The following is a 179,856-nucleotide window of genomic DNA, read 5'->3' on the forward strand; positions in this document are numbered from 1 at the left end:
GACGGCGGCGAGTACCGCGAGGGTCGCCGAGCTCGGCCCGCTCGGCTTGCTGCGCGCGCACGACGAAGCCCACGAGAGCGGCTACGTCGACACGCTCTATCAATGGTTGCGGCATCCCGGAGACCCGCGCGCGGCCGCGAAGGAACTCCGGATCCATCCCAACACCCTGCGGTACCGGATGCGGCGGCTGCTCGACCTCGTCCCGCTGGACCTCGACGATCCCGATGTCCGGCTGGCACTGATCACGCAACTCGTTTCCCTGCGATGGAGCTGATTCCACTACAAAATGCTCGATAACGAACAGTTTGTAGTTCGACAAAACCGTGTCCAGACGTCAGGAAAGGGTCTTTCAGGACGAAAAACGTCTTGAAAGACCCTTTCCTGACATCCGACGGTTCAGTGCGCGCTGGCGCGATAACCGTCCTCAATGGTCTGCCGCACCGCGGCGAGCAGATCGGCGCCGGGGTAAAGCGGCAAAAGAACACCGGGGCCGCCGTCGACCCGCAGCGCGGCTTCGTAGCCGTTTCCCGGGGTTTCGACCAGGCCCACGATGACATCTGCCGGATTGCCTTCGGTGTCGACGGTGCGGACGCGCCGCTCCCGTCGCCAGTCCTGATTTGTCATGCGGAACAGAATGGCAGCTTACCGGCCAGTAAGATCAACATCTTGACTCGATCGTGCTGCATTTACCGTTTCGCAGGTTGCAGGGCCGTTCGTCATACCCGATAGCCGAGGTCTTCGGCGACGAATCTCTTCGGCACCATCCGGACCCAGACGGTCCCTTTCACCTCGGGATCATCGTGCAGGTAAGAACGAAAACGCGCATCCCATTCGCGTTCGTCCCGACCGAGGTACCGGCTCAGCAGCCGGCGTCCACGAGGGACGTCGAAGGGCAGCACCTCCGCTTCACCGCGCGCGAGCACTTGCCGCACCAGGCCGGTTCCGACGTCGCATACGTCGACCGTCACCGCGATCGACGGCGACTCGCGGACGAGGCCGGCCAGCCGCGCCCACGGTCCGGTGAGGATCCAGAAGGCCCGCTTCTCCCAGAGGTACCAGGCCGGGCGCACGGTCGGGCCCGCGGTGGCGACCCTGGCCGTGAGCGGACCGGCGAGGAATTCGTCGACGTCGAACATCAGACCTCGAGCAACGTCTTGCCGATCGCGCCACGCGTCTGCATGACCGCGTGCGCGTCGGCCGCCCGTTCGAGCGGGAATCGTTGACCGATCACGGGTTCCAGCCGTCCGGCGGCGGCTTCGGCGAGTGCCGACTCGGTGAACGCCCGCATCTCGGCCGGTCCGCCGAGGCCGCGGATAACCGTGACCCCGCGCGCGGCGGCGTCTTCTTCGGACACCTCCGTCCACGAACCACTCGACAGTCCGTAGATCAGCATCCGGCCGCCGGGCCTGAGCAACCCGAACGACTTCTGCCCGATCTCGCCGCCGACCCCGTCGAACACGACGTCGACCTCGCCGGCCTTCGCCGCCCAGTCCGGCTCGCGGTAGTCGACCGCCACGTCCGCGCCGTGCTCCCGGACGTGCCCGGTCTTCGCCGCGCCGCCCGCCGCGCCGACGACCTCGGCACCGGCCGCCTTGGCGAGCTGGACGACCAGCCCGCCGACACCGCCCGCCGCTGCTTCCACCAGCACGCGCTCGCCGGGCCGGATACGCGCGGCGGTCACGAGCGCGGTCGCCGTGCGGCCGTCGGCGAGGATCGCCACCGCGGCGTCGAGGGCCAAGCCGTCCGGCACCTCGAAGACACCGTCGGCGGCGACCGCGACCCGTTCCGCGTACGCCCCGGAACCGCCTGTCGAGGTCACGACGCGTTTGCCGACCAGGCCGAGGTCGACCCCTTCCCCGACCGCGCTGATCACGCCGCCGACGCCGTTGCCGGGGATCATCGGCGGTTCGGCGCGGAACGGCCCGCCTCCGCCGGCGCGGAACTGCGTCTCGACGAACGTGATGTTGGCGAACGCCACCTCGATCAGGACCTGCCCCGCGGCGGGGACCGGATCCGGGGCATCGCCCGCGACGAGCACTTCGGGCCCGCCGAACTCTTTCAACCACACGGCTCTCATGTGACCCAAGGTGCAAGCTCCAGCTGACTGGAGGTCAAGCGATTGTGCTCGCGAAACCATGATCGGTTCTCAACACTGTCGCGGGCGAACGATGACACCGCCGTCCGGGTGGCTCACCGTGAGTGGCAGCACCTTTGTTCGCAGACCCGCCGCCAGGAGGCATTCCGTGCGTATCGCCGTCCCCCGTGAGATCAAGAAGCATGAATACCGGGTGGCGCTCACCCCGGCGGGCGTGCACGAACTGACCGGGCGCGGCCACGACGTCTTCGTCGAGACCGGCGCCGGCCTCGGCTCGTCCATCACCGACGAGGAGTACCTCGCCGCGGGTGCGAAGATCCTCGCGACCGCGGAGGAGACCTGGTCCGAGGGCGAGCTCGTGCTCAAGGTCAAGGAGCCGATCGCCGAGGAGTATCCGCGGCTGCGCGCCGGCCAGGTGCTCTTCACCTATCTGCACATCGCCGCGGACCGCCCGCTGACCGACGCGCTGCTGGCCGCGGGCACCACCGCGATCGCCTACGAGACGGTGCAGACCCCGAACCGCGCGCTGCCGCTGCTCGCGCCGATGTCCGAGGTGGCCGGACGGCTGGCCCCGCAGGTGGGCGCGTTCTCGCTGATGAAGCCGAGCGGTGGCCGCGGCGTGCTGCCCGGCGGCATCCCCGGCGTGCACCCGGCGCGCGTGGTCGTCATCGGCGGCGGTGTCGCGGGCCTCAACGCGGCGCGGGTCGCGCTCGGCCTCGGCTCGGACGTCGAGATCCTCGACACCAACGTCGACCGGCTCCGTCAGATCGACAACGACTTCGGCGGCCGCATCCGCACGGTGACCTCGAACGCGCTGTCGGTGGAGCAGTCCGTGCTGGAGGCCGACATGGTCATCGGCGCGGTACTCGTGCCCGGCGCGAAGGCGCCGAAGCTGGTCTCGAACGAACTCGTTTCGCAGATGCGCCCGGGCAGCGTGCTGGTCGACATCGCGATCGACCAGGGCGGTTGCTTCGCCGACTCGCGGCCGACCACGCACGACGAGCCGACCTACAAGGTCCACGAGTCGGTGTTCTACTGCGTCGCGAACATGCCGGGCGCGGTGCCCCGGACGTCGACCTACGGCCTGACCAACGTGACGCTGCCGTACGCCGTGCAGCTGGCGGAGCACGGCTGGCAGAAGGCGCTGCAGGCCGACGCTTCGCTGGCGAAGGGCCTCAACACGCACGCGGGCGCCCTGACCAACGCCCCCGTCGCCGCCGCGCACGGCCTGGCCGCCACCGACCTGGCCGACGTCCTGGCCTGACCCCCCACGCCACACTCCCACGCGAGGGATCTTTGCCACCCCGGTGCGCAAAGGTCCCTCGCTCCTTTCCGCGCGACGACAGCTCGTGGGCAGGGACGGTTACTCAAGGGACAAGGCAACGTGGCGTTCCGGGCGTCGGTGGCTTCGAGGCCGAACGAGGAAGTCCCCAATGCGACATTGGAGACACTGAGCGTCTCCGATGTGGCATTGGGGACACCGAACGAGCCACCGGCACACCCGTAGCTCTCTCACCTGGCCAGGGCGCCCCGCGCCCTAGGCCGACCCACCCGCCAACCGCCGCCGACCGCACCGCGGGGGTCCGGGGGGGGCTCGGCCCCCCGGGTGATACGACAAAGCCCCACCTTCGGGAAGACGCGCCAACGTCGACCGAAGTGGGGCAAAGGGGCTGAGGGCGGCCCGCTCGACCAGCCTGGGGGTCACTGGGAGCGGGCCGCCTCCTCCATCGTAGGCAATAAGTCGCCGTCGCGCTGCATGGGGTTGCCATGTCTTCCGAATTATTTGTTCACCGCCCCTCTTCATGGTCGGTGATTTTCCATGCTTGGCGGCGCATAACCGGTAGTCAGCGGCCATTCGGCGCAGCGACGGGTGCGCCGGAGGACCGAGTCGTCACCGTGCCGAACGTGACGAAGGTCGCTTTCGGCGGATTGACCCCTTCCTCGGGTGCGAACTCACCCCGTGAGGCAGGATGTCGCGTGATCGGCCTTCGTCAACAAAAGGGGACGGTATGCACGACGGCAGTGGCCGCATCGCGGTGCAGAACCTGAGCAAGCAGTTCGGTGCGGTCAACGCGGTCCAGAATCTGAGCTTCACGGTGGAGCCGGGTTCGGTGACCGGCTTCCTGGGGCCCAACGGGGCCGGGAAGACCACGACGCTGAGGATGCTGCTCGGGCTGGTGACGCCCACGAACGGCACGGCGACCATCAACGGGCGCCCGCACGACCAGCTGGGGAATCCGGCGCGGGTCGTCGGTTCGGTGCTGGAGAACGAGGGTTTCCACCCGGGACGCACGGCGCGGAATCACCTGCGCGTGTACTCGGCGGCGATCGGGATGCCGGATCAGCGGGTGGACGAGGTCCTGGGGCTGGTGGGTCTTTCGTCGGCGGCGGACCGCAAGGCGGGCGGGTTCTCGCTCGGTATGCGGCAGCGGCTGGCGCTGGCGACGGCGTTGCTGGGGAATCCGCAGGTGCTGGTGCTGGACGAGCCGACGAACGGGCTCGATCCCGAAGGCATCCTGTGGCTTCGGAACTTCCTGCGCGCGTACGCGCGTGAGGGGCGCACGGTGCTGGTCTCGAGCCACCTTCTGAACGAGGTGGAGCAGACGATCGACCAGGTCGTGATCATCAGCCAGGGCATGACGCGCTACAACGGCTCGCTGGACCAGTTGCGCAAGAGCAACCAGTCCCGGGTGCTGGTGCAGTCCGCCGACGCGAACGGCCTCGTCGCCGCGTTGCAGGAGGCGGGGATCACGCAGGTCTCGCCGATGCCGGACGGCCGGGTCGCGGTGTCCGGCGCGACGGTGCAGCAGATCGGTGACATCTCGGCCAAGGCGAGCATCGCGGTCTACGGCATGCAGGAGGAGACGGCGGATCTGGAGCGGATGTTCTTCCAGCTGACGCAGGGTCAGTACGCCGCGCCGCCGCCCGGTTTCCAGCAGGGCCCGCCGCCGGGCTACCAGGGTCCGCCTCCGGGATATCAGGGCCCGCCGCCCGGTTATCAGGGGCCGCCTCCCGGCTACGCGCCGCAGAACACGCCGCCGCCCGGTTTCGCGCCTCCGCAGCAGTTCCAGCAGCAGGGCCAGCCGCCGCAGCAACCGCAGTACCAGCAGGCGCCGCCTCAGCAGCAGGCGCAGCAGCAGGGCCAGAACGAGGGCTGGGGAGGCCAGGGCTGATGGGCAACCTGATCAAGGCGGAGTTCCGCAAGACGCTCACGCTCAAGGCGTGGTGGGCGCTGATGATCCCCGCGGTGGTCTTCGCTTTCGCGTTCGCCCTGTTCTGGGGCATGGTCACCAACGACTTCAGCGACTTCCTCGGCCGCTCCGACACCCGTGAGCTGACCGAGGCGCTCGGCATCTCGACCGGCGAACTGCCCGTCGGCCTGCTCGCCCTCGGGCACGGCATCAACATCGGCACGATGATCCCGATCATCTTCGGTGTCTTCGCCCTCGCCGGCGAGTACACGAAGAAGACGATCACCACGACGTTCCTCACCGCCCCGAACCGGGTTTCGGCGTTGAGCGCGAAGATGATCACCTACATCGCCTGGGGTGCGATCTACGGTGTGATCATCGTGGGCGCGGCGAGCCTCGGCACCGTGATCACGGTCGACAGCGCGCGCCTGCCGACGGCGGGCCAGTGGCTGGGCGTGCTCGGCGCGGGTGTCCTCGCGACGATCCTGGCGACCTTGTTCGGCATCGGGGTCGGCGCGGTCTGGCGCAGCGTGGTCGGCAGCATCATCACGCTGACCATCTGGATGCTGGTGGTCGAGAACGTCCTGGTGTTCGTCATGTTCGGCGCCGCCGACATCACGTGGCTGGGCGGGGTCCTGCCGAACGGCACGGTCAACGGCATCGTGGGCGCCATCGGCGCCGAGGCGTTCGGCGCCGCCGGCGTGAAGGTGCCCGGCCTGCAGGACGAGACCGCGTGGGCGCTGCAGTACGCGGCCGGTGCGCCCGGCGCGTTCTCGTGGTGGGCCTCGGCGCTGATCTTCTTCGGCTGGACGATGATCTTCTTCCTGGCCGGCTGGGCCGTGAACCAGAAGAAGGACATCACGTAGGTCACAGCTGCCTCACCCAACCGCTATGAAAGGTCCTTTCCTTGCAAATTTCGCAAGGAAAGGACCTTTCATGGCGTTCGGCCCTGCGCGAACCGGCCGGTCCTGTCGGTGCGGACGCATAGGCTTGCGGGGTGACCACTGCTCCACCTCGTCCGCGTCAAGCCAGTCCGGCTCGTGAGACCGCCCCCGCGCCCACCGGAGGCTGGATCCGCCGCCTGGCCGCTTCGTGCTGGAAACATCCTTGGCTCGTCGTGCTCTCGCTGGGCGCGGCGATCATCGGCGTCGGGCTGCAGGCCGCCGGTCCGCTGCTGATCCGCGAGGCGCTGGACGACGCCGTCGCGGGCGACACCTCCCGGCTCGGCCTGCTCGCCGCGGTGATGGCGGTGCTGCAGGTGCTGACCTTCGGCAACGCCTTCGCCCGCCGGTACGTCGGCGGGCGGCTGGCCCTCGATGTCCAGCATGATCTGCGCCGCCAGGTGTTCAACGCGGTCTCCCGGCTCGACGGCGGCAAACAGGACGCGCTGCGCACCGGCCAGGTCGCCTCCCGCGCGATCTCGGATCTGCAGCTGGTCACGTCGGTCCTGATGCAGGTGCCGCTTTCGGCGGGTTCGGTGATCTTCGCGCTGCTGTCGCTCGGCGCGATGCTGTGGATGTCGCCGACGCTGACCCTGATCGCGATGGTGGTCGCCCCCGCGATCGCGATCATCATGGCGGTGAGCCGGAAGCGGCTCTTCCCGGCGACGTGGGCGGCCCAGCAGCGCGCGGCCGACGTCGCGCAGCAGGTCGAGGAGACCGTCACCGGCGTACGCGTCGTGAAGGGCTTCGGCCAGGAGGCGCGCGAAGTCGCGAAGCTGGAGAAGACGGCGAAGAAGCTCTTCGCGGAACGCATGCGCGCGGCCCGGCTCTCGTCGTTGCCGACGGCCACGACGGCCGCGCTCCCCGCGGCGGGTCAGGTCGCGGTACTGGCGGTCGGCGGCATCCTCGCGTTGAAGGGTGAAGTCAGCCTCGGCACCTTCCTGGCGTTCGCGACCTATCTGTCCATCCTGATCGGCCCGGCACGGATGATCTCGAGCCTCGTCGTGCAGGCCCAGCTGACCAGGGCGGGCGCGGAACGGGTCAACGAACTGATCGACGCGCAGCCGGACGTAGTCGACAGCCCGGACGCGCGGCCGCTGCCCGAAGGACCGCTCGGCGTCCGGCTGGAGGACGTCTCCTTCGGCTACACGCGGTCGGATCCCGTCCTCGACGGTCTCACCCTGGAGGCCCGGCCGGGCGAGACGCTCGCGCTGGTCGGCACGGCCGGTTCCGGCAAGTCGACGATCTCCTTGCTGCTCCCCCGGTTCTACGACGTGCACAGCGGCTCGGTCCAGGTCGGCGACCTCGACGTCCGCGAGGTCCGGCAGCGAGAACTGCGCAGCGTCATCGGCGTGGTCTTCGAGGAGGCGTTCCTCTTCTCCTCGTCGGTACGAGACAACATCGCCTACGGCAGGCCGGACGCGAGCGACGAGGAGATCCGCGCGGCCGCGCGGGCGGCGGAGGCGGACGAGTTCATCCAGCGCCTCCCCGACGGCTACGACACCCTCGTCGGCGAGCGCGGCCTCACGCTTTCGGGCGGCCAGCGACAGCGGCTCGGCCTCGCCAGGGCGCTGATGACCGATCCGCGCGTGCTGGTCCTCGACGACGCGACCTCCGCCATCGACACGGTCACCGAGGCCGCGATCCACGACACGCTGCGGTCGGTCACCGCGAGCCGGACGACACTGCTGATCGCGCACCGCCGCTCCACCCTCGCCCTCGCCGACCGGATCGCCGTGCTCGACAAGGGCCGCGTCGTCGACGTCGGCACCGAGGAGGAGCTGCTCGCGCGCTGTCCGCTGTTCCGCGAACTCGTCGCGGGCCCGGGTGACGACGTCGAGGAGCCACATCGCTGCGAAGGCCTGGACTGCGGCCCCTCGGGAATCACCCCGGCGCTGTGGCCGGAGCAGGACAAGGCCGACGAGCTGCCGGGTGAGCGAAAGGGCACCGGCGGCGAATGGGACGTCGACCTGCCGCCCAGCCCCGAACTCGTCGAAGGCGTCCGGAAACTGCCGCCCGCCACCGACGTCCCGCGCCTGCCGGGCACCGATGTCACCACGCCCGAACCGAAGTTCCGCCTCGGCCGGCTGCTGAAACCGGTACGCGGCCCGCTGGCCGTGGTGATCGGACTGGTCGCGGCGGACGCGCTGGCCACCATCGCGATGCCCGCGCTCTACCAGCACGGCATCGACAACGGGGTGCGCGCCGGGGCGGAGGCGGTGATCTGGCTGGCCGCCGTCATCGGCGCGCTGGTGATCCTCACGGACTGGCTGGTGGTCTACCTCCAGACCAGGATGACCGCGCGGGTCGGCGAGACGGTGCTGTATTCGCTGCGCGTCCGCAGTTACGCCCATCTGCAACGGCTCGGGCTCGACTTCTACGAACGCGAACTGTCCGGGAAGATCATGACCCGGATGACGACCGACGTCGACGCGCTCTCGACGTTCCTGCAGACCGGCGTCGCGCAGGCCGTGGTGAGCGCGCTGACACTGGTCGGGATCGCGGCGGCGCTGATGATCACCGACATCGGGCTGGCGACGTACGCGCTCGCGGTGCTGCCGATCCTCATCGTGGCGACGGTGATCTTCCGCCGGGCGTCGTCCAAGGCGTATACCGAAGCCCGGGAACGGGTCAGTGTCGTCAACGCGGACATGCAGGAGAACGTGAACGGGCTGCGGGTCGCGCAGGCGTACACCCGCGAGGAGCGGACGGCGGAGAAGTTCGCTTCACGCAGCGACGAGTACCGGCGTTCACGGCTGCGGGCCCAGCGCTATGTCGCGACGTACTTTCCTTTCGCTGCAATGCTTTCCGGACTGGCCGAGGTGGTCGTGCTGATCGTCGGCGCGAACCGGGTGGCGGCGGGCACGCTGTCGGCCGGTGTGCTGGTGGCGTTCCTGTTGTACCTGGGTCAGTTCTTCTCGCCGATCCAGCAGCTGTCCTCGGTGTTCGACGGCTACCAGCAGGCGCGGGTCGGCCTGACGCGCATCGGCGATCTGCTGCGCACGCCGACCTCCGTTCCGGCGGCGGAAAACCCGGTCCCGGTCCCGGAGCGGCTGCGTGGTGAAGTCTCCTTCAAGGACGTCGATTTCGCTTACACCGCAACGGATGAGCCCGCGCTGAAGGAACTGACGCTGGAGGTCGCACCCGGGGAGACAGTCGCCCTGGTCGGTGCGACTGGCGCCGGGAAGTCGACGGCGGTGAAGCTCGTCGCGCGCTTCTACGACGCGACAGGCGGCGTGGTCCGGATCGACGGCACGGACATCCGCGAGTACGACCTGGCCGCACTGCGCACGAGGATGGGCGTGGTACCGCAGGAAGCGCATCTGTTCTCGGGAACTGTGGCGGACAATGTCCGCTACGGCAGGCCTTCCGCGACGGACGCGGAGGTCGAGGAAGCGGTACGGTCGGTCGGCGCGCTCGACGGCGTCGCCGCGCTCCCTGCCGGTTTCCATCAGCCCGTCGGCGAACGCGGACGGTCTCTTTCGGCGGGACAACGGCAACTCGTCGCCCTCGCCCGCGCCGAACTCGTGGATCCGGACGTCCTCCTGCTCGACGAGGCGACCGCGGCCCTCGACCCGTCCACCGAAGCCGCCGTCCTGCGCGCGACGGAGCAGCTCGCGCGCCGCCGCACGACCTTCGTGGTCGCGCACCGCCTCGCCACCGCCGCCAAGGCGGACCGGATCGTGGTGCTGGACCACGGCCGGATCATCGAACAGGGCACGCACGCGGAACTGCTCGCGGCGGACGGTCACTACGCGCGCCTTTGGTCCTTGGGCTGACCAGCTTTCGTGAGTGGTGGCGGTTTCGCGTGACTGGATGGACGACACACGTGATCGGGCGGACGACTCGTGGCGGAACCCCGGCCGCGATCGTGTCGTCCGTCCAGTCACGCGTGTCGTCCACCGGATCACGTGTGTCGTCCGGTCAGTCACGTGACATCGCCGGTTCTGGGCCTCGTGAGTGGTAAGGACGGTTAGAGCCAACGGTGTCTTGCGTACCTACCGGAGGTGGCTGCCGGTCGGTCGCGGGTCCGTGAAGGCCTCCTTCCCTACGCTCAAGGTAGGGAAGGAGGCCTTCACGGACACCAGAACGCCGGCAACGGCACGTTCAGGCTGGCCCAGGTCCCCTCGTGAGTGGTAAGGACGGCTAGTACTCCAGCTGTAGATCGTGATCTTGGTGTCGTCGCTGGTAGTGGCTTGTTTTGGCTCGGTGCTGGTGTCGGCGTCGCCATTGCGACCAGCCCAGGGTGTCGATGGTGGTGTAGGCCGGTTCGATGACGAGTTTGCTGTAGAGGTGCCTGATCTCGTTGCGTGTCAACGAGATCAGGCCCGGGGTGGTGTCGGCGCGGGCGTGAGCGCTGACGATGGCGAGGAAGGCGTGCGCGAGCATGACCAGGGTGGTCCAGCGATACCAGGAGGTCCAGGTCCTCACCTGGTGCTGGTCGAGGCCGGTGAGTTCTTTGCCGGTCTGGAAGGTTTCCTCGATGGTCCAGCGGCGCCCCGCGATCCGGGCGAGCTCGGGCAGCGACGCCGGATGCGGGCTGTAGCAGCGGTAGAACGCGGTCTCGCCGGTCCGCCGGTTCCGGCGCATCAAGACCCAGTGATGCCCGGATTTCCCGGCCGGGTTCAGTCGGATCCGTGTCCAGAGGTAGTAGCGATGTCCTTTCGCGCCGGGCCCGGCGGAGAGTTTCTGCCACGCTCGTTTCGGGAGCCGGCCGGCCAGCTCGTCGACGCGGACGTTGCCGTCCGGGCCGGGAACACGGTGGTCGCAGGCCACGGCCAGCACATAGGCCTGTTCCCGGGTCTCGAGCGGATCCCGCAGCCCAGCGCCGTCTTTGCCGTAGGCCTCATCCCCGGTCACCCATTTCGCGGGCGTGCCCGCGTCCAACGCACGGATGATCATCGACAAGGCCAGCGCCGACTTCGTGGCGAACCCGGTTCCGGCCGGGACACCCGCGCGTTCCCGCCGCCCCGGGTCCCGCGACCAGCTCGCCGGGAGGTAGAGCTCCCGATCGATCAGCGTGTGCCCACGCCGCGCCGAATAGGTGAGAAACACCGACATCTGCGAATTCTCGATCCGCCCCGCCGTGCCGGTGTACTGCCGCTGCACCCCGACCGTCTCGGTGCCTTTCTTCAGATCCCCGGTCTCGTCGATGACCAGCACCGCATCCGAATCGGCGAGGTGCTCCAGCACCCAGCCACGCAGGTCATCACGGACGCCGTCGGCATCCCAGCTCGCCCGCGACAGCAGATGCTGCATCCCGTCCGGGGTCCGTTCCCCGACCCGCTCGGCGATCGTCCAGCAATTCACCCGCGACAACCCCGACAACAGGCCCGCCACGAACCGGCCCGCCCGCCGACGCGGCTCCACCCGCGCGAACCGGCCCGCAACACGACCTAAACCCTCACCCAGCAACGCCTGCCACCGCACAACGTCTACGCTGATAGCCGCGGCCACCACACGATCTTGAGTTGTCCTCACAAACACCCATGATCACTACGGTGGCCGCACCCATCTCAGCGGGTCAACCAGCACCATCACGATCTACAGCTGGAGTACTAGAACCGTCCTTACCACTCACGACATCCGCCCCCGCTCACCAGGAACGCGGCTCCGGCGGAGGGTGTCGCGAGCGGCAATTCGGGTTCCAGCCCGAAACGCCGTTCACGCGGCGGAGAGATCCAGCTGGAATTGCGCCCCCGGAGCCGACGGCTCCCACCCTCGCGCCAGCGCCAGCCGGATCGCCCGTTCGACATCCGAAGGCAGCACGGCCTTCGACGGCACCCCCATGTAGTTCACCGGATGCGCGTGATCCGTCCGGACCACCAGAACGGCACCCCGCGCGTCCTCCAATTCCACCCCGTACGAAAGGAAATATCCGCCGTCCTGTGCGTAGGTGGGCTTCCGCCGGACGATCCACCGATAAGCGGTCTCGTCGACCACGATCCGTCGCGAACCCTTGCGCAGCAATGCCATGCGTTCAGCATGACCCGACGGGCAAGGGAATTTCGGTCGCGCGCCGACACCGGCGTCTGCCACGCTGCACGGGAAATGAACGAAGAGATCCCGGCGCGGCAGATCCGCGCCGTGCACACCGAGACCACCATCCGCGTCTATCAGGCGTACTCGCCGGCCATCGCCGACGCCGCACTGGAGGCGGGCACTTTCGTGCCGCCGTTCAAACGCGAACGCATGACCTGGATCAAGCCGTCCTTCCTCTGGATGGCGTACCGCTGCGGCTGGGCCGCGAAGCCCGGCCAAGAGCGCGTACTCGCCCTCGACATCACCCGCGAGGGTTTCGCGTGGGCGCTCGAACACGCGGCGCTCAGCCACTTCGACCCCGACGTCCACCCCGACCTGAAGACGTGGCAGGACGAGGTCAGGGCCAGCCCGGTCCGTATCCAGTGGGATCCGGAACGCAGCATCCGGCTCGGTACCCTGAAGCACCGTTCGCTCCAGATGGGCCTGAGCGGCGAAGCCGTCGATCGCTATGTCGACAAATGGATCACGGTGGTCACCGACGTCACCCCGGTCATGCGCGAGGTCGGCGCCCTGGTCGCGACGAACCGCATCGAAGACGCCGAAGCGCTGCTACCCGCGGAGCGTCCGTACCCCGGCTAAGGCCGCCACTCGAGGCCGCTCATCCCGGCGACCTCGAGGTCCTGAGCCGAAGCCCAGCGGACGGTCCCCGGCCGGACATGCACCCCGGCCGTCACCGTCCAGTCCGGCTCGTCGGGCTCGACGTGCTCCATCTCCTTGAAGTCGGCGAGCGTCGGCCAGACCGCCGAGCACGAGTCGCACATCAGCACGACCTTGCCGGACTCGGTGACCAGCGGGCGCACACGCCCCTCGTCCCAGAACGACGGGCACTCGTCCAGCCACATCGGCTGCCACCACCTCGCGGACGATCGGCGGCCGGCACGACACCGGCCGCATCCTCCACCCAGGGAAACCCCCTGACGTGAACTCCAGGCTGTCCGGGCACGACGTCCCAGCCAACCTTTGCCGACGGGACAGTGACCTGACCAGCACGGACGGTGAAAACGAGAGCAAAGGTCCCTTGCTCCCCAGCAGGACGCGGACGGGGCCGATTTTCGGTCTCTTGATCGAGACAGTGACCCATCACCTAGTGCGCCACGCCTCACACAGGCCAGTTCCATCACACGGCCGCGACCGAGGGGGTTAGCCTGGTAGGCGCATCAGCGGTGTTCAAGATCTCGAGACGGATAGAGGCGAGTCCAAGCCGTGTCCAGCAGCAGCCCTGCGTCACAATTCGGCCCCAACGAGTGGGTCGTCGAGGAAATGTACGACCAGTTCCTTGCCGACCCCAGCTCAGTCGATGCCGCCTGGCACGACTTCTTCGCGGACTTCAAGCCAACGCAGGACGCGCAGGCGAAGGCTGACGACGCACGTCAGACCTCTGCGGAGACCGCGAAGGGGAGCCCGGACACCAACGGCCAGGCCGCCAAGCCGACGCCGCAAACGGTCCGCAACGCCGAGTCCACCGCGAAGCAGACCGCCCCGGCGAAGGCTGCGCCGAAGACGGCCCCGAAGACCGAGGCGAAGGCGGCGGCACCCAAGGCCGCGCCCAAGGCGGCTGAGAAGGCCCCCGCCGAGAAGGACGCCGAGCCGGAGTCGAAGCAGCTCCGCGGCGCCGCGGCGGCGATCGCGAAGAACATGGACGCCTCGCTGTCCGTGCCGACGGCCACGAGTGTGCGCGCGGTCCCGGCGAAGCTGATGGCCGACAACCGCATCGTCATCAACAACCACCTCAAGCGCACGCGCGGCGGCAAGATCTCCTTCACGCACCTCATCGGGTACGCGATGGTCCGCGCGCTGAAGAACTTCCCGAACATGAACCGGCACTACCAGCTGATCGACGGGAAGCCGTTCGCGGTCACGCCGGAGCACGTGAACTTCGGTCTCGCGATCGACATGAAGGGCAAGGAAGGCGCCCGCACGCTCGTCGTGGCCTCCATCAAGGCCACCGAGAACATGACCTTCATGCAGTTCTGGCAGGCCTACGAGGAGATCGTCAAGAAGGCCCGCAACGGCAAGCTGACCGCCGACGACTTCGCCGGCACCACGATCTCGCTGACCAACCCCGGCGGCATCGGCACCAACCACTCGGTGCCGCGCCTGCAGGCGGGCCAGGGCGCGATCATCGGCGTCGGCGCCATGCAGTACCCGGCGCACTTCGAGGGCACCAGCGAGAAGGCCCTGGTCGACCTCGGCGTCTCCAAGATCATGACGCTGACCTCGACCTACGACCACCGCATCATCCAGGGCGCGGAGTCGGGCGAGTTCCTCAAGCGCATCCACGAGCTGCTGCTCGGCGAAGACGGCTTCTACGACGACGTCTTCACCAGCCTGCGCCTGCCCTACGAGCCGATCCGCTGGGTCGCCGACATCCCGGACGGCCCGGTCGACAAGACCGCGCGCGTGATCGAGCTGATCGACGCCTTCCGCATGCGCGGTCACCTGATGGCCGACACCGACCCGCTGAACTACCGGCAGCGCAGCCACGCCGACCTCGACGTCCTCTCCCATGGCCTGACCCTGTGGGACCTGGACCGCGAGTTCCCGGTCGGCGGCTTCGCCGGCCAGGAGCGGATGAAGCTGCGCGACATCCTCGGCGTGCTGCGCAACTCGTACTGCCGCACCGTCGGCATCGAGTACACGCACATCCTCGACCCCGAGGAGCGCCGCTGGATCCAGGACCGCGTCGAGATCCCGCACGAGAAGCCGGACCCCGCAGTCCAGAAGTACGTGCTCTCGAAGCTCAACGCCGCCGAGGCGTTCGAGACCTTCCTGCAGACCAAGTACGTCGGCCAGAAGCGGTTCTCCCTCGAAGGCGGCGAGACGGCGATCCCGCTGCTCGACACGCTGCTGGACAAGGCCGCCGAGCACGAACTCGACGAGGTCGTCATCGGCATGCCGCACCGCGGCCGCCTGAACGTGCTCGCGAACATCGTCGGCAAGCCGATCGCGCAGATCTTCCAGGAGTTCGAGGGCAACCTCGACCCGGGCCAGGCGCACGGTTCCGGTGACGTGAAGTACCACCTCGGCGCCGAGGGCAAGTACTTCCGCATGTTCGGCGACGGCGAGACCAAGGTGTCGCTGACCGCGAACCCGTCGCACCTGGAGACCGTCGACCCGGTCCTCGAGGGCATCGTCCGCGCGAAGCAGGACATCCTCGACAAGGGTGACAGTGACACAGGGGGCTTCACTGTGTTGCCTGTCCTGATGCACGGCGACGCGGCCTTCGCGGGCCAGGGTGTCGTGGCCGAGACGCTGAACCTCGCGCTGCTGCGCGGGTACCGCACCGGCGGCACCGTGCACGTCATCGTCAACAACCAGGTCGGCTTCACCACCGCGCCCGAGCACTCTCGTTCGAGCCAGTACGCCACCGACGTCGCCAAGATGATCGGCTCGCCGATCTTCCACGTGAACGGCGACGACCCCGAGGCCGCGCACTGGGTGGCCAAGCTGGCCGTCGACTACCGCCAGGCGTTCCACAAGGACGTCGTGATCGACCTGATCTGCTACCGCCGCCGCGGCCACAACGAGGGCGACGACCCCTCGATGACGCAGCCGGCGATGTACGACATCATCGACACGAAGCGTTCGGTCCGGAAGACCTACACCGAATCGCTGATCGGCCGCGGCGACATCTCCGTCGACGAGGCCGAAGCCGCGTTGCGCGACTTCTCCAGCCAGCTGGAGCACGTGTTCAACGAGGTCCGCGAGCTGGAGAAGCACCCGGCGAAGGCCAGCCCCTCGGTCGAGGAGGAGCAGCAGGTCCCGGCGAAGGTGCCCACGGCGACCACCACCGAGGTCATCGAGCACATCGGCGACGCGTTCCTCAACGTGCCCGAGGGCTTCACCCCGCACCCGCGGGTCAAGCCGGTCATGGAACGCCGCCACAAGATGTCCCGTGAGGGCGGCATCGACTGGGCGTTCGGTGAGCTGCTCGCCTTCGGTTCGCTGGCCATGGAAGGCCGCCTGGTGCGGCTGTCCGGCCAGGACTCCCGCCGCGGCACCTTCACCCAGCGCCACTCGGTGCTGATCGACCGCAAGACCGGCCAGGAGTACTCGCCGCTGCAGAACCTGGCCGACGGCCAGGGCCGCGTGATGATCTACGACTCGGCGCTGTCCGAGTACGCGGCGGTCGGCTTCGAATACGGCTACTCCGTGGCCAACTCCGAAGCGCTGGTCATGTGGGAAGCGCAGTTCGGTGACTTCGTCAACGGGGCGCAGACCGTCATCGACGAGTACATCTCCTCCGGCGAGGCCAAGTGGGGCCAGCTCTCCGACGTCGTGCTGCTGCTGCCGCACGGCCACGAAGGCCAGGGCCCGGACCACACCTCCGGCCGTATCGAGCGCTTCCTCTCGCTGTGCGCCGAAGGCTCGATGACCGTCTCGGTGCCGTCCACGCCGGCGAACTACTTCCACCTGCTCCGCCGTCACGCCCTCGACGGGGTCAACCGGCCGCTGGTGGTCTTCACCCCCAAGTCGATGCTGCGCAACAAGGCGGCGACCTCGGCGGTCGAGGACTTCACCGGCCAGTCGAAGTTCATGTCGGTCATCGACGACGCCGACGTCGACCCGTCGAAGGTGCGCAAGGTCCTGCTGACCTCCGGCAAGCTGTACTGGGAGCTGGTGGCCGAGCGCGCCAAGCGCGAGGCGAACGACATCGCGATCGTGCGGGTCGAGCAGTACTACCCGTTACCGAAGAAGAAGCTGCTGGCGGCGCTCGAGCGCTACAACGGCGCTCCCGCGGTCTGGGTCCAGGAGGAGCCGGAGAACCAGGGTGCGTGGCCGTTCTTCGGCCTGAACCTGCCGCGGAAACTCCCGGAGGTGTTCTCCAGCCTGGACGTCGTGTCGCGTCGTCCGATGGCGGCGCCGTCGGCCGGTTCGTCCAAGGTGCACGAGGTCGAGCAGAAGGCGCTGATCGCGCGGGCCTTCGACTGATCGCCTAGAAGTCCGTGAAGGCCTCCTTCCCTACTCTCAAGGTAGGGAAGGAGGCCTTCACGGCGTTGGGGTGTCGAAAACGGTGAGGCCCGTTCGTGTAGTGGGCAAACGACCGAAGGAGACACCATGAAGACCCTGCTCGACGGCCTCAAGCTCCCCGAATCCGCCCGCTGGCACGACGGCCGCCTCTGGCTGGCGAACTGGGGCGGCGGTCAGATCCTCGCGGTCACGCCCGGCGGTGAGAGCGAACTGATCGCGAACGTGCCGACCGCGATGCCGATCACCTTCGACTGGCTCCCCGACGGCCGCCTTCTCATCGTCGACGGCCCGAACGCTCGCCTGCTCAACGCGGACCTGAGCACCTACGCGGATCTGAGCCCGGTCGCCTCCCTCTGGAACGAGGTCGTGGTCGACGGCCGCGGCAACGCCTTCGTCAACGGGATGAACGACTTCCAGGCGCCGGGCGCCATCGCCGTCGTCACCCCCGACGGCGAGATGCGCCAGGTCGCCGACGGCATCCTGTTCGGCAACGGCATGGCCGTCACGCCCGACGACGCGACGCTGATCGTCGCCGAGTCGTACGGCAGCAGGCTCACCGCGTTCGACATCGCCGAGGACGGCTCGCTGTCCGGCAGGCGGGTATGGGCCGAGCTCGGCGGCGACCACCCGGACGGCATCTGCCTCGATGCCGACGGCGCCGTCTGGTACGCGGACGTGGCGGGCAAGCACTGCGTCCGCGTCCGCGAAGGAGGCGAAGTGCTTCAGAAGGTCGAAGCCGACCGAGGCTGTTTCTCCTGCACGCTCGGCGGCGAGGACGGGCGTTCGCTCTACGTCCTCGCCGCGGAGTGGCACGGCTGGGAGAACCCGTTCGGCGACGGGCCGACCGGGCAGGTCCAGGTCACCGAAATCGGCTAACCGATCGCCTCGGAGGTCGCCTTCGCGACCTTCAAGGCGTTCTCCTTGCACAGCGTCTGGTCGAGCGGTTTGGACGGGTCGGCGCCGCTCACGATGATCTGCGCTTCGACGTTGCCTTGGTAGAGCTTGATCGAGCACTGCCCATCGGACCGGATGTCGTTATAGCCGGCCTTCGTCGCCTTGGCGAGGGTGGGGATCACTTCGCCGCCGTCCCGCATGGCATTGTCGTAGCCCGCTTTGGCCCAGTCCTCGCCGGCACCCGTGCCCGATTCCTTCGACTTCGCCAGGTACATGGTCACCGAAGCCGACGGAGCCCCGTATTCGCGCCAGGAACACGACGACGCGGTGTAGATGATGTCGTTGTTCGAGGTGCTCGCCGGCTCCTCGCCCTTCGGGGTTTCGAGCGGCGGCAGGTTCCTCACCCCGGTCCCGATCTTCTGGCAGGTGGGCAGCTTGGAGTACTTGTCCGGCGGACCGGTCTTCTTGGACGACGTCGGCGCCGCGGTCGACGACGAACCGGAGTCGGACAGCAGCAGGAAGGCCGCGACCCCGCCACCGCCGAGCAGCACGACCGCGCCGATGACGAGGCCGACGATGAGCCCGGTGTTCGACTTCTTGGGCGGCGGGCCGTATCCGGGCGGCGGATACCCCGGATATCCCTGCGGCGGATACGGCTGCTGAGGTCCCTGCTGATAGGGCGGTCCGGGCTGCATGCGGAGAGGTTAAAGCCTCGCGAAGGTCCTTAGTGGACGAACGCCGCAACTGGGCGCCGAATCACTCTCCGGAGACGGGAAGGCCCCCTTCCCAGCAGGAGGAAGGGGGCCTTCACGTACTCCAGGGGTGGATCAGACGGTCAGCGACCAGCTGTTGAGCGTGCCGGTGTCGATCCGGTAGACGTCCTGGACCTTCAGCTTCCAGGCACCGTTCGCGGCCTCGCTCGAGACGTTGGCGGTGTAGGTGGTGTTGATGTTGTCGGACGAGTCGTTGCTCGAACCCTTCAGGCGGTAGGAGCTGCCGTCCGGCGCGACCAGGTCGATGACGAGGTCACCGACGTAGGTGTGCGTGATGTTCACCGCGACCTTGGTGGTGGCCGAGGCGTTGCGGGCGCAGTTCGCGACGGTGATCGTGCTGGTCACCGCGGCACCGGCGTCGGGGATGGCGACGACGCCGCTGTTGGTCTGCGTGCCACAGGGGGTCGGCTCGGGGTCGGGGCCACCGCCGGCGCCGGTGTAGAGCAGCACGTTCGGCGACCCGGTGCCCGGGTTGGTCACCTTGTCCTTGGTGCCGTTGGCGACCAGCGCGTCACGGACCTGCTTCGGCGTGGCCGTCGGGTTGGCGGAGGCGTACAGGGCCGCCGCGCCCACGACGTGCGGGGTCGCCATCGAGGTACCGCTGATGGTGTTGGTGCCGTTGTTCAGCCACGTCGACGTGATGCCGCTGCCCGGCGCGAAGATGTCGAGGCAGGTGCCGATGTTGGAGAAGCTCGACCGCGCGTCCGTGTTCGTCGTCGAGCCGACGGTGATCGCTTCCGGCGTGCGGGCGGGCGAGGTGTTGCAGGCGTTGGCACCGGTGTCGTTACCGGCCGCGAGACCGTAGGTGATGCCTGCCGCGATCGACCGCTGGACGGCCTGGTCGAGGGTCGTCGAAGCGCCACCACCGAGGCTCATGTTCGCGACGGCGGGCTTGACGGCGTTCGCGGTCACCCAGTCGACACCGGCGATGACGCCGGCGGTCGTCCCGGAACCGGAGCAGTTCAGCACGCGGACGGCGACGAGCTTGACCCCCTTGGCCAGACCGTGCGCGGTACCGCCGATGGTGCCGGCGACGTGGGTGCCGTGGCCCTGGCAGTCCGTGGCGTTGTTGTCGTTGTCGACCGTGTCACGGCCATGGGTCGCGCGCCCGCCGAAGTCCGGGTGCGTGGTGAGGATGCCGGTGTCGATGACGTACGCGGTGACGTTCGACGCCGTGGTGCTGTAGCTGTACTTCTGGTTGAGCGGAAGGCTCTGCTGATCGACCCGGTCCAGGCCCCACGACGGCGGGTTCAGCTGGTCCGCCGAGATCGAGACGGTCTGGTTCTGCTCCACGTACGCGACGGCGGGGTCGGCGGCGACGCGCTTCGCCTGCTTTTCGGTCAGCGCACCGGAGAAACCACGGACCGAAGACGCGAAGGTCTTCTCGACCGTGCCGCCGTGGCGCTGGGTCACGCTCTTCGCGGTGGCTTCGACCGACGAGCCGTCCTTCAGCACGACGATGTAGCTGTCCTTGATCGCCTTGTCGCTACCCGCGTTGACGATCGAACCCTCGGCCGCCGACGCGACGGTGGTGCCGCCCAGCGCCGTCAGCACGGCGACGGCCGCGGCCACACCGAAGGCGGGCAGTCGTCTCTTCAAGGTTCCCAGGGAATTGTTCAAGATATTCCTCCCAGGCAGGGTCGACCCACGGGCATGACGAAGCCCGCCGGATCGTTGGGGTGACTCAGAGGTGAAGCGCGTTCCACTTAGGAGCGCAGGCTGAGACTAAGTCGCGGTTTCACCCCAAGGAAGACCTTGCATTACGGACATCCCGGTAGTAATGGACGTCGCGTCGACGCAGCTCGGGCACCGTTCAGCCCCCGCCTTTAGTCGCGTTTTACCGCCGTACGGCCCACGAAGAATTGGGGATCCGCACATCTGGTGGTCGTTTTCCGTCCCCTCGGCCGTTTCAACGCCGTGGAAGTACACACGGATGGCCGCCTACTAAAGTCGCGACCTCGCGGCGCGGAAATCGATTTCCATCCTACCTTCGGATGGAGCACACTCGGGCGCATGCTGCTCCGACAGGAAACCCCGGCCGACCGCGAGGCGATCCACGCCGTCCATCTGGCCGCGTTCGAGAAACTCAGTGTCCCGGTGGTCGAGGCGAAACTCGTCGACGAACTGCGGGAGGACGGTGACCTGATCGGCGCACTGTCCATCGTGGCCGAACGCGACAGGGAGGTCGTCGGGCACGTCTGCTGCAGCCCGGCCAAACTCGGCTCCGACGAGAAGTCCACGGTCGGTCTCGGCCCGCTCGGAGTCCTGCCCCGGCATCACGCTTCCGGCGTCGGCTCCGCGCTCGTGCACGCCGTGCTCGGCGCGGCGGACGCGCTCGGTTACGGCGCCGTGGTCCTGCTGGGCGACCCGAACTACTACTCCCGCTTCGGCTTCGTGCTCGCCTCGCGGCACGGGATCACGCCGCCGGTCGCGGAATGGGCGCCGCACTTCCAGGTCCGCACCCTGCGCGCGTACACGCCCGGTCTCCAGGGCGAGTTCCGCTACTCACCCGCCTTCGACCGCCTCTAGCCCTCCTCCCGCGTTTAGTCCTCTGAATGCGGTAGTTGCACACGCAAGGACCGCGTTCAGAGGACGAAATGCATGGGGTCAGGCGGGCGCGAGGAGGTTGTTCCGGCGCAGGAACTCCTCGGCGACGTCGAGCGGGTTGCGCTTCTCCTCGCTGAACTGGACGTTCAACTCGGTCAGCTCGTCGGTCGTGAGCACCGCCGAAACCCGGTTCAACGCGTCGACCTCCTTCGGCGACAACGTCCCCTTCGCGACAAGCGGCACGATGTTCTGCGCGGGGAACATGTTCTTGTCGTCCACCAGCGGGACGAACCCGTTCGCGGCGATCGACGACGACGTGCTGAACAGATCCGCGACCTGGATGTCACCCGACTTCAGCGCGGCGACCGTGACCGGGCCGCCGGTGTCGGTCGTGCGGATCTCGGCGAACTCGCAGCCGTAGAGCGCCTTGATCTTGTCCTTCCAGCGGCTGCTCCACTGGCCGGGACCGCCGAACACGAATTCCCCGCACCGCTTGCCCAGATCGGAGAACGTCCGGATCCCGGAATCGGCGAGTTCCTTGCGCACCACCAGCAGATCCTTGTCCTCCGCGGGCGCTTGTTCGAGGACCTCGAACCCGGAAGGCAGCTTCTGTTTCAGCTGCGCGTAGACGTCCCGCGGTGTGGTCGCCTGCGTGTCCTTGTCGAAGTAGCGCAACAGGTTGCCGCTGTAGTCCGGCACCACCGAAAGCGATTTGTCCTGCAGGGCCTTGACGACGACCTCGCGGCTGCCGACGGGCGGGCGCACGGTCACGTTCTCGGCGCCCGCGTTGCGCAGCGCGCCCGCGTAGATCTGGGCCAGCAGAAGGCTTTCCCCGACGTCGGACGCGCCGATGATGATGTCGCCGGTCGCCCCGCCCTCGGCGCCTCCGGCGAGCGGGTTGCCACAGCCCGCAGCGAGCAAAGCGATACCGGCGAACAGAGCCGCCACCCTCCGCCTCATGCCTTCGCCTTCTTCCCGCTCGCGGCCTGCGCCAGCCGAACTCCCTTGGGCACCAGCACTCGCTGGACACCCGCCAGCGCGAGGTCGAGCACGACCGCGAGCAACGTCGTCAACACCGCGCCCGCGACCACCTGCGGATAGTCCAAAATGGCCAGTCCGTCGAGCAGGAACCGGCCGAGCCCGCCGAGCCCGACGTAGGCGGCCACGGCGGCCGTCGCCACCAGTTGCAGCACCGAGTTCCGCACCCCGCCGAGCACCAGCGGCAGCGAGATGGGCACCTCGACCTTCCACAACCGTTGCCAGCCGGTCATTCCGATGCCCTGCGCCGCGTCGACCACGCCGTGGTCGGTCGCCTGGAGACCCGCGTACGTCCCGGCGAGGATCGGCGGGATGGCGAGTACCACGAGCCCGATGATCGTCGAGAGCTCGCTTTCGGTGAAGAGCAGGAACAGGAAGGTCACCAGCCCCAGCGTCGGCAACGCGCGGATCGCGTTGCCGCCACTCACCAGCAGCACCGCGCCGCGGCCCGTGTGCCCCACGTAGAGCCCGAGCGGGATCGCGATGAACAGGGCGAAGACCAGTGCCAGCGCCGTGAAGCCGAGATGCTGCAACAGCCGGGCCGGGACGCCGTCCGCGCCCTGCCAGTGGGCCGGGTCGCCGAACCAGTTCAGGACGTCGCCGATCATTTCGCCCCCGCCTTGGTCGCCACCCGGTCCCAGGGTGTGAGGAGATTGCGGAGCTGGACCAGCACCAGGTCCACGATCAGCGCGAGCAGCAGGGTCGCGACGATCCCGACGACGATCGGCGAGAAGTACTCGCGCTGGAAACCGTCGGTGAACAACACGCCGAGCCCGCCTGTGCCGATCAGCGCGCCGACACTGACCAGGCTGATGTTGCTGACCGAAGCCACCCGGACGCCCGCCGCGAGCACCGGCACCGAAAGCGGCAGCTCGACGGCGAGGAAGCGGCGCGCGGGTTTGTAGCCGATCGCCGTGGCCGCGGCGACGACGTGCGGCGGGACGGCGTCGAGCGCGTCCAGCACCGGGCGCACGAGCAGGGCGGCGGTGTAGACGGTGAGCGCGACGATGACGTTGACGCTGTCGAGGATCTTCGAACCGATGATGCCCGGGATCACCACGAACAGGGCGAGTGACGGGATCGTGTACAGCAGGTTCGACACCACGAGCAGTACGTTGCACACGGCCCGGTAGCGATGGCCGAGCCAACCCGCCAGCACCGCGATCACCAGGCCCAGCGCCAGCGGGACCAGCGAAAGGTAGATGTGGTCGAGCAGGTCGCCGAAGAACTGCGACCGGTTGTTGGCGCTGCCCAGGTAGCGGCCGAGCTCCGCGAAGAAGTCCCCCATCAGGAACTCAGCGACGGCGCTTCGATCACCTCGAGGACTTGCCGGGCTCTGACCACGCCGAGGACCTTCTGGTCGGCGTCGACCACGACACCGAGGCTCGCGGGCGACGAAAGCGCGGCGTCGAGCGCGCCCCGGATCGGCGCACCCTGGACGTACAGGGATCCGCCCGCGACGAGATCGGTCTCCGCGAGTTCACCGTCCACAGTGGACCCAGGACGCAGCCAGCCGCGAGGCTGGCCCTCGGCGTTGACCGCGACCTGCCAGTCGTCGGACGGCTCGGGGGCGGGCTTGCCGACCTCGACCCGCTTGACCTCTTCGACGACGATCCCGTCCGCCGACAGGAAGGACAGCCCGCGGTAGCCGCGATCCTTGCCCACGAAGGACGCGACGAAGTCGTCGACGGGATGACGCAACACGTCCGAAGGCGTGCCGTACTGCGCGAGCACCCCGCCGACGCGGAGCACCGCGATCTTGTCGCCCAGCCGCACGGCCTCGTCGATGTCGTGGGTGACGAAGACGATCGTCTTCCCCAGCTGCGATTGAAGACGCAACAACTCGTCCTGCAGTTCCTCGCGGACGATCGGGTCGACGGCGGAGAACGGCTCGTCCATCAGCAGCACCGGCGAATCCGCCGCGAGCGCCCTGGCGACGCCGACGCGCTGCTGCTGGCCACCGGAAAGCTGTGCGGGGTACCGCTTCCCGAGCTCCGCGGGCAGGCCGACGGTTTCGAGCAGCTCGGCCGCGCGCTTGCGTGCCTTGCCCTTGTCCCAGCCGGACAGCAGCGGCACGGTGGCGACGTTGTCCAGCACCGTCCTGTGTGGAAAGAGGCCGGCGTGCTGGATGACGTAGCCGATGCCGCGGCGCAGCAACGCCGGGTCGCCGTCGCTGACGTCCTTGCCGTCGAGCAGCACCGTGCCCGAAGTCGGCTCCACCATCCGGTTGATCATCCGCAGCGACGTGGTCTTGCCGCAGCCGGACGGCCCGACGAAGACGGTGATGGTGCCGTCCTCCACGGTGAGGTTCAGGTCGTCGACCGCGACCGTCCCGTCCGGATACCGCTTGGTCACGCCACGGAACTCGATAGTCACGTGTCTCTCCCCATGTCTGGTCGAAAAACCGTAGCCCAGATCGGCCCTGTTGGCACGGTGTCCCAGGGGGCGGGTCACCGGCCGTGTCCTGTGCGGCACGCTCGATGGGCTCCGTGATCCAGGGCAGCCTGGGCGTGGAGACCGCGAGCGTGCCGCACAGGACACGGCCTAGGCTGCGTGGCGTGAGTTCCTCCGTCGATGACGTCCTCGCGGCGCACGGTGTCCACGTGCGACCGCTCCATCAGGTGATTTCCCTGCTCCGGACGGATTGGCGTGACCTCGGCGAACTGGTCCGGATCAGCACCGCGCCACGCCGGAGTGTCGAAGACGTCCTGAACGCGCTCGGCGACGACCTCGAGCGGAACGAGGCCCGCTTCCGGCTGACCCCCGCCGCGCGCGAGAAGTACGCGCGCTTCGAGGCACGGGACCGGAAATCCGACCCCGACCTGCTGAAGATCATCACCAGCTACGTCGAGAACGTGCCCGCGCCGCTGGCCGCGCTGGACCACGTGCAGGCGACGCCGGAAACGGTGCTGAACCGGGCGTTGTGGCTGGACGAGCGGTACGACCTCGGCACGGCGAAGCTGCTGTTCCTCGGCGACCACGACCTCACGTCACTGGCCGTGCGCGCGTTGCGGCCCGACGCGGACCTCACCGTCGTCGACCTCGACGATCGTGTTCTCGCCTACATCGACGAACTCGGCGAGCGGTCCATCCGCACCCTGCACACGGATCTGCGCGTCGGCCTCCCACCCTCGGTGACCGGGCGGATGGATCTCGTGTTCAGTGATCCGCCTTACACGCCCGAAGGAATGGGGTTGTTCGCGGCACGCGGGGTGCAGGCGCTCACCGAACCCTCGGACGGACGACTGCTGCTCGCCTACGGTTACAGCCCGCGCCATCCCGCGCTGGGCGCGCAGGTGCAGCGGGCGCTCGCGACGCTCGGGCTGACCTTCGAGGCGATCCTGCCGGACTTCAACCGGTACTTCGGCGCGCAGGCGATCGGGAGCGCGGCGGACCTCTACGTCTGCCAGCCGACCGCGAAGTCGAAGAAGAACCGCGGCGGCAAGGGGAAGGCGGCGATCTACACGCACGGCCCGCAGTCGGTGGAATCCGCCGGTGCGGCCAAGCCGTCACTGCTGGACAAGCTGCACGAGATCGCCACCGAAGGCGGGCTGGCGCTCGAGTCGCGTCCGGTCGACTGGTCCGGCTCCGGCCCGGAGGGCGACGCGGTCGCGATGGACCTTTCGGCCGACCCCGGCCCGTGGCTGCTACGGACCCTGCTGGGCACCAACGCGCGAAGGCTGGCGCTGCTGGTCCCGAACTCGCATCCCGACCTGACGAACGCCGAGGCGCAGGCCGCGCTGAACCGGCTGATCGGCGCGAAGTACAAGCTGCGGCTGTTGCGGAGCACCCCGGACAACCGGCACGCCATCGTCGTCGCGGACGCCGTCGACCACCAGGAAGAACTGCTGACCCGGGCGCACGCACGGCTCGCGAACGTCTCGCTCGACGTGCCGCCGGACCTGACGGACGCGCGGCTGATCGACCTGCCGCGGCACCGGCTGGCCGAGCTGCTCGGCTGAGCCGCGCTTCCGGCCGTTGTGTCATCGGAACTTCATGCGGTCTTTCCAGGTTCGGTCCCATGCACGGACCTCAAGGCCACGGAACGCCGATAGCACAGCCGTACAGGTTCGACCAGCGGCGTGGCGATCGCCACGCTCGTACTGGGCCTGGCCGGCTGCCTGCCGCTGCTCCCCGCGATCATCCTGGGCATCATCGCCCTCACCCAGACCGGCCCGGGAAACAGCAGGGCCGGGGGCCTGGCGATCGGCGGCCTCGCGGCCGCCGCGTTCTGGGCCATCGGCTGGGTCGCGCTGCTCGGGAACACCATGGGGGACCCGGACCGCTACACCGCGAGCCCGCCGAGCGCGAGTTGCGCGACCCCGCCGGCAGGACGCGCCGACGCACGCACCTGAAGTCGGGCGATGCTTCGATCAACCCGCGGTCAAAGGCACTTTCGCCGCCGTCGAACTCACTTCGTGCGGGAGCGCGCACGCCGCCGAAGCGATCGGGGCCTTCACTCCGGCGGACACCTCCTGGCCCGGTGCCGAAAAGCTGCGAGCGGAGGCCGTGGTTCAGTGCCAGCGGATCATGGCCAAGAACGTGGACCGTCCGCGACTCGAGGCGTCAGGTGTCCACGCCGAGCTGAGCTACCTGGGGCCCGGACGCGAGAGCTGGGAAAACGGCGTGCGCACCGTCTTCTGCACGATCTACTCGCCCGACTCACAGCTGTCCGGTTCCGTCCTCGTCCCCGGCGCCGATCTGTCCATCCCTACCGGCTGACGTGCGCAACCCCCACACGCCATGAAAGGCCCCTTCATTGCGAATTTTGCAATGAAGGGGCCTTTCATGGCGCTTGAGCGAGTGTGAAAGGGACCGTCACACCACGCCGTCGGCCTCGGCGGCCTTCGCGACCGCGGCGGCCACCTCGGGCGCGACACGCGGGTCCAGCGGGCTCGGGACGATCCGGTCCGGGCCGAGGTCGTCCTGCGCCACGGCGAAGATCGCTTCGGCCGCGGCCAGCTTCATGTTCTCCGTGATCGCCCGCGCGCCGGAGTCCAGCGCGCCGCGGAAGACGCCGGGGAACGCCAGCACGTTGTTGATCTGGTTCGGGAAGTCGCTGCGCCCGGTCGCCACGATCTTGGCGTACCGCGACGCCACGACCGGGTGGACCTCCGGGTCGGGATTGGACAGCGCGAACACGATCGCGTCGTCGGCCATCCCGGCCAGCAGGGTCTCGTCGATGGTCGCCCCGGACAGGCCGAGGAAGACGTCGGCGCCCTTCAGCGCCTCGCCGAGGCCGCCGCGCAGACCGGCCGTGTTCGTGGTCTCGGCGAGCTTCTGCTTGATCGGGTTCAGGCCTTCGCGACCCTCGTGGATGATGCCGCGCGAGTCGAGCACGGTGACGTCCGCGACGCCGGCGTTCTGCAGGATCCTGGCGCAGGCCACACCCGCCGCGCCCGCTCCCGAGACGACCACGCGCTGGCCGGAGATGTCCTTGCCGAGGACCTGGTTCGCCCCGCGCAGCGCGGCCAGCGTGACGATCGCCGTGCCGTGCTGGTCGTCGTGCATGACCGGGCAGTCGAGGGCCTCCTTGAGCCGGTCCTCCAGCTCGAAGCAGCGCGGCGCCGAGATGTCCTCCAGGTTCACCGCGCCGAACGACGGGCGCAGCCGGACCAGGGTCTCGATGATCTCGTCGACGTCGGTGGTGTCGAGCACCAGCGGGATCGAGTCGAGCCCGCCGAAGGTCTTGAACAGGACCGACTTGCCCTCCATGACCGGCAGCGAGGCGCTCGCGCCGATGTCACCGAGGCCGAGCACCGCCGTACCGTCACTGACCACCACGACCAGCCTGTCCGCCCACGTGTACCGCTTCGCCTTGGCCGCGTCCTCGGCGATCGCGCGGCTCACCTTCGCCACGCCAGGCGTGTACGCGACCGAAAGGTCACGGGGCGAGGAGATCGGGCGCGTCGCGGCCACGGAGAGCTTGCCGCCCTCGTGACCCTCGAAGATCTCGGTGTCCGTCACTGGCGTGGTCATCGTGGTTCCCGTCATTGCTTCCGCCGTGTCTAAGGACGGCGAAGTCTCGATTCGAGCGAAGGTCATGGGATTCTCCTGGGACTGCGAGCGGGGGAACTGGCCGGTGAGCAGGCCAAACTGGGCATGGCCCGGCCACCTGGGGTAACTCGTCCTCCGACACGGCAGCCCAGCGCGGTAGCGCCGGCCTGTCGGCGAAGCGTCCAATCGGCCATCGGTGCCGTGGGTGTGGCGACGGCCGCGGACGCAGCGGTCAGATCATTGTGACAGGCGTGCGGACCAGTGTGCCCCTCTGGTGCGGTTGATGTCACAAACCGGCCCGGCTTTCCGCAGCTCAAGAGATGTTTCGCAAGACGTCCATCCGGTTTGGGAAGGCGGCCTCAGCCCTGGTTAGCATTGGGGTCATGCAAGCCAGGCGCCTCAGCATCCCCGACTGTTTCGAGTTCACCCCGCGGGTTTTCCCCGATCACCGCGGTCTGTTCGTGGCGCCGTACCAGGAACAGGCGTTCGCCGACGCGGTCGGGCACCGCTTTCGCCTTGGCCAGGCCAACACCAGCGTCTCCCGGCGCGGCACGATCCGCGGCGTGCACTTCGCGGACACCCCGCCAGGACAGGCGAAATACGTGTACTGCCCGCGAGGTGCGCTGCTCGACATCATCGTGGACCTCCGGGTCGGCTCGCCCACCTTCGGCGAATCGGCCTCCGTGCTGCTCGACAGCACCGAGTACAAAGCGGTCTACATCCCCGAAGGCCTCGGCCATGCCTTCATGGCACTCGAAGAAGACACGGTCATGACGTACGTCTGCTCCGAGCCGTACAACCCGGTGGGCGAGCACGGCGTCAACCCGATGGACGCGGATCTCGCGCTCCTCTGGCCCCAGGAGATCGAACCCGTGGTGTCCGAAAAGGACACCACGGCGCCCTATCTGAAGGAGGCCTTGGAGCAGGGAGTGCTTCCTCGATACGAAGATTGCGTGGCCTACTACGAAAAGTTGCGAGCCGAGAACTGAGCTAGCGCGCCACGTCCTCGCCCAGCACCCGTTCGACGTTCCGTTCCGCCAGCGCGGTGATCGTCACGAAGGGGTTCACGCCGGTACTGCCCGGGATCAGCGACCCGTCGGTGACGTAGAGATTCCGATAGCCCTTCACCCGGCCGTACAGGTCGGTGGCCTCACCCAGCACCAATCCGCCCAGCGGGTGATAGGTGAACCGGTTCTCGAACGACCGCGTATCCCCGAACAGGTCACTGCGGTAGATCGTGCGATTCGCCCGGTTGACCTTGTCGAACAACGACTTCGCCGCGTCGATCGACGGCTTCCCCTGCGCGGCGTTCCAGCGCAGCCGCACGGAGTCGGTGGCGGCGTCGTAGGTGAAGTGGCCGCGTTCGGGGTTCTTCGTGATCGCCAGGTAGAGGCTCAGCCAGGTCTCGACCCCGGCAGGCACCGGCGCGACCTCGGCGAAGACCGGGTTCACCGGGTCGTCCCACGCGTCGATGCCGAGCGCGGGCATCCCCGACTGCAGCGATCCGCCGAGATCCCACGCGTGGTTGGCGCGGCCCAGCATCACGTTGCCGTTGGTACCCCAGCCGCGGCCGACCTCGTCGTTCAGTCCGGGCAGCGTGCCGGTTTCCCGTGCCCGCACGAGCAGTTCCGTCGAACCGAGGCTGCCGGCGCCGAGGAACAGGTACTTCGCGCCGAGTTGTTTCCTCGCGACGACCGCGCCGTCCTCGGCGGTTTCGTGCACGGTGAGGACGTACGTGCCGTCGCTCTGCCGGGTGATCCCCCGGACCTGGTGCAGTGTCTTGATGGTCACGTTCCCGGTGCCCAGCGCGGCCGCGAGATAGGTCTTGTCGAGGGAACGTTTGCCGTGGTTGTTGCCGTAGATGACCTCGGACGCGAGGGCCGACCTCGGCACCGTGCCCGCTTCTTCCCGCTTCATGTACTCGAAGTCGTAGACACTGGGCACGAACACCGTCTTGAGGCCTGCCCGCGTCGCGGCCTTCCGGGAAACCCTCGCGTAGCGGTAGGAACGGCAGGTTTCGAACCAGTGCGGGTCGATATGGTTCACGCCGAGGGCCCGGTTGGCCAGGGGAAAGTACTTCCCGTACATCTCGTCCGCGTCGACGCCGGGCAGGATCTCCTCGAAGTACGACCGCTTCGGCGTCACGGCCATCGCGCCGTTGACCAGCGAACCGCCGCCGACGCCACGTCCGACGTAGACGGACATGTCGCCGTGGTCCACCCTGTCGAGCACACCGGGGTACCGCTTGATGTCCCGGTTCGCCAGGTCCATCCAGAGAAATGACGCGAGCGGGGCCTGCGTGCGGTTCTTGAACCACGCGGCCCGCCGGTCCGGCCGGAGCATGTCGCAGAAGACCTTGCCGTCGGGACCGGGGTCGGCCCACAGTTTGCCCATTTCGAGCATGACCGTGGGAATCCCGGCTTCGCCGAGCCGGAGCGCGGTCACCGCGGCGCCGTACCCGGTGCCGACGACCACGGCCGTCGAGAAGCCCGGCGACGATTCTCCGGCCTGTGCGGTGGAAATCGTGGTGAGCCCGAGAGCGGCGGCGGAGTTGAGCGCGGTGAACCCGAGGAACCCGCGGCGCGACAGTGGGGACATGGGCCGATGATCGCCCGCTGTTCGAGCCGTCTTCAAGGGCGAATCCGAAGCGGATTCGCGTCAGCTGGGTAAACACCGTTTATTTTCACCCGAACGTGGCGATTCCAGGGGTCCCTTGGGTGGCTTCCCCGATGTGATTCAAACTCGCGCAGACCACGCTTTCGGGTCATGAGACGTCTTCTCGCCGCGACCGCGGCCGCACTGTCCGCAGCCGCCCTCATCGCCTTCCCCGGCCACGCCTCGGCGGCACCGTCGCCGCTGCCCGACTTCGACTTCTCCGCCTGCCCCGCCCCGCCCGCCAACGCCGACCCGGGCACTTGGCGCTGCGAAGCGTTTGTCTCCCAAGGAGTCCTCACCATCGGCGACCGGGAGATCCCGCTCGGGGAGATGCGACTGACGTTCTCCGAAGGCAAAGTGGCCGGGAAGTACGCGCAGGTGTTCGGCGAACTACGGCACGCTCCCGCCCGGATCCGCGGCGCTTTCGGCACGAGCCTGCAGCTGAAGTACGGCGGCTACTCGGACTTCCAGTCGAACGACGAGCGCCGCGGCGAATTGGATCTCTACGCGGCCCTGCGGCATCCCTTACTGCCCAAGGAATGCGCGGTCGGCACCCTCGCCGAGCCGCTGCACTCGGTCGTCAAGGACGATCCCGCGGTCCCCTTCGAGGTGATCTCGCAGAACCCCACGACGGTGAAGTTCGGCGTCGTCGACTCGCAGCTCGCCCTGCCGCGCACGACCGGTTGCGGCCCGCTGACGCAAGTAGCCGACGAATTGCTCGGCCTGCCGTCCGCGAGCGGGCGGAACACCTTCAAGCTGGCGACCTACGTGCAGTTCAAACCCCTCTGACGACCCGCATTTCGTCCTCTGAATGCGGTAGTTGCACGCGCAACGACCGCATCCAGAGGACTAATTGCGGAGGCGCTCACTTCTTCTTGGTCACCCAGATGGTGATGGTCGCGGTCACGACGGTCTTTCCGTTCGTGTCCGTGATCGTCACCGGCACGGGGAGCTCGAAGCCCTCGTCGCCGAATTCCGGCAACTCCGGCAGTTCGGCGACCGCGCGCAGGCTCGTCTCGGCCTTCGCCACGTACTCGACCGTCATCCCCTTGGGCAGCCAGCGATGCGTCGTCGGGACGGTCGCCTCGGCGAGCATGCCCATGGCGATCTCGGCGAGGTTGCATGCCGCGATCGCGTGAAAAGTCTTGATGTGGTTGTAAACACCCCACCACTTCGGGGACGTCACCTCGCACCGGCCGGGACGCAACTCGCGCACCGACGGGAGCACCGTCCGGAAGTACGGCACACGCAGGCACATCGCCGCCGAGAACAGCTGTTTGCCGACCGGCTTGCCCGCCAGCCGGTTCCACATCGCGTAGGTCGGATTCTGCGCCATCACGGTCTCCTCATCATGTTACTCGCCAGTAGCATAACCGGACCGCAGGCTATATTCGCAACGTGGCACATCGGCTCTTCCTCCTCCGGCATGGTCAGACCGAGTGGTCCGTCAACGGACGGCACACCGGACGCACCGACATCCCGCTCACGGCCGCCGGCGAGGGGCAGGCCCGCGCGGCGGGCGGCACCTTGCGCGCGGTGCTCGGCGGCAACCCCGCGCTCGTCCTCTCCAGCCCTCGCACCCGCGCGCTGCGAACGGCCGAGCTGGCCGGGCTGCGCGTCGACGAGGTCACCGAAGAGCTGGCCGAATGGGACTACGGCGACTACGAGGGCGTCACCACGCCGGTGATCCGCGAGACCGTTCCCGGCTGGACGGTCTGGTCGCATCCGATCCCCGGCGGCGAAAGCGCGGAGGACGTCAACGCCCGCGCCGACAAGCTGATCGAACGCGTCCGCGAACCGCTCGGCGAGGGTGACGTGATCATCGTCGGCCACGGGCATTTCAGCCGCGTCCTGGTCGCGCGCTGGATCGGCCTCCCGTCGACCGCGGGCGTCCACTTCGGACTCGACCCGGCCGGCGTCGCGGTGCTCGGCGACGAACGCGGCGAGCCGCAGATCGAACACCTCAACCTGCTCCCCACCACAGAGGACTGAAATGGGCGACGACCGCATCCGGCGCATCCGCGAAGAAGACGTGGACGCCGTCGTCCAGCTCGTCTACGACCTCGCCGAGTTCGAACGCGCCCCGGACGAATGCCACCTCACGCCCGAGCAGCTGCGCGTCGCACTGTTCGGTGAAGCGCCGGGGCTGTTCGGGCACGTCGCGGAGGTCGACGGCGAGATCGTCGGCTACGCGCTCTGGTTCCTCAACTTCTCCACCTGGCGCGGCGTGCACGGCATCTACCTGGAAGACCTCTACGTCCGCCCCGAGCAGCGCGGCTCCGGCCTCGGCAAGGCGCTCCTGGCCACCCTCGCGGCGGTCTGCGTCGAGCGCGGCTACGCCCGTCTCGAATGGTCGGTGCTCAACTGGAACCCGGCGCAGGGGTTCTACAAGTCACTCGGCGCGGTGCCGATGGACGAATGGACCGTCGACCGCCTCACTGACGCACCCCTGAAGGCGCTCGCCGCCCAGGTCTAGCCAAGGCGTGACTCGCGTGCTCAGGAGTCGCGTTCCTCGCGCTCACGACGCGCCGCGCGACCCGCGGCGCCGTCACGCTCGGCGGCTTCTTCCTCGCTCTCGCCTTCCTGCATCCCGAGCGCCCACGCGCGCGAAGGGCGGCGGAACAGCAGCACGATGACGGCGACGCCGATCAGCGCGAGCGGCACTCCCCACACCGGCTGCCCGGACGGGCCCGCGCCGTACCAGCCGACGCCCACCAGGATCAGCGCGACGACCACGCCGGGCGACCTCGCCCAGGTCTTCCCCATCATCAGGCCGGCCGCGCAGGCCAGCGTTCCGGCGGCGAGGACGAGGTAATAGGCGACCTCGGCCAGGAGGTTCTCCGGTCCGGCCCGGCCGTTGACCAGGAGCAGGATCGCGAACACGATCAGGGCGAGCCCCGGCAGCGCGGTGACGGCCCCGGCGAGGCGGACTTCACGGGGCGCGGGCGAGAGCTTGTCGGCGATGGACACGGCGAAACAGCCTTCCAGGCTTCCGGACACGGCGCTCCACCAGGGCGGGTCACCGTACGTGAGCACTTTCGATCGTATGCCACCCGGTCGGCCGTTTTTCCCTCGCCGCCGCATGGGAAGAATTGGAAGCGTCGTCGATGAGCGGGCGGTCGGCCCGGGTGCACTTGTCACGACGCGCTGTCACCAGCCGACAGTGAGGAGGGACGCCCGCCACAGGGCCATACGGTGCTGCTTCGAGGACGCACGGGCCATTGAGCTTCGCGTCACCTGACGCTCCCCTCTTCGGGCCGAAGAGGCTTACCCTGCGGTATGTGCGTGCCATCCTCGTCGTGAATCCCCAGGCCACCTCGACCACCGCCGGTGGACGTGACGTGCTGGCGCACGCACTGGCCAGCCAGGTCAAACTCGACGTGGTGGAGACCGACTACCGCGGTCACGCGATGGCCGTCGCGCGGTCCGCCGCCCGCGACGGGATCGACCTGGTGGTCGCCCACGGCGGCGACGGCACGGTCAACGAGGTGGTCAACGGTCTGCTCGCGGACGCCGACGGCGATCCGGCGAAGGTCGGCGGCGCCCCCATGCTCGGTGTCGTGCCGGGCGGCTCGGCGAACGTCTTCGCCAGGGCGCTGGGCATCGCGCACGATCCCGTGGAAGCGACCCATCAGCTCCTCAACGCCATCGAGAACGACCGGAGCCGCGAAGTGGGCCTCGGGATCGCCGACGGCCACTGGTTCACCTTCAACGCCGGCATGGGCTGGGACGCGGACGTCGTCGGCCGCGTGGCCAAACGCCGGGGCAAGCAGACCACCGCCGGGCTCTACCTGAGGGCCGCGGTGGCGTCGCATCTGCGGCCTCCGCTCGGCCGCCCGCCGCTCACGGTCAGGATCCCGGGTGAAGAGCCCACCGAAGTGCTGACCGCTTTCGTGTCGAACACCGATCCGTGGAGCTACCTGGGCAACCGTCCCGTCCACCTGAACCCGGACAGCTCGTTCGACACCGGACTGGGCCTTTTCGCGTTGAGCGGTCTGGGATTGCCCACCGTGTTCAAGCATGTACGGCAGGCATTGCTCACGAAGAGCGACCAACGCGGGCGACGTCTCCTTCGTCACGATGACCTGCCGATGATCCGCATAGACGCTGCTGAACCGGTAAACTTCCAGGTGGACGGCGACCTCGTCGGCCAGCGGAAGAGGGTGGAGTTCTTCAGCGTCCCGGAAGCACTGACGGTAATCGTCTGACGACCGGACCGCTGATCACCTGCGGCAAAGTACGAACTGCCGCTCATCGACGCAGAACCTCCGCTCACCGCATCGGCCTTCCCTTCGGAAGGCCGTTTCGGACCGAAACCGCAGGTCAGAAGCGTCGCTCGGCCGGGTGAGCTGACTCACCGATCTTCAGAAAACCCTTGTCGAAACGGGTGCTTCGTGAAAGCATTCACAAGCACCCAAAAAAACGACCGCCATGACGACTATGGCGCGGAGTACCGCGCCGTTATGAAGGAGCTCAGAAACATGGACTGGCGCCACGACGCGGCCTGCCGAGACGAGGACCCCGAGCTGTTCTTCCCCGTGGGAACCAGCGGTCCTGCTCTGTCGCAGGTAGCGCAGGCGAAGGCCGTGTGCCACCGCTGCACCGTCGCTTCCGACTGCTTGGCCTGGGCATTGGCCAGCGGGCAGGACGCAGGCGTCTGGGGCGGGATGAGCGAGGACGAGCGACGGGCCCTGAAGCGCCGTCGTACGCACATCGGCACGCGTACCTCCGCCTGAGTCTTTCGGACTCAGCACGCTTCATCGCATTACTCACAACTGAGCAAGACCCCAAGCTTCGGGAAAACTCCCGCGGTGCGATGGCCGCATGGCCGTGCGTCGCGAGGTGACACGTACCCGACTTGAGCTTAACAAGCGAGGCCGACACGCCCTCACGGGGGTATGGCTTCAGCGGACTTTCCAAGTCCTCCCGCGGAACCGTTACAGGGCCGGCGCCATTTTCTCTTCGGGCGCCGGCCCTAAAACGTGTCCGGATGAGACTGTCCCTTGTGGATGATCAAAAGGGACAGTCCACTAGAGACGTCGCGACAACGGGATCCGCAGCGCCGCTTCGGTTCCCAGCCGTCGTCCGCCGGTCTCTTCGGATTCCCCGCGCAGTCCCCTGATCGACAGCGATCCGCGCAGCTCCGACTCCACCAGTGTCCGCACGATCTGGAGCCCGAGGCCGTCGCTGCGTTCCAGCGAGAAACCCGAGGGGAGTCCGCGCCCGTTGTCGCGGATGACGACGTCGAGCCAGCGCGCGGAGCGCTCCACCACGAGTTCGACCTTGCCCGGCCGTCCGTCGGGGAACGCGTGCTCGATGGCGTTCTGGACGAGTTCGGCCAGCACCATCACCAACGGCGTCGCGATCTCGGCGACGACGACTCCGAACGAACCGGTGCGCGAAAGCCCGACCTGCGACTCCGCCGTCGCGACCTCACCGACCATCGGGAGGACGTTGTCGAGCAGCTTGTCGAGGTCGACCCGCTCGTCCACCGAGATGGACAGCGCCTCGTGCACCATCGCGATCGACGAGACCCGGCGCACGGACTCGCCGAGCGCCAGCCGCGCCTCCTCGCTGGAGGTCCGGCGCGACTGGAGCCGCAACAGCGCGGCGACGGTCTGCAGGTTGTTCTTCACGCGGTGGTGGATCTCGCGGATGGTCGCGTCCTTCGAAAGGAGAGCACGGTCACGGCGCTTCACCTCGGTGACGTCGCGCACCAGCACGAGCGCGCCCGCGGCCTGCCCGGCGGGACGCAGCGGCAGCGCACGGAAGAGCACGACGGCGCCGCGGCGGGAATCCGCCTCCGTCCGGCTGCTGGGCTTGCCGTCGAGCGCCTCGATGATCCGGTGCGACACCTCGGTCGCGTCGAACGGGTCACGGATGAGCGACCGGGTCAGCGGCGCGAGGCGCTGCCCGACGAGGTCGGACTCGTGCCCCATCCGGTGATAGGCCGACAACCCGTTCGGGCTGGCGAAGACCACCGTGCCGGTCGGGTCGAGGCGGATCAGGCCGTCGCCGACCCGCGGGCTCGTATGCGTGTCCGTCTGGTTCCCCGGACTGGGGAACGTGCCGTCGACGATCATCTGGCACAGGTCGCCCGCGCTGCCGAGATACGCGATCTCGAGCGGGCTGGGCACCCGTGAGGCCGCCAGGTTGGTCTCGCGGCTGAGGACGGCGATCACCGTGCCCGCGAACACCACCGGGATGGCCTCGCGGCGCATCGGCAGGTCGCGGTACCAGTGCGGATCCTCTTCGCGGCAGATCCGCACCTCACGGCCGGCCTTGGCCAGCTGCGGGTGCTCGTCGACGGTGAACCGGGAGCCGACGACATCCTCCGGATGGGCCGTCGGCGCCGTCGTCGGGCGTGCGTGGGCGACGCACACGTAGTCGCCGCCGTCGGGTTGCAGCTCCTCCGAGACGGCGACCCACAGCAGGAAGTCGGCGAAGGACAGGTCGGCCAGCAGCTGCCATTCGGCGACCACGGTCTGGAGGTGGTCCGCGGCTTCACCGGACAGACCGGTGTTCTCCGCGAGCAGATCGGAAAGGGTGGACACGTCCCCATCCAAGCAGGGTGAGGGCCGCATGACACACTGGAGAGGTTGACCCTGGCCCAGCGGTGTCGTATCACCCCGCGAGGGCCACTCGGACGAGGAGTGAAACATGTCGAAGCGCGCCCGCAAGCGTCGCGACCGTAAGAAGAACGGCGCGAACCACGGCAAGAAGCCCAACTCCTGATCATCGATCAGACAGCGAAGGCCCCCGCACCGATCGGTACGGGGGCCTTCGTGTGTCCTGAGGCGCTACTGCTCGAAGGTCTGCTCGATCTTGACCTCGGTGCGCTCGATGGTGATCGAGCCCTTGGTCTGCACGGTCTGGCGGATGGAGGCCCGCAGCCGGGACTTGAGGTCGTCCGGCGCGTGGTCGCCGCCGCACTTGCGCGCGAGGAGCTGCTTGATGTGCTCGTCGATGCCGTATTCCTCGAGGCACGGCGGGCAGTCCTCGATGTGCTTGCGCAGGGCGGCGTCGCGCTCGGCGCTGCACTCCTTGTCCAGCAGCAGGTAGATGTCGGCGAGGGCTTCCTCGCACCTGACCTTGTCGTCCGCGCCGGCGCAGTAGTCCTCGGTCATCGCCCCGCCACCTCCTGCTGCTTGCCCGAGCGGATGAAGCCCCGCTCGCGGGCGACGTCGGCGAGCAGGTCACGGAGCTGGGCACGGCCGCGGTGCAGCCGGGACATCACGGTGCCGATGGGCGTGTCCATGATCTCGGCGATCTCCTTGTACGCGAAACCTTCGACATCGGCGAGGTAGACCGCGAGGCGGAACTCCTCTGGCAGCTTCTGCAGCGCTTCCTTGACGTCGGCGTCGGGCAGGTTGTCCATCGCCTCGACCTCGGCCGAGCGCAGCCCGCTGGAGGTGTGACTCTCCGCCTTGGCGATCTGCCAGTCGGTGATCTCCTCGGTGGGCTGCTGCACCGGCTGGCGCTGACGCTTGCGATAGCCGTTGATGTAGGTGTTGGTGAGGATGCGGTACATCCACGCCTTGAGGTTCGTGCCCGCCTTGAAAGACGCGAAGGCCGCGTACGCCTTCAGGTACGTCTCCTGGACGAGGTCCTCGGCGTCGGCGGGATTCCGGGTCATCCGCATGGCGGCCGAGTACAGCTGGTCGAGCAGGGGCATCGCGTCCCGCTCGAAGCGCTCGGCCCGCGCGGCCGCCTCTTCGGCGTCCGTGCCCGTGTCCGGCGCGGGATTCTGCGTGCTCGGCAAACCGTTCCCTTCCCGATCGGCGTCGATGCGCTTGTGCGCATGAGACGTCGTCGAGTTTACGCGGGGGCGGATCACCTGGCCGCCCGGCGTGCGCGGGATCAGGATTCGGGGAGCTTCGAGTGTGGTGGACACGTGCCTTTCAACAGTGACGCCCGGTCGGGCATTCCCGGCGCGCTCGTAGACTCCGCCCATGGCAGGCAAGGGAACCCCGGCGACGGCGCTGCTGGCGAAGCAGAAGGTGGCGCATGTTCTGCACGCCTACGACCACGATCCGCGGGCCGAGTCATACGGCCTCGAAGCCGTCGAAGCGCTGGGGCTCGACCCCGCGCGCGTGTTCAAGACACTGGTCGCCGAGGTCGACGGGAAACTGACCGTCGGTGTGGTCCCGGTCACCGGCCAGCTGGATCTGAAGGCGCTGGCGGCCGCCGTGCGCGGGAAGAAGGCGAAGATGGCCGACCCCGCCGCCGCGCAGCGCGCGACGGGATACGTGCTGGGCGGGATCTCACCGCTCGGACACCGGAGCCCGCTGCCGGTGGTGATCGACTCGTCGGCGGAGAAGTTCGAGACCGTGCACTGCTCGGCCGGGCGGCGCGGGCTGGAGGTCGAACTCGCGCCCGGCGACCTGGCGCGGCTCACCGGTGCCGTGGTCGCCCCGATCGCCGGCTGACCTCCCGCATTTCGTCCTCTGAATGCGGTAGTTGCACGCGCAAGGACCGCATTCAGAGGACGAAATGCGGGAGGAGACTCACTCTCGCGAGGGAGGGGAGTCGGTCCGCAGCGGGAAGATCACGCGGCCACGCTCGGGAATCGTCGTCGGCAAGCGAACGACGACCTCCTGGGAGCGACGAAATGACCAAGACCGTGCCCGGCGTACCGAGGTGGGCGAACCTCGCCGCCCACGCGACGCTGCTGGCGACCTTGCCCTCCGGGCTGTGGCGGATCGCGATGGGCCTCGGCATCCCGGTCGGGTTCACCGCGCAGGGGCTGGACGAGTTCGGCGTCCCCGGCTGGGGCACGGCCTACGCCTTCGGCCTGAGCCTGCTCGCCGAAGCGCTCGCGTTCCTCACCCTCGGGCTCGTCCGGCCTTGGGGTGAAGTGTGGCCGCGCTGGATCCCGGGGCTGCGTGGCCGCCGGATCCCGCCGCTCGCGGCGATCCTCCCGGCCGCCGCGGGCGCGATCACCCTGACCGCGCTGAGCGTCCGAGCACCGTTCGGCTGGGCGGAGGCCGGTTCTTCGATGGCGCCGGGAAGCTGGGAAGACTCGCCGGTCTACGGCGTCGTCATGGCCGCTTGTTACGCGCCGATCCTGCTCTGGGGCCCGCTGCTGGCCGCAGTCACCGTGCACTACGCCCGGCGGCGGTTCTCAGGTGAGCGGCCGCAGCACACGCTCCAGCCACTCGGCGGCCGCGCGTGACACGCCTTCGAGGTCGGCGCTGAGGTTGTGGTCGCCCTGGACCACCACGATCTCGTGATGCGGCCCGGCCTTCGGCAGGCCGAACGGGTCTCGTTCGCCCTGCACCACCAGGGTCGGGACCTCGACGGCGTCCAATTCACCCTGCCGGGATTTCTCCGGCTTCCCCGGCGGATGCTCGGGGAAGGCCAGGCAGAGCACCGCCACCGCCTGCCCCGTCGCGGCGGTCCGGCAGGCGACGCGGGCCCCGGACGACCGGCCGCCGAACACGAGCGGAAGATCGTCGAAGCGCGCGGAGATCTCGTCGGCCACGGTGAGCCACGCGGTGTCGAGCTGGGTGGCGGGAGCGGGCGCCCGGCGGCCCGCCACCCGGTACGGCTGCTCGACGAGCGCGACGTGGACACCGGCCGCCTGCGCCGCGCGGGTGACCGCGACCAGGTCCTTCGCGCCGATCCCCCCGCCGGCGCCGTGGCCGAGCATCAGCACCGCGACGCCTTCCTCGGCACAGAGCAGCTCGGCCCGCGCGGGGCCGTAGGCGGTGTCGATCTCCAGCTTCGTCATGAGTTCGGCAGCTCGAAGAGCAAGCTTTCGGCGGCGGGTTCGACGCGGTCCACCAGCTCCGGACCGTTGTTGCGGACGTTGTTGACCAGGCTGGACACCGGCCGCGGCTCGATCGTGTCGACCAGGTCCGCCGGGGGCGGGACGAGCAGATCGGTGACGTCGGCCAGATCCGGGTCGAGCCAGGTGTCCCACTTTTCGCGCGGCATCAGCAGCGGCATGCGGTGGTGGATGTCGGTGAGCCTGCCGACCGAGTCGGTGGTGATCACGGAGAAGGTGATCAGCGGGTCGGCCTCTTTGTCGTCCTTCGGCCGCCAGGTCTCCCAGATCCCGGCGAACGCGAGCGACTCGTCGCCCGGTCCGGTCATGAAGAAGGGCTGCTTCTCCTTGCCGTCACGCCGCCACTCGTACCAGCCGTCGGCGGGGACGAGGCAACGCCGCGCGGAAACCGCCTTCTTGAACGACGGCTTCTCCTTGGCGGTCTCGGCACGCGTGTTGATCATCTTCGAGCCGACGCCGGGGTCCTTCGCCCAGAACGGGACCAGCCCCCAGCGCATCATCCGCAGCGACCGCACGGCGGGCTCGTCTTCGAGCACCGCGCCGTCGGCGTCACGCGGATGCCGCTGCACGACGGTGGGGACGACCTTGGTCGGCGCCACGTTGTGATCGGTCCGGACCCGGCCCTCGGTCAGGTCCACCGCGGCGAACTCGTCGATCAGCGCCGCCGGGTCCTTGGTCGCGGCATAACGCCCGCACATGCGAAAACCTCCCTGATCGACAGCCATCGTTACACGCTACCGAGGCGTTGGCGAGCAGCATGGGATCATAGTTTCGCGGTGTGCGAAGAGCAGGAGGCGGTTTGGCTGGCAAGGACTGGCGCAGGCTGGACGAATCCGACGTGCGGATCCGTCCCGGCAAGGGCACCAGGCCGCGCAGCAAACGCCGCCCCGAGCACGCGGACGCCTCCACCGCGATGGTCATCGGCAAGGACCGCGGCCGCTGGACCTGCGCGATCGACTCCGATCCGGACCGGGTCGTCACCGCGATGCGGGCCCGTGAGCTGGGCCGGGTCCCGGTCGTCGTCGGTGACACCGTCGGCATCGTCGGCGACGTGAGCGGCAGGCCCGACACCCTCGCCCGCATCATCCGGGTGGACGAACGCTCCAGTGTGCTGCGCCGGACCGCGGACGACACCGACCCCTTCGAACGGGTGGTCGTCGCCAACGCCGAGCAGTTGCTGATCGTCACCGCGCTGGCCGATCCTCCGCCGCGCACCGGATTCATCGACCGCTGTCTCGTCGCCTGTTACGCGGGCGGCCTCGAACCGGTCCTGTGCCTGACGAAGGCCGACCTCGCGAGCCCGGACGAACTCCTCGCCGGCTACGCGGGCCTCGACATCCCCGCCGTGGTCACCCGGCACGACGAGCATCCGGAAGAACTGACCGGACGGCTCAAGGGCAGGCTCACCGCGCTGGTCGGGCATTCCGGGGTCGGGAAGTCCACTTTGGTCAACCGGCTGGTGCCGGACGCCGGACTGGCGACCGGCGTGGTCAGCGCGGTCGGCAAGGGCCGTCACACGTCCGTCGCGGCGGTCGCGCTCCCCCTGCCCAGCGGCGGCTGGGTGGTCGACACCCCCGGCGTCCGCTCGTTCGGGCTGGCCCATGTGACCGCCGACGACATCGTGCTCGCGTTCGAGGAGTTCGCCGAGGCCGCCGAGGAGTGCCCCTCCGGCTGCGGGCACCTCGGGCCGCCCTCGGACCCGGACTGCGCACTCGACGACGTGGTCACCGAGGGTGACGCGAGCCAAGAGCGTTTGACCTCGTTGCGGCGTCTTCTGGGCTCCCGAGCTGGGCATGACGACGATCGGTAACTAATTTCGGCTTCGCGCGATAACCCGTTCGGATTAGATCAACTTTTCTGAGGGGTCCTCTTGAAGCGCGTAACCACACTCGCCGCCATCACCACGGCCGCCGTCCTGGCGCTGTCCGCCTGCGGTGGCGAAAAGCAGCCCACCGCGGCTGCTCCCGCTCCTGCTCCTTCCGAGCAGAAGAGCCTGCTTTCGGCGCCGCTCGGCGACCCGATCCAGCTCGCGGCCCTGACCCGCGAGAGCACCAAGAAGGCCAAGTCGTCGAAGGTGACGATGGAGACCGTCGCCGGCACCGAGAAGAACACGGCGACCGGGCAGGGCGTGTACGACGGCGAGAACACCAAGTTCTCGATGTCCATGGACAGCGACGGCAAGAAGCTGGACGTGCTCTTCGTCGACAGCGCGTTGTTCTTCAAGCTCGACGCGGCCGACAAAGCCGAGATGAAGACCGACAAGTCGTACGTGAAGATCTCCGCCGACGGCCAGGACCCCATCTCGCAGCTGCTCGGCAAGATGATGTCGAAGGCCATCAAGGACAGTGACCCGTCGCGCACCCTCGAGCAGGTCTCGAAGGCCGGCAAGATCACGAAGTCGGATCAGGTCGAGCTGAACGGTGAGCTGACCAACCACTACGTCGTCGAGATCGAGGTCGAGAAGGCCATCGCCCTCGTCGTCGGCGACATCGGCATCCCCCTGCCCGCCGATGTCCTGAAGCAGCTCGACGCGAAGCTCAAGGGCAAGAACGTCACCATCCCCACCGAGCTGTGGCTCAACGCCGACCAGCTGCCGGTGCAGGTCGTTTCGGACCAGACCGCGTTTGTGAAGGCCATGGGCGCCCCCGGTGACGGCGTCGCCAAGACCACGGTCAAGTACACCGACTGGGGCAGCCCGGTGAACATCACCGCCCCGCCCGCCGACCAGGTCGGCGACCTGGCGGAGATCATGAAGAAGGCCGGCGGCCGGTAGGTGCGTGCCACCTTCAAGTTCGTCGCGGTGGCCGCGGCCCTGACCCTCGTGGTCACGGGCTGCGGCACCCGTCCGGAGGCGACCCCCGAGAACACCAAGGGCGGCGGCGAACTCGCGCTGGCCAGCCCGTTCACCGACGCGCTCGGCCTCGTCGAGGCCGCTAAGCAGGGGACTCAGAAGGCGAAGTCCTCCACGACGATCATCGACGGCATGCTCGGGGCCCAAGCGGTCACGGGCACGGTGAAGGCGTTCTACGACGGTCCCGCCACGAAGCTCGAGGCGAACATGACCGTCGACGGCGAAACGGTCGGGATGCGCCTGGTGGACCGGATCCTGTTCATCAAGCTGTCCGGCGACCAACGGGCCGAGCTCAAGACAGCCAAGACCTGGGGAAAGATCCCGTTGGACAGCGAGGAACCCCGGAGGAAGGTCATCGGGAAGGCCATGCAGCGGTCGTTCGAGATGGGCGACCCGGCGAAGCAGCTGGAGATGGTCGAAAAGACCGGCAAGATCATCAAGTCGGAACAGACCCAGCTGAACGGCTTGCCGGTGAACCACTACTTCGTGGAATTCGACATGCGGAAGCAGTTCGACCTGTTCCTCGGCGACGACCTGCCCGCGGACCAGCGGGCAGAGGTCGAGAAGCGGCTCGAAGGCAAGGACCTGCGGGTTCCGGCCGAGCTGTGGATCAACGCCGAGCAGCTTCCGGTGAAGATGACCATGGACATGACCTCGCTCATGAAGGGGATGGGGGCGCCCGAGACGGTCGAGGCCGAATCGACCTACACCTACAGCGACTGGGGAGCGGCCGTCGATGTCTCCCCGCCGCCCGACGGGGAGGTCGCCGACTACATCGAGCTGATGGACGGCTAGACCTTCACGCGCTTCCGGACCATCGGACGGTGGAAATTCACGCGATAGGCGCTACGGTAGTGGTACAGACCATTCACCCGAGGGAGTCCCATGCGTGCCACCGGATTCGCCGTCGTCTGTACCGCTCTCCTGCTGCTGGGCGGCTGCTCCGGGGAAGGGAAACCGGCGGCACAGCCGGTGAACGACGCGGCGCAACTGGCCTCGGCCGCCGCCGCGGGCACGCAGAAGGCCCGCTCGTCCAAGATCGCGCTGGAGACCACCACTGAGGACGGCCGCAAGGTCGTGGTCACCAGTTCCGGGCTCTACGAGGGCCAGAACAGCAAGTTCTCCATGGTCGCCGAGGTCGCGGGTGAGAAACGGGACCTGATCTTCGCCGACGGCGTCCTCTACTACCACCTGTCGGACACGCAGGTCCGGGAATTCAAGACCGACAAGGAATGGGTCAAGATCACCGCCGGCGGCAAGGATTCGCTCTCCGCGGCCAACGGCGCGTTGCTGACGAACGTCGTCGAGACGATGGATCCGACGCGGACGATCGACCGGATCTCGAAGTCGGGCAAGGTCACCAAGTCCGAACAGGCCGATGCGGACGGCACGGCCGCCACGCGGTACGTCCTCGACCTCGGCGGTGCCCCGGCCGAGCTGTGGCTGGACGGCGAGCAGCGCCCGGTGCGGGTCACCATCGACAAGGCCACGGTCAAGTACGACAGCTGGGCTTCGGACGTGGTGATCATCGCGCCGCCGCCCGAGGCGGTCGGCGACAGCCGCTGAGCCGTCCCCCGATCGGGGTGCGGGCCACCGCTGTGTTTCGCTTGGGCGCCCGCCTTTGAAAGCAGGTCCTCATGCGGAGAACGGCCCTGTCCACCGTCGTGCTCGTCGCCGGCGCGCTGCTCGGCGCGTGCGACGGCGGAGCCGTGTCGTTCGCCGACGCCCGCGCGCTCGCCGACGGAGCCACGTCCGCCATGGACGGCAAGGCCGCGAAGTTCGTCACCGAGGTCGCCGCGGGCACGATGCGGTCGAAGAGCCAGGGACAGGCGAGGGTCGCGGGGGCGGGCACCGCGCTGGCCATGTCCACGGACTTCCTCGGCGAACCCCTCGAACTCCGACTCGTCGACAAGATCGTCTTCGCCAAGGTCCCGGAAGCCGCCCGCGAGGACGTCCCCGGCGGAAAACCCTGGGTGAAGGTCTCCCCCGACGGCGCGGATCCGTTTTCGCAGGTCGCCGGCGGCAGCATCGACCAGCTGGCGAAGCAGAACGACCCCGCCCGCGCGCTCGACCAGGTGCGGAAGGCGGGCACGCTCACCGAATCCGGGCACACCGAACTCGACGGGATGCCCGCCGAGCACTACCGGCTGGACGTCGACCTGGTCGCGCTGGGCGGTGATCTGCCCGCCGGGTTGTCGGCCGAGGCCGTCGGCGAATTGCGGGGGAAGGTCGGGAAGATCCCCATGGAGGTCTGGCTCGACGACACGCACCGGCCGGTGCGGATCGTGCTCGACCTCGCGCCGGTCCTCGCCGCTTCGGGTGTCCCGGACAGCGCGACGGCCCGGATCGTCACGCGTTACGGCGAATGGGGCACGCAGGCCGACATCCAGGCGCCGCCGCCGGAGGAGATCGGGGAGATCCCGGCGGGCTGACCCGTCACGTTCCCCGCGCGCGTCTCGTCCCTCTCGTGAAGGCGGGACAGGAGGAGCGGACATGCGGGTGATGGTGATCGGGGCGACCGGGGTGCTGGGGCGTCCGCTGGTGCGGCGTCTGCTGGCCGAAGGCCACGAGGTGAGCGGGCTGGCCCGCGGGGTGGACCGGGTCGCGGCGGTGCGCGCGACCGGGGCGAAACCGGTGCCGGGTTCGCTGTTCGACGTCGATTCCCTGGCAGGCGCGCTGAACGGGCACGACGCGGTGCTGAACGTCGCGACCCGCATCCCGGACGCGCGCCACGCGATGACGTTGTCCGGCTGGGCCGAGAATGACCGGGTGCGGATCACCGGCAGCAGGACGCTGGCGAATGCCGTGCGCCGGGTCGGTGAGGTGGGAATCGTGGTGCAGGAAGGGATTTCGTTCGTCTACGCCGACGGCGGCGACCAGGAACTGGACGAGGACGCGCCCCTCGAGCTGCGCGGCAACATCGCGTCTTCGACGGTGGCGCACGCGAACATCGCGGAACTGGCGGACGAGGGGCGCACCGCGATCCGGTTGCGGATCGGGCTCCTGGTCGCCGACGATCCGATGACCACGACGATGCTGGCGGCCGCGCGGCACGGTTCGCCGCTGATCTTCGGCCGCCGGACCGACTGGACCGCGGCGATCCATCCGGACGACGCGGCGGCGGGCGCGATCGCGGCGCTGCGGGCACCGAGCGGCGTCTACAACCTGACCGCGGATCCGGTGCGGAAGCAGGAACTCGGCGAGGCGATGGCCGCGGCGGCCGGTGTCCGCCGTCCGCGCGCGCTGCCGAAGTGGCTGGCGAACCGCCTGGGCCTGATGTCGGTGCTGGCGCGCTCGCAGCGCGTCGTCTCGGCCCGGCTCACCGAAGCGACCGGCTGGCGCCCCGAGCGCCCGGTTCCCGGCCCGTCCTGGTTCTGACGCGTTTCGTCCTCTGAATGCGGTAGTTGCGCGTGCAAGGATCGCATTCAGAGGACGAAATGCGGAGGGGTTACAGGAGTTCCAGCAGGAACGGGAGTTCTTGAGGCGCGTACCAGGCGAGTTCGTGGTCTTCGGCGTCGCCGAGGGTGAACTCCGCGTCCGGGTCGCCGAGGTCGGCTTGGTCGATCACCGCGGCGGCGGCCTGCACGGTCTCGGCGGCCTCGGCCGCGTCGACGTGGATCGCGGCGACGCCGGCGATCTTCACCGGCCCGGACAGCCGGACGACGGCGGCGTCGAGATCCGGGCGCAACGTGACCTCCTCGACGTCTGCCGAGATCACCACGCGCCGCGGCTCGGGCTTCTCCTCGGCCGCGATCAGCCGGAGCGACGCCCTCGCGGCGTCGAGCAGCGCGGCGTATTCGAGTTCTTCGTCGGAACCGCTGGCGTAGGACTCCCGCAGCGCCGGGGTCAGCGCGAATCCCGTGCCACTCCGCGCCCGGAACTCGCCGGTGGTTTCGAGCTCACGGAGCATCGCGATCGTCGCCGGTAGATAGACCCTCACCAGTGCGCACCCTTCAGCTCTTCCAACGATTCCTCGATCATCCCGGCGAGCAGGTCCACATCGGACACGGCCTTGCGGTCGCCGTTCAGTCCGAAGTAGACACCGCCGTGATACGAGGTGACCCCGATCGCCAGCGCCTGATTGCGCACCAGCGGCATGACCGGGAACATCTCCACCATCTTCGCCTGTCCCGCGTAGAGCGGCACCTGCGGGCCCGGTGAGTTGGTGATCAGCACGTTGAAAATGCGCCCCGACATCGACCCGGCCGCCCGCGCGCCCAGCGAATGCAGCGTCGCCGGGGCGAAACCGCCGACCGTCAGCAGCCCGCGCGCGGCGACCGAACGGCCGGAGTCGAGGTGGTCCGCCATCGCGTGGCCGATGTGCTGCAGCCGCAGGACCGCGTTCGGCTCCCCGACCGGGAGATCGACCAGATAGGCGTCGACCTGGTTCCCGACCAGTGCCGGCGTCGAGAACTCGGCCGTCTCGGCGTCGCGGACGGCCATCGGCACCAGCGCGCGCACGGTGGTCGTCGCGGTCAGGTTCGAGCCGCGGGAGAGCAGCCATTCCCGCAGCGCGCCGGTGATCGCGGCGAGCACGACGTCGTTGACCGTCCCGCCGTGCGCGGCGCGGACCTTGCGGAAATCCTCCAGCCGCGTACGGACCACGGCGAACACGCGGCCGCCCGAGGTGCGGACGTTGAGCGGCCCGGACGGCGCCGGATTCACCATGGTCTTCAGCGCCGACGCGACGTCACCGACCGTTTCGGTGACCTTGCCCGCCATCGCGGTGGCGTCGTGGGCGATGGAGCGGACGTTCTCCACCAGCTCCGTCGGCCGCTGCACGGTCTCGGCGACCGCGTCGAGGATCAGCTGCGTACGGCTCGGTTCCCGGCGCGGATGCCAGGTGTCGTCGAACGGTTCCGGCTCCTGCGGGGTGGCGTCGAGGATCAACTGCCCGAGCTCGATGGTGCCGATCCCGTCCACGACGGACTGATGCGTCTTGGTCACCAGCGCGACGCGGTCGCCCGCGAGGCCCTCGACGAAATACGCCTCCCAGAGCGGCCTTCCCGGGTCGAGCCGCCGCGACATCAGCCGCGCCACGAGGTCGAACAGCCGGCCGTCGGAACCCGGCTGCGGCAGCGCGGACCGGCGGACGTGGTAGTTCAGGTCGAAGTCGACGTCGTCGACCCACACCGGCCTGGCGAGATGCCCCGGCACCTCCAGCACCCGCTGCCGGTAACGCGGCAGGAAGGCGAGGCGCTGCCCGATCAGGTCCAGCAGCTGCTCGTGGGTGAAGCCGTCGCGCGGCCGCTCGAAGATCGCCACACCGCCGACGTGCATCGGGGTCGAGTGGTCTTCCACGTACAGGAACGAGGCGTCCAGCGCGGAGAGGCGGTCGGGCATGAGCCGATCCTTACACAGTGGGACACTCGCCGGTGTGGGTGATGAGTCGGTGATCTCGCCGAAGGACCGGTTCCTGACGGTGTACGGGCGCAAACCGGTGCTCGAGGCCTTGGACGACGCGGCGCTCGAGGTGGACAAGGTGATCCTCGCCGACACCGTGCGAGGGCCGAACGCCGCCGAGATCCAGCGTGCCGCCAAGGCCGCCGGGGTACCGGTACAGCGCGCGAGCGCGCATCGCGTCAAGGTGCTGGCCGGCAACGGCAAACAGGACCAGGGCGTGCTGGCCGACGTCGTCGCCCCGCGGATGCGCTCCCTGCACGCGGCCCTGTCCGACGGCAGGCCGCCGTCGCGGGTGCTGCTGCTCGACGGCATCACCACCCCGGCGAACGTCGGGATGATCCTGCGCACGGCGACCGCGGCCGGGCTGGACGGGGTCGTGGTACCGCGGCGCGGCGTCGCCGCCCTCGACCCGATGGTGGTCAAGGCTTCGGCCGGGGTCGCGTTCCGCGCGCCGGTGCTGCGATGCGGCAGCGCGCGCGAGGCGGCCGAGATGCTCACCGAGGCCGGCTACGGGATCTTCGCGATGGGCGCTTCCGCCCGAAGCTCGGTGTTCGACGTCGAGCTGCCGCAGCGCGCGGCCTTCGTGCTGGGCGGGGAGACGAACGGCGTCGGGGCCGAGGTCGGCGAGCTGGTCACGGAGTGGGTGTCGATCCCGATGCCGGGCGAGGTCGAGTCGCTGAACGTGTCGGCCGCCGCGGCGGTGCTGTCCTTCGAGCTTGTGCGGCGCGCTAAGGCGCCGGGAACAAGGCGCTGAGCTCGGTCAGCGTCTCCTCGACCGAGGTGTGGTGCACTCCCGCCATCCCGGCCGCCACCGCCGCGCGGACGTTGTGCGCGGCGTCGTCGACGAACACGCACCGGCCGGCGGGCAGGTCGAGCAGTCCCGCGGTGAGCAGGTAGACCTCGCGTTCGGGTTTGGCCACGCCGACCTCACCGGAGAAGACGAGGGCGTCGAAGAACGGGCCGAGCGACCGTTTGGCCTCGTCGGAGGCGCCGGGAGCGTTCGAGAGCAAGGCCGTTTTGATGCCGCGCTCCCTCGCCGCCCGCAGGAAGGCGTACAGCTCGTCCGCGCCGGCGTCCGTGAGCACCCCGACGTAGTCGATGACCAGCCCTTTCAGCACGGGCCCACCGTACACAAGCGATCACCGCCCGGTTCATCCTCTCGGGCGGTCCTTGTCGCGGTTCCGCCCGCCATCTGCCCCTTAGTTGCTGGGCGCGGCCGAGGGGGCCGCGGAGGGGGACTGTCAGATGAAGTCGTACGTACTGAGACGGCTTGAACCGTGTGAGCCGCCGTACCGGGTCGCCGGCAGGCCGGACGGCCTGGTGCACCGGGCCGCGGCGCCGGACAACCAGCTCGTGCTGGACCTGCCGCTGTTCGGCGAAGCCGTCGTGGAGGAACCACGGCCGCGACCGGACACCCCCGACGGCCGGCAGGTCGGCAGGCTGCTGACCACCATCCTCGAAGCCTGTGACGGGCGCCGTCCCGCGGTCCAGGTGCGGCCCATCCTCGACCCGGCGCTGCACAGCGCGCTGCTCGACAGCGGCCGCCGCCGTCCCTCGGGCGGCTACCGGCCGAAGTCGGTCCACCTGGGGCATCCGGCGGACGGCGTCGTCGAAGCCTGCGCGACCGTCGAACAGAACGGACGCTGCCTCGCGCTGGCCGCCCGCTTCGAGCGGACACCGTCGGGCTGGGTGTGCACCCGCTTCCACCTGCTGAAGCCGCCGAGACGAGTCTCCGCGCTCGCGGCCTGATGCGCGTGAAGGCCCCCTTCCCTCGGCTGGTCATTCGAAACCGTGGCCGAGGGAAGGGGGCCTTCACGCGCATTGGGGCCTTTAGCGGCGCGGGCCCTTCTTGCCCTTCTTCTGGGAGGCGCGCTGCGCGGCGCGACGCTCCCGGCGGGTTCCGCCCTGGTCGCCACCGGCACTGCCGGCACTGTCCGAATGCGACTCGACGCCGCCGTCCTCGGACGGGCCCGACATCGTCAGCCCGGACCGCGAACCGCCGCCGAGTCCCTTGCCCCGCAAGGCGGACGGCACGGACTCGGTGTCGGTCGCCGGCGCCTGCGGAGGCGTCGGGCGGGCGTGCCGTCCGTCGCCGTTGGCGGCCTGGCCGTTCCCGGAGCCGACACCGGCGGGCAGCGCGGACGCCGACTCCGGCGCCGGGGTGGTGGGCTCGGCCTGCTCGACCTGGAGGTTGAACAGGAAACCAACGGCCTCCTCCTTCAGCGACTCCAGCATCGCGCGGAACATGTCGTAGCCCTCGCGCTGATACTCGATGACCGGGTCGCGCTGCGCCAGGGCCCGCATGCCGATGCCCTCCTTGAGATAGTCCATCTCGTAGAGGTGCTCACGCCACTTGCGGTCGAGCACGGTGAGCATCACCTGGCGCTCCAGGCTGCGCATCGCGCCTTCGCCGACCTTCGCGTCGATCTCGGCTTCGCGCTCGTCGTACGCGCGGTGCGCGTCTTCGAGCAACGCCTCACGAAGCTTGTCGGCGTCGAGGTCGTCGTCCTCGGTGAGCTCTTCCCAGGTGACCTTGACCGGGTACAGCTGCTTCAGCGCCGTCCACAGCTTCTCGTGGTCCCAGTCCTCGGCGTAGCCCGTGGCGGTCTCTTCGGTGACGTACGCGTTGATGACGTCGACCAGCATGTGCTCGATCTGCTCGCGGAGATCCTCGCCTTCGAGGACGCGCAGGCGCTCGGCGTAGATCACCTTGCGCTGCTCGTTCATGACCTCGTCGTACTTGAGGACGTTCTTGCGGATCTCCATGTTCTGCTGCTCGACCTGCGTCTGAGCGCTCTTGATCGCCTTGGAGACCATCTTGTGCTCGATCGGCACGTCGTCCGGCAGCCGCATGGTGGTCATGACCCGCTCGACCATCGTCGCGTTGAAGCGGCGCATGAGCTCGTCACCGAGCGACAGGTAGAACCGGGACTCGCCCGGGTCGCCCTGACGGCCGGAACGACCGCGGAGCTGGTTGTCGATCCGGCGCGACTCGTGCCGCTCCGTGCCGAGCACGTACAGCCCGCCCGCCGCGCGGACCTCCTCGGCCTCGGCCTTGGTGTCGGCCTGGACCTCTTCGAGCACCTTCGGCCAGGCGGCCTCGTACTCCTCGGAGTGCTCCACCGGGTCGAGGCCGCGGTCGCGCAGCACCTCGTCGGCGATGATGTCCGGGTTGCCGCCGAGCACGATGTCGGTACCGCGGCCCGCCATGTTGGTGGCGACCGTGACCGCGCCCTTGCGCCCGGCGCGGGCGACGATCAGCGCCTCCCGGTCGTGGTGCTTGGCGTTGAGGACCTCGTGCGGGACACCCAGCTTGAGCAGCAGCTTCGACAGGTGCTCGGACTTCTCGACACTCGTGGTGCCGACCAGCACCGGCTGGCCCTTCTCGTGCCTCTCGGCGATGTCCTCGGCGACGGCCTCGAACTTGGCCTGCTCGGTCTTGTAGATCAGGTCGGCCTGGTCGGCGCGGACCATCGGCTTGTTGGTCGGGATCGGCACCACACCCAGCTTGTAGGTCTGGTGGAACTCGGCCGCCTCGGTCTCGGCGGTACCGGTCATGCCCGCCAGCTTGTCGTAGAGCCGGAAGTAGTTCTGCAGCGTGATCGTGGCGAGCGTCTGGTTCTCGGCCTTGATCTCGACGCCTTCCTTGGCCTCGATCGCCTGGTGCATGCCCTCGTTGTAGCGGCGGCCGTGCAGGATGCGGCCGGTGAACTCGTCGACGATGAGGACCTCACCGTCACGGACGATGTAGTCCTTGTCGCGCTTGTAGAGCTCCTTGACCTTCAGCGCGTTGTTCAGGTAGCCGACCAGCGGCGTGTTCGCGGCCTCGTAGAGGTTGTCGATGCCGAGCTGGTCCTCGACGAACGCGACACCCTTCTCGGTGACACCGACGGTGCGCTTGCGGATGTCCACCTCGTAGTGGACGTCCGGCTTCATCAGCGGGGTCATCCGGGCGAACTCGATGTACCAGCGCGAGGACTGGTCGGCCGGGCCCGAGATGATCAGCGGCGTCCTGGCCTCGTCGATGAGGATGGAGTCCACCTCGTCGACGATCGCGAAGTTGTGGCCGCGCTGCACGCAGTCTTCGAGGCTCCACGCCATGTTGTCGCGGAGGTAGTCGAAGCCGAACTCGTTGTTCGTGCCGTGCGTGATGTCGGCGGCGTACTGCTGGCGGCGGACCTCGGGCGTCTGGTCGGCCAGGATGACCCCGACCTCGAGGCCGAGGAAGCGGTGGATGCGGCCCATCCACTCGGCGTCACGTTTGGCGAGGTAGTCGTTCACCGTGATGACGTGCACGCCCTTGCCGGAGACGGCGTTCAGGTACGCGGGGAGGACCTGGGTCAGGGTCTTGCCCTCACCGGTCTTCATCTCGGAGACCTGGCCGAGGTGCAGCGCGGCGCCGCCCATCAGCTGGACGTCGTAGGGCCGCTGGCCGAGCACGCGCCAGGCCGCCTCCCTCGCCACCGCGAAGGCCTCCGGCAGGAGGTCGTCGAGGGACTCGCCGTCCGCGTGCCGTTTACGGAACTCGTCGGTCTTGGCCCGCAGCGCGGAGTCCGACAGATCCTTGACGTCGTCTTCGAGGGTGTTGATGTGATCGGCGATGTGTCGCAGCCGCTTCACCATTTTGCCCTCGCCCGCGCGGAGCAGGCGGTTCAGCACCATCCGGTCGACCTCACTAGCTGATTGTGATCGCACCCGAGCCGGTCCCGGGCAATCTCGTACGCGGTGGTGCCTGGTAACGCACCACCGTCCGCCCCCATCGTAGGGAACACCTCGGTGTTCGCGCACGCACCGTCGGTCGGTAACTGACGGGACGAGGCCGCGTCCCGCCTGATCCGGACATGACGGCGGCCCGCACGGGACGCGTGCGGGCCGCCGTCTGGACGTGGGGCCGGCTAGCTCAGCCGGATGACGCCGTAGTCGAAGCCTCGCCTCCGGTAGACGACGCTCGGGCACCCGGCGTCGGCGTCGTTGAACAGGTAGAAGTCGTGACCGACCAGTTCCATCTCGTAGAGAGCCTGGTCGACCGTCATGGGCTCCGCGTCATGTTTCTTCTCGCGGACGACGCGACCGGGCTGGTGTTCGGTCACCCCGTCGTCCCAGCGCTGCTGCTGGGGCATCTCGAAGTCACCGCCCTCGACAGCGAAACCGTTGGCCATGGGTTCGGCCTCAGGCGCTTCGAGTACAGCGGTACCCGCCAGATGTCGGGTGTCGGTGGTCATTCCACCGGCGGCCGCCATCGAAGTCGCCTCGGCGACGGATTCCGGGCGGCTGCGGCCGTAGTGCACGCGCCGGCGGTCGTGTGTCTTCCGCAACCTGTTTTCGAGCTTGTTCAGTGCGGAATCCAGCGCTGCGTAGAAGTCGCCGGCACACGCTTCGGCGCGTACGGCGGGGCCTCGGCCCTTACCGGTGATTTCGACGCGCTGGCAGTTCTTCGACTGCCGGCGATTGGGCTCGTGGAAGAGCTCCACGTCGTAACGGATGACCTTCTTGTCGTAGCGCTCTAGCCGGGCCAGCTTTTCGCTGACGAGTGCCCGATAGTGGTCGGGCACCTCCACGTTGCGGCCCTTAACGACGATGTCCATACACGACCTCCCTCGCTGAAATGACTGCGAGCTGTAGATGTGTTCACTAGGGCGCCGGTAATGCGGGGACGAAGCCCGGATCGCGGGCGGTGAGGGAACTCGGCATACGGTCACGACGTCTCGTGTCGGATGTCCGAGCGCGGACTCAGCGCGGCTCCGGCGCCAGGGACATGGGCTGGTCACCTCCCTGCCTGCCGGGATTGCTGATAGCGCTGCACGTTAGCTGCATCACGCCGCGAGCAACAGCCCCCGAGCCGGGGGATATCAGGACGTGAGACCTCGTCACCGCACGCGACGAAGATCGTGCGGCCAGCGCGACAATCCGGCCTGTCGGGCGTCGACCCCGTGATTTGTTTTCACGCGGACGGCGCAAGCCTTCGGACAGGAAAATGCGGAGGGTGCCTAGGACACCGTCCCCGAGGGAATCCGCCGCCACCCCGGTGGAGTGGCGGGCCGTCGGAGTGTTCCCCTCAAGCTCCCTCATATCCCGTCAACGCCCTTGTACCCATTCGCGTTCCCGATCATTCACCACTCTTGTAGGTGACAGCGCGATCACCCGGCGGCGGCCAGCGCCACCACCGCGGAAACGTGAATTCCGCTTATGTCCAAAAAACGCGTACAAGCGGCGGCGGTCGCTCCGGTTGTGATGACGTCGTCAAGGAGAACGACCTTCTCCCGGCAGGCTCCGGGAGCGAGGCGGATCCGGCCATCAAGGTTCGCCGACCGCTCGGCCCGGCTGAGTCCCACGGCGTCGCGAACTCCGGACCTCAGCTTGAGGACCGGCGCCACTGTCGCGACTTTTCCCTTGCCTCTCAGTACTTTCACGCATTCTTCGGCAACCCGCCGGACGTGCGGCCCGCCGCGCACACGGGAGGCGTGCCGCCGCGAGGGCACCGGAACGAGACAAGGTTCCGGCTCCGGATCGGGCAGCTGGGCGAGGGCTTCGGCGATCGCCCGCCCCAGGGAAGGCGCGAGGTCGCGGCGGCCGCGTTCCTTGTAGGCGAGGATCAGGCGTCGGGCCTCGCCGGCGTAGGGGGCCAGGGCGTACACGGGCACAAGCCCGGCCGTCGGGCCGCGGATGATCTCGCTGAGCGAACCCCAAGCGGTCTGACAGGTGGCACAGCAGGGAGCGCCCGGTGCTCCGCAGGACGCACAGCGGGCGGGGATGAGGAGATCCAGGAGCTTGGACATGGGGCGAGTGTCGGCCGGGGCTCCGACAGTTCCAGGGCACGTCGTGTCGTGAGAGGTCCGGTTTGGACCCTTTTCGTCCTAAGGGGACCAGTCAGGACCGCAGTTGGGGAGAAGGCTTCCGGGCGGCTTGGCTTCTGTCCGTGAAGGACTCCTTGCCTACCCTCAGGGTAGTGAAGGAGGCCTTCACGGACTTCTGCCGCCACGGATCGCTAGCGCCGCCAGGAAAGCTAGCGGTACTAAAGGTCCCTTGCTCCCCACCGCAAGGATGGCGCGTTGCGAAAGTGGCTTTCGCGACATGCGGGCGCCCCGAAGTAAGCCGAAGTGCTCAGCCTGGGTAGAACGGGTCCGCGTCGGTGACGGTGTGCGCCTGCGGCCGCCAGACTTCGCCCAGCTCGGAGGCGACCCACAGCCCGCCCGCGTCCGCGACCAGGTTCTGTCTGCTCGGCGCCGCGGTGACGCCGTGCACCGGCGGGGTCAGGTTCGAGCTGTTGAACGCGTCCATCCGCTGCCCGTCCAGCGGCACCTTGACCACCGGCAGCGAGGTCGACGACGTCGCGGCGATCAGGTGGTCCTGGGTCGCCCAGTCGACGTCGACCACGTCCTTGAGGTCGCGTTCCTGCAGTTTCCGCGGCGCCCGCAGGGCCACCGAGTCCGCCGTCCGCACGATCGAGGCGACCACCAGCTGCCCGTTGACCACGGCGGCCAGCCGCGATCCGTCGCGCGAAAGGCGCAGTTCGGTGATCTGGCCGAGGCCGGTGAGCATGGTCGCGTCGACGCCGGCCTTCACCCAGCGGCCGTCCGCGGCCAGGGTGACCCTGGCGACGGTGTTGTGGTCGACGACCGTCCAGACCTCGCCCGAGAGCCCGCCGCCACGGGCGACCGGGCGCCAGGTGGGACGGCTCAGGCTGCCGCCGAACAGGTCCACCGAGGCGAGGTCGTGCCCGAGGTCGCCTACCCGGAGCCACTGCCTGCCGTCGCGTTCTTCGACCACCGCGAGCCGTTTCCCGTCGACGGACTGCGCGGCGCTGACCACCTTGTACCCGCCGTTGCCCGCGGGACCACCGACCGGCTGTCCGTCGCCGAGCGACCGGACCCGCCCGTTCACGGTCATCAGTCCCAGCAGTTCCGAGTTGGGCGCGATGTCCACGTTGTAGTTGGGCAGCTCGCTGGCGCGCCAGTATTCGTGGTCCGGCACCAGCGCGGTGCCGTCGGCCAGCAGCCGGATCCGGCTCAGCGTCACCGTCTGCAGCGAGAGGACGATCTGCGCGGCGATCAGGTTGCGGTCCGCGAGGCTGGCCCCGCCGACGCCGGTCAGGTTGATGTCCAGTGTCCCGTCGTCCGTGCTGCGGACGTTGCTTTCGGTGGTGACCTGGTCGCCGAGCAGGTCCTTGACCGCGCCCTTCAGCCCTTCGGACGGTCCCTGCAGCACCAGGTCCATCACCCGGCCGGGCAATCCGGCCTGCGGTTTCGCCGCGACGTAGCGGAGGTCGGGGACGAAGGCGCCGGAGTCGGGCGAATAGAAGCTGATCGGCACCCGGAAGTAGTTGAGCGCGAAATCCTCGTCGGTGACGGCGAGTTCCTGCGGCGGGTCCACGATCCGCCACTGGCCGTTCGGCTGCTTCCGCAGTTTGAATTGCTGCGAGTACTCGGCCTTCACCGGGATGAACGCGCTGTCGGGGCTCAGGTTGCCGAGTTTGAACCCGCGGACGTTCACCACCTGCTCGTCCGGGTTCCCCGACGACGACGATGTGTCGTAAACGGTGCCGAAGGTGTCGTCGATGATCGTCAGCCCCGGCGACGGCTTCCAGTTGCGCCGGCCTTCTTCGTCGAGGTAGACCCGCGCGTCGGCGTTCGCCGTGCCCGGGGTCGCGGAGTTGCGGATGAACTGGCGGGTGACGGTCAGCGGGTCGATCCCGGCCGCCGGTTCGGCGACGTCCGCCGGCGCCTGCCCGGCTTTGTCCCCGGAGACGACGGCGGGCTGGGATTCGAGCGGGATGTTCGCGCAGCCCGCGAGCAGCAGCAACACCGCGAGCAGGGGCAGGAGCCGTTTCACCGGCCGACCTCCTCTGGCTCGGCGAGGATCGCGTCGGGGGCGGGGCGGACTTCGAGCAGCCCGGAGGACCCGTGCGTGTCCGTCGGAGTGTGATCGGGCGGGGGCAGGACCAGCGGGCTCTCCCCCATCGGCGTGTCCTGCCGCCGCGGCAGCACGAGCCGGAAACAGGCGCCGTGACCGGTCTCGCCCCACGCGTCGAGCACGCCGCCGTGCAACCGGGCGTCCTCCTGGCTGATCGCGAGGCCGAGCCCGGTGCCGCCGGTCCGGCGGTTACGGGACGGGTCGGCGCGCCAGAACCGGTTGAACACCAGTTCCGCTTCGCCCGGCCGCAGGCCGACACCGTGGTCCCGCACGGTGACGGCGACCGCGGTCTCGTTGACCGCGAGGGTCAGCACCACCGGGTTCCCTTCACTGTGGTCCACCGCGTTGGCCAGCAGGTTGCGCAGGATCCGCTCGACGCGGCGCGCGTCGACCTCGGCGTGCGCCTCCTCCTCCGGCAGCACCAGTTCGACCGAGCTGCCCGCGTTGCCCGCGATCACCCGGACCTGCTCGACGGCCCTGGTCGCGATCGGCCGGACGTCGATCAGCTCGGCGGAAAGCTCTTCGACGCCCGCGTCGAGCCTGCTGATCTCCAGCAGGTCGCCGAGCAGGGCCTCGAACCGGTCGAGCTCGTCGACCAGCAGTTCGGTGGAGCGCGCGAGCCCGGCCGGGAACTGCTCGCGCGACGCGTGCAGCACGTCGGCGGCCATCCGGACGGTGGTCAGTGGGGTGCGCAGTTCGTGTGAGACGTCCGAGGTGAACCGGCGTTGCAGGCCGCCGAACTCCTCCAGCTGGCGGATCTGCCGCTGGATGCTCGCGGCCATTTCGTTGTAGGAGACGGCGAGTTTGGCCAGGTCGTCCTCGCCGAGCACGGCGAGGCGCTGGTCGAGGTCTCCGCCCGCGAACTGTTCGGCGGCCGCGGCGGCCTGCCGGACCGGCCGGACCACCTGCCTGGTGACCAGGTTCGTGATCCCGGCCAGCAGGAGCAGCAGCACGAGACCGCCGACGAGCAGCGTGTTCTGCACGGTCGAGACGGTGTTCTGCTCGCTGGTGAGCGGATACAGCAGGTAGAGCTGGAGCGGGTTGATCATCGTGCTCACCGGGGCACCGACGATCAGGTACGTCGTCTTGCCGCCGTCGGCGTCGGTGACCGTGTGGATCAGGTGGCTGACCTGTTCGGTCTCCACGAACTGGCGTAGCCGCTCCGGGACCCGGTCGTAGGGGCCGGCGAACACCGGTTTGCTCGACTGGTCGCGGCCGCCGGCCGCCAGCACCGGTTCGAAGGTTCCGGCGGCCGATCCGGCGCTGTCCTGCGAAGTCGTCGTGCTGGTGATCTTCTTCAGGGCGTTCTTCATCCGCGCGGTCAGCGCTTCGGGGCTTTCGGTGCCGACGCCGATCAGTTCGCCCGCCGCGGTCTCGACGACCGCCCTCGTCTGCGCGATCGCCGCGTTCTGCTTGGTCTCCAGCAGCCGTTCGGTGATCTGGTTCTGCAGCACCATGCCCAGCACGAACACCACGGCCGACGACAGCGCCAGTGTGGACACCGTGACCCGGAACTGCAGCGAATGCCGCCACAGTTCGTTGAACGAGACGACCTTGCGGCGCACGAAAACCACGATGCGCCGGAAGTGGCGCATCGTGGTCTGGGCAAGCCTTCGCAAGCGTCCGCTCATGGGGTGATCACGGCGGGCCGGCCTTGTACCCGACGCCACGAACGGTCAACACCACCTCGGGGTGTTCCGGATCCTTCTCCACCTTCGAACGCAGCCGCTGGACGTGCACGTTCACCAGCCGGGTGTCGGCGGCGTGGCGATATCCCCACACCTGCTCGAGGAGCACCTCGCGGGTGAACACCTGACGCGGCTTGCGGGCGAGCGCGACCAGCAGGTCGAACTCGAGCGGGGTCAGCGGGATGGCCTTCCCCTCGCGCGTCACCTCGTGGCCGGGGACGTCGATCGCGAGGTCGCCGATCGTCAGCGACTCGGCGGGCTCGGCCTCGGTGCGGCGCATCCTGGCGCGGACGCGGGCCACGAGCTCCTTCGGTTTGAAGGGCTTGACCACGTAGTCGTCGGCCCCCGACTCGAGCCCGAGGACGATGTCCACGGTGTCGCTCTTGGCGGTGAGCATCACGATCGGCACGCCGGACTCGGCCCGGATCGCCTTGCAGACGTCGATGCCGTTCATCCCGGGCAGCATGAGGTCGAGGAGGACCAGGTCCGGTTTCAGCTCGCGAAGCGCGGGCAGCGCCCGTGAGCCGTCGGCCACGACCGCTGTGTCGAACCCCTCCCCACGCAGCACGATGGTGAGCATCTCCGCGAGAGCAGGGTCGTCGTCGACGACCAGAACACGTGCCTTCATAAACCTATGTTCGCACTAGTTTCCCCGCGCGAGCGCGCGACCCGGCGATGTGACCACCAGAAAGATCATCGAATCGGGCAAATTGCTCCATCCGAGTAGGGTCTTCGGGCCCTAGAGCGCACGTCGGAGCCTGGTGAACGGCCTCGGCGAGTCGATCGCGAACACACCGGCCAGGACGTCGCCGCGGTGATAGGTCGCGACGAACCGCTTCGAAGCGACGTCCCCTTCGGCGATCCGTACGTCTTCCGTGGCCACTCCGGCGAATTGGAGCCGCCGTCCGTACTGATCGGACCAAAAGTAACCGTGTCGTGCGAAATGCGTGACGGTCGATCCGGCGAGCAGATTCGCGACCGCGACGCCCGGCTGTTCCGAGGCCGCCGTCCAATGCTCGGCGCGGACCCGCCCGCCGCGCAGTGGACAGCGGTACCGCGCGACGTCACCCACCGCGATCACTCGGGGATTCGCTGTGACACAGCCGGAATCGACCAGCACCCCGCCGTCGACGGCGAGCCCGGAGCCGGTCAGCCATCCGGTGGCGGGCAGCGCCCCCACTCCGGCGACGACGAGATCGGCGAGAAGCCCGCGGCCGTCGGCGAGCCGCACGCCGGTGACGCGACCGTCACCGTCGAACCCTGCGACAGGCACGCCCGTGATCAGCCGGACGTCGTTCTCGGCGTGCAGTTCCCCGCACACCGCGCCCATCCGCGCGCCGAGGACCGAGGCGAGCGGCACGGGCGTCGCCTCGACCACCGTCACTTCGTGCCCGAGCAGGCGGCACGCGGACGCGACCTCCGCGCCGATGAATCCCGCGCCGATGACGACGACCGAGGAAGGTCCCGCCGCGAGAGCGGCTTTCAGCGTGACCGCGTCGCCGAGGGTCCGCAAGGTGTGGATGCCGGACAGATCCCTTGCCGCGCCGAGGGTTCTGGCCACAGCCCCGGTCGCGATGACGTAGCCGTCGGCGGCGATCGTGGTGCCGTCGCCGAGCGTCACGCCTTCGCGGCCGAGCTTCTCGGCGCGGACACCGAGATGCCATTCGGCGGCCAGCGCGTCGAGATCGTCCTGCCCGGCGAGCGCGAGATCATCGGCGGAAACCTTGCCCAGCAAGAAATCCTTCGACAGCGGCGGCCGGTCGTACGGCGGTTCGGCGCCGATCATCACCAGCCGCCCGTCGAAACCCCGCCCGCGCAACTCCTGTGCCGCGCGAAGTCCCGCCAGCGAGGTGCCGACGACGGCGATCGTTCTCAAGCCACTTCCTGGCGCGCCTCGGTGTCCACGTAGATCACGCCGTCCGCGATCACGACCGGGTATGTGCGCACGGCGTTCTTGGCCGGCAGGCAGTCCGGGGCGCCGGTCCGCAGGTCGAATCGCGCGGCGTGCAGCGGGCATTCGACGTAGCAGCCCTCGATCCAGCCGTCCGCGAGCGACGCGTCCTGATGGCTGCAAGTGTCGTCGAGGGCGTAATAGGCGCCCCCGGCATGGAAGACCGAGACGGGAACGGGGCCCGGCAGGCGAAGGGCTTCGCCTTCGGCCAGTTCGGAGACGGAGCAGGCACGAATCATCGGGGCCTCCGGGGAAAGGACCGACGGTGGTTGATGTTGCGTATTACGAGACAGGATGTGCTCTGCGCAACAATCACCCCGGAGGGACCGGTACGTCAAGGGATTCGCCCACTCAGCCGAGCGAATGCGGGCGAAACGGCTACTGTTGCGTCATGCGGAACCAGGACGCGGGGAACGCAACGCCCAGTCAGGTGCAGTCCGTCGACCGCGCGATCAGCGTGCTGGAACTGCTTGCGCGCAACGGGGAAACCGGGATCACCGAGATCGCGGGCGAACTCGGCGTGCACAAGTCGACGGCGTCGCGCCTGCTGAGTGTCCTGGAGAATCGCGGTCTCGTCGAGCAGCTCGGCGAACGCGGGAAGTACGCGATCGGCTTCGGTGTCGTCCGGCTCGCCGGCGCCGCCACCGGCCGGATGGACCTGGCGAAACTGGGCAGGCAGACCTGCCAGGGCCTGGCGGAGACGCTCGGCGAGACGGTCAACATCGCGATCGCCGACGACGGCGTCGCGATCAACGTCAGCCAGGCCCGCGGCTCGGCCGCGATCACCACGCAGAACTGGACCGGGCAGCGCACTCCCCTGCACGCGACGTCCAGCGGAAAGGTGCTGCTCGCGTACCTGGGCGACGTCGAGCGCAAACGTTTGCTCCGGCGGAAGCTCGAACGGTTCACGCCGCGGACCACGGTCGATCCTGAGGAGCTGGCCGCCGAGCTGGAGCGGGTCGCCGAGGACGGGTACGCGGCCTGCTTCGAGGAGCTGGAGCTGGGGATGCACGCGGTCGCGGTGCCGGTGCGCGGCCCCGGTGGCGACGTCGTCGCGGCGATGAGCGCTTCCGGCCCGTCGTACCGGCTGTCGAAACAGCGGGTGCGGCAGATCGTCCGGCCGCTCACCGAGGCGTCGGCGGATCTTTCGGCGCAGCTGGGGTACTTCACCGAGTGAAGAGGCCGACCTCTTCGGGCTCTTGACAGCGCGCCCGCACGTGCCGCACTTTGTTGCTGAAGACGGAACAACGTGCCTCATCCGCAACAGCGCCTGTCACCCCGATGCCCTCGTGTCCTTTGTGGATTCTCCAGGGCAGGCAGGAGGTACCCCGCATCATGCCCCCAGGACCCCGCGTCGTCGTGATCGGCGCAGGCATCGTCGGCTGCGCCCTCGCCGACGAACTCACCGAACGTGGCTGGACCGATCTCACCGTGCTGGACCAGGGCGACCTGTTCACCACCGGCGGGTCGAGTTCGCACGCACCCGGTCTGGTCTTCCAGACCAACTCCTGCCGCACGATGACCGAGTTCGCCGCGTACACCGTCGCGAAGTACGGCGCGCTCGACCTCGACGGGAACCCGTGTTTCCACACCGTCGGCGGGCTGGAGGTGGCCACGACGGCGGAACGGCTCGCCGATCTCAAGCGCCGGCACGGCTGGGCCACCGCGTCCGGCGTCGAAAGCAGGCTCGTCGAGCCGGACGAATGCGCCGCGCTGCATCCGCTGCTCGATCCGGCCAAGGTGCTCGGCGGGTTCCACATCCCCTCCGACGGCCTGGCCAAACCCCTGCGTGCCGCCGAGGCGCAGGCACGCCGCGCGATCGCGCGCGGCGCGAAGTTCCTCGCGCACCAGAAGGTCGTCGGGATCGAAGGGTCGGGCGGCCGGGTCACCGGCGTCACCACCGAGACCGGGAGCTTCCGCGCGGACATCGTGCTCTCGTGCGCCGGGATGTGGGGGCCGTTGCTCGGCGAACTGGTGGACCTCGCGATCCCGCTCGTTCCGATGGCGCACCAGTACGCGCGCACCAGCCCGCTGCCGTCACTCGCCGGCGTGACCGAGGAGGCCACGCGGCCGATCCTGCGGCATCAGGACGCCGATCTCTACTTCCGCGAGCACGTCGATCGGATCGGCATCGGCGCGTACGGGCACCCGCCGATGCCCTTGCCTCCCCACGAAATCGGCGCCGGCGAGAGGATGCCGTCGGAACTCGCGTTCACCCCCGCGGATTTCGAGCCGTCCTGGGCCGCCGCCGTCGACCTGCTGCCGTCGCTGGGCGAGACCAAGGTCGAGGAAGGCATCAACGGCCTGTTCTCCTTCACCCCGGACGGGATGCCGTTGCTGGGCGAACACCCGGAGCTCGACGGGTTCTGGGTCGCCGAAGCCGTCTGGATCACGCATTCGGCGGGAGTCGCCAGGGCCATGGCGCGGTGGCTGGTCGACGGCCAGCCCGGCGTGGACCTGCACGGGTGCGACCTCGCCCGGTTCGAGCAGGTGCAGCTCGCCCCGGACTACGTCATGGCCCGTAGCTGCCAGAGCTTCACCGAGGTCTACGACGTCGTCCACCCCTTGCAGCCCATGGAAGATCCGCGACCGCTGCGAACGAGTCCCTTCTACGAAAGGCAGCAGGAGCTCGGCGCGTTCTTCCTCGAAGCGAGCGGCTGGGAGCGTCCGCACTGGTACGAGGCGAACGCGGACCTTCCGGAGGTCGCTCTCATCCCGGAGCGCAACGACTGGGCCGCGCGGTACTGGTCGCCGATCGGCGGCGCCGAAGCGCTGGTCGCGCGGCAACGGGTCGCGATGTTCGACATGACCTCGCTGAAACGGGTGGAGCTCACCGGCCCCGGCGCGTTGCCGTTCCTGCAGACGATGACCACGAACCAGCTCGACAAGAAGCCCGGTTCGGTCACCTACACGCTGTCGCTCGACGAGGACGGCGGCGTGCGCGGCGACCTGACCGTCGCCCGGCTCGGCGCCGAAAGGTTCCAGGTCGGCGTGAACAGCGCGATCGACATCGACTGGCTGCGGCGGCATCTCCCCGGCGACGGTGCCGCGCAGATCCACGAGACCACGCCGGGTACCTGCTGCATCGGCCTGTGGGGACCGCTGGCCAGAGCGGTACTGCAGCCACTGTCCACAACGGACTTCTCGCACAAGGCGATGGGCTACTTCAAGACGAAGCAGGCGTACGTCGGCCAGGTGCCGGTGACCGCGATGCGACTGTCCTATGTGGGCGAACTCGGCTGGGAGCTGTACACGAGCGCGGACCTCGGCCGCCGTCTGTGGGACACGCTCTGGGAAGCCGGGCAGGCACACGGGATCATCGCCGCCGGCCGGGACGCCTTCTCCAGTATGCGGCTGGAGAAGGGATACCGGCTGTGGGGAACGGACGTCACCGCCGAGCACGATCCATACGAGGCCGGGCTCGGCTTCGCCGTGCGGATGGACAAGGGCTACTTCATCGGGCGGGACGCGCTGGCCGGTCGCTCGGAGGAAACGGTGACCAGGAAACTGACCTGTCTCACCGTCGACGATCCGTACTCCGTCGTGCTCGGCAAGGAGCCGGTGTTCGCCGACGGGCGTCCCGCCGGGTACGTCACGAGCGCCGCGTACGGCTACACCGTCGGCAAGAACATCGCGTACGCCTGGCTTCCGCTGGAGTTCGCCCAGCCGGGCAGGCCCCTGGAGATCGAGTACTTCGGCGAGCGGATCCCCGCCGTCGTCGCGCGTGAACCGCTGTTCGACCCCGGCATGAACCGGATCAGGAGCGCCGCATGAGCCACTACGACGTCATCGTCATCGGCCTCGGCGGGATGGGCAGCGCCGCGGCGTACCGGCTCGCCCGGCGAGGTCAGCGCGTGCTGGGCATCGACCGCTTCGCGCCCGTGCACAACCTCGGGTCCAGCCACGGCGGCTCGCGGATCACCCGGCAGGCGTACTTCGAGGATCCCGCGTACGTCCCGCTCCTGCTGCGGGCGCACGAACTGTGGGACGGGGTCGAACGCGACTCCGGCCGGAAGATCTTCACCCGGTGCGGCGGGATCATGCTCGGCGGCCCCGAGTCCAGGACGGTGTCGGGAAGCCTTGCCAGCGCCCGGAAATGGGAGCTGCCGCACAAGCTGCTGGACGCGGCGGAGATCCGGCGCCGGTTCCCGACGATGAACCCGGACGATCACGAGATCGCGCTGTACGAGGAGAACGCCGGGTTCGTGGTGCCGGAAAGCAGTGTGGCCGCGCATCTCCAGCTCGCCGCGCGGGCCGGGGCGGAGCTGCACCACGAAGAGGAGGTCCTTTCGTGGCGGGAGACGTCCACCGGTGTCCGGGTGGGGACGTCACAGAACTTCTACACGGCGGGACAACTGGTGATCTGCCCCGGCGCGTGGGCGCCGGAACTGCTCGCCGAGCTCGGCATCGTCTTCACCGTCGAACGCCAGGTCCAGTACTGGTTCGCGCCGTCGGGCGGGGCGGAGCCGTTCCGCGCCGGACGGCATCCGATCTACGTCTGGGAAGGCGCGAACGGCCGCCAGTTCTACGGTTTCCCCTCGCACGACGACGCCGGGAGCGTGAAGGTCGCGTTCTTCCGCGGCGGTGAGACCTGCACACCCGAGTCCATCGACCGGACGGTGCACCCCGAGGAGGTCGGCGAGATCTCGGAGTTCGTCCGGCGAAAGATGCCGGCGCTGCCCGGCACCTTCCTGCGCGGGGCGACCTGTATGTACACGAACACGCCCGACGAACATTTCGTCATCTCCCGCCATCCCGCGCACGAACGCGTGGTGGTCGCCTGCGGGTTCTCCGGGCACGGCTTCAAGTTCGTCCCGGTGGTCGGTGAGATCCTCGCCGACCTTGTCGTGGACGGCGCGACCGGGCATCCGGTCGCCCTGTTCGATCCCGCCCGGTTCGCCGGAGTCCCGAGATGACGAGTCTCATTCCCACGCTGAGTGGCGGCTACTACACCGATCCCGCGATCTTCGCTGCCGAGCAGGAAAAGATCTTCGAACGTCAGTGGTTCTGCGCGGTCCGGGCGGCGGATCTGCCGTCGGCCGGCGACTTCCGGACCGTCCAGGTCGGACGGGAGAGCGTGCTCGTCAGCCGCGGACGGGACGGCGGACTGCGGGCGTTCCTCAACGTCTGCCGCCATCGCGGGGCCCGGTTGTGCACCGACGAGTCCGGCACGGTGAAACGCGCGTTCCAGTGTCCGTACCACGCGTGGACGTACGGGCTCGACGGCGAGCTGATCGCGGCGCCGAACCTGGCGAGCCTTCCCGGCATCGACCGTTCCGAATACGGGCTGCACGCCGTCCGCCTGCGCGAATGGCTGGGTTACGCGTGGGTCTGCCTCGCCGCGGACCCGCCGTCGTTCGAGGACGACGTCGAAGGCGCGGTGCGGGAACGGCTGGGCGACCTGGAATCGATCGAGCGGTACGGTCTCGACCGGCTCTCGGTCGGGCGCCGGATCACCTACGACGTCAAGGCGAACTGGAAACTGATCGTCGAGAACTTCATGGAGTGCTATCACTGCGCGACCATCCATCCGGAGCTGACCGAGATGCTGCCGGAGTTCGCCGACGGCTACGCGGCGCAGTACTACGTCGGGCACGGCGCCGAATTCGGCGAGGCCGTGGACGGCTTCACCATCGACGGCACGACGGGCTTCGACCGGCTCGACGGTGTCGCGGACGAGCAGGACAGGCGGTACTACGCGATCACCATCCGGCCGCAGGTGTTCGTGAACCTGGTGCCGGACCACGTGATCTTCCACCGGATGTACCCGCTCGCGCCGGACCGGACGGTCGTCGAATGCGACTGGCTCTATTCCGAGGAGGTCGTGGCGTCGGGCCGGGACGTGTCCCGGTCGGTGGAGTTGTTCCACCGCGTCAACGAGCAGGATTTCGACGCCTGCGAACGCTGCCAGCCCGCGATGGCGTCCCGCGCCTACCGCGGCGGCGGGGTGCTGATGCCGTCCGAACACCACATCGGCGAGTTCCACTCCTGGCTGCTCACGCGTTTGGAGGACGAAACGCGGTAGTTGCGCGCGCAAGTACCGCATTCAGAGGACTAAGTGCGGAGGAGGGAGGTGGCGAGCGCCGGGGTGTCCACGCCGGCGACGCCGTCGAGGACGTGCCAGGGCGCGAGCCAGCCCGTCGCGGCGAGCTCGTCGTAGACCACCGAGCACCGCTTCTGGAGCGCGTCGTCGGTCTCGAAGGAATCCCGCGCGCGGTCGGCGTCGCTCTCCGCGCGCCGCTGCGCGCGGTCGGCGGCGACGTCGGCGGTGACCCGGAGCAGCAGATGCGCGACGGGCACCGGCAGGCCGAACCGGTCGATCTCCAGCTCCTTGAGCCAGCGCACGAACTCGCCGTCCGCGCCCTGGTGGAGCCGGGCGGCGCCGTACGCCGCGTTCGACGCGACGTACCGGTCGAGCAGCACGACGTCGTGATCGCCGAGACGAGCGCGGATCTCGTCGGCCGCGCCCCGCCGGTCGAGCGCGTAGAGCATCGCCATGCCGTAGACGGAGTCGGCGAGGTCGCCGTGGCCGCGGTGCAGCGCTTCCTTCACGAGGTCGGCGTGCACGCTTTCGCCGTACCGCGGGAACGCGATGGACGTGACGCTCGCCCCGGCCGCGTTCAGCGCGCCGGTCAGCGCGTCGGCGAGGGTGCGCTTGCCCGCGCCGTCCAGACCTTCGATCACCACGAGTCGTCCCACGCGCTCAGAATATGACCAGCACCGCGAAGCGGTTCCGTTGAGGGCGGTGGCGGGGGCATGGATGGATGACCAGCACCGCGAAGCGGTTCCGTTGAGGGCGGTGGCGGGGGCATGGATGGATGACGAGGTGGTCGACCGGCGGGCCAGACGGGTCAGCTCACGTCCGGCCCACCGGTCCGCTAGGGGACGCGCCTCTTCGAGTGCAGGAAGAAGCCGGCGACACCGATGAGGAGCAAGCCGCCGAAGATCAGCAGCGGCACGAAGCCGGTGTCCTGCGCGTCGGGCGCGGGGCCGCCGTCGCCGCGCGGCATCACTTGGGCGTTGTAGCCGCCTGCCTTGCCCTCCTGGGCGTACGGCGAGTTCGCGAGCATGGCGCCGTACCGGCCGGAGACGGTCTTCTGGTACTCCGCGAGGGTGGCCGAGGCGCCGCTCGCGTAGCCGCTGGCACCCGAGTCGAGCAGGGTCACCCGCCCGTCGCGCAGCGCGTACCAGGCGTCGACCTGGGGTTCGTGGAGCAGCGTCGCACCGGCGGGCAGCCGCCGGGCCAGTTCGCTTTCCCGGTCACCCGACGCGATGTTGCCGACGCGCCAGACGCCGTCGTCGCCGCGGACCGACCAGACGGTCGCGGTCCGCCCGTCGGACGCCGCCACCGGTACCGCGACGTAGGCGAGCCGCCCGGCGACCGCGCCGTCACCGGCGACGAAATCCCTCGAAAGCTCGTAAACCGGGAAGGATTCGTCGACGACGCTCACCGACGGCGCAGTGCCCGAACCACCCGTCTGTGTGAAGAAGCGGCCGATTTCGGCACGCAGCGTGGGGTCGTCGGCAGCCGCCTTCGCGGCCGCGAGATCTTCACCGGACAGGTGATCCGCGCGCGCTCCGGGCGCCGAGACCAGCAGCGCGACCGCGACCAGCCCGGCGAGCCCGAGGAACTTCCGCGCGCTCATCGCCGGATCCCGGTGAGCGTATGGGTCCAGGTGAAGGACTTGTTCGCCGAGTAGAAGTCGTAGGTCGACCAGTTGTAGCGGTTGCCGGTGGGCAGTGGATCCCCCCACGAGATCCACTTCCGGCCGGCGTCGTGGCCGTAGAGAACGTGCATGTGGCCGCCGCCCGCGGCCCAGCCGACCCGCGTCTGGACGGGCTTGCCGTCGCCGGTCTGGGCCTGGACGGCGGCGAAGGGGATGCGGCTCTTGAGGTAGTTCCCCGGGGCCGCGAAGCCGAGCTTGCCGAAGGCGCGCCGGACGTCACCCAGCGTTCCCGGCTCGTCGGCGCACTCCCGGCGGCGCTCGTCGTGGGCGATCCGGCAGAATTCGTTCTGAGTGACGGTCACGCCGTGGTGTGCCGCGATGGTGTTGCCGGAAGCCACCCAGCACCACTGGGACTTCTCCTGCGTCTGCATGGCGATGGGGTTCTGGCGGGCAGGCGGCGAGGGCAGCGCGCTCGCCGGGGTCTGGATCGCCAGCCACGCCACGAGACTCGCGGCGCCGGCGGCGCAAAACCTCCTCGAGAACACAGGCACGACGGGCCTCCTGGTCACCATGGCGAACCAATGTGGTCACAACGGTGAACAGCAGGCTCACACAGAGCAAGATGGGCACTCGGCGGAACGGACCGTTCCGGGGCGTTTCCACACCCCGGAACGGTCACTCTTCCGGGGTCAACCACCCCGAACGGGGGACGTAGTGTTCACAGTGCGCTGCTAACGTGAACGTTCCGCGGTGTTCACGCTCAGCGCACACACTGGTCTGGTGAAGGGACGAGCGGTGACACGAGACGGTGCCGATACGTTCTCGGCGGGAAAGCTCGCCTCGACTCGAGCTGACGCGTCCTCGGCGGGAGGGCATGCCTCGAACGACGACACCCCGACGATCATCGACGGCACGCGCCGTCAGCCGCTCGAAGCCTTGCCCAAAGAACTCGTCGAGGCCCTCCGCAGCGGCGAATTCCACCACGCGCTCCGGCAGGCGATCGCCTACCGGGGCCTGTCACTCGCCCGGCTCCGCGCCCACCTCGGGCTCCGCGGCGTCCAAATCGGACAGTCGACGTTGAGCTACTGGCAGCGCGGATTGCGGCAGCCGGAGGTGCCCAAGGCGCTGCCCGCGGTGCGTGCGCTGGAATCGGTGCTGCAACTGCCCCCGGACGCGCTCGTCGTGCTGATCGGACCGCGGACGGCGCGGGCGCGCGGACACCAGATGGCCGCGTCGTTCCACGACATCCGGTCCGGCGACATGGGCTCGATCGTCGACCAGCTGCTGGCCGAACTGGGCGCGTACCCGTCGTCCAATCGCTACAACGCCGACCTCGAGATGCTCTCGGTGCACGACACGATCACCTTCGACGCCGCGCACCGGCAGGTCGGCCTCCAGACCCGGCTGGTGTGCCGGGCCCGGCGGCACGGCCCGGACCGGTACGTCACCGTCTACAACGGCGACCCGGGCTGCAACATCGGCGACGTCGAGCTGATCACCGCCGAGGGTTGCCGGGTCGGCCGGATCCGGCGCAACGCCGGGGCCGAGACGATGGCCACCGAACTGCTCTTCGACCGGAAGCTCGCCGAGGGCGAGATCCACGTGTTCTGCTTCGAGGTCCGCGACGACTCCGGCACCGCGTCGCCGGGGTACTTCCGGATGCTGCGGGACCAGTGCTCGAGCTACCTGGTGCAGCTGAAGTTCGCGCTCGGCGCGCTGCCCGCCCGCTGCACCCGGCAGTTCCGGACGCGCGACGACGCCGTGCCCGTCGAGTCCGAGGAGCTGCCCCTCGACATGGGCGGCGTGACCAGCGGTTTCTTCAGCGACGCCGGGCCGGGGCTGGCCGGTATAGAGGTCGAGTGGCGCTAGCGCGTGCCATGAAAGGTCCTTTCCTTGCGAATTTTGCAAGGAAAGGACCTTTCATGGCAGTCGTCAGTACCGGTAGTGGTCGGTCTTGAAGGGACCTTCGACGTCCACGTCGATGTACTCGGCCTGCTCCTTGGTCAGCTTCGTGAGCTCACCGCCGAGCGCGTCGAGGTGGATCTTCGCGACCTTCTCGTCGAGCTTCTTCGGGAGGCGGAAGACCTCCTTGTCGTACTCCTCGTGCTTGGTGAACAGCTCGATCTGCGCGATCACCTGGTTGGAGAAGCTGTTCGACATCACGAAGGACGGGTGCCCGGTCGCGTTGCCCAGGTTCAGCAGGCGGCCCTCGGACAGCACGATGATGCTCTTGCCGTCCGGGAACACCCACTCGTCGACCTGGGGTTTGATGGTGATGCGCCGGATGCCCGGGTAACGCTGCAGGCCCGCCATGTCGAGCTCGTTGTCGAAGTGGCCGATGTTGCCCAGGATCGCCTGGTGCTTCATCTTCGCCATGTGCTCGACGAGCACGACGTCCTTGTTGCCGGTCGTCGTGATGATGATGTCGGCCTCGCCGAGGACGTTCTCCAGCTTCTTGACCTGGTAGCCGTCCATCGCCGCCTGCAGCGCGCAGATCGGGTCGATCTCGGTGACGATCACCCGCGCGCCCTGGCCGCGCAGCGATTCCGCGGCGCCCTTGCCGACGTCGCCGTAACCGCAGACGACCGCGACCTTGCCGCCGATGAGGACGTCGGTACCGCGGTTGATGCCGTCGATCAGCGAGTGCCGGATGCCGTAGCGGTTGTCGAACTTCGACTTGGTCACCGCGTCGTTCACGTTGATCGCCGGGAACAGCAGCTCACCGGCCGCGGCGAGCTGGTAGAGCCGCAGCACGCCGGTCGTGGTCTCCTCGGTGACCCCGCGGACGCCTTCGCCGATCTTGGTCCATTTGCCGGTGTCGGCCGCGACGGAGGCGCTCAGCAGCTGCAGGAACACGCGGAACTCGTCCGAGGTGTTCTCGTCCGGGGCGGGGACGACACCGGCCTTCTCGAACTCGGTTCCCTTGTGCACCAGCATGGTGGCGTCACCGCCGTCGTCGAGGATCATGTTGGGACCCTCGCCGTCCCAGGTCAGCATCCGCTCGGTGCACCACCAGTACTCCTCCAGCGACTCGCCCTTCCAGGCGAACACCGGGACACCCTTGGGCTCCTCGGGGGTGCCGTGCGGGCCGACGACGACCGCCGCGGCGGCGTGGTCCTGGGTGGAGAAGATGTTGCAGGAGGCCCAGCGCACCTCCGCCCCCAGCGCGACGAGGGTTTCGATCAGGACCGCGGTCTGTACGGTCATGTGCAGCGAGCCCGAAACCCGGGCTCCCCGCAGGGGATAGACCTCGGCGTACTCGCGGCGCAGCGCCATCAGGCCCGGCATCTCGTGCTCGGCGAGGCGGATCTCCTTGCGGCCGAACTCGGCGGCCTCGAGATCGGCGACGGCGAACTCGATGCCGTTGCGGGTGTCGTGCCGCTTGGCAACGCTTTCGGGGGTCATATGCGCGCTTCCTCCAAGGTTGGATGACATCGGAACAGTACCGTTGTCGGCTCAAAGCCCACTGGAACGGTTTGGAGGTCTTCACCGTGGTCATGCCGGGTCCCGATACCCGCGTCGTCGAAATACGCGTACCCGGGCTAGTGGGCACGAGCGGTGAAAGCCTGCTGGATTCGACGTCGGTGGTCGACGTCGCGGGCGATGGGATCGGCAGGCTGATCCGGCCGTCGGACCGGCTGCGCCGTCCCGCTCCCGGTCCGGTGCTGCCCGCGCTCGGCCGTTCGATCCCGCGCATCCTCGAAGGCTACCTGTGGAGCGGGATGACCTCCGGGGGCGCGGCGAAGGCGACCTGGGCGCTGCTGTTCCCGTTCTCGCTGGCGAACGTCGCGCACTGGATGCTGCCGCCGGTCCCGGAGGGCAAGCGGTTCGCGGCCCTGCTCGGCACGGTTTGCCGAGGGCTGCTGCGGGTGGCCTCGCTGTTGCTGACGATGTTGCTGATCAGCCAGCTCGCCGTGGTCTCGCTCGACCTTTTCGCCGCGCAGTGCCTCGCGCCCGGTTCGACCTGTCTCGAAGGGGCGCCGTCGTTCCTGCGGGACTTCGCGCCGCTGCGGACGGCGATCGGGGTGCTGCCGCTGCTGGCGCTGATCTTCGTGCTCGACCGGATCCCGTCGTCGGACTGGCGATCGCGGAACAGGCTGCACCGCGTCCCCAGTTCGAGCCCGCTGCAACCGCAGGACCAGCCGCGGACGCCCGGCCTGCGCACCCTCCACACCGTCGCCGCCTTGACCTGTGTCGCGCTTCCGCTGCTCGGCGGGCCGTTCCGGCTGCCGTCCGCGACGTTCGACCTGATCGTCTGGATCTGCGCGCTGGCGCTCGTCCTCGCCACGCTGGTGGCCTCGACGGTCGGCTTCTCGGCCGGGCCGGTGATCCGGGGCGGGCTGATCGGGGTCGCCGTCGTCCTGGTCGGCATCGCCGTCGTGCGCCGGACGCCGCTGCCCGCGGGGCTCCCTGGCGGTGGGCTCGGTGGAGCGGACGGGACGGTCGAGGCGCTCGGGGCCGCGATGGTCGCGGTGACCGTGCTGTTCGCGCTGATCCTCGTCCCGGCGGCCCTGCTCGGACGGCCGGCGTGGAAGCACCTGCCGCACCGGCTGCGGCCGTGGCTCGGCGGGTGGGCGGCGGCGCCGGTCGTCGCGCTGGCCGGTCTGCTCGGCGGCGGCTTCGGCGCGGGGCTCGCGGTCGCGCTGCGGCAGCTGGTCGGCGCGAGCGAACTCCGGCTGCCCGACACCTACGCGCTCGTGACCGTGTTGTGGGGTGCCGGTCTCGCGCTCGCCGTCGTGCTCGGTGTGCTGGGCTTCGCGGTCGCCGTCCCGCTGCGACGGCTGCGCCGCGGCATCCCGAAGATCGTCGCGCTGATGGAGATCGACAAGGCACAGGAAGAGGAAGCCGCGAGTGCCTGGGCGCGTGCGTCGTGGGAACGCAAGCACCTGCACCATCTCGCGCTCACGGTGGCGCTGGCGATGGCGGCGGGCGGCGGGGCGCTCCTGGTGCTGCGCTTCGGTTTCGGCCCGCTGCCGGGCTGGTTCAAGCCTCTCTCCGCGATCGGCGTGTTCGCGCTGGGCGCGATGGCGGCCGGGCTGCTGCGCGTCGTGTTCGCCGCCGCGACGACCCCCAAACGCAGCCGTCACCTCGGCGCGCTGGCGGATCTCGTCTGCTTCTGGCCGCGTGCCGCCCATCCGACCGTTCCGCCGAGTTACGCGCTCAAGGTCGTGCCGGAACTCGCGGACCGGGTCAAGGAACATCTGGCCGATCCGGGCACCAGGGTCGTGCTTTCCGGATACAACCTCGGCAGCCTGCTGACCGTGCTCGCCGCGGCACGCGTGATCGCCGATCTCCCGCCGGAGGACCGCGACCGGGTCGGGCTGCTGACCGCGGGGTCACCGCTGCAATGGGGTTACCAGCGTGCCTTCCCCGCCATGCTGCCGCAGGCGCAGCTGGCCGGACTGTTCGAAGGCCTCGACGGCCGCTGGCGTGCGCTGTGCCGCGGCACGGACATCTTCGGCGGCGGCGTCACGACGTGGCGTCATCGCGTGGTGGCCGGGAAACTGCTGGGCGACGGCTACCTGCCCGGCGGCGGGACCGGGCCGCTGGCCGCCGAGGCCGACGATCAGGGCGTCCTGGTCCTCGGCGGCGACCACTGGCTGCCCGACCCGATGCGCGGGCCGACCGGGCGGCACCGCTGGGCACCCGGGGTCCTCAAGCACACCGACTACGTCGTCGACGCCGAATGGGACAACGCCGTCGCGATGGCCGCCGGCCTCGGCAGGCCACGCCCGAAGAACCCTTGGGGCGAGCAGGGATCGCTGTTCGGGGACTTCCCGCAGATGCGCTGAAGGCCCCCTTCACGAGGAAGAGGGCCTTCAGGCGTCAGCTAGCTTCAGTTGGCCTTGCGGCGCAGGCGCAGCAGGACCAGGACGCCGGCACCGGCCAGGACCAGCAGGCCACCGGCCCACAGCAGCCAGGCGTTGTCGAAACCGGTGTCCGCGAGGCCGCCGCCGTTGCCGCCGTTACCGTCGACCACGGGGGCCGGGGCGGTGGTGGTGCTGCTGGGGGCTTCCGACGTCTGGGACGGCTTGTCCGGGGAAGTCGGGGCCGTCGTCGGCGGCTTGGCCGTGGTGGTCTTCGTCGGCTCGGTCGGCTTCGTCGGCTCGGACGGCTTGGTCTTCTCACCGCAGACGAACCAGTGGCTGATGTCAGCCTGCTGGTCACCCTTGTTCAGCGGCGAACGCAGCTGCGTCCACGGCGGGTTCTCGGGCAGCCCCTTCTCCCCTGGCACGTAGACGTTGTAGCCATGGCCGCCCTTGACCACGATCGCCGTGACGGTGACGCCCTTGGCGACCGCGGTGATGTCGAGGTACTTGTCCTGCTGTGTGCCACCGGTGAAGGTCAGGTCCGAGGTGGGCAGGACCTTGCCCGGGACCTTGGCCCCCTCGCAAGTGGTGGCGTTGCGATCCACGACCTGGGTCGCGCGGTCGTCGCTGCGGGTCGCGAGGGCGGTGCCTGCGGTCCCGACGAGGGCCACGGCGGCGAGGGCGACGACGGTGACGGCGGAACGAACACGCCGTCTGGGCTTGGTCTGCATTCGGAGCTCTCCTGTACCGATCGGGGGAACAAACGAGCGAAGCGCGGCGCCACCTCCGAGGGAACGCGGTCAACTCGCGGTACTTCTGCAGGAGTCGCGTTAACCCATCAGGGGGGAAGCAAGGTCCCGGACGGTATCGCACACGGATTTTACGGCGGCACCGGGACCCCCGGGTGTTATCACTCCGAGACCGGACGGGCCAGGGACGAAAACGGCCCACCATCCACAAAGGAATGGTGGGCCGCCGAAACGAGAATGATCAGTCCGAAACGGACGTCGGCACCTCGCCCTTGTCCTGCTTGCCGAGCAGTGATCGGCGACGGCTGTAGGCGAAGTAGATGACGACGCCCAGCGCCATCCACGCCAGGAAGCGCAGCCACGTGAGCACGGTCAGGTTCAGCATCAGCCACAGGCAGGCGACGATCGCCAGGATCGGGATCACCGGGACCCACGGCACCCGGAAGGCGCGGGGCAGATCGGGCCGGGTCTTGCGCAGCACCAGCACGCCCGCCGAGACCAGGACGAAGGCGAACAGCGTTCCGACGTTGACCATTTCCTCGAGTTTGTCCGCCGGGAAGAACGTCGCCGCGACCGCGACCAGCCCGCCGACGACGACGGTCGCGCGCTTCGGGGTCCCGTTCGAGCCGGTCTTCGCCAGGCCGCGCGGCATCAGGCCGTCACGCGACATCGCGAAGATGATCCGGATCTGGCCGAGCATCAGCACCATGACGACGGTCGTCAGACCGGCGAGGGCACCGACGGAGATGATGTTGGCCGCCCAGTCGACGCCGTTGGCCGCGAACGCGGACGCGAGCGTCTTCTTGCCGCCGTCACCCGCCGAGGTGGCGAGATCCTTGTAGTTCACCATGCCGACGACCACGAGCGACACGGCGACGTACAGCACCGTGACGATGGCGAGCGAGCCGAAGATGCCGCGGGGCACGGCCTTCTGCGGGTTGCGGGTCTCCTCGGCGGTGGTCGCGACGATGTCGAACCCGATGAACGCGAAGAACACCAGCGACGCGGCGGCCAGCAGGCCGAAGACGCCGAACGCGCTGCTGCCGCCACCGGCGATCAGCGAGAAGAGCGACTGGTCGACGCCGGTCGACGCCGACTCCGCGGCGGGCTGGGCGTCCGGGACGAACGGGGTGTAGTTCGATCCCTTGATGTAGAAGATGCCCAGCACGATCACGAACAGCACCACCGCGACCTTGATCCCGGTGATCACCATGGAGAACCGCGAAGACAGCTTCGTGCCGACGGCGAGCAGCGTCGCGAGCACCAGCACCACGAGCAAGGCGCCCCAGTCGACCGGGATCGGGCCGAGCTCGAACGTCGTCTTCGTGCCCTTGCCGAAGATGTAGGAGAGCACGGTTTCGAGGTACGCGGACCAGCCCTTCGACACCGCGGCCGCGCCGACCGCGAGCTCCAGGATGAGGTCCCAGCCGATGATCCACGCCATGAACTCGCCGAACGTGGCATAGGAGAACGTGTACGCGCTCCCGGCCACCGGGACGGTCGACGCGAATTCCGCGTAGCAGAGGGCGGCCAGTGCACAGGCGATGGCCGCGAACACGAAGGCGAGCGAGACCGACGGGCCCGCGAAGTCACCGGCCGTCCGCGCGGTGAGGGTGAAGATACCGGCACCGATGACGACGGCGACCCCGAAGACGGTCAGGTCCCACGCGCTCAGGTTCCGCCTGAGCTTGGTCCCCGGCTCGTCGGTGTCCGCGATGGACTGCTCGATGGATTTCGTACGCCACAGACCGTTTCCGGGCACCCTGGACCTCCTACACCTGACTGCGGTTCAAGGGACCCTATCCTCCGCCCGGATCGCCAGCGCGGTGGGAGAGCAACGAAGTACCGGGAGGTCTTGGCGGTGATCGCCGGAGTACGCGGGGTTACTCCGGATGGCGGTCGCGGCCCCGCCTCCGGAAGCGAGCATCCGCCCCGGCCCGGCCCCATCACGCGCCAACGCCATGAAAGGTCCTTTCCTTGCAAATTCTGCAAGGAAAGGACCTTTCATGGCACGTGAAGCGAGCGGAGACCGGCTCAGGCCAGCGCGCGGTCCAGGTCCGGCTCCAGGTAGATCAGCTTCGCCGTCGGCACCTTCGCCCGCACACGCGCTTCGGCGTCGTCGATGGCCTGCGCGATGTCCGCGGTCTCCAGCCCCGGCACCAGCGCGAGCTTCGCGGCCACCAGCATCTCGTCCGGGCCGATGTACAGCGTCCGGATGTGGATGACCCGCTCGACCTTGCCCGCGGCGAGTTCGTCGACGATCACGTCGAGGTCGGTCTCGGAGGCGCCTTCGCCGATCAGCAGGCTCTTCATCTCGATGATCAGGATGATCGCGATGATGCCGAGCAGCACACCGATCGTCACGGTGCCGATGCCGTCCCACACCGGGTCGCCCGTGATCACCGAAAGCCCGACACCCGCGAGCGCGAAGACCAGACCGAGCAGCGCGCCCGCGTCCTCCAGCAGCACCACCGGCAGTTCTGGCGTCTTGGCCTGGCGGATGAAGGCCCACCAGCCCGCGTCACCCTTGATCTTCTTCGACTCCTGGATCGCGGTGTAGAAGGAGTAGCACTCCAGCCCGATCGCGACCACGAGGATGCCGACCGCCACCAGCGGCGAGGTCAGGGCCTCCGGCTCGCTGATCTTGTGGATGCCCTCGTACAGCGCGAACACCGAGCCGAGGCTGAAGAGCATCAGCGCGACGATGAACGAGTAGAAGTACCGGTCCCGCCCGAAACCGAACGGGTGGGTGCGGGTCGCCTTGCGCTGCGAAGTCTTCTGGCCGAGTAGCAGGAGGCCCTGGTTCGAGGTGTCCGCGAGCGAGTGCACGGATTCGGCCAGCATCGAGGACGACCCCGTGATGAGGAAGCCGGTGAATTTCGCGGCCGCGATTCCGGCGTTCGCCACGAGCGCGGCGATGATCGCCTTGGTTCCGCCACCTGCAGACACGTGCAACTCCCCAATGGTGTCCCGATATGCCGGGTTCGAAGGCTAGCAGTGCGGATGAGCCCGGACACGGCGGGCGGGACAGGTCACAGAATTGTCGGGCCCCCTCGCTAGTCTCGCCCCTCTCATGACCTGGGGAGGTGCCCGTGCCGCGATTCGGCGTGCTCGGACCGCTGACGATCGAGAGCCCGCCCGGGCGGCGCACGACGCCGCGCGGCGATCACCAGCGCGCCCTGCTGGCCGTCCTGCTGCTGAACGCGAACTCGTCCGTCCCGGTCGACGCCCTGGTCGAGACCCTCTGGCCGGACACGCCACCGAAGTCGTATTCCTCGAATCTGCACACGTACGTCTCCCGCCTGCGGGCCCGGTTCGAGGGGCTGGAGATAGAGCGGGATCCGCACGGCTACCGGCTGGTGGTCGAGCCGGCCGACCTCGATCTGCTGTCCTTCCGCGAAGCCGCCGCGGCGGGGAAGGCGGCGGCGCGAGCGGGCGATCCGGCGGCGGCCGCCGGGCACTACCGCCGGGCGCTGGCGGAATGGCGCGGGCCGGTCCTTTCCGGACTGCACGTCCCCCGGCTCGACGCGGACATCGCCCGCCTCGAGTCGGAACGTCTCGCCGCCTTCGAAGACTGTGTCGACGCCGAACTGTCCGACGGCAGGCATGGCGAACTCACCGGTGAACTCCAGGCGATGATCACCGAACATCCCCTGCGCGAGCGGCTGGCCGCGCAGCTGATGATCGCGCTGCACCGCGCCGGACGGCAGGCCGATTCGCTGGCCGTCCACCGTGATCTGCGCGCCACCCTCGTCGAGGAACTCGGAGTGGAGCCCGGCGCCGAGGTCCGCCGGGTGCACGCCGCCGTGCTGCGCGGCGAGGATCCGGTGCCCTCGGTCAAGGCGGCGCCGGTCTTCCCGATCTGCCAGCTGCCGCCGGACATCGCGGATCTCGCCGGCCGCGAGAGCGAGATGGCGAAGCTCTCCGCGCTGCTCGGCGACGGCAAGGGCGTCCCGGTCGCGGTGATCACCGGCGAACCGGGCGCGGGCAAGTCCACGCTCGCGGTCAGCACCGCGCACAGGCTCCGCCGGTCCTTTCCGGACGGTCAGCTGTTCGTCCCGTTGGCAGGCGCCTCAGACCCCCGCGAACTCGCCGACGTCCTCGGCGACCTGTTGCGCGCGCTCGGCGTCACCGGTCCGGCCATCCCGGACGACGTAGAGGCCAGGGCGGCGGTCTATCGCGGCCGCCTCGCCGATCGGCGGGTCCTCGTGGTGCTCGACGACGCCGCGAGCCCCGACCAGGTTCGCGCGCTGCTGCCGGGAACGCCGGGCAGCGCGGTGCTGATCACCAGCAGGCAGCGGCTTTCCGGGCTCGCGGGGGCGGATCGGCTCCATCTCGCGCCGCTGTCCGGCGCCGAGGCGATGACCCTGCTGGCGCGGTTGGCCGGGCCGGACCGGGTCGGCGCCGAACGCGCGGACGCGGAACGCATCGCCAAGGCCTGCGGCAATCTCCCGCTGGCGTTGCGGATCGCCGGCAGCAGGCTCGCGATGCGGCCTGGTCTTCCGCTCGGGAAACTCGCCGGGAAACTGGAGGACGAGGTCTCGCGCCTCGACGAACTCCAGGTCAGCGATCTCCAGGTCCGCGGCAGTATCGCGTTGAGCTATCAGGCGCTGAGCCCGGCGGCGCGGCGCGCGTTCCGGCTGATCGGTCGCTGCCGCACCCTCGACCTGCCCGCGTGGGCGGTGTCGACGCTGATCGACAGTGCCGACAGCGAAAACGCCGACGAGGCCATCGACGAACTCGTCGAGGCCAGCCTGCTCGAAGCCACCGGTCTCGATCCGACGGGCGAGCAGCGGTTCCGTGTCCACGATCTCGTGCGCTTGTTCGCCACGGAACTCGGCCGGGCGTTGGAGACCCACGCCGAGCGGGTCGCGACGGTCGCGAAGGTGTCGGACGCGGCGCTGTGCCTCGCCGACACGGCGGCCCGCCGCTTGCCGAGGACGGTGCCGATGCCGTTGTCGGATCACGACGTGCCCGCGCAGCCGTTGGCCGGCGAGCTGGTCGAGCGGCTGCTGCGTGACCCCGGCACCTGGTTCTCCGTGGAGCGGGCCAACCTGGTCACCGCCGTCTCGTCGCTGTGCGCCGTCGGCTGGCGGCGGAAAGCGTTGCGGATACTGGAAAGGCTGAGCGCGTACCTGTACTTGCACAGTCATTACACCGACATGCGGACGGCGTACGAGACCTTGCGCGACGCCGCCCGCGAGGCCGGTGACAGGCACATCATGGTCATCGCCGAGGCGAACCTGGCGGTACTGCTGCACGTTCGCGGCGAGTACGAGCTCGCCGCCGAGGGCTACCGCGAGTGTTCGAAGGAATTGGCGGAGCTGGGCGACATTTCCGCGCAGGCGTGGGTCGAGACGAACCTGGCGCGCTGCCTCGTCGGGCTCGGCAGGGCGGGCGAATCCCTGCACGCCGCGACCCAGGCCCGCGAACTGTCCACTGTGGAGGAAAGTGGGGCGTACGCGCGGCAGGCGGAGTCCGCGGCGTTGCACCGCCTCGGCAAGATCTCCGAGGCGCTGGAGATCGACAGGCGTAGCCTCGCGCACGCGCGCGAACGCGGCGACGAACGGCAGCTCGGTGTTGCCCTGCAAGGACTTTCGTGGTCGCTGATGCTCGACGGCCGCCCGGAGGAGGCTTTGGCGACGATCGAGGAATCGGTCCGTGTGCTGCGCCGGACGACGGCGAAATCGGCGCTGGCGAAGTCGTTACGCACCCAGGGCGCGATCCTCGCGGGCGCCGGACGGCGGGACGACGCGGTGAAGGCCTACGAGAACGCGCGACGGCTGGCCGGAGCGCTCGAAGAACGACCGCGAGAGCTTTCGTGCACGCGCGCGATCGCCGCGAGCTGGATCGGCGACGGGCGGGCCGATCGCGCGATTCCCGTGCTGCGCCAGTGCCTTGACGAATTCCGCGCCATGGGCGGGAAACCCGCGACGGCCCTCACCCTGCACGTGTTGCGCAGGGCGTACGAGGCCGTCGGGGAAACGAACGCGGCCGAGGCGGCGGGCGAAGAGGCGAAGCGATTGGAAGTCCCCCACGACGCCAACGCTTCGACCCTCGTCCGGTTGCTGTTGTCGCTCACCGAACCCGCCCCGGCCTGACCGGGGGGTGCCCGACCCCTCAGACGGGCACCACCCGGAAATCACCATCAGTCCGGAATCACACCGCGGCGAGCCGTGGTTCTCGCCGTCCGGCGGAGAACCAGGCCAGCACGATCACCAGCACGCCGTTGGCCGCGGCGTCCCACACCGGCGGCGCGGCGGGCCCGAGGCGCGCGACCGCGAACACGTTGATCAGCCCGGCGACGGTCAGCATCACGCGGACGGGCTGGCTGCCGGTCACCACCAGCGCGGCCGTGAGCAGCACCTGCGCGCCGAGCGAGACGAGCACGACCAGCGGAAGGCTCAGCCTGCTCTCCGCGCCGGCGGCGAGTCCGTGCAGACCGGAGCCCGCGGCCTTGACGGACTCGATCGTTTCGCCCGCCAGCCCCGACAGCGCCTGCGCGGAGCCGACCAGGTCCTGGCCGCTCGGCAGCGGGAGCACCAGGTCGACGACCGGGACGAGCACGGTCACCACGGCGGCTCCGAGCGCGGCGAGGAGGGCGGTGGGGCGCGCGGAGACCGGCACCCGGTAAGCGCGTCCGCTCGCCGCGTCGGGATGGGAAGTCACTGCTGCTGCTCCTTGGCTATCGACATCCGGGGCGAGCCGACGCCAAGCGCCGGGTCACCCCTTCGGGTGATAGTTGCGGAACCCACCACACGGAACGCACACACTTCGGCCTAGCGCGCACGCGTTCAGTCCTCTGGATGCGGTCCTTGCACACGCAAGTACCGCATCCAGAGGACTGAACGCGAGGAATCAGCAGGTGCCGGCGGTGGCGCGGAACACCTGGGTGCGCTCCCCGGACAACGGACGCACACGGACCTCCGGATCGGCGGCCGGGAGCCACACCGACTGGCCGCGGCGGAGTTCGACCTGCTCGCCGTCGTCGGCCGTCACCAGCAGGCCACCGGCGGTGCACAGCAGGATCTGCGGCCCGACGTCGTGGACGGCGACCTCGCCGCCGTCCCCAGCGTCCCATTCGATCCGCGACAGTTCGAACTCCGGCGCGTCGGTGCGATACACCGACAGGCGCTCCTCGCGTTCTCCGCTCTGGACCGGCATCTCGCCACACGCGAAGTCGACGACGCGCAGCAGCTCCGGCACGTCGACGTGCTTCGGGGTCAGCCCGCAGCGCAGGATGTTGTCCGAGTTCGCCAGGATCTCGACGGCGGTGCCGTGCAGGTACAGGTGCAGGTTGCCGGCGGGCAGGTAGATCGCCTCGCCCGCGCTGAGGGTGAGCCGATTGAGCAGCAGCGCCGCGAGCACCCCCGCGTCCCGGGGATGCGACTCGCCGAGCTCCAGGATGGTGCGGCATTCGACGTCGAACTCGCCGCGTTCCTGGACGTGCTTCACGCACGAATCGAGGACCTCGGGCAGCAGTTCGTCGAGCGCCGCCTGCGGCAGCGTGATCCAGGTGGTGAACAGCGCCCGCAGCCCGGCCGGATCCGGCTGGGCCTCCAGCAGCACCGCGTACTTCGCCAGCCCGGGCGTCTCGATCGCCTTCAGCAGCGCGATCGTGCGTTCCGGGTCGCGGAAGCCCGCCAGCGCGTGGAACTCCGTCAGCGCGCAGACCAGTTCCGGTTTGGCCGTCGGGTCCGGGTAGTTGCGGTTCGAGGCGTCGCGCGGGATCCCCGCCGACTCCTCGCGCGCGTACCCCTCCGCCGCCTGCGCGGCCGACGGGTGCGCCTGCATCGAAAGCGGCTCTTCGGCCGCGAGGATCTTCAGCAGGAACGGCAGCCTGCCGCCCCAGCGGCCGGCGCAGGTCGTGCCGAGCTGACCGACGGGATCGGCTTCGACGAGCTCCAGCAGGCTCCGCTCGGTGCCGTCGGGGCCGATGACGTGGGACGGGTCGCCGGGGTGGGCGCCCATCCACAGTTCCGCCTCCGGATGCGGCGCCGGCACCGGGCGCCCCAGCAGCTCGGGGATCGTCGTTCTGGACCCCCACGCGTAGGGCCGCACGGCATTGCGCAGCAGCTCCACTGTCACCTCAACTCCTCGCCGGGCACGGGTGGTGTCGGCCCTCATTGCTTACGTCGCGCTCGGGACTCACGCCGTTGCAGGCGTGTACCTCCCGGCGCCGCCGATGCTGCCGACGGCCAGCCCCAGGTAGACCGCGGCCAGCTCGAAACGCAGCGCGAGAACGGCCGCACGCACGATCTCGTCCGTTTCGATCTCTTCGGCCGGGGCGATCACGTCGCTGCCGGGCAGCAGGTCTTCCGCCTGATAGCGGGCCGCCTCCGCGGCGGGCCCGGTCCGAACCGAGAGGAGCAGCACCCTCGGCGTCGCGCCGTCCCCCTCCTCAGGGTCCGCGAAAATATCGCGATCCACGCCCCCGGACAACGCCGCCCGCCGCAAAGCGGGCCTGGCCAGTGCCTGGCGGTAGTCCTCCACGTCACAGACGACGGCGGCGTGCGCGGCGAACGCGTGGGCCGCGTGCTCGCCGACGGCGACCGCGACCGGGTCCAGCCCCCACAGCAGCGGCTGGCGCTCGGCCAGCTTCAGCGCCATCGCCTTGGCCGGGTTCGCGAACGAATCCCTGGCCAGGTAATCCTTCTCGGCCTCCGCGTCGAGCTGGTCCGCGAGCTGCTCCAGGTCGGCCACGAGCAGGCCGAGCGCGTTCGCGGTGAGCAGGGCGGCGGCGAGCCCGCGCGGGAACGCCATCTCCGGCGGGACCGGGAGCCTCGGCGCGAGCAGCAGCCCCTTGCCCGCGACGGCGGCCGCGACGGGACCTTCGCCGGGCGCGGACAGCACGACGGTCGCCCCGAACCGGGCGGCGCGTTCCAGGGAGGCGGCCAGCTCGCGGTCACCGGCGTCGTCCGTGTGCGCGAAGACCACGTCGAGCGCGCCGATCCAGCTCGGCACCACCTCGGCGACGACCACCGGCACCGGGCACGACGGGGTCAGGAGCGCGGCGACCAGCCGGGTCAGCGTCCGGCTGACCCCCGGCCGGTCGATCAGCACGAGCGAGCGCGGGCGCCCGACGTCCAGGCGATCGCTCAGCTCGATTTCGGCCGCGGCTTCGGCGGTCGCCCGGACCTGGGCGCCCGCCATGGCGGCGGCACGGAGAAGCCCCGCGGTGTCGGCCTCGGCCAGCCTCGCGGGATCGTCGAGCAGGGACTCGTCAGGGACCGTCGGCATGGGCGCCATTCGGGGTCGTCGGCTCGGTGGCTTCGTCCAGCAACAGTACCGGAATTCCATCACGGACCGGATACACGCGACCGCATTCCGTGCAGGTCAGCGCGTCGGCCTCCGGGTCGGCCGTCGTCCCCGGCCGCAGCGGCGCGTGATCGGGGGACGGGCAGGCCAGGATCTCCAGCAACTGTGCGTCGAACGTGACGGCCATGGTTACTCCCTACCTGTGGGACGTCTCTATGTGCGTTTTCACGACACATTCGTTACCCACGGACGATCGCCAATACGTCTTCGGTCAGTGCCCGGACGGCCTCGGCGTCGGCGGCCTCGACGTTCAGGCGGAGCAGCGGCTCGGTGTTGGACGGACGCAGGTTGAACCAGCCGCCGCCGGGAAGCTGCACGGTGAGCCCGTCCAGTTCGTCGATTTCGACGCCGTCGCGGGCGCCGAACGCGTCCTTGACCGCCATCATGCGCGCGACCTGGTCGTCGACGGTGGAGTTGATCTCACCGGAAGCCGAGTAGCGCGAGTACTCCGCTGTCAGCTCGGACAGCGGGCCCGTCTGCTCGCCGAGGGCGGCGAGCACGTGCAGCGCGGCCAGCATGCCGGTGTCGGCACGCCAGAAGTCACGGAAGTAGTAGTGGGCGGAGTGCTCCCCGCCGAAGATCGCGCCGCTCTTGGCCATCTCGGCCTTGATGAACGAGTGCCCGACCCGGGTGCGCACCGGCTTGCCGCCGTGTTCGGCGACGATCTCCGGGACACCCTTCGACGTGATCAGGTTGTGGATGATGGTGCCGCCCGGCTCCTTCTCCAGCTCGCGGATCGCGACCAGCGCGGTGATGGCGCTCGGCGAGACCGGCTCGCCGCGCTCGTCGACGACGAAGCAGCGGTCCGCGTCGCCGTCGAAGGCGAGGCCCGCGTCGGCGCCTTCCTCGCGCACCCTCGCCTGGAGGTCGACGATGTTCTTCGGGTCGAGCGGGTTGGCCTCGTGGTTCGGGAAGTTGCCGTCGAGTTCGAAGTACATCGGGACGACCTCGATGGGCAGGCCCGCGAAAACCGTCGGAACGGTGTAGCCGCCCATGCCGTTGCCGGCGTCGACGACGACCTTCAGCGGACGGCTGCCCGAGAGGTCGACGAGCTTGCGCAGGTACGCCGCGTAGTCCGCGAGGACGTCCTTCTCGGTCACCGAACCGCGCTGGCCCTCGAAGGCGGGCACACCCTGCTCGACGGTGTCGCGGATCTCCGCGAGACCGGAGTCCTGGCCGACGGGGGCGGCGCCCGAGCGGCACAGCTTGATGCCGTTGTACTTCGCCGGGTTGTGGCTGGCGGTGAACATGGCGCCCGGCAGGTTGAGCGACCCGGACGCGAAGTACAGCTGGTCGGTGCTGGCGAGGCCGATCGACACGACGTCGAGGCCCTGCGAGGTCACGCCGTCGGCGAACGCGGCGGACAGCTCGGGCGAGGAGTCGCGCATGTCGTGGCCGATCACCACGGAGTCGGACTCCGGCTTGATCAACAGGGCGAACGCCGATCCGAGGTCGCGGACGAGTGCCGCGTCCAGCTGCTCACCGACCACGCCGCGAATGTCGTAGGCCTTCACGATGCCCGAAAGGTCTGGCACGCCTGCTCCCCGCCAATAGTCTCGTTACAACGCCCTCTGGCGCGCTCGAAAGCCTACCGGCGAGCCCTCGCGTCAGGCGCGGCCGGGCAGGACGCGCAGGTGGCCGCGCCTGCCCGAGGGGCCCTCGGGTTCGGGCTCGGGCGCGGGCTTGTCGGACCGGCCCGCCTCGCGCACGGCCTCGGCCAGCGCGGTCAGCTCGTCGGCGGACGGGTCCGGGGCGGCGAAGGCCCCTTCGTGCCGCACGACTTCCCAGCCCTTGGGCACGGTCAGCCGGAGGGCGTGCGCCTCGCAGAGGTCATAGGAGTGCGGCTCGCTCGCGGTGGCCAGTGGGCCCACCACGGCTGTCGAATCACTGTAGGCATACGTGAGCGTGGCGACAGCGGGTTCGAGACAACCCGTTCGCGAACACTTTCGTACGCTCCGCACGATCGAGAACGATAGCGCGTCGCGGGCCGGGCGTACCGGCGACACGCGCTTTGAATCGCCGAGCGCGTACCCTTCGGTTCGTGGCGACGGCTCGTGATTCCCGACAGCGACGGCGGATGCGACGGGACCGGCACGGCCGGGGCCTGCGCGGAGCGCTGTATCCGTCGACCCTTCCCGCCGCCGCTAGCAGGGCGGAAAGGTTCGACGCGCTGGTTTTGGACGCGCTCGAACCGATCGAAGCGCGGTGGCGGCACGAGCTGACCAAGCTCGACGTCGCCGTCGACGACGTCCCCGAAGTTCGCTCGGATGGCGCACCGACCGGAGTGGACGGCGTGCTGCACGACGGCGCCGTCCCGCTCTCGCGGCTCGTGCCCGCCGGCGTCGACCGCGCCGGCCTCCCGACGCGGGCCCGCATCGTCCTCTACCGCCGCCCACTCGAAGCGCGCGCGAAGGACCCCGGCGAACTCGCGGAACTCGTCCACGACGTCCTCGTCGAACAGGTCGCGGGCTACCTCGGCGTCGAACCCGACGTCATCGAAGGCGAATAACCCTCACCTCCGCACCCCAGCCCCCGCCCTTCCCCGGGGGGCGTCCCCAGCCCAGTGTATCGCGGGGCGGCGACGGGACCTGCGGAAACAGCGCTGGAGCGCCGAGTTGTCCACAAGGGGAAGGGGCTGTGGGCAACTCTGGGGCCGACGTGTGGGCCAGGTAGCTCAGAGGGTTCCCAAGCCGTGGCGACCGGGCCTACCGTCGGAGGCGCGATGTCGCCAATGCGTCAGTGGGGACGCTGAGCGACCCGAATGCCACATTGGGGACATCAGAGCCCAAACCCAGCGGCAGAAGCCCGGCGACCCCGGCCGAATGTCCTGAAGGCCTCCTTTGAGATGTTCAACGTCTCAAAGGAGGCCTTCAGGACAGCGAGCCCAAGCGCAGCGGACAGAAGCGCAAGCAGGACCCACCGAGACAAGCGCTCAAGAAACCGGAGAACGCCTCCGCGCAGGAACGGCCGTCAGCAGCGTGAACAGCACCGCGGCCACCTGCGCCAGCAGCAGCAGATTCCGCGTGGTCCCCTGGTGCTCCACCACGACCTCCGACGGCGTGGGCGGAACCGAGACCGCCACCTGATGCCCCCACGCCCGCACGATCGGCACCGCCTTGCCGTCCACGCTCGCCTGCCAGCCCGCCTCGAACTCCGCGGCCAGCACGAGCAGCCGCCCTGTCGGTCCTTCCGAGACGCGCACCCGCACGTCCGGCAGCCCGGCCTGCACCGGCGCCACCCCGGGCGACGCGCCGGGCGCGCCCTTCCCGGTCACGGCCGCCTGCGCCAGTTCCGGCGAGATCAACGCCACCTGCCCGCCGGCGGGCAGCAGGCGCAGCACCGGACGCCCGTCCGAGGTCGGTGCGGCCGGGGCGACCAGGTCACGCGCGAGTTCGACAAAGGCACCGCCGTCCGCGCCGCTCGGCAGGACGACATACGAGACCCCCGAGGCCAAAGCGGCCGCGAAGGCCTGCTTGACGGCGTCCGGCGAGCCTTGCAGGAGGTCCCGGCGCCACGTCGCGAGCCGATCGGCGCTGCCCGGCGTCGGCGCGAACTCGTCGTCGCCGAAAGTCGGCAACCGCCCACCGGTCTGCCGGGCGAGGTCACCGATCACCAGCACCGAGCGGCCGCTCGAAGCCAGTTCCGCCGAGATCTCCGGCGCCAGCGAGGGACGCTCACCCGCCCGCAGGGGCCCTTCCCGTCCGGCGACGACCGCACCGGTCGCCAGCGCCAGCAGCACGAGCACCCCCGCCACGGCCGTGACCTTCGCCAACCACGGCGCGGGATCGACCCCGGACCCGCCTCGCTGCCAGGTCGCCAGCACCGTCCACAGCAACCCCGCGCTGATCACCAGCAGCGGCACCCCGGCGTATCCGGTCGCGTGCGCGCCGCCCGACATCGGCGTCACGGCAACGAACCGCACCGCCACGAGCCCGAGCACACCCAGCACGACGACCGCGACACCGCCACCGGCGCCCTTCGACGGCCGGACCACCAGCGCGACGATCGCGGCGGCGACCAGCGCCACCCCGATCGGCCAGGCACCGGGACCGCCCGGGTCCAGTCCGGCGAGGTCGGCCCCGGACGCGGCCGTGGCACCGCCACCGAGCCCGTGCAGCAGCAGTTCCGGATGCCGCAGCAGCACACTCGGCCACGGCAGCAGCAACGCCAGCGGCAGGAACACCACGATGCCGACCGAAGCGATCCGCCGCGCGAGCCCGGTCGGCGACGGCAGCACCACGAACCCGATCAGCAACCCGACCAGCGCCAGCGCGTGCGCCAGCGGTGAGAAGGCGCCGATCAGCGCCAGCCCGATCGCGCTCAGCGCGGAAACGTGCAGCCATCGCGAGTCCGCGCGGACGAGCAGCCCGACGATGCCCGCGATCACCAGGGGCAGCAGCAGATGCACGACGACGACGTCGAGCCGTCCCTGCGCGACCGAAGCGGTGGCCGCGGGGAGCACGCCGTACGCAGCCGCGACGACGGCCCGAACCCAGCGACGCACGCGAAGGTGCCGAGTGGCGGCGTACGCGCTCAGGGCGGCGAGCGGGATGTCACCGATCAGCAGGATCGCGACCAGCGCCGCCGGCCCGCCGATCGGGGTGAAGATCGCGCCGAGCGTGCCCAGCACCGGCAACGTCGCGGGCGCGGGGCTCGCCGTCCCACCCGCGATCGCGTGCCACGGCGCGAGATACGACGACCAGATCTCGCCGAGCCCGCCGACCGGCAGCAGCTTCCCGCCGAAAAGGTCCAGCCCGAGCCGGGAACCGTTGATCACGAAGGCGAGGGCCGTCAGCACCACGAGCATGATCACCGGCGGGGCGAACACGGTCGCGCCCAGGACGCGTTTCCGGTCCACCTCGACGAACACGAGTTCCGGTTCCGGCCGCCGCCCGCCGTCCCGGGGCACCGGCGACGGTTTCGGGCCGACCGCCGCGGGCTTTTCGGGGATCGCGACCGCGACGACCCCGCTGGGCCGCCGCAGACCCGTCCCCCGCGAGCCGACACCGCGCATCGCCCCCGCGGGCAGCGCGCCGGGACCGACCGGGCGATCCTGTCCGGCCTTCACCGCCTCCGGCGGGATCCAGGCCCCTCCCTGATCGACGCTCTCCGGCACCGTCCCGAGGGCGAAATCCCGTTCCACGCCACGCCGGACGAGACCGACGACACCGGCGCGCACCGCGTTGCGCACCCGCGTCATCCGGCCGGTGAACAACCCGCGGACGTGGCCCGGCCGATCGGTCTCCCGGCGTTCGGCGCGGGCCGCGCGCAGTCCGCCGCGACCGCGCAGCAGGTACCAGGTGGCCCCGAGCTCCGCGCCGGCCTCGCCGGTACGCCGCAGCACCAGGAACGCGAGCGCCCGCAGCACCGCGAACAGCGGAATTCGAAAAAGACCGAACCAAAAGGACAGTGGCGAGCAGTTGACGAGGAACACGCGCAGCCCGTGCGCGCGGTTCGCCGTCGCGAGGGAAAGACCGAGGGCGTCCGGTTCGCGCTGTCCGGTGCTGAGCGCGCGAGCGTGCCGGAGCCGGGCCGCCGGCACCGAAAGCACGCGGCCGCCCGCGGCGTTGGCACGCCAGCCGAAGTCGAGATCTTCGCGCAGCAAGGGAAAGCGCGGGTCGTAGCCGCCGAGTTCGTGCCAGGCTTCCCGCCGCACCAGCGATCCCGCGCTCGGCACCGCGAGCACGGCGGTGTCGTTCTCGTCCGGTGAGATCTGCTGCCGGTGGCCGATGGCGTCGGTCGACAGCCCGGCTTCGACGATGAGCCGCGGGTCGCTCCAGTCGACCGCGAGCGGGCCGAGCACCGTCGCCTCGGGCTCGTTTTCGGCCGCTGCCAACAGGTTTTCGAGACAGTCGGGTTCCGGCGCGCAGTCGTCGTGCAGCAGCCAGAGCCAGCCACCGGGATCACCCCAGCGTTCGACGGCGTGCTCGACGGCCTCACCTACGGCGGCGCCGAAGCCGACATCACGGGAAAGTGTGAGGATTCCGTCCAAGACCGGGGCTTCGCCGACGGACGCCGCGTCGGCGAGGATCTTCGCCGTCCCGTCGGTGGATCCGGTGTCGACCGCGAGGATGTGCCGCGGCCGGACTCCGCTGCGCCGCAGCGCGGAAAGCGCCAGTGGCAACCAGTTCTCGCCGTTGTGACAGACCACAATGGCCAGAACGGGGACCGTGCGCAACACAGGTGACGCGGCAGTGCGGGACAACGGGCACTCCAGATGTGGCGGCGAAGTCGAGTGCCGCCACCCTACGACGCGACCCTGTCACCCGTTGGTGGCCCCACTTGGTGGAACCGGGCAGGAGCGATCTCCGGCGCGCACAGGCCACCGGAGATCGCCGTCACACAGCTCGCTTTTTCAGTTTCCTACGCTCACGTTCGGAGAGCCCGCCCCAAATACCGAACCGCTCGTCATGCGCGAGGGCGTACTCGAGGCACTCGTCCTTGACCTCGCAACCGAGGCAGATCCGCTTGGCTTCACGGGTGGAGCCGCCCTTCTCGGGGAAGAACGCCTCCGGGTCCGTCTGCGCGCAGAGGGCCCGTTCCTGCCAGTCCTGCTCTTCCGCGGAGGCATCGTCGAAAAGCTCGGTGAGATCGCCCAGTTGCTGCTCCGGGACCTCACCCCAACCCACGACTTGCCCCCATTCCCTTCCATCTGCTTCCAACCGCACGTCCGCCTCCTCGCTATCCACGCACTCCCCAGGCTGGCGGTGTTGAAACACCATCCGCCGCCCCCTTCCAGCGACGAATGACATCACTGTGATTACACCCGTGTAGTGCGGTCAGGTCAAGCGGAGTAGCGAGTTCGGGGGATACCCGCGCGCGGAAGCGCAAGGGGACACGCCGAGAACTTCACATCGGGCATACGGAAGACTGGAGGGGTGCAGAGATCAGCAGTGCGGCCAAGCCCGATCTTCCTCGGCATCCTCGCGGTCACCGCCCTGGGCGGTGTACTGGCGGCTTTCGGTGACACGACGACGATTTCCAGCCAGAAGTACGACCCGCTCATCATCACCGGCGTCGTCCTGCTCGTCGCCGGTGGCTGGGTGGCGTCCCTGACGCTGCACGAGTTCGGCCACGCCGTAGTGGCGTTCCGGGGTGGTGACCACAGCGTCGCCCATAAGGGTTACCTCTCCATGGACGTCCGGAAATACACGGATCCGGCACTGTCCATCATCCTGCCCTTGGTATTCCTCATCATCGGCGGCATCCCGCTGCCGGGCGGCGCGGTCTGGATCGAACACGGACGCCTGCGGTCACGCGGCGTCCAGTCGTGGGTTTCGCTCGCCGGACCGCTGAGCAACCTCGCCGTCGGTGTCCTGCTGACCCTCGTCGTCGCGCTGGTGCCGATGGCGAGCGGCCTCGTGATCGGGCTCTCGTTCCTGGCGCTGCTTCAGATCGTCACGTTCATCCTGAACATCCTGCCGATCCCCGGCCTCGACGGCTGGGGCGCGATCGAGCCGTACCTTTCGCCCGGTGCGCGCGAGCTCGGTGCGAAGGTCCGGCCGTGGGCGCCGCTCGCGCTGTTCGCCGTGCTGTTCCTCGTACCCGGAGCCAGCTCGTTGCTGTGGCAGGGCTCCTACGCGGTCTTCGACTCCGTCGGCGGCTTCACGCTCGCTGCCCAATACGGACAAGACGCGTTCATGTTCTGGAGGTGAGCTCGCCCTCGGGGTGCTCGGTGAACCACTCGTGCGCCCGCTTCCAGACGCGTTTGAGGCCGGACCGCTCGCCGAGGTAGTCGCCCGCCATGCCGACGACCGGCAGCTTCCCGAGCGCACGGTGGAAAAGACGGCCGCGAGGGCGCTTTTCCAGTTCGTCGACGATGCCGAGCAGACCACGGCCGAGGCGCCACAGCGTGCCGGCGGCAGCCTTCAGGGTGATCTTGCCGTGCTTCTTCTTGGCGTCGTCGAGTTCTTCGGTGAGCTTCGCCGCTTCGTCGTCTTCGGCGGCCTTGTCGTGTTCGGCGTGTTTGCCCGCCGCGATCACCGGATCGATGTCGCGTTCGAAGAGGACCCACGCGATCAGCCGGACGCGGGCGCCGACGTCGGTCACGCCGTACTCCCCCGCGATCGCGCACAGCAACACCCCCTGCGCCGCCGAACCGAGCGCGTCCTGCACGGGCAGCCGGTCGGCCAGCGCTCCGCCGAGGCCGGGGATCGCGGTGATCAGCGCGGTGAACCGGCCGACCCGGTTCACCCACCAGTCTGTCCGCTGGTAGTTCGACATCTCGGCCCACGCCGCGGTGCCGGGCACCTTGACCGAGGTGATCCCGTTGAGCAGCTTGTCCTTCAGTCCGGGCTCGACGCCGTCGAGATCCTCGTGGCGGCGCCCTCTGGCCTGGAGGCCGAACGGATCCGCGTCACGCAGCGCGTCGACCATCGGCCCGCAGGCACGGACGAACGGCCGCAGCACCGCCACGACCTGGCGGTCCGAAATCGCTTCACCCACCGCTGACTCCCTCCGCGGCTTTCGCCGCCCTTCCCAGACCACCACCCAGCGCCAGTGCTCCGGGCAGCGCCCCGCCGCCGATCAGCAGCAAGGCCCGCCAGTCCTGTATCAGCACCAGATCACCACCGGGTCCGGTCGCGCCCATTCCGAGTACGACTAGTACCCAGACGAGCAGCGGAATCACCGAAAAGGAGGGCCGCACCACTTTCGCGGTCGCCCGCACCAGCAGCGGGGTGGTGATCACCGCGAGCACCACGGTCACCGGCATGGGCGCGTCCCCGAGCTTCGGCAGCACGATCCCGTCGAGCCGGAGCGGCAGGAAGAACAGTTCGAGCAGTCCGAGCAGGAACGCGTCGAAGGTCAGCAGGGCCAGCAGCAGACGCTGCCGCGAGGTGAGCGGCGTGTTCACCTCGCGAGGCCCCCGAACAGATCGGCCGCTGTGCCTTCGGCCGGTCCGTATGCGAGCACGAAGTACTCGTCCGGGGTGATCGGCTGCGCGATGTCGTTGCTCAGCGCGAAGTGATCCGCGAGATGCGGCGGAGCGGGCACGCTGACCTGAGTCTCGTGCGCCCGCAGCGCGGCCGCCTTCGCCGGGATGTGCGCGCCGACGTCGAGGACGGTCGTGATGGTCTCGTCCGGCGTCACCGGCAGTTCGCCGTCTTCGGGGACTCGGAACGGGGAGCGCCCGCGCAGCGCGGCGAGGCCCGCCGCGACGGCGTCGCGGGAAGAAACCGTATGGAAGACCCGCTCGACCGACGCGGCCTTCGGCGCCGCTGCCATCGTGACCTCGTGCGCACGGATGTGGTCGGGGTGCCCGTAACCCCCGAAGGCGTCATACGTGACGACGACCTGGGGCCGGACCTCGTCGAGGATCTCGGCGAGCTGAGCCGCCTGCTCGTCGAGGTCGCCGCCGGAGAAGGCCCGCGGGTGGGCCGCCGACGGCGTCCCGGCCATGCCCGAATCACGCCAGCGGCCGATGCCACCGAGATACCGGTGCCGCGTGACGCCCAGCGCCGCGCAGGCCGACGCCAGCTCGCCCGCGCGGTAGCCGCCGAGCTGGTCCGAGGCCCACGAACCGAGACCGTCGAGGGACGGCGGGATGATCTCGCCTTCCTCACCGAGAGTGCACGTGACAACGGTCACTTCAGCGCCTTCGGCGGCGTAACGCGCGATGGTGCCACCGGTGGTGATGCTCTCGTCGTCCGGATGGGCGTGCACGAGCAGCAATTTGGGCAGATCGGAGATCACGGCTTGAAGACTAATTCGAACACGGCGCGCTTTCCTTTATAGGGTGTCGGGAACGGAAGCCCCGAGCACCGACCTTAGTCGGGCGGCTCTCGGTTATCCTCGCGCACGTCCGAGGCACTCTTTACCGCCGAGGACGCGTTGACACCGTCACGGGCACTGCGCCGTGACTTATAAGTACCCCCACGAAGGGCATCTTGGTGAGCACTGAAGCAGCATCGTCGGACCTCGGCGGCGTGTCGGGTTCGGTTCTGTCCATCTCCGACCTGAGCGTCTCGTTCCCGACCGACGAGGGCGTGGTCAACGCCGTCAAGGGCATCGGTTTCGACGTCAAACCGGGTGAGATCGTCGCGGTGGTCGGCGAGTCCGGTTCCGGCAAGTCGGTGACCTCGATGTCGGTGCTCGGGCTGCTCCCGAAGACGAGCCGGATCGCGGGCGAGCTCCGCCTCGGCGACCGCAACCTGGCCGACCTCAAGGAGAAGGACCTCCAGAAGATCCGCGGCAACCAGGTCGCGATGATCTTCCAGGAGCCGATGACCGCGCTGAACCCGGTCTACACCGTCGGCTGGCAGCTGCGCGAGGCGCTCCGCTCGCACCAGGACATCTCGAAGGAAGCCGCCGACAAGCGCGCCATCGAGCTGCTGGAGATGGTCGGCATCCCGAACCCGCCGCTGCGCTTCAAGCAGTACCCGCACCAGCTCTCCGGCGGTCTGCGGCAGCGCGTCGTCATCGCGATGGCGATCTCGTGCGACCCGAAGGTCATCATCGCCGACGAGCCGACCACGGCGCTCGACGTCACCGTGCAGGCGGAGATCCTCGGCCTGCTGCGCAAGCTGCGTGACACCCTCGACACCGCGATCGTGCTGATCACGCACGACATGGGTGTCGTCGCCGACCTCGCCGACCGCGTGGTCGTGATGTACCAGGGCAACATCGTCGAAGAGGCGCCGGTGCGCGAGCTGTTCGCGTCGCCGTCGCAGGAGTACACCCGCAAGCTGCTCGCCGCGGTCCCCGTGCTCGGCCAGCGTCCGGAAGGCCGCCGCCTGCTCGAGGAGGGCATCTCCGCCGACAGCGACGAGGCCACGAAGATCGCCGAGGAGATCCGGCTCGAGGACTCCGAGCTCGCCGCGGTGATCGAGGAGAACGCGCCCGCGCTCGAAATCAAGAACCTCGTGCTGGAGTACCCCGGCCGTCGCGGCCAGGCGAAGAACCGGGCGGTGGACGACGTCTCGCTGAGCATCGCCAAGGGCGAGATCGTCGGCCTGGTCGGCGAGTCCGGTTCCGGCAAGTCGACCGTCGGCCGGTGCGCGATCCGCCTGCTGACCCCGACCGCGGGCACCGTGTCGATCGCGGGCAAGGACATCACGAACATGTCGAACAAGGAGCTGCGCCCGCTGCGCCGCTACTTCTCGATCGTGTTCCAGGACCCGGCGTCCACACTGGACCCGAAGATGACCATCGGCGAATCGATCGCCGAGCCGATGGTGCTGCACAAGTTCCTGCAGGGCAAGGCCCTGAACGAGCGTGTGGCGTCCCTTTTGGACAAGGTCGAGCTCGGCGGCCACTACCGCAACCGCTACCCGCACGAGCTGTCCGGCGGCCAGCGCCAGCGCGTCGCCATCGCGCGGGCGCTCTCGCTCGACCCGGCGCTGCTGATCGCGGACGAGCCGACCTCGGCGCTGGACGTGTCGGTGCAGGCGCGGGTGCTGGACCTGTTCCTGGACCTGCAGCGCTCGCTGCAGTTCGCCTGCCTGTTCATCAGCCACGACCTCGCCGTCGTCGACCTGCTGGCCGACCGCGTCGCGGTGATGCAGCACGGCAAGCTGGTCGAGGTCGGCACGCGTGACCAGGTGCTGCACTCGCCGCGCGAGGACTACACCCGTCGCCTGCTGTCGGCCGCCCCGGTCGCGGACCCGGTGCTGCAGGCCGAGCGGCGTGCGGCCTGGGAGGCGGGCAAGCTGGCCCCGGTGGCCGACTGACGTTTCCGTGAAGGCCTCCTTCACCGCGCTGGACGCGGTGAAGGAGGCCTTTGTGTATCTGGACGCCACTCGCGTGTCTGGAGCCGTAACTCACGTGATTGAAGGCGGCATTCGCGTGTCTGGAGCCGTAACTCGCGTGTCTCCGGACAGATGTGAGAGTTACGCCTCCAAGCACGCGAGTTACGGCTCTGATCACGCGAGTTACGGCTCCCGGTCCGTGAAGGCCTCCTTCCCTACCCTCAAAGTAGGGAAGGAGGCCTTCGCTCCTCTGGAGTCGCTAGAGGGACCTGGCAGCGTGTCCCGAAAGTGGCTTTCGCGACACCTGTCACGGTGCACGAATGCCCCGCAGCGCGTGAAGGCCCCCTTCCCTCGGCTGAGCCGAGGGAAGGGGGCCTTCACGCGCTAAAGAGGGCCTTACGCCTTCTGGCGGCGCTGCCGCGGGTCGAAAGCGTCCCGCAGGCCGTCACCGATGAAGTTGATCGTCAGCGAGATCAGCACCAGCACGACGAACGGGCCGAAGAACAGCGCCGGCCGCGCCTGGAGCTGCGCGTAGTTCTCGAGGATGACGCGGCCGAGCGACGTGTCCGGCAGTTGCACCCCGAGCCCGATGAACGACAGTGCCGCCTCGATCAGCACGGCCTGCGCGACCGCGAGGGTCGCGTTGACCGTGATGAGGCCGACCATGTTCGGCACCAGGTGCTTGAACACGATGTGGAACGTCCCCGCGCCGGACGCGCGGGCGGCGTCCACGAACTCGCGCTGGGACAGCGACATCGCTTCGGCCCTGGCGATACGGGCGATCGGCATCCAGCCGAAGGAGGCCAGCACCAACGCGACGATGTACCAAGCACCGCCGCCGAACACCTTCGCCAGGATGGCGGCGGCGGCGATCTGCGGGATGATCAGGAACAGGTCCGTGACACGTGAGATCGCCGAATCGGTGAAGCCGCGCAGATATCCCGCCATGGCCCCGAAAACGGTGCCGATGGTGGTGGCGACGAGCGACACGATGAGCGCGATCAGCAACGAGTACTGCGTGCCGCGCAGGATCTGCGACACCATCTCCTTGCCGACCTGTGTCGTCCCGAGCGGATAGTCCGCACTAGGCCTGGCGAACGACGGGAAGGAACTGTCCTCGTAGTCGTACGGCCAGAAGATCGGCATGATCAACACGGTCAGCACCAGGAGCAGCAGCACCCCCGTGCAGACCATCGCCAGCTTGTGCCGCAGGAACTTGCGCAGGACCAGCTTGCCCTGGCTACGCGGCTCCGGCAGGGCTTCGGGGGGAAGCTTGCCTTCGGCGGCGGCGTCATCCGCCTCGATGAGGGAGTTCAAGTCAGCCAACGCGAATCCTCGGGTCCAGGATGCCGTACATCAGGTCGGCGATCAGGTTGGCGACGATGATGCTGGTGGCGATGACCACGAGCCAGCCCATCATCACCTGCGGATCGCTCTTGGTCACGGCTTCGACAAGCAGCTTGCCCATGCCATTCCAGTTGAACACCGTCTCGGTGATGATCGCGCCCGAGAGCACGGCACCGAAGTTGACGGAGAACAAGGTGGTCACCGGAATGAGAGCGTTTCGGAAGGCGTGCCGGAAGATGACCCGCCCATTGGGGAGGCCCTTGGCGCGCGCTGTCCGGACGTAGTCCGCGTTCAGCGTCTCCAGCATCGAAGCCCGCTGGAACCGGCTGTACGCGGCGAAGCTGATCGCCATGATGGACAGCGTCGGCAGCAGGTACGCACCGACATAGCTGGCGAGGAAACCACCCGGACCGTCGAAGTTCAGCGATTCCGGGCTGGTGGTCCGGATCCACGGGTTACCGAGAACATCGGTAAGGCCCAGATCACGGACCCAGCCGTTGACCTCGATCGCGGAGTTCTTCAGCACGATCGCGACGCAGAAGATCGGCATCGAGAACAGCAGGAACGCCACCGTCGTGGCGATGTAGTCGATGATCGAGTACTGCTTGACCGCCGCGACGACACCGACGAGAACGCCGAGTGCCAGCGCGAGCAGTTCCGCACCGATCACCAGCTTGGCGGTGACCTCGAACGCGGCGACGACCTTCGGGAACACCGGGGCCAGCGCGTTGCCCTGGGCGATCGAGATGCCCCAGTCGCCCGTCACGAACGCGCCGAGCCAGTCGAAGTACCGAAGGACGATGTTCTTGTCGAGACCGAGCTGACTGGCGACCTGGTTCAAGGTCTCCTGACTCATGGCAGGATTGCTTCTCAGCTCGCCCAGCGGGTCGCCGGTGCCGGCGACCATGACGAAACACAGGAAAGTCCCGACCAGCAGGACGGGAATCGATATCGCCAGACGGCGAAGAATGTAGATCACCAGGTTCAACGAACTGCTCCTCATCCGGGCCTGGCCGCCGAAGTGCTGGACCGCTGCCCGGTTGTCCACCGTAGTGGCGGTAACCCTACGGTCAACAGCTACTTCCGGCGGGTACGGGGCCCGGCTTTTGGCCGGACCCCGTACCACCTCCGATTGCGTAAGCGAGTGGTGAAAAAGCGGGGCGGAAGCCCTACTTCTTCTGCTCCCACTCACCGACGTTCCACAGGACACCGTTGTACGACTGCATGTAAGTGCGGTCGATGCCCTTGAACGCCCACATGGACGGGGTCTGGAACAGCGGCAGCGTCGCGTACTCGTCCGCGATCGCCTGGTCGGCCTTCTGGTAGTTCTCCAGCTGCACGGCCTCGTCGGTGGCCTTCACGGCCGCCTCGAAGGACGAGTCGATCGTCGGGTTCGACAGCCCCTGGTAGTTCTGGCTGCTGTCGTCGACACGGGTGATGTAGATCGACTTCTGCTCGGCCTTGAACGGAGCGGCGGACCAGCCGAAGAGCGCGACGTCGTAGTCGCCCGCCGCGAGACGGCCACCCTTCAGGAAGTTGGCGTCCGTTTCGTCGGTGATCTCGATACCGGCGAGCTTGGCCTGCGAGATGACGATCTCGACGGTCTGCGTACGACGGGCGTTCTGGTTGTGCGTGATCTTGAACGACGCGCGCTGGCCGTCCTTGGCGAAGATGCCGTCGGCGCCCTTGACCCAGCCGGCGTCGGTCAGCGTCTTGGCCGCGGCCTCGGCGCCCAGACCGGCCTTGCTGCTGTACAGGTCCTTGAAGCCCTGCTCACCTGGCATGAACACGATGCTGTTCAGCGGGGTCGCGTCGGCCTGGACCTCCTTGAGCAGCTTGTCGGTGATCTCCTGGCGGTTGACGACCTCGAAGAACGCCTTGCGCAGCGACTTGTCCTTGAACATGCGCTTGTAGTTCAGGTCGAAGTGCTCGAAGGTCAGCTGCGAGGCCGAACCGTAGGTGATGCCCTGGGCCGCGAGGCCCTTCATGGTGTTCGCCGCGGTGGCGTCCGGCTGGGTCGAAGCGGCGATGTCGATCTCACCGTTCTGCAGCGCGGTCGCCATGGCCTTGGTGTCCTCCATCGCCTTCACGACGATCTTGGAGGGGCCACCCTTGCCACCGATCCAGTTCGGGTTCTTCTCGAGCGTGACGGCCTTCTGGTTGGCGTCGAACGCGGTGATCTTGTACGGACCCGAACCCGGCATGTCCTCGGCCTTGAAGCCCTTGAACCCGTTGGTCCAGAAGTCACCGGCCTTCGTCAGCTGGGCCGCGTCACTGGTCGGGGTCAGCTTGGTGATGTCGGCGACGCCCGAGTTCTTCTCGACGATGTGCGCGGGCATGATCGCCGTCGAGTTGAACAGGCCCTTGTAGTCCAGGTACGGCTCGGTGTACTTGGTCTCGAAGGTCAGGTCGTCCTTGCAGGTCGCCTCGTTGATCAGCGAGTAGCCGGTGGTCGAAGCGGCGAGGAAGGCCTGCTTGCCGTCGGCGGTCTTCGCCTTGCCGGAGTGCGCCAGCCACGACAGGTACATGTCGTCGCAGTCGAACGCCTCGTTGTCCGACCACTTGACGTTCGGCTTGATCTTGTAGACGACGGTCTGCGGCTCCTTGGAGGTGACCTCCCAGGAGTCGAACACGTCGTTGTTCAGCAGCACCTTGTTGTTGCCGTCGAGCACGTCGGCGCCCGCGAGCACGGCGGTCAGGATGTAGGTGTTGTACGACGAGTTGGTGTCAGGCGTGTCGTTGTTGTAGCCCGAGTACCCGTCGTCGATGCCCACCGTGACGGTGCCTTCGTACCCCGGGGTGTCCGCGAGCTTGAAGTTTTCGCCGTTCTGCGCCTTGCCGGTCGCCATGCTCTTGATGTCGGTCGATGACCCGTTGGGGTCGGTACTGCCGCTGTCGCCACCGCTGCATGCGCTCAGCGCAAGCGCGGAGGCCGCGACCAGCGACCAGGCGGAGACTGCCTTGGACTTCCTCATGAAGTGTGCCCTCCTAGCACTGGGTTCCTGAGATCGGAACAGGACCCCACACCGCTCCGGTGAGATGGCCCGGAGCCTATGACACGCCAAGCAACACTCATTTGGCGCACTGCCGGTGCACGCTAGAAAGGAAATGCACGAACAGTCACCAGTTACGGAGGGATCGTGACCAAAGGGTAACTTGCGGCTGACATCAAGAAATACAGTGGTTACCTTGAGGAATCAGTCCACCACTCGAACGTGCCGGGAAACGTCACCCTCCAGGGTCCGACTCGGACTCGAAACGGCTACTTCGGACCCCGTGTCCAGTTCACCGCGGACCCGAAAGGGCCCACCATAGGAGGACCAGCGGTTACTCCGGAAATACCAGAGCCGATGGCGAGGGTATCGGCCAGCTGGAACAACGGAATGGCAACATTCCGACGCCACAATTCCGGTTCCAGGGCCGAAAGCGTGTCGGCCACCGAGGTGGCGCCGGTCAGCGCGGCGTCGATCGGGGCCTGCAGGGCCGGATCGCAGAAGCCCAGCGGGTTCCCCGGGACGACGGCCTTGGTCTTGTCGGTGAGCTGATCCGGACGGCAGCCGAAGGTGGACGCCAGCGCCGAAGCGACGTCCGCACCGCCGGTGACCTGGCCGATCACCGCGATGTCGATACCGACGTTGCCCGCGCCCTCCGGCGTCGTCTGCTGGATCCCGTTGAGCACCGGCATGGCCAGCATCGTCGAGAAGAGCTCCCTCGGCTGCGGGGCGATCGCGTTGACCTCGATCCCCGCGGCCACCAGTTGCGCCGTCAGCTCCTTGGCGATCGTCGCGTACGGCTCCTGTTTGGCGGGCGAGGCCACGACCAGCGAAAGGTTCTTCCCGTTCTTCCGCCAGGTGCCCGCTTCCTTGGTGTATCCGGCGGATTTGAGCAGTTCCTCGCCCTTGGCGGGATCCGCCGCCGACGGCGGGCCGGGGGCCGGGATCGTCGGCTGGAAACCGGGAGCCGACGGGACGCGGACCTGCGCGTCGGCGCGGAGCTTGTCGGACGGCCCGCCGTCGGTCGCCTCGGTGATCAGCTTGCCGCGGTCGATCAGCGCGGTGACGCCTTCGCGCACCTGGGGATCCGACAGCGTCGAGCTCACCGGCCGAAGGAGGATCTGCGCGACCGTGGGACGCGCGACCGTGTGCAACTGGACGGCGGAGCCGAGCTCGCCGAGCCGTTTGAGGCCGGTGCCGTCGGTCCTGGTCATCGCGAACTGGTCGTTGCCGCTGCGCAGGGCGGCCAGTGTGCCGTCCTGATCGGCCGCACGGAGCACGATCCGGTCGAGGGCGGAGGGTTTCTCCCAATAGCGCTCGTTGCGCTCCAGGGTGATCTCTCCGCGCGCGGTGTCGAGTCCCTTGATCGAGTACGGGCCGCCCACCGCCGGGAACGTCGTCGCCAGCGCGCCCTGCCACCCGTTCGGGGCGTCCTTGAGCAGATGCGCGGGCAGGAGGTTGCCGAAGAGCGTCTGCCAGCCCGGATACGGCTTCGCGAAGGTGACCTCGACCCGCTTGCCGCCCTCACGCGACTGGATATCCGAGATCAGCCGGTAGCCGGCGGCGCCGATGACGCCCGGCTGGTCGCGCATCGCCTCGCGGAGATAGGCGAAGTCCTCGGCGGCGATCGGCGCGCTGTCGGACCAGGAGGCGTCCGGGCGGATCGTGTACGCGACCGTGAACGGCTGCTGCGAGACGACCTCGGCGGACTTCATCAGGTTCTTGTCCAGCTCGAAGCTTCCGTCGTCCTTCGGGCGGAACACCGACGGGAGCAGCAGTTGCGAAAGCGCCGACGTGACCTGGGAAGCGTCGGCGAGGTTGTGCGGGTTGTAGCCGCCGAGGACGGCGTCGACACCCACGACCACCTGCGAAGGCGTCTTCGTGGTCGACGTGCTCACCGGGGAGGCCGAGGAGCTGACCACGGGCGGGGGTGGGGTGTTGCTGCAGGCGGCGAGGAGCACGGCCGCGCACGCCAGCATGGACGCCGCTGTGGTCGGTGACCGCACGCCTGGATCCTCCTGGTTTGTCCCTCGCCTGGTCGCCATAGAGCTATCACGCCGGCCATGGCCTCGGCAGCGAGATTCCCATATCGGCCCGGCCGTCGCCCGACCGGATGCCGTCCTCCTCCGGTGGACGTCCGGGAGGCCCCCGGGGTTCCTGCCGAGCCGAGGCTTTTCGGACGCGCCGAAGCGCGCTCGCGCGGCAATCGGTTCCGCAAACCCGGAACATTCCGGAACGGCCGCCGGAATGTTCGCCAGCGCACGATTGATGTCCGAAACGATCGCGACCGGGAGTCCTATCCGGACGCATTTAGCGTCTTTTGTTTCGCGCCCGCCCGGAACCGCGTTCGCCGCCCGGCGCGCGTGGCCGCTCCGTCGCCGTTCCGTCCGGGTGTTCCGGTGATGTGAACACCGTCAGAAAAGGAGATCGGCTTTCCATCGAAATTGTCGGGAAAGGACCTTTCTTTAACGAAGAACGCCCGTCCGAATACGGTGCGTGACCACATTTGGACCCGAAAACGCCGGAGGGCGCCTACTCACGGTGAGTGAGCAGGCGCCCTCCGGCGTGGGACGAGCGGGGTCAGCCGCGGTTCTTGTTGCGGTTGCGCTCCTTGGCGCGCTGGTTGACGTCCAGCGTGACCTTGCGGATCCGGACGACGTCGGGGGCGACCTCGACGCACTCGTCGACGGAGCAGAACTCCAGCGCCTCCTCCAGGCCCATCTTGCGCGGGCGGGCCAGCGTCTCCATCACGTCGGCGGAGGACTGACGCATGTTGGTCAGCTTCTTCTCCTTGGTGATGTTGATGTCGAGGTCCTCGGCACGCGGGTTCTCGCCCACGACCATGCCCTCGTACACCTCGGCGCCCGGCTCCACGAAGAAGGTGCCGCGGTCGGCCAGCTGGATCATCGCGTACGCGGTGATCGGGCCGGACCGGTCGGCGACCAGCGAACCGGAGTGACGGGTGCGGATCTCGCCCGCCCACGGGAAGTACCCCTCGAACACGTGGTTCGCGATACCGGTGCCGCGGGTCTCGGTGAGGAAGTCGGTGCGGAAGCCGATCAGGCCACGCGCCGGGAGGACGTAGTCGAGCTTGATGCGGCCGGTGCCGTGCCCGCCCATGTGCTCCATGCGGCCCTTGCGAGCGGCCAGCAGCTGCGTGATGCCGCCGAGGTGTTCCTCCGGGGAGTCGATCGACAGGCGCTCGAACGGCTCGTGCAGCTTGCCGTCGATCATCTTCGTGACCACCTGCGGCTTGCCGACGGTCAGCTCGAAGCCCTCGCGGCGCATCTGCTCGACGAGGATGGCCAGCGCCAGCTCGCCACGACCCTGGACCTCCCAGGTGTCGGGGCGCTCGGTCGGCAGGACACGGATCGAGACGTTACCGATCAGCTCCTGGTCCAGGCGCGCCTTCACCAGGCGGGCGGTGACCTTGTCGCCGCCGCTGCGGCCTGCCAGCGGCGAGGTGTTGACACCGATGGTCATCGAGATGGCGGGCTCGTCGACGGCGATCCGGGGCAGCGCCTCCGGGTTCTCGACGTCGGCGAGGGTGTCGCCGATGGTGATCTCCGGGATACCGGCGATGGCGACCAGCTCGCCCGCGCTCGCCTCGGTCGCCGGGACACGGGTGAGCGCCTCGGTGACCAGCAATTCGGAGATGCGGACGTTCTGGATGGTGCCGTCCTCGCGCATCCACGCCACCGTCTGGCCCTTGCGCAGGCTGCCGGAGTGGATGCGGATCAGCGCGATCCGGCCGAGGAAGTTGGAGGCGTCGAGGTTGGTGACCAGTGCGCGCAGCGGGCCTTCGCGGTCGGCGAAGGGCGGCGGCACGTGGCGCATCAGGGTCTCGAACAGCGGGTCGAGGTTCTCGCTCTCGGGCACCGCGCCGTCGGCGGGCTGCTCGAGGCTCGCCTTGCCCGCACGCGCGGAGGCGAAGACGACCGGGAGATCGAGGATCGCGTCGAGATCGGCGTCCTCGATGTCACCGGCCAGGTCGAGCAGGAGGTCGTGGGTCTCTTCGACGACCTCGGAGATCCGGGCGTCCGGCCGGTCGGTCTTGTTGACGACCAGGATGACCGGCAGGCCGGCTTCGAGGGTCTTGCGCAGCACGAACCGGGTCTGCGGAAGCGGGCCCTCGCTGGCGTCGACCAGCAGCACGACCCCGTCGACCATGGACAGGCCGCGCTCGACCTCGCCGCCGAAGTCGGCGTGACCGGGGGTGTCGATGACGTTGATCGTCACCATGCCCTCGTCGGTCTTGCGGCGGATGGAGGTGTTCTTCGCGAGAATGGTGATGCCCTTTTCCCGCTCGAGCTCCCCGGAGTCCATCACGCGATCGACGAGTTCGGCGCGTTCCTCGAAGGCGCCGGACTGCCGGAGCATCGCGTCGACGAGGGTCGTCTTGCCGTGGTCGACGTGTGCGACGATGGCGACGTTGCGCAGGTCGGGCCGGGTCTTGCCGGACGAGCGGCCGGCATCGACTGCGGTGGCGCTGGCTGCGGGCACGCGAAGGCTCCAAAGGTTTCAAGTTCGGGTGTGGTGCCCGCGCTCGCGCGTTCGAGACACGCCCGGCCGACTTTGGCCATACGCGGACCACACCAGGATACCTGTAGCCCGACTGTGAGCAGCCCCACGCCCCCAGATCGGTTAGGCTCACCTAACGTGTAGAGGTCGCCGACGCCGGTCGGAGAAGGAGCGCGAGTGGGCAAGAAACTACCCGATGACCCGCACAAGCTCGTGCGCAAATGGATGAAGTCCGGCAAGGTCAAGAAGAAATGCTGCCGGTCGAAGTCGAGGTGCGGCAAATGCCCCGTCCTCGCCCTGAAAAAGGCGAAGACGAAGATCGCGAAGGCCGCTTAGAAGATCGTCAATGCACCACCGCCTCGTTGATCGCCCGCAGCTCCGGCGCGGTCCTGGTCGGCGAGAACTCGATCACCTCGTAGGCGGCCATGTGCTTGATCGAGAAGGGGTCGGTCGCGAGGATCGCGTCCAGCTTTCCCCTGGCCATGGGCTTGGTGATGATCACGCCACCGATGCGCGGGTTGCGCCTGCCGGAGGCGAGGAAATTACCGTTCTCGTACTGTTTGGTCAGCCAGTCGGCGTGGTCCGGGAGCACGTAGTCGATTTCTTCGATGGGCGCGGTGTAGGTCAGCAGGACGACAAACATGAGTCGAAGGTAGACCCGCATCGCCAATATGACGGGTGTACTGCCTCGGCCGATATGAAGTGTTGACGCTACGTGCCCGTAATGAGTGAAATCACCCGCGTTTCGTCCTCTGGATGCGGTGGTTCGACGTCGAACCACCGCATCCAGAGGACGAAACGCGGGCCGCTCTGTAGGATGAGCCACATGCGCGCGCAGAACGCCCAGTGGTGGCCGCCCTCCGGCGGCCCCGAAGTCCTGCGCTGAACCAGACGAGCGCACCACCAGGCCGCCCCACCGGGCGGCCTTTTTCGTGCCCGGACCCGGGGCGGCCCGAATCCGGAAGGAAGAAGGCAGATGATCAGGTTGTCCGGGATCACCCCGTCCGGCCACGTCCACGTCGGGAACCACCTGGGGGCCGTCCGGCGCTGGGCGGACGAGGGCGGGCCGGACGACCTGTACTTCGTCTCCGACCTGCACGCCATGACCAACTCGCACAATCCGGCGAAGCTGCGTTCGATGGCCTCCGAACAGCTGGCCGTGCTGATCGCGGCCGGGATCGAGCCGGATCGCGTGTTCGTGCAGTCCGACATCGCCCGCGAGCTGGGCGCCCTCAACTGGGTCCTGGAGTGCACCTGCAACTACGGCGAGGCCGCCAGGATGATCCAGTTCAAGGAGAAGTCGAAGGGCCGGGCCGGAGTGCGGCTGTCCCTGCTGACCTATCCGGTGCTGATGGCGGCGGACATCCTGCTGCAGGGCGCGGACGAGGTCCCGGTCGGCGAGGACCAGCGGCAGCACGTCGAGCTGGCGCGAACGCTGGCGAAGCGGTTCAACTCCACCTACGGCGACGTGTTCACCATGCCGAAGGCGGCGCTGCCGCCCGCCGGCGCGCGGGTCATGGACCTCGCCGAGCCGACGCGGAAGATGTCGAAGTCGACGAAGGAAGAGGCGGGGGTGATCTTCGTCCTCGACGAGCCCGACCAGGTCCGCCGGAAGGTCAAGCGCGCGAAGACCGACGGCGGGTCGACACCGGCCTACGCGCCGGAAACCCGGCCGGGGATGGCGAATCTGCTGGACATCCTCGCGGCGTGCGTCAAGGAGAAGCCCGAGGACCTCGCCGACCGGTTCGACTCCTACGGCCAGGTCAAGGAGGCCGTCGCCGAGGCACTCATCGAGGAGTTGCGGCCGGTCCGGGAGCGCGCGCTGGCACTGCTGGCGGACCCGGGTGAGCTGGAGCGGGTGCGCAAGGCGGGTGCCGTCCGGGCGGCGGAACGGGGCGAGCACCGGCTCCAGTCCGCGCTGCGGCTCATCGGCGCCGGCTGAAGGTCCGCGAAGGCCTCCTTGAGGGACTCCGGGTCCCGGCGAAGTCGTCTATCCGCTGGTCGAGAGAGCGGTGGAGGACTCGTCACAACGGCCTGACACCTTCTCGACTGTCCACAGGGGACACCTTCGGGATGGCCGTACCCGATTCGGGCGTTTTGCGAAGGACTGTCGTGAGTGATAAAGAGGGTTAGAACCGTCCTTACCACTCACGACCCTCCGCAAAACGTATATATAGGCATCAAACGGATATTCACCTGTCATCTGGCGTCCTTTGTGGACATCGCCCGGCACCGGCAGGCGTTTATGCGACTCTGCCGGGCCCCTGACCTTGGCGGCGGGGAAGGAGGCCTTCACGGACTTGCGAGCAGGGCGTGCAGGGCGGGCAGAAGGATCCGGTCGGCGGGCAGCCAGTCGAGGTCGTCGAGGTCGTGCGCGGAGATCCACCGGACGTCCTTGTGCTCAACCGCCCGCGGCTCGACCCCCGCGCTGACCAGCGAAGCGGCGTAGATCCGCAGCACCTTCCCCTTCGGCAGCGGCACGTCGTCCCCGACCCGGCCCGCGACCGTCACGGCGACGTCCAGCTCTTCCAGGCATTCCCGGGCCAAGGCGGCTTCGTCGCTTTCGCCGTCCTCGACCCGTCCGCCCGGCAGTTCCCATTGCCCGGCGTGGTCGGCGGGCCAAGCCCGCTGCTGCGCCAGCAGCTGTCCGTTCCGCACGATGGCGGCACCCACGATCACCACGCGCTTACCCTACGACCGCACGTGCCCGAACCCGGATCACGCGTGCTTGAACCCGGATCTCGCGTGCTTGAAGCCGGAAGACAGGTGTTCCGCCTCCAAGCACGTGTGTTCGGCCTTCAAGCACGCGTGTTCCGTGCCTGGGCACGCGAATCACGCCGAGGCGCCAGGCCGCGCCGCCTGCCAGACGACCTGGAAACGCGCCCCGCCATCGGGTGACTCACCGACGCGGACGCGGCCCCCTCGGCGGCGGACGGCCTCCGCGACCATCGCCAGCCCCAGCCCGGTGCCGCCGGACGACCGGGCCCGCGAATCGGACACGCGGTAGAACCGGTCGAACACCCGCTCCCGGTGTTCGGGCGCGATCCCCGGCCCGTCGTCGTCGACCACCACCCGCACGGTGGACCGCGCCGCCAGCACCGACACCACGATCTGGCCCCGCGCGTACCGGCAGGCGTTGCGCAGCAGGTTGCTCAGCACCAGCTCGACCTCGGCGTGCGTGGCCAGCGCCCACGCGGTCCCGACCGTGCCGCTCACCCGGATCTCCGGCGCGCCGGCGGGCATCCGCGCGACCGCGGCCCGCACCTCGCTCACCAGCTCGACGGGTTCCGCGGGCGGGACCTCCCCCGCGTCCGACCTCGCCAGCGCCAGCAGCCCGTCGAGCAGCGCGGAGAGCCGTTCCGCCTCCTCCAGGATGTCGGCGAGTGTCTCCTGCGAGAGGTCGGGATCGGGATTGGTGACCGCGACCTCGGCCTGCACGCGGATCGACGCGACCGGCGACCGGAGCTCGTGCGCGGCGTCCCCGGTGAACCGGCGAAGCCGCTCGGCGCCTTCCTCCTGCCTGGCCAGCAACGCGTTGAACTCCTCCGCCAGCGCGCGGAGTTCGTCGTGCGAATCCGGGAGCGGCAGCCGCGCGCCGGGCGGGAGCACCCGCACCGACCCGCGCATCCGCGCCACCGGCCGCAGCGCGAACCGCACCAGCAGCCACGTCGCGATCCCCGCACCCACCGCGCCGACGGACGCGACCACGAACAGCCACAGCCCGCCGGAGTGCACAGCGGTCCCGAAGCCGACCAAGCCCGCACCCGCGACGACGAGCCGTTGCTGCCCGTCGGGGGCGGTGACCACGGTGCCCGCCCACCGCCAGCTGTGCTCACCGCCGGTCGTGACGGGTTCGCCCGCCTTCAGCGCGCGGACGTCGGAAGGGCCGAGGTTCGCGGGCGGGAGGCCGTCCACCGGGCCGCCGCCGGTGTCGAGGACGCGGACGGTGACCGCCGATCCCGACGGCGCCCGTCCCGCGGCGACGTCGGCCTTCGCGGTTTCCAGCTGGGCGCTCAGCTCGTCGTCGACCGAGCCGATCAGCAGTGGCTGGAGATTGTCCCCCGCGACCGCCGCCAGCCCGAGCAGGAAACCGAGCGTGACCGTGGCCGTGAGCAGGGTGATCCGGACCTCCAGCGATCGGCGGCGCCACCAAGACGGCGAGCCGATCACCCCTGTCCCGCCGGGGCGATCACTTCGTCGAGCTGCGGGTCCGACGCCAGGTAACCGTGCCCGCGCACGGTCCGGACCAGCGCGCCCGCGCCGACCGCGTCGAGTTTGCGGCGCACGTAACCGACGTAGACCTCGACGACGTTCCGGGTCGCGGCCTGCTCGTCACCCCAGACGGCGCGCAGCAGCTCGTCCTTGGTGACGACCGTTCCCGCCCGGCCGGCCAGTACCTCCAGCAGCGCGAACTCACGGGGGCTGAACGCCACCTCGACGCCGTCGTAGCGGACCTGCCGCAGGCTCCGGTCGACTTCGAGCGCGCCGATGCGCAGCGGCCCGCGGATGGCCTCCGGCGAGGCCCGCCGCAGCACCGCGCGCACCTGTGCGACCAGGACGACGAACGAGAACGGTTTCACGAGGTAGCCGTCGGCACCGAGGTCGAGGCCGTCCGCCTGGTCGACCTCGCCGTCTTTCGCCGAAATCATCAGTACCGGTGTGGTGACACCGAGGGCGCGCAGGCGTTCGAGCACGCGGTAGCCGGAAAGGCCGGGGAGCATGATGTCGAGCAGGACGACGTCGAAGGACCCCGTCTGCGCGAGCCGCAGACCGCTGGGGCCGTCGGCCGCCGTGACCACGTCCATGTCCTCGGCGCGCAGCCCCCGCTGCAACGCCTTGCGCACGCCGGGCTCGTCGTCGACCACCAGTACTCGAGGTTTCACGTCCCTCATCATTCACGCTTCGACCAGCTCACGCGCGACCTCTCAGCGCCATCTCAGCTCCGGCGGCGGAGTCTGAGTGGTGTCTCAGCGTTTCCGGGGAAGCGTTGTCGCCAAGACCCGAGCACACTCCGGGTTCGGGGAAACAGGGAGAGACAGCATGGATCCGAAGAGGAAGGCCATCACCGCGGCGGTGGTGGGGACGGCTCTCGGCGTCGGCGGGCTCGTCGTCGTCGCGATGCCGGCCACCGCGGGCGACGCGCCCGTCTTGCCGCAGGTCAGCGCCGAAGAGCTGGTGCAGTCGACGCTCAACGCGAAGCCGTCGGCGTTCGACGGGAAGGTCAAGGTCAGCAACGACCTCGGCCTGCCGCAGGTCGGCAGCACCCTGCCCGGTGTATCGGCGCTTAACATCGACTCGGCGCAGGTTTCGACCGACGGCACGGGCAAGAGCAAGATCTCGCTCACCGAGGGTTCCAGCCAGCAGACCATCGTCCGGAACGGCCAGACCGTCTGGGAGTACGACTCCAAGGACAACTCGGCCACCAAGGTGACCATCCCGGCCGATCTGGCCAAGGAGCACCAGGACAAGGCCCAGACCGTCGACCCGGCCTCGGTCGCCTCGGAACTGCTCGCCAAGGTGCGCGAGAGCAGCACGATCGCCGTCGACGGGACGGCCTCGGTGGCGAACCGGGCCGCGTACGAACTGGTGCTGACCCCGAAGCCGACCGAGCGGACGCTCCTGCGCGAGATCCGCGTCGCGATCGACGACCAGACCCGGCTGCCGCTGCGGGTCACGGTGCTGGCCAACGGCACGTCCGCCCCGGCGTTCGAGGCTTCGTTCAGCGAGATCAACTTCGCGGCCCAGCCCGCGTCGAACTTCGAGTTCACCCCGCCCAAGGGCGCGAAGGTGACCGAGAAGACCGCCGAGGTCGACCCGAAGAACCGTGAGCTGGCCGAGCAGGCGAAGTCCGAGATCAAGGTCGTCGGCGACGGCTGGGACACCGCGATCACCGGCAAGATCCCGGCCGACGCGCTGGCGAAGGCCGGCGAGGCCAAGGACGAGCAGGGCCGCCAGGTCGACCCGAAGGCGCTGCTTTCGCGGTTCGCCAAGCCGGTCAGCGGTGCCTGGGGCAGCGGCTGGCTGGTGACCACCAAGGTCGGCACCGGCGTACTGACCGACGACGGCCGCTACGCCGTCGGCGCGGTGCCGGAGCAGGTCCTCTTCGAGGCCTTGGCCGCGAAGTGACAACCACGTTCGAAGCCGGAGCGGACGCTTCCCAGGAGGCGTCCGCTCCGGCGGTACCCATGGCGGCCCGCACCAGGGGCCTGCGCAAGGTCTACGGCCGCACGGTGGCCGTGGACCACGTCGATCTCGACGTCCCCGAAGGCGCCGTGCTGGGGATGCTCGGCCCCAACGGTTCGGGCAAGACGACGACCATCCGGATGCTGCTCGGTCTCGTGCGGCCGACCGAGGGCGAGGTCGAACTCTTCGGCAAACGGATGCCCGACGAGGCGGCGCACGCGTTGCCCGACGTCGGCGCGCTGGTCGAGGGGCCGGGTTTCCACCCTTTTCTCTCCGGGCGGGAGAACCTGCTGCGCGTGGCCGCGGCCGAACCGCGGCTGGCCTCGGCGGGAATCCCCGGAGCGGTCGACGCGGCGCTTGAGCGCGTCGGCCTGACCGGCGCCGCCACCCGGCGCTACAAGGGCTATTCGCTGGGGATGAAGCAGCGGATGGGGCTGGCGAGCGCGCTGCTCGTGCCAAGGCGGATGGTCGTGCTCGACGAGCCGACGAACGGCCTCGACCCGGCGGGCACCAGGGAGATCCGCCGGATCATCGGCGAACTGCACGCCGACGGCGTCACCGTGCTGGTGTCGTCGCATCTGCTGGCGGAGGTCGAGGCGACCTGCACGCACGTCGCGGTGCTCCAGTCCGGGAACGTGATCGCCCAGGGCGAGCTCTCGGAACTGCTGGAGTCGGGGAACGCGGCGCTGCTGGTGCGGACGCCGGACGCCGAACTAGCGGTGGAGACGTTGCGGGAGAACAGGATCGGCAGCAGGCTCACGCCGGACGGCGTCCGCGTCGACCTGACCGCCGCCGAAGCCCCCGACGTGCTGCGTCATCTGGTGACGGCCGGAGTGGCCGTGCACGAGGCGGCGAGGGCGCGGACCGGACTCGAAGACCTGTTCGCCCGGCTGACCCAGCCGGAGTCCACTGTAGACGGTGAGGGGGAGTCGTGACCCACGCTCTGGCCGCGGCACCCGCGGCACGGACCGGGCAGGACACTGTCGGCCTGCTCCGGCTGTATCGCGCCGAACTGCGCTGGATCTTCCGGCGGCCCCGCACGCTCGCCGTACTGGGCCTGCTCGCGTTGATCCCGGTGATCATCGGGGTCGCGCTGACGTTCGTCGACGCTTCGGAAACGAGCGGCGGACGGGATGGCGCGCTGCTCGCTTCCGCGGTCAACAACGGCTTCATCCTGCCGGTCGCGGCACTGACCATGACACTGGGGTTGCTGCTCCCCCTCGCTTCGGCGATGGCCGGGGCGGACGCGATCGCCGGCGAGGCGGCCCACGGGACGCTGCGCGGCTGGCTGATCGCGCCGGTCGGCCGGGGCAGGCTGCTCGCGATCAAGGCGTTCGGCGTCGCGACGGTTTCGACGATCGCCGTACTGGCCATGACGTTCACCGGATTCGTCACCGGCCTGCTCATCAGCGGCACCGACTCGATGTTCACCCTCACCGGCTCGACGCTGAGCGTCTGGGACGCGCTGGGCCGCGTCCTGCTCGTGGCCGCGTGGGTGGTCCTGCAACTGTGGGCGGTCGGCGCGGTCGCGCTCGCGATCTCGGCGTTCACCGAACATCCGATGCTGGTCGTCGCCTCGGTGCTGGCCGGGACGATCGTGTTCACCATCCTCGGTTTCCTGGACGCGGTGTCGTGGCTGCATCCGTTCCTGCTCAACGAGAACTGGTCGCAGGCGCCCGCATCGGTGTTGATGGACCCGGTGGACACCGCGTTGCTCGGCGAAGGGGCACTGCGCGCTGCCTGCTACATCGCCATCGGGCTCTCGATCGCCTACGCGCGACTGACCACCCGGGACGGCTGAAGGATCCACGACCTCCGCGCTCAGTTGAGCGCGGAGGTCGAGCGGACACCGGGCCAACCTTAAGGGAACCCTGTCAGCAGGTAACGAACCACAGACTAATCGGCCACACCCTTGTGCACTCGGTCCGGTTTGTGTCGACTTGTCCCCCATGTTCCAGACAACGTGGTCCCTGCCACATCCCCAGTCCGCATCCGACCAGGTGCTCGCCGCGGAAAGTGGCATGCTGTCGGGGATCGAGAACACGATCAACAGCGTGTTCAAACCGATCTCCGACGCAGTGTCCGGCTTCGTGTTCGCCGAGGTCACCGTCTTCGGCGTCACCTTCCCCTGGATCGTCGCCTGGCTGGTCGTCGCCGCGGCCGCCTTCACCGTCTACTTCGGCTTCGTCCAGTTCCGGGCCTTCGGCCTCGCCACCCAGATCGCCCGCGGCCAGTTCACCCGCCCGGACGAGCCCGGCGAGATCTCCCACTTCCAGGCCCTCAGCTCGGCCCTGTCCGGCACGGTCGGCCTCGGCAATATCGCCGGTGTCGGCGTCGCGGTCACCATCGGCGGAGCCGGTGCCACCTTCTGGATGATCATCTGCGGTCTCCTGGGCATGTGCACCAAGTTCGTCGAGTGCACGCTCGGGGTGAAATACCGCGAGGTGCACGCCGACGGGACCGTTTCCGGCGGCCCGATGCACTACCTGCGCCGAGGTATCGCCGAACGCTTCCCCACCAAGGGCGGACGCACTCTCGGCAAGATCCTCGCGGCGGGCGCGGCGGTGATGATCCTGTTCTTCGGCATCGCCGGCGGCAACATGTTCCAGGCCAACCAGAGCTTCGCTCAGCTGCGCAACGTCACCGGCGGTGACGAAGGCTTCCTCGGCGGCGACGGCGCGGCCCTGATCTTCGGGATAGCACTCGCCGTCTTCGTCGGCCTCGTGATCGCCGGCGGTATCAAGTCCATCGGCGCGGTGACCAGCAAGCTCGTGCCCACCATGGGCATCGTCTACGTGGTCGCCTGCCTGGTCGTCATCGGCGCCAACATCACCTCGGTGCCCGCCGCCTTCGGCGAGATCATCAGCGGCGCGTTCGCTCCCGAAGGTGTGGCCGGTGGCGCCATCGGCGCGCTGATCGTGGGTTTCCAGCGTGCGGCGTTCTCCAACGAGGCCGGTCTGGGCTCCGCCCCCATCGCGCACTCCGCCGTCCGGACCAAGCACCCGATCACCGAAGGTTACGTGGCTCTGCTCGAGCCGTTCGTCGACACCGTGATCGTGTGCACCATGACCGCGCTGACGGTGATCATCGCCAAAACCCAGTTCTGGACCGACGCCAAGGCCACCGTGGCCGCGGGCGGCCCCACCCCGGACGGGGTGACGGTCACCTCCGAATCGTTCGCCAGCGCGCTGCCTTGGTTCCCCTACGTGCTCACCGTGGCCGTGGTGCTCTTCGCCGTGTCCACCATCATCACGTGGGGTTACTACGGACAGAAGGCCTGGACCTACCTGTTCGGCAAGAGCGTGCTCAGTGAGCGGCTCTATCACGTGGTGTTCTGCCTGTTCGTGGTGGTGGGGTCGGTGCTCACCCTCGGCAGTGTCCTGGACTTCGCCGACGCCGTCCTGTTCCTGCTCGCGCTGTTCAACATCATCGGGCTCTACCTGCTCGCCCCGGTCGTCAAACGGGAAATGACCAACTACCGCCAGCGCCGCCGTGAGGGAGAGGTCGTCCGCGTCAAGTGACCCGCGGGTGCGTGAGGCCTTGTCCGGCCTCACGCACCGCGAAGCGGCACCAGGTTTCGGCGCCCGCCACTCCGGGTATTTGGTCCCGACGACCCGAGCCGTCCGGATCTGCCGCCGACGCCGCGCGAAGGCACATAGTCGTGTTGACGCACTGTCCGAGGTAAGGAGCGAATCGTCGTGAACGAGCAAGCGGACAGGCCCGTGGTCGCCGGGGTCGACGGAAACGCGTCCTCGCTACTGGCCGTCCGCTGGGCGGCGGCGGAAGCGCGTCGCCGAGGGGCCGGACTCCGGCTGGTACTCGCGTTCGACAAGGACTCCCTGGAGTATCCACAACCCTTGCCGACGCGCGAAGAGCTCGCGGAAATGGCGGAGATGCGAGGACACCGCCTGCTCCGCGAGGCCGAAGACGTGGCACGGAAGGTGGAACCTTCCCTGAAGGTCGCTCTGGACCTGCGTCACGAGAAGCCGGCGCAGGCGTTGCTGGCGATGTCGGAGGACGCCGGCCTGCTGGTGCTCGGCCCGGAACAGATCCGTCCGCTGGGCAGGCTGCTGGTCGGCTCGGTGTCGATCGCCCTCGCGGCGCACGCGAAGTGCCCGGTCGCGGTGGTGCGCTCTCACGTAGCCGAGGACGACCCGCCCACGGAAGGCCAGGTCGTGGTCGGTGTCGACGGCTCGCACACCGGCGATGCCGCGCTGGCGCTCGCCTTCGAACAGGCTTCAAGGCGCGACGCGCCGCTGGTCGCGGTCCACACCTGGGACGACGTCCTCCCGTCGGCACTGTTCGACGAAACAGAGTGGACGTACAACGCCAGCGACATCGAGGAGCGCGAGAGCGAAGTGCTGGCCGAGCGGCTCGCCGGCTGGCAAGGCCGGTATCCGGACGTCTCGGTCGAGCGCGTCGTCACCCGAGGGAAGCCGGCTGAAGTGTTGCTCGGATACGCCGACCGTGCCCAGCTCCTCGTGGTCGGTACCCGTGGCCGGGGCGGATTCGCCGGGATGCTGCTCGGGTCGACCAGCCAGCAGGTGCTTTCGTACGCGCTATGCCCGGTCATCGTCGCCCGTTCCCCCGAGCGTTAGCGGGAGCCGGGCGACGCCGTCCGGGTCCAGCGCGAGGCACACGGTGTCACCGGGGCGCAGATCGGCGGCGACCGGCGCGACCGCGTCCACAGTGGACAGATCCCCGCCGGGAGCTACCACGAGCCGCACGTGCTCCCGCCGGTGCACCACCGCTACGACCTCGCCCTCGACACCTTCCGGGGCGACCCGCAGACCGTGCGGCCTCAGGCCCAGCCGCACCGCGCCGTCCTCGACGTCGGGCAGCGTGACCTCGCCGAGCACGGTCCGCACCGTCCCGCCCGACGCCTCGCCGTCGACGAAGGTGGTCACCCCGAGGAAACGCGCCACGTCCTCGTCCACCGGCTGCCGCCAGACGCGGCGTACCGCGCCCTCCTGCCGGATCTCACCGTCGTCGAGCACGGCGACCCGGTCGGCGAGCGTGAACGCCTCCTCCTGATCGTGCGTGACCAGCAGCGCGGTGATCTTGCTGCGCCGTAACAGGGCCGCGAGGTCGATCGCCAGCTGTTCGCGCAGCCCGGCGTCCAAACCGGACAGTGGTTCGTCCAGCAGCAGCAACCGCGGTTCCGGCGCGAGCGCGCGGGCCAGCGCCACCCGCTGCGCCTGCCCGCCGGACAGCTCGGTCACCCTCCGCCGCTCGTAACCGGCCAGGCCGACCAGATCGAGCAGCGCCCGGATCCGTCCGGCGTGCTCGGCGCGGGGGACGTCGTGCATCCGCAGCCCGAACGCGATGTTGGCGGCGACGTCCTTGTGCGGGAACAGCTGCCCGTCCTGGAACACCAGCCCGAACCCCCGCCGGTGCACCGGGACACCGGAGAGGTCCTCGCCGTCCCACCGCACGGTGCCCGACGTCAGCGGCTCCAGGCCGGTGATCGCCCGCAGCAGCGTCGACTTCCCCGAACCGGACGGGCCGAGCAACGCCAGCACCTCGCCGTCGGCGATGTCCAGCCCGGCGTCCTTCACCGCCGCGAAGGATCCATAGTGGACGGTCAGATCCCGTACCGACAGCGACACTAGAACTCCCCTACCGAATTCTGCCCACGGACCGCGCCGAACCGGTCGATCAGCACCACCGCCACCACGGTCACGATCATGAGCAGCGCGCAGGCCGCGTAGGCCATCTGGTTGTTCAGCTCCCCCGGCCGCGAGATCAGCGTCGCGACGGCGACCGGCAACGTCGGCGCGTCCGGCCTGGCCAGGAAGCTCGTCGCGCCGAACTCGCCGAGCGCGACCACGTAACCGAATCCGGCCGCCGCGACCAGCGAACGCGCCGTCAGCGGGAGATCGATCTCCCGCCACACCCGGCCGGGGCTCGCGCCGAGCGTCGACGCGGCCTGCCGCAGCCGGACGTCGACCGACCGCAGCACCGGCAGCACCATCCGCACGATCAGCGGGATGATCACCAGCGCCTGCGCGAGCGGCACCAGCAGCGGAGACGTCCGCAAGTCGCCGGGGAGCGCGTCGAGCGTGACGAGATAGCCGAAACCGACGGTCACCGCGGACACACCCAGCGGCAGCATCAGCGCGGCGTCCATCGTCTCGCCCATGCCCCTGGCCAGCCTGCCCGGCGTGCGGCGCAACGCCACCAGCACGACAGAGGCCAGCACACCGACGATCATCGCGAGCGTCGTCGCGTCGAACGCCGTCCGCAGCGACATCGACGCCGCGTCCCAGCCGGAAACCTGAAGGGCGCCTCGGGAGCCGTGCCCGGCGAGCGCTTCGTACCCGGCGAGGCTCCAGCCGTCCGAAGTGGACACTGACTCGACCAGCAACGCCACGATCGGCGTCATCAGGAGCGCGACCACCGCGAGCCCGGCGGACACCGCCCACCACTCGCCACCCCTCGGTCGCCGCGCGGTCTCGCTCCGCGAACGCAGCCGGACCGCGTTCTCCCGGCGCCGCCTCGCCAGCGTGCCGACGACCAGCGCGGCGACGACGGCGGCGAACTGCACCAGCGACAACGCGGCCGCGCCGGAGAGGTCGAGCAGTTCGACCGTGCGCAGGTAGATCTCGGTCTCCAGGGTGCGGTACTTCGCCCCGCCGAGGATGAGCACGACACCGAAACTGGTGGCACAGAACAGGAACACCACCGCGGCCGAAGACGCGACGGCCGGGGCGAGCGCGGGCAGCGTCACCGAGCGGAAGGCACGCCACGGCGACGCGCCGAGTGCCCGCGCCGCGTCCACGGTGCGCGGATCGAGATGGCTCCACAGCCCGGAAACCGTGCGTGCGACGACGGCGACGTTGAAGAAGGCGTTCGCCAGCACCAGGGGCAGCAGGCCGCCGTCGGGCCAGAGGGCGCGGAACGCCAGGCCGACCACGACGGTCGGCAGCACGAACGGCACCAGCACGAGCGTCCGGACCAGCGAAACCCCCGGCAGCCGCACCCGCGCGAGCAGGAACGCGACCGGCAGGCCCGCCAGCACCGCCACGATCGTCGAAACCCCGGCACTGGCGACGGTGAATCCGGCGAGCTTCCAGGTCAGCGGGTCACCGATGGCCGTGCCGACCCCGCCGGAGCCGAATCCGCGCGCGACGATCGCCGCGACCGGCCAGGCGAAGAACACCACGAGGAAGCCGAGCGGCAGCACGGCGAGTGCGGCCAGCCCGGCTCCCCGGGAAGTCAGCCTGGAAGTACTCAGCCCTCTAGAAGAGTGCGCCACTGGGCGATCCACTGCTCGCGCCCGGCCTGGATCTTGGCCGGTTCGAGCGTCTTCGGCTGCTGCGGCTGCGGCGCGGCCTGTGCCCAGCCCTGCGGGAGCTCGACGCCCTGACGGGCCGGGTACACGTACATGTTGCTCGCCACCGTCACCTGGAACTGCTGGGACAGCAGGAAGTCCACGACCTTGCGGGCCTTTTCGACCTGCTTGCCGCCCTTCAGCACCCCCGCGTACTCGACCTGGCGGTAGCAGGTGTCCAGCAGTGCCTTCGTGCGCGGCTTGCCGTCGTCACCGATCTCGGCGGCGGGCGAAGAGGCGTAGGAGACGACGATCGGGCGCGGACCCTTGCCCGAGGAACCGGAGAATTCCTTTTGGTAGGCCTCTTCCCAGCCGCTGACCGTCTTGAGCCCGTTGGCCTTCAGCTGTGTCCAGTACCCCTGCCAGCCCTCCTCGCCGAACTGGGCGACGGTGCCGAGCAGGAACGCCAGGCCGGGCGACGACGTCGCGGGGCTCTCGGTGACCATCAGGTCCTTGTACTTGGCGTCGGCCAGGTCCGCGAACGACTTCGGCTCCGGGATCCCCTTGTCCGCGAAGTACCGGGTGTCGATGTTGACGCAGACGTCGCCGAGGTCGACCGCGGAGAGCCGGTGCTCGGGGTCGACGGAGTAGCGCTGCGGGCCTCGATCGGCCTCCGGGCTGGTGTACTGCTCGAAAACGCCCTCGGTGAGCGCGCGCGAGGCGAACGTCGAGTCGATGCCGTACGCGACGTCCCCGATCGGGTTCGCCTTGGTCAGCACCAGTTTGTTGGTCAGCGCGCCCGCGTCCCCCTGTTTGAGCACGGAGATCTTGATCCCGGACTGCCGCTCGAACGCGTCGAGGACCTCCTGCGGGGCGAGCCACGAGTCGTGTGTCACGAGCGTGACCGTCGCCGGCGCCTGCGGGTCGTTCCCCGTGTTCCCGGAGAGCGAGCAGCCCGCGACGAGGGCGGCCACCGTGCCTGCCGCAACGACCGTGCGGAGGGCGCGTTTCATCTAGCCTCCTGCGTTCTTCAAGGGGGGACCCGTGGCAAACGTGCAGCGTAGCCGACGGCGTACCACCATGGAGTCATGGCGGAAATCTTGAACGACCAGCAGGCCGACGAAGCCGTGACCAAGCTCTCCGGGTGGACCCGCGACGGCGTGACGATCGAGCGGACGGCGAAGCTGCCGAGCTTCCCCAAGGCCATCGAAGCGGTGGGCAAGGTGGCCGAATTGGCGGAGGCGGCCGACCACCATCCCGACATCGACATCCGCTGGCGGACGGTGACGTTCCGGCTCAGCACGCACTCCGCCGGAGGGCTGACGGAGAAGGACTTCTCGCTCGCGTCGCAGATCGACGGGGTACTCGACGGCATGTGACGTCCGCGACGATCGCGCCACGACTCCGCTTCTCGGACGTCATCCCGGTAGGGACACAACGAGAAAGGACGAGTGATGACGCAAGCGATCGTGGTGGGGTTCTCGGCGTTCGGCGCGATGGTGGCGGCCGCCGCCGGAGTGCTCTGGTACACGGCGCGCGATCGGCATCACCAGCACGATCAGTGATCTTGGTCACACCGGCGTCCGGCAGGTAACGCGGAGCCTGATCAACGCGCTGTTCCGGGCGGACCTGTCGCTTCTCTCCCCCGGGGAACCGCCGTGAACAACGCCTCCATCACCGCCGCCCAGCGCGCCTGGGTGACCACGTTCGCCGCCGCCATCACGCTGCTGACGATCGTCGTGCTCGGCCTGCTCGGCTAGCTCCTTCTAGCCCGAGTAGGCCTCGCGGGCGGCGACCAGCTCCGGAAGGTGCTTCGCCGCCCATTCACGGCATGCCTCCATCGGCTCGAACAACGTCCGGCCGAGCGAGGTGAGCTCGTATTCCACCCGCGGCGGCGTCTCGTCGTACACCGTCCGCGTGATCATGCCGTCCCGTTCCAGAGCCCTCAAGGTCTCCGTGAGGACCTTCGGCGTGACTCCCCTCAAGGGCACCCGCAGCTCGGAGAATCGGCGCGGCCCTTCTTCCAGGCACAGCACGACCAGGCCCGCCCATTTGTCGCCGATCCTGAACGGGGTCAGGTTCGACGGGCAGCCGGGCGCGAACATGTCGGGACTCAGCGGCTTCATCCGCCCGAAGTTACCCTCGCCCACGCCGCCAGTTCGACCGCGGCGTCCTGGTAGGTGCGCGAACCGACCGACATGGCGATCACCAGGTCGTACGCGTCGTCTTCCGGCGCGTCGAGGTCGTACCCGTTCAGACCGTAGAAGACGAACGTCGCCATCCAGGACAGCCGTTTGTTCCCGTCGACGAGCGGATGGTTGCGCACGACCGACTCCAGCAGTACTGCCGCCTTCTCGTGCAGCGTCGGATAGGCGTCCCGCCCCATCAACGAAGCCTGCGGCCGGTGCGCGGCGGAGTCGAGCAGCCCGAGATCGCGGATCTTGGGCACACGGAGATCCTCCGCGAGCGCCAGGAGGTCTTCGACGGTCAGGTACTCGATCACTGAGCGAGACGGTCGAGCAGAGCGGCGTAACGCTCGCGGCCGTTCCGGGACAGCGCACGGACACGATCGTCGCGGACGCGGCGCGCGGCGGCCTCGGTGATGGCGCGAACGGTGGCTTCGTGCTTGCTCACGCCGTCGGCCTCCGCCAGCAGGGCGAGAGCGCGCTCCTGCTCGTCGTTCAACCTCAGGGTCATGGCCATTCGCCGATGATACCACTCTGGTAGCACTCGTCCCTGCGCAAACCCGCGGAGCCGCGAATGCCGCTTCCGGGCCGGTGGTCTCGAAATCCAGTGCGCCGGGTCGCCGTGCGGTGAACCGGAAAAAGGGGACGATCGGAGGTTGCCCCGGCGGCCCCGTGACTCTTAGCTACTCGAACGAGTTTCTTCGAGAAGTGAGGGGTGTTCCATGGCAGGTCTGCGCAGACGTGAGGTGCTCGCGGGCGCGGTGGCACTGGCGGGCGCGGCGACGATCGGGCTGAACCCCGGCACCGCCGCCGCGGCCACGCAGCAACGTCCGGGCGCGCAGTTCCCGCCGTCGCTGGAATTCGGCGACTACCCGGTGGTCGCGCGAGTGCGGTCGCGGCGGGCGCTGGAGCACCTGCGGGTGCTCAGCGACAAGATCGGTCCCCGGATCGCCGGCACCGAAGGTGAACTGCGAGCCAAGGACTACATCGCGAAGGTGCTTCGGGACCTGCGCTACCAGGTCACGCTGCAGCCGTTCCCGATCGCCGACAAGTTCCTGGGCAGCCTGTCGATCGGGCGCGACAGCTGGCAGACCGGCTCGTCGCCGCAGGGCGCGCAGGACGTCACGCGCGAGGCCGTCGTCGTCGACGCCGGTGACGGCAGCACGCTGCCCGACGATCTGACCGGCAAGATCGTGCTGATCGCCGCCGTGGCCAACAAGGCCGACGCGTACCTGATGGCCGCGCAGCGCGGAGCGGACGCCGTGCTGCTCGGCCGGATCGGCGCCGACCCGGCACGGAAGCTGTCCGCGTTCTCCCCGACGCTCGCCACCCCGGTCACCATTCCGGTGCTCGGCCTGGCCCAGGTGCAGGTGGAGCGCCTGCGCGAACGGCTCGCCAAGGGCTCGGTCACGGTGAAGGCGACGGCCACCCACCACAAGAACCTGACGTCGTACAACGTCATCGCCGAGCGGCCGGCCACGTTCCCCGGCAAGGACGACGGCGTGGTCATGGTGACCGCGCACTACGACAGCGTCCCCGGCTCCCCCGGCGCCAACGACGACGGCAGCGGCACCGTGCTCTGCCTGGAACTGGCGCGTGTCCTGCGATACCTGCCGACGAACAAGACGCTGCGGTTCGCGCTGTGGGGCTCGGAGGAGTACGGGCTGATCGGTTCGCGGCACTACGTCAAGAACCTGTCCGACCCGGAAGCCAAGCGGATCGCGGGCTGTTTCCAGAACGACATGGTCGCCACCAGCTGGGACCCGGCGATCACCTACTGGCTGCTTTCGGTCGACGGCGCCGACAACGCCACGACCGCCGCCGTCAACGCCGCCGCCAAGCGGCTCGGCTACGACCCGCGGGTCAAGGGCCCGGTGGCGCGCGGTTCGAGCGACCACGTGCCGTTTTTCGAGCGCGGGATCGCTTCGGGCAACTTCAGCTGGCGCGGCGAATCCGGCCCGGCGCTGCTGGAGCCGACCTACCACACGCCGGAAGACACCATCAAGGACAACGTTTCCCTTGAGCGGCTTCAGGTTTCGCTGGAGCTGATCGGCTCGGCGGCGTACAGCCTACTGCGGAAGTAGTGAGGTGTCGTGAGTGGTGAGGATTGTCGCAGGGCACGCGCTCGGTTGCCCTGGCCGACAGGAGCCGACCGCGCCCCTGGGTGTCCACTAAGGACACTTTTCGCTGACTCAATGTCCGACTGATGCCCGGATAGGCGATTGCACGAAGGGGTCGTGAGTGGCGTTTCGGGTTCTAACCCGAAACGCCACTCACGACCAACCCGACCCACGACCAACCCGACCCACGACCAGGACCGAAGGCGCCCCCTTCGTCGCATCAGACACAGCGAAGAGAGCCTTAACCCCACCCGTCAACCCCGCCCAAGATCAACTTAAGCTACGTGACATTGGGTTCCAACCGTTCTCACCACTCACCGACGCCTGGCTCTCGACGCGCCAAGCGAGCCAGCGAAACTTCCCGCGGTCTCCAGTAAGATCGGTGTAATCCGTCCATCTCGCTTCATAGCGGCCGCGCAGCGTGCGGTCGCTGGCAGGTGCCGGGGCGACCTCGGTGCCCCAGTGGAGCTTGCCTGTCAGGACCGCCCCCTCGTGCAGACGGTATTGGGCGTCTCGCGTCAGCCTCGACCCGGGCGGGTTCCAGAGACCCGGAACATTACTGAGCAGAATGGCGAGACCGTCGTCGCCCCAACCATTCTCGACGAACCGCTCCAAACGCGATACGTCGAACACGAAATTCCTGCGGACCAGATCCATGGCGGTGTGGTCGCGAAGCGAGAACCACTCAGCGTCCGCCCCCTGCTCGCCTGCCCATCGGGCGGTGGCGTACTTGAACTCCACCAGCGTCCTCCTGGCGCCTGAGCACACGAGATCCACGAATTCACGCCGGTCGCCGGGCTGTCGCATTTCGAGTCGGATCTTCAGCTCGGGCGCCAGTCCGGCAAGTGTTTGCGCGAAGGCGAACCGAAAGTCGGCCTCCGAATGGAAGACCGGACGGACGGCGGACAGCGAAGCCATGACTTCGGACAGCAGGATCCGGTCGGCGATCAGCACGCAGACCAGCGTTTCCATACCGAGGTCGCGCCCGAGCTGTTCCTGACGACTCTGAACTCGGATCGTTTCGTCGCCGATCCGGCATCGCAGCACACCACGGCTCTCCGATGCACACCAGGCTCAAGATTGTCGGCGAACCTCGACACCCTGAAGAAGTGAGGTCTTCACGCAGGTGCACGGCAGGCTGCGACGAGCCGAGTCGAAGCCGTCGAGGGAAGCAAGTCCACGACCATATGCTCCACACTGTTCGGTGTTCGGCCAATACCGAACACCGAACAGTCACTCCATGCAGCGAACCGCGGGCCCGAGTTGCACCCCGACCGATCAGACGTTGAAGCGGAACTCCACGACGTCCCCGTCGGCCATGACGTAGTCCTTGCCCTCCATGCGCACCTTGCCCGCCGACCGGGCGGCGGCCATGGAGCCGTGCTCGATCAGATCGGCGAAGGACACGACCTCGGCCTTGATGAAGCCGCGCTCGAAGTCGGTGTGGATGACGCCCGCGGCCTGCGGGGCGGTCGCGCCCTGCGGGATCGTCCAGGCGCGTGACTCCTTGGGCCCCGCGGTCAGGTACGTCTGCAGGCCGAGGGTGTGGAAGCCGGCGCGCGCCAGCGAGTAGAGACCGGGCTCGTGCTGGCCGACGGACTCCAGCAGCTCGCGCACGGACTCCTCGTCGTCCAGTTCGAGCAGTTCGGCTTCGACCTTGGCGTCGAGGAACACCGCGTCGGCCGGGGCGACCAGCTTGGCCAGCTCCTCGCGGCGCGACTCGTCGGTCAGGATGCCTTCGTCGGCGTTGAAGACGTAGAGGAACGGCTTCGTGGTGAGCAGGCTCAGCTCGCGCAGGGCCTCGAAGTCGACCTCCTTCTGCGCCTGGAAGAGGGTCCGCCCGGCGTCGAGGATCTCCTTCGCCTTCTGGGCGTTGTCGAGCGCGGGCTTGTTCTCCTTCTTCGTCCGCGCTTCCTTTTCCAGCCGCGGCAGCGCCTTCTCAAGGGTCTGCAGGTCGGCGAGGATCAGCTCGGTGTTGATCGTCTCGATGTCGCTGCCGGGGTCGATGCGGCCGTCGACGTGGATCACATCCGGGTCGTCGAACACGCGGATGACCTGGCAGATCGCGTTGGCCTCGCGGATGTTCGCGAGGAACTTGTTGCCGAGGCCTGCGCCCTCGGAGGCACCCTTCACGATTCCCGCGATGTCCACAAAGGACACGACGGCGGGCACGGTCCGCTCGGAGCCGAAGACCTCGGCGAGCTTGTCCAGCCGCGGATCCGGCAGCGGGACGACGCCGACGTTGGGCTCGATCGTGGCGAACGGGTAGTTCGCCGCGAGCACGTCGTTGCGGGTCAGCGCGTTGAACAGGGTGGACTTGCCGACGTTGGGCAGGCCGACGATGCCGAGGGTGAGACTCACGGGCCAGAAGTCTACGTGCCGCCCGCCGCCCCATCCGCCGAGGCCTTGATCGCCGTGTCGGATTTCCGCCAGCCGTGCCTCCGACCTGGTGGCACGATCGATGTCATGACCGAGCAGACCCTGGCCGAACGGGCCGTCTGGCGCGACGCCGAACGGTGTTACCGCGCCGTCGCCGCCCGTGATTCCCGGTTCGACGGCCAGTTCATCATGGCCGTCGCCACCACCGGGATCTACTGCCGTCCGTCCTGCCCCGCGTCGACGCCGAAGCAGCAGAACGTCCGCTTCTACCCGACGTCGGCGGCCGCGCAGGCCAACGGCTTCCGCGCCTGCCGCCGCTGCCTGCCCGACGCCGTTCCCGGCTCCCCCGACTGGGACATCCGGGCCGACCTCGCCGCTCGGGCGATGCGGCTCATCTCGGACGGGACCGTCGAACGCGACGGCGTCCCGGGGCTCGCGCGGCGGCTCGGCTATTCCGAACGGCAGCTCGGCCGCGTCCTCACCGCGGAGCTCGGTGCCGGGCCGCTGGCGCTGGCGAGGGCCCACCGGGCGCACTCGGCGCGGCTGCTGATCGAGATGTCCGGCCTCCCGCTGACCGACGTCGCGTTCGCCGCGGGCTTCTCCAGCGTCCGCCAGTTCAACGAGACGATCCGGGAGGTCTTCGCGACGACGCCTTCACAGCTTCGCGCCGCGAGCCTGCGCCGTCGTAAGGCCGAGGAGCTGCCGACCGGGACACGGTTGAGCCTGCGGCTGCCGTTCCGCAAGCCGTTCGACGCGGCCGGGGTGCTGGACTTCCTGGCCGACCAGGCCGTCCCCGGCGTCGAGCACGTGACGCGCGACGATTCCGGAGTGACCGGCTACGGGCGCACGCTGCGGCTCGCGCACGGCCCCGGCGTCGTGTGGCTGACGGCGAAGGACGACCACGTTCGCTGCGACCTGCGGCTCACCGACCTGCGCGACCTGAGCAGCGCGGTGGCCAGGGTGCGGCGGCTGCTCGACCTCGACGCCGATCCCGAGGCGGTCGCGCGGGTCCTCGGGGCCGACCCCGCCCTCGCGCCGCTGGTCGAGTCGATCCCCGGCATCCGGGTACCCGGCACCGTCGACGGCGACGAGTTCGTGCTGCGCGCGATGCTGTCCCCCGCTGAGGCGGCGTCGCTCGCCGACGCTCTCGGTGAACGCCTGCCCAGCTGCGACGAGTCGCTGGAAGGGCTGACCACGCTGTTCCCGACGGCGGCCCAGATCGCCGAACACGGCCCGGAACGAGTGGCCGCGGTGGCCCGCGCGCTGGCGGACGGGGTGGCGGTCCACGTCGGCCGCGATCCCGGGGAGCTGCGGGCGGAACTGCTGGACGTCCCGGGAATCGGGCCGGGGACCGCGGACTACGTCCTGATGCGCGTGCTGGGCGCGCCGGACGTCCTGCTGACCGGTGACCCGGCGCTGCGCCGTGGAGCGGCGGCGCTGGGCATCACCGACGACGAAACGACGCTGGCCGAACGCGGACGGGCCTGGCAGCCCTGGTCCTCGTACGCCGGCATGTACTTGTGGCGCGCCGAAAAGGGAGAATGATGAGCATCGCGTACTGGTCCACAATGGACACCAAGATCGGCCCGTTCACCGCCGTGGTGGCGGGCGACGGGGCCGTGCTCGCCTCGGGCTGGACCGGCGACGTCGGCGAACTGACGCCGCTGATCTCGCCTTCCCTCACCCCTGGCGAAGTGAAGCAGCGACGGGACCTGGGCCCGGTGAGCACCGCGATCCGCCGCTACCACGACGGCGAACTGGTCGCCGTCGCCGATATCGAGGTTCGGCAGCGGTCCGGCGCTTTCCGGGAGCACGCCTGGGAAATCCTGCGGAAGGTGCCCGCGGGCGCACCGGTCAGCTATGCGGAGTACGCGGCGCTGGCGGGGAATCCGGCGGCGGTGCGGGCGGCCGCGTCGGCGTGCGCGAAGAACGCGGCGGCGCTGTTCGTGCCGTGCCACCGGGTGGTGCGGACCGGCGGCGGCGTGGGGAACTTCCGGTGGGGTGTCCCGGCGAAGCAGTGGCTGCTGACGCACGAAGCGGCCTGACCTCCTCACGCAAGTGCTATGAAAGGCCCCTTCATTGCAAATTTTGCAATGAAGGGGCCTTTCATAGCACGGGGCGGCAGGGTCAGGCGGCATGGATCTCCACCGAAGAGCCCGTACGCGACTTCCGGATCCGCAGCCTCGTCGGGATCCGCTGCCGCAGTTCCTCCACGTGCGAGACCAGCCCGACCACGCGACCGCCGGCGCGAAGCTCGTCGAGGATGTTCATGACGATGTCGAGCGTCTCGGCGTCCAGCGTGCCGAAGCCCTCGTCGATGAACAGCGTGTCCAGCAGCGCTCCGCCGGTTTCGGCGGCGACGACGTCAGCGAGGCCCAGTGCCAGCGAGAGTGACGCGAGGAAGGATTCGCCGCCCGAAAGCGTCTTCGCGGGCCGGATGGTGCCGGAGTAGTCGTCGAGCACGTCGAGGCCGAGCCCGCCGCGGGTGCCCCGCGCCCCGGCCGCGTCGGAATGCACGAAGGAGTAGCGGCCTTGGCTCATCGTCCGCAGGCGGGCCGTCGCCGCGACCGCGACCTCCTCCAGCCTCGCGGCGAGGACGTACGAGCGCAGCGACATCTTCCGCGCGTTCTGCCCACGACCGTTGACCACCTCGGCCAGCGCCTTCAGTTCGAGATACTCCTCTTCGACCGGCGCCAGTTCCGCCATCGAGGACGTCATCCGCTCGGCCAGCCCGGTCAGGTCCGTGTGCCGCGTCTTCGCCGTCCGCAGCGCCGCGAAGGCCTGCTCGGCCTCGGCTCGCGTGTCCTGCGCCGTGTCCGCCGAAGCGGCGACGTCGATCTCGTCCTCCGGCGAGATGCCGAACAACTCGGGCTGCGCGAGTTCCTCGCGGGCGGCCCGCTCCATCACCTTCGCGTCGGCGAGGCTGGCTTCCAGTTTCATGATCTGCTCGTCCGGCCGCGCCGCGGCGCGCATCTCGTCGAGGTCCACGAAACCCTTGGCCCGCAACGCTTCCTTGACCAGTTTCGCTTGCTCGTCACGGCGCTCGCGGACACCCGCGACGGTCAGCCGCGCTTCGGCCAACGCGTCGAGGCGGGTCGCGAAGCCGAGCAGATGACGCCGCCGGGTGGCGACGTCGGCGAACTCACCGCGCGCGGCCTCCAACCGGCGTTCGCGCTCGGCCAGCCGCTCGGCCAGCCCGCGCACCTCGGTCGCCACCTCGACCGCGCGGCGTTCGGCCGCCCCGTGCTGTTCGGTCAGCTGCTCGATCTTCCGTTCCAGTTCGAGGAGCCGCGTCTCGAGAGCGGGCTTTCGGCGAGCCGTCTCCGACAGCGTCGCGACCAGGTCGCACGCTTCGGCGAGCCCGGCCCGCAATGTCTCCTCGGTGTGCTCGCCCAGCCGCTCGATCAGGACGGTCAGGCGGTTTTCGGCTTCCTGCATCGCGGCTTTCGCCTTCTCGCGCCGCACGTGCGCCTGCTGCTCCGCGGCTTCGGCGCGGCGCTCGTCCTCGGGGTCGACCAAGCCGCCGGTGTGCGTCGCCGGCGACGGATGCTCCGTCGCGCCGCAGACCGGGCAGTCTTCGCCCGGGTGAAGACCGGCGGCGAGTTCGGCCGCCATTCCTTCGAGACGCCGTTCCCGCAGATCCAGCCGGTGCTGACGGGCCTGCTGATGGCCGTCCACGGCCTCGCTGACCGCCGCACGTGCCCGCTCGACGGCCTGTCGTGTCCTGGGCACCTCTTCGGCGTCACGAACCAGCGCGGTCAGCTCGTCGACACGAGCGCGGGCGCCGTCGAGCTTCGCTTCGGCTTCGGCGGCAGCGGCCGCTTCGGCCCGCAAAGCCGAGACCTTCTCCGGCGCCGCGCCGAGCTCGGCGGCGAAGTCCTCGGCCTGCTTCTTCGCCTTCTCAGCGGCGGCGTTCAGCTGATCGCGGCTGACCAGAGCCCGTTGCTGCTGCTCGCTTTCCGCCACGAGTTCGGCGAGCGCGCCCGCTTCTTCCCGCAACCCGCCGGCGCGAGCGCGAAGCTCGGCTGCCGAACTCTCCACCGCGTCCGGCACTTCCCGAGCCCGGAGCGCCTCGGCGGCTTCGGCCTCCGCGAGCTGATCCAGCCTGCGCTCGAGGAGATCCGCCTCCGCGACGACACCCGCCGCACGATGCGCCGCCTCGACTTCTTCCGCCCACTCCGCACGCTGGCCCGCCTGCTCGGCGATCACCGACAACCGCGTGTACGCGGTGCGCACCCGGCGGATCCGTTCGGCGGTGGACCGGTTCTCCTGCCAGACCGCTTCAGCCTTCTTGGCCGCCGTCCGAGCCTTCGTGTCGCGTTCCTGGGCCTCGGCGACGCGCCGTGCCGACTCGGCGAGCACCTCCCCGACCCACTCGGCCTGCCCTTCCTCGGGCGCCTCCTGCCCCGCGACCTGCGCGAACCGCGCGACCCACTCCCGAAGCGTCTGCTGCCGCGCCTGCAACTCGCGGCCTCGTTCGGCACGCAGATTCGCGAACCAGTTCTCGACGTCGGAGAAGCGCTCGGTGCCGAACAGCCGCTCCAGCAGCTCCTCGCGTTCGGCCGTGTTCGCGCGCAGGAACCGCGCGAATTCGCCCTGCGGCAGCAAGACCACCTGGAAGAACTGCTCGTGCGTCATGCCGATGAGCCGCTCGACCGTGCGCGCGACCTCGTCGATCCGCGTGATGCCCTCGGCCACGTGTCCGGCGGGTACGGTGCCGACCCAGCTCAGCACCGCCTTCGCCTGCTGGACGGTCATTCCTTCGCCACGGCGCTTCGGTCGCTGGTACTCGGGGTTGCGCGCGATCCGCATCCGCTGCCCCTGCACGGTCAGTTCCAGGACGACCTCGGTGACCTGGTCGGGCTCGGCGAGGTCGCAGCGCAGCCGTTTGACCTCGCCCCGCGCGCCGGGGACGGTGCCGAACAACGCGAACGCGATCGCGTCGAGCAGGGTCGTCTTCCCCGCTCCGGTGTCACCGTGCAGCAGGAACAGCCCATCGGCGCCGAGCACGTCGAAGTCCACCACCTCGCGGCCCGCGTACGGACCGAAAGCGGCGACCTCCAACCGGTGCAACCTCATACTTCGCGCTCCCTGCCCGCCGCGCCCAGCGCCGCCAGCACCAGCCGCTCTTCGCTCTCCGACGGCGCGGATCCGCGGCAGTCCTCCAGGAAACTCCGGGTGATCTCGACGTCGGATCGCCCGCGGACGGCTTCGGCGTACTTCAGCGCGGCACCGTCGTGCCCGCCTTCCGGCTGCCAGTCCATGTGCACCGCGTAGGGAAACCGCTCACGCAGCTTGCGCATGGCGTCGATCGGGCGGACCCGGTCGGTGACCGTGAAGGAGAGGAAGTGTTCGGTGAGGCCGTCGTGCTCCGGATCGGAAAGGAGATCCGCCAGCTCACCCCGCAGCATCGCGAGGTGGCGCGGCACCGGTAGTTCGTGGCGCCGGACCTCGGCGAGCCCATCGGCGCCGAGTTCCACCAGCCAGACCGATTTCCGTTGGCGCGTCTCGGAAAACGAGTACGCCAGCGGGCTGCCCGAATAGCGCAGGTGCTCGGCGAGGGTCTGCGGGCCGTGGAGGTGGCCGAGTGCGACGTAGTCGACGCCGTCGAACACCGAACCCGGCACCTGTTCGACGCCGCCGACCGCGATGGTCCGCTCGGATTCGGTCGGTTCGCCGCCGGTGACGAAGGCGTGCGCGAGCACCACCGAACGCGTTCCGGACGGCCGTCCCGCGAGATCCGCCCGGACCCGCCGCATCGCCTCGGTGAGGACGCCGGTGTGGCCGCGGGCCTCGGGTACGCCAAGGGCGTGACGCGCGGGCTCCGGTTCGAGATACGGGATCCCGTAGAGCGCGACCTCGCCGTGCTCGTCGGACAGCAGCACCGGCTCGGCGAGCCCGTCGATCGTGGCGCGCAGGTGCAGCCCGCCCGCCGCGGCGAACTCGGCGAACGCGCCCAGCCGCGGCGCGGAGTCGTGGTTGCCCGGTGTCATCACCAGTGCCGCGCCGGCCTGACGGATCCTGCCCAGCGCGGTCGTGGCCACGCGGACGGCCTCCGCCGAGGGCACCGCGCGGTCGTAGATGTCGCCGGACACGAGCACGACGTCGACCGACTCGGCGGCCACGAGATCGGCGAGATGGCCGAGCACGGTTTCCTGCTCGGCGAGCAGATCGGCGCCGTGGAAGGTACGGCCGATATGCCAGTCGGACGTGTGCAGGAGCTTCACGCAGCCCAAGGTAGGGCCGCGCACCGGCCGGAGAGGGGAGGCGCGCCCTTGACGGCACTGCGCTTTCCGACACGCCGGGGACGGCGCAGGTCAGATACGGAGCGCGACCGCGCCGTTCCGTTCTTGTCGGTGGGTTCCGCCATGATGTCCCCGACTCGGATCCGGAGGGGAGGTACCGGTGGCGACGGTGATCACCACCGCGGCCGTCGTGCTCGCGTTGCTGCTGCTCGCGGCCGTCGCGCTGTTGTGGCGGCTGTACAACGACGGCATGCGGAGGGCGGACGCGGCGGCGAAACAGGTCGCCGCCGAGCGGGCGAAGGCCGATCAGCAGCAGCTCGCGCTGCGCCGGTACGAGGTCGCGTTCGCCTCGATCAGCGGCCGGGGCGAGCTGGGCGAGCAGGTCCTGCTGGAGACCGCACGAGCGCTCGGGCTCCGCGAGGAGCTGCACTTCACGCTGCAAACGGACCTGGCGGGCGGCGGCGCCGCGAAACCGGACATGGTTCTGCGGGTCGGCGGCGGCCGGACCGTGCCGGTGGACGCGAAGGCGAGCATGGCCTGCTGGGCCGAGGCCGTCGAGACCGACGACCCCGAAGAACGGCTGGACGCGCTGCGCGTCCACGTCCGGCAGCTCCGGTCGCGGGCGGCCGAGCTGGCTGGCAAGGGCTACCAGCGCTGGGCCGACGCGATCTACGGGACGATCATGTTCGTCCCGTCCGACGCGGCCGTGGTCGCCGCGCTGGACACCGACCCGGAACTGCTGCGTTGGATGCTGGACCGGCGGGTCTTTCTCTGCGGGCCGACGGGGTTCGCCGTACTGGCGTCCGCCGCGCTGTTCGCCGCGACCGAACGGGCGCTGGTCGAGGACGTCGAGCAGGTCCGGGCGGGCGCCGCGGCCGCGCACCGGGCCGCGGGCAACGCGGTCGACGCGCTGAACCTGTCGAGCACCCACCTGCAGCGCTTCATCTCGGCCCGGCGGCGGGAGCTGGAGGCGCTCGAGAGCTTCCGGAGCACGGTCTCGCCGCTGACCGACGCCGCGGGCAGCCCGGCGCCGGTCCCGCTGATCAGGAAGACGGACGAACTCCCGGCCTCGTGATGCTCGGGACGGTTCTCACCAGGGGCAAAGGTGGCGTGTCCGAGCCGGCGGGAGCGGCGGGCTCGTTCGGTCGTGAAGGCCTCCTTGCCTACCCTGAAGGTAGTGAAGGGGCCCTTCACGAAATCCCGCGTGACGCGAGGGGCGAAGACGTTTGTCCCTCACCGGCCGAGCCTGAGTACCACGCCACCTTGTCCGGACCCTCGACACTCGTCCTGACCACTCACGGGCCGGATGCGGACCGCACCGCCTGACCTGCGACTTCCGGAATCGCGAGCTCCGTTCCGGCCCGCCCGGCAACCTTGTGGGTCCTTCACTCGTAGTACTTCCGGTAAGCACCCGGACAGTCCGTCCGGGTGGTCCGGAATGACCACTACCAGGCGATAGACACACCGCCTGTTGGCGGTATGCCCGTAGCTTGGATATACGGTGGGGCCTGTGACCGCGATTCGCGATCGCCAGAGCGATCCTGATGCCGACGACGTCCCCGTTGCCTGGGACGAGCGTCCGCTCGTCGGCGCCAGGCGGGGGCTGCCCTGGTGGGCGGCCGTCCTGGTGGGCTTCGGGCTCGCCATCCTTGGCGCCTTCGTCGACATGATGATGCAGAAGGACCTGGGCCTGCTGTTCAAGGCGTGCTACGCGCTCGGCGCGGTGGCCGCCGTGGTGGCCGTCCAGCGCCGCGGGCTGTTCGGCCCGATGGTGCAGCCGCCCCTGGTCCTCGCCGTGACCGTCCCGGGGGTCATCCTCCTGACCTCGGACGGCGGCAAGGGCACTGACCTGCTATCGAGAGCCTTCGACGTCGGCACGCCGCTGATCAACGGCTTCCCGACGATGGCCATCACCACCGGCGTCACCTTGGCGATCGGCATCTTCCGGATCTACCGCGAGCGCGATCCCAACGCTCCGGTGAAGGTGAAGCCGGGTACCAAACCCGAGCGTCGCGACGAGGGCAAGCCCGCCGCCCGTCCCGCCGCGGCCGCCGCGCCGGGCCGTGGCCGCCCCGCGTCCCGGACCGGCCAGACGCCGCCCCCGCCTTCCCGCCGCGGTGCTCCGCGTGACGGTGCGCCGCCCCGCCGCCGCCCGGTCGACGACGAGCGACGTCCCCGCCGCGACGCCGAACCCGGCGCCCGCAAACCGCCGCCGCCGGGACGTCAGCCCCGTCGGCCGCGTCCGCCGGAAGGCGGCGAACCGCGCCGTCGCGATCCCCGCGGCGAAAGCGCCCCCGGTGCCCCGCGCCGCCGTCCGCCGCGCGCGGACGATCCGCGCCGCGGAGGGCAGCCGCCCCGCCGCCGTCCGTGGGACGACGAGCGGTGAAGCAAGGGACCTTTGCTCTCGCTTGAGCCTCTGACCAGCAGAAAGGGCCGCCCGGGCAACTCCTCGGACGGCCCTTTTACGTAGCGGGCGTCAGGCCTTCGCGGCCTTGCGCAGCTCGTGCGGCAGCGCGAACGCGATCTTCTCGTTGGCCGTGGTGACCTCGTCGACGTTGTCCCAGCCACGCTCGGCCAGCCACGCCAGCAGGTCCATCACCAGCACCTCCGGCACCGAAGCGCCGCTGGTGACGCCGACGGTCTCGACGCCTTCGAGCCACGCTTCGTCGACCTCGTGCGCGAAGTCGACCAGGTGCGACGCGCGCGCCCCCGCCTTCAGCGCGACCTCGACCAGCCGCTTCGAGTTGGACGAGTTCGTCGAGCCGACCACCAGGACGAGGTCGCACTCGGCGGCCATGGCCTTGACCGCGACCTGGCGGTTAGTGGTGGCGTAGCAGATGTCGTCGCTGGGCGGGTCGGCCAAGCCGGGGAACTTGTCCCGCAGCTGATCGACGCGCTCCATGGTCTCGTCCACCGAAAGGGTGGTCTGCGACAGCCAGATGACCTTCGACGGGTCGCGGATCTCGACCTTGTCGACGTCCTCGGCGGTGTCGACGAGCTGCACCTTGTCGGGAGCCTCGCCGGCCGTGCCTTCGACCTCTTCGTGGCCTTCGTGACCGATCAGCAGGATGTCGTAGTCGTCCTTCGCGAACCGGTTGACTTCCTTGTGCACCTTCGTCACGAGCGGGCAGGTCGCGTCGATGGTCCGCAGGTTGCGCTCGGCCGCCTCGGCGTGCACCGCGGGGGAGACGCCGTGCGCGGAGAACACCACCAGTTCGCCTTCCGGCACCTCGGAGGTCTCGTCGACGAAGATCACCCCGCGTTCGCGCAGGGTCTCCACCACGTGCCGGTTGTGCACGATCTCCTTGCGCACGTAGACCGGTGCGCCGTAGAGCTCGAGTGCCTTTTCGACGGCGATGACCGCGCGGTCGACACCCGCGCAGTAGCCGCGTGGCTTGGCGAGCAGGACACGTTTGCCACCTGCCGGCACACCGGACTCGGTGATCGTCGGACTGCCGGCGGGCGTGATTCCGGGACTCGCAGAACTCATGACCCCAGGGTACGGGCTGCCCTGGGGGCTCCTCGCACTCACGTTCAGGTGACCAGGGAACCCCTCTGAAGTATGTGCGTGGAGTCACGTCCTGTGAGCCGACACACCCGTTCGGTTGGGCAGGATGGACGAGATACGGCAGGCTAGGCATATGAAGCCTCTCCCGCTCCCCCTCCGGGTCGCCGCGGGCCTCGCCGTCACCACCGCCGAGCGGGTTCGCGAACTTCCCAAGCAGCTCACCGGGCTCCCCGTCACGGTGGTCAGCCAGGTGCTCCAGTTCTCCATGCGCGTGCAGCAGCACGTCACCGAACTCGCGATCAAGGGCGACGACGCGCTGTCGGGCCTTCGCCCGGTCGAGGACACGCCCAGCTGGGCCACCTTCGACGAGGATCTCCCGCCGGACCTCGGCGAACGCCGGTACGAGCGCGACTCGTGCGTGATCCCGCTGCGTGAGGACGCCGAAGTCCCCGAACCTCGCGCCGAGAGGAACGGGCGCCTCCATGACCTCGAAGCGCTCACCGAGGACCCGTGGGCCGAGGAGGAGCGGGCGCTCGCCGAGGACCACGCCGACGGCGAGTTCGACAGCGCGAGCGCGCCCGTGACCTCCGGTCCCGCCGGGCTGGACGACTACGACACGCTCACCCTGCCGCAGCTGCGCGCCCGCCTGCGCCGGTTCGACCTCGCGCAGCTGGAGGAACTGCTGACCTACGAACGGGCGAACGCCGACAGGGCGTCGTTCGTCGGCATGCTCGCGCGGCGCATCGGGAACGTGAAGAAGGCCGACGGCGACGGCGCGGAAGGCCAGTGAGCGCCGAACCCGCCTCCGCCACGGCGGGCCCGTCCACGACCGCCGAGAACCCGTGGCCGGTCCGCACGGTCGCCCGTAAGGTCGGCGAGTGGATCAACCGGCTCGGCGCGGTCTGGGTCGAAGGTCAGGTCACGCAGATCTCGGCCCGCCAAGGCACCAACACCGCGTTCCTGACGCTGCGCGACCCGTCCGCCGACGTCTCGATGTCGGTGACCTGCCCGATGGGCCTGCTGCGCACGATCGAACCTCCGCTGCGCGAGGGCGCGAGCGTCGTGGTGCACGCGAAGCCGACGTTCTTCATGAACCGCGGTTCGCTGAGCCTGCGCGCCAGCGAGATCCGCGCGGTCGGCATCGGCGAACTGCTCGCGCGGATCGAGCGGCTGCGGCGGCTGCTGGCCGCCGAGGGCCTGTTCGCGCCGGAACGCAAACGCAAGATCCCTTTCCTGCCCAAGGGAATCGGGCTGATCACCGGACGCGCGTCGGCCGCCGAACGCGACGTGCTGGTGAACGCGCAGGCCCGCTGGCCGCATGTCGCGTTCAAGGTGATCAACACCGCCGTGCAGGGTTCGCTCGCCGTCCCGCAGATCCTCCAGGCACTGTCCAAACTGGACCGTGATCCGGACGTCGACGTCATCGTGATCGCGCGCGGCGGCGGCAGCGTGGAAGACCTGCTGCCGTTCTCCGACGAAGCGCTGTGCCGCGCCGTGTCCGCGGCCGGGACCCCGGTGGTCAGCGCCATCGGGCACGAGCCGGACACCCCGCTGCTCGACCACGTCGCCGATCTCCGCTGTTCGACGCCGACCGACGCCAGCAAGCGGATCGTGCCCGACGTGCGCGAGGAGACCCAGCGCGTCCGTCAGATGCGCGACCGCGGCCGCCGCGCCCTGCACGGGTGGGTGGACACGCAGGTCAGGCTGCTGAACCAGATCCGCAGCCGTCCCGTGCTCGCCGACCCGCTCGGCCCGATCCAGCGGCGCTCGGACGACGTCGAGATCCACCGCGAACGCGGTCGCCGCGCGATGCTCACCCTGCTCGCGAAGGACCAGGCCGAGATCGCCAGCGCCCGCGCGCGGCTGACCGCGCTCGGCCCGGCGGCGACCCTCGAACGCGGTTACGCCGTGGTGCAGTACACCGACGCGCAAGGCGACCTCCAGGTACTCCGGTCCGTCTCCGAAGTCGCGGACGGCGCGAAACTGCGCGTCCGCGTGGTCGACGGCGCGCTCGGCGCCGTCGTCTCAGGAGAGCCGGAGGAGGGGCGTTGACGGCGAGTTTCCTGCCTTTGACCATCGACGCCGCGAGACGTGCCGACGCCCCCGAGGTCCTGCGCAACGCGCTGCTGACCGACCACGCGGCCGCCGAGTGCTGGACCGTGCTCCTGGCGGGCTGTGAGTTCTCCACCAAACGCGGCCTCGACGCCCAGCTGCGCAAACTCTCCGAAGCGACGGCCGAGCATGTCGGCACCCGATGGTGGTTCGCGGACGGCACCGTGCACCGCAAACGGGTGGCGCGGGCCCAGGAGAACCTGGTCGCGGCGATCGCGGAGAGTGACGGCCAGGAGTTCGCCCTCGCCTTCGTGGGTTACGACAACGCCATGGCCGGCGCGGTAGTGTGCGCGGGTATCGGCAAGCACCGACGTCCGGTAGAAGGAAGCACAGCGTGAGCAAACCCGGTGGTGAGACCGCCGAACTCGGCTACGAGCAGGCCCGCGACAGGCTGGTGGAGGTCGTCCGCGAGCTCGAAGCGGGCGGGCTGTCCCTGGAACAGTCGCTCGCCCTGTGGGAGAAGGGCGAGCAGCTGGCGAAGGTCTGCGAGCACCATCTCGAAGGCGCTCGGGAACGGATCGAGGCAGCGTTGTCCTCCGTGGAAGACGAGACCGGCGACGGTCAGTGACGTTCACCATGCTCCTGAGCCACCGAACCACCGTGGGTATCTGAGAGACTGGGACCCCGCCGAGTTCCTGACCCGGGAGGCCGCATGCCCACCCCCACCTCGTCCGCCAGCTCTTCTCGACGCCCTGAAGCCCCTGATCGCAACCTCGCGATGGAGTTGGTCCGCGTGACCGAAGCCGCCGCGATGGCCGCGGGCCGCTGGGTCGGACGCGGGGACAAGATCGGCGGGGACGGTGCCGCGGTGGACGCGATGCGCCAGCTGGTCTCGACCGTGTCGATGCGCGGTGTCGTCGTCATCGGCGAGGGCGAAAAGGACGAAGCCCCGATGCTGTTCAACGGGGAAGAGGTCGGCAACGGTGACGGGCCGGACTGCGACGTCGCGGTCGACCCGGTCGACGGGACGACCCTGATGGCCAAGGGCATGCCGAACGCGCTCGCCGTGCTCGCGGTCGCCGAACGCGGCGCGATGTTCGACCCGTCCGCGGTGTTCTACATGGAGAAGCTCGCCGTCGGCCCGGACGCCGCCGGCAAGGTCGACCTGGCCGCCCCGATCGCGGAGAACATCCGCCGGGTCGCGAAGGCCAAGAACTCCAGCGTCTCCGACGTCACCGTGTGCATCCTCGACCGGCCGCGGCACGAAAAGCTGATCAAGGAGGTCCGCGAGGCGGGCGCCCGGATCCGCTTCATCTCCGACGGTGACGTCGCGGGCGCGATCGCCGCGGCCCGGCCGAGCACCGGCGTCGACATGCTGCTCGGCATCGGCGGCACCCCCGAAGGCATCATCGCGGCCTGCGCGATGAAGTGTCTCGGCGGCGAACTGCAGGGCCGCCTGTGGCCCAAGGACGACGCGGAGCGCGAGAAGGCGTTGGCCGCGGGCCACGACCTCGACCGCGTGCTCGGCAACGACGACCTCGTCCGCGGTGACAACGTGTTCTTCTGCGCCACCGGTGTCACCGACGGCGACCTGCTGCGCGGCGTGCACTACCGTGCGGGCGGCGCGACGACCCAGTCGATCGTGATGCGCTCGAAGTCCGGCACGGTCCGGATGATCGACGGCTACCACCGGCTGACCAAGCTCCGCTCGTACTCGTCCGTCAACTTCGACGGTCACCTCGACGATTCGCTGGAAGACGACGTAGTTCCCCCTCTCCCCTAAGGAGAAACCGTGCTGAAGCGCGTGCTCGTGGTCCTGCTCGCGGTGATGCTCCTCACGCCTGCCGGGCAGGCCAGGGGCGCGGGCGACCTCGTCGGCGGCAGAGAGGCCGACGAGCCGTATCCGTTCATCACGTCCCTGCATTCGGCCTCCGGCAAGGCTTTCTGCGCCGGGACGCTGATCGCGGTGGACTGGCTGGTGACGGCAGGGCACTGTGTCGAGGGCAAGAACCCGGCGAACCTGAGCGCGCGGATCGGCAGCACCGACAACACCCAGGGCGGCGAAATCGCGAAGCTCGCCGAGATCGTCGTGAACCCGTCCTACAACCCCGAACCCGAGCACGCGGGCGGTGATCTCGCCCTGGTGCGGCTGGCCGCGCCGGTGAAGACGGCGCCGATCACGATCGGGGCCGTCGTGGCGCCCGGAACGCCGACGCGGCTGCTCGGCTGGGGCCAGACGTGCCCGACTTCGGGCTGCGGCAAGGGTCCGGCGAAGCTGCGGCAACTGGACACGAAGATCGTCGAAGGCACACGGTGCACCGCTAAGTTCGACGGCGCGGTCGAGTTGTGCACCGACAACCCCGGTGGGAACACGGGTTCGTGCTACGGCGATTCCGGTGGGCCGGAGATCGCCAAGGTCGACGAGAAGTGGGTGCTGCTGGGCACGATCAGCCGCCCGGGCAACGCGGATCCGGTGTGCGCGACCTCGCCGTCGATCGCGACTTCGGTGGTGGCGTACGCGCAGTGGATCGCGGAGAAGATCACGCCGCCTACGCCCGCCTGACGTGCAATGAAGGGGCCTTTCATAGCAAATTTTGCGATGAAAGGCCCCTTCATCGCACGCGCTACTCCGCGTTGCTCGAGTGCCCCGGGAACAGATGCGCGTCCGGGTCCAGCATGACCGCGATGTTGTTCACCGCCGTCGCCGCTTCCCCGAACCCGGTCGCGATCAGCTTCACCTTCCCCGGATACGCCGCGACGTCGCCCGCCGCGTAGACCCGCTCCCGCGGGGTCGCCATGGTCGAGTCGACGGCGATCGCGCGATGGTCGATCTGGAGCCCCCAGCTCTCGATCGGCCCGAGATCCGCGGTGAAACCGAGCGCGGCGACGACCGTGTCGGCGCGCAGGATCTCGGGTTCGGCGCCCTTGACCTGGATCTCGACCTCGGCCAGCGTGCCGTCACGGTCGAGGAACCGGGTGACCTCGGCGTCGGTGACGATCCGCACGCCGAGTTCCCGCGCCTGCCGCACGATCGACTCGGCCGCACGGAACTTCGCGCGCCGGTGCACGAGGGTGACGCTCGCGGCGACCGGGTGCAGCGCGAGCACCCAGTCGAACGCCGAGTCCCCGCCGCCGACGACCACCACGTGCTGCCCTTCGTGTGCCTTCAACGAGGGCACGAAATGGACCATGCCGCGGCCGAGCCAGCCATCGCCCGCGGGCAGCGGCCGCGGAGTGAACTCGCCGATCCCGGCGGTGATCAGCACCGCGCCGGCGCGCAGGACCTGCCCGCCGTCGAGGGTGATGGTGACGCCGCCTTCGACGCTTTCGAGTTTCTCGGCCTTGCGTCCGAGCAGATACGCGGGCTTGAACGGCGCCGCCTGGTCGAGCAGGCCCCGCACCAGGTCGCGGCCACGGACCTCGGCGAACCCGCCGACGTCGTAGATCATCTTTTCGGGGTACATCGCGGTGACCTGGCCGCCCGCTTCCGGCAGTGAATCCACGACGGCCATCGAAAGGCCGCGGAATCCCGCGTAGTAGGCGGCGAAAAGCCCTGTCGGACCTGCCCCGATGATGACGAGGTCGTACGACGTTTCCCCAGCGGACTCGCTCATTCGGCACTCTCCCGGCCGGTGGTGGGCGGCGTGATCGAGAACACAATCGATCCTAGCGCTCGCGTGCCGAAAGACACGGAGCGCGCCGAGAGGCGCTGCGCGAGACTTGAGGTATGGCTGAACAGGAATACCGGATCGAACACGACACCATGGGCGAGGTGCGCGTCCCCGTCGACGCCCTCTACCGCGCGCAGACGCAGCGCGCCGTCGAGAACTTCCCGATCTCCGGCCGGGGCCTGGAGCGCGCCCAGATCCGCGCGCTCGGCCTGCTGAAGGCCGCCGCGGCGCGGGTCAACGCGCGGCTCGGCGTGCTGGACGCCGAGGTCGCCGAGGCCATCGCGAAGGCCGCGGACGAGGTCGCCGAGGGCAAGCACGACGCGCATTTCCCGATCGACGTGTTCCAGACCGGTTCCGGGACCTCGTCGAACATGAACGCCAACGAGGTCATCGCCACGCTCGCGTCGAAGGCGCTGGGCCGCGACGTGCACCCGAACGACCACGTCAACGCCTCGCAGTCCTCCAACGACACCTTCCCGACGACGATCCACGTCGCCGCGACGGAGGCCGTCCTGTCCGACGTGATCCCGGCGCTGGAGTACCTGGCCGCCGCCATCGAGACGCGCGCGGGCGAATGGGCGGACATCGTGAAGTCCGGCCGCACACACCTGATGGACGCCGTGCCGATCACCTTCGGCCAGGAGGCGGGCGCGTGGGCGTCGCAGGTCCGGTTCGGGGTCGAGCGGCTGAAGTCGGGGCTGCCGCGGCTCGGTGAACTGCCGATCGGCGGGACAGCGGTCGGCTCCGGGCTGAACGCGCCGGAGGGCTTCGGCGCGGCGGTCTCGCAGGAACTGGCTTCGGTGACCGGACTCCCGCTGACCGAGGCACGCGACCACTTCGAGGCGCAGGCGACGCAGGACAGCGTCGTCGAGACGTCCGGGCATCTGCGCACGGTCGCGGTGTCGCTGAACAAGATCGCGAACGACCTGCGCTGGCTGGGTTCCGGCCCGCGCACCGGGCTCGCCGAACTCGCGCTGCCGGATCTCCAGCCGGGTTCGTCGATCATGCCGGGCAAGGTGAACCCGGTGATCCCGGAGGCGACGCTCCAGGTGGTCGCCCAGGTGATCGGCAACGACGCGGCGGTGGCCTTCGCGGGCGCGGCGGGCAACTTCCAGCTCAACGTGAACCTGCCGGTGATCGCGCGCAACGTGCTCGAATCGGCGCGGCTGCTCGCGGCCGTCTCGCGACTGCTGGCGGACAAGGTGTTCACGGGTGTGACGGTGAACGCCGGCCGCGCGCGCGAGTACGCCGAGGGCTCGCCGTCGATCGTGACGCCGCTCAACAAATACATCGGCTACGAAGAGGCCGCCGCCATCGCGAAGCAGGCGCTCAAGGAGCTGAAGACGATCCGCGAGGTCGTGATCGAACGTGGTCACGTCGCGAACGGCAAGCTCACCGAAGCCCAGTTGGACGAAGCCCTCGACGTACTCCGCATGGCGCGCGGAGGCCGCTAAGCGCCGAGAGCGACCACGGCCGCGTGGAGCGGTGAGGCGAGCGAAGCCGCCAGCCCACCCGAAGGCGGTGTCTCGGCGAACAGGTGCAGCCAGGTCAGCACCGGGCCGAGCAGGATCGCGTGCACGAGGGCCGGATCGGGCCGTCGCGAGAGTTCCCCTCTCGTGACGGCCCGATCGAGCATCTGGACCAGATATCCGCGTTCGCGGCCGAGGAACACCTCGCCGAACCGCGTTTCCAGCGCCGGATCCGCCCGGACGTCGGCGAGCAGCGAAGGCAGCGCCTGCCGGAGTTCCACACCGTCCAAAGAGGACTGGATCACTTCGAGGACCGCGGACACGTCACCCCGCAGCGAGCCGGTGTCCGACGGCGGTTCGAGCTCGACGGGATGGATCACCGCCGCGAACACGAGCTCCGCCTTGGACCGCCACCGCCGGTACACCGCGGCCTTGCCGACGCCCGCGCGCGCCGCGACCGCGTCGATCGTGCAGCGCTGGTAACCGGACTCGGTCAGCAACGCCCGCACGGCCGCGCGGACCGCGTCGTCGATTCCTTCTTCCCTCGGCCTGCCTCTCGCCATGACCCCAGTTTACGAGACTGACAGTTCCGTATATCGTCCGGGTATGACCTGGACCAGGACCTCCCGCGAAATCCTCCCCTGCCCGCCGTCCGCGCTCTGGGCGCCGCTGGCCGACCTCACCCGGTGGCCCGACTGGGATCCCGACCTCGCCAGCGTCGAACTGCACGGCCCCGCCGCGGTGGGCTCGACCGGTTTCCTCGTACCGGACGGATTCCGCGGCCGCGTGCACTCACGGGTCGCCGAGCCGTTCACGATCACGTCCCTGACCGAGCACCGCGAGATCGCCTTCCGCCAGCCGATTCCCTTGGGTGCCATGGAGCTCGTGCTGAACCTGACCGAGGTCGACGGCGGGACCGAATTCGTCCAGAAGGTCACCTTCGGCGGGCCGCTGCGCTCGGTCATGGTCGCGATCATCGGCGGCGACGTCGTCAAGCACTTCGACGTCAAGTGCGCCAGGCTCGCGAAGCTCGCGGCGGCGCAGGCCGATCACGACGCCTGAGGACACCAGCGCGACCCCGATCACTTGGGAGAAGCGGAAATCCTGCATGCCCAGCAGGAGCGAGACGGCGAGGCCGGAGACCGGCATCAGCCCGACCAGCACCCCGGCCCGGTCCGCGCCCAGTGCCGAAACCGCCGAGTACCAAAGAAGAAACGCGATCGCGGTGACGACGACCGTCAGGTAGCCGAGCGCGATCAGTTCACGCCCGTCCGGCCACGCCCAGGCGCCGGACGGGTCGGCGATCGTCCCGACGACCGCTCCGCCGGCCCCCGCGGCGAAACACCCCCAGGTCGCGGTCGCCAACGGCCCGAGCCTTTCGAGCACGCCGACGGCGAGCAGCGTGAAGAGCGCTTCGCACACCATGGCCAGCGCCGCGAGCACCAGCCCTTGCCAGCGCGCCGCGCCGCCGCCGGAGAGCACGGCGATCCCCAGGCCGGCGAGCACCGCTCCGGTCACCGGCGCCCACGAGGGCCGCTTCCCCTTGGCCAGCGGGCCCGCCAGCGCGAGCACGAGCGGCGTGCCGCCGAGGAACGCGGCGACCAGACCGGGTTCGGCGTAGCGCTGCGCGAACAGCAGGCAGGCCTGGAACCCGATCATCCCGGTCGCCGCGAGGGCGATCAGCGACGGCACGTCGCGCGCTCCCGGCAACGGCAGCGGGCGCCCGCTCAGCCGCGCCCACGCCAGCAGGAGCACGCCCGCCAGCGCGTACCGCAGCGCCTGCCCGGTGATCACCGGGTACCCGTCGAGCATTCCCGTCACCGGCACGGACGCGCCGACGATCAGCACCCCCAGTACGCCGATCGTCACGCCTCTTCGTTCGTTGTCCATACCTTCACGGTGGCCGCTTTTTGGACCGAACCGAAGAGCCAAATCGTGCTTGATCGACCGGACCATAAGTGCGCCGAAGGGTCCGTGAAGGCCGGGTCCCCGCCGACGTCGCGAAAGCCACAGCACGCCCTCACCAGCCTGGGTCTGTCAGGACCAGGCACGCATCCCTCGCGTTCCGGGATACTCGACTCCATGACCGAGACGGCCGAACTGGGCGACTTCCTCAAGGCACGAAGGGCCGCGCTGGACCCGGCGGACCTCGGCCTGCCGACGGGGTTCAACCAGCGGCGAGTCGCCGGGCTGCGGCGCGAAGAGCTTGCGCAGCTGGCCGGGATCAGCGTCGACTACTACACGCGCCTGGAGCAGGGCCGGGCTCGCAACGTGTCCGACTCCGTCCTCGAATCGCTGAGCCGCGCGTTGCGGCTGCATCGTGACGAGGAGGCCTACCTGCGCAATCTGGCCGCCCCGAAACGCGAACGCGCCGCACGGCCGCGGGCGCGGCGGATCCGGCCGGAACTCCAGCCGATGCTGAACGCGATCCAGACCCCGGCGCTCATCTTCGACCGCTACGGAGACGTGCTGGCCTGGAACTCGCTCGGCTCCGCGCTGTCCTTCGACTTCGCCACGCGGCCGGCGGGCGAGCGCAACATCCCGAAGATGTTCTTCCTCGACGAACACGCCCGCGAGCTGCACCCGGAGTGGGAAACCGTGGCGAAAGAGATCGTGGCGAACCTGCGCTCCGAAAGCGGGAAGTATCCGGACGATCCGCGCTTCGCCCAGCTGGTCGGCGAGCTCTCCCTCGGCAGCGAGGCGTTCCGGAAGCTGTGGGCGAAGCACACCGTGCGCGAGAAGGCGCACGCGTGGAAGCTCGTGATCAACCCGATCGTGGGTGAACTCCGGCTGCGCTACGAGACGCTCCGGCTGCCCGACGATCCGGGCCAGGCCCTGGTGATCTACACCGCCGAGCCCGGCTCCGACAGCGAACGCGCGCTCCGCTTGCTCGCCAGCTGGGTCGCCGATCCCGCGCACGCCTGAGCCCACTTGGCGCCAAGGCCGTGAAGGCCTCCTTCCCTACCTTGAAAGTAGGCAAGGAGGCCTTCACTACGTCGCCGCCCGAGCCCGCTCGGCGCGAAACTGTCGGTGCCCGGGTCCATGATGGACCCATGTTGCTCACCGAGGTGGTGACCGCGTCGGCCGAACTGGCCGCCACGAGGTCCAGGAAGGCGAAGATCGCCACCCTGGCCGCGGTCCTGCGCGCCGCGGGCGAGCTGGAACTGCCCGCGGTCATCGCGTTCCTCACCGGCCAGCCGACACAGGGCCGCATCGGCACCGGCTGGCGGACGCTGGCCGAGCTGAAGGCGGCCCCGGCCGCTGAGCCGTCGTTGACCGTCGCCGAGGTGGACACGGCGTTCGGCACGGTGGGGGCGGCGTCGGGTTCGGGGTCGGTGAAGCTGCGCACGGAGACGTTGCGCGCGTTGTTCACCAAGATGACCAAGGAGGAGCAGGAGTTCCTGTTCCGGCTGCTCACCGGCGAGCTCCGGCAGGGCGCGCTCGAAGGGATCATGGTGGACGCCATCGCGGCGGCGGCCGAGATCCCGGCCGAAGACGTACGGCGGGCGTTCATGCTGTCCGGGCAGCTCCCGGTGACGGGCCTGGCGGCCATGACAGGCGGCCAGGAGCGGCTGGCGGAGTTCAAGCTGGCCTTGGGCAGGCCGATCCGGCCGATGCTGGCTTCCCCGGCGGAGTCACTGGACGAGGCGATCACCGAGCACACCGAGGCGCTCGTCGAGTACAAAATGGACGGTGCGCGGATCCAGGTCCACCGCGACGGCGCCGAGGTGCACGTCTACACGCGGACGCTGCGGGAGATCACCGGCAGCGTCGGCGAACTGGTGGATCTGGTGCGCTCCTTGCCCTGCACATCGGTGGTGCTCGACGGCGAGACGCTGGCCCTGACCGACGACGGCAGGCCCAGGCCGTTCCAGGAGACGATGAGCCGGTTCGGCAGCACACGCGAGGAGCAGGTCAAGGCGCTGTTGCTGCGGCCGTACTTCTTCGACTGCCTGCACCTCGACGGCGTCGACCTGCTGGACGCGCCGCTGTCCGAGCGGAACGCCGCCCTGCGTCAGGTCGCGGGCGAGCACGTCATCCCGGGCGAGATCGCGCCCGCCTCGGCCGAGGCGGTGCTGGAAGCGGCGATGGCCGCCGGACACGAAGGCGTGATGGTCAAGGGCCTCGCGTCGCCGTACGCGGCGGGCCGCCGCGGGCGCGCGTGGCTCAAGGTGAAACCGGTGCACACGATCGACCTGGTCGTGCTCGCCGCGGAATGGGGTCACGGCAGGCGCACCGGCACGCTGTCGAACCTGCATCTCGGCGCCCGCGACCCCGACGGCGGGCCGCCGATCATGGTCGGCAAGACGTTCAAGGGCATGACCGACGAGTTGCTGGCCTGGCAGACGAAGACGTTCCAGGAGATCGAGACCCACCGCACGGATTGGGTGGTGCACGTGCGGCCGGAGCTCGTCGTCGAAATCGAACTCGACGGGGCTCAGGTGAGCACGCGATATCCGGGCGGGCTGGCACTGCGCTTCGCGCGCGTAGTGCGGTACCGGCCGGACAAGGAGGCCGCCGACGCCGACACCATCGACACCGTCCGCGGCCTCCTCAAGCCCTGAACTCCCCGCATTTAGTCCTCTGAACGCGGTCCTTGCGCGTGCAACTACCGCGTTCAGAGGACGAAACGCCTCAGTAGCAGCGGTCCGAAGAGATCCGGTAGGTGTAGTTGTTCGACAGGTTGGAGGTCACCTCGAACCGGATCTTGTGATACACCGGCGGCTCCCCGAGCACGCCGTGCTTGACCGTGCGCTCTTTGCCCGGCGCGATCGCCCCGCTCCAGAGGCCCTTGTCGAAGACGTCGTCGATGATCTGGACGAGCATTCCCCGGTAGTCGTGGTTGTGCACGGTGATGTCGATGCTCTGCCCCGCGCTCACCTCGACGACCTTGGTCTTCCCACCCATCAGCGGCCCGCCCTCACAGACCTTCGACGCCGCCGAAGCGGACGGTGCCATCAACAGGGTGCCTGCCAGCGCGACCGGGACGACGGCGAACAGCTTCTTCTTCATCGGTTCCCCACAACGGTCTTGACGACATTGGACTGGACGGCCAGGTCGAGGCCGATCTTCATGTTTCCCCCGCAATAGGCCTTCTCGCCGTTCTTGAAATGCACCGTCAGATCCCCGGCGCATTCGAACACCTTGACGTCCCAGGTGCGCGTGCCCGGCTTGAGGCAGATCGCGTCCTTCCCGGCCCGGCGCATCCAGCCGTGGTAGCCGGATTCGCAGGTAATGATCGGATCACTGCCCGAAGCGGGCGCCGGAGCCGCCTGTGCGGCGGTGACCGGCAGGAGCGCCACGGTGAGCGCGGCCCCGGCCAGTGCGGCGACCTTGACGTACGGACGCATGGATTCCCTTTCCGCAATTAATGTGAGAGTGTTTCGGAAAATCCCCATCCGGAATTCCCGGACGCCGATGACGTTAAAGGCCACCGAAGCCACTCCGGAAGCGATTCACGACCGCGAAATGGCCATGGCCGACAGATCAATGTCCATGCAGGTCAGCGCTTTGACCATCGGCCCGGAGGGTCAAATGACGCGGACCGAGAAGAACACCGCGCGGGTGTTCGGCAGCAGGATGTGCCCTTGTTCGTCGGCCATCTTCCAGTACACCTGGCAATGTCCTGGCCGGTCGGGCGCACGCACCTCGACGGAGACGCGCACGCGCTCGCCGGGCGCGGTCTGCGGGACGGGGACGCGGTCGGGGGTGCGGCACTCGCCGGGGTTCCCGAACGAACCGGCGCGGACCAGATAGCGGCCGACCCATCCGACCGATCCCGCGTTGCGGAACTCCCAGATCTTCACGAAGGTCAACCCGGCCGCGACCTCGCTGCCGTCGGGCACGGTCACGTCGGCGACGAATTCCGACGCGTCGCCGGCCGGGGCGGCGGGCTCGGAACCGAACGGCGCGGCGAAGACGAACACCAGCGCCGCGACGAGGACGGCCGCCACGGCTCCGGCGAGGAGGAACGCCGTCCGGCGCGAACGCTCCGGCGCGGGTTCGGGCGCCGCGCCGGCGGCCAGCGCGTCGCGCGCGCGTTCCCATTCACCGCGCCATTCGTGCCGGACCTCGTCCTCGTCACCGCCGAGCACTCCGGCGGCCAGCACGCGGACGAACTCCCAGGACGTCTCCCAGCTGGGCAGCCGCTCGCCGCGGGCGGCGGCCGAAAGCGCGGACTTCGACGCGAGCGCGCCGTACTCGTCGCGCATGCGGTCGTAGGAAGGGTCACCGGCGGCCCGTTTCAGCTCCCACAGCCGCCGCGCGAACTCGGCGACGGGTCCGCTGTCCTCCGCCGGACCACGCGCGACCCGTCCGCGGCGTCCGGGCCTCCGCTCGACGTCCATCGCTTCCCACGATATGACCCGATGGCCGGGAAGACCCGGCGGCGTCCCGCCCCGATCGAGTGGCGGCGTGCGGTGGTGACGGGACGTCCCCACCCGATCACCCATAAAGTAGGCGAATGCAGGCTTCCAAGATCGCGCGTGCCTGGTTCGGCGCGACGGCGCTGGTGGTGATCGCCGGTCTCGCCGCCCAGATCCCGGTCTCCGCGGGCACCACCGGCGGCACCTTCCACACCCCGGCCGGACGGGTGGCCAACCTGCTGGCCTTCTTCACCATCGATTCGAACATCCTGGTCGGCGCCGGCAGCCTGCTGCTCGCGCTCGGGGTCGCGGGCCGGTCGACCCTGTTCGGCGTGCTGCGGCTCACCGGGCTCGTCGGCATCACCGTGACCGGTGTCGTCTTCCAGGTCGCGCTCGCCGATCTTTACGAACTGCACGGCTGGGCCGTTTTCGCCGACACGATGCTGCACAAGGTGTCGCCGTTGATGTGCGTCGCGGGCTGGCTGCTGTTCGGGCCGCGCGGCCAGTTGTCGTGGCGGATCCTGTGGTGGTCGCTGCTGTACCCGCTGGCCTGGCTCGCGGTCACACTGGTGCGCGGCGCGATCATCGGGTTCTACCCGTACCCGTTCGTCGACCCGGGCATCAACAGCTACGGCGGCGTCGCGTTCAACTGCGTGCTGATCGGGGTGCTGTTCATCGGTCTCGCGGCGGCCGCGGTCGGTTTCGACCGCACGTTCAGCCGACGAGACGAACCCGACGAGAACTGGGACTGGGAGCGCGGCTCCTCCGTTGAGGGTGGCGGCGGGGGCATGGATGGACTAGCCCCGGACCCGCCGGAAAGCGTTGAGCGGATCCGCGACGCCGGCACGTACTAGCGTCCGCACCGCGCCGAGCCGCCGGTCCACCGGTTTCCCGGCGGCCACCCGGTGCATCTGCTGGGTGTGCCACTGGATCTCGAGCAGGCTGTCGGCCAGCCGGATGCCGGTCTTCGGCGCCGTGCGCCGCGCGCGGACGTCCTCGCCGCCCAGCAGGCGCCCGGGCAGCGCCGGGTCGACGATCAGCGGCCTGCCGAGGCCGATGACGTCCAGCGCGCCGGAGCGCAACGCCTCCGCCATGCCTCGCGCGCTGGTGAAGCCACCGGTGACCATCAGCGCGACGTCGGTGACCTGCCGCGCCTTCGCGGCGTAGTCGAGGAAGTAAGCCTCACGGCTGAGAGTGCTCGCCTTGGCGGAACCCATCATGGCGGCCTTCTCGTAGGTGCCGCCGGAGACTTCCAGCAGGTCGATGCCCGCTTCGCCCAGTTCGCGGACGACTTCGAGCGACTCTTCCTCGCTGAAGCCACCGCGCTGGAAGTCCGCGCTGTTGAGCTTGACCGCGATCGGCACCGTGTCGCCGACCTCGGCGCGCACGCGGGCGACCACTTCCAGCAGGAACCGGCGCCGCCGGAGCGCGTCACCGCCCCAGCCGTCGGTGCGCCGGTTGGTCAGCGGCGACAGGAACTGCGAGACGAGATAGCCGTGCGCCCCGTGGATCTGGACGCCGGCGAACCCGGCGTCGACGACGGTCCGCGCGGCCACGCCGAACCGGTCGATGATCGCTTCGATCTCGTCGACGGTCAGCGCTCGCGGCGTCGCGAACACCGAGCGGATGCCGCGGTCGCCGAACGGCACCGCCGACGGCGCGACCGGCTGACGGGACAGGAAGCGCGGGCTTTGACGACCGGGATGGTTGAGCTGAACCCACAGCCGGGACTCGGTCCCGTCGGCCGACCGTGCCCACGGCCTGAACTCGGTCGCGTCCGGCTCCCGAGGGACCGCGACGTTGCGCGGTTCACCCAGCGCGGTCGGATCGACCATGACGTTGCCGGTGATCAGTGTCCCGGCACCGCCTCGCGACCACGTCCGGTACAGCTCGGCCAGTTCGGCGGTCGGCCGGTTGCGGCGATCGCCGAGTTGCTCGCTGAGCGCGGCCTTGGCCAGCCGGTTAGGCAGGATCGCGCCACACCGCAGTTTCAGCGGTTCGGCCAGCAGTTCTTTGGGCTCGCTCATCCGCGCTTCCTCCCGCCGTTACCTACTGAGCAGTATCCCTACTCGAAGTAACATACTCGCGGTATGTCGAGCACTCAAGGTGTGCCGACACCGAAGGGGTTGTCGATCACGTAGCGCCAGAGCCCGTCCAGGCCACGCCTCGCGATGACCCAGTCGACGATCAGCAAGGCCAGGTCACCGGCCACGCGCACCTGACGCGGAGTGACCTTGACGGGCTTCCCGAGCGCGAGGATCCCGCCGTTCGCGGCCCGGCGTTCCGCGCCGCTCACCCACGCGCCGTCCCGGCGGACGAACACGGCGTCCGGCTCGTAGACCGTGTCGAGGATTTCGGCGGGGTCGGCGGTCAAAGGCACAATGAGGGACTGCGTCATGCGGACAGCGAAACCGACCGCGAAGCAGGTCACCGAACGGAAACCTTCGACGGCGAACTCGTCCTGGACGCCCGCGGCCGGACGCGAAGGCCGGAGCCGGACCGTCCGGTCGAGGTCGCGCCCGCCTAGCGACCTGCGCACGGCGTCCGCGAAGGTGCTGACAGAGCGCCTCGGCGACCTGACCGCGCGCCGCCTCGCCGTCCGAGAGGAACTGCCGGGCTTCCCGAGCCGGACCAGCTATCGGCTCACCGAGGCGGGACTCTCGCCGCGGCCGCTGCTGATCGAGCTGTACCGCTCGGGCTCGGCGCTACAGGCCCTCACGCAGTAGGCGCGGCGCGACCGGCTCCACCCGCGCACGCACCTTCACCTCTTCAGCCATGGTCCGCGCCCAAGCCTGCAAACCCGGGATGTCGATCCCGTGCGGCCGGGCCTCGCGGAAGGGCTCGATGTTCTCGGCGCCGCGCTCCAGCAGCGAGGCCGCACCGTTCCCGTTCCCCCTGGCCGCGTGGGTCAGGCCCACGGCGAGCTGCGCGAGACCGCGCCACAGCTCGCGCTCCGGCCCGTCGGTGGACTTCCACGCGTCCTCGAACACCTCGTGCGCGTGAAACGGGCGGCCCGCGTCGAGCAGGCGCTGCGCCTCGGAAACGGTGTCCTCGGGGCTCCGTTCGATGCCCTCGGGCTGGCGTTCGACACCGTCGGCGCCGTACGGAAGCGGCCTGCCGAGACCATCCCGCGGGCGCGCGTTGCGGGCTCGTCCGGCTTCGTCACGGTCCCGGTCGGTCATGCCGACAGTGTCCCACGCGGGTATCCTGGGGCCTCGTGCGCTTTCTCGACGGGCATCGGCCCGCTCACGACCTGACCTACGACGACGTGTTCCTCCTGCCGAACCGGTCGGACGTGGAGTCCCGTTTCGACGTCGACCTGTCCACTGTGGACGGCACCGGCGCGACGATCCCGATCGTGGTGGCCAACATGACCGCCGTCGCGGGCCGCCGGATGGCCGAGACGGTCGCCCGGCGAGGTGGGCTCGTCGTCCTGCCACAGGATGTCGACGTGGCCGCGGTCGCCGACATCGTCGGCTGGGTCAAGAGCCGTCACACGGTGTGGGACACCCCGCTCGTGCTGACCGGCGGAGACGCGGTGGCCGACGCGCTGAACCTGGTCGGCAAACGCGCCCACGGCGCCGTCGTCGTGGTGGACGAGGACGGCAAGCCCGTCGGCGTCGTCGACGAAGCGGCTTGCGCCGGCGTAGACCGCTTCGCGCGTCTCGCCGACGTCGCGGAGCCCGCGGTCGTCACGGTCCCGCTGGACACGCCGCCGCGTGAGGTGTTCGAGCGCCTGCACGACCACGGAGGCCGTCTCGCGCTCGGCATCGACGAAAACGGCAGGCTCGCCGGCGTCCTGACCGAGATCGCGGCGCTGCGCGCGGAGATCTACACCCCGGCCGTCGACGACGGCGGCAACCTGCGCGTCGCCGCCGCGATCGGCGTGAACGGCGACGTCGCGGCGAAGGCCGAGGCCGTCCTCGCGGCGGGCGTCGACGTGCTGGTCGTCGACACCGCGCACGGCCACCAGGAGAAGATGATCTCGGCGCTGAAGGCCGTCCGGTCGGTGAACCCGCGAGTCCCGGTCGTCGCCGGGAACGTGGTCACCGCCGAGGGCACGCGCGACCTGATCCACGCGGGTGCGGACGTCGTCAAGGTCGGCGTCGGCCCCGGCGCCATGTGCACGACCCGGATGATGACCGGCGTCGGGCGCCCGCAGTTCTCCGCCGTCGCCGAATGCGCCGCGGCGGCGCGCGAACTGGGCAAACACGTCTGGGCGGACGGCGGCGTGCGGCACCCGCGCGACGTCGCGCTGGCGCTCGCCGCGGGCGCGTCGGCGGCGATGGTCGGCTCGTGGTTCGCGGGCACCCACGAATCCCCCGGCGACCTGCGCTACGACGAGCAGGGCAAGCCGTACAAGGAGTCGTTCGGCATGGCGTCGAAGCGCGCCGTCGGCGCCCGCACGCGCACGGACAACGTCTTCGAGCGCGCCAAGAAGGGCCTGTTCGAAGAGGGCATCTCGGCGTCGCGGATGGCGCTGGACCCGGCTCGCCCCGGCGTCGAAGACCTGCTCGACTCCATCGGCTCCGGTGTCCGCTCCGCCTGCACGTACGCGGGCGCGCGCACGCTGGAGGAGTTCCACGAACGCGCGCTGCTCGGGATCCAGTCCGCCGCCGGCTTCGCGGAAGGACGCCCCCTGCCCTCGGGCTGGTGAAACTCCGGGGAGTCCACTTGGGACTGTCCTAGGTGGACTCCCCCGGTTCCGGTTACCCGTGGTCCTCCAGCATCTCCGTGACGAGCGCCGCGATCGGCGAGCGCTCGGACCGGGTCAGCGTGATATGCGCGAACAGCGGATGACCCTTGAGTTTCTCGATCACCGCCGAAACGCCGTCGTGCCGCCCGACCCGCAGGTTGTCGCGCTGCGCGACGTCATGCGTGAGCACGACCCGCGAAGCGGTGCCGAGCCGTGAGAGCACGGTCAGGAGCACGTTGCGCTCCAAGGACTGCGCCTCGTCGACGATGACGAACGTGTCGTGCAGCGACCGGCCGCGGATATGGGTCAGCGGGAGCACCTCGAGCATGCCGCGGTCGAAGACCTCGTCGAGGACGTCCTGGCTGACCAGCCCGCCGAGGGTGTCGAACACCGCCTGCGCCCACGGCTGCATCTTCTCGCTCTCGGAACCGGGCAGATAGCCCAGATCCTGGCCGCCGACCGCGTACACCGGCCGGAACACGACCACCTTGCGATGCTGGCGGCGTTCCATCACCGACTCCAGCCCCGCGCAGAGCGCGAGCGCCGACTTGCCCGTGCCCGCTCGTCCGCCCAGCGAGACGATGCCGACGTCGGAGTCCAGCAGGAGATCGAGCGCCACCCGCTGCTCGGCCGACCGGCCGTGCAGCCCGAACGCCTCCTTGTCGCCCCGGACGAGCCGGATCCGCTTGTCCGCGGTGACCCGCCCCAGCGCGCTCGAACTGCCCGCGAGCAGCCTGAGCCCGGTGTGACAGGGCAGTTCACCGACCTCCGGCATCCCGAATTCCGCCGGATCCACGGAAGACCCGCTGAACAGCGCGTCGACCAGGGTCTGCGGGACGTCCACGTCCGCCATCCCCGTCCAGCCCGAGGGCGTCACCTCCTGCGCGCGGTACTCGTCGGCTTCGAGGCCGACGGCGCCCGCTTTGACACGCAAGGGAATGTCCTTCGTCACCAGCGTGACCGACGCGCGTTCCGCCGCCAGGTTGAGCGCACAGGCGAGGATGCGGTGGTCGTTGGAGTCGGTGCGGAAGCCGACCGGGAGCACCGTGGGGTCGGAGTGGTTCAACTCCACCTGCAGGGTGCCGCCGTGCTCACCGATCGGGATCGGCGCGTCGAGCCTGCCGTGCTGACGACGCAGGTCGTCGAGCATGCGAAGCGCTTCGCGCGCGAACCACCCCAGTTCGGGATGGTGACGTTTCGCCTCCAGTTCACTGATGACGACCAGCGGGAGCACGACCGCGTGTTCGGCGAACCGGGTCACCGACCAGGGGTCAGAGAGCAGGACCGACGTGTCGAGCACGTAAGTGGACCGCTGGGATTCGGGCGAGATCGAGGCTTTCTCCGGGCCAGGGGCACCGGTCGAAGAACGGCCAGAGGCCTTGCGGGGTGAACGCTGCGCAGTCACGACGGCATCTCCCTCGTGGGCGTGGCACCACGCCCGCACTCGCTGGGCCGGGCACTTCCCTGGCTAACCGTTCCTTCCGACGTCTTTCACGTCAGTCGGCACGGCCACGAGGGCCGGGTGCCGGCCCCCTCGTGCATCCACTGGGCGGCTGTGCCGCCCTGTCGACAACCGCCACGACCAGGGCCTCCCGTGAGAGTCCGCATGGGACGCGAACCCTCACTTCCGGAAGGTACCTGCGTCCGGCCGATCGCGCAGGCAGCCACCACGGTGATTCGCCAAACCGTCATCTCACTGTCGGTCGCATGACATCAACGCCTGGTCACCGTCACGGTGTGTAGTGATGATCTCCATTCAGGGACGCTCGTCGACGCGACCCGGAAGGATTAACGCGACACAGGGCGTTCACCTGATGAGACGGAGGGTTCTACCACGCATCGTGGCGGGACGCATTTTGTGCCCGAGACAGAGAACCGGACCGAGTGAAACGGGCCTTTCATGCCTCACACAATGGGCTTACGAGACGGTCACAAATCCTGAATAGCGAGTAATTTTCTCACTGCGGGACACCCCCACCGGATTCGGTGCCCCCGATCCCTGAACATCTCTACCAAGGAGTGCGAAGTGCTGAAGAAGGCTGGTTTCGTTTCCGCCGTCGCCGCGGGCATCATGATGGTCGGCGGGACCGCGTTCGCCGCCACCGGTGACACCTCGGGCACCCCGGACCCCACGTTCGGCGACGCCTACAACACCTTCATCGAGGGCGGCGGCGCGCTGGGCTACGGCGCCGCTTCCCTGGTCGCCGGCGCCTACACCGGTGTCGCCACCACCCCGGCTCTGATCCTCCACTCGCTGGAGCACCACCACCACTGATCTTCAGTGTCGACGTCGAAGGCCCCGGAGTGCACGCCGGGGCCTTCGTCATGTCTCCGGTCAGGAACCGAAGCGCCGGTGCCGCCACGCGTAATCGCGCATGGCGCGCAGGAAATCGACCCGGCGGAACGCGGGCCAATACGCTTCGGTGAACCAGAATTCCGAATGCGCCGATTGCCAGAGCAGAAATCCGGAAAGCCGCTGCTCACCCGAGGTGCGGATAATCAGATCCGGATCCGGCTGGCCCGAGGTGTACATGTGTTCGGATATGTGGTCGACGTCCAATATCTTCGCGAGTTCGCGGATCGAGGTGCCCTCGTCTGCGTGCTGGAGCAGGAGTTTGCGGACCGCGTCGGCGATCTCCTGACGCCCTCCGTAACCGACCGCGACGTTGACCTCCATCCCGGTGCGCCCCTCGGTGCGCTCCGCGGCCGCGCTGAGGGCCTTCGCGACCTCCGGGGGCAGCAGGTCGAGTGCCCCCACGATGCGAAGCCGCCAAGGCGTGTGCGGCGCGGCGAGTTCGTCGGTGACGTCGGTGATGATCTTCAGCAAGGGGCTCAGTTCCTCGGCCGCACGGCCGAGGTTGTCCGTCGAGAGCAGCCACATGGTGACGACCTCGACGTCGGCCTCGTTGCACCAGCTCAGGAAGTCGGCGATCTTCTTGGCGCCCGCCCGGTGCCCGTCGGCGACGTCGGTGAAGCCCGCTTCGCGCGCCCAGCGGCGGTTCCCGTCCAGCATGATGGCGATGTGGCGTGGATGGCGCCCCTTGGCCTGCTGGATCAGGCGCCTGCCGTAGGCGCTGTACACGACGTCTGACAAGAAGGACCGAAGACTCACGCCAGTGGAGAGTAGTCACCTCGCGGGCCTCAGTGGGACGCGCCACGGACACTGGCGAAAAACCTACGGTGCCGTAACCTGGGTGAGTGAGCGTAGTGACCGAACCCCGGCCGTCCGGCCCCGCGCCCGTAGTGGACACGCGTCCTCGGTTGCGTGGGCACATCCACTTCTGGTCCTTCTTCGGCGCTGTCGCCGGAGCCGCGACCCTCATCAGCCTCGCGGCGTCCACAGTGTCGGGTATCGCCGCTTTGTCCACTTCGGTCTACGGCCTGACCGTCCTCGGCGTCTTCGGCGTCAGCGCGCTGTACCACCGTCGCTTGTGGAGCCCACGAGCATACGAATGGATGAAGCGCGCCGACCATTCGATGATCTTCCTGTTCATCGCCGGCACCTACACGCCGTTCACCCTTCTGGCGATGTCCCAGCCGACCGGGTACATCGTGCTCGCGATCGTGTGGGGCGGCGCGATCGGCGGCGTCACACTGAAGATGCTGTGGCCGAACGCGCCACGCTGGCTCGGCGTGCCGATCTACATCGCGCTGGGCTGGGTCGCCGTCTTCGTCCTGCCGGAACTGGCCACGCACGCCGGTGTCGCGGCGCTCGTCCTGCTCTGCGTGGGCGGGCTGTTCTACACGCTGGGCGCGGTGTTCTACGCGGTGAAGTGGCCGAACCACTTCCCGGACACCTTCGGGTACCACGAGTACTTCCACGCCTGCACGGTTCTCGCCGCGGTGTCCCACTACATCGCGATCTGGCTGGCCATGTACGCCTAGCCAGGTCGTGAGTGATGTGGGTCGTCGGCACCGAAGATGCCTTACCACCTACCGGAGCTGACTGACGGCCGGTCGCGGGTCCGCGAAGGCGCCTTGCCCATCCTCAAGGTCATGCCAGGAGCTCAAGAGTGGCATGGTCCTGTTTCTGGCGTCTTTTCCCTGGTCGGATTGACTTTTGGTGGAGCGATACCGAATCTTGGTGGACCATCGGCGGGGAGCCGTCATGATCCCGTGGCGCTCGGTCGGTCAGAGTACGTGAAGGCCCCCTTCCTTGCGGCTAGCCGCAAGGAAGGGGGCCTTCACGTACCGGACAACTCGGCCAAGCGAGCATTAATCGGATAATTCGACTTTCCAGGTATCCTTTATGGACGGCTGGGAAACCTCGTTGCGGCGCTCAAGTTCCTGGCATGGACCCTCACGGGCGAGGGAAGGCATCCTTGCCGACACCAGCGCGGGCCCCGGCAGGCGGCCGGTCACAACGCCTGGTTTTTGATCACCCGCCGGGTACCCGCGAAGAGCATCCCGATGTTCACCGACTTCGGGCAGACCACGACGGCCACGACGTCGGCGTTGTGGTTGTTCCTGATGAACAGGTGCGTCAGGTTGGCGCTGTTGACGAGGATCTCCTGGAAGTAGTGCTCGGCGCTGCTGACGCCTCGGCGCTCCTTGAAGATGTTCTCGATCATCACGACCGTGCGGCCTTGGAACAGATCCAAGGTCGCGCCGGCGAGGAGGTCGAGGACCTCCGACGGATGGCTGTCGGTGGTTTCGACGGCCAACAACATGCCGGTCGCCAGATCCACCACTCCGGAGGCGAGGCAGTCGGGCACCTCCTGGCGCAACTGCTTGACCATCAAGGTCATCTGGTCCGACATATTCTGGCCGTTACCCAGCATGTCCGTTCTCCTTTTCGGTGTTCGTCCGTGACTTCGGGTGGAGGAGCTCAGCAGGCGTTCGCGATGACGGCCGCGAGAATCGAGCGGACGCGCTCGATCGTGAGCAGGGAAGCCCGGTGCAACCGGGTGATGTCGAGGCCCTCGTCGCCGAGGACGACCATCAACGACGTGCTGTCGATGGAGTAGACGGCCAGGTAACCGCCGCTGCTACGGACCACCGCGTGCCGGAACGCGCCTTGGGCGACCGCGGAGGTGATGGTCAGCGAGAGGCCCAGCTGAGCGGCGCCGAGTGCGGACACCGCGCCGGGATCGATCCGGTCCTCGGCGTCGGCCGCGATGGGCAGGCCGTCCACACCGGCGATCAGGGCTCCGGTCACCCCGCTCACTTGCCTTCTCAAGTCGTTCAGCTCGTCGACCAGCGTTTCACGATCCACCTGGTGTTCCCTTCTGCTGCGAGGTCTCGTCCGAGTTCGTGCGGTTCGTGGAAGGCCCGGCCCGGACGCGGTTGAGCAGCCTGGGCAGTACCTGCCAGCCGGCCGCCCGTGACGGCTTGAGCAGTTCCGACACACCGCTCGCCCCCGGGCTGCGCAGGGGAAGGCCTTTCATGTCACCGCCGGGAACCGACTGGGCTCCGGCTGCGGGCATCCGGGGACGCAGCGGCTTCCGCGAGCCCCCGCCGGGATCCTCGGGAGACTCGACGGCGATCTCGACCAGACCGTCGCCGATCATCCGGGAGATCTCGATCGTCACGGGAAAGACGTTGCGCCCCAACACGAACGCGATGTCGCGGGCGGAGCGGCGGCCGTTGGCGCCGGCGAGGATGTCGCGCCGGGCCGCGGTCGACGCGACTCCCGACGAGGCCACCCCGGCCACTGGCACGATCCGGTCGCGATGCGGCGAGACCGCCACCGGCAATGACGCGAGAGCGTCAAGGCGACGCCTGGTCTCGTCGAGCAGCCAGTCGAGCTCGATCGCCGGAGTGACCGGCAACAGCACGTCGAACCGGTTGTAGTCGATGACGTATTCCTCGATGTCACCCGTCACGATGACGAAAGCGCCGTCCTGCGCGGCCATGGTGGCGACCAGCTGCAGTTCCGTGTTCCCGATCCCGGCGCGAGCGAGAAGCTCGTCCCGCGGCGTCGGACCGCCTGGCCCCGCCCGCAACGCGGCGGACCAGTCCTCCTCGCTGATCCGCCCGGACCGCAGCAGCACGGAGTCCACCCCTGGAGCACCAGGGGTGTCGACGGCGATCACCGCGCCCTCGCGCAGGTGGATCACCCCGCCGGGCCTGCCGGACAGAGACAACGCGCCGGACACCCCGTCGTCGCAACATACGGTCAGCGCCCGCGCGAGCAGTTCGAAGGAAGACCGGGGCATAAGCGCCACTCACTACTTTCTCTTCAGGCGTGCGGAATGGAAACGCGATACGACAGGTGATCGTCGCGCCGCCCTCGCGGAAGTGGCCGACTCTATGACATCGGAACAAGGATTCCCAGGACGTTCCCCCATTTCTCGCAACGTTCGAAAATTCTCGACACCCCTTGGGGCGCAATCGAAATCGGAGGGATTATCACAGACAACGGTGAGTTGGGGACAAAATCACCGGCATGCTGTTCACGCGCAGGTCGCGAAGGGTAAGGGCGATTGGAAATGTCCATACCACCGGAGGCTTTTATATCTTTCGCACGGCACGCGCATCCGCTGTGGAATATCCGTGGCGGATTCTGGCCAAATTCATTTCTCGCCAGATCACGCCCGGCGCGGGCCGCGGGCCGCTTCTCGACCCACGCCGACGGTCTGACCAGGACGGACACACGCGTGTTCCCTCTGGCACAAGAAAGTGCCTTCTTCCGCGCCCCCGCCGCGTAAGCCATGATCACCACCATGGCCAAGAACGCACCGCCCCGCCGCCTCGATGACGCGGCCCTCAGCGACTTCCTCGCCGAACACACCTTCGGCGCCCTCGCGACCGTCAAACGTGACGGCCGCCCGCATCTCTCCACCGTCGTCTACACGTGGGACCCCGAGACGCGCGAGATCCGGATCAGCACGACCGAGGACCGCCTCAAGGTCAAGCAGCTCCGCGACAACCCCACCGCCTCCCTCTACGTCTCCAGCGCCGACCACTGGAAATTCGCTGTCGTGGAAGGAAAAGCGGAACTCTCCGAAGTCACCCGGACACCCGGCGACACCGCCGGTCTCGAATACCTGGCGGCGCAACGGCAAAAGCCCGACGACGAGGCTGAGTTCCTCGAGACCATCGCGGCCGAACGAAGGCTCTACATCACCCTCAAAACCGACAAACTCTATGGAACGGCCCTCGACATCGCTTAACGTACGCACCTGGGAAAGGCCAGGTGAGGAGACGTTCGATGTGGGAAAAACGGATGGAGTGGCCGCTCAACGCCGCCGCCGTACTGTTCCTGGCCGCGTACGCCTGGCCGATCCTCCAGCCCTCGCTCGGGCACACCGGGCGGGTCTGGTGCGAGCTCGTCACCTGGCTCGCGTGGGCGGTCTTCGCCCTGGACTACGGCGTCCGCCTCAAGCACGCCGAGGACAAGCGCGCCTTCCTGAAGCACAACCTCTTCGACCTGCTGATCATCGTGCTCCCGCTGATCCGGCAGCTGCGTCTGCTCCGGCTGGTCACGGTGCTCAACGTCCTCAACCGCAACGCCGGCCTGTCGTTGCGCGGCCGCGTCGTGGTCTACACGGTGGGCGCGACGGCGCTCATCGTGTTCTGTTCGGCGGTCGCCGTGCTCGACGCCGAACGTGCCGCGCCGGACGCGCCGATCACCGATTTCCCGGACGCGGTGTGGTGGTCGATCACGACGATCACCACGGTCGGCTACGGCGACCGCTATCCCGTCAGCGGCACCGGCCGGCTCGTCGCGGTCGGGCTGATGGTGGCCGGGATCGCCCTGCTCGGTGTGGTCACCGCGACGCTCGCGTCGTGGCTGATCCGCCGGGTGACCGAGGCCGACGAGAACGCGCAGGCCGTGACCCGCGAGCATCTCGACGAGCTGACCCGTGAGGTCAAGGCGTTGCGGGCCGAGCTCGCCGAACAGCGTGCGGTGGTCAGTCCCGCAGCATCGGAGCCGCTAGGTACTGCTCGGGGATAGCGAAGGCGTCCACGAGGGTCCGCGCGTGCGGGCGCAGGTCGGCGCACAGCGCGTTCACCGCGGCGGTGACGGCCTTCGAACGCCCGGAGGTCAGGCGCCCGTGTTCGAGGAACCAGCCACGGTCCGCCTCGATGTTCGCGAGCGCGTAGAGATCGCAGACCCGCTCCAGCAGCTCACGGGCTTCCGCGTCGGCGCAGCGCTCGATGGCGCCGACGAACGCTTCCAGCACCACCCGGTCGACGTGCGCGCGCCCGGCGCGCAGCACGTGATCCTGCGCGTCATTGAAGACACCGAAGGGGTCCGAACCCGCCTTACGCAGGCGCTGCGCGACGCCGCCGAGTACGTGCTCTTCGCGGTCTTCGAACAGCTTCAGGTGCCATTCGCGCGAGTAGAGGACGTCGCCGTCATCCGCTTCGGTGAGCCGCTCGACCACCTTGCGCGCGGACGTCCGTTCGATCACGGCCTCGACGAGCTGCTCCGCCACGAACCGCGCGGTCGCGAGCGGGCTGAGGTCCTCGAAATGATCCTTGTAGCTGGTCAACAACCCTTTCGCGACCAGTTGCAGCAGCACGGTGTTGTCACCTTCGAAGGTGGTGAAGACGTCCGTGTCCGCTTTCAGCCCGGCGAGCAGGTTCTCCGAGAGATAGCCGGAGCCACCGCATGCCTCACGGGCGGCCTGGATGGTCGCGGTCGCGTGCCAGGTCGAGACGGCCTTGATGCCGGCGGCGCGTGATTCCAGCTCTCGCTGCTCTTCCTCCGGCGCGTCCTCGGCGAGGTCGTTCAGCTTCGAGACGAGTGCTTCCTGCGCGAAGTGCAGTGCGTACGACGTCGCCAGCGCGGGCAGCAGTTTCCGCTGGTGGGCGCGGTAGTCGAGGATGACGACCTCCTCGCCGCCTGGCCGCGCGAACTGCCGCCGCTGCTCGCCGTACCGGATGGCCAGTGCGAGCGCGCGCTTCGTCGCGCTGCCGGCGCTGCCCGCGACACTGACCCGGCCGCGGATGAGGGTTCCGAGCATCGTGAAGAACCGGCGGCCGTCGCTTTCGATCGGACTGCTGTACGTGCCGTCTTCGGCGACGTCACCGAACCGGTTGAGCAACGCCTCGCGGGGAACCCTCACCTGGGTGAAGGTGAGCCGCCCGTTGTCGACGCCGTTGAGGCCCGCCTTGCGGCCGCAGTCCTCGATCTCGACACCGCTCACGTTCTCGCCCCGGATCGGCACCACGAACGCGTGCACGCCGCGTGACTCGCCACCGGTGATCAGCTGCGCGAACACCACCGCGAGTTCGCCGTCGCGGGCGGCGTTGCCGATGTACTCCTTCATCGCGCCCCGGTCCGGCGTGTGCACGACGAACTCGCGCGTCGCCGGATCGTAGGTCGCGGTGGTGCGCAGGTGCTGGACGTCCGAGCCATGACCGTGCTCGGTCATCGCGAAACAGCCCAGCAGCTCCAGATCCTTGATCTTCCGCAGGTAGCGCTCGTGGTGGCGTTCGGTGCCGAGCAGCTGCACCGCGCCACCGAACAGGCCCCATTGCACACCGGCCTTCACCATCAGTGAGAGGTCGCCGAAGCCCAGCATCTCGAACGACGTCAACGCGCCGCCGACGTCGCCGCCACCGCCGTACGCCGGGTCGAAACCGAGCCCCGGGCGGTCGGTTTCGGCGAGCTTGCGCAGCCATTCGAGCACCTGGGCGCGATGGGCTTCGGTGTCGATGTCGACCGGGTCTTTGAAGTCCTCCGCCGCCATCTGCGCGCGCACCGCGCGGCGGAGCCCGGCCCACCGTCCATCGAGGACGGTGGTCAGCGCGTCCGAGTCGATCTTCGCGGGAAGTCCTGGTGTGTCCACGGTTCCTCCGATGCGGTGCGGTCTTCACCAAGCCTGCCGCACCGCATCGGGAAGCGCAGCACGAATCAGACCGGTTTCCCGTTGATCGTCGTGTTCTCGAACCGCAGGTCATCGACGTGTTTCAGGACGTTTTCCGTGTTCGCGACACCGTCGAAGCGGCACTCGCTCACCCGCAATCCCCGAACGTGTGAGTTGGGCAACCCCCGGACGTTGAACGCCGCTTGCCCGCATCTCGTGCTCGCGGAGTGGCTGATGGTGAACGGCCCGAACCGAGGGACGTACGCGCCGGTCTGTCCGTTGTAGTCCGGCAGGACGTACACGACCGAGCGGACGAACGTGCCGGAGACGCTGTCGAGGTTGACGTTCTCGGTGAACCCGCCGCGCAAGGTGTTCGACTTGACGTACAGCCCGTATTTCGTCTCGCCGGTGACGGAAAGCTTGTACGCGTAGACGTTCCGGATGCCGCCGGTCTGTTCGCTGCCGCAGGTGATCGCGCCCCAGTTGCCGTCCATCACGCAGTTCGCGACGACGATGTTCTGGCACGGCACGCCGATCCTGCGGCCGTCGGCGTCCCGACCCGACTTCAGCGCGACGTTGTCGTCGTGCGCGCCGAGGTGGGAGTTCACGATCACGACGTGGTCGCAGGACTCCGGATCGCAGGCGTCGGTGTTGGAATGCGCGGTGCTCGCGTCCGTGCGGACACCGTCGATCGTGACGTTCCGGCAGAGCGTGGGGTGCAGCTGCCAGAACATCGGGTTCTTCAGCGTGACCCCTTCGATGAGCACGGTGTCGCACGAGTACGGCTCGACGAACGTGGAGCGCATCGCGTGCCCGGAACCGGGAACGATCCGCCGCTCCGGCGGGATTCCCTTGGCCACCAGCGATTCCAGGTATTCGCGGTCCTTGCCCTTGTTCCAGGACGCCGTGCCCGCCGCGTCGAGGGTGCCCTTCCCGGTCACCGCGATGTTGGCTTCCTTGTACGCGTAGATCATCGGCGACCGGTTCACGCACTCGATGCCCTCGTAGCGGGTGAGCACGTTCGGGAACTTCGAGGCGTCGGAACCGAAAGCGAGCACCGCGCCCGCCGCGAGATGCAGGTCCACGTTGCTCTTGAGATACACCGCACCGGTGACGAAGGTGCCCTTCGGCACGACGACGTGTCCGCCACCGCGCGCGTTGGCCGTCTCGATCGCCTTCCTGATCGCGGCGGTGTTGTCGGTCTTCCCGTCGCCCTTGGCGCCGAAATCGAGCACCGAGAACGTCCGGTCCGGGAAGACCGGCCGTTTCGTCCGCGCGACGATGTCGTCGGCCGCGGGCCAGGGAAGGGCCGGGGCCGCCGAGGCGGTGGGCGCGAGCAGTGGGCTCGCGGCCACCACGAGACCGCCCTTGATCAGCCAACGCCGGGAGAATCTGCCGTCTATGACGCCTTCTTTCACAAGAGGACTTCGGTGAAGACGGCGGAATCCCGACTCTACGGGCGGACCCCGGCCTCAGGAAAGATCCGGTCCCTGTGAGCGGAGATCGTCGACCTTGGTCATCGCCTCTCGAAGCTCGGCCAGCCAGGCGTCCGCGTGTTCCCCGACCAGCCGGACCGCCCAGGCGAGCGCCTCCGACCGCGACCGGGCGACGCCCGCGTCGACGAGGGTGTCGAGCACCAGTCGTTCCGGCTGCCGCAGCCTGGTCATGACCGGCGCCGAATGCGTGGTGAACAGGTGCCGTGTGCCGCCGAGGCTCGCGCCCCAGGCGACCTTGCGCTGATAGCGGTGCTCGGCCTGGCGCGCGATCTCGATCCGCTCGTCGCGGGTCTCCTCGCGGAACCGGCTGATCCGGCCGTCCTCGGCCGCCGCGCGGGCGGCGTCGTCGGCGTACTCGCCGGTGAGCGGCTGGAGTTCGCCGACGATGACGATCTCTTCGCGATCCACCGTGACCTCGGGGTCGCCGGTGAACCAGCCCTCCGGGAGCCTGCCGCCGAACCACGCGGCCGCGTCGTCCGCCGACGGGATGTCCGCCTGCTGCCAGCCGCCCCGGCCTTTCCAGCCTCCACGTCCCATCTGCCTCGCCGTCCTGAAGTAGGTGTGCATGCTCGCCTCCGCGATTACATGATTACAACGCTACCGACGCTACGCGCGTATCAGGGGAGAGTCAGGTGTGTTCTCCCCCGGCGAAAAGGGTTCAGCCGAGCTGAGAGCCCAGTTCCTCGGCGGTCGTGACGGGCCGTTCGCACACGTACCCACGGCATACGTACGCGGCGGCGGCACCGTCGACCAGCGGCCGATCGGCCAGCAGCGGTACTCCGTCCGCGTCCGGCGTGCCGCTCACGACGACGGCGCCGTCCGGCGACGAAGCGAGGGCGGCGGCCAGCAGATCCGCGCGTGAAGCGGCATCGGGACCGACGATCGCCACCTGCACCGGGCCGGCAGCGGCGGCTTCGGCGACCGTGAGCCAGTGCCCGGCGAACCGCGGCGCGTGGGCGGCGAGCCGTCCCGCCCGGGCCAGCGCCTGCTCGGCCGCCTCGCGGTAGCGGCCCACCCGGTCGTGCCCGGCCAGCACGGACGCGGTCAGCAACGCGTTCGCCAGCGCCGAAGCCCCCGACGGGCTCGCGTTGTCGGTCGGGTCGGAAGGCCGCTGCACCAGGACTTCCGCGTCGTCGGCCGTGTCGTAGTAGGCCCCCGTCGCGTCCGGCACGCCGAAGTGGGCCAAGGCGAGGTCCAGCAAGGTGATGGCGTCGGCGAGCCACCGCGGTTCCCCGGTCGCCTGGTGAAGTTCGAGCAGCCCCTCGGCGAGGCACGCGTAGTCCTCCAGCACCCCGGCCGTCGTGCCGACGACGCCGTCGCGGGAAGTCCGGCGCAGGCGTCCGGCCACGAAATGGGTGTCCATCAGGAAAGCCGCCGCGCGAGCCGCCGCTTCGATCCACTGTGGACGATCGAGCCGCGCGCCCGCTTTGGCGAGCGCGCCGATCGCGAGCCCGTTCCACGCGGCGATCACCTTGTCGTCGCGGGCGGGCTGGGGTCGCTCGTTTCGCGCGGTCAGCAGCACGCGGCGAACTCGCTCATAACGCATTTCGTCCTCTGGATGCGGCTCGCGCAGCCGCAGTGTCGAAGCGCCATGCTCGAAATTGCCCCGCTCGGTCACCTGGAACAGCTCGGCCGCCCAGGCGCCGTCCTCCTCGCCGAGCACTTCGGCCAGTTGCGCGGGAGTCCAGACGTAGGTCAGCCCCTCGACGCCATCGGTGTCCGCGTCGAGCGACGCGGCGAAACCGCCTTCGGCCGTCCCGAGGTCGCGCAGCAGGAACTCCGCGGTCTCCTCGACCGTCCGCCGCGCGTACTCATGCCCGGTCACCCCATGGAACTGCGCGTAGAATCGCAGCAGCAAACCGTTGTCGTACAACATCTTCTCGAAGTGCGGCACTTCCCAGCGCGCGTCGACCGAGTAGCGCGCGAACCCTCCGGCGAGCTGATCGTCAAGGCCGCCCGTCGTCATCATTTCGGCCGTGTGCTCGACCATGTCGAGGCCGGAACCGGTGCGCTCGTGGTGACGCAGCAGGAAGTTCAAGGCCATTGTCGGCGGGAACTTCGGCGCTCCCCCGAATCCACCGTTCCCGGTGTCGTACTCCTTGCGCAGCGTGGCGACCGCGGAATCCAGCGCGGCACCGTCCACAACGGACTCAGGCAGTGGCCCGCTCTTCTCCGTGAGGTGGGCGATGATCTGCCGGGCACCGGAACGCAACTCGTCCGGCCGCTCGCCCCAGGCCTCGGCGACCGCGACGAGCAGCTGCGAGAACGACGGCATCCCCGGCCGCGGTGACGGCGGATAGTAAGTGCCGCAATGGAACGGTTCACCCTCCGGCGTCAGGAAACACGTCATCGGCCAGCCGCCCTGACCGGTCATCGCCTGCGTGGCCGCCATGTACACCGAGTCGATGTCCGGGCGCTCCTCGCGGTCCACCTTGATGTTGACGAAGTTCGCGTTCATCAGCGTGGCGGTGGCCTCGTCCTCGAAGGACTCGTGCGCCATGACGTGACACCAGTGGCAAGCCGCGTAGCCGACCGAAAGCAGGATCGGCACGTTCCGCCGTTTCGCCTCGGCCAGCGCTTCCTCACCCCACGGCCACCAGTCCACCGGGTTGCCGGCGTGCTGCAGCAGGTACGGACTGGTCGCGGCCTTCAGGCGGTTCGACATGTCACCAGGGTCGCACGCGGAAAAGCGGGCGCGCAGAACGGCCTTCTGCGCGACACTCATCCGGTGCTCTTGACCATGACGACCACTCGGAACCCCGCCACCGACCTGGGCTTTCTCCTGCACAAGCATCCGGAGAAGGCGCAGTCCTTCACGCTCTCGGCCGGAACGGCGCACGTCTTCTACCCCGAGGCGTCCGACGAGCGCTGCACCGTCGCGCTGCTGGTCGAGATCGACCCGGTCGAGCTCGTGCGCGGGGGCGGCACGTCGCTGACCCAGTACGTCAACGACCGGCCGTACGCGGGCGGCTCGTATCTGGCGGTGGCGCTGCGGGCGGTCTTCACGACGGCGCTGGCGGGCCGGTGCGCGAACCGGCCGGAGCTGGCCGACGAGCGGCTCCCGCTGGAGATCCGCGTGCCGTCGCTGACCGCGCGCGGCGGCGCCGAGGTCGTCCACAAGCTGTTCGAACCTCTCGGCTGGCAGGTCGAAACGAAGGCCATCCCGCTCGATCCCGAATTCCCGCAGTGGGGCGATTCCCGCTACGTCGATCTCCAGCTGACCGGCACCCAGCGCGTCGTCGACGCGTTGCGGCACCTGTACGTCCTGCTGCCCGCGCTCGACGGCGACAAGCACTACTGGATCGGCCAGGACGAAGCGGACAAGCTGCTGCGAGTCGGCGAAGGCTGGCTCGCCGGGCATCCGGAACGCGACCTGATCACCAACAGGTACCTCGAACGACGGCGCCCGATCGTCTCGTACGCGCTCGCCCGACTCGCCGAGGCGGACGACGTGCCGGCCGAAGCCGAGGCCCTGGTCACCGAGCTGCCGGACCGGCCAGAGCCGCTGGCCGTCCAGCGCCAGGGCAGTGTGCTCGCGGCACTCCGGGCGGCGAGCGCGCGGCGTGTGCTCGACCTCGGCTGCGGTGGTGGCGCGCTGCTGCGGGTGCTGCAGAAGGAGCCGTCGTTCACCGAGATCGTCGGCGTCGATGTGTCCGCGAGCGCGCTCGACATCGCCGAAAAGCGGCTGAAGGACAAGACGCGGATCACCCTGAAGCAGTCCGCGCTGACGTACGCGGATCCGTCGCTGGCCGGATACGACGCGGCCGTGTTGATGGAGGTGATCGAGCACGTCGACGAGGAGCGCCTGCCCGCGCTGGAGCACGCCGTGTTCGGTGTCGCCGCGCCGCGGACCGTGCTCGTCACGACGCCGAACGCCGAGTACAACCGGCACTTCGAATTCCTCGGAGAAGGCCGGTTCCGGCACGCCGACCACCGTTTCGAATGGACACGCGAGCAGTTCCGCTCATGGGCCGAAGGCGTCGCGGCACGACACGGCTACGACGTCCGCCACCTGCCGGTGGGACAGGAGTCCCAGGAATCAGGACCGCCGACCCAAATGGCGGTCTTCACGTCTCGAAAGGAGGCCGTGGCATGAAACTGACCATCCCCGACATGTCCCTCGTCGTGCTCGTCGGCGCCTCCGGCTCCGGCAAGTCGACCTTCGCGCGGACGCATTTCGCGTCGACGCAGGTGTTGTCCAGCGACTACTTCCGAGGTCTGGTGGCCGACGACGAGAACGACCAGAGCGCGTCGGCCGCCGCCTTCGACGTGCTCCACTACGTCGCGGCGAAACGGCTCGAAGCGGGCCGGATCACCGTCATCGACGCGACGAACGTCCAGCGCGCGTCCCGGGCGAGCCTGCTGAAGCTGGCGAAGGAGCACGACGTCCTCCCGACGGCGATCGTGCTGGATCTGCCCGTGAAGGTCTGCCACGAACGCAACGCGGCCAGGCCCGACCGCGACTTCGGCGAGCACGTCGTCCGGCGTCAGCGCGGCGAGCTGCATCGTTCGATGAAGTCGTTGGAGCGCGAGGGTTTCCGTCGCGTGCACGTGTTGCGGAGCGAAGCCGAGGTCGCCGAAGCGGAGATCGTCGTCGAGCCGCTGCGCAACGACCGCCGCGAGCTGACCGGGCCGTTCGACGTGATCGGCGACGTCCACGGCTGCCGGGAGGAACTGGACGAACTGCTCACCGAACTGGGTTACGTCGACGGCGTGCACCCGGAAGGCCGGACCGCGGTGTTCGTCGGCGACCTCGTCGACCGCGGCCCCGACACGCCGGGGGTGCTTCGCCGGGTGATGGCGATGGCCGAGGCGGGCAGCGCGCTGGTCGTCTGCGGGAACCACGAGCAGAAACTGGTCCGCGCGCTGAACGGGCGCAACGTCAAGACGACGCACGGTCTCGCGGAGTCGCTGGAACAGCTTGCCGCACAGGACGAGGACTTCCGCGCGAAGGCGCACGCTTTCTGCGAAGGCCTTATCGCGCACTACGTCCTCGACGGCGGCGACCTTGTCGTCGCGCACGCGGGCCTGCCCGAGAAGTTCCACGGGCGCGCGTCCGGCCGGGTCCGGAGCACCGCGCTGTACGGCGACACCACCGGTGAGACCGACGAATACGGCCTGCCGGTGCGGCTGCCGTGGGCGCGCGACTACCGCGGCAAGGCGATGGTCCTCTATGGACACACGCCGACGCTGGAACCGGAGTGGATCAACGGGACCATGTGTCTCGACACGGGCTGCGTCTTCGGCGGCGAGCTGACCGCTTTGCGTTACCCGGAGCGGGAAGTCGTCTCGGTGAAGGCCAAGAAGGTCTGGTACGAGCCGTCACGCCCGCTCGAACCGGCGCGGCCGCTGGGCGGACGCGAACCGGCGGTGCTGGAACTGGGCGACGTCACCGGGAAGCGGATCATCGAGACGCGGCACCACGGCCGGGTCGGGGTTTCCGCCGAACAGTCGGCGGCGGCGCTCGAGGTGATGAGCCGCTTCGCCGTCGACCCGCGCTGGCTGCCGTACCTGCCGCCGACCATGGCGCCGTGTTCGACGTCCGCCACGGACGGCTACCTCGAACATCCCGAGGAGGCTTTCGCCGAGTTCCGCGCGGCGGGTGTCGACCACGTCCTGTGCGAAGAGAAGCACATGGGCTCGCGGGCCGTCGTGCTCGTGTGCCGTGACGACGACGTGGCGCCCGCGCGGTTCGGGATCCAAGGTCCGGGCGCGGTGTACACCCGCACCGGGCGGCCGTTCTTCACCCCGGACCAGAACGCGCGGCTGCTCGCCGGTGTGCGGGAAGCGGCGTCGGAACTGTTCGAGGAGCTGGACACCGGCTGGCTGCTGCTCGACACGGAACTGCTGCCGTGGAGCGCGAAAGCGGGGTCGCTGATCTCGGGTCAGTACGCGGCCGTCGGCGCGGCGGCCCAAGCCGTGCTGCCCGCCGCCGTCGCCTCGCTGGACGCGGCCGCGGCTCGTGGGGTGGACGTGTCGGACCTGATGGAGCGGACACGGGTGCGCGAGTCCACTGTGGACGCGTACCGGCGGGCGTACCGGCGCTACTGCTGGCCGACCGACGACCTCGACGGCGTCCGGCTGGCGCCGTTCCAGATCCTGGCGTCGGAGGGACGCGCGTACCACGACCGGCCGCACGACTGGCACCTTTCACTGCTGGACCGGCTCACCGGCGACCTGTTCACGCGCACGCGGACTCTGGTCGTGGACACCACTGACCCGGCGTCGGTGGCTCGCGGCGTCGAGTGGTGGCTGGACCTGACCGGCGCGGGCGGCGAGGGCATGGTCGTCAAACCGGCGGCGAACCTGACGCGCGGCGCGCGCGGGCTGGTGCAGCCGGGAGTGAAGGTGCGCGGGCGGGAGTACCTGCGGATCATCTACGGGCCGGACTACACGTTGCCGGAGAACCTGGAGCGGCTGCGTAAACGCGGGCTGAACCGGAAGCGGGCCCTGGCGTCACGCGAATACGCGCTGGGGCTGGAGGCACTGGAGCGACTGGCGCGCGGGGAACCGCTGTGGCGGGTGCACGAGTGCGTGTTCGCCGTGCTGGCACTGGAGTCGGATCCGGTCGACCCGCGCCTCTGACGCGCTTTCGCTCGTGAGTGGTAAGGACGGTTAGAACCGTCCTTACCACTCACGAGCGTCAGTCGGATTTGGCGGTCGGTTTCTCGGCCTTCGCCGCAGACTCCTCCGCGTCGGCTTTCGGATCCTCAGGAGCCTCCTCCGCCGGAGCGGCAGGCTCGTCGAAGCTCTCCGGAACCCGCTTCAGGTGCTTGGTCATCGACCGCACCAGCAGCGCGACGGCGATCAGGAACAGGATCAGGATCAGGAAACCCACCGGCGACGACTTGCCGAAGTCCTCACCTTGGCCGCCGTTGTCGCCGTTGCCGGGCTGCTGCGCCAGGAACTGCGACGACACCGTCACCGGAACGACGGCGAACGCCGGCACCACGAAACTCATCTAGCCCTCCTTCAAGCCGGCGAACAGATCGTCCTCCGGCAGGGTGCTGTCCACCAGTGAGCGGACCAGCTCGTACTCCTCGGTCGGCCAGACCTCGCGCTGCAGGTCGCGGGGGACGGCGAACCAGCGGCTGTTCGGGTCGATCTGGGTGGCGTGCGCCTTGAGGGCCTCGTCACGCTGCTCGAAGTAGTCGCCGCATTCGACGCGGGTGGTCACCCGCTCCATGACGTCGGCCTTCTCCGGGTCCCACGACTTGAGCCACTCCTCGTACGGCGACTCCAGGCCGCGCGCGAGCAGGCCCTCGTGGAACACGGTCATCCTGGCGCGCGAGAACCCGTGCACGTAGTACAGCTTCATCGGCTGCCACGGCTCGCCCGCGTCCGGGTACCGCTCCGCCTCGCCCGCAGCGTCGAAGGCCGCGACCGAGATCTCGTGCGTGCGGATGTGGTCGGGGTGCGGATACCCGCCGTTCTCGTCGTAGGTGACGATCACGTGCGGGCGGAACTCGCGGATGACCTTCACCAGCGCGCCGGTGGACTCTTCGAGCGGGATGACCGCGAACGACCCCTCGGGGACCGGGGGAAGCGGGTCGCCCTCGGGCAGGCCCGAGTCGATGAACCCGAGCCACGTGTGGCTCACGCCGAGGATCTTGGCCGCGCGGGCCATCTCCTCCCGGCGGATCTCGGTCATGTTGGCCAGTACGTCGGGACGGTCCATGGCCGGGTTCAGCACACTGCCCGCTTCGCCGCCGGTACAGGTCACGACCATGACCTCGTGCCCTTCGGCGGCGTACCTGGCCATGGTGGCGGCACCCTTGCTCGACTCGTCGTCGGGGTGCGCGTGCACCGCCATCAGGCGGAGGCGTGACTTCGGCGGTTCATCGGCTGACACCATGCTCCGAACGTCCCCTTCTCGTTCCCTATTCCCCTCCAGACCCTGCCTGACGGCCTGCCCGGCCGGGCGCGGATACTCGAGGGGAACCACTCGCATACGACCCCATTGTCCCTGCGAGCACGACGAGACCTACCGGAGGCCCGGGTTGAGCACGGGACAGGATGCTCCCAGCGCGGAAAGCACCCGGACGGACGTGCCCGAGGACCGCTACGGCAAGACTCGCGCCGCGAAGCCCGCGCGCTGGCGGCGCCTGGTGTTCGGCCTGGTCGCGCTGCTGGTCAGCGGCGGAATCACCTATGTCGCGTACACGAACTTCGGCAGCGCGCCCATCGAGGGCGAGCGCGTCTCGTTCGACGAGAAGCCGGGCGACGCGATGGAGATCACCATCAACGTGACCAGGGACGATGTGAACCGGCCTGGCGTGTGCGTGGTCCGGGTCCGCGACAAGGCGGGGGCCGAAAGCGGCCGTAAAGAGGTCTTGATTCAGCCCGGTTCGAAGAACAGCAGGGTGACAACCACCATCAAGAGCATCGGAAGGCCGGTCACGGCTGATATCTTCGGGTGCTCATACGACGTACCACGGTACCTGTCAAGGCCATAGCGGCCAACGGGGTGAAACCGGCGCCCAACGCCGAGGCGCGACCGAATTCCACCGGCGGCGATGCCTCGCGCCGTGTTACTCTGATCTACCGGCACGGCCCAAGACGGGCCGTGTTTTTCCTTTATCTCAGCCAGGCCGGCGCGCCATGCCGGTCCGGTGGCCGGCTTGTACACCCAAGCCTGGCAGGCCCTACTAGGAGATGGTGACCGTGAGCGACACAAAGGTGACCTGGCTGACCCAGGATGCCTACGACAGGCTCAAGCAGGAACTCGACCACTACATCGAGCTCCGCCCGGTCATCGCTGCGAAGATCAACGACAGCCGGGAAGAGGGCGACCTCAAGGAGAACGGCGGTTACCACGCCGCCCGTGAAGAGCAGGGCCAGCACGAGGCCCGCATCCGCCACCTCCAGGAGCTCCTCCGCTCGGCCAAGGTGGGCGAGCCGCCCGCCAACGACGGCAGCGCGGGACCGGGCAAGGTCCTCACCGTGCGTTACGACGGTGACGACGAAGACGAGAACTTCCTCTTGGCGACCCGTGAAGAGGGCACCGAGGGCGACCTGGACGTCTACTCGCCGGAGTCCCCGCTCGGCAAGGCGCTGCTCGGCGCCAAAGAGGGCGAGACCCGCGAGTACGAGCTGCCCAACGGCAGCATCCAGAAGGTGACGCTCGTCAAGGCCGTGCCGTACACCGGCAAGTGAGCCTCCGCGCGCTGCTTTTGAGCCGAAGGCCCAGGGAACTCGATGAAGGGGCGCCCTCCGCACACAACGCGAGTTGGATGCGGGCGGCGCCTCTTCGGCGTCACCCGGCCCGATATGGCCGGGCACGCATATGAGCCGTTAGCGTGACCTCCGGAGAATTCTGGAGGGAATCATGAGCGAGCTACCGATCTGCGTCGCCTGCGGCATGCAGTACGCGGAACCCAGGTCCGACTGCCCGATCTGCGAGGACGAACGTCAGTACATCCCGCAGGCCGGACAACGGTGGACCGATCTGAACACCGTCCGCGCGAGCGGGACGTACACGGCTCGCGTCGAGGAGCAGGGACCCGGCCTCATCGGGGTCGGATCCACACCCAACTTCGCCATCGGCGAGCGGGCTCTGCTGGTCAAGGCCGGATCCGGCAACTTCCTGTGGGACTGCGCGGGCTACATCGACGACGATCTGGTCGCGAAGGTCCGCGAACTCGGCGGGATCACCGGCATCGCGATCAGCCACCCGCACTACTACACCACCATGGTCGAGTGGGCCCACGCCTTCGACGTGCCGGTCTACCTGCACGAGGGCGACCAGCAATGGATCGGCAGGCCGGATCCGGCGATCAAGCTGTGGAGCGGCGCGACCCTCGACGTCGCCCCCGACCTGCGGCTGATCAACCTCGGCGTGCATTTCGCCGGCGGGACCGTACTGCACTGGCCGGACGGCGAGAACGGCCGCGGCGCGGTGCTCTCGGGCGACATCCTGCAGGTCATCCCCGACCGCCGTTTCGTCGGCATGATGTACAGCTATCCGAACCTGATCCCGGAACGTCCCGAGGTCGTCCGGCGCGCCGCCGAGATACTCGAACCGTACGAGTTCGAGGCGATCTACGGCGCTTGGTGGGACGCGATCATCCGCACCGACGGGCACGAGGCGGTCCAGCGGTCGGCGAAGCGGTACCTGAGCCAGGTGGGCTAGCTCCTCGCCAGCCGTTCCAGCAGCGGCCGTACGCGCGGCGGAACCGGCGTCGACAACGCGATCGACGTCGACGTCCGCCGCACGTACGGCGCGCCGACCACCTCGTCCACCACACGCTGCAGGTCGTCGTTGTTGCGCGCCACCATCCGCACGAAGAGGTCGCCCTGGCCGGTCGTCGCGTAGACCTCGCACACCTCGTCGATCGCGGCCAGCGCCTCCGCGACCGCGGCCCGGCGGCCCTGCGCGATCTCCAGGACGGCGAACGCGGTGAGGCCGTACCCCATAGCCGCGAGGTCGAGTTCGGGCGGGAACCCGCCGAGGATCCCGCGTTCGGTCAGCCGGTCCAGCCTCGCCTGCACGGTGCCCCGCGCGACGCCGAGACGGCGGGCGCATTCGAGTACACCGAGCCGGGGCGAGTCGGTGAGCAAGAGCAGTAGCCGCGCGTCCAGCGCGTCGAGTGCTTCCGACATCGGCCTTACCTCCTACGCAGGTTGTCCACTTTGACTGCGACATCCGGCCTTCGACTGGACATAGTGCGCAGTGAAATCTTTGACCGTTGCGCATTTTGTCACGCGCTCGGATGCTTCAGGGCATGACGCACACAGTGGAACCCCAGGGTGCTCTTGACGACGTGAGCTACGACCAGCTGCGTCAGCTCGTCGGCCTCGTCGATCACGACTCTTCGACCGACCCCTTCCCGGTGAAGTCGATGGACGCGGTGGTGTTCATCGCGGGCAACGCCACGCAGACCGCGTGGTTCTACCAGGTCGCTTTCGGCATGCGGCTCGTCGCGTACTCCGGCCCCGAGACCGGGAACTTCGAGCGCAAGTCGTTCGTGCTGAAGTCGGGCTCGGCCCGCTTCGTGATCACCGGCGGCGTCAAGCCCGGCTCCCCGCTGCTCGACCACCACCGCCGCCACGGCGACGGCGTCATCGACCTCGCGCTCGAGGTCGCCGACGTCGACCGGTGCATCGAACACGCCCGCTCGCAGGGCGCCACCGTCCTCGAGGAGCCGCACGACGTCTCCGACGAGCACGGCACCGTGCGCATCGCCGCGATCGCGACCTACGGCGAGACCCGCCACACGCTGATCGACCGGTCGAAGTACACCGGTGTCTACCTGCCCGGCTACGAGCCGCGCGAGAGCAGCGTCGTCCGCCCGGAAGGCGCGCCGAAGCGGCTGTTCCAGGCCGTCGACCACTGCGTCGGCAACGTCGAACTCGGCAAGATGGACTACTGGGTCGACTGGTACCACCGCGTCATGGGCTTCGTGAACATGGCGGAGTTCGTCGGCGACGACATCGCGACCGAGTATTCGGCACTGATGAGCAAGGTGGTCTCCAACGGCAACCACCGCGTCAAGTTCCCCCTCAACGAGCCGGCGATCGCCAAGAAGAAGTCGCAGATCGACGAGTACCTCGAGTTCTACGGCGGCGCGGGCTGCCAGCACATCGCGCTGGCCACCAACGACATCGTCGCGACGGTGACCGCGATGCGCGCCGCGGGCGTCGAGTTCCTCGACACCCCGGACTCCTACTACGACGACCCGGAGCTGCGCGCGCGGATCGGCGAGGTCCGGGTGCCGATCGAGACGCTCAAGGCGCACCGCATCCTGGTCGACCGCGATGAGGACGGCTATCTGCTGCAGATCTTCACCAAGCCGATCGGCGACCGCCCGACCGTGTTCTACGAGCTCATCGAGCGACACGGTTCGCTCGGCTTCGGCAAGGGCAACTTCAAGGCCCTGTTCGAGGCCATCGAACGTGAGCAGGAGCGCCGCGGCAATCTCTGACTCCGGCAGTTCGCAGGCGTGAAAGGGCTCTTCATCGCACTTCGTGCGGTGAGGGGCCCTTTCGCTGCGTGATGGGGCCGACTTTGTCGTGCCTGAGTGGTACATCGGATGAGCACTAGGCTGTTCGACGCAACTTCGAGCACACCGGAACCGGTGGCGTCTTCGGACCGTCAGTGTGAAGACGTCAGCATGCAGCTTTGGAAGGGTCCCGATGCCGGACAACGTCGACGCCAGCGAACGAATGGTGGACAACTGGACGAAGCAGATCCAGGAGACCGCCGCGCGCTATCAGGCGATGGCCGCACGCATGCAGGGCCAGACCGTGACCGAGCGGTCGAAGGACAACACCATCGAGGTCACGATCGACTCGAAGGGCCTGCTCACGAACCTGGTCATCTCCGAAGCCGCGAGCGGCAAACGGATGGCGGAGGTCTCGTCGCAGGTCATGCGCCTCGTCCAGCTCGCGCAGTCCCGGATCCCGGAGCTGCTGCAGGCGGCGATGGCCGAGACGGTCGGAACCACCGACGAGACGGCGAACCGGGTGATCGCGGAAGCGCAGAGCACCTTCCCGGAAGCCCCGCCGGAGGAGAACCTCGCACCGCCGGAACCCGAGCGGCACCACCGCTTCGGCCCGGAGGAAGAAGAGCCGCCGTCCTCGCAGGCGAGTCCGCCCCAGAATCCGCCCCAGAATCCGCCTCAGCCGAAGCCGATCCCGCGCCGCCGCCGCACGCAGGACGACGATGACGACGACTTCGGCGGCAGCATCCTTTCGTAGACGTCCATCCGGCCTGGTAGAGGGGAGAAACCATGGCAGGCAAGGGGTATGAGCTCGGCGCCGACCTCGACGCGCACGCCAAGCAGATCGACGGCATCGCCGACGGCCTGCGCACGGCGGTCGACGCCGCGCAGCAGGTGAGCATGCCGACCGACGCGTACGGCATCATCTGCCAGCCGTTCCGGATGATGCTCGACCCGGTCGAGGAGTTCGGCATCAACGCGCTGACCAAGGCCGTCGAGGCCGCGACGACGGTGGCGAACAACGTGCGGTCCGCGTCGAACGCCTACCAGACGCAGGACGAGAACTTCGCCGCCGAATTCAAGAACGTGCAGGTGCCTGACTGATGCCCGAGGGAAACCCGCTCGTCGCGAACGCACCGACCGATGGCGACGGCCCCGGACCGCTGACGGCCGGGAACAGCGAGTACGGCTACGCGGCGGGCATCGGCGTCGCCGAGTCGGCCATGGACGCCTTCAACGGCATCTCGAACGGTGACTGGATCGGTGGCGGGCTCGGCGTGCTGAGCCTCGCCGGCGAGATGGCCAGCGCCGCGATCGACCCGTTCGGCTACCTGATGTCGTCGGTGGCGTCGTTCCTGATGGAACACATGCAGCCGCTGAAGGACATGCTGGACGCCGTCGCCGGCGATCCGCCGGTCATCCAGTCGTACTCCGAAACCTGGGGCAACGTCGCCAAGAAACTGGAAGACACCCAGGTCGAGTTCTCGAACGCGGTCAAGAACGGCACTTCCGGCTGGACGGGCGACGCGGCCGACCAGTACCGCAAGCAGGCCGCGGAACAGGCCGAGGCGATCAGCGGCGCGGCGACGGTCGCGGGCGCGATCAGCACCGTCGTGATGATCTTCGGCGAGATCGTCGCGTTCGTCCGCGAGTTCATCCGCCAGCTGATCGCGGACGCGGTCGGCAAGCTCATCGCGTGGGTCATGGAGACGGTGTTCTCCCTCGGCTTCGGCACGCCCGTGGTGGTCGCGCAGGCCGTCACCGCGATCGCCAAGTGGGCCGCGAAGATCGCCGACAAGCTCAAGGAACTCTGCGACGCGATGCGGCGGGTCTCACCGCTGCTGGGCAAGCTGGCCGACGTCTTCGAGAAGATCATCAAGATCTTCGGCAAGATCGCGGGCAAGGTCACCGGCCTGGACGTGATCAACACCAAGAACATCAAGCCGGGCGGGTTCATCCAGCGCGGTGGCAGCGGCGGCGGATCCGGTGGGACCGGCGGTGGCGGCTCGGGCTCCGGCGACGGCCCGGACGGCGACGGTTCCGGTTCCGGTTCCGGCAGCGGCGACGGGTCCGGCAACGGCTCCAACAGCGACAACTCCGGGGGCAACTCCGGCGACACCAACAGCGGCCCGAACGACGGCTCCGGCGGAGACACCAGCGGTTCAGGTGATTCCGGCTCGAACGGCGGGTCCAGCGGAGACACCCCGTCGAACACCACCCGCGGTGGTGACGGTGGCGGCTCGTCCACCCGCTCCGACGGCGGCTCCCCCAACCGTAGCGGCGACGGACCGTCCACTTCGGACGGAAACTCCGCCGGCGGTGATGGTTCCCCCAGCACAGCCCGTTCCGACACGTCGGCACCGCACACCCGGCCCGACGGTGACTCTCCCGGCGACTCCGCCACCCCGAACCGCGCGTCCGACGGCGGCTCGCCCAGCCCGAACCGCGCGGACACCGGCGGCTCGCCCGCCCCGAACACGCGGGCGGACAGCGGCGCCTCCCCGAGCCACACACCCGACAGCTCTCCCACCCCACACACCCGCGCCGACACCGGCGGCACCCCCAGCCACACACCCGACAGCTCCCCCACCCCACACACCCGCGCCGACACCGGCGGCACCCCCAGCCACACACCCGACAGCTCCCCCACCCCACACACCCGCGCCGACACCGGCGGCACC

At 69.1% G+C, this 179,856-nt stretch carries 167 protein-coding genes and 2 pseudogenes (1 of these 169 running past the window's edge); 78 read left to right on the forward strand and 91 right to left on the reverse strand.

What is annotated here, in order from left to right:
• A protein-coding gene (locus AC069I_RS20180) for a helix-turn-helix domain-containing protein (RefSeq protein WP_340683884.1) crosses the window boundary here: on the forward strand, window positions 1–274 show its end. It extends 1,280 nt beyond the left edge of the window; the window shows 274 of its 1,554 coding nt (coding positions 1,281–1,554); its start codon lies off the left edge, out of view; the stop codon is at window positions 272–274.
• A gap of 122 nt (window positions 275–396) precedes the next feature.
• Here AC069I_RS20180 and AC069I_RS20185 read toward each other — a convergent pair whose 3' ends face one another.
• The 3 genes from AC069I_RS20185 to AC069I_RS20195 form a co-directional block, all read right to left on the reverse strand.
• Complete coding sequence (locus tag AC069I_RS20185) at window positions 397–624, reverse strand: hypothetical protein (protein ID WP_034309241.1); 228 nt, start codon at window positions 622–624, stop codon at window positions 397–399.
• A 92-nt stretch (window positions 625–716) separates the two neighbouring features.
• Window positions 717–1,136, reverse strand: coding sequence for a pyridoxamine 5'-phosphate oxidase family protein (locus AC069I_RS20190; RefSeq protein WP_478226341.1), 420 nt, complete (start codon window positions 1,134–1,136; stop codon window positions 717–719).
• Entirely contained in the window at window positions 1,136–2,077 is a 942-nt protein-coding gene (locus AC069I_RS20195; protein WP_478226340.1) for a zinc-binding dehydrogenase, read from the reverse strand. Before AC069I_RS20195 ends, AC069I_RS20190 begins: the two co-directional genes overlap by 1 nt.
• Before the next feature lie 166 nt (window positions 2,078–2,243).
• Between AC069I_RS20195 and ald the strand changes: the two genes are divergently transcribed.
• From ald to AC069I_RS20215, 4 genes are all read left to right on the forward strand, one after another.
• The gene (ald, locus tag AC069I_RS20200) at window positions 2,244–3,359 is read left to right on the forward strand and encodes an alanine dehydrogenase (RefSeq protein ID WP_478266178.1); all 1,116 of its coding nucleotides are present in this window, start codon (window positions 2,244–2,246) and stop codon (window positions 3,357–3,359) included.
• A gap of 745 nt (window positions 3,360–4,104) precedes the next feature.
• Complete coding sequence (locus AC069I_RS20205; RefSeq protein WP_034309248.1) at window positions 4,105–5,268, forward strand: ABC transporter ATP-binding protein; 1,164 nt, start codon at window positions 4,105–4,107, stop codon at window positions 5,266–5,268.
• Entirely contained in the window at window positions 5,268–6,152 is an 885-nt protein-coding gene (locus AC069I_RS20210; RefSeq protein WP_478226339.1) for an ABC-2 transporter permease, read from the forward strand. The genes AC069I_RS20205 and AC069I_RS20210 overlap by 1 nt, the downstream gene beginning before the upstream one ends.
• Before the next feature lie 131 nt (window positions 6,153–6,283).
• Window positions 6,284–10,006, forward strand: coding sequence for an ABC transporter ATP-binding protein (locus tag AC069I_RS20215; protein ID WP_478266179.1), 3,723 nt, complete (start codon window positions 6,284–6,286; stop codon window positions 10,004–10,006).
• 367 nt (window positions 10,007–10,373) lie between these two features.
• Here AC069I_RS20215 and AC069I_RS20220 read toward each other — a convergent pair whose 3' ends face one another.
• Complete coding sequence (locus AC069I_RS20220; RefSeq protein ID WP_478266180.1) at window positions 10,374–11,657, reverse strand: IS701 family transposase; 1,284 nt, start codon at window positions 11,655–11,657, stop codon at window positions 10,374–10,376.
• Between the two features lie 234 nt (window positions 11,658–11,891).
• Complete coding sequence (locus tag AC069I_RS20225; protein ID WP_478226337.1) at window positions 11,892–12,203, reverse strand: hypothetical protein; 312 nt, start codon at window positions 12,201–12,203, stop codon at window positions 11,892–11,894.
• Between the two features lie 75 nt (window positions 12,204–12,278).
• Here AC069I_RS20225 and AC069I_RS20230 point away from each other — a divergent pair, with 75 nt between their 5' ends.
• The gene (locus AC069I_RS20230) at window positions 12,279–12,848 is read left to right on the forward strand and encodes a DUF4291 domain-containing protein (protein WP_478266181.1); all 570 of its coding nucleotides are present in this window, start codon (window positions 12,279–12,281) and stop codon (window positions 12,846–12,848) included.
• On the opposite strand, the gene AC069I_RS20235 is transcribed toward AC069I_RS20230, so the two are convergent.
• Window positions 12,845–13,111, reverse strand: a complete 267-nt coding sequence (locus tag AC069I_RS20235) for a hypothetical protein (protein ID WP_478235223.1) — start codon at window positions 13,109–13,111, stop codon at window positions 12,845–12,847. The genes AC069I_RS20230 and AC069I_RS20235 overlap by 4 nt on opposite strands.
• Before the next feature lie 361 nt (window positions 13,112–13,472).
• On the opposite strand from AC069I_RS20235, the gene AC069I_RS20240 reads away from it, so the two are divergent.
• The gene (locus AC069I_RS20240; protein WP_478266182.1) at window positions 13,473–17,201 is read left to right on the forward strand and encodes a multifunctional oxoglutarate decarboxylase/oxoglutarate dehydrogenase thiamine pyrophosphate-binding subunit/dihydrolipoyllysine-residue succinyltransferase subunit; all 3,729 of its coding nucleotides are present in this window, start codon (window positions 13,473–13,475) and stop codon (window positions 17,199–17,201) included.
• A 126-nt stretch (window positions 17,202–17,327) separates the two neighbouring features.
• On the forward strand, window positions 17,328–18,116 hold the full coding sequence (locus AC069I_RS20245; RefSeq protein WP_478235222.1) for an SMP-30/gluconolactonase/LRE family protein: 789 nt from the start codon (window positions 17,328–17,330) through the stop codon (window positions 18,114–18,116).
• Here AC069I_RS20245 and AC069I_RS20250 read toward each other — a convergent pair.
• Together AC069I_RS20250 and AC069I_RS20255 are read right to left on the reverse strand one after the other, a co-directional pair.
• Window positions 18,113–18,829 (reverse strand): hypothetical protein, encoded by a 717-nt coding sequence (locus tag AC069I_RS20250; protein WP_478226332.1) that lies wholly within the window; start codon window positions 18,827–18,829, stop codon window positions 18,113–18,115. The two genes, AC069I_RS20245 and AC069I_RS20250, sit on opposite strands and share 4 nt — an antisense overlap.
• Before the next feature lie 132 nt (window positions 18,830–18,961).
• Complete coding sequence (locus AC069I_RS20255; protein ID WP_478226331.1) at window positions 18,962–20,527, reverse strand: S8 family peptidase; 1,566 nt, start codon at window positions 20,525–20,527, stop codon at window positions 18,962–18,964.
• 393 nt (window positions 20,528–20,920) lie between these two features.
• Between AC069I_RS20255 and AC069I_RS20260 the strand changes: the two genes are divergently transcribed.
• Window positions 20,921–21,436 carry a GNAT family N-acetyltransferase gene (locus AC069I_RS20260; RefSeq protein ID WP_478226330.1) on the forward strand — a complete coding sequence of 172 codons (516 nt, stop codon included), beginning with the start codon at window positions 20,921–20,923 and terminating at the stop codon, window positions 21,434–21,436.
• 78 nt (window positions 21,437–21,514) lie between these two features.
• Here the strand turns inward: AC069I_RS20260 and AC069I_RS20265 are convergent, their stop codons facing one another.
• Genes AC069I_RS20265 through AC069I_RS20280 form a run of 4 tightly spaced genes read right to left on the reverse strand, consistent with a single transcriptional unit; the run spans window position 21,515 to window position 24,868 of the window.
• Window positions 21,515–22,414, reverse strand: coding sequence for an ABC transporter substrate-binding protein (locus AC069I_RS20265; RefSeq protein ID WP_478226329.1), 900 nt, complete (start codon window positions 22,412–22,414; stop codon window positions 21,515–21,517).
• The gene (locus AC069I_RS20270) at window positions 22,411–23,100 is read right to left on the reverse strand and encodes an ABC transporter permease (RefSeq protein ID WP_478266183.1); all 690 of its coding nucleotides are present in this window, start codon (window positions 23,098–23,100) and stop codon (window positions 22,411–22,413) included. The genes AC069I_RS20265 and AC069I_RS20270 overlap by 4 nt, the downstream gene beginning before the upstream one ends.
• A complete protein-coding gene (locus AC069I_RS20275) occupies window positions 23,097–23,780 on the reverse strand; it encodes an ABC transporter permease (RefSeq protein WP_340687187.1) in 684 nt (227 codons plus the stop codon). Before AC069I_RS20275 ends, AC069I_RS20270 begins: the two co-directional genes overlap by 4 nt.
• Entirely contained in the window at window positions 23,780–24,868 is a 1,089-nt protein-coding gene (locus tag AC069I_RS20280; RefSeq protein ID WP_478266184.1) for an ABC transporter ATP-binding protein, read from the reverse strand. Before AC069I_RS20280 ends, AC069I_RS20275 begins: the two co-directional genes overlap by 1 nt.
• A gap of 182 nt (window positions 24,869–25,050) precedes the next feature.
• Between AC069I_RS20280 and AC069I_RS20285 the strand changes: the two genes are divergently transcribed.
• The 3 genes and pseudogenes from AC069I_RS20285 to AC069I_RS20295 form a co-directional block, all read left to right on the forward strand.
• Window positions 25,051–26,454, forward strand: coding sequence for a bis-aminopropyl spermidine synthase family protein (locus AC069I_RS20285; RefSeq protein WP_478226326.1), 1,404 nt, complete (start codon window positions 25,051–25,053; stop codon window positions 26,452–26,454).
• Between the two features lie 120 nt (window positions 26,455–26,574).
• Window positions 26,575–26,847 carry a hypothetical protein gene (locus tag AC069I_RS20290; RefSeq protein WP_478266243.1) on the forward strand — a complete coding sequence of 91 codons (273 nt, stop codon included), beginning with the start codon at window positions 26,575–26,577 and terminating at the stop codon, window positions 26,845–26,847.
• A gap of 1 nt (window position 26,848) precedes the next feature.
• Window positions 26,849–27,214, forward strand: a pseudogene (locus AC069I_RS20295) (septum formation family protein); the annotation flags it as partial.
• 96 nt (window positions 27,215–27,310) lie between these two features.
• Here the strand turns inward: AC069I_RS20295 and AC069I_RS20300 are convergent.
• Window positions 27,311–28,486, reverse strand: a complete 1,176-nt coding sequence (locus tag AC069I_RS20300) for an NAD(P)-dependent malic enzyme (protein WP_425342001.1) — start codon at window positions 28,484–28,486, stop codon at window positions 27,311–27,313.
• A 386-nt stretch (window positions 28,487–28,872) separates the two neighbouring features.
• On the opposite strand from AC069I_RS20300, the gene AC069I_RS20305 reads away from it, so the two are divergent.
• A complete protein-coding gene (locus AC069I_RS20305; protein ID WP_478226325.1) occupies window positions 28,873–29,478 on the forward strand; it encodes a dTDP-4-dehydrorhamnose 3,5-epimerase family protein in 606 nt (201 codons plus the stop codon).
• Between the two features lies 1 nt (window position 29,479).
• Here AC069I_RS20305 and AC069I_RS20310 read toward each other — a convergent pair whose 3' ends face one another.
• The gene (locus AC069I_RS20310; protein ID WP_478226324.1) at window positions 29,480–31,087 is read right to left on the reverse strand and encodes a GMC oxidoreductase; all 1,608 of its coding nucleotides are present in this window, start codon (window positions 31,085–31,087) and stop codon (window positions 29,480–29,482) included.
• A gap of 168 nt (window positions 31,088–31,255) precedes the next feature.
• Here AC069I_RS20310 and AC069I_RS20315 point away from each other — a divergent pair, with 168 nt between their 5' ends.
• On the forward strand, window positions 31,256–31,933 hold the full coding sequence (locus AC069I_RS20315) for a hypothetical protein (RefSeq protein ID WP_478226323.1): 678 nt from the start codon (window positions 31,256–31,258) through the stop codon (window positions 31,931–31,933).
• Between the two features lie 76 nt (window positions 31,934–32,009).
• Here the strand turns inward: AC069I_RS20315 and AC069I_RS20320 are convergent, their stop codons facing one another.
• Window positions 32,010–32,480: a hotdog fold domain-containing protein gene (locus AC069I_RS20320; protein ID WP_478226322.1), complete on the reverse strand. Its 471-nt coding sequence runs from the start codon at window positions 32,478–32,480 to the stop codon at window positions 32,010–32,012.
• Window positions 32,481–32,542: 62 nt separating this feature from the next.
• On the opposite strand from AC069I_RS20320, the gene AC069I_RS20325 reads away from it, so the two are divergent.
• The gene (locus tag AC069I_RS20325; RefSeq protein ID WP_478226321.1) at window positions 32,543–33,136 is read left to right on the forward strand and encodes an acid phosphatase; all 594 of its coding nucleotides are present in this window, start codon (window positions 32,543–32,545) and stop codon (window positions 33,134–33,136) included.
• 1 nt (window position 33,137) lies between these two features.
• Window positions 33,138–33,620: an N-acetyltransferase family protein gene (locus AC069I_RS20330; protein WP_478226320.1), complete on the forward strand. Its 483-nt coding sequence runs from the start codon at window positions 33,138–33,140 to the stop codon at window positions 33,618–33,620.
• Between the two features lie 20 nt (window positions 33,621–33,640).
• On the opposite strand, the gene AC069I_RS20335 is transcribed toward AC069I_RS20330, so the two are convergent.
• Window positions 33,641–34,180, reverse strand: coding sequence for a hypothetical protein (locus tag AC069I_RS20335; protein ID WP_478226319.1), 540 nt, complete (start codon window positions 34,178–34,180; stop codon window positions 33,641–33,643).
• Window positions 34,181–34,425: 245 nt separating this feature from the next.
• Between AC069I_RS20335 and AC069I_RS20340 the strand changes: the two genes are divergently transcribed.
• Together AC069I_RS20340 and AC069I_RS20345 are read left to right on the forward strand one after the other, a co-directional pair.
• On the forward strand, window positions 34,426–35,352 hold the full coding sequence (locus AC069I_RS20340; protein WP_478226318.1) for a diacylglycerol/lipid kinase family protein: 927 nt from the start codon (window positions 34,426–34,428) through the stop codon (window positions 35,350–35,352).
• Window positions 35,353–35,625: 273 nt separating this feature from the next.
• On the forward strand, window positions 35,626–35,880 hold the full coding sequence (locus AC069I_RS20345; RefSeq protein ID WP_007028999.1) for a WhiB family transcriptional regulator: 255 nt from the start codon (window positions 35,626–35,628) through the stop codon (window positions 35,878–35,880).
• A 294-nt stretch (window positions 35,881–36,174) separates the two neighbouring features.
• Here the strand turns inward: AC069I_RS20345 and AC069I_RS20350 are convergent, their stop codons facing one another.
• The gene (locus AC069I_RS20350) at window positions 36,175–37,698 is read right to left on the reverse strand and encodes a sensor histidine kinase (protein WP_478226317.1); all 1,524 of its coding nucleotides are present in this window, start codon (window positions 37,696–37,698) and stop codon (window positions 36,175–36,177) included.
• Between the two features lie 106 nt (window positions 37,699–37,804).
• On the opposite strand from AC069I_RS20350, the gene AC069I_RS20355 reads away from it, so the two are divergent.
• On the forward strand, window positions 37,805–37,879 hold the full coding sequence (locus tag AC069I_RS20355; protein WP_369299112.1) for a 50S ribosomal protein bL37: 75 nt from the start codon (window positions 37,805–37,807) through the stop codon (window positions 37,877–37,879).
• A gap of 65 nt (window positions 37,880–37,944) precedes the next feature.
• On the opposite strand, the gene rsrA is transcribed toward AC069I_RS20355, so the two are convergent.
• Both rsrA and AC069I_RS20365 read right to left on the reverse strand, forming a co-directional pair.
• On the reverse strand, window positions 37,945–38,271 hold the full coding sequence (gene rsrA, locus AC069I_RS20360; RefSeq protein ID WP_340687175.1) for a mycothiol system anti-sigma-R factor: 327 nt from the start codon (window positions 38,269–38,271) through the stop codon (window positions 37,945–37,947).
• A complete protein-coding gene (locus tag AC069I_RS20365; RefSeq protein WP_126735738.1) occupies window positions 38,268–38,906 on the reverse strand; it encodes a sigma-70 family RNA polymerase sigma factor in 639 nt (212 codons plus the stop codon). Before AC069I_RS20365 ends, rsrA begins: the two co-directional genes overlap by 4 nt.
• A 190-nt stretch (window positions 38,907–39,096) precedes the next feature.
• Here AC069I_RS20365 and ybaK point away from each other — a divergent pair, with 190 nt between their 5' ends.
• Window positions 39,097–39,573: a Cys-tRNA(Pro) deacylase gene (gene ybaK, locus AC069I_RS20370; protein WP_478266185.1), complete on the forward strand. Its 477-nt coding sequence runs from the start codon at window positions 39,097–39,099 to the stop codon at window positions 39,571–39,573.
• 182 nt (window positions 39,574–39,755) lie between these two features.
• Window positions 39,756–40,319 carry a hypothetical protein gene (locus AC069I_RS20375; RefSeq protein ID WP_478226314.1) on the forward strand — a complete coding sequence of 188 codons (564 nt, stop codon included), beginning with the start codon at window positions 39,756–39,758 and terminating at the stop codon, window positions 40,317–40,319.
• Here the strand turns inward: AC069I_RS20375 and AC069I_RS20380 are convergent.
• Both AC069I_RS20380 and AC069I_RS20385 read right to left on the reverse strand, forming a co-directional pair.
• On the reverse strand, window positions 40,269–40,877 hold the full coding sequence (locus AC069I_RS20380) for an alpha/beta hydrolase family protein (RefSeq protein ID WP_478226313.1): 609 nt from the start codon (window positions 40,875–40,877) through the stop codon (window positions 40,269–40,271). The genes AC069I_RS20375 and AC069I_RS20380 overlap by 51 nt on opposite strands.
• Window positions 40,874–41,632 (reverse strand): SOS response-associated peptidase, encoded by a 759-nt coding sequence (locus AC069I_RS20385; RefSeq protein WP_478226414.1) that lies wholly within the window; start codon window positions 41,630–41,632, stop codon window positions 40,874–40,876. The genes AC069I_RS20380 and AC069I_RS20385 overlap by 4 nt, the downstream gene beginning before the upstream one ends.
• Window positions 41,633–41,733: 101 nt before the next feature.
• Here AC069I_RS20385 and rsgA point away from each other — a divergent pair, with 101 nt between their 5' ends.
• From rsgA to AC069I_RS20415, 6 genes are all read left to right on the forward strand, one after another.
• On the forward strand, window positions 41,734–42,744 hold the full coding sequence (rsgA, locus tag AC069I_RS20390) for a ribosome small subunit-dependent GTPase A (RefSeq protein ID WP_478266186.1): 1,011 nt from the start codon (window positions 41,734–41,736) through the stop codon (window positions 42,742–42,744).
• A gap of 60 nt (window positions 42,745–42,804) precedes the next feature.
• Window positions 42,805–43,707: an SCO4651 family lipoprotein gene (locus tag AC069I_RS20395; RefSeq protein WP_478226311.1), complete on the forward strand. Its 903-nt coding sequence runs from the start codon at window positions 42,805–42,807 to the stop codon at window positions 43,705–43,707.
• Window positions 43,708–44,580 (forward strand): SCO4651 family lipoprotein, encoded by an 873-nt coding sequence (locus AC069I_RS20400; protein WP_478266187.1) that lies wholly within the window; start codon window positions 43,708–43,710, stop codon window positions 44,578–44,580.
• Between the two features lie 90 nt (window positions 44,581–44,670).
• Window positions 44,671–45,351 carry a hypothetical protein gene (locus AC069I_RS20405; protein WP_478266188.1) on the forward strand — a complete coding sequence of 227 codons (681 nt, stop codon included), beginning with the start codon at window positions 44,671–44,673 and terminating at the stop codon, window positions 45,349–45,351.
• Between the two features lie 71 nt (window positions 45,352–45,422).
• A complete protein-coding gene (locus AC069I_RS20410; protein WP_478226308.1) occupies window positions 45,423–46,217 on the forward strand; it encodes an SCO4651 family lipoprotein in 795 nt (264 codons plus the stop codon).
• 61 nt (window positions 46,218–46,278) lie between these two features.
• On the forward strand, window positions 46,279–47,163 hold the full coding sequence (locus AC069I_RS20415) for an NAD-dependent epimerase/dehydratase family protein (RefSeq protein ID WP_478266189.1): 885 nt from the start codon (window positions 46,279–46,281) through the stop codon (window positions 47,161–47,163).
• 70 nt (window positions 47,164–47,233) lie between these two features.
• On the opposite strand, the gene AC069I_RS20420 is transcribed toward AC069I_RS20415, so the two are convergent.
• Entirely contained in the window at window positions 47,234–47,725 is a 492-nt protein-coding gene (locus AC069I_RS20420) for a DUF6912 family protein (RefSeq protein ID WP_478226306.1), read from the reverse strand.
• On the reverse strand, window positions 47,722–49,128 hold the full coding sequence (locus AC069I_RS20425; RefSeq protein ID WP_478226305.1) for a WS/DGAT/MGAT family O-acyltransferase: 1,407 nt from the start codon (window positions 49,126–49,128) through the stop codon (window positions 47,722–47,724). Before AC069I_RS20425 ends, AC069I_RS20420 begins: the two co-directional genes overlap by 4 nt.
• 34 nt (window positions 49,129–49,162) lie before the next feature.
• Here AC069I_RS20425 and AC069I_RS20430 point away from each other — a divergent pair, with 34 nt between their 5' ends.
• Entirely contained in the window at window positions 49,163–49,942 is a 780-nt protein-coding gene (locus tag AC069I_RS20430) for a TrmH family RNA methyltransferase (protein ID WP_478226304.1), read from the forward strand.
• Here AC069I_RS20430 and AC069I_RS20435 read toward each other — a convergent pair.
• Window positions 49,917–50,321: an HAD family hydrolase gene (locus AC069I_RS20435; RefSeq protein WP_478266190.1), complete on the reverse strand. Its 405-nt coding sequence runs from the start codon at window positions 50,319–50,321 to the stop codon at window positions 49,917–49,919. The genes AC069I_RS20430 and AC069I_RS20435 overlap by 26 nt on opposite strands.
• Before the next feature lie 112 nt (window positions 50,322–50,433).
• Here AC069I_RS20435 and AC069I_RS20440 point away from each other — a divergent pair, with 112 nt between their 5' ends.
• On the forward strand, window positions 50,434–50,937 hold the full coding sequence (locus tag AC069I_RS20440) for an Rv3235 family protein (RefSeq protein ID WP_478226302.1): 504 nt from the start codon (window positions 50,434–50,436) through the stop codon (window positions 50,935–50,937).
• An 81-nt stretch (window positions 50,938–51,018) separates the two neighbouring features.
• Here AC069I_RS20440 and secA read toward each other — a convergent pair whose 3' ends face one another.
• From secA to AC069I_RS20480, 8 genes are all read right to left on the reverse strand, one after another.
• The gene (gene secA, locus AC069I_RS20445) at window positions 51,019–53,850 is read right to left on the reverse strand and encodes a preprotein translocase subunit SecA (protein WP_478235203.1); all 2,832 of its coding nucleotides are present in this window, start codon (window positions 53,848–53,850) and stop codon (window positions 51,019–51,021) included.
• A gap of 233 nt (window positions 53,851–54,083) precedes the next feature.
• Window positions 54,084–54,773 carry a ribosome hibernation-promoting factor, HPF/YfiA family gene (gene hpf / locus AC069I_RS20450; RefSeq protein ID WP_340687160.1) on the reverse strand — a complete coding sequence of 230 codons (690 nt, stop codon included), beginning with the start codon at window positions 54,771–54,773 and terminating at the stop codon, window positions 54,084–54,086.
• A 552-nt stretch (window positions 54,774–55,325) separates the two neighbouring features.
• Entirely contained in the window at window positions 55,326–55,964 is a 639-nt protein-coding gene (locus AC069I_RS20455) for a ComF family protein (RefSeq protein ID WP_478235202.1), read from the reverse strand.
• Window positions 55,965–56,289: 325 nt separating this feature from the next.
• Window positions 56,290–58,017, reverse strand: a complete 1,728-nt coding sequence (locus AC069I_RS20460) for an LpqB family beta-propeller domain-containing protein (RefSeq protein ID WP_478235201.1) — start codon at window positions 58,015–58,017, stop codon at window positions 56,290–56,292.
• On the reverse strand, window positions 58,014–59,729 hold the full coding sequence (mtrB, locus tag AC069I_RS20465; RefSeq protein WP_478226298.1) for an MtrAB system histidine kinase MtrB: 1,716 nt from the start codon (window positions 59,727–59,729) through the stop codon (window positions 58,014–58,016). The genes AC069I_RS20460 and mtrB overlap by 4 nt, the downstream gene beginning before the upstream one ends.
• A gap of 7 nt (window positions 59,730–59,736) precedes the next feature.
• Entirely contained in the window at window positions 59,737–60,414 is a 678-nt protein-coding gene (mtrA, locus tag AC069I_RS20470) for an MtrAB system response regulator MtrA (RefSeq protein ID WP_005150760.1), read from the reverse strand.
• A gap of 111 nt (window positions 60,415–60,525) precedes the next feature.
• The gene (locus AC069I_RS20475) at window positions 60,526–61,662 is read right to left on the reverse strand and encodes an NAD(P)/FAD-dependent oxidoreductase (protein WP_478266191.1); all 1,137 of its coding nucleotides are present in this window, start codon (window positions 61,660–61,662) and stop codon (window positions 60,526–60,528) included.
• Window positions 61,659–61,976, reverse strand: a complete 318-nt coding sequence (locus AC069I_RS20480; protein WP_478226296.1) for a bifunctional 3-phenylpropionate/cinnamic acid dioxygenase ferredoxin subunit — start codon at window positions 61,974–61,976, stop codon at window positions 61,659–61,661. Before AC069I_RS20480 ends, AC069I_RS20475 begins: the two co-directional genes overlap by 4 nt.
• 152 nt (window positions 61,977–62,128) lie before the next feature.
• On the opposite strand from AC069I_RS20480, the gene AC069I_RS20485 reads away from it, so the two are divergent.
• From AC069I_RS20485 to AC069I_RS20500, 4 genes are all read left to right on the forward strand, one after another.
• Window positions 62,129–62,914, forward strand: a complete 786-nt coding sequence (locus AC069I_RS20485; RefSeq protein WP_478226295.1) for an IclR family transcriptional regulator — start codon at window positions 62,129–62,131, stop codon at window positions 62,912–62,914.
• Window positions 62,915–63,072: 158 nt separating this feature from the next.
• Window positions 63,073–65,511, forward strand: a complete 2,439-nt coding sequence (locus AC069I_RS20490) for a GcvT family protein (RefSeq protein ID WP_478266192.1) — start codon at window positions 63,073–63,075, stop codon at window positions 65,509–65,511.
• The gene (gene solA, locus AC069I_RS20495) at window positions 65,508–66,653 is read left to right on the forward strand and encodes an N-methyl-L-tryptophan oxidase (protein ID WP_478266193.1); all 1,146 of its coding nucleotides are present in this window, start codon (window positions 65,508–65,510) and stop codon (window positions 66,651–66,653) included. Before AC069I_RS20490 ends, solA begins: the two co-directional genes overlap by 4 nt.
• The gene (locus AC069I_RS20500) at window positions 66,650–67,762 is read left to right on the forward strand and encodes an aromatic ring-hydroxylating oxygenase subunit alpha (protein WP_478226292.1); all 1,113 of its coding nucleotides are present in this window, start codon (window positions 66,650–66,652) and stop codon (window positions 67,760–67,762) included. The genes solA and AC069I_RS20500 overlap by 4 nt, the downstream gene beginning before the upstream one ends.
• Window positions 67,763–67,791: 29 nt before the next feature.
• On the opposite strand, the gene AC069I_RS20505 is transcribed toward AC069I_RS20500, so the two are convergent.
• The 3 genes from AC069I_RS20505 to AC069I_RS20515 all read right to left on the reverse strand — a co-directional run bounded on the left by AC069I_RS20505 (window position 67,792) and on the right by AC069I_RS20515 (window position 69,949).
• Window positions 67,792–68,424 (reverse strand): dTMP kinase, encoded by a 633-nt coding sequence (locus AC069I_RS20505; protein ID WP_083650100.1) that lies wholly within the window; start codon window positions 68,422–68,424, stop codon window positions 67,792–67,794.
• A 191-nt stretch (window positions 68,425–68,615) separates the two neighbouring features.
• A complete protein-coding gene (locus tag AC069I_RS20510) occupies window positions 68,616–69,383 on the reverse strand; it encodes a hypothetical protein (protein WP_478226291.1) in 768 nt (255 codons plus the stop codon).
• Window positions 69,380–69,949, reverse strand: coding sequence for a papain-like cysteine protease family protein (locus AC069I_RS20515; protein ID WP_478226413.1), 570 nt, complete (start codon window positions 69,947–69,949; stop codon window positions 69,380–69,382). The genes AC069I_RS20510 and AC069I_RS20515 overlap by 4 nt, the downstream gene beginning before the upstream one ends.
• 355 nt (window positions 69,950–70,304) lie before the next feature.
• Between AC069I_RS20515 and AC069I_RS20520 the strand changes: the two genes are divergently transcribed.
• Window positions 70,305–71,273: a hypothetical protein gene (locus tag AC069I_RS20520; RefSeq protein WP_478226412.1), complete on the forward strand. Its 969-nt coding sequence runs from the start codon at window positions 70,305–70,307 to the stop codon at window positions 71,271–71,273.
• 63 nt (window positions 71,274–71,336) lie between these two features.
• Here the strand turns inward: AC069I_RS20520 and ahcY are convergent, their stop codons facing one another.
• The gene (ahcY, locus tag AC069I_RS20525; protein WP_478235193.1) at window positions 71,337–72,809 is read right to left on the reverse strand and encodes an adenosylhomocysteinase; all 1,473 of its coding nucleotides are present in this window, start codon (window positions 72,807–72,809) and stop codon (window positions 71,337–71,339) included.
• A gap of 92 nt (window positions 72,810–72,901) precedes the next feature.
• On the opposite strand from ahcY, the gene AC069I_RS20530 reads away from it, so the two are divergent.
• Window positions 72,902–75,196: a hypothetical protein gene (locus tag AC069I_RS20530; RefSeq protein ID WP_478266241.1), complete on the forward strand. Its 2,295-nt coding sequence runs from the start codon at window positions 72,902–72,904 to the stop codon at window positions 75,194–75,196.
• Between the two features lie 44 nt (window positions 75,197–75,240).
• On the opposite strand, the gene AC069I_RS20535 is transcribed toward AC069I_RS20530, so the two are convergent.
• The 3 genes from AC069I_RS20535 to AC069I_RS20545 all read right to left on the reverse strand — a co-directional run bounded on the left by AC069I_RS20535 (window position 75,241) and on the right by AC069I_RS20545 (window position 78,912).
• Window positions 75,241–75,945 (reverse strand): LPXTG cell wall anchor domain-containing protein, encoded by a 705-nt coding sequence (locus tag AC069I_RS20535; protein WP_478226289.1) that lies wholly within the window; start codon window positions 75,943–75,945, stop codon window positions 75,241–75,243.
• A 259-nt stretch (window positions 75,946–76,204) separates the two neighbouring features.
• Window positions 76,205–77,725, reverse strand: a complete 1,521-nt coding sequence (locus AC069I_RS20540; protein WP_478226288.1) for an amino acid permease — start codon at window positions 77,723–77,725, stop codon at window positions 76,205–76,207.
• 272 nt (window positions 77,726–77,997) lie between these two features.
• Window positions 77,998–78,912: a cation diffusion facilitator family transporter gene (locus AC069I_RS20545; RefSeq protein ID WP_478226287.1), complete on the reverse strand. Its 915-nt coding sequence runs from the start codon at window positions 78,910–78,912 to the stop codon at window positions 77,998–78,000.
• Between the two features lie 143 nt (window positions 78,913–79,055).
• On the opposite strand from AC069I_RS20545, the gene AC069I_RS20550 reads away from it, so the two are divergent.
• A complete protein-coding gene (locus AC069I_RS20550) occupies window positions 79,056–82,064 on the forward strand; it encodes an AfsR/SARP family transcriptional regulator (protein ID WP_478266194.1) in 3,009 nt (1,002 codons plus the stop codon).
• 58 nt (window positions 82,065–82,122) lie between these two features.
• Here the strand turns inward: AC069I_RS20550 and AC069I_RS20555 are convergent, their stop codons facing one another.
• The 6 genes from AC069I_RS20555 to AC069I_RS20580 form a co-directional block, all read right to left on the reverse strand.
• Window positions 82,123–82,632, reverse strand: coding sequence for a hypothetical protein (locus AC069I_RS20555; protein WP_478226285.1), 510 nt, complete (start codon window positions 82,630–82,632; stop codon window positions 82,123–82,125).
• Window positions 82,633–82,821: 189 nt separating this feature from the next.
• Window positions 82,822–84,045 (reverse strand): mannose-6-phosphate isomerase, class I, encoded by a 1,224-nt coding sequence (gene manA, locus AC069I_RS20560; RefSeq protein WP_478226410.1) that lies wholly within the window; start codon window positions 84,043–84,045, stop codon window positions 82,822–82,824.
• Window positions 84,046–84,111: 66 nt separating this feature from the next.
• The gene (locus AC069I_RS20565; protein WP_478226284.1) at window positions 84,112–85,203 is read right to left on the reverse strand and encodes a hypothetical protein; all 1,092 of its coding nucleotides are present in this window, start codon (window positions 85,201–85,203) and stop codon (window positions 84,112–84,114) included.
• Entirely contained in the window at window positions 85,187–85,408 is a 222-nt protein-coding gene (locus tag AC069I_RS20570; RefSeq protein WP_478266195.1) for a Trm112 family protein, read from the reverse strand. Before AC069I_RS20570 ends, AC069I_RS20565 begins: the two co-directional genes overlap by 17 nt.
• A gap of 52 nt (window positions 85,409–85,460) precedes the next feature.
• The gene (locus tag AC069I_RS20575) at window positions 85,461–86,816 is read right to left on the reverse strand and encodes a phosphomannomutase/phosphoglucomutase (protein ID WP_340687141.1); all 1,356 of its coding nucleotides are present in this window, start codon (window positions 86,814–86,816) and stop codon (window positions 85,461–85,463) included.
• Between the two features lie 72 nt (window positions 86,817–86,888).
• Window positions 86,889–87,242 carry a DUF3499 domain-containing protein gene (locus tag AC069I_RS20580; RefSeq protein ID WP_073848429.1) on the reverse strand — a complete coding sequence of 118 codons (354 nt, stop codon included), beginning with the start codon at window positions 87,240–87,242 and terminating at the stop codon, window positions 86,889–86,891.
• Between the two features lie 116 nt (window positions 87,243–87,358).
• Here AC069I_RS20580 and AC069I_RS20585 point away from each other — a divergent pair, with 116 nt between their 5' ends.
• On the forward strand, window positions 87,359–87,790 hold the full coding sequence (locus AC069I_RS20585) for a metallopeptidase family protein (protein WP_007028954.1): 432 nt from the start codon (window positions 87,359–87,361) through the stop codon (window positions 87,788–87,790).
• A 423-nt stretch (window positions 87,791–88,213) separates the two neighbouring features.
• Here AC069I_RS20585 and AC069I_RS20590 read toward each other — a convergent pair whose 3' ends face one another.
• Window positions 88,214–91,486 (reverse strand): glycosyltransferase, encoded by a 3,273-nt coding sequence (locus AC069I_RS20590; RefSeq protein WP_478266196.1) that lies wholly within the window; start codon window positions 91,484–91,486, stop codon window positions 88,214–88,216.
• Window positions 91,487–91,619: 133 nt separating this feature from the next.
• Window positions 91,620–92,003, reverse strand: a complete 384-nt coding sequence (locus AC069I_RS20595) for a WhiB family transcriptional regulator (protein ID WP_007028952.1) — start codon at window positions 92,001–92,003, stop codon at window positions 91,620–91,622.
• Window positions 92,004–92,174: 171 nt separating this feature from the next.
• Between AC069I_RS20595 and AC069I_RS20600 the strand changes: the two genes are divergently transcribed.
• Window positions 92,175–92,936: a site-2 protease family protein gene (locus AC069I_RS20600; protein WP_478226409.1), complete on the forward strand. Its 762-nt coding sequence runs from the start codon at window positions 92,175–92,177 to the stop codon at window positions 92,934–92,936.
• Here the strand turns inward: AC069I_RS20600 and AC069I_RS20605 are convergent.
• From AC069I_RS20605 to mshB, 3 genes are read right to left on the reverse strand one after another with little or no spacing between them, the layout of a single operon-like run.
• Complete coding sequence (locus tag AC069I_RS20605; RefSeq protein ID WP_378443474.1) at window positions 92,920–93,726, reverse strand: hypothetical protein; 807 nt, start codon at window positions 93,724–93,726, stop codon at window positions 92,920–92,922. The two genes, AC069I_RS20600 and AC069I_RS20605, sit on opposite strands and share 17 nt — an antisense overlap.
• Window positions 93,719–94,135 (reverse strand): hypothetical protein, encoded by a 417-nt coding sequence (locus tag AC069I_RS20610; protein WP_478226281.1) that lies wholly within the window; start codon window positions 94,133–94,135, stop codon window positions 93,719–93,721. Before AC069I_RS20610 ends, AC069I_RS20605 begins: the two co-directional genes overlap by 8 nt.
• A complete protein-coding gene (gene mshB / locus AC069I_RS20615) occupies window positions 94,132–94,974 on the reverse strand; it encodes an N-acetyl-1-D-myo-inositol-2-amino-2-deoxy-alpha-D-glucopyranoside deacetylase (RefSeq protein ID WP_478235186.1) in 843 nt (280 codons plus the stop codon). Before mshB ends, AC069I_RS20610 begins: the two co-directional genes overlap by 4 nt.
• Before the next feature lie 197 nt (window positions 94,975–95,171).
• Here mshB and AC069I_RS20620 point away from each other — a divergent pair, with 197 nt between their 5' ends.
• Window positions 95,172–96,950: an ABC transporter ATP-binding protein gene (locus AC069I_RS20620; protein WP_478235185.1), complete on the forward strand. Its 1,779-nt coding sequence runs from the start codon at window positions 95,172–95,174 to the stop codon at window positions 96,948–96,950.
• 414 nt (window positions 96,951–97,364) lie between these two features.
• On the opposite strand, the gene AC069I_RS20625 is transcribed toward AC069I_RS20620, so the two are convergent.
• From AC069I_RS20625 to typA, 5 genes are all read right to left on the reverse strand, one after another.
• Window positions 97,365–98,294 (reverse strand): ABC transporter permease, encoded by a 930-nt coding sequence (locus AC069I_RS20625; RefSeq protein ID WP_478226279.1) that lies wholly within the window; start codon window positions 98,292–98,294, stop codon window positions 97,365–97,367.
• Entirely contained in the window at window positions 98,287–99,303 is a 1,017-nt protein-coding gene (locus tag AC069I_RS20630; RefSeq protein WP_478226408.1) for an ABC transporter permease, read from the reverse strand. Before AC069I_RS20630 ends, AC069I_RS20625 begins: the two co-directional genes overlap by 8 nt.
• Window positions 99,304–99,484: 181 nt before the next feature.
• The gene (locus tag AC069I_RS20635; RefSeq protein WP_478226278.1) at window positions 99,485–101,290 is read right to left on the reverse strand and encodes an ABC transporter family substrate-binding protein; all 1,806 of its coding nucleotides are present in this window, start codon (window positions 101,288–101,290) and stop codon (window positions 99,485–99,487) included.
• A 287-nt stretch (window positions 101,291–101,577) separates the two neighbouring features.
• Window positions 101,578–103,287, reverse strand: a complete 1,710-nt coding sequence (locus tag AC069I_RS20640; RefSeq protein ID WP_478226407.1) for an ABC transporter family substrate-binding protein — start codon at window positions 103,285–103,287, stop codon at window positions 101,578–101,580.
• Window positions 103,288–103,888: 601 nt separating this feature from the next.
• A complete protein-coding gene (typA, locus tag AC069I_RS20645) occupies window positions 103,889–105,811 on the reverse strand; it encodes a translational GTPase TypA (protein WP_034305906.1) in 1,923 nt (640 codons plus the stop codon).
• A gap of 195 nt (window positions 105,812–106,006) precedes the next feature.
• Between typA and AC069I_RS20650 the strand changes: the two genes are divergently transcribed.
• On the forward strand, window positions 106,007–106,165 hold the full coding sequence (locus AC069I_RS20650) for a hypothetical protein (protein ID WP_007028942.1): 159 nt from the start codon (window positions 106,007–106,009) through the stop codon (window positions 106,163–106,165).
• Window positions 106,166–106,172: 7 nt separating this feature from the next.
• On the opposite strand, the gene AC069I_RS20655 is transcribed toward AC069I_RS20650, so the two are convergent.
• The gene (locus AC069I_RS20655) at window positions 106,173–106,472 is read right to left on the reverse strand and encodes a YciI family protein (RefSeq protein WP_478226277.1); all 300 of its coding nucleotides are present in this window, start codon (window positions 106,470–106,472) and stop codon (window positions 106,173–106,175) included.
• Between the two features lie 333 nt (window positions 106,473–106,805).
• Between AC069I_RS20655 and trpS the strand changes: the two genes are divergently transcribed.
• Complete coding sequence (gene trpS / locus AC069I_RS20660) at window positions 106,806–107,771, forward strand: tryptophan--tRNA ligase (protein ID WP_478226276.1); 966 nt, start codon at window positions 106,806–106,808, stop codon at window positions 107,769–107,771.
• A gap of 350 nt (window positions 107,772–108,121) precedes the next feature.
• Here trpS and AC069I_RS20665 read toward each other — a convergent pair whose 3' ends face one another.
• The 3 genes from AC069I_RS20665 to AC069I_RS20675 all read right to left on the reverse strand — a co-directional run bounded on the left by AC069I_RS20665 (window position 108,122) and on the right by AC069I_RS20675 (window position 110,724).
• Window positions 108,122–108,511: a (deoxy)nucleoside triphosphate pyrophosphohydrolase gene (locus AC069I_RS20665; protein ID WP_478226275.1), complete on the reverse strand. Its 390-nt coding sequence runs from the start codon at window positions 108,509–108,511 to the stop codon at window positions 108,122–108,124.
• A gap of 150 nt (window positions 108,512–108,661) precedes the next feature.
• Complete coding sequence (locus AC069I_RS20670) at window positions 108,662–109,999, reverse strand: ATP-binding protein (protein WP_478226274.1); 1,338 nt, start codon at window positions 109,997–109,999, stop codon at window positions 108,662–108,664.
• Window positions 109,996–110,724, reverse strand: coding sequence for a response regulator transcription factor (locus AC069I_RS20675; RefSeq protein ID WP_478226273.1), 729 nt, complete (start codon window positions 110,722–110,724; stop codon window positions 109,996–109,998). Before AC069I_RS20675 ends, AC069I_RS20670 begins: the two co-directional genes overlap by 4 nt.
• A gap of 145 nt (window positions 110,725–110,869) precedes the next feature.
• Here AC069I_RS20675 and AC069I_RS20680 point away from each other — a divergent pair, with 145 nt between their 5' ends.
• From AC069I_RS20680 to AC069I_RS20700, 5 genes are all read left to right on the forward strand, one after another.
• Window positions 110,870–111,955 carry a LolA family protein gene (locus AC069I_RS20680; protein WP_478235179.1) on the forward strand — a complete coding sequence of 362 codons (1,086 nt, stop codon included), beginning with the start codon at window positions 110,870–110,872 and terminating at the stop codon, window positions 111,953–111,955.
• Window positions 111,952–112,947, forward strand: a complete 996-nt coding sequence (locus AC069I_RS20685; RefSeq protein ID WP_034305294.1) for an ABC transporter ATP-binding protein — start codon at window positions 111,952–111,954, stop codon at window positions 112,945–112,947. The genes AC069I_RS20680 and AC069I_RS20685 overlap by 4 nt, the downstream gene beginning before the upstream one ends.
• Complete coding sequence (locus AC069I_RS20690; protein ID WP_478226271.1) at window positions 112,944–113,813, forward strand: ABC transporter permease; 870 nt, start codon at window positions 112,944–112,946, stop codon at window positions 113,811–113,813. Before AC069I_RS20685 ends, AC069I_RS20690 begins: the two co-directional genes overlap by 4 nt.
• A 148-nt stretch (window positions 113,814–113,961) precedes the next feature.
• Window positions 113,962–115,533 carry an alanine/glycine:cation symporter family protein gene (locus tag AC069I_RS20695; RefSeq protein ID WP_478266197.1) on the forward strand — a complete coding sequence of 524 codons (1,572 nt, stop codon included), beginning with the start codon at window positions 113,962–113,964 and terminating at the stop codon, window positions 115,531–115,533.
• Between the two features lie 177 nt (window positions 115,534–115,710).
• Window positions 115,711–116,610: a universal stress protein gene (locus AC069I_RS20700; RefSeq protein WP_478226269.1), complete on the forward strand. Its 900-nt coding sequence runs from the start codon at window positions 115,711–115,713 to the stop codon at window positions 116,608–116,610.
• Here the strand turns inward: AC069I_RS20700 and AC069I_RS20705 are convergent.
• The 3 genes from AC069I_RS20705 to AC069I_RS20715 are packed head-to-tail and all read right to left on the reverse strand — an operon-like array spanning window position 116,572 to window position 120,298.
• A complete protein-coding gene (locus tag AC069I_RS20705; protein ID WP_478235175.1) occupies window positions 116,572–117,621 on the reverse strand; it encodes an ABC transporter ATP-binding protein in 1,050 nt (349 codons plus the stop codon). The genes AC069I_RS20700 and AC069I_RS20705 overlap by 39 nt on opposite strands.
• Complete coding sequence (locus AC069I_RS20710) at window positions 117,621–119,270, reverse strand: ABC transporter permease (RefSeq protein WP_478235174.1); 1,650 nt, start codon at window positions 119,268–119,270, stop codon at window positions 117,621–117,623. Before AC069I_RS20710 ends, AC069I_RS20705 begins: the two co-directional genes overlap by 1 nt.
• Window positions 119,246–120,298 carry a thiamine ABC transporter substrate-binding protein gene (locus tag AC069I_RS20715; protein ID WP_478266198.1) on the reverse strand — a complete coding sequence of 351 codons (1,053 nt, stop codon included), beginning with the start codon at window positions 120,296–120,298 and terminating at the stop codon, window positions 119,246–119,248. The genes AC069I_RS20710 and AC069I_RS20715 overlap by 25 nt, the downstream gene beginning before the upstream one ends.
• 75 nt (window positions 120,299–120,373) lie before the next feature.
• Here AC069I_RS20715 and AC069I_RS20720 point away from each other — a divergent pair, with 75 nt between their 5' ends.
• Complete coding sequence (locus tag AC069I_RS20720; protein ID WP_478235172.1) at window positions 120,374–120,664, forward strand: 4a-hydroxytetrahydrobiopterin dehydratase; 291 nt, start codon at window positions 120,374–120,376, stop codon at window positions 120,662–120,664.
• Between the two features lie 387 nt (window positions 120,665–121,051).
• Here the strand turns inward: AC069I_RS20720 and AC069I_RS20725 are convergent, their stop codons facing one another.
• Genes AC069I_RS20725 through AC069I_RS20735 form a run of 3 tightly spaced genes read right to left on the reverse strand, consistent with a single transcriptional unit; the run spans window position 121,052 to window position 121,988 of the window.
• Window positions 121,052–121,390: a winged helix-turn-helix transcriptional regulator gene (locus AC069I_RS20725; RefSeq protein WP_478226406.1), complete on the reverse strand. Its 339-nt coding sequence runs from the start codon at window positions 121,388–121,390 to the stop codon at window positions 121,052–121,054.
• A gap of 17 nt (window positions 121,391–121,407) precedes the next feature.
• Window positions 121,408–121,788: a type II toxin-antitoxin system death-on-curing family toxin gene (locus AC069I_RS20730; RefSeq protein ID WP_478266199.1), complete on the reverse strand. Its 381-nt coding sequence runs from the start codon at window positions 121,786–121,788 to the stop codon at window positions 121,408–121,410.
• A complete protein-coding gene (locus tag AC069I_RS20735) occupies window positions 121,785–121,988 on the reverse strand; it encodes a CopG family transcriptional regulator (RefSeq protein ID WP_478226264.1) in 204 nt (67 codons plus the stop codon). The genes AC069I_RS20730 and AC069I_RS20735 overlap by 4 nt, the downstream gene beginning before the upstream one ends.
• A gap of 205 nt (window positions 121,989–122,193) precedes the next feature.
• Between AC069I_RS20735 and AC069I_RS20740 the strand changes: the two genes are divergently transcribed.
• The gene (locus tag AC069I_RS20740) at window positions 122,194–123,555 is read left to right on the forward strand and encodes a M20/M25/M40 family metallo-hydrolase (protein WP_478226263.1); all 1,362 of its coding nucleotides are present in this window, start codon (window positions 122,194–122,196) and stop codon (window positions 123,553–123,555) included.
• Between the two features lie 306 nt (window positions 123,556–123,861).
• Here AC069I_RS20740 and AC069I_RS20745 read toward each other — a convergent pair whose 3' ends face one another.
• Window positions 123,862–124,545 (reverse strand): hypothetical protein, encoded by a 684-nt coding sequence (locus tag AC069I_RS20745; RefSeq protein ID WP_478266200.1) that lies wholly within the window; start codon window positions 124,543–124,545, stop codon window positions 123,862–123,864.
• A gap of 324 nt (window positions 124,546–124,869) precedes the next feature.
• A complete protein-coding gene (gene ychF / locus AC069I_RS20750) occupies window positions 124,870–125,952 on the reverse strand; it encodes a redox-regulated ATPase YchF (protein WP_378443118.1) in 1,083 nt (360 codons plus the stop codon).
• A gap of 105 nt (window positions 125,953–126,057) precedes the next feature.
• Between ychF and AC069I_RS20755 the strand changes: the two genes are divergently transcribed.
• Entirely contained in the window at window positions 126,058–127,515 is a 1,458-nt protein-coding gene (locus tag AC069I_RS20755) for a DNA-3-methyladenine glycosylase 2 family protein (RefSeq protein ID WP_478266201.1), read from the forward strand.
• Window positions 127,515–128,015 (forward strand): methylated-DNA--[protein]-cysteine S-methyltransferase, encoded by a 501-nt coding sequence (locus AC069I_RS20760; RefSeq protein WP_478266202.1) that lies wholly within the window; start codon window positions 127,515–127,517, stop codon window positions 128,013–128,015. Before AC069I_RS20755 ends, AC069I_RS20760 begins: the two co-directional genes overlap by 1 nt.
• An 82-nt stretch (window positions 128,016–128,097) precedes the next feature.
• Here the strand turns inward: AC069I_RS20760 and AC069I_RS20765 are convergent, their stop codons facing one another.
• Window positions 128,098–131,049: an AAA family ATPase gene (locus AC069I_RS20765; protein WP_478266203.1), complete on the reverse strand. Its 2,952-nt coding sequence runs from the start codon at window positions 131,047–131,049 to the stop codon at window positions 128,098–128,100.
• Window positions 131,046–132,197, reverse strand: coding sequence for an exonuclease SbcCD subunit D (locus AC069I_RS20770; RefSeq protein WP_478226259.1), 1,152 nt, complete (start codon window positions 132,195–132,197; stop codon window positions 131,046–131,048). The genes AC069I_RS20765 and AC069I_RS20770 overlap by 4 nt, the downstream gene beginning before the upstream one ends.
• Window positions 132,198–132,375: 178 nt before the next feature.
• Here AC069I_RS20770 and rmuC point away from each other — a divergent pair, with 178 nt between their 5' ends.
• Complete coding sequence (rmuC, locus tag AC069I_RS20775) at window positions 132,376–133,290, forward strand: DNA recombination protein RmuC (RefSeq protein WP_478226258.1); 915 nt, start codon at window positions 132,376–132,378, stop codon at window positions 133,288–133,290.
• Between the two features lie 435 nt (window positions 133,291–133,725).
• Window positions 133,726–134,601: a DUF6542 domain-containing protein gene (locus AC069I_RS20780; protein ID WP_478266204.1), complete on the forward strand. Its 876-nt coding sequence runs from the start codon at window positions 133,726–133,728 to the stop codon at window positions 134,599–134,601.
• 90 nt (window positions 134,602–134,691) lie between these two features.
• On the opposite strand, the gene AC069I_RS20785 is transcribed toward AC069I_RS20780, so the two are convergent.
• Window positions 134,692–135,705 (reverse strand): 4-hydroxy-3-methylbut-2-enyl diphosphate reductase, encoded by a 1,014-nt coding sequence (locus AC069I_RS20785; RefSeq protein WP_478266205.1) that lies wholly within the window; start codon window positions 135,703–135,705, stop codon window positions 134,692–134,694.
• Window positions 135,706–135,856: 151 nt separating this feature from the next.
• On the opposite strand from AC069I_RS20785, the gene AC069I_RS20790 reads away from it, so the two are divergent.
• The 6 genes from AC069I_RS20790 to AC069I_RS20815 all read left to right on the forward strand — a co-directional run bounded on the left by AC069I_RS20790 (window position 135,857) and on the right by AC069I_RS20815 (window position 140,338).
• Window positions 135,857–136,513 (forward strand): lipid droplet-associated protein, encoded by a 657-nt coding sequence (locus AC069I_RS20790; protein WP_478226256.1) that lies wholly within the window; start codon window positions 135,857–135,859, stop codon window positions 136,511–136,513.
• Window positions 136,510–137,775 carry an exodeoxyribonuclease VII large subunit gene (gene xseA, locus AC069I_RS20795; RefSeq protein ID WP_478226255.1) on the forward strand — a complete coding sequence of 422 codons (1,266 nt, stop codon included), beginning with the start codon at window positions 136,510–136,512 and terminating at the stop codon, window positions 137,773–137,775. Before AC069I_RS20790 ends, xseA begins: the two co-directional genes overlap by 4 nt.
• Complete coding sequence (locus AC069I_RS20800; protein WP_478226254.1) at window positions 137,772–138,173, forward strand: hypothetical protein; 402 nt, start codon at window positions 137,772–137,774, stop codon at window positions 138,171–138,173. Before xseA ends, AC069I_RS20800 begins: the two co-directional genes overlap by 4 nt.
• Window positions 138,170–138,403, forward strand: a complete 234-nt coding sequence (locus tag AC069I_RS20805) for an exodeoxyribonuclease VII small subunit (RefSeq protein ID WP_192743439.1) — start codon at window positions 138,170–138,172, stop codon at window positions 138,401–138,403. The genes AC069I_RS20800 and AC069I_RS20805 overlap by 4 nt, the downstream gene beginning before the upstream one ends.
• An 84-nt stretch (window positions 138,404–138,487) precedes the next feature.
• Entirely contained in the window at window positions 138,488–139,558 is a 1,071-nt protein-coding gene (glpX, locus tag AC069I_RS20810) for a class II fructose-bisphosphatase (RefSeq protein WP_034305363.1), read from the forward strand.
• Window positions 139,559–139,567: 9 nt separating this feature from the next.
• Window positions 139,568–140,338, forward strand: a complete 771-nt coding sequence (locus tag AC069I_RS20815) for a S1 family peptidase (protein ID WP_478266206.1) — start codon at window positions 139,568–139,570, stop codon at window positions 140,336–140,338.
• 61 nt (window positions 140,339–140,399) lie between these two features.
• Here AC069I_RS20815 and AC069I_RS20820 read toward each other — a convergent pair whose 3' ends face one another.
• Window positions 140,400–141,389, reverse strand: coding sequence for an NAD(P)/FAD-dependent oxidoreductase (locus AC069I_RS20820; RefSeq protein WP_478226252.1), 990 nt, complete (start codon window positions 141,387–141,389; stop codon window positions 140,400–140,402).
• Between the two features lie 113 nt (window positions 141,390–141,502).
• Here AC069I_RS20820 and AC069I_RS20825 point away from each other — a divergent pair, with 113 nt between their 5' ends.
• Window positions 141,503–142,900, forward strand: coding sequence for a class II fumarate hydratase (locus AC069I_RS20825; RefSeq protein ID WP_478226251.1), 1,398 nt, complete (start codon window positions 141,503–141,505; stop codon window positions 142,898–142,900).
• On the opposite strand, the gene AC069I_RS20830 is transcribed toward AC069I_RS20825, so the two are convergent.
• Entirely contained in the window at window positions 142,897–143,478 is a 582-nt protein-coding gene (locus AC069I_RS20830) for a TetR/AcrR family transcriptional regulator (protein ID WP_478266207.1), read from the reverse strand. The two genes, AC069I_RS20825 and AC069I_RS20830, sit on opposite strands and share 4 nt — an antisense overlap.
• A 43-nt stretch (window positions 143,479–143,521) precedes the next feature.
• Between AC069I_RS20830 and AC069I_RS20835 the strand changes: the two genes are divergently transcribed.
• A complete protein-coding gene (locus AC069I_RS20835) occupies window positions 143,522–143,977 on the forward strand; it encodes an SRPBCC family protein (protein WP_478266208.1) in 456 nt (151 codons plus the stop codon).
• Here AC069I_RS20835 and AC069I_RS20840 read toward each other — a convergent pair.
• Window positions 143,975–144,871, reverse strand: a pseudogene (locus tag AC069I_RS20840) (DMT family transporter); the annotation flags it as partial. The gene AC069I_RS20835 and the pseudogene AC069I_RS20840 overlap by 3 nt on opposite strands.
• Window positions 144,872–144,997: 126 nt before the next feature.
• Between AC069I_RS20840 and AC069I_RS20845 the strand changes: the two are divergent.
• On the forward strand, window positions 144,998–145,840 hold the full coding sequence (locus AC069I_RS20845) for a helix-turn-helix transcriptional regulator (RefSeq protein ID WP_478226248.1): 843 nt from the start codon (window positions 144,998–145,000) through the stop codon (window positions 145,838–145,840).
• A 128-nt stretch (window positions 145,841–145,968) separates the two neighbouring features.
• Window positions 145,969–147,480 carry an ATP-dependent DNA ligase gene (locus AC069I_RS20850; RefSeq protein WP_478226247.1) on the forward strand — a complete coding sequence of 504 codons (1,512 nt, stop codon included), beginning with the start codon at window positions 145,969–145,971 and terminating at the stop codon, window positions 147,478–147,480.
• A gap of 70 nt (window positions 147,481–147,550) precedes the next feature.
• Here AC069I_RS20850 and AC069I_RS20855 read toward each other — a convergent pair whose 3' ends face one another.
• The 3 genes from AC069I_RS20855 to AC069I_RS20865 form a co-directional block, all read right to left on the reverse strand.
• Window positions 147,551–147,928 (reverse strand): hypothetical protein, encoded by a 378-nt coding sequence (locus tag AC069I_RS20855; protein WP_125791894.1) that lies wholly within the window; start codon window positions 147,926–147,928, stop codon window positions 147,551–147,553.
• Window positions 147,925–148,359 carry a hypothetical protein gene (locus AC069I_RS20860; RefSeq protein ID WP_478226246.1) on the reverse strand — a complete coding sequence of 145 codons (435 nt, stop codon included), beginning with the start codon at window positions 148,357–148,359 and terminating at the stop codon, window positions 147,925–147,927. The genes AC069I_RS20855 and AC069I_RS20860 overlap by 4 nt, the downstream gene beginning before the upstream one ends.
• 87 nt (window positions 148,360–148,446) lie before the next feature.
• Entirely contained in the window at window positions 148,447–149,262 is an 816-nt protein-coding gene (locus AC069I_RS20865; RefSeq protein WP_478266209.1) for an NBR1-Ig-like domain-containing protein, read from the reverse strand.
• Window positions 149,263–149,378: 116 nt separating this feature from the next.
• On the opposite strand from AC069I_RS20865, the gene AC069I_RS20870 reads away from it, so the two are divergent.
• Window positions 149,379–150,134 (forward strand): Pr6Pr family membrane protein, encoded by a 756-nt coding sequence (locus AC069I_RS20870; RefSeq protein ID WP_478226244.1) that lies wholly within the window; start codon window positions 149,379–149,381, stop codon window positions 150,132–150,134.
• On the opposite strand, the gene AC069I_RS20875 is transcribed toward AC069I_RS20870, so the two are convergent.
• A complete protein-coding gene (locus tag AC069I_RS20875; RefSeq protein ID WP_478266210.1) occupies window positions 150,078–151,307 on the reverse strand; it encodes an NADH:flavin oxidoreductase/NADH oxidase family protein in 1,230 nt (409 codons plus the stop codon). The genes AC069I_RS20870 and AC069I_RS20875 overlap by 57 nt on opposite strands.
• 74 nt (window positions 151,308–151,381) lie before the next feature.
• Window positions 151,382–151,678: a YybH family protein gene (locus AC069I_RS20880; RefSeq protein ID WP_478266211.1), complete on the reverse strand. Its 297-nt coding sequence runs from the start codon at window positions 151,676–151,678 to the stop codon at window positions 151,382–151,384.
• On the opposite strand from AC069I_RS20880, the gene AC069I_RS20885 reads away from it, so the two are divergent.
• Window positions 151,677–152,006: a winged helix-turn-helix transcriptional regulator gene (locus AC069I_RS20885; protein ID WP_478266212.1), complete on the forward strand. Its 330-nt coding sequence runs from the start codon at window positions 151,677–151,679 to the stop codon at window positions 152,004–152,006. The two genes, AC069I_RS20880 and AC069I_RS20885, sit on opposite strands and share 2 nt — an antisense overlap.
• Here AC069I_RS20885 and AC069I_RS20890 read toward each other — a convergent pair.
• Entirely contained in the window at window positions 151,986–152,462 is a 477-nt protein-coding gene (locus AC069I_RS20890) for a DUF309 domain-containing protein (protein ID WP_478226240.1), read from the reverse strand. The genes AC069I_RS20885 and AC069I_RS20890 overlap by 21 nt on opposite strands.
• Window positions 152,463–152,497: 35 nt before the next feature.
• On the opposite strand from AC069I_RS20890, the gene guaB1 reads away from it, so the two are divergent.
• Window positions 152,498–153,937 carry a GMP reductase gene (gene guaB1 / locus AC069I_RS20895; protein WP_478266213.1) on the forward strand — a complete coding sequence of 480 codons (1,440 nt, stop codon included), beginning with the start codon at window positions 152,498–152,500 and terminating at the stop codon, window positions 153,935–153,937.
• Between the two features lie 52 nt (window positions 153,938–153,989).
• On the opposite strand, the gene AC069I_RS20900 is transcribed toward guaB1, so the two are convergent.
• Window positions 153,990–155,276: a PhoH family protein gene (locus tag AC069I_RS20900; protein WP_340688566.1), complete on the reverse strand. Its 1,287-nt coding sequence runs from the start codon at window positions 155,274–155,276 to the stop codon at window positions 153,990–153,992.
• 726 nt (window positions 155,277–156,002) lie between these two features.
• On the opposite strand from AC069I_RS20900, the gene AC069I_RS20905 reads away from it, so the two are divergent.
• Complete coding sequence (locus AC069I_RS20905; protein ID WP_219148427.1) at window positions 156,003–156,251, forward strand: hypothetical protein; 249 nt, start codon at window positions 156,003–156,005, stop codon at window positions 156,249–156,251.
• 60 nt (window positions 156,252–156,311) lie between these two features.
• Here the strand turns inward: AC069I_RS20905 and AC069I_RS20910 are convergent, their stop codons facing one another.
• The gene (locus AC069I_RS20910) at window positions 156,312–157,088 is read right to left on the reverse strand and encodes an isoprenyl transferase (RefSeq protein ID WP_061986121.1); all 777 of its coding nucleotides are present in this window, start codon (window positions 157,086–157,088) and stop codon (window positions 156,312–156,314) included.
• A 131-nt stretch (window positions 157,089–157,219) separates the two neighbouring features.
• On the opposite strand from AC069I_RS20910, the gene trhA reads away from it, so the two are divergent.
• The gene (gene trhA / locus AC069I_RS20915) at window positions 157,220–157,861 is read left to right on the forward strand and encodes a PAQR family membrane homeostasis protein TrhA (protein ID WP_037342457.1); all 642 of its coding nucleotides are present in this window, start codon (window positions 157,220–157,222) and stop codon (window positions 157,859–157,861) included.
• Between the two features lie 473 nt (window positions 157,862–158,334).
• On the opposite strand, the gene AC069I_RS20920 is transcribed toward trhA, so the two are convergent.
• The 3 genes from AC069I_RS20920 to AC069I_RS20930 are packed head-to-tail and all read right to left on the reverse strand — an operon-like array spanning window position 158,335 to window position 160,134.
• On the reverse strand, window positions 158,335–158,757 hold the full coding sequence (locus tag AC069I_RS20920; RefSeq protein WP_340687094.1) for a hypothetical protein: 423 nt from the start codon (window positions 158,755–158,757) through the stop codon (window positions 158,335–158,337).
• A 47-nt stretch (window positions 158,758–158,804) separates the two neighbouring features.
• Complete coding sequence (locus tag AC069I_RS20925; RefSeq protein WP_478226239.1) at window positions 158,805–159,191, reverse strand: roadblock/LC7 domain-containing protein; 387 nt, start codon at window positions 159,189–159,191, stop codon at window positions 158,805–158,807.
• A complete protein-coding gene (locus tag AC069I_RS20930; RefSeq protein ID WP_478226238.1) occupies window positions 159,181–160,134 on the reverse strand; it encodes a hypothetical protein in 954 nt (317 codons plus the stop codon). The genes AC069I_RS20925 and AC069I_RS20930 overlap by 11 nt, the downstream gene beginning before the upstream one ends.
• A 507-nt stretch (window positions 160,135–160,641) precedes the next feature.
• On the opposite strand from AC069I_RS20930, the gene AC069I_RS20935 reads away from it, so the two are divergent.
• Window positions 160,642–161,091, forward strand: coding sequence for a pyridoxamine 5'-phosphate oxidase family protein (locus AC069I_RS20935; RefSeq protein ID WP_478266214.1), 450 nt, complete (start codon window positions 160,642–160,644; stop codon window positions 161,089–161,091).
• 38 nt (window positions 161,092–161,129) lie between these two features.
• Window positions 161,130–161,876 carry a potassium channel family protein gene (locus AC069I_RS20940; protein WP_478266215.1) on the forward strand — a complete coding sequence of 249 codons (747 nt, stop codon included), beginning with the start codon at window positions 161,130–161,132 and terminating at the stop codon, window positions 161,874–161,876.
• On the opposite strand, the gene AC069I_RS20945 is transcribed toward AC069I_RS20940, so the two are convergent.
• The 4 genes from AC069I_RS20945 to AC069I_RS20960 form a co-directional block, all read right to left on the reverse strand.
• The gene (locus tag AC069I_RS20945; RefSeq protein WP_478266216.1) at window positions 161,833–163,719 is read right to left on the reverse strand and encodes an acyl-CoA dehydrogenase family protein; all 1,887 of its coding nucleotides are present in this window, start codon (window positions 163,717–163,719) and stop codon (window positions 161,833–161,835) included. The two genes, AC069I_RS20940 and AC069I_RS20945, sit on opposite strands and share 44 nt — an antisense overlap.
• A gap of 65 nt (window positions 163,720–163,784) precedes the next feature.
• Window positions 163,785–165,140, reverse strand: coding sequence for a glycoside hydrolase family 28 protein (locus AC069I_RS20950; RefSeq protein WP_478226235.1), 1,356 nt, complete (start codon window positions 165,138–165,140; stop codon window positions 163,785–163,787).
• 69 nt (window positions 165,141–165,209) lie between these two features.
• A complete protein-coding gene (locus AC069I_RS20955; RefSeq protein WP_192744116.1) occupies window positions 165,210–165,770 on the reverse strand; it encodes a hypothetical protein in 561 nt (186 codons plus the stop codon).
• A 121-nt stretch (window positions 165,771–165,891) separates the two neighbouring features.
• Window positions 165,892–167,898, reverse strand: a complete 2,007-nt coding sequence (locus tag AC069I_RS20960; RefSeq protein WP_478266217.1) for a thioredoxin domain-containing protein — start codon at window positions 167,896–167,898, stop codon at window positions 165,892–165,894.
• A gap of 63 nt (window positions 167,899–167,961) precedes the next feature.
• Here AC069I_RS20960 and AC069I_RS20965 point away from each other — a divergent pair, with 63 nt between their 5' ends.
• Window positions 167,962–169,329, forward strand: a complete 1,368-nt coding sequence (locus AC069I_RS20965; protein ID WP_478226233.1) for a 3' terminal RNA ribose 2'-O-methyltransferase Hen1 — start codon at window positions 167,962–167,964, stop codon at window positions 169,327–169,329.
• Window positions 169,326–171,818 carry a polynucleotide kinase-phosphatase gene (locus AC069I_RS20970; protein WP_478266218.1) on the forward strand — a complete coding sequence of 831 codons (2,493 nt, stop codon included), beginning with the start codon at window positions 169,326–169,328 and terminating at the stop codon, window positions 171,816–171,818. Before AC069I_RS20965 ends, AC069I_RS20970 begins: the two co-directional genes overlap by 4 nt.
• A 58-nt stretch (window positions 171,819–171,876) precedes the next feature.
• Here the strand turns inward: AC069I_RS20970 and AC069I_RS20975 are convergent, their stop codons facing one another.
• Both AC069I_RS20975 and mca read right to left on the reverse strand, forming a co-directional pair.
• On the reverse strand, window positions 171,877–172,194 hold the full coding sequence (locus tag AC069I_RS20975) for a hypothetical protein (RefSeq protein WP_340687086.1): 318 nt from the start codon (window positions 172,192–172,194) through the stop codon (window positions 171,877–171,879).
• A complete protein-coding gene (gene mca / locus AC069I_RS20980) occupies window positions 172,195–173,088 on the reverse strand; it encodes a mycothiol conjugate amidase Mca (protein ID WP_478226231.1) in 894 nt (297 codons plus the stop codon).
• Window positions 173,089–173,233: 145 nt separating this feature from the next.
• Here mca and AC069I_RS20985 point away from each other — a divergent pair, with 145 nt between their 5' ends.
• The 3 genes from AC069I_RS20985 (at window position 173,234) to AC069I_RS20995 (ending at window position 175,365) form a co-directional block, all read left to right on the forward strand.
• Window positions 173,234–173,689, forward strand: coding sequence for a DUF4307 domain-containing protein (locus tag AC069I_RS20985; protein WP_478226230.1), 456 nt, complete (start codon window positions 173,234–173,236; stop codon window positions 173,687–173,689).
• A gap of 199 nt (window positions 173,690–173,888) precedes the next feature.
• A complete protein-coding gene (gene greA / locus AC069I_RS20990) occupies window positions 173,889–174,389 on the forward strand; it encodes a transcription elongation factor GreA (RefSeq protein WP_016337198.1) in 501 nt (166 codons plus the stop codon).
• A 172-nt stretch (window positions 174,390–174,561) separates the two neighbouring features.
• Entirely contained in the window at window positions 174,562–175,365 is an 804-nt protein-coding gene (locus AC069I_RS20995; RefSeq protein WP_478266219.1) for an MBL fold metallo-hydrolase, read from the forward strand.
• On the opposite strand, the gene AC069I_RS21000 is transcribed toward AC069I_RS20995, so the two are convergent.
• A complete protein-coding gene (locus AC069I_RS21000; RefSeq protein ID WP_478234746.1) occupies window positions 175,362–175,835 on the reverse strand; it encodes an Lrp/AsnC family transcriptional regulator in 474 nt (157 codons plus the stop codon). The genes AC069I_RS20995 and AC069I_RS21000 overlap by 4 nt on opposite strands.
• A 122-nt stretch (window positions 175,836–175,957) precedes the next feature.
• On the opposite strand from AC069I_RS21000, the gene hppD reads away from it, so the two are divergent.
• The 4 genes from hppD to AC069I_RS21020 all read left to right on the forward strand — a co-directional run.
• Window positions 175,958–177,157, forward strand: a complete 1,200-nt coding sequence (gene hppD, locus AC069I_RS21005) for a 4-hydroxyphenylpyruvate dioxygenase (protein ID WP_478226227.1) — start codon at window positions 175,958–175,960, stop codon at window positions 177,155–177,157.
• A 211-nt stretch (window positions 177,158–177,368) separates the two neighbouring features.
• Window positions 177,369–177,932 (forward strand): YbaB/EbfC family nucleoid-associated protein, encoded by a 564-nt coding sequence (locus AC069I_RS21010; RefSeq protein ID WP_478226226.1) that lies wholly within the window; start codon window positions 177,369–177,371, stop codon window positions 177,930–177,932.
• A gap of 32 nt (window positions 177,933–177,964) precedes the next feature.
• Window positions 177,965–178,279 (forward strand): type VII secretion target, encoded by a 315-nt coding sequence (locus tag AC069I_RS21015; RefSeq protein WP_378435661.1) that lies wholly within the window; start codon window positions 177,965–177,967, stop codon window positions 178,277–178,279.
• Window positions 178,279–179,856, forward strand: a 1,578-nt coding sequence (locus AC069I_RS21020; RefSeq protein WP_478266220.1) for a WXG100 family type VII secretion target, incomplete at its 3' end; no start/stop codon positions are given. The genes AC069I_RS21015 and AC069I_RS21020, both read left to right, overlap by 1 nt.

The organism is Amycolatopsis sp. NPDC043885 (assembly GCF_056435685.1).

Excerpts from the sequence above, each read along its gene's own strand:
- AC069I_RS20230 (WP_478266181.1), top strand. The coding sequence starts at position 12,279 with ATGAACGAAGAGATCCCGGCGCGGCAGATCCGCGCCGTGCACACCGAG.
- AC069I_RS20480 (WP_478226296.1), bottom strand. The coding sequence starts at position 61,976 with ATGATTCGTGCCTGCTCCGTCTCCGAACTGGCCGAAGGCGAAGCCCTT.
- AC069I_RS20695 (WP_478266197.1), top strand. The coding sequence starts at position 113,962 with ATGTTCCAGACAACGTGGTCCCTGCCACATCCCCAGTCCGCATCCGAC.
- ybaK (WP_478266185.1), top strand. The coding sequence starts at position 39,097 with ATGGCAGGCAAGGGAACCCCGGCGACGGCGCTGCTGGCGAAGCAGAAG.
- AC069I_RS20720 (WP_478235172.1), top strand. The coding sequence starts at position 120,374 with ATGGCGGAAATCTTGAACGACCAGCAGGCCGACGAAGCCGTGACCAAG.
- hpf (WP_340687160.1), bottom strand. The coding sequence starts at position 54,773 with ATGGACATCGTCGTTAAGGGCCGCAACGTGGAGGTGCCCGACCACTAT.
- AC069I_RS20655 (WP_478226277.1), bottom strand. The coding sequence starts at position 106,472 with ATGTTTGTCGTCCTGCTGACCTACACCGCGCCCATCGAAGAAATCGAC.
- AC069I_RS20375 (WP_478226314.1), top strand. The coding sequence starts at position 39,756 with ATGACCAAGACCGTGCCCGGCGTACCGAGGTGGGCGAACCTCGCCGCC.
- AC069I_RS20635 (WP_478226278.1), bottom strand. The coding sequence starts at position 101,290 with ATGAGGAAGTCCAAGGCAGTCTCCGCCTGGTCGCTGGTCGCGGCCTCC.
- AC069I_RS20855 (WP_125791894.1), bottom strand. The coding sequence starts at position 147,928 with ATGAAGAAGAAGCTGTTCGCCGTCGTCCCGGTCGCGCTGGCAGGCACC.
- AC069I_RS20735 (WP_478226264.1), bottom strand. The coding sequence starts at position 121,988 with ATGGCCATGACCCTGAGGTTGAACGACGAGCAGGAGCGCGCTCTCGCC.
- AC069I_RS20235 (WP_478235223.1), bottom strand. The coding sequence starts at position 13,111 with ATGTGGCTGGACGAGTGCCCGTCGTTCTGGGACGAGGGGCGTGTGCGC.
- AC069I_RS20875 (WP_478266210.1), bottom strand. The coding sequence starts at position 151,307 with ATGAGCGAGCCCAAAGAACTGCTGGCCGAACCGCTGAAACTGCGGTGT.
- AC069I_RS20865 (WP_478266209.1), bottom strand. The coding sequence starts at position 149,262 with ATGGACGTCGAGCGGAGGCCCGGACGCCGCGGACGGGTCGCGCGTGGT.
- AC069I_RS20960 (WP_478266217.1), bottom strand. The coding sequence starts at position 167,898 with ATGTCGAACCGCCTGAAGGCCGCGACCAGTCCGTACCTGCTGCAGCAC.
- AC069I_RS20205 (WP_034309248.1), top strand. The coding sequence starts at position 4,105 with ATGCACGACGGCAGTGGCCGCATCGCGGTGCAGAACCTGAGCAAGCAG.
- AC069I_RS20740 (WP_478226263.1), top strand. The coding sequence starts at position 122,194 with ATGGCAGGTCTGCGCAGACGTGAGGTGCTCGCGGGCGCGGTGGCACTG.
- AC069I_RS20210 (WP_478226339.1), top strand. The coding sequence starts at position 5,268 with ATGGGCAACCTGATCAAGGCGGAGTTCCGCAAGACGCTCACGCTCAAG.
- AC069I_RS20975 (WP_340687086.1), bottom strand. The coding sequence starts at position 172,194 with ATGAGTTTCGTGGTGCCGGCGTTCGCCGTCGTTCCGGTGACGGTGTCG.
- AC069I_RS20790 (WP_478226256.1), top strand. The coding sequence starts at position 135,857 with ATGAAGCCTCTCCCGCTCCCCCTCCGGGTCGCCGCGGGCCTCGCCGTC.
- solA (WP_478266193.1), top strand. The coding sequence starts at position 65,508 with ATGAGCCACTACGACGTCATCGTCATCGGCCTCGGCGGGATGGGCAGC.
- AC069I_RS20535 (WP_478226289.1), bottom strand. The coding sequence starts at position 75,945 with ATGCAGACCAAGCCCAGACGGCGTGTTCGTTCCGCCGTCACCGTCGTC.
- AC069I_RS20315 (WP_478226323.1), top strand. The coding sequence starts at position 31,256 with ATGAGACGTCTTCTCGCCGCGACCGCGGCCGCACTGTCCGCAGCCGCC.
- AC069I_RS20570 (WP_478266195.1), bottom strand. The coding sequence starts at position 85,408 with ATGGCCGTCACGTTCGACGCACAGTTGCTGGAGATCCTGGCCTGCCCG.
- AC069I_RS20825 (WP_478226251.1), top strand. The coding sequence starts at position 141,503 with ATGGCTGAACAGGAATACCGGATCGAACACGACACCATGGGCGAGGTG.
- AC069I_RS20725 (WP_478226406.1), bottom strand. The coding sequence starts at position 121,390 with ATGTTCGCGCCCGGCTGCCCGTCGAACCTGACCCCGTTCAGGATCGGC.
- AC069I_RS20845 (WP_478226248.1), top strand. The coding sequence starts at position 144,998 with ATGACCGAGACGGCCGAACTGGGCGACTTCCTCAAGGCACGAAGGGCC.
- rsrA (WP_340687175.1), bottom strand. The coding sequence starts at position 38,271 with ATGACCGAGGACTACTGCGCCGGCGCGGACGACAAGGTCAGGTGCGAG.
- glpX (WP_034305363.1), top strand. The coding sequence starts at position 138,488 with ATGCCCACCCCCACCTCGTCCGCCAGCTCTTCTCGACGCCCTGAAGCC.
- AC069I_RS21010 (WP_478226226.1), top strand. The coding sequence starts at position 177,369 with ATGCCGGACAACGTCGACGCCAGCGAACGAATGGTGGACAACTGGACG.
- AC069I_RS20830 (WP_478266207.1), bottom strand. The coding sequence starts at position 143,478 with ATGGCGAGAGGCAGGCCGAGGGAAGAAGGAATCGACGACGCGGTCCGC.
- AC069I_RS20530 (WP_478266241.1), top strand. The coding sequence starts at position 72,902 with ATGCCGGGTCCCGATACCCGCGTCGTCGAAATACGCGTACCCGGGCTA.
- AC069I_RS20490 (WP_478266192.1), top strand. The coding sequence starts at position 63,073 with ATGCCCCCAGGACCCCGCGTCGTCGTGATCGGCGCAGGCATCGTCGGC.
- AC069I_RS20455 (WP_478235202.1), bottom strand. The coding sequence starts at position 55,964 with ATGTCCAAGCTCCTGGATCTCCTCATCCCCGCCCGCTGTGCGTCCTGC.
- AC069I_RS20345 (WP_007028999.1), top strand. The coding sequence starts at position 35,626 with ATGGACTGGCGCCACGACGCGGCCTGCCGAGACGAGGACCCCGAGCTG.
- AC069I_RS20935 (WP_478266214.1), top strand. The coding sequence starts at position 160,642 with ATGGCCAAGAACGCACCGCCCCGCCGCCTCGATGACGCGGCCCTCAGC.
- AC069I_RS20885 (WP_478266212.1), top strand. The coding sequence starts at position 151,677 with ATGCGGACAGCGAAACCGACCGCGAAGCAGGTCACCGAACGGAAACCT.
- AC069I_RS20425 (WP_478226305.1), bottom strand. The coding sequence starts at position 49,128 with ATGCCCGACCGCCTCTCCGCGCTGGACGCCTCGTTCCTGTACGTGGAA.
- greA (WP_016337198.1), top strand. The coding sequence starts at position 173,889 with ATGGTGACCGTGAGCGACACAAAGGTGACCTGGCTGACCCAGGATGCC.
- AC069I_RS20510 (WP_478226291.1), bottom strand. The coding sequence starts at position 69,383 with ATGAGCGCGCGGAAGTTCCTCGGGCTCGCCGGGCTGGTCGCGGTCGCG.
- AC069I_RS20185 (WP_034309241.1), bottom strand. The coding sequence starts at position 624 with ATGACAAATCAGGACTGGCGACGGGAGCGGCGCGTCCGCACCGTCGAC.
- AC069I_RS20270 (WP_478266183.1), bottom strand. The coding sequence starts at position 23,100 with ATGATCGGCGACGTCCTGAACTGGTTCGGCGACCCGGCCCACTGGCAG.
- mtrA (WP_005150760.1), bottom strand. The coding sequence starts at position 60,414 with ATGAAGGCACGTGTTCTGGTCGTCGACGACGACCCTGCTCTCGCGGAG.
- AC069I_RS20595 (WP_007028952.1), bottom strand. The coding sequence starts at position 92,003 with ATGGTGTTTCAACACCGCCAGCCTGGGGAGTGCGTGGATAGCGAGGAG.
- AC069I_RS20405 (WP_478266188.1), top strand. The coding sequence starts at position 44,671 with ATGCGTGCCACCGGATTCGCCGTCGTCTGTACCGCTCTCCTGCTGCTG.
- AC069I_RS20760 (WP_478266202.1), top strand. The coding sequence starts at position 127,515 with ATGAGCATCGCGTACTGGTCCACAATGGACACCAAGATCGGCCCGTTC.
- AC069I_RS20415 (WP_478266189.1), top strand. The coding sequence starts at position 46,279 with ATGCGGGTGATGGTGATCGGGGCGACCGGGGTGCTGGGGCGTCCGCTG.
- AC069I_RS20585 (WP_007028954.1), top strand. The coding sequence starts at position 87,359 with ATGCGACGGGACCGGCACGGCCGGGGCCTGCGCGGAGCGCTGTATCCG.
- AC069I_RS20485 (WP_478226295.1), top strand. The coding sequence starts at position 62,129 with ATGCGGAACCAGGACGCGGGGAACGCAACGCCCAGTCAGGTGCAGTCC.
- AC069I_RS20440 (WP_478226302.1), top strand. The coding sequence starts at position 50,434 with ATGAAGTCGTACGTACTGAGACGGCTTGAACCGTGTGAGCCGCCGTAC.
- AC069I_RS20930 (WP_478226238.1), bottom strand. The coding sequence starts at position 160,134 with ATGCCCCGGTCTTCCTTCGAACTGCTCGCGCGGGCGCTGACCGTATGT.
- AC069I_RS20305 (WP_478226325.1), top strand. The coding sequence starts at position 28,873 with ATGCAAGCCAGGCGCCTCAGCATCCCCGACTGTTTCGAGTTCACCCCG.
- AC069I_RS20850 (WP_478226247.1), top strand. The coding sequence starts at position 145,969 with ATGTTGCTCACCGAGGTGGTGACCGCGTCGGCCGAACTGGCCGCCACG.
- AC069I_RS20195 (WP_478226340.1), bottom strand. The coding sequence starts at position 2,077 with ATGAGAGCCGTGTGGTTGAAAGAGTTCGGCGGGCCCGAAGTGCTCGTC.
- AC069I_RS20245 (WP_478235222.1), top strand. The coding sequence starts at position 17,328 with ATGAAGACCCTGCTCGACGGCCTCAAGCTCCCCGAATCCGCCCGCTGG.
- AC069I_RS20190 (WP_478226341.1), bottom strand. The coding sequence starts at position 1,136 with ATGTTCGACGTCGACGAATTCCTCGCCGGTCCGCTCACGGCCAGGGTC.
- AC069I_RS20410 (WP_478226308.1), top strand. The coding sequence starts at position 45,423 with ATGCGGAGAACGGCCCTGTCCACCGTCGTGCTCGTCGCCGGCGCGCTG.
- AC069I_RS20680 (WP_478235179.1), top strand. The coding sequence starts at position 110,870 with ATGGATCCGAAGAGGAAGGCCATCACCGCGGCGGTGGTGGGGACGGCT.
- AC069I_RS20385 (WP_478226414.1), bottom strand. The coding sequence starts at position 41,632 with ATGTGCGGGCGTTATGCCGCGACCAAGGACCCGGCGGCGCTGATCGAC.
- AC069I_RS21000 (WP_478234746.1), bottom strand. The coding sequence starts at position 175,835 with ATGTCGGAAGCACTCGACGCGCTGGACGCGCGGCTACTGCTCTTGCTC.
- AC069I_RS20890 (WP_478226240.1), bottom strand. The coding sequence starts at position 152,462 with ATGACCGACCGGGACCGTGACGAAGCCGGACGAGCCCGCAACGCGCGC.
- AC069I_RS20225 (WP_478226337.1), bottom strand. The coding sequence starts at position 12,203 with ATGGCATTGCTGCGCAAGGGTTCGCGACGGATCGTGGTCGACGAGACC.
- AC069I_RS20995 (WP_478266219.1), top strand. The coding sequence starts at position 174,562 with ATGAGCGAGCTACCGATCTGCGTCGCCTGCGGCATGCAGTACGCGGAA.
- trpS (WP_478226276.1), top strand. The coding sequence starts at position 106,806 with ATGATCAGGTTGTCCGGGATCACCCCGTCCGGCCACGTCCACGTCGGG.
- AC069I_RS20275 (WP_340687187.1), bottom strand. The coding sequence starts at position 23,780 with ATGGGGGACTTCTTCGCGGAGCTCGGCCGCTACCTGGGCAGCGCCAAC.
- AC069I_RS20250 (WP_478226332.1), bottom strand. The coding sequence starts at position 18,829 with ATGCAGCCCGGACCGCCCTATCAGCAGGGACCTCAGCAGCCGTATCCG.
- AC069I_RS20835 (WP_478266208.1), top strand. The coding sequence starts at position 143,522 with ATGACCTGGACCAGGACCTCCCGCGAAATCCTCCCCTGCCCGCCGTCC.
- AC069I_RS20970 (WP_478266218.1), top strand. The coding sequence starts at position 169,326 with ATGAAACTGACCATCCCCGACATGTCCCTCGTCGTGCTCGTCGGCGCC.
- AC069I_RS20265 (WP_478226329.1), bottom strand. The coding sequence starts at position 22,414 with ATGAGGCGGAGGGTGGCGGCTCTGTTCGCCGGTATCGCTTTGCTCGCT.
- AC069I_RS20675 (WP_478226273.1), bottom strand. The coding sequence starts at position 110,724 with ATGATGAGGGACGTGAAACCTCGAGTACTGGTGGTCGACGACGAGCCC.
- AC069I_RS20500 (WP_478226292.1), top strand. The coding sequence starts at position 66,650 with ATGACGAGTCTCATTCCCACGCTGAGTGGCGGCTACTACACCGATCCC.
- AC069I_RS20940 (WP_478266215.1), top strand. The coding sequence starts at position 161,130 with ATGTGGGAAAAACGGATGGAGTGGCCGCTCAACGCCGCCGCCGTACTG.
- AC069I_RS20880 (WP_478266211.1), bottom strand. The coding sequence starts at position 151,678 with ATGACGCAGTCCCTCATTGTGCCTTTGACCGCCGACCCCGCCGAAATC.
- mtrB (WP_478226298.1), bottom strand. The coding sequence starts at position 59,729 with ATGAGCGGACGCTTGCGAAGGCTTGCCCAGACCACGATGCGCCACTTC.
- AC069I_RS20640 (WP_478226407.1), bottom strand. The coding sequence starts at position 103,287 with ATGCTGGCGTGCGCGGCCGTGCTCCTCGCCGCCTGCAGCAACACCCCA.
- AC069I_RS20565 (WP_478226284.1), bottom strand. The coding sequence starts at position 85,203 with ATGCCGACGGTCCCTGACGAGTCCCTGCTCGACGATCCCGCGAGGCTG.
- AC069I_RS20920 (WP_340687094.1), bottom strand. The coding sequence starts at position 158,757 with ATGCTGGGTAACGGCCAGAATATGTCGGACCAGATGACCTTGATGGTC.
- AC069I_RS21015 (WP_378435661.1), top strand. The coding sequence starts at position 177,965 with ATGGCAGGCAAGGGGTATGAGCTCGGCGCCGACCTCGACGCGCACGCC.
- AC069I_RS20955 (WP_192744116.1), bottom strand. The coding sequence starts at position 165,770 with ATGGGACGTGGAGGCTGGAAAGGCCGGGGCGGCTGGCAGCAGGCGGAC.
- AC069I_RS20765 (WP_478266203.1), bottom strand. The coding sequence starts at position 131,049 with ATGAGGTTGCACCGGTTGGAGGTCGCCGCTTTCGGTCCGTACGCGGGC.
- AC069I_RS20820 (WP_478226252.1), bottom strand. The coding sequence starts at position 141,389 with ATGAGCGAGTCCGCTGGGGAAACGTCGTACGACCTCGTCATCATCGGG.
- AC069I_RS20715 (WP_478266198.1), bottom strand. The coding sequence starts at position 120,298 with ATGAAACGCGCCCTCCGCACGGTCGTTGCGGCAGGCACGGTGGCCGCC.
- AC069I_RS20320 (WP_478226322.1), bottom strand. The coding sequence starts at position 32,480 with ATGGCGCAGAATCCGACCTACGCGATGTGGAACCGGCTGGCGGGCAAG.
- AC069I_RS20310 (WP_478226324.1), bottom strand. The coding sequence starts at position 31,087 with ATGTCCCCACTGTCGCGCCGCGGGTTCCTCGGGTTCACCGCGCTCAAC.
- AC069I_RS20330 (WP_478226320.1), top strand. The coding sequence starts at position 33,138 with ATGGGCGACGACCGCATCCGGCGCATCCGCGAAGAAGACGTGGACGCC.
- mca (WP_478226231.1), bottom strand. The coding sequence starts at position 173,088 with ATGGTGTCAGCCGATGAACCGCCGAAGTCACGCCTCCGCCTGATGGCG.
- AC069I_RS20870 (WP_478226244.1), top strand. The coding sequence starts at position 149,379 with ATGCAGGCTTCCAAGATCGCGCGTGCCTGGTTCGGCGCGACGGCGCTG.
- AC069I_RS20260 (WP_478226330.1), top strand. The coding sequence starts at position 20,921 with ATGCTGCTCCGACAGGAAACCCCGGCCGACCGCGAGGCGATCCACGCC.
- secA (WP_478235203.1), bottom strand. The coding sequence starts at position 53,850 with ATGGTGCTGAACCGCCTGCTCCGCGCGGGCGAGGGCAAAATGGTGAAG.
- hppD (WP_478226227.1), top strand. The coding sequence starts at position 175,958 with ATGACGCACACAGTGGAACCCCAGGGTGCTCTTGACGACGTGAGCTAC.
- AC069I_RS20755 (WP_478266201.1), top strand. The coding sequence starts at position 126,058 with ATGACCGAGCAGACCCTGGCCGAACGGGCCGTCTGGCGCGACGCCGAA.
- ahcY (WP_478235193.1), bottom strand. The coding sequence starts at position 72,809 with ATGACCCCCGAAAGCGTTGCCAAGCGGCACGACACCCGCAACGGCATC.
- AC069I_RS20300 (WP_425342001.1), bottom strand. The coding sequence starts at position 28,486 with ATGACGGGAACCACGATGACCACGCCAGTGACGGACACCGAGATCTTC.
- AC069I_RS20380 (WP_478226313.1), bottom strand. The coding sequence starts at position 40,877 with ATGACGAAGCTGGAGATCGACACCGCCTACGGCCCCGCGCGGGCCGAG.
- AC069I_RS20785 (WP_478266205.1), bottom strand. The coding sequence starts at position 135,705 with ATGAGTTCTGCGAGTCCCGGAATCACGCCCGCCGGCAGTCCGACGATC.